Below are 229466 nucleotides of genomic sequence, written 5' to 3'. Positions count from 1 at the left end.
TGGCCGCGCGCGCCCAGGACGGTGGCGAGCTCCTCCAGGTTCTCCCGCAGCAGGTCGGGCACGACGTACTTGACGGCGGCGGCCAGGACGTGGGCGCTCGCGGGCAGCAGGCTCAGGGCGCGCAGTACCACCGTGGCCATGGCGTCGCAGGCGAGCAGGTCGGCGAAGACCCCGGCGAGCGGCTTGTGCCACCGTCTGGCGACGGGCTTGGCGCGGTTTTCGGTCGCGGCGCGCACCGCGGAGTGCAGCACGGTGTCGGCGGCCGCGGTGACGACTCCGCAGATCAGGCTCCGGTTCACCTGGAAGGCGCGCAGGGCCAGCCCGACGCCGTCGCCGGGGCTGCCGACCAGGGCGTCCGCGGGCACGGGGCAGTCGGTGAACTCCAGGCCGGAGAAGAGCGCCCCGCGCATCCCGGATGTCTCCACGCGGGGCAGGTGCCGCAGGTGCGCCGTGTCCTGCTGGGCGGGGTCCAGGAGCAGCACGGAGTGGCTGCGTGGTCCGCGGGCCGGCTCGGTGCGGGCGTAGACGACCTGGAGGCCGGCGCGGCGCGCGTTGATGATGACGTCCTTGCGGCCGCCGACCCGGTATCCGTCCGGGCCCTGGCGGGCGGTGAACTCGTGGCGCAGGATGGCGTTGGCGTGGGCGAGTTCGTGGTGCAGGATCGTGGCCCGGCCGCCGCCGAGCAGCAGGCCGGCCATCTCCTGGCGCTGACGTGTGTCGCCCTGCGCCCATACGGCGCCCGCGGCGAACAGCGAGATGATCCCGTGTCCGAAGCCGAGGGCCACGTCCCGCCGGAAGACGGGGCGCAGGGCGCGTGCGAGGAGGTCGGCGCGGGTGAGCCGGCCGCCGAGCCGGGCGGGCACGAATTCGGCGCCGAGCCCTTCATCGGTGAGCAGGGCCTCGGTCTCGGCGGGCGGGGTGCGCCGGGCGTCGGCGGCGAACAGGGCCGCGAGGCCGTGCGGGTTGGCGGGGTCATAGGGGTCGCCGAGCCGGGCCTCCAGCCGTTGCGCGCGGGACCGGGCGTCCGCCTCGGCGCGGCCGCGGGTCACGGTGGGGTGCCCGGGGGTCTCGGCGGTGGTGGTCATGACGGCGGCGTTCGCCTCCTCGTCGTACGGAGTGTCGGTGCGGGCGCGGGTGTGCGGGGGTGTGCGGGGCCTGTGCGTCGAGGCTGCGGGCTCCTGGTCGCGTCCCGGTGGAGCGATGCTCGGGAAACGGCCCAGGACCCGTGCAGGATCCTTGACGCGCCGGGTCCTGTGCGTCATAGCACCCGGATCGCCGACTCGGCGTGGGCTTTGGCCAGGCGGAGCGTGGCGGTGGAGTTGCGGCCGAGTGCCTCGCGGATGTAGCGGCGCGCCGACCCCAGGTCGGCGCCGGGGCCCAGGACCGCCTCGATGGCCTCCTCGCGCAGAACGACGCTGTGCTGCGCGAGGACCGTGACACCCGTCGCGTCGGGCACCACCGACCATTCGCCGGTGTGCGCCTCCATCAGGGCGGGTGTGGCTGTCTGCTTGTAGACGATGCGTCCCGCGTGGGGGAAGCAGACCCGGACCGACTCGGTGGTGTGCGTGCTGCCGTCGCCGGTCACGGTGTCCATGGTCATGACCTGGACGCCCGGGGTGTCCTCGGCCAGGTCGAGGCGCGAGACGTGCGGGAGGAGTTCGGGCCAGTCGCTCACGCGGTACAGGAAGTCGTAGACGAGTTCGGCCGGGCCGTTCACGCGCACCGAGTCCTCGAAGGACAGCACGAGTTCGTCCAGGCGCGTCCAGCGTTCGGCGAGACGTTTGAGGTTGTCCAGCTCGGCACGGGAGTTGGTCTCGCAGGCGCGTTCGACCCACGCCACGTCGTCAGGGCGGTCGCCGGCGACGGTGAAGGTGTGCAGCAGGGTCAGCCGGCTGGTGCCGCCGGGGCGTTCCTCGACGGTCCAGGTGCCGTCCATCGTCTCGACGGGTGCCTGTGGGCGGGTCTGGCGGAATGTGATGCGGCGCTCCTGCGGATCCTGGGTTCGCTGGGAGATCCAGGACCTCACCTCGCCGTTGGCCCTCGCCCACATCCGCAGCCGCTCGGCGCGGCCGTCGAACTCCAGGCGTTCCACGTGGACGTTCGGCGGGAAGAACAGCGGCCAGCGCACGGCGTCCGCGATCAGCCCGTAGACGACGCCCGGCCGGGCGTCGACGTCGACACAGTGCCTCGTACGGTGGATATGTTCGTCGGACACCACATTTACCTCTTTCTCGGTCGCTCGCACAGGTCGGGAAGTCAGAAGTTGCCCAGGCCGCCGCAGACGTTGAGGGCCTGCGCGGTGATGGAGGCGGCCGGTCCGGACGCCAGGTACCCGACGAGGGCGGCGACTTCCTGGGGGGTCGAGTAGCGGCCGAGCGGGATCTTCGCCTCGAACTGCGTCCGCACCGAGTCCTCGGTGGTCCCCCAGGCGGCCGCGTAGCCTTCGCGTACCCGCTGGGCCATCGGTGTCTCGACGTAGCCGGGGCAGACGGCGTTGACGGTGACACCGCTCGGCGCGAGTTCGCGGCCCAGTGCCTTGGTGAAGCCGACGACGCCGTGTTTGGAGGCGCTGTAGGGGGCTCCGAGCAGGACGCCCTGTTTGCCCGCGGTGGAGGCGATGTTGATGATCCGCCCGTGCGCGGCGCCGTCCAGGCCGCCGTTCTTGAGCGCTTCACGCGTCATGAGGAACACGCTGTTGAGGTTGGTGTCGATGACGTCGTACCAGAGCTCGTCGGTGAGGTCTGCGGTGACGCCGCCGCCGCTGCGCCCGGCGTTGTTGACCAGGACGGTGAGCGGCCCATATGTGTCGACGGCGGCGCGCACCAGGGCGGTGACGTCTGCGTGCGAGCGCACGTCGGCGGCCTGCCCCGCGGCGTCCAGGCCCTCCTGCCGCAGTACCTCGACGGTCTGCTTGACCCGCAGTTCGTGGCGGGCGCACAGGAAGACGCGGTGTCCCGCCCTGCCGAGGGTGCGGGCCACTTCCAGGCCGATGCCGCTCGTGCCTCCGGTCACCAGGGCGACGGGGTGGGTGTCGGACATGGTCAGTGCTCCTTCGTCAAGGTGCCGGCGGGGGTCGGTGGCGGGGCCGGCTCGGGGTGCGCCGCGTCGGCGAGGGGGGCGGGCGGTCCGGCCGGGGCGAGGGCACGGCGCAGGGCGTCGCGGGTGAGGAGGGGGCCGCGGGCGGCGACGTAGCCGTCGGGGCGCACGAGGAGCCAGGCGCCGGGCGGTAGTCCGAGCGCGGTGCGCAAGGTGGCGCCCGGGTCGGTGTGCGGTGCGGGCCCGTCGGTGGCGTCGGGCCGGCCTCCGAGGGTGCGGACCGACAGCCATTCGCCGTACTGGGCGGCGGCGGTGACGGCCACGTCTGCGGGTGTGCGGCCGGGGCTGCCGGGGTGCGCGCTGAGCAGCAACGTCCAGCGCACGTCGCGTAGTTCGGCGCTGAAGGCCCGGCGGGCGGCGGGGTCCGTGTTGTCCAGGGGCACGGCTCTGGCCCGTTCACCCGGTCCGGGGCCGGGGCCGGTACGGGGCGCGGGGCCGGCGGGGCCGTCGGTCGTGGTCAGCGGTGAGGTGGGGTAGCCGATGCGCAGCCCCGACATGCCGCCGAGGACCTTGCGCTGGATGGCGCGGCGCAGTGGGCCCACCCTGCGGACGACTGCGAAGACGAGGGGCAGCACGGCTCCTGCGAGCAGGTTGCGCAGCTGGACCAGGACGGTAGCGGTGCGGGTGGAGTCGAGCAGCGCGGCGCCGATCGGGACCCGTTCCTTGCTGTAGCTGTCGAGCAGCGGCGCCCCCGCATGCCCCTGTTCGACCAGGGCGAGCTTCCAGGCGAGGTTGTACGCCTCCTGGATGCCGGTGTTCATGCCCTGCCCGGAGGCGGGGCTGTGTACGTGCGCGGCGTCACCGGCGACGAAGACGCGGCCGTCGCCCATGCGTTCGACCATGCGCTGCTGGAAGGTGAACACGGAGGTCCACTCGCTCGGGCCGACGGTGACGTCGCGGCCCAGGCCCTTGGAGAGCTTCGCCGCGAGGTGCTCCTCGGCGCGGCCGGGTTGCGGGGCGTCGTCCGGTGGTGCTGTGTCGAGGAGCCGCCAGTGGCCCTCGCGGGCGTAGGGCACCATCATCAGGGCCTGCTGCCCGGTGTGAGCCCAGTAGATGGTGTCGGGCGGCAGGTCCATGGCGACGGGCACGTCGGCGAGCATCCAGGTCTCGCTGCTGGTGCCGATGAGTTCGAGTCCGAGCAGTGTGCGCACCGTGCTGTGGCCGCCGTCGCAGCCGACCAGCCATGGGATGTCGAGGCTGTGTTCGGCACCGGTGGCGTCTTCGAGGGTGGCGTGCACCCTGTCGTCATGCCGGCTGAGTGCGGTCAGGCGCACGCCCCACTCGACCCGGACGCCGAGCCTGGCCACGGCATCGCGCAGTACGGCCTCGGTCTCGGTCTGCCCGATGACGAGGGTGAACGGGTAGGCGGTGGGCATCGATGCGTAGTCGGCCTCCAGGCGCACCAGGTGGCGGCCCCGGGCGTACATGGTGAAGGCACGGTTCTCGCGGCCCCGCTCGAGCATGGCGTCGACGACGCCCATCTGGTCGTAGGTCTCCAGAGTGCGCGGGTGCGTGGCCACGGCGCGGCTGGTGCGTGCGGGCTCGGGTGCCGCGTCGACCAGGCGCACCCGCAGGCCGCGGCGGGCCAGCTCGTGGGCGGCGGTCAGGCCGACGGGCCCGGCGCCCACGATCAGCACCTGGGGCCGGGTGTCGTGCTGCTGGGCGGAGATCACCATGGTCGGTCTCCCGGGGTGGTGGGGTCGGGTCGCAGGTCGTGGGGGCCGGTGCGCCGGATCAGGGTGCGGCCCGCGTCTTCAGCCTTTGGCGCACCGCCCGTCGTTCGGTCTTGCCGGTGCGGGTGCGGGGCACCGCGTCGAGGGCCTCGGTGACGCGGATCCGCTCGAAGGGGCTGAGGCGTTCGTTGGCGCGCTCGGTGACCGCGTCGAGGACATCGAGGATGCTGACGCCGCGGGGAGCGGCGGCCGGGGTGTGCGGATCGGCCCCGGCGCCCGGGTGCAGCACGATGCCGGCCCAGACCAGGGCTCCGTGCTCCGGGTCGGGCCAGTCGGCCACGACGCAGTCGGCGACGCGCGGGTCGTCGGCGAGGATCTGCTCGACGTGGCTGGGCGAGACGATCTCGTTGTCGTACGTGAAGACGTCGGTGAGCCGGTCGATCAGGCGCAGGTTTCCCTCGTCGTCGGCGTAGCCCACATCGCCGGTGGCGAACCAGCCGTCCGCGTCGATCCGGGCGGGCTGCCCCTCGTCGAGGTAGCCGGCCATCAGCTGCGGTCCGCGTATCTGGACTTCGCCGGTGGCCCAGGGTCCGACGGGGCGCCCTGTCATCAGGTCGACGAGGCGGCACTCGGTGTCCGCGACGACGGTGCCGACGGTGCCGGGGCGGTAGCGGCCGGGCCGCTGGCAGTGTGTCAGCGGGGAGAGCTCGGCCATGCCGTAGCCCTGGATGACGGGGACGCGGAGCCTTTGTTGCAGGGTGCGGGCGGCCTGCGGCCTGAGCGCGGCTCCGCCGGACAGTACGGCGCTCAGGCGCAGCCCGCGCGGGATGCCCCGGGCCAGGCGCTCGTCCGCGGCGAGGGCGTGCAGACGCGCGGGCAGCCCGTAGTAGTGCGTGGCCCGCACATCGGCGGCGGCCGTCAGGGACGCCATCGGGTCGGGGTCCTGGCACAGCACCTGGCAGGCGCCCGCGTACAGGGCCGAGTTGAGGTGCATGACGTGGTACAGCGGCAGGTGGTTGAGGGTGATGGAGTCGGCGCTCAGGCCGTGTGCGAGGGCAGTCTGCCGGGCGTTGGCGACCAGATTGCGGTGGGTGAGCAGGACTCCTTTGGGGGCGCCGGTCGTGCCCGTGGTGAACTGCACGCACGCGACGGCGCCCGGGTCAGGTGCCGGGCCCGCCTGCCAGGGGCCTGCCTCGTCGAGTGCCGCGTGCAGCGGCACAGTGCCGTCGGGCACGACGCCGTCGGGCGTGTCGGTGACCACGACAGCGCGCAGCGAGGGCAGTGCGTGCCGGATCTCGTTGATCAGTGGGGCGGTGGCCGACGGGACGAGGGCGATCTCGACCCGGCCGGCGGCCAGCACGTGCCGAAGGCCTTCCTGGGCGGTGAGCGGGTTGATCAGGACGACGGTGGCGCCGGCCCGTATGGCCCCGTGGTACGCGGCGGCGAAGTCCGGGGCGAGGACGTGGGCGACGCCGACCCGGGTGCCGGGCCCGGCACCCGCGGTCCCGCCCAGCCACCCGGCGATCCGGTCGGTGTACGCGTCGAGTTCGGCGAACCGCAGGGTGCGGGTCGCGGTGCGTACGGCGACACCCTCGGGGTGGCGCCGTGCCGCGCGGCGCAGCAGGCCGTCCACCGGAAGGTCTCCGTGCGGGAAGTCGCGCACCGTGTCTCCTTGTCCCTGTTTCCACTCGCGGCGACGAGCGCCGCCGAACGGTTTTCAGCGTCCGGCGGGGCGCTTGAGGAATCGTCGAAGAACACTCGATCGGTGGCGCAGGCAGGGGTGTGAACCGCTTGAGGGCCGCTGCCGGGAGAGGGGCACGGGCCGGGCGGGTGAGGGCGGTGCGTGACCGGTCGGGGCCGGCGGCTGCGGGTTTCAGGCGTGGCAGGGCGGCAGGCCGCCGTGGTATTGCGCCATCTCGCGGAACAGGGCCGGGATGTCCAGGGGGACGCCGGGCGGCGCGCCTTGCTGCTCTGCGTAGGCGCGGTGCAGATTGGGCACCAGGCGTTCGGAGTCGAGGAGTTCGGTGTACGGGCCGGGGCCCGCCTCCCGGGCGAGCTGGAGGGGGGTCAGCCCGGCGGCCAGGCCTTCGCGGGCCAGTCGTTGCAGATGGCGGAAGTAGCCCTCGTCGGCGTCGAGGAGTTCGGGGCCGCCGACGGGGCCGTGGCCGGGGACGACCGTGAGCGGGTCCAGCGCGCGCAGAGTGTCGAGCGCGTGCAGCGAGCCGCTCACTGAGCCCATCGGGCAGAAGGGAGTGACGCCGGACATCACCACGTCGCCCGCGAACAGGACCCGCTGTCGGGGCAGCCACACCACGGTGTCGCCGGTGGTGTGGGCGGGCCCCACATGGAGCAGTTCGGCGCGCACCGGCCCCACGCGCAGGGTCATCCGCTCCTGGTAGGTGACCTGCGGGACGACGACTTCGAGGTCGCCCCAGCGCACATCGGGCCACAGGCCGGCCAGATGAAGCCCGGCCGCTTCGGCCTCGGTGCGGGCCCGTTCGTGGCCGACCACGACGGCCTCGGGGAAGACGAAGTTGCCGAAGGTGTGGTCGCCGTGGAAGTGGGTGTTCACGAGGAGGCGGGGCGGACGCCGCGTGACGCCCAGTACCTGGCGTCGCAGGTTCAGGGCCCGTGCCTGGGTGGCGACGGTGTCCACGAGGGCGCTCTGTCCGCCGCCGAGAAGCAGCCCGGCGTTGTTCAGGCACCAGCCGCCGTCGGGCTGTACGTAGGCCAGGACGCCGTCGCCGACCTCGGTGAGCCGGCCGTCCGGCATCTCAGGCCGTGGCCCGGGCCGCGAGGGCGGCGTTGACCAGGTCGAGGTACTGGCGCGGCGTCTGTGCCTCGTCGAGGGCCTCCTCGTCGAGTGTCACCTCCAGGTCGCGCTCGATGACCCCGGTGACCTGGAGCAGGGCCAGCGAGTCGTAGCCCAGGTTCAGGAAGAGGGTGTCCAGGGCCGCCTCGTCCAGGGGCACTGACCCGCCGTCACCGGCCGCGTCGCGGAGCAAGGTGGCCAGGTCGGTCAGTTGAAGGCGTTCCACGATGTGCCCCCTCCTCGTCCTTGGATCCGTGCTTGGATCCGTGCTGGGATTGGTTTCGGGTCGGTTCTCTGTTGGTTGTCACAAGTGGCACGGCTACCGCGGTGCCCCGCGCACGAGGGCCGCCGCGTTGAACCCTCCGCGCCCGCGGGCCAGGACCAGCGCGTGCCGCAGCCCGGCCGGGCGTGCGGCGCCCGTCACCAGGTCCACGGGGCAGTCGTCGGCGAGCGGTCCGGCCCGGGCCGTCGGCGGGATCACCTGGTCGCGCAGGGCGAGCAGCGCGGCCGCCAGATCGAGTGCCGATCCGCCCGCGCCCAGGCGCCCGGTGAGCGACTTGGGGGCGGTGACCGGCACCCCGTACGGCCCGAACAGCTCGGTGAGGGCGGCCGCCTCGGCACGGTCGGCGTCTCGTCCTCCTGCCGCGTCGGCGAACACCACGTCCACGTCGGCCGCGGCGATGTCCGCGTCGGCGAGCGCGAGCCGCGCCGCGTCCGCCAGCCGGGGTGCGCCGCGTCCCGGTGCCGGGTCGAAGGTGGCGGCGCAGCCCTCGACGGTGGCAAGCACCCGGGCGCCGCGGGCGTGCGCGACGTCGCTGTCCTCCAGGACCAGCAGGGCCCCGCCCTCCCCCACGACGTGTCCGCAGGCGTCGGCGGAGAACGGCAGGTATGCGCGTGCCGGGTCTCGGCTCGTGCTCATGCCGCCGGCCGCCAGGTGTGCGGTGAAGCCCCAGGGGCACACGGTGGCGTCGAAGCCCCCGGTGAGCACGGCGTGGCCGCCCTTGCGCAGCTGGCGTCGGGCCTGTGCCACCGCGTCGAGGCCGCCGGCCTGCTCGGAGACGACGACGCCGCTGGGTCCGCGGAGTTTGTGCCGGATGGAGATCTGGCCGGAGTTGGCGGCGTAGAACCAGGCGAACGACTGGTAGGCGCCGACGTGCCGGCTGCCCTTGCTCCACAGCGCCTGCAGTTCGCGCTGGCCGAACTCGAAGCCGCCCGCGCCGCCTGCCGTGACGACGCCCATGGCGTAGTCGGGCAGGGCCGCCGGATCGAGGTGTGCGGTGGTGAGGGCCTCCGTGGCGGCGGTGAGAGCGAGCCGGGTCACCCGGTCCGTCTGGGGCAGCAGCTTGTCCGGCACGTGGGCGGCGTCGTCGAAGCCGGTGATCTCGCCCGCGAGGCCGGCCGAGTAGCCGGTGGCGTCGAAGCGGGTGACGGGCCCGATGGCGCGCTGTCCGCGCAGCATCGCGGACCACCAGGCCTCGGTGCCGACGCCTCCTGGGGCGACGACTCCGATCCCGGTGACGGCGGCACGCATCCCCTGGGTGCCCAGCAGTCCGCTGTGCTCGGAGGCGGGCGCGGTCATGCCGCCGTCCTTGTCCGTGCGCCGGTCAGGACCATCGCGCTCTGGAAGCCGCCGAAACCGCTGCCGACGCTGAGTACCGTGTCGGTGCGCTGTTCGCGGGCGACGAGGGGGACGTAGTCGAGGTCGCAGTCCGGGTCGGGGTCGTGCAGGTTGGCGGTGGGCGGCACGACACCGTGCTCGATGGCCAGCGCACCGGCGGCGATCTCCAGGGAGCCGATCGCGCCGAGTGAGTGCCCGATCATCGACTTGATGGAGCTGACCGGCACCCGGCGGGCGTGCTCGCCCAGGCTTGTCTTGAAGGCGGCCGTCTCGTGCTTGTCGTTCTGTTTGGTGCCGGAGCCGTGGGCGTTGACGTAGTCGACGGCGGTGGCGTCGAGGCGGGCCTCGTCCAGGGCGACGCGGATGGCTTCCGCCATCTCCCGTCCGTCCAGGCGCAGTCCGGTCATGTGGTACGCGTTGGAGCGGCCGGCGAAGCCCGCGATCTCGGCGTAGATGTGGGCGCCCCTGCGGTTCGCGTGCTCGCGTTCCTCCAGGATGAGGACCGCGCTGCCCTCGCCCAGCACGAAGCCGTTGCGGGTGCGGTCGAAGGGGCGTGAGGCGCTCTCCGGTTCGTCGTTGCGGGCCGAGGTGGCACGGATCGCGTCGAAGGAGGCGAGTGTGATCGGGGTGATCGGGGCTTCCGACGCGCCGGCCACCATCACATCGGCGCTGCCCTCGCGGATGAGTTCCGCCGCGTGTCCCAGCGAGTCGAGGCCGGAGGTGCAGCCGGTGGACACGACGGTGACCGGGCCCAACGCCCCTGTTTCGCGGGCTACTTCGGCGGCTACGGAGCTCGGCACGAGATAGTCGCCGAGCCGCTTCTGGGCCCGTGCCGGGTCGAGGAGCCAGTGGCTTCCGCCCTCGCTGACATGGGCGTACACCTCGTCGAGTCCGCTGCTGCAGCCGACGGCGGTGCCCAGGGCCACCCCGGTGCGCTCGCCCCGGGCCGCGGGGTCGACACCGCTGTCGGCGACAGCCTCCCGGGTGGCGGTCAGGGCGAACTGGGCGACCCGGTCCAGGCGGTGTGCCTCGTTCGCGCCGAACCCGTGCAGTGCCGGGTCGAAGTCGGCCTCGGCGGCGACCTGTGAGCGGAACGAGCCGGCGTCGAAGCGCGTGATGCGGCGGGTCGCGGTGCGGCCCTCGGTCAGCATCGACCAGAACGCCTTGGTGCCGATCCCGCCGGGGGCGACCACCCCGATCCCGGTGATGACGACGCGTCGCATCAGCTGCTCACCCCTGCCGGCTCCGGCGTCAGCCGGCGCACGACGCGGGCCGCGCGACCCACCAGGCGCGGCAGTTCGGGGCCGCGGACGAAGAAGTGGTCGCCGGGCACGGTGCGCGCGGTGAAGCGGCCGGTGGTCCACAGCCGCCACCGCGCCATCGCCCGGGGCTGCGCCAGCGGGTCGTCGGCGCCGGCCACGGCCAGCACCGGGACGCCGAGAGGGCCGGCGGGGGACGGTTCGCGGGCGGCGGCGCGCAGTTCGTGGGCGAGGACGAGGTCGTCGCGCAGCACCGGCAGCACGGCCCGGTGCCACAGCCCGCCGGGCTGCGCGCCGCGGGGCAGCGCCCCGACCTCGTCGAGCAGGTGCAGCAGGTCCTCGTCGCCGGCCCGGCAGGAGTTGGACAGGTCGGACAGCGCGTCGGGCGGCGGGCAGGCGCCGACCACGAGCAGCGAGGGCCCCGGAAGGCCCGCCTCGTGCAGGGCGCGGGTGAGGGTGTAGGCGACCAGCGCGCCCAGGCTGTGCCCGTAGAGCACGTACGGCACGTCGCGGTCCTGGGTGGTGAAGTGGCCCAGCAGGTCGTCGATCAGGTCCGCGGGGCGTGTGAGGCGGGCCTCGCGGCGGCGCCGTTCGCGGCCGGGCAGCAGGTGCGGCACGGTCTCGACGCCGGCGCCCAGACGGGGGCCCCAGCCGTAGAAGGCGGAGACCCCCGCCCCGGCATGCGCGAAGCAGTGGAGCCGTACGGGCCGTTCGTCGGTCATGGGCCGTCCTCTCGCGCGGTTTCGTCCTGGGGCCGGGCCGGGTCTGCTGGCCTTGGCCGACCGCAGCCTGGCAGGGGCCGCTCGAACGGCGCTCGCGCTCAGGCCGCGTACAGGTCGAACGTGGACAGGCCGCGCGGCCCGCCGGCCACGTCGAGGGCGGGGTCGACGGCGAGCATCGCCTGGTGCAGGCGTCGCAACTGCGGCGACGGCTCCACGCCGAGCTCCTGCACGAGGCGCATGCGCAGCCTGCGGTAGACATCGAGCGCGGTGGCCTGCCGCCCCGAGCGGTACAGGGCCACCATCGCCTGCGAGTGCAGTCCCTCGTGCTGGGGGTGACGGGCGATCAGGTCGATGAGCTCGGCGATGACCTCGGTGTGCCGTCCGCAGCGCAGTTCGGCGTCGATGCAGCGTTCGACGGTGGCCAGGCGGCTCTCCTGAAGGCGCATCACCTCGATCTCCAGGACCGGGCCGAGGCGTACGTCGACGAGGGCGGGCCCCTGCCACAGGCCGAGCGCGTCGCGGAAATGCAGCGCGGCCCGCTCGTCCTCGCCCTCGCCGAACGCTCGGCGCCCCTGCGCCACCAGCTGCTCGTAACGGTGCACATCGACAGCGTCCGGTGCGATCTGCAGCAGATAGCCGCCGTGCCGGGTGGCCAGGACCTCCTTGGCGGCGCCGGGCGCATCGGGGCCCATCGCGGTGCCGAGACGCCGACGCAGCTGCAGGATGTATGTCTGCAGCGTGGTCATCGCGCTCTGCGGCGAGTTGCTTCCCCAAATCTCCTCCATGAGTGTGGGCACGGGCACGACACGGCCCGGGTAGAAGGCGAGCAGGGCAAGGAGCTGCCTCGGCTTGCCCGCGGTCGGCACGATCGACACTCCGTTGACCTCTGCGCTCAGCGGGCCCAGAACCTGTATCCGCACGGTGTCCTCCCCAAGGACCGATTACGTTCCCCCGACTGTGTGGTCGGCTGCGCCGGCGCTGTCCCTTCGGTCGCCTCGGTGGCCGAATGCCGTCGGTGCGAGGCACGCTAACCCCGGCCGCACCACCCGCCCCGATCTCTCGACCGGCGTTCAAGTGGCCCTCCACACAAGGCAGTCGGCCCCCGCAAGGCCGTCTCGAGAACACTCGTACGACCGCTGGAGGCCCGCTCGCGCCAGGGCGCACGACCGCCGGGTGGCCGATACCGTCCAAGTCCGAACGGACCACGACGGAGGGGTACACGATGAGCGTCGTCGCCACCTCGCACCACGAGCCGGCGCTCATCGCCGCGCCGGCCCGGACCGGCCGGGCGGCATCCGCGAGCGGATGTGTCGAGTTCCGCCTCCTGGGCCCGGTCACGGTCCACGACGGCGCCGGCGGCCGGGACATCACACCGCCCGGATCCAAACAGCGCGCCCTGCTCGCCTCGTTCGTCACGCAAGCCGGGGTGCTGCTCGACGTGGACCGGCTCGCCGCGGAGCTCTGGGACGGTGCGCCGCCCGCGAACGCGGCGAACGCGCTCCAGGCCCACGTGGCCCGGCTGCGCCGGCTGCTGCCGGCAGCGGGCGGCGGACACGAGTGGATCAGGACCCTGCCGACGGGCTACACGCTCAACCTGGGGAACGCCCGCACCGACGTCCAGCACTTCGCCCGGCGCTCGCGCGAGGGCCGGGCCGCGCTCGCGGCGAATCCGGCGAGGGCGGCGGAACTCCTGCACTCCGCACTGGAGTTGTGGCGCGGCCCCGCGCTGCAGGGCTGCCGCACCGGACCGATCTGCGAGGCCGAGGCCGAGCGGCTCGACGAGATACGGCTCACCTCACTGGAGGCCCTCCACGAGGCGAACCTGCGCTGCGAGCGGCACGGCGAGAGCATCGGCGAACTGGAACGCCTCACGGCCGACCACCCGCTGCGCGAGCGCTTCTACGACCTGTTGATGGTGGCCCTGTACCGCAGCGGCCGGCAGACGGAGGCCCTCGGGGTGTACGAGCGGGCGCGCCGCCGTCTCGTCGGCGCTCTGGGAATCGAGCCCGGCCCCGCACTGCGCGCCCGGCTCGACGCGATCCTCGCCCACTCCCCCGGCCTGTCCGCGGCGCCCGCCCCCGCGCTGCTGGAGGAACTCGGCCGGCTGCGCCACCGGGTCACCGAACTCGGCCTAGCACAGCATGAGTTGACCCATCGCGTCGACGCGGTCACGGCTCCGGAGAGCTAGGGTCTTTCGTTTGGGTCAGGCCGGTCTGGGGCGGGATACTCACGCGGCGCGCGCAGGGATGTACCGGGTGCGCGGCGGCGCCGTTCGGTAGTGGCCGGCCCGCCCGGGAGCGACCAGCACCGTCAGCAGCAGCCGCCACAACTCGGCCGTACCGCGCGGGGCTCCGGCCTGCGCGGGGCCGTCGGGTCCGGGCGCCGCTATGCCGTACAGCATCGCCACGAGCAGCGTCCGGATGCCGTCACCGCGTGCGGCCTCGCTCAGCTGACCGGCCGCCTCGGCCTCGCCGAGCAGGCGCACGGCCTCATCGAGCCAGATCCGGCGCAGGCCGGTGCTCTCGGGCCGCCCGTCGGTGCCGTCGTCGGACAGCCGGAAGGCGGCGCGCACCACGGCATCCTCCCGCCGGGCCCGGGCGAGCCAGTGCGTCAGGTCGATGAGGATCTGCACGGGCTCATCACCCGAGTCCCGCCGCTCGCCCAGGAAGTCCAGCAGCCGCACACGGCCCTGCTCGCGCACCGCGTCGGCGAGGCCCTCCTTCGACGTGAAATGGAAGTACAGCGCGCCTTTGGTCATGCCGGCGGCCGCCGCGATCTGCCCGAGCGTGGTATGCGCGTACCCGCTCCTGGTGAGCAGCTTCGCCCCCTCCTCCAGGAGCCTGCGCCGGGTGCGCTCCGATCTGTCCTGCATCCGCCCCTCCCTGGGATCCGTCGGCGCTCGCCCCGCGGGCGCTCAGCCGACCCGGGTCAGCCGCTCGCCGGAGTCGGCCGCGGTCGCCTCGCGCGGCTGCTCGGGGCCTGCCATCAGGATCGAGCGCTGCAGCCGACGCAGCCCCGCCGACGGCTCAAGTCCCAGCTCACGCACGAGAGATGCACGCAGCCGCTGGTAGACATCGAGTGCTTCGCTGCGCCGGCCGGAGCGGTGCAGTGCGAGCATGAACTGGGCGTGCAGGTTCTCGTGCGTGCGGTACCTGCGGACCAGGACGGTCAGCTCGCTGAGGAGTTCCCGGTGGCGCCCCAGACGCAGGTCGGCCTCGATGCGCTGGTCGAGCGCGCACAGCCGAGTCTCCTCCAGACGCCGGCGCTCCATGTCCAGCTGGGTGCCCGTGTGGACGTCGGCCAGCGCGGAGCCGGTCCACAACTCCAGCGCGTCGCGCAGTTCCCGTGCCGCGCGCGGGAAGTCGCCGGCGTCCATCGCGCGGTAGCCCCGCCCTGCGAGCCGCTCGAACTCACGGACGTCGATGGTGCCGCCGGAGGTCTGCAGCATGTATCCGCCGGGAGCCGTGACAAGGACGTCCTTGGCCGTGCGGGGCGGGGCTCCTCGGGAGTCGTGTTCCAGAGCCGCCGCGATCAGGTCGCGCAGCTGCAGCACGTACGTCTGCAGCGTGGTGCGGGCACTGCGCGGCGGCTCCTCCCCCCACAGTTCCTCGATCAGCGAGGCCACCGGCACGACGCGATCGGCGTGCAGGGCCAGTAGAGCCAGAACCTGTCGCGCCTTCGGCGCCGTCGGGGTGACCGATATCCCGCCCTCTGTGACGGCCAACGCGCCCAGTACTTCGATGTCCATGCCGTTTCCCCCTCGTCACGCATGAGTCATCAGCAGCCCGAGACCTCGTCAAGAGGCACTTCTCGGCCCTCATCGAAGTTAAAAACAGTCCGGACGGTTTGTCAATATCAAACCGTCCAGGCTGTTTTTTTACTGATCGTGATGCAGCCGGGCGGCCTGCAGCCGTACAGGCGGGGGCACTTGAGGGGGCGGATAGTGCTGGACCTGGGCGCGTTCTCTCTGCGCCCGCGGGCGGTGCGCCCTCGGAAAAGACACGTTTGGTCTTTTCCGGGGGCGCCGCTTCAGCAGGGTTCCGGACGCGTCGGTACGCTCACGAGCGGATCTCCGACCTCAGGTGCGGCAGCAACAGTTCCCAGATCCCGGCGATCCTGCGCCGGCTGAGCCACTCGGGGTCCTCTCCCCCGAGCACTTCGAGTCCCACCGTCGTCGCCACGACGGCGTGCGTCGCGCTGCGGCCCGAGACGCCCTCGGCCAGCCGCCCCTCCTGCTCGGCCAGACGCAGCATCTCCCCGACCCACCGCTCCCAGTCCCGGCGCGGGCCGGAACCGCCCGCGCGGGCCCGGTCGGAGCCGAGCCCGAACCCGGCCCTGACCACGATGTCGTCCGCGAGCCGGCTCATCAGCTCGTACGTCGCCTCGACCAGTGCCTGCAGCACGCAGCCACCGGCGGGGCGCGCGGCCCGGATGATCCGGGCCACCGAGGCGACGGCCTCGTCCTCGACGGCCTGGGCGAGTGACTGCTTATTGGCGAAGTGGAAGTGCAGTGCGCCGTTGCTGACGCCCGCCCGTCTGCTGATCGTGGTGAGCGAGGCAGGCGCGTACCCCTCCTGCGCGAACACTTCGGCCGCGGCGTGGATCAGCGACGTCCGCGTGCGCTGGGCACGTTCCTGCTTGACCATGGCGTCTCTCCTGGGGCTCAACACGGCGCACGCTCCCGTCGCCTGCTGTGTACGTGGGTCACTGGGGCGGGTTCCCGTGTTTGCGCGACGGCAGACCGGCGTGCTTGGTACGCAGCATGGCAAGGGCGCGGGCCAGCACCGCACGGGTGTCGGCGGGGTCGATCACGTCGTCGACCAGGCCGCGCTCGGCCGCGTAGTAGGGGTGCATCAGCTCGGCCTTGTACTCCTTGACCAGGCGGGCGCGCATGGCCTCGGGGTCGTCGGCCTCGGCGATCTGGCGGCGGAAGATGACGTTGGCCGCGCCCTCGGCCCCCATCACCGCGATCTCGTTGCCCGGCCAGGCGTACGTCAGGTCGGCGCCGATCGACTGCGACTCCATGACGATGTAGGCGCCGCCGTAGGCCTTCCTGAGGACGAGCGAGATCCGCGGCACGGTGGCGTTGCAGTACGCGTACAGCAGCTTGGCGCCGTGCCGGATGATGCCGCCGTGCTCCTGGCCGACACCCGGAAGGAAGCCCGGTACGTCGAGCAGGGTCACCAGCGGGATGTTGAAAGCGTCGCACATCTGGATGAAACGGGCCGCCTTCTCGCTCGCTCCGATGTCGAGCACGCCCGCCAGGACCTGGGGCTGGCTGGCGACGATGCCCACGACCTGCCCGTCGAGGCGGGCGAGCGCGCACACGATGTTGCGCGCCCAGCGTTCGTGGACCTCGAGGAACTCCCCGTCGTCGACGATCTCCTCGATGACCCTGGCCATGTCGTAGGGGCGGCTGCCCTCCAGGGGCACCAGGTCGAGGAGCGCCTCGGTCCGCCGCCCGGCCGGGTCGTCGGCGGCGACGGCGGGCGGCGCCTCGCGGTTGTTCTGCGGCAGCAGCGAGAGCAGGTACCGCACTTCGGCGAGGCAGGTCTCCTCGTCGTCGTACGCGAAGTGGCAGACGCCGCTGGTCTCCGCGTGGACGTCGGCGCCGCCCAGGCCGTTGTGGGTGATCTCCTCGCCCGTCACCGCCTTCACCACATCGGGACCCGTGATGAACATCTGCGACGTCTCGCGGACCATGAACACGAAGTCCGTGAGCGCCGGACTGTAGGCCGCGCCGCCCGCGCACGGGCCGAGCATCACCGAGATCTGCGGGATGACGCCGGACGCCTTGGTGTTGCGCTGGAAGATGCCGCCGTACCCGGCCAGCGCGGTGACGCCCTCCTGGATCCGGGCGCCCGCACCGTCGTTGAGCGAGACCAGCGGCGCACCCGCCGCGACGGCCATGTCCATGATCTTGTGGATCTTGGCGGCGTGCGCCTCTCCCAGGGCGCCGCCGAAGATCCGGAAGTCATGGGCGTAGACGAAGACCGTGCGGCCCTCGACCGTGCCCCACCCGGTGACGACACCGTCGGTGTAGTACCTCTTCGCCTCCAGGCCGAAGCCCTGCGCACGGTGCAGGCGCAGCTGCTCGACCTCGCTGAACGACCCCTCGTCCAGGAGCAGTCCGATGCGCTCGCGCGCCGTCAGCTTGCCCTTGGCGTGCTGGGCCTCGGTCGCCTTCCCGCCAGGTCCGCGCAGGGCCCGCTCGCGCAGCGCGAGCAGCTCTCCCACATGCGTGCGCTCCCGGGCCGGCTCCACGCCGACCGATGAGGGATACGTCGTCATGACGCCCCCTTCCTCTCGTCGCCGCGGATGCGGTGCGTGCGCCCTGACCACCCGCGCAGCCTAACAAACCGCACAAGCGGTTTGTAGATGTCAGATGCAGAAATACCTGACCGTGGTCCCCGGTTGGGGCGAACGCCCGGGGACCGGTCAGTGCCAGCTGTGCGGGGCCCGGTAGGAGCCCTCCTCCCGGGGCCGCCATCCATGCGCCGCAGGGCGCCCGGGGCGGGTCTTCGGCAACTCCTCGCCCCGCGCGAGGAAGGACAACAGCGCGACGAGCGCTGCGAGTTCCTCCTCGTCCGCCTCGCCGCGCTCCACGCGGATCACGTCCTCGGTGCGTGCCGGACTGCTCACACGGCCTCCTTTCATCGAGTCACCGGCCCACGGTCCGCCGGAGCGCTCGAACAACGGTGCAGCCGGAGTCGAGGCCCGCTCCGGGCCCCGAACGCGCGGAGCTCCGCGCCCGGGAAGGGGCACGGAGCTCCGGTGGGGCGCGAGGCCGCGCCCGGCGCCGTCAGCCGGCCGGGCCGCCGAGCAGGACGGGCAGTGCGCGGTAGCCGTTCATCAGGAACGTGGGCATGGGCTCCAGTTCATCGGGAGCGCAGGCCAGACTCACCTCGGGGAAGGACTCGAAGAGGGCACCCAGAGCGGTGGTCGCCTCAATCCCGGCCAGCGGAAGTCCCATGCAGCGGTGCGCTCCGTGCCCGTATCCGAGGGTGTCCCGGTCGGTGCGCAGCAGGTCGAACTCGGCCGCGTCCTTGCCGTACCGCTCCGGGTCGAGGCCGCCTGCGGCGAACGAGACCAGGATCGGGTCGCCCTGCTCGATCCGGACGCCGTCCAGGTCGATGTCCTCCACCGCGAAGCGCATCGGTGAGTAAGCCCCGGGCGTGTGCATGCGCATGGTCTCCGCCACCACATCGTCCCAGCCGGCCCGGCCCGCACGGACATGGGCGAGCTGGTCGGGGTGGGTGAGGAGCGCGCCCAGGGCGTTGGTGATCAGCGTGGCCGTGGTGTCCTGGCCGCCGGCGACCATCAGGTAGAGGGTGCCCAGGAGTTCGGACTCGGTGAGCCGGTCGCCCTCGTCCCGTGCCTGGATCAGTGAGGAGGTCAGGTCGTCGCCGGGCTCGGCGCGCTTGGCGGCCACGTGCGCGCTGAGCAGCCCGAAAGCCTCCATCCGCGCGGCTTCCATCTCCTGGCCCGACACTGTGGTGCTGAACACGGTGTGCAGGGCCGCGCACAGGGTTCTGGTCGCGGCGCCCTGCGGTATCCCGAACAGCTCGCAGATCACGCGCATGGGCAGCAGTTCGGCGAAGTGGGCGCGCAGGTCGACGGCGGTGCCCGACGGCAGCGCGATGAGGTCGTCGAGGAGTTCGGCCGTGATCTCCTCGACGCGGGGCCGCATGGCCTGCGAGCGCCGCACCGTGAAGGCGCCCGCCACCAGCCGCCGCAGCCGCGCATGCTCATTTCCGTAGGCGAAGAGCATGTTCTCGTTCGCCACCCACGGATACAGCGGCCACGCGTCGGTGATGCGGCCCTCCCGCAGGGCCGGCCAGTGGCTGCGCGCGTCCTTGGACACCCGTGTGTCGAGCAGCAGTTGCTCGACCTGTGGCTGGCGCACCACGGCCCAGGCGGTCACACCGCCCGGCAGCAGCACTTTGGCCGCCGGCCCCCGAGTGCGCAGCATATCGGCTTCTCCGGCGAGATCACTGCCCGTGACGTCCAGTGCGTACGGGCAAGCAGTAAGGTCCGTCATTCCCACCCCAGGGTCGAAGTCGACTTGAGTCTGTGCGTCGTACCCGTGCTGGTCGTACCCGTGCTGGTCCTGCTCCGTACCGGCGCCCGCGCCTTTGCCGCTCCCCTGTCCCGCTGCGCCGGGTCAGCCGCTCGCGTCGAGCGTGGCCGCCGGCCTGTCTCGGGCCGCGAGCGCCTCCTCGTACACGCGCTCGGCCCGGTCCGGCGAGATGTCGAGACGCATGAGCACCCCCGGCACCGCGATACCGGCCATGAGATGACGCTGCATGTTCGTCACGCCCACCACCAGATCCGCATGATTCGTCATGATCTTGGACAACATCTGCACTCCGGTGAAACAGCCCACGAACAGGCGCGCGGAGGCCTCGACGTCCACCTGCGGCAGGAGTTCACCGTTCTCCTTGGCCCTGGTGAGCACCGCGACGTTGCGCTCCCCCCAGGCCCGCATGGGCACCTGCCGGTCGAGCCCGTCCAGGCGCGAGCCCTGGTCCACCGTGAGACGCACACTGCCCCGGACGATCGCGTCGCCCGTGCTGAGCATGTGCGCGATCACCAGGGACTCGTCCAGGCCCTGCTGCAAAGCCAGTTCACGTTCCGGGACTTCGGGAACCGCCGTCACCTGGCTGGCGAGGACCGCCTGCGCGAGTTCCTTCTTGGAGGCGAAGTGGAAGTAGAGAGCCCCCTTGGTGACCCCGGCGCGGCTGAGGATCTCGGAGATCGCGGCGGACTCGTAGCCCACCTCGTCGAACACCTCACCCGCTGCGACCAGGATCGCGTCACGCGTCCTCACCGCTCGTTCCTGCCTGGCCACCGCCACCTCCGTGCCTTGCCCCGAACCCGCCTGAAACCAAAGGCCGTGCGGTACGGACCTCAGGGGCCGCCACCCTCAGCGCCCAGCGTCCGCTGAACCAGAGGCCGTCCGTGACGTCCATACGGAGCGTGATCTTCATCGTCCCTCCGAGTGATACGAGAATAAAACCAGTCAGACGGTTTTTCAATGCCTGACCCCCACACGACGACCCCGCCGCCCCTGGCACCCGTCCACGCTGAACCCTGGATTCCCCTTGCGGCGTCTGGATTCCGACAGGTTCCGCACCTTGAAAACAAAACCGGTTGGTACGTATCTTGCGTCTCGGCCCCAATCGGCCAGAGGATCCGTGACAACTCCGGGGGAGAAGCATGACCTTGGTCACTTGGCACAACGTTTCGGCCGTTTCCAGCGGCCTCCTCGAACCTCAGCCGCTCGCAACGGCACTCTCACCCGACGCGGTGGAACGCCGCACCTCCCGTGCGCTGGCCCGGATCGGAACGCCCGCGGCCGCCGCTGACGAACTGCGCCACCTGCTCTTCGACGGCTGCGACCGCGAGCGCGTCCACGCGCCCTGGCACACACTCATCTCCGCCCCCTCCTACCGCCACCGCGACGGCCTCGGACCCGCCGAGCGCGCGGCTCTTGCCTACGAGCGGCTGCGCGAGGTCAACTCCCTCCTCGCCGATCCCCAGAGCCTGGCCCGCGACCCGCGGCTGCTGGCCTCCCTGCACGAGTGGGCCGCGATCGTGGATGGTGGAGGGGGTCTGTGCACCGTGGCGAGCATCCACTACAACCTGTTCCTCGGCAGCCTGCTCGACCACGAGGACTCCGGCCGGCGCGACCTGTCGGACTTCACGTCGATGCGCCGCACAGGAACGTTTCTGTGCACCGAGCTGGAGCACGGAAACGACGCCGGCGCGCTGGAGACCATTGCCGAGTACGACCGGGAGAACGACGGTTTCATTCTGCACACGCCCACCGAGGGCGCGCGCAAATTCATGCCGAACACCAGCCCCGTCGGCGGCCCCAAGAGCGCGCTCGTAGCCGCCCGGCTCGTCGTCGACGGGCACGACGAAGGCGTCTTCCTCTTCCTGACACCGCTGAGCGACGAACACGGGACACTGCCCGGCATCGACGTCCGCCCACTGCCCCTGCGACCGGGCGCCCCCGTGGACCACTGCCTGACCGCCTTCGACCATGTCCGCCTCGGCCGGTCGGCGCTCCTGGAGGCGGAGCACGGGCGGCTCGACGCACAGGGCAGGCTCAGCAGCACCCTGGGCAACAGACGCAAGCGGTTCCTGCACTCCATCAGCCGGGTCACCGCAGGCAAGCTGTGCATGAGCGGCGCCGCGGTCGGCGCCTCCCGCGCCGCGCTCGCCATCGCCGTGCGCTACGCGCAGCACCGCCACGTCAGCGGGCCGAGACCCGGAGAGCGGGTGCCGTTGCAGGCGCACCGCAGCCACCACAGCCGGCTCCTGGACTCGCTGGCCACGGCATACGCCATGACCTTCGCGCACCGCGAGACGGTCGACCGCTGGTGCGCCCACGATCCGGCGGAGCGCGAGGACGCCGAGCGGCAGGCTGCCGTCATGAAGGGCTGGATCACCTGGCAGGCGCGCGCCATCACGACCGAGTGCCGCGAACGGTGCGGCGCACAGGGACTGTTCTCCGCCAACGGGCTCGCCGACTTCCCCCAGTACACCGAGGGGACGATCACCGCCGAGGGCGACAACCTCGTCATCTGGGTGAAGGCAGCCGGCGAGATCCTCTTCCGGTCCACCGCCGAAGCCCCCGGAGAGGGTGACGTACCGGTGGCCGAACGTACGCTGACGGATCTTCGGTTCCTGCGCGAGCTGCTGGCCGACGCCGAGCGGCTGTGGCGCACCCGCGCCGGTGCGGCGCTTCGGCGCGGACCGGCGGGCAATCCGCTGGGGCGCTGGAACACGGCGTCGGACGCCGCCCTGGAAATGGTCGGCGCACACGCCGCGGTCCGGGCGGCGGACGCCTTCCTGAACGCTGTGGAACACGCCCTCGACCCCACGGCCCGGGGTCTGCTCGAGCGGCTGTGCCGACTGTTTCTGCTGCGGCAGCTCGGTGAACACACCGGGGACCTGCTGGCCGACGGCCGGCTGACCGCCGAGCACGTGTGCGCGCTGCCGGAGGCGATCGACACGGTGACGGCCGAACTCGCACCACATCTGCAGTCCCTCGTCGACGCGTTCGACCTGCCGGCCGAGTACTTCGATGCCCTGCCGATGCTGAACGGCGCGCCACCCCTCACGCCCGCCCTCGCCTGAGAACCGGCTCCCCCCACACACTGGGCGGGGAGCCGGCCCTCAGGCGGCGGAGCCCGCGTTGTCGGCGTCCAGCGCACCCAGCAGCCAGTCGTGCGCCGCGCCCGGGGTGGGGCGGGCGGGGCCGGTCAGTTCGGCGACGAGCTGCCAGTAGTGGTCGATGCGGGGGTCCGCCGCGAGCACACCGCCCAGCCGGTGCCGGAAGGCGGGGGTGTCGCGGGCCCCGCGTGAGCGGGCGTACGCGGCGACGAAGCAGTCGAGTGCCTCGCCCGGCTGCGGCGGGCGCTCCGCTCGCAGGGCCGGGGAGGCCAGGGCGTACGCCTCCGCGAGCCCGTCGTAGAGCACCGCCGGGCGGTAGCCCTCCTGCGGCCGGTGGGCCGCGGGCTGGCCGCGTTCGTCTCCGGGGCAGGGGCGGGAGACGAACGCGTGCAGCCGGGCGAAGGCCAGTGCCTGGGCCGGGTCCGGGTCATCGGGAAGCTGCGGAACGGTCTGTTCGAGGAACGCGGTCACCAGCCGGGCCGGCAGCCGCGGCGGCAGCCAGCGCCGCCAGAACCGGGCCAGCGCTTGCGTGCTGGGCGGGGCGGTCATGGCCCCGACGAGGTGCAGCCGCTCGGCGCGTTCCTGCGCGGTGCAGTCCTGCAGCAGGCGCAGGGCCGCCTCACGCCAGCGCAGGGCGGCCAGTTGTGAACCGAGCGCCCTCAACTGCCCCGCGACGACGTCCTCCAGGGCGTCCTCCTCGTCGAGGACCCGCCCCACCTCCCGCACCGGCAGGTCCAGGGTCCGCAGCGAGCGGATCAGACGCAGCCGGTCGAGCGCCACGGGCCCGTACCTGCGGTGTCCCCCGGCGCTGCGTGCGGTCTCGGGCAGCAGACCGCGGTCCGAATAGAAGCGGACGGTCTTGACGGAGACACCGGCGTGCCCGGCGAGCTCTCCGATGGACCACATGCCGTCGGGCGACAAGGCTTGAACCTCCCTCAGGGGGAGTTCATACGGTACCGGCGAGCGCGGACGGCCGTACGGGGCCCCCGCGCACCCCACACGTGCGAGGAGAGGTTCATGACGGTATTCATCCTGGTACCGGGCACGTACACCGGCGGCTGGATCTGGGAGGAACTCGCCTGCCTGCTGCGGGAGTCGGGAGCCCAGGCCCATCCGGTGACACTCACCGGCCTCGGCGACCGGCGTCACCTGGCAGGACCGGGGACGGACCTGGAGACACACATCCAGGACCTGGTCACTCTGATCGACCAGGTGAACGCCCAAGACCAGGTGGACACGCAGGAGCTGGTGCTCGTCGGCCACGGCTACGGCATCCACCCGGTACTCGGCGCGGCCGGCCGGCGCCCGGAGCGGATCGGCCGGATCGTTCATCTGGACACCGGGATCCCCCAGGACGGCGAGCCCGCCCTGAGCCTGGTCCCCGACCAGAAGATCCGCGAACTGCTCCTCGACGCGGCAGACACAGCCGAAGCCACAGCCACAGCGGGAGCAGGGGCGGGAGCCGCATCCGGGGCCGGGGCCGGGGCCGGGGCCGGCCGGGTGGTCCCGGTGCCGGCGTGCGAGGAGTGGCAGCGCTGGGGCAGCACCGCCGGCCTCTCCGAGCAGGCGCTGGCCCGGCTGACCCGCCTGGCCGCCCCGCACCCCGCGGGCACCCTCACCCAGCCGCTCCGGCTGACCGGCGCTGCCGCCGCGCTGCCCGCGACGGGAATCCTGTGCACCCGGAACGGGTCGAGCATCGCCACCGTCGAGGCGTTCGTGGGGCTCGGCGACCCCCGCGTCCAGGAACTCGTCGAGCGCCGTGTGACCTTCTTCGAACTCCACACCGGGCACTGGCCGATGCTCTCCGCCCCCGCCGAGCTGTGCACCGTCCTGCTCGAAGCCGCCGCGGGCGGCGGACACCTGCTGGACCCGGCGGCCGGTGAACGGCCGGCGCATCTGCGGCCCTTCCTCCTCGACGTACCCGAGCAGCCGCGCGAGCGGGCACAAAACATCGATCTCCACCTGCCCCGGGCGCAGGGCCCCCGCCCCGCGGTGGTGTTCGTGCACGGCGGCCCCGTGCCCGCCGGTGTGTTGCCGACCCCGCGCGACTGGCCGGCCTTCACCGGCTACGGCCAGTACGTGGCGGGCCTGGGCGCCGTCGGTGTGACGGTCGATCACCGGCTGCACGACATCACCGGCTACGAGCAGGCCGCCGGGGACATCGCCGCGGCCGTCGAACGGGTCCGCGCCGACCCGCGCGTGGACGAGGACCGCATCGCCCTCTGGTTCTTCTCCGCCGGCGCCCTGATCGCGGCGGACTGGATCGCGGCGCCCCCGCCGTGGCTGCGCTGCGTGGCCGCCACGTACCCGGTCCTCGCCCCGCCGGCGAGCTGGGGCCTGAGCGACACCCGTTTCAGGCCCGCGGCCGCGCTGCGCACCGGCGGTGCGCTGCCGATCGTGCTGACCCGGGTGGAGCACGAACGCGTGGAGATCGCGGCGACCGTCGAGGAGTTCCTCACCGCCGCGGCCGCCTGCCGCCGGGACATCGAGGTGATCGACGTCCCCGACGGCGTGCACGGCTTCGAGACGGCGGGCCCCACCGAGGAGTCCCGGCAGGCCGTGCACGACGCGGTACGCTCCGTCCTCACCCACCTCGGGAACTGACCCCGCACCCACCGCCACCTCGGAAACTGACCCCGCACCCACCGCCACCGTCCCGTCAGGAACCGGCCCCGCACGCCGTCCCGTCAGGAACCGGCCCTGCCCGCCGTCCCGTCAGGAACCGGCCGCGCCCGCCTCAAGGCTCTCGCCCGTCCCGGGACTTGCCTCGCTCCGGCCCGAGGGGGCGGCTGCCACGGCGGGCGCCGGCTTGTGCGGGGGTGTCGCGGTGGGCGGGTTGCTCACGGGGATGCTGACACGCGCGGGGATACCGGGACCGGCCGTTCGGGTGAGGGTAGTGTGTTCATAGGTCGAACAGATCTCCTCATGCCCCGTGGTGGCGACCGCGTTGGCAAGCCGGCCGTCCGGGCTGCCCGCACGCGACTCTGAAAGTGGAGCTGATGAACGTGTCGATGGGCGGCGGACAGCTGCGAGGCCGGGCCACCGTAGCAGCCCTTGTCTGCGCGATCGCCCTGATACCCGGGCCCAGTTACGCAGCCCCCCACGATCCAGGCCCGCAGGGCGACGGGTCGATCGAGCACATCCGTACCGAGCTGGACGGCCTCTACCGCCAGGCGGAGGTGGCCACCGAGGCGTACGACGCCGCCAACGAGAAGGCCACCAAGCAGACGAAGCGGCTGGCGGCGCTGCACACGGACCTCGCCCGCGCCGAGGACCGGGTCAACACCCTGCGCGACCTCGCCGGTGAGGCGGCCCGGACGCAGTACCGCGGGGGCTATCTCGCCTCCACGGGCCTGCAGTTGCTGCTCGGCAACCACCCCGACCGGGTCCTGGACGAGGCCGCCCAGTCCCGCCAGGCCATGCTCGGCCTCGTCAACGCCGCCCAGACCCAGAAGACCGCCCGCGCGGAGCTCGACGGGCGGACCGAGGCCGCCGAGAAGGAGCTGCGGGAGCTGAAACGCACCCGTACGGACAAGGCCAGGGCGAAGGACAAGATCGAGAAGAAGATCGCCGACGCCGAGCGGATCGAGTCGGGCCTCCAGAAGGACCAGACCCGCAAGCTGGCCCAGCTGGAGAAACAGGACACCCAGAAAGCCAAGTCCAAGTGGCAGGGCGGCGGCGGCCCCTCGGACCGGGGCGGCCCGGGCGGCGGGACGAAGGTGAGCGGAGCGGCCGGGAAAGCCGTCGCGTTCGCCATGGCCCAGATCGGCAAGCCGTACGTGTGGGGGGCCGTGGGCCCCTCGTCGTACGACTGCTCGGGGCTCACCTCCGCGGCGTGGGCGGCGGCCGGACACCCCGTCCCGCGTACCTCGCAGGCGCAGTGGCAGGCACTGACCCGGGTCAGCCTGGCATCGGCGCGGCCCGGCGACCTGATCATCTACTACGACGCCACGCACGTGGGCATGTACATCGGAGGCGGGCAGATCGTCCACGCCCCGCGGCCAGGACGCACGGTCACGACCGCGCCGGCCGCCTCCATGCCCATCCTCGGCGTGGTCCGGCCCGGAGTCTGAGCGGATGTCCCATTCACTGACACCCCGTGACAAGGGGAACCTGCCCGCGCTGAGCGCACCGCCGCTGATCCGTCTCGACGCCTACGTGGCCGAGGACGGGTCGACGGTCGTCAACGGCCATCTGCTGGAGATGGGCGGCATGCGCCCGCCCAACGAGGCGATCCTCGACGCCATAGCCATGTTCGCCCGCACCCTGGGGGCCCCGGTCGCGGCGACCGTCATCGACCGCAGTGTGCGGCAGGTGGCGCGGCTGCGGGTGTATCCCGACGGCTCCAGCCGCACCATCGCCGAGGAGGAGGACCTGCCGCCCGGCCGGGAGCGGACCGCCGCGGAGGAAGAGGCGTTCCCCCCGCTCGCGCGCGTCGAGCGGATCATCCAGCATGCGCAGCGCGAGGAGCTGCACGCCGCGTACGTCCTCGCCGGTGCGCTGCGGGAGCATCTGACGCTGCGCCGGGGCGCGGAGGACGAACTGTCGCTGGAGGCGCGGGCGATCGAGGCGTACATCGCGCATCTGCGCGGCGACTACATGATCTCCACCGTGCTCGCGCTGACCGTCGCGCGGATCCGCTGCCGCACCGACCTGAACCGGGCCGCGCCCGATGTGGCCCGGGCCACCGCGGCGTGGCAGCGGCTGCAGGACGAGGAGCAGGTGGCGACCCGGGGGCAGGAACTGCTGCACATGTGGGACCGGTTGTCCGCGCAGGGCCTGCTGCAGGAAGCGTCCCACCACACCATGGCCCAGGCCGTACGCAGCCGGCTCGAACGCGGCCCCCGGCCCGTGGAGCCACCGCCCTCCTCCCCCGCGGCGGCACTGACGGCCGGTCAGGGCCCGGCCGCCCCCGAGGACAAGCCGCTCAAGCCCACCCGGCGGGGGCTGCGCCGCTTCACCCGGCTGCCGGGCCGCTCGGCCGACTGAACCCCGCAGGGCCCGCCCCCACCACCACCCGGCCCGCCACCGGGTCCACCAGGTGGGCCAGGGGGCGCGGGGGGGGCCGGTGGGGTAGGCGGGGTAGCGAAGAGTTTGTCGGTACGCCGACAATACGGTCACCCTTCGCCGTCCGGGGGCCACCGGGCCCCCGGGGCCGAACCGAGAGGACCGACCATCACCATGCGCAAGCCTCTCCTCGCCACCCTCACCGCTGTGACCCTCGGTGCCGCCGCCCTGGCGGGCACCACGGGCACCGCAGCCGCAGCGTCCGGCCATGCGGGCGGGACGACCCCCGCCGCCGCGGCGGCCGCCGCGCACCCCGAACGCACCCCCGTCCCGGTGAAAGCCGCCTCCTTCGCCGGCACCGTGGCACTCAGCAATTGCTCGGGTTCCCTGATCCGTATGCCGGACTCGCAGGCGACAGACCCCGGCCTGGTCCTGACGAACGGCCACTGTCTCGAAACCGGCTTCCCGAGCGCGGGCCAGGTCATCACCGACCAGCCCTCCACCCGCAGCTTCACACTGCTCAACGCAACGGCCGGCACCGCCGGAACACTCAAGGCGAACAAAGTCGTCTACTCGACGATGACCGACACCGACGTCACGCTCTACCAGCTGACCCAGACCTACGCCCAGATACAGCAGTCCACGGGAATCGCAGCGCTGACACTCTCCGCAGCTCACCCGGTGCAGGGGCACGCGGTCGACGTGGTCTCCGGCTACTGGAAAAAGGTCTATTCCTGCTCCGTCGACGGATTCGCCTACCGGCTGAAGGAAGACCAGTGGACATGGAAGGACGCCGTCCGCTACACCCCGCAGTGCCAGGTCATCGGGGGCACCTCGGGTTCCCCGGTCATCGACACGGCGACGGGACAGGTCACGGCGGTCAACAACACCATCAACGAGAGCGGTGAGAGCTGCACCCTCGACAACCCCTGCGAGGTGAACGAGCAGGGCACCGTCACCATCCGCAAGGGAATCGGATACGCCGAGGAGACCTACGGCATCCCCGCCTGCTTCACCACGGGCAACAAGCTCGACCTGCCGGCCGCGGGCTGCACACTCCCGAAACCGGCAGCGGTCTCAGCACACTGAGGCGTCAGCACACTGAACTGACACCGAAGGAAAAGGGAAGGGAGGGGGCGGGGGCGGGGCGGGGCGGGGCGGGGCGGGGTGGGGAACGGCCGTTGTCCACACACCGGACCGGCCGCCCCCGCCCCCGCCTCCTGTCCCCGGCCCGTCCGGCCCGGCCCAGCCCGGCCCGGCCTGGTCCGGCCCGGGCTGTTCAGCCGTCGCCGTTACCGGTGGTCCTGTTCAGGCCGCGCCGCCGGTTCGAGCGGCGTACCACCTCGCCCGCGGCGAGTGTCACGGACGCCGCCGCCCTGACCCAGCGGGGCCCGCCACGCTGGGCCCACACCACACACACGCACCCGGCGGCAGCGAGCACCACGACACCGATCAGCACCAGAACCAGCATGTTTCTCCATCTCCGCGTTCCCCGTCCACCCCTACTGACGTCACAGGAACCCAGAGGCGTTCCAACAAGCGGCGTTCCAACAAGCGGCGTTCCAACAAGTGGTGTTCCAACAAGTGGTGTTCGCACAGGCGTTGCAGGCCGGCCGGGCACGGGCGGGGTGTGGTTCTTGACCTGGAGCGCGCACCAGATCGGAGGATGGGCCGCATGCACACCAACGACCCCCAGATCGTCCTCGGGACAATGGACTTCGGCACCCGCGTTGCCCCCGGCCGGGCTTTCGCGGTCCTCGACTCGTTCGTCGCCGGCGGCGGTGTCTGGCTCGACACCGCGAACTGCTACTCCTTCTGGGCCGACCCCAGCGGTACCGGCGGCGCCAGCGAGCGCCTGATCAGCGCGTGGCTGCGGGCCCGCCCGGGCGCTCGCGACGCTGTACGGATCGCGACGAAGGTGCGGCAGAACCCGCTGGTCCCGCACTCCTGGCCGCAGAGCGCCGAGGGTCTCTCCGCCCGCGCCGTCCGCGCCGGTGTGCAGGGGAGTCTGGAGCGCCTGGGAGTCGGTCATGTCGATCTGCTCTGGGCGCACGCCGAGGACCGGACCGTGCCGCTGGAGGAGACGGTCGGCGTGTTCGGCGACCTGGTCGCGAAGGGGGTGGCTCTGCGCATCGGGGCGGCCAACCACACCGCCTGGCGTGTCGGGCAGGCCCGGTCGCTCGCGCGGGAGCGGGGCGTGGAACCGTGGACGGCCCTGCAGCTGCGCCACTCGCTCGTCGGGCCGCGCCCGCTCACCCCCGTCGCGGAGGCGGGCCACCGCATGCTCACCCCCGAAGATCTGGACCTGGCGCGGTCGGAGGGGCTCGGGGTGTGGTCGTACAGCTCATTGCTGTGGGGTTCGTACGTACGCGCGGACAGGCCGCTTCCGCCCGCCTATGATCACCCCGGGACCACCCGGGTACTCGCGGTCCTGGACGATGTCGCCGGTGAGCTCGCGGCCACGAGGAACCAGGTCGTCCTCGCGTGGCTGATGCGGCAGGGGATCGATCCCATCGTCGGCGCGAGCCGGGTGGAACAGATCGAGGAGGCACTCGCCGCACGCCGGGTGCAACTCGACGACGAGCACGTGGCGCGCTTCGCCGAGGCGCGGTAGCAGCAGTCACGGAGGAGCCCGATGACCACCCTTTCCCCGGCAGCGGCCGCCGACCGTACCGGCGTCTCCATCGACACGCTGCGGTACTACGAGCGGGAAGGGCTCATCGGCCCGATCCGGCGCTCGGGCGGCGGGCGCAGGCAGTACACCGAGAGCGACGTCTTCTGGATCGGTCTGGTCACATGCTTCCGCGAGGCCGGTCTGGGGATCGCGGACCTGCGGGGGTTCATCGCCATCCTGCGCGCCGAGCACCCGCCGCAGGACCGGGTCGTCTTCCTCCGTGAGCGCCGTGCCGCCCTGCAGGAGCGGGTGGCGGCACTGGGCCGGGCCATGGAGGTCCTCGACGAGAAGATCGCCTACTACAGCTGAGCACAGCACCGGGACACGCGTGCACCGGAAGGAACACCCGTCACAGCACCGGCGCGGTGAAGCACCGGCACCGGCACCGGCACCGGCACCGGCAGTTTCTGTCGTCCAACACCGTTCGTACGGGGGCGGGTTGGTGCCAGGGCGGGGGCCCGGTCAGCTGTCCCGCAGGCGGCCGAAGTGTCAATCGCAGGGCCCGCCCGGGGTGCCGTGGCACTGCGGGCGGGCCCTGGACGTGTGTGCAGCCTGCGCGGGGGTGCCTGCGTTCGAGCAGTACCACTGGGGAATCACCCTCGCGGAAGTGAGTAGCATCCCCAGCACACCCGTCCACCACACAGCTAAAAGATGAGGGCCTCATGTCCACAGTCAACGCCGCATCCGGTGTGCAGGCCGAGTACGCACAGAAGGTCGCCGATGACCTCGCGGCCAACCAGAGTGAGCAAGACCGGGTCCGCGCCGAACTGGTGCGCCTGCAGGAGGAGTTGGTCCAGCTCGAGGAGAGCGGACAGGTCCTCGTGAAGATGCAGGACATCCTCGGCACCTCTGCCGGGCCGGCAGCCAAGCCCGGCAGGAAGCCGGCCAAGGTGCCCGCGGCACGCAGCCCCAGGAACAAGACCGCGACCGCCAAGAACACCGGCGCGAGGAACACCGGCGCGAAGAATGCCGGTGCGAAGACCCCGAAGGCGGGGCGCTCGCCGAAGGCCGGGGCCGAGCCCGTACGCCGCGCGAAGGCTCCCGCGAAGAAGGCTGCCCCCGCACAGGGTGCGGGCGGGCCCACATGGCTCGAGCTGGTGAGTTCCTGCCTCGCCGGGCACAGTGAGCCCAAGTCGTCCACCGAAGTCGCCGCCGCGGTGGCCCAGGCACACCCCGAGCGGGGTGTGCAGGTGACCGTCGTACGCAATGCTCTGGAGCAGGGCGTTGCCCGTGGGGTCATCGAGCGTTCCAAGCAGGGCCGTTCGGTCTACTACCAGACCAAGCCGGCCGGCACGGAGACCGCGGACAGCGGCGCGGCAACCGCCGCCTGAGAACCCCTCCCCCGCCTCCCGGTGAGGGTCCGGGGCGCGGACGGCGTGACCCATGCCGTGGAAACGGCTGGTGTGGGGGGAGGCTGTTCGTGCCGCACAGCGGGATTGCCCCCGGGGTGGTCACTGCCAGCCGGCTGCCCCGATCACCGATGCGGCAATGGCGGGGACGGAGCCTGTGGTGGTGTCGGTGGTGAAGTCCTCGACCGCGGCCCTGCCGAGGATGGTGTCCAGTTCACCGGACCGCTCCAGATGCCACCGCAGTGCTCCGGGCTCCCCGTCATGGCGGCGGGTCAGACGCCGGTGGACGACGGCCGGTTCGGCCCGCAGCAGACACACCGTGAGACCGACACCCACCGCAGCGGCCAGCTGCCGCCGCTCCTCCTGCCGCTCGACCACGCCGGCGAGTACGAGACGGGTCGCTCCAGCGGCGAGGTAGTTACCGGCGACGCTCCGCAGATTCCGCAGCAGCATGGTGAAGTTGAACCGGTCACCAGCAGGAGCGGGCCACGACTGGCTCAGCCAGTCGAGGTCGAGGACCGCGTGCGGGGTCCCGGCCCCGGCGAGCAGATCACCCACCGCGCCGGCAACGGTGGTTTTACCCACCCCGACAGTGCCGTTGATCAGCAGGGCCGAAGCGCCCAGAGGGCTGTCCGTGCACATCCCGGCATCGTACGCCGAGGTGCACGGCCCCCGGACGCCCTGTCCTGCGCGGCGCGGGCTGCTCCTTGGCCGCCGCGGAACTCACATCCGGTGGTACACACTCACCGCACCGCGGGATCAGATCCGGTGGTGCACACTCACCGCACCGCGGGTCTCAGATCCGGTGGTGCACACTCACCGCACCGCGGGTCTCAGATCCGGTGGTGCACACTCACCAGCCGCAGGTCCTTGGCCGGGCCCCGTACCGTCCACACCACCCGCCAGCGGTCCGCGGTGAGCACACTGAACTCGCCGCGGTAGACGTCCTCGGCGCACGGGTGGTCGGCCAGACAGTGTCCGCCGCGCAGGTCCAGCAGGTGGAAGGGGCGGCCGTCGGCGAACCGTACGAAGGCCGCCCCGTCGCCCGCCGGCTCGAAGAGATGCTCACGGGAAGCGGGCCGGGTCACCCCGCCCCAGGTGAACTCGCCGCGCTCGGCATGGAGCAGCCCGGTGGCGGGCTGTTCCCGGCGGGTGAAGCAGGCCGTGCCGCTGAACGTGCCGTTCCGGTCCTGGGACAGGTCGTACACGGTCCGCTCGACCCGCCACCGCCCGGCGAGGTAGCCCAGAGTGTCCGCCACCGGATGCAGCCGCCCGCCGGGCGGGACAGTGCCCTCGCCGCCTGCCGTGGTGTCCTGCCGTGTCACACCCACCGCCCCGCCCTCCCCTTGTCCCACCGTCACACTGCCCTGCCGGTCCGTCCCGCGTCGTGATGCTAGGCCCCGCCACCGCCCCGCCCCGGACCGGGCCCTGGACCGGGCCCGACGAACCCGCCGGTCCCACCAGTCCCATCGGCCAGGGCGTTGCCGTGGGCGTTGCTGTGGTTGTTGGCGGGCGGCAGCCTAGGCGGGTGCGGTGCCGGGGCCCTGGGAGGGCGGGGGGCCGGGGTCGCGGCGGGCGCCGGGCTCCAGCGGCGGGAGCGCGGGTGCGCCGTGCACGGTGCATTGGGGGCGGGCGTGCGGGGTGTCCTCGTCGGGGCGCAGTACGTCGGCCGGCACCGTGAACCACGCGAGCGCGGCGCCCAGCACCATGAGCCCGGCGCAGACCAGCACCGCCTGGCCGAAGGCGCGGTCGACGGTGGAGACGGTGCGGTATCCGCTGCCGGACAGGCCGACCGCGAGCGGCAGCGCGGCCACCGCGAGCAACTGGGCGACCCGGGCGGCGGCGTTGTTGACGCCGCTGGCGATTCCGGCCCGCCGTACGTCGACGGACGCCAGGACGGTCGCGGTCAGCGGTGCGACGAACATACTCATGCCCAGCCCGAGGACCAGCACGGCGGGCAGGACGTCCGCCCCGTACGAGCTGCCGGGATGCACCCGGTGCAGCAGGGCCAGGCCCGCCCCGGCGACCAGCGGTCCCAGGGTGAGCAGCGGGCGCGGGCCGGTCCGCTGGGCCAGGGCGCCGGCCGGCCCGGACAGCAGCATCATCAGGACGGTGATGGGCAGCGAGGCCACCCCGGCGGCCAGTGCCTCGTATCCCAGACCGTTCTGCAACTGGGTGGGCAGCAGGAAGAACACCCCGCCGATCGCCGCGTAGAGGCACAGGGTGACCAGGTTGACCGAGGTGAACAGCTTCACCCGGAACATTCCCAGGGGCAGCATGGGATGCCCGGTCCTGGCCTCCCGCCGCAGGAAGAGCGCGGTGAACAGCAGCCCGGCCGGCAGTGCCACGATCACCGCCGGCCCGAAACCGCCGGTCGCGTCGATCAGCGCGTAGGTGATGCCGGCCAGGCCGAGAGCGGCCAGAGCGGCGCCCGCCGCGTCGAACCGCCCGGCCGCCAGCCAGTCGCGGCTCTCGGGCACCCAGCGCACCGCGAGGAGCAGCACGGCCAGGGCCAGCGGGGCGTTGATGTAGAAGATCCAGCGCCAGCCCGGCCCGTCCACCAGCCAGCCGCCCAGGAAAGGGCCGACGGAGGTGGCCACGCCGCCCAGCCCCGACCACAGTCCGACCGCCTTGGCACGGTCCTGCTTGCGGAAGGTGCCCTGCACCAGGGCCAGTGAGCCGGGGGTGAGCAGTGCTCCGCCGGTTCCCTGCAGGGCGCGGGCGGCGATCAGCGCGCCGTCGTTGGGTGCGAGCCCGCACAGCACGGACGCCACCGCGAACCAGGCCACCCCGGTCATGAAGATCCGGCGCCGCCCGTAGCGGTCTCCGAGGCTGCCGCCGAGCAGGATCAGCCCGGCGAGCGGGAGCATGTACGCGGTGATGGTCCACTGGAGCGCCGAGAGCGGGACGTCGAAGTCGGCTCCGATGCGTGGCAGCGCGACGTTGACCACGGTGGCGTCCAGCATGGTCATGCCCGAGCCGAGGACCGCGCAGGCCAGCACACCACGCCCGGCCGGGGAAGCCAGCCGCAGACTCCCCGCCCGCCCGGAACCAGCCCGCCCGGAACCGGCCCGGCCCGCCGCCTCGGACACGGCACCGGCGGGAAAACCCCGGCCACGAGCCGTGTCACCGCCAGCCGGGCCGTCGAAGTCCGGGCCATCGCGGTCCATGCCGTCGAAGTCCTGGCCGTCGCGGTCCGGGCCGTCGAAGTCCGGGCCGTCGTGTGCCGTACCGTCGCGGTTCGTGCCGTCGCGGTCGCGGTCGGGGCCGTCGGGGTCGGGGCCGTGGTTCGCAGGGCCCTGGTCCACCCGTCACCTCCAGTGGCGTTGGCTGTACCGCCGAAGGGGGGTGGGGCAGGCGCCGCCGGCGGAACGGTTCGGCCCCAGCCTGGCGCAAGATCGCCACGCACGCACCGCCACGGGCGGACACACTGGTGTGGCGCTCACAGCCCGAGGTACAGGCGGACGGCTCCGGCCACAGCGGCCCCGGGGGGGCGAGCCCCCGTACACGGCGCCGGCGGCCGTTCACGGTCTTCCGCTGCGGGATACGAACCGAACCCGCACCGCTGTCACTCGGGCAGGTTCAGCTGCCAGGAGACACCGAAGCGGTCGTTCACCCAGCCGAACTTGGCACTGAAGCCGTACGAGCCCAGCGGCATGAGCTCCGTGCCCTGCTCGGCGAGGGCACCGTAGAGGCGGTCGAGCTCAGCCTCTGTGCCGCACTCGACGAACAGCGACACCGCCGGGGTGAACCCGAAGCCGTGCTTGACGTAACTGTCAACGCACATGAACCGCTGTCCGGCGAGCGAGAACGTAGCGCGCTGGACCGTGCCCGCCTCGCCGGGGCCGTCGGCGCCGTAGCGGGAGATGTCGACGATCTCCGCGTCCTCGAACAGCGACATGTAGAAAGTCAGCGCTTCCTCCGCCCTGCCCTCGAACATGAGAAAAGTGGTGATCTTCTGCGGGATCGATGCCATGGCGCTGCTCTCCGGACGCTCGTACTGGCCGGCCGAATCCTTCAGCCGGGGACTGGTCAGCCGGGTGCCGGTCAGCCCGGGAACGAGGCTAGGACCGGCGACCGACACCAGCTCCCTGGACACCACCGGGCCACGGCTTCCGGATCCTGCCCGACCGGAACCGGAACCAGAGACAGAGCCGGGGAGGGCGAGGGCGAGGCGACCCGCCGGGGGCGAACAGGAGCAGGGGCAGGATGCCCAGGGCTTAGCTGTGTGAGCTCTCCCTGGCCGGCGGGAGTGTTCCTGCGGGCCGGGTCCCGTGGATGTACTGGTCGGCCCAGGCGCTGATGATGTGGGCGGCGCGCTGGGCCTGGCCCCGGGCGGTCAGGAGATGGTCCGCTCCCTCGAGCGCGACGAAACTGCGCGGGTGGCGTGCCTCGCGGAAGATCTCCCCCGCGTTGTCGATACCGACAGTGGAGTCGGTGGGCGAGTGCAGGACGAGGAGCGGCAGGTTCAACTCGCTTATCCGGTCGCGCAGATGAGCCTGATGGACGTCTTCGACGAAGGCCCGCTTGAGGACCAGGGTCCGCCCGCCGACGAACCACTCGTGCGCCCCTTCGCTCAGGACACGGTCCATGACCGCGTCGTACTGCCGCTCGACGTGACTGGGATCGATGGGCGCCCCGATCGTGGCGAGCGCCCGGACACCAGTGGCCCCGGCCGCCGCGGCCAGCACGGCGGCGCCTCCCCACGAGTGCCCCACCAGCAGATCCACCGGAGTCCCCCGCTCCGCCATCAGCGTCACCGCGCGGATCGTGTCCTGAACCTTGATGGTGAAGGAACCGTCCCCCCAGTCACCGTCGGAGTCGGCGATCCCGAGGTTGTCGTAGCGCAGCATCCCGATCCCTTCGCGTGCCAGCTGCTTGCTGACACGCGAGGCGGCCGGCGAGTCCTTGCCGAGGGTGAACCCGTGCACGAACAGTCCCCAGCCCCGCGTCTCGCCCTCGGGAAGGTCGATCACTCCGGCCAGTTCAGGGCCGACAGTGCTCCGGAATCTCACTTTTTCACTCATGCTGTGATCACCTAGGCAAGGACTGTTCGCAGGACAAAAAAAGAGGGGGGCGGGGGCGCTGCCACCGGACCCGCACCACACCCGTCCACGCAGCATAAGAACGGTGAACGCGTGAGCATGTGAGCGTGTGGGCGCGGTGCTGGCCGCTGCCGGCGGGTTCAGACGACCGGTTCCTGCCCGGAGGCCGGTTTCGTGGTGAGCAGGGCGGTGATCTCCTCGGTGAGGCGCGGGCCGAGCTCGCCCCAGCCCTTCTTGTAGCCGTAGACGCTGAGCAGCGTACGGGCGTCGTAGTCGCCGTTCATGATCTCGATGTCGGAAGCCGTGATGAGCGCCGGGTGGGCGACACCCACGGCCGCTGAGATCTTCATCAGCTCCCTGCGCAGGGTCCGCAGGTAGACAGCCGCCCGGGTGGACTTGGAGACCGGGTCGATACCCCGGGCCAGCCGCGGGTTCTGGGTGGCGATACCGGTGGGGCACTTGTCGGTGTGGCACTTCTGCGACTGGATACAGCCGATCGAGAGCATCGCCTCACGCGCCACGTTGATCATGTCGGCGCCCAGAGCGAACGCGACCGCGGCGTTCTCGGGCAGACCGAGCTTGCCGGACGCGATGAACGTCAGATCGTCGGTCAGCCCCAGCTCGGCGAACGTGCCGTACACCCGGGAGAAACCCATCCGGAACGGCAGCGACACCGAGTCGGTGAAGGTCAGCGGCGCCGCCCCGGTACCGCCCTCACCACCGTCGATGGTCACGAAGTCGACACCGCGGTCCCCCCGCGCCATCAGCGTGGCCAGCTCCTGCCAGAAACCCATCTCGCCCACCGCGCTCTTGACCCCGACCGGCAGACCGGTCTCCGCGGCGATCAGCTCGACGAAGTCGAGCATCGAGTCCACGTCACTGAACGCGGTGTGCCGCGACGGAGAAGCACAGTCCTTGCCCAGCGGGATACCACGGATCTCAGCGATCTCCGGAGTCACCTTCGCACCCGGCAGCATCCCGCCGAGCCCCGGCTTGGCACCCTGGGAAAGCTTGATCTCTATCGCCTTGACCGGAGCACCGGCAACGACATCCTTGAGCTTGTCGATACTGAAAGTGCCGTCCTCGTTACGGCAGCCGAAGTACGCCGTACCGATCTGCAGAATGAGGTCACCACCGTTGCGGTGATACGGCGAGAGCCCGCCCTCCCCCGTGTTCTGCAGCGTGCCCGCCAGCGCCGCACCCTTGTTGAGCGCGGTGACCGCCGCACCGGAGAGCGACCCGAAACTCATCGCGGAAATATTCACCACACTCGCCGGCCGGAACGCCCCGGCACGCCCCCGCGGCCCGCCCAGCACCTTCGCCGAGGGCAACGGAGCCTGCGGATCATGCACATCGGGCAGCTCACCGGCGAACGTCCGCTGCTTGAGGTAAGCGTGCCCCTGCATGTGCTCGACGTCATTATCGGTCCCGAACCCGAAGTAGTTGTTCTCCTCCTTCGCCGACGCATAGATCCAGGTCCGCTGATCCCGGCTGAACGGCCGCTCCTCATCATTGGAGGTCACGATGTACTGCCGCAGCTCCGGCCCGATCGTCTCCAGCAGGTAACGGGCATGCCCGATCACCGGAAAGTTCCGCAGCAACGCGTGCTTCTTCTGAACGAGGTCACGGGCCGCCACCACCGCTACTGCTGCTGCGGTGGCCGCTGCGATACTCCGGGCGCGCATGAACGTTCCTCTCCTCGGGTACTCGGCTCCATCCCCCGTACGGTGGACGCCGCCATGTCAGGCATGAGACGCCGAGCACGACCAAACAGGCATCAGCGCCCCGTCGAAGAACACAGAATTCAAATATTAGAAGCCCACACGAAAACCCATGTGACCAGGGTCGCCAGACAGAACAGACCACCCACAACACAACACAGAACGCAGCCCAAGCAGCAGCCCGCCCCCGCGGCGGCCAGCCCAGCAGCGACCCGCCCGGTCGAAGGCGAGCGGCCCCACAGCAAGTGACCCAGCCGCAGCACACCCGCGGCAAGCGGCCACGCGGCAAGCGGCCACGCGGCAAGCGGCCACGCGGCAAGCGGCCACGCGGCAAGCGGCCACGCGGCAAGCGGCCACGCGGCGAGGGGCCACGCAGCCGGTGGGTCCGACGGCGGGTGGCCCCGCAACGGGCGGGTTCCGACAGCGGGGGGCGGCGGCGGGGGGCCGGCGGCGGGCACCCAAACACTGCCGGAGAACTACCGGCGATAACAGAGCGTGGCAACTGCGTGACCGCCGAACACCGTTCACGTACACATACACGTACCGGCAAGACAGCCAGCCGACACCCCCCAACACCAGACACCCGAAGAAAAGCGCCCGACCCCCGGCACCAAACACAGCATCGGCCGCAGCCAGCCGAGGCGAAGCGAGGCGCGAGCATTGCTGGGGCGAGGCAAGGGGTGTTGCCAAGCGGGGCGCGGGCATTGCTGGGGCGGGGCACGGGCGTTGCTGTGCGCTTTCGCCGGTACCGGTGCATGCCGCTCCGACGGCTCCGGTGGTGGTGCTGGTGCTGGTGCTGGTGGTGGTGACCATGCAGATAAGGGCGTCGACGAGCTCGTCGGAGGCAGTGCGCAATCTGCACGTGCTGAGGTGGCCGCTGAGCGTCATGCCCGCAATGCCGTGGGCACCGCCGAGCAGCAGGACACCGCAGCGGGGGTGTGTGTTCCGCTCCCCCACGAGGCTGGCGACAACGGGCAGGCCCGGCCCGCCCTTTCCCACACGTGCTGCCCGCCCCGCAGAACGGCCGGAACCACACCAGAGCCCCGGGACAGCGAAACTAGGCTCAAGACATGATCGAGACCGACCGGCTGCTCCTGCGGCCTCTCCGGCTGTCCGACCTCGACGCTTTCACCGAACTCCACGCCGACCCACAGGTCAGCCACTTCACCGGGACCTTCTCACGCCGGCAGGCACGAGAGCGGCTCACCAAGACCGAGCAGCAGTGGAACCAGCGAGGCCACGGCCTGTGCGCCATCGAACTCAAACCCAGCCACACATTCATCGGCCGCACCGGCCTGCAGTACTGGGAACAGTTCGACGAAGTCGAACTGGGCTGGACCCTCAAAACCAGCCACTGGGGACACGGATACGCAACCGAAGCCGCCCAGGCATGCCTGGACTGGGGCTTCAGCACACTCGACAACGACTACGTCACCGCCCTCATACGACCAGGCAACAACGCATCAATATCAGTAGCCCAACGCCTCGGATTCACCCCCCGCCGAGAAGACCAACTCCAGGACAACCCCATCACGGTGTACGCCCTGAACCGCCCAACCACCCCACCCCCACACTGATCCCCCACCATCAACACAACAACAACAGCAGCACCCTCCCCGCAGAGCGGGGCAACCACCACAACACCCAGCACCCAAACACCCCGGCACCCCCACCCCCGGAAAGCTCCGGAGGAACACCCCCAGGGGTGTTCCTCCGACCCCCCGGGGGGTGTTCCTCCGACCCCCGGGGGGTGTTCCTCCGACCCCCGGGGGGTGTTCCTCCGGGGGCCGGGGGGCCGGCCGCCGGCACCTGCCGTGCCACGCCCCCTTGATCCTGCCGCGCCGTGTCGTGCCGTTGTGAAGAAGCCCAGGAATCGAGCACCGCAGCAACAGCCTCGATCTCGACCAGCTGATCCTCGTAACCCAGCACCGTCACACCCATCAGCGTGCTCGAGACATCATGATCAGCGAACGCGTCCCGGACGACCCGCCACGCGGCCACCAAATCCTCCCGGCAAACCGACGCAACAAGAACCCGCGTACTGATGACGTCCTCGAGCGATACCCCGAAGCAGCCAGAGCAGTCCGCATACCCTCAACCGCCTTCGCCGCCCGGCCCGCACAATCCCCGACCGCAGCCGTCGAGCCGCCACCATTCAACGGACACGCCCCGGCTCCCGGCACACCCCCGCCCCCACACCAACCCACCCCACCCCCACCCCATCCCCCTCCGCCGGACAGGGAACAGGACCACAGAACCGGGGCCATCGCCGTACACGGGCAGTGACACAAAGTAGGAATCAGAGGCGCTGAAACCAGCGGACTGTGAGCCCGGACATAGGACCCCCGTCACACAGGACACCCCCTAGTAGACCCACACCCCACCCCCACCCCCACCAGCACAGGCCCCACAACACCCATGTCCGTTTTGTCACTATCTGGGGTCGTAGGTCACATAATTGCCACCAGCAGGGACCCTCTCGCAAGGTGATGGACATACCGGGAAGCCACACACCGGACCGGACGGAACACCACCGCCCGCCACCCACACACCGGCCCCACGACACACACCACGGCCACCACAGCCACCCGTGTCACCCACCCCCAGCCGGCCTCCCCACCACACCCCACCCGAAAGGCACCCCCATGACTGCCACCACCCCCCGCACCCTCCGCAAGACCACCATCACCGCCCTCGCCACCACCAGCGCCGCCGCCATCACCCTCACCCTCGCCCCCCACGCCCACGCCACCACACCCACACACACCACCACCCCCGTCTCCGCCGCCGCCATCACCACCGCAGCCATCACCAAACAGGCCCACCACACCGAAAAAACCGCACACCACACCACGAAAACCACAGCCACGAAGACCACGGCGAAGAAGACCCCCAGCGCCAAGCACACCGACGCCGTCACCGCGATCGTCAAAAGCACCAAATACAGCAACAACCTCGACGGCTGGATCAAGGAATCACTCGCCATCATGAAGACCAAACACATCCCCGGCAGCTACGAAGGCCTCCACCGCAACATCATGCGCGAATCCAGCGGCAACCCCCACGCCCAGAACAACTGGGACATCAACGCCCAGAACGGCATCCCCTCCAAGGGACTCCTCCAAGTCATCCAGCCCACCTTCGACACCTACCACGTCAAGGGCACCAAAAACAGCCTCACCGACCCCGTCGCCAACATCGTCGCCGCAGCCAACTACGCCGCCGACAAATACGGCACCATGGACAACGTCAACTCCGCCTACTAACCCCCACCAACGCCACCAAGTGCCGTGCGCCCGCCACCCCATGACACACTCACCACCGACAAGCACCTGACACCAGCAACACCCGGCCACAAGCGGAGCCAACGATGAAAGCAGTGCGATTCAGCCGGTTCGGCGGACCCGAAGTCCTCGAGACAACGGAACTCCCCGACCCGCACCCGGGCCCCGGCCAGATCCGCATCGCCGTACGCGCCGCCGGCATCAACCCCAGCGACTGGAAAAAGCGCAAGGGCCTCATGGACCAAGGGCTCCCCCAGACCCTCGGCCACGAAGCAGCAGGCACCGTCGACGAACTCGGCGAAGGCGTCACCGACACCGCCATCGGCGACCCCGTATTCGGCTTCACCGCCCAAGAAGGCGCCCAGGCCGAACTCGCAGTGCTCTCCCACTACGCACCCATCCCGCCGCCCCTCGACTTCACCGCCGCCGCAGCGCTGCCCGCCGCCATCGAAACGGCCACCCGCGCACTCGACCAGCTCGGCGCCGGACCCGGCACCACACTCCTCATCAACGGCGCCTCCGGCACCGTCGGCAGCGCCGCAGTACAACTCGCCGTGGTACGCGGCGCCCGCGTGCTGGGAACAGCCAGCCCCGCCAACCACGCATACCTCCGCACCCTCGGTGCCGAACCCCTCACCTACGGCCCCGGCCTCCCGGACCGGGTCCGCACACTCGCACCCGACGGCATCGACCTCGCACTCGACATCGCAGGCAACGGAATTCTGCCCGAGCTCAGCCAACTCACCGGCAGCGCCCAGCACGTCATCACACTCGCCGACGTCCCCGGAGCCCGCAAACACGGCGTCAGGTTCAGCACCGGGGAAAGCGGCCGGGCCCTCCACGCCCTCGACACCATCGGCGAACTGATCCAGTCCGGGCGCTTCCAGCCCCCGCCCACACATACCTTCCCGCTCGCCGATGCCGCCGAGGCGCACCAGGCCGGCGAGCACGGCCACCTACGCGGAAAGCTCGTACTCCTCGTCGGCTAGGACCACACCCACCCGCAAGGCCCACACACAAACACCCCCACCGGCGCACCCACCGGCACCCCCGCACCGGTGGGGGTGAACTACAACTCAGACAACCACCACCCGACGCCCCCGCGTATGACCGGCCTGGCTGTCGGCATGTGCCGCCGCAGCCTCCGCGAGCCCGTACGACTTCTCCACGGGAATACGCAGCTCCCCCCGCGAAACCAGCAACACAGCCTCAACCAACGCCTCCACCACACTCCCCGCCACACCAGAAAACCGCACACCGACATCGACCTTGCCAGTGGTGACGACCATGGCCCCGACCTGGTCGCGCGACTCCCGTCCAAGATCGACAGAGGCATCCGCACGCCGTCCTCCCACGGAACCTCGACGGCCGTGGCATTCAGGAACGTCTCACCCGCAGGCGAATCCTCCATCTCACGCGCCCGGTCCAAGAGCGCACCCAGCAGTCGCCCGCCGAACCGACCCTCTTCGCTCTACGTCATCGATAGAGTCTATGCTGATGACATAGAGGTGGCCGGGTAGGCCGAGAGCCCTGTGACATGGAGGAGATCCAGAGCATGTCCGAAGAGCACGTGCAGGTGGCGGAGGCGGACGCGGATCGGGAGTCGCCGCGCGATGAGTCGTTGATCGACTATTCCCGTCGGCGGCAAGCTGTCGCCCTGATCGTGGCGCCGATCATCTTCGGTGTCCTCGCGGGCCTCACGCTGAAGTGGTCGGTGGTGGCCTGGGGGACGATGCAGGTCATCGGCGTACTCGGCGCAGTCGTCGCAGGGCGCGAGCACAAGTACGGATGGTCGGCGGCGGCGCGCGGATTCGTTGCCGGGCTGCTCGCCACCGGTGTCACCGTCGGCATGCAGGCCCTGCTGCCCGGAGATGACGTCAAGACGCTCGCCTTCCCGTCCTACTTGATCACGGCAGCCATCGGGTCCGCCGTGCTCCACCTGGTCGGTGCCGCGCCGCGGCGGATACGCCGCCGCATCAAGTACGTGGCCACGCTCCGTCGTACGCGGTGACATTGAGAAAAGGGAGTCCCATGAGGATGTGGAACGAATCCGTCGCCTTCATCACCGGTGGCGGTCAAGGCATCGGCCTCGGCATCGCACGCGCGCTGGCCAAGCGCGGTGTGCGGCTCGCGTTGGCCGACATCGACGAGGAGATGCTGCACAGGGCCGGTGAGGAGCTGTCGCGGGTCACCGAGGTCGAGACGGTACGGCTGGATGTCCGTGACCGTACGGCGTTCGCCGCGGCCGCGGACGCAGTCGCGGCGAAGCTGGGGCCGGTCGACCTGCTTTTCAACAACGCCGGCATCGCTCCGCACGCTCCGGTCGCGAAGTGGACGTTCGAGAAGTGGGACGTCGCCCTCGGGATCAACCTCGACGGGGTGGTCAACGGGCTGCAGACGTTCGTACCGCGCATGATCGAACGCGGCGAGGGTGGACACGTCGTGAACACCGCGTCGGGCGCGGGTCTGATCCCCAATTCGAGCGTGCTGTACACGACGGCCAAATTCGCGGTGGTGGGGCTTTCCGAGTCACTGCGACGGGAATTGTCCGCATACGATATCGATGTCAGCGTGCTCTGCCCCGGTCCTGTCAACACCGGAATTCTTCACAACACCGGTTCGGTCGACGAGGGCGTATCAGTTCTACGCCGTGGAGCGGCCCCCAGTAGTACCGAGGGCTACCTCAAGGAAGGCACGGGCATCGACGCCGTAGGCGAAATGGTGATCGCCGGCATGGAAGCCAAGGCGATGTGGATTCACACGGATGACTTCGTGCGCCCGGCCCTGAAGGCGAGGATGGAAGCCATTCTCGAATCATTCCCGACATAGATGCAGAAGTAGATGCAGAAGTAGATGCGGGCGTAGGTGTGGGCTTCGGCACAGGGGTGGGGGGAGGCGGGGACGGCGCAGAGGGTCACTGATCCGGATCGCCGGACTCCGAGCGATCCGGTACGTCCCACACGTTACGGAGGTTCTTGTCGAACTCGGCCGCGACCAGCCGCATGGCCTCGTCGAAATCCACACTGGCCCGGTCGACGAGCGCCTGCAGGTGAATTCCGAACAGTGTTCCGGTGAACGCCAAGGCGAACGTGCGCTCCCGCTTCGACGCGGTCTCGGGATCGGCGGTCTCGGGGCGGCGGGCCCGCAGCCAGAGTTCGAGTCCGTGCCGGTGTCTGGCGAAGAATTCCTGGTACTGAACCCGGACGGCGCCGGAACTGTTCATGGCCTCGTTCACTGCCATGAACACCAGCGCCGATTCACCGTTTCGTACCCAGGAGGCGAATTCCTCGGCCAGCTCGGTAAGCGTCGGAGAGGAGGTGCGCGGCTCCGGAGTCATCGCGCGCTCCATCGCACGCTCGATCACGGCAAGGAACAATCCGTGCTTGTTCTTGAAATGCCACGGAATGGAACCCCGGCTAATGCCCGAACGTTCGGCGATTTCGGCGAATGAGGTGCGGTCGAACCCGCGGTCGGTGAACAGTTTCTCCGCCGAGTCGAGAATGCGGCGGCGGCTCTCGTTGCCGATCTCGTCGATCCGGCGTTTCCCCTGGGTACTCACGAACGTCATTCTAGGTTACTGACGCTCAAAGCCAAGAGCCGTGGGGTGGGCCGAAGCCCGAAGCGGTTGAGCACGCACGTCGACGCCTCCGCGCCTCGCCGGCACGTGTGTAGGCCGTTAACTCGCAGAGCAACGTATGCCAGCGAAGAAGGACCAGGTCCCGGAGCTGGGCACTGCGACAAGGCGTGCAGCCCATGCCGTAACTGCCCTGCGTTGTGAGGGGAGTCGAGCGCAGTCGCTCATAGTGCCGCGGGGGGAGCTCCATTTCGCACACACCCCACGCGCCTGGGCAGTGTCTGATGGCTCTTTGATGAGGTCACGGAGCCAGATCCTGATGCGGTGGTGGTCGGCCGGCGGATGGACCTTGCTGGTCAGTCCGCCTCGGGAACGTCCCAGGGCCTCACGCCCCTCTTCGTTCACACGTGCCCCCCCTTTCGGGATGGTCGGTCGGAGCAGGCGTGCCGGGCTCCTGCCACGTACTGGTGGGCCCGGCAGGTCGTCGAGTCGACGTTCGCCGCCCGCCGTCCGCATCCGACGCGGTGGCGTCGGCACCAGCCTGCAAGGCACTCAGGATTCTCGGCCGGGTGCCGGATCTTGGGCGGCTCTACACTGCCGGAGCGGAGCCCAGCTACGTTTCCGCTTGTGATAGCCAGGACAGGAGCCTGCCGTGACGACTGCCGTCATCAGCTTTTCACTCTTCGCCCTGTTGGTGACGGTGACTCCGGGCCCGGACACTCTCCTTGTGCTGCGCAACTGCATGCGAGGCGGCCGTTTCTCGGGCATTGCGACCGCGCTTGGTGCGGCAGCAGGCTCGCTCGCCTGGGCGCTGGCCGCGGCCGTCGGTCTGGCTGCGGTTCTGCAGCGGTGGGACGTGGCGTTCGCTGCGATTCGTCTCGCGGGTGCCGTGTATCTGATCTTTCTCGGTGTCCAGAGTCTGTGGGCTTACCGCCGCGGTGCTGGGAGCCGACCGGGCATTCCCGGGGAACTGACCGGCCCGATCCCGACTACTGGGCGGGCCTTCCGCCAGGGGCTGCTGAGCTGCCTGCTCAACCCCAAGGTGGGCATCTTCTTCGTGGCTGTGGTCCCGCAGTTCCTGCCCGACGGCCACTCGACACTGTCCACCACCTTGGCCCTGGGCTTCATCGACGCTGCGATCGCCGCTCTCTGGCTGACGCTGGTGGCGGTGTTCGCAGCACGGATGCTGACCTGGCTGCGTCGCCCGCGAGTGAACACGGCCCTGGAGCGAACCGCCGCCGGTGTTCTGGTGGCGCTGGGCGTTGGCACGGCTGCCGAGACACTTTGAGTTTCTGCGCGGAGCCTGCCAGCTCGGGAGCCGGGGCCGGGGCCGGGGCCGGGGCCGGGGCCGGGGCCGGGGCCGGATCACCGCGACTGTGAGTTCTTGAGGGCGTTGACCGTTCGCTCGATGTCGTTACGGCGCTTGTACATCGTCTTGCCGATGCCGGTTGGCCGACCGCCCGTACGTTCCGGCCGTTCGTTCTCGTCCTGCGACGCCGGCGCGACTCATGAATGGCCCATATCATCGGCGTCACCCCGGCACAGGCGTCCAGCGGCAGCTCGGCGTTGCACATGAAGAATCCACCCGCAACGCCAGAACCAACCCTGTGAAGCTGCCCGTGTCGCGGCGGACACGCCGCCGTGTCCGCCGCGACACGGGCGTACGTGGAGTCCGGCCCGTCACAGACCCCGGACGAGGCCGCCGTCGCACCGCAGTGCCGTTCCCGTGACGTACGAGGCCGGTTCGCTGCAGAGGAAGGCCGCCGCCGCGGCGAACTCCTCCGGGGTCCCGTACCGCCCGGCGGGGATGGCGGCCCTGGAGTCGGCAGCGACATCCTCGACCTGGCGCTGCTCCCGCTCGGCCCGTGCGGCGTCGAGCTGGGCGACCCGGTCGGTGGCGATCCGGCCGGGCAGCAGCAGGTTGACGGTGACTCCGTCGCGGGCGACCTCGGCGGCCAGGGTCTTGAGGTAGGCCGCGAGGGCGGCCCGGCCCGCGTTGGACAGCACCAGGCCGGCCAGCGGCTCGGCGACACCGCTGGAGCCGACGGCGAGGATCCGCCCCCAGCCGCGCTCCCGCATGCCGGGCAGCACCTGTGCCACGAGTCGCTGTTGGGCCAGCAGCAGCGAGTCGACGGCCGAACCGAGGTCCGTGCCGGCGCCGTCGAGGTCGACGGCACGGCCGGGCTTCGGGCCCGGGCCGTTGAGCACCAGGATGTCCGGGTCGCCGTAGGCCGCACGGGCTGCCTCGATCAGTGCGCGCGGTCCGTCGGGTGTCGTGAGGTCCACCTGGGTACCCACGGCCTCGGGCAGCCCGGCGGCGATCTCCTGGGCCAGGTCCCCGCGCCGTCCGGCGACGACGACAGCGGCTCCCTCGGCCGCGAGCGCCTCGGCCACCGCGCGGCCGAGGCCGCCGGTGGAGGCGGCGACGACAGCGGTACGGCCCTTGATTCCGAGATCCATCAACCCACCTCTTTCTGCGCGGACTTCTGCACGGTTTCCTGCACGGTCTTCTGCGCTCCCTGCTGTTGCGCTGCCTTCTGCCCCTGCACCTGCACCTGCACCTGCTGCGCTGCCCGCTGCCCTGTCGGCCCCTGCACCGCCTGCCCCTGTCCCGCCGGCCGCACCGCCGCCAGGGCCGGGCCCAGATGCCGTGCCAGCTGCGGGACCAGCGACTCCGGCATGGCAGCGGCCGGCGGCCGCACGCCGGACTCCGCGATCAGCTCCCGGCGGCGGACCGCCTCCTTCCGGATGGCCAGCCCGATGCGCGCCTGGGCTTCGAAATTGACCAGCGGCAGATACGGCAGATACGCCTCGCGCGCGGCGTCGTAACCACCGTCGCGCCAGGCGTCGACGCAGGCCACCAGCCCCTCCGGGCAGGAGAATCCGGTCATCGCGCCGGCCGCCCCGGCCGCCAGTTCGTCCAGCAGGCCCAGACCGCCGAGGCCGCCGAAGACCGGCACGTCGAGCTGGGCGGTCAGGACCGCGACGGCCGCCGGTGTCGGCGGCGCCTCGGCCTTCACGCCGACCGCAGCGGGAACCGCCTGTACGGCGCGGACCAGGTCGGCCGTACCGATGGCGACTTTGCTCGCCTCCGGGTAGTCCTGGACGACGATGCCGGCGCCGGTCGCCTCGTGCACCGCGTTCAGGTGCGTGGCGACGACGCGCGGATCCGGCGAGTTCACCTGGACCATGAGCCCGGCGAGGCGGTTGCCGACCTCCTCGCGTACCAGCCGGGCCTCCTCGGTCACCGGTGCCGTGGCGAGTCCGGTGACGCCGACGACGAGCGGCAGTTGCACAGCCGCCGCCACCGTCCGCAGGACCGTACGGCGCTCACCGGCGGACAGCCGGGCGGCCTCTCCGAAGACGCCGAGCACGGTGAGGCCGGTGACGCCGATCCCCTCGTAGTGCTTCACCAGCCGGGACAGGCTGGCCTCGTCGACCTCGAGGGACGGGCCGACGAACGGTGTCGCGACCACTCCCCAGACGCCGGAGGACAAATTGCCGACCATCAGTTGCTCTCCTTAACCGGCCCGGTCAGACGGGCACGCGTTTCTCCTGGAAGACGAGTACGTCCTCCCTGCTGTACGGCCTCGTCGACCGGTCCCACTCGGTGCGGTACGGCCGCGGGCGCCATGCGGCCGGTGAGCAGCAATCCCATGCCCTGAGTGTGCTGCATACGGCGGACGATCCGGAAGACGCCACTTCGGCGTGAAGAACCTCAACCAGGCGGCGGTCGGCAGGTGTTGTGACAGCTGCCCCGGCCCTGACCGCCCCCTTGACAGAGGGTCCGCGGCCTGCGGATCATAGAACCGACGGACTGACAACGTTGTCATCGATCGGGAGCGACGTGACCCAGTTGAATCGCAGGCATTTCCTGTCCAGTGGGATCGCCGTCGCCGGAGGCGGAGTGCTCGGCGCACTCGGGCTGTCCGACGTCGCCGACGCGGCACCGGCCGGCACCGCGGGCACCCGCCCCCTTCGTATCCAGGACCGCGAGATCACCAGCGGCTGGACCTTCACGGCCGCCGACGACACGGCCGCGTCAGGCGACGGGGTGGCCAGCGCACGGCACATCGCCGGGATGAAACCGGCCGTCGTGCCGGGGACCCCGCTCACCAGCATGATCGCCAATGGCGACTACCCCGATCCGCTGTACGGCCACATCGTGACGGACACGGTCCCTGACACCCTCAAGGACACCGGCTACTGGTACCGGGTCGCGTTCCCCGTACCGCGGCTGAGCCCGGGCCAGCGGTTCTGGCTGCACTTCGACGGCGTCAACTACCTGGCCACCGTCTGGCTCAACGGCACCGAAGTGGGCACCATCGAGGGCGCGTTCAAACGCGGTGTCTTCGACGTCAGCGACATCGTCGCGAAGGCGGACGGCACGGCCCATCTCGCCGTGCTGGTCGGCAAGTTGGACCACACGGATCCCCCGTCGCCACCGAGCTACGCCAGCGGGGTGACCCGCGGCGGGCGCAACGGCGGCAAGACCGGGATCACCCTGGAGAACGGCCCGACGTTCTTCTGCACGGCGGGCTGGGACTGGCTGCCCACCATCCCCGACCGTGACCTCGGCATCTGGCAGCCGGTCACCTGGTCCACCACGGGGCCGGTCCGGCTGACCGACGTCCACGTCGACCCCACGCTCTCCGCCGATCTGCGGACGGCCGACATCACGATCGGCCTCGGCCTCGACAGCGCCTTCGACCGGTCCCGTGCCGTGGTGGTGAAGGGGACCATCGACGGCCACGGGTTCGAGCGGACCGTCACCGTGCCCGCCGGATCGTCCTCGGTCACCGTGACGTCGAAGGATATCGGGGCCCTGCGGCTGAACCGCCCGAAGCTGTGGTGGCCCAACGGCTACGGCGACTCCTACCGTTACCGGCTGACGATCGGCGTCGAATCCGGCGGCCAGGTCCACGACGAGCGGACGGTGGACTTCGGCGTCCGGCGGATCGAGTACACCAAGCAGCTCCAGTCACCGTCCGGCACCCCGGCCGACTGTCTGGCCATCACCGTCAACAACCAGCCGATCCTGGTGATGGGCGGCAACTGGGGCCTGGACGAGGCGCTCAAGCGCATTCCGCGCGAGCGGCTGCGTGAGCAGGTGCGGCTGCACCGCGACGCCAACCTCAATCTGATCCGGAACTGGAACGGCCAGAGCAGCACCGAGGACTTCTTCGACGCGTGCGACGAGTACGGCATCCTCGTCTGGCAGGACTTCTTCTGCTCGACCGAAGGCCCGCCGCCTGCCAACACCGACCGCGACCTGGACAACATCCGCGACTGCATCGTGCGGTTCCGCAACCACCCGTCGGTGCTGCTGTGGTGCGGCGGCAACGAGGGCCCGCCGCCGCAGCCGCTCATCGACGGACTGGACGCGCTGGTCGCCGAGCTCGACCCGAAAAGGGCCGCGCTGACCAGCTCGGCGGGCGACACCGGCAAGGACCCGATCGACGGGTACAGCTCGGGCGGGCCCTACCACTGGGTGACTCCGGGCACCCACTTCTCCCTCAACGACGGCACGCACTGGCCGCCGTTCCACAACGAGGTCGGCTCGTACTCGATCCCCACGCTCGAATTCATCAAGAAGATGCTCCCCGAGGCGTCGTGGGAGCACCCGGACGACTTCTGGGCCGACCGTGACGTCAACGGCAACGGGGGCAACGGCGGCGGCGCGGGCTATCTCGAGCTCACCGCCGAGCGCTACGGAGAACTGCGCAACCTCCCGGACTTCGCCCGCAAGTCGCAGCTGATGAATTACGAGTGCATCAGGGCGATCTACGAGGCGCACGCCGCGAACATGGCAAGTGCCGCGCCGGGCAAGCCGTACCCGCGCACCGGCGTCATCATGTGGATGACCAACCCCGCGCAGCCCAGTTTCGTCTGGCAGATGTACAGCCACGACCTCGAGGCGCATGCGTCGTTCTACGCGGTCCAGCACGCGTGCCGCCGGGTCAATGTGATCCTCAACAGCGAGACACTCGACGTGGTGGTGGCCAACCACACCCGAACCGCTCTGCGGGGCACCGTCGCCGTCACGCTCTACGACCTGAACGGGAAGGCGTTCGCCGGGACTTCCCTGCGCGTCGGCGGGGCGGCGGCGTCCGACCACACCGTGGTCGGCAGCATCGCCCCTCAGCTGAAGGACGCACCGTCCGACGTCGCCTTCGTCCGGCTCCTGTTCAGGGAGGCGCACGGCGCGGAGCCGGTGCGCAGCTTCTACTGGATCGAGAATCCGGCCCGGGCCGCGGGTTTCGTGAGCCTGGACGACGCGCCCGCGGCCGCCGTGTCCGTCGTGGCCCGTACGCGGCACGGTCGGGACGGCCTCGATCTGACCGTGGAGGTCGAGAACACCGGCCGGGCCATGGCGCTGATGCTGCACCTGCAGGTGTACGACACCAGGACCGGCGAACGCGTCCTGCCGGCGACCTTCAGCGACAACTATCTGAATCTGGCGGGCGGCGAGTCCAGCACCGTCCGGGTGCGGCTGGACAGCGGGCAGACCCGTCACCATCCGGGCATCGGCGTACGGATCGACGGCTGGAAGATCGACCAGCACGCTTCCCGGCTGCGCGGGCACGGAGTGGCCGTGACCTTCAACCAGGCGGCGCTGTCGACGCACCCGCCGACGAATACCTTCGGCGGGTAGCCGGATGTCGCGGGCGGGGCCCTGGGCGGCTCCGCCCGCGACAAGCTTGTATCTATGCTTGCATCCAGGTGCGCTAGGGTGGAGCCATGGCCACCCGAGACACCCCAGCGCGCCCTTCCGCGTCCCATACCGCCTACGCGCTCACGAAGGAACTCATCCTCAGCGGCCGCCTGCCCGGCGGCAGCCTGATCAGCGAGGGCGAGATCGCGGAGCGGGCGAGTCTGAGCCGTACGCCGGTACGCGAGGCGTTCCTCCGGCTGGCGGGTGAGGATCTGCTGGAGCTGCACCCCAAGCGCGGCGCGGTGGTCGTGCCGGTTTCGCCGGGTGAGGCACGGGACGTACTGGAACTGCGCCAGGCGTTGGAGCAGGCGGCGGCGGAGCGGATCGCGCAGCAGGGTCTGCCGGACGAGGACACGGCACGGCTGCGCGCCCTGATCGCTGTCCAGCACGAACGGGCGGGCGACGCGGATGTCGAGGGGTTCGCGGAGGCCGACGAGTTGTTCCACCGCGGGGTCGTGGACGCGGCGGGCAACGCGCTGTCGAGCAAGTTCTACCGGACGCTGACGGACCGGCAGCGCCGGATGAGTGTGTTCGCGCTGCGGCTACGGCCCGAGCGCCTGGCCCGGCTGGTCGATGAGCACACCGCTCTGCTGGAGCTGCTGCTGTCGGGCGACAGCGCGGGGTTCGCCACGGCGTTGAGATCGCATCTGGGTGACACCCACCGGCAGACCTGAGCCGGCCGGGCACCCCGGTAGAGCGACAGAGCGCACGCACCCATTTCCAGGAGACTCCGAGTCGTATGTCCGCCACACAACTGTCCGCCACTGAACGGACCCTCAGCACCACGGGCCCGGCGTGGCCCAGGATCGCGGCTTCGGCGATGTTCGCCTGCGGCTGGGGCGGAAACCAGTTCACACCACTTCTGATCATGTATCGCCGTGTCGGCGGCTACTCGGTACTGAGTGTCGACATGTTTCTCGGCGCCTATGTGGTCGGGCTGATCCCGGGCCTGCTGTTCGCGGGGCCGCTCTCCGACCGGCACGGGCGCCGCCGCGTCATGATCGCGGGGACAGTCCTTTCGGTGCTCGCGAGCGGGATCCTCGCCTTCGGCTCGGCGGGTCCGTGGCCGATATACGCGGGGCGGCTGCTCACCGGCATCGCGGTCGGGGTCGCCATGTCCGTCGGCAGCAGCTGGGTGAAGGAGCTGTCCACGGCGTCCGCCGACCCCACCGTCGGAGCCCGCCGGGCGTCGCTGTGGCTCACGTCCGGCTTCGGCCTCGGCGCCGGACTCGCGGGGCTGCTGGCCCAGTGGGGTCCCTGGCCGATGGCGCTGCCGTACGTGGTGCACATCGCGCTCACGCTCCCGGTGCTGGCGCTCCTGCCCCGGGTGCCGGAGACCCGCGCCGCTTCCACGGGTGCGGTACGCGGACTGCTGCGCGATCTGCGTGTTCCCGCGGACGGACGCAGGCGCTTCCGGCTGCTGGTGCTGCCGATGGCACCCTGGGTGTTCGGCGCGGCCGGGCTGGCCTACGCGGTGATGCCGCAGTTGGTGGACGGCCGTCTCGGGGACTGGGGCCTCGTCTACGCCACCGCTCTCACGGTCCTCTATCTGGGTGCCGGTGTCGCCGTCCAACCGCTGGCCAAACGGCTCGACCGGGCGCCGGGCGCAGTGAATCCCGCTGTCATGGCGATGACGGTGATGGTGGCCGGCACGGCTCTGTGCGCCGTCGACGCGGTCCTGCGCTCCCCCTGGCTGGCACTGGCCGCGGCGGTGGTGCTGGGCGCGGGGTACGGCATCGCGGTGGTGACCGGGCTCCTGGAGATCCAGCGCATCGCGGGCCCGGACGATCTCGCGGGGCTGACCGGCGTGTACTACGCACTCGCCTACGCCGGATTCCTGCTCCCCACCCTCCTCGCGCTGCTGTCCGTCCGGGTGCCGTACCCGGTGCTACTGACCGGCGTGGCCGTGCTGGCAGTCGGGTGCCTGTCCGTCGTGGTCCACGGACTGCGGCGGCCGGGAGTGAGGTAAGCGGGCGAACCGGTGCGCGGACCGGGAACGGCGTCGCGCATGGTCGCACGTGGCGGAGCGGAGAGCCGGTCCCCGGGCGCCGGAGAGCAGTAGCGCGCGGCGAATGCGTACGCCACGTGCCCCGGCCCCGGGTCCGTCCGCCCGCTGCCCTGTTTCGGCCCAGGGTCAGCGTTCGTACACCCCGGTCAGCCTGCCGCGGCCGAGAACGGGTGCGGTGATGGCGGACAGGAAGGCCCGGGGGCGCGCCCGGTCCACCGGCGTGGTGCCGGGAGCGCTGTCCACAGGGGTGGCGAGCGCGAACAGCTGGAAGGTGTAGTGGTGCGGCCCGTGGCCCTTGATGGGCCCGGGTCCGTGATAGCCGCGTCCGATGGTGGAGCGCAGCACCCGCACTCCGGTGGCCGGGTTCCGCGCGCCGAGGGCGCCGGGGTCGAGGTGCCCGATGGCCGGGTCGATCAGGGCGGCGCAGTGCACGGCCGGCTTGGTCAGGGGGACGTCGATGTCCTCGACCACCAGGAGGAGTTGGGCGGTGCCCGGTGGTGGCTGGGTCCAGGCCAGGTGGGGGGACACGTCGGCGCCGCCGATGTTCTTCGCGCACTGCTCCAGTGACATGGCCGCGCCGTCGTCGAAGTGCCGGCTTGTGAGGCTCAGCAGCTCGGGACCTTGCAGGTGGGGCAGGTTCCACGCCGTGTGGGTCTCGCCCGCTCGGCGGTTGCTCAGGAGTCGGCCGAGAAGAGTCATCGTGTTGCTCCGACCATGGTGATGACCTCTTCGGTGGTGGCGGTTTCGCCGAGCTTGGGGAAGATGCGCTCGACGCTGTGGCGGTGGGCGGCGGCGTCCGGGTCGCTCATGGCGTCGGTGGCCAGGGCCACGTGGTAGCCGTGGTCACAGGCCGAGCGTGCGGTCGACTCGACGCCTGAGCTGGTCGAGATGCCTGCCAGCACGACCTGGGTGACGCCCAGGTCCCGCAGGAGGGTGTCGAGGCCGGTGTCGTGGAACGCGCTGCGCCGACGCTTGGTGATCAGGTGGTCGGTCGGCTGGACGTCGAGTTCGTCGATGAGGTCGGCCCAGCCGGCCGGCAGTGCGGCGCCGCCGCCGGGCCGTACGGTCTCGGTGCGCCCCGGCGCACGTCCGGTGACGTTGACCAGGATCACGGGGAGGCCGTGCCGCCGGAATTCGGAGGCGAGGCGGGTCGCCTGCTCGACGGCTGCGGGGAACGGACTGTCGGTGTGGGCCGAGACGATGCCCTTCTGCAGGTCGATCACGACCAGGGCGGTGGCTGGGTCGAGCGTGGTGAGTGTCATGGTGGTGCTTCTCCTGTGAAAGACAGCTGGATGACGGCTGGTTGGAGGCTTGGGAGGCTCCGGGTCCTGCGGCGGTGAGGTGTGCTCAGCCCCTGGGGGACCTGTCCGGTCGCCCCGCGGCGGCACGGGTGACGGCCTCCTGCGGTCCCGGCGTCCTGGCCGCGGGGCCGGTGGCGGCGCCGCGCAGGAGGGAGGCGATCGCGGCGAGGAAGGCGAGAGCGGCGCCGAAGGCGAACACGATGACCAGGCCGGAGTGGAAGGGCCCGGAGATCAGGTTCGGGAAGAACTCCCGTCCGGTCAGGGCGTGTTGCTGCGCGGCGGTCAGATGGGTCAGGGTGCCGCTGGGCTGGAGCAGGTGCTGGACCGGGTTGACACCCAGTTGCGCGGCGAACAGCGACGAGACCGGGGGCAGGCCGCCGACCTGGGCCGCGACATGGGCCGGTACGCCCTGCTGCTGCAGCCCGCTGGTCAGGGTGTGCGGGAGGCTGCTCGCCAGACCGGCGATCATGAGCGAGAAGAACACACCGATGGAGATGGCGGTGCCGGAGTTCTGGAAGGTGGCGCGCATACCGGAGGCGACGCCGCGCAGCTTCGCGGGCACACTGCCCATGATCGAGGAGGAGTTGGGCGACGCGAACATGCCGCTGGCTATTCCGTTGACCGCTATCAGCACCGCGAAGATCCAGTAGCTGAAGTCGATCGGCAGGACCATCAGGCCCAGGAAGCTGGCGCCGAAGAGCAGCGCACCGCCGGTGGCCAGCCCGCGGGAGCCGAGACGGTCGGACAGATACCCGGATACGGGGCCCGCGGCGAGGAACCCGGCGGTCAGCGGCAGCATGAAGATGCCCGCCCACAGCGGAGTGTCGCCGTAGTCGTAGCCGTGCAGCGGGAGCCAGATGCCCTGCAGCCAGATGATCAGTACGAACTGCATCCCGCCGCGGCCGATCGAGATGGCCAGGCCCGCCAGGTTGCCGAAGGTGAAGGCCCGCAGGCGGAAGAGACTCAGCTGGATCATCGGCGCGACCACGCGGTTCTCGATGACGACGAACGCCGCCAGGAGGACCAGGCCGCCCGCGATCAGCACATCGACCAGTGGGTTGCTCCAGCCCATGGTGTGCCCGCCGTAGGGCTGCAGACCGAAGGTGACCGCGATCAGGACCGCGCTGAGGCCCACCGCGAAGGTGATGTTGCCCCACCAGTCGATCCGGCCGCCGCCGCGCTTCCCGGTCTCGCGCAGGGTGCGGTAGGCCCACAGCGTGAAGAACACGCCGACGGGTACGTTCACCCAGAACACCGCCCGCCAGTCCCAGGCCGAGAGCAGTCCCCCGGCGACCAGACCGATGAACATCCCTCCCAGGCCCGCCACTTGGTTGATGCCGAGGGCGAAGCCGCGCTGCTCCTCGGGAAAGGCGTCGGTGAGGATCGCGGCCGAGTTCGCGGTCAGCATCGATCCGCCGACGGCCTGCACCACCCGCCAGGCGATCAGCCACATCGCTCCGTGGCCGCCGTCGAAGGGGTCGAAGGACAGCAGGACCGAGGCGAAGGTGAAGACCGCGAACCCGGAGTTGTAGATCCGGACCCGGCCGTACATGTCGCCCAGGCGGCCCACCGTGACCACCAGAACGGCCTGGACCAGCCGGTATCCCATGATCATCCACAGCAGATAGGCGATGTTCCCCGGCGCCAGGGGGTCCAGGTGCACGCCACGGAAGATCGCGGGCAGGGCGATCAGCACGATGGAGCCGTCCAGGGCGGACATGAAGACCGCGGCGGTCGTGTTCGTCAGCGCCGTCCACTTGTACCGGTCGTCGCCGGCCGCGCGGCGCGGGCCGCGCGTCTTGAGAGGATCCGTCATCAGCTTCCTCAATGGTTTCTTCGGCGTCAGATGTTCTGAGCCAGCCGCTCCAGCAGGGGCGCGGCCGCCGCGAGCTGCGCCAGCTCTGCCGAGGTGAACGTGTCGCTGGTCAGGGCACGGGCGATGAGTTCGGTCCGCGCGTTGCGCTTGTCCTGGAGTGCCTGCAGTCCGGCGTCGGTCACCGTGAGCACCACGCGCCTGCCGTCGTCGGGGTCAGGGCGGCGTTCGACCAGGCCGCGGGCCCTCAGCGTGCTGAGCGTCTCCCCCATGGCCTGTGCGGTGATCTGCGCCTCCCTGGCCAGGGCCGAAGAGGTGGTGGGGCCCGTGCGGTTCAGCAGCGAGAGAGCCGACCGCTCGGGCATCCCGAGCCCGCCCTTGATCGGCACTTGACGTACCCGTCGCACCAGCACGCTGAGGCTCGCCAGCAGGGTGGAGGCGACCGCGTCAGGGTCGAGATCGGAGTCCAGGTCTTCGTTCATATACTAAGGCTACCTTATCAACCTGCCTTAGTGAATCCGTTGCCGGCTCGCCGCCCGCGTACCACTGGGTGACCATGGGGAAAAGACCGCTCCGGTCCTGGGTTCAGGCACTGGAGGGCATCGGAGGGCACGGGAGGCTCTCGTGGCGCACACCCGCACGACCGACGTACTGATCGCGGGCGCGGGCCCGGTCGGACTCACCGCGGCCGCCGAACTCCGCCGCCACGGTGTGCGCTGCCGCCTCGTCGACCGGCTGCAGGCCCGCCTGCCGTACGCCAAGGCGGTCGGTATCCAGCCGCGCACCCTGGAGATCTGGGACCGGATGGGCCTGGCCCGTACCGCCATGGAGAGCGCCGTTCCGCTGCGCGGCCAGCTGATCCACGTCAACGGCCGGGAACAGGCAAGGATCGACCTCAAGCTGCCGCCCGAAGTGCCGTACCGATTCGCCTCGTTGCCGCAGTACGAGACCGAACGCATCCTGGAGGAGTACGTCGCGGGGCTGGGCACCGTCATCGAACGCGGCACCGAGCTGTTGTCGTTCACCCAGGACCAGGACGGGGTCACCGCCCGATTGCGCACCGCTGCCGGCGCCGGTGAGGAGGTGCGGGCCGGGTATCTGATCGGCTGCGACGGCGCCCACAGCATCGTCCGCCGGAGTCTTGGCCTGGCCTTCGAAGGCGCGGCCTTCCCCGACGAGTACATGCTGGGCGATGTCGAGGCCGACTGGGACATGCCGCCGGGATACGGCATCCGGTCGAGCCACCTGGCCGACGACGGCTCCACCGATGACCTGCTGGTCTGCATCCCACTGCCCGGCACGGGCCGCTACCGCGTCTCGACGCTGGTCCCGCCGGAACTCTCCACGCAGCCGGACCGTCCCGGCCGGGGGCAGGACGACAGCGTCGAGCACGGGCTGGAGAGCAGCCGGGCCCCCGAGCTGTCCCACCTCCAGGCGGTCATGGACCGTCTGGCACCGCGCCCCGCCCGTCTCTCGCGGCTGCGCTGGTCCTCCGTGTTCCGGATCAGCCACCGCATCGTCGACTCCTACGGCGACGGGCGGGTCTTCGTCGCGGGCGACGCCGCCCATATCCATCCGCCCACCGGCGCCCAGGGCATGAACACCGGCATCCAGGACGCCTGCAACCTGGCCTGGAAGCTCGCCCTGGTGGTCCGGCGGCAGGCCGGGCCCGGCCTGCTCACGGGCTATGACGCCGAGCGCCGCCCGGTCGGTGAGGAGGTCGTCGGCCGGACCGTACGGCATGCCACCCACGGCATCGAGACCGACAGCGACGACCCGCAGACCGTGATGCTTCGCGAGGCCCAGCTGCTCGTCGGCTACCGGGGCGGCCCCCTGGCCGGCACGCCGTACGGGCCGTCCGACGCGCCCCAGCCCGGCGACCGCGCCCCGGACTGCACCGGGCTGACGGCATCCGTTGCCGCCTGTCCGCTGCGGCTGCTCGACATCCTGCGCGGCCGCACCGGGCATGTGGTGCTGCTGTACGCGGCCGGCATCACCGACCTGGCGGAGGCCGCCCAGGCCGTCCAGGCCGTTCAGGCCGTCGACGCTGCCCAGGACGCCGAAGCAGCCGAAGTCACCGCCGGAACATCGGACGCCGGCGGGATCGGTCTGGCGGCCATCGCCGTAGTCGCCCGCGAAGCCGCACCGGCGGCCGTCATCGACACCCTGGCCGTACCCGGATACCGCGACGCCGCAGGGGAGTTCGCCCGGCTCTACCACCCCGAAGGCCCGACCGGCTTCGTCGTCCGCCCCGACGGCCACCTCGGCGCCCGCTTCCCGCTCGCCGGCACCGCGGACGCCCTGGCCGGCTACCTCACAGCCGTCCGCGCGCGTACGGCTGCTACTCCACCGTCCAGCTGATGCCGCCGATTCCGGTGCTGTAGAAGGCGCAGTGGCCGGACGATTCACCGACCTGGCCCGGCCGCAGGGTCACGGAGTTCCCCGTCACGTCGGGGGCCACGCCGCAGATGATGTTGGCGTGGAAGGTGACGGGGCCCGCCGACCTGTTGGTGCAGTCGACGCCGCCGGCCAGCGGGTCGTTGTGGTGGACCCAGGTGTTGCATTCCAGGGTGGCTTCCGGTGCACGTGTGCTCCGCACTCCGTGTACCGCGGGCGGCTGGGCGGTGGCCGGAGCAGCCGTGGCCACCGCGAGCGGCAGTCCTGCCAGGACTGTCATGGCGGCCAGGGCGGTGCTGAGGCTGATACGCGTCATGTGCTGAGTCTCCAGACCGAGGGGTTTGACCGGGAATCGATCGCCACCTTCATACCCACACGGGCTGACACCCATGGAATAAGCACCCTTAAGAGTGACAAAACAGCCCAGGAGCACGGTGGTTCGCGTCCCGAACGGCCCGTACACGTTCTCCGGTGCCGCATTCGCCGGCGCTTCGGCCGGAACGTGGTGGTGGAGTGCGTACGGCGCCGTGAAGGATGGATTCCGATGGTCCATGCATCCTCGAACGGCCCGCACTTCCGCGAACATCTGCGAACCAGGAGCACCATGATGGATTTCGATACGGACGTCCTGATAGTCGGAGCCGGCCCGGTGGGCACGTGGCTGGCCGCGGAACTGGCCGCGGCCGGGGTCGGCGTCCGCCTGCTGGAGGCCCGTACCGGGCGCTCGGCCTGGTCCCGCGGCTTCACCGTCCAGCCGCGCACGCTCGAACTCTTCGACACCCGCGGGCTGGCAGGCCCCCTGCTCGCGGCAGGACAGAGCATCGGCTCCTGGCATTTCGCACTGGGCCATACCCGCCTCGACTTCACCGGACTGCCGACCCGCTTCCCTTCCGTACTCCTCAACCCGCAGGTGGCGACTGAGGAATTGATGGAACGCCGGCTGACCGAACTCGGCGGCGGAGTCACCCGCGACTGCCGGGTCACCGGTCTGCGGCAGCACCCGGAGGGCGTGGAGGTACGGACCGACTCCCCCGTCGGTCCCGGGCAGTTGACCGCACGCTATGTGGTCGGGTGCGACGGTGCGCACAGCACCGTACGTACCGCCGCCGGGATTCCGTTCAGCGGGACCGAGACCGTCACCACCACCCTCACCGGTGATGTCGTCCTCGATGACCCGCCGCCGAACGGGGCGCCGATCCTGTCCTGCGAAGCGGGGGTCCTGCTGACCATCCCGCTGCCGGAAGGGCGCCATCTCGTCGGTGTGATCGACCACTCGACCATGCACGAGACGCCGCCCACTCCGGTGCCCTTCGCCCATCTGCGGGCCGCCGTCGAGCGCGTGGTCGGCAGCGACCTCGGCATGCGCGATCCCCGGCGGGTCGCCACGGTGGGAGACGCGGGAAAGCTCGCGGACACCTACCGCTCCGGTCGGGTGCTGCTGGCCGGTGACGCGGCGCACATGCACTATCCGATGGGCGGCCAGGGGCTGAACCTGGGCGTCCAGGACGCCCACAACCTCGCCTGGCGGCTGACCGCCGTCCTGCGCGCGGGCGCCGACGGCCGGGTGCTCGACGACTACACGAGTGAGCGCAGGCCGGTGGCGGCGGGCGTGCTCGACGACGTACGCGCGCAGGTCGCCCTGGTCACTGCCACCGGCCTGGACGGGTTCACCCTGCGCCGGCGCTTCGACGCCCTGCTGACCGAATACCCGGCGCTCAACCAGGACCTCGCCGCCCGGCTGTCCCAACTCGACGTCCGGTACGGGTCGTTCGACGGGCCGGACGGGGACGACCCGCGTCTGGGCTCCCGCGCCCCCGACCTGACCTTCGCACCGGTGGCGGACGGCTCGGGCCCGCACCGGCTGTTCGAAACCGCACGGCCGGGGCGGTTCACTCTGCTCGACCTCACCGGGGGCAGCCTCCACGCCGACCGTGCGATCGAGGGCGCAGGTCTGGCGGAGCTGGTCGCCACGGTCGCCGTCACCCCGGCTCCTGACGCGAACCCGCCGATGGACCCGGCCCTGGCCAAGTCCTGGTCCACGGCCCCGGCCGCGCTGATCAGGCCGGACGGCCACACCGTCTGGATCGGTGACGACCTGGGCCAGGCCGTGGACACCGTGAGGTCGCAGCTGTTCTGAGCGGGGGCGGTGCCCGGCGTCCGTCACTGGTCAGTGGCCGACGTCCACGAGTGAGGCATGGAGCGTGTACCGCTTGAAGCTGTGGCCGGACGGTGCGGCCGCTTCATGGGAGGCGGCGTCCGTCCACTCCGCGACGACGATCGCACGCTCGCCGTCCGGTGTCAGATGGATGTGCGCCGCGAGCAGACCCGGCGCGGGCGCCACGGTGTCCGCCACGGCGTCCGCCGCCGTCGCGCCCACCACCAGGGCACCGGACGGCCGCCCCGCATCGTGGACGACGCTGCGGTGGAGGCGGGTCCGTTCGAGTCCGGGGCGCTCGATGCCGGGCACCAGTGCGTCGACGCGGCTGACCGTCCCGGCCCGGTGGGCACGGGCCCAGGCCAGGTGCCGCGCGTCGCTGGTCCACTGCGCGTAGAAGAGGAGGCCGGTGCCGTCCGCGGAGATGAAGACGTGCTGGGCCAGCCGGCCCGCCGGTTTGCCGGCCGCGGCCCACTCAGCGGTCACCGCGTCGGCGGCCGTCTGTGAGCGCTCGGACGTACCGGTGAGCCACCGGCTCAGCAGAGCGGTTCCGGCGGCCGGGTGCACGAGGTCCAGGAAGCGTGTCATGGGCACCGACCCTGCTTCATCAACCGCGCTTGAGGTCAAGTCGCCCGGACCGCCCGCCGGGCCCTTCCGGCCGCGGGCCGAGCCGGTGCGGGTGGGTGCCCGCTGTGCTGTACTGATCAGGTGGAGCGTAAGCACACACTGCCGTGGGACACGCACCCCGGACGGCCCGGCGAGGCAGCTCCTGGAGTACGTGCCCAACAGGCTGACCAGGTACGCAACCGGGTGCGGCTGATGATCGAGATCACCGCACGGGCGGGTGCGTACCGCAAGGGCCTGGTGGCCGCCGCCCGGCGCCTCAGCCCTGAGGAAGCGACCATCCTCTCCGATCTGGAGCGGCACGGGCTGCAGGTGCCGCAGCTGCACGACGTGCTGTGCGGCGGTCATGTGCTGGTGGACGATCCGGAGTTGTACGCGGACTGGCGGTTCGACAAGGTCAGCCACACCCGCCTCTCCAGCCACCACCGGGACATCGACAAGAGCGTCTATCCGGACATCGGGATGCGCGGTCAAGTGGTGCGCGAGAAGCTGCACGGGCGCACCGCGCACGGCACCTGGGTGCAGCTGGAGAAGACCCCCGCCGCCTTCGGCGGGCGGAAGCTGCCCAGCCCGAGTGACGTCCGGCATCTCATGGATTACGTGGTCTACCGGCTCACCCGCAGCAATGTCGGCCCCTGGGGCCTGTCCCGGATGACCGAGCGGCGCCCGATGTATCTGACGCCGGTGCTGACCGTGCCCACGTCCCTGACGGCTCCGGTCGCACGGTTGCTGACCCAGGCGTTGCGCCGGATCGAGGAGGCCGACGACACCACCGCCGTCTCCCGGGATCTCGCGGACCGGTTCCCGCCGCCCGACCGGGCGGATCCGGCAGCCGAGCTGGGCCGGTCGCTGTCCGGCAGGGCGGGGCGTGGGCTGTTCGGCAGCTCCGAGGTGTGGGTGACCGAGACGCCGTCCAGCAGCGCCGCCGCGGTTCTCCGGGCGAGCCACGAGGTGCCCGAGGTGGACTGGTGGCAGACGGAGAGGCCGGCATGAGTGACGACCGAAACGATGTTCCCGCTGCGACCCCTTCGGACCCGGGTGCGGCGTCCGTACCGTCGGGGCTGGTCACAGCCGTCGTGGATCTGGTGAACACCGGGCCGGTGCTGCTCGGTGCGTACACCGTCGCCGAGCTCACCGCCGTGGACGCGATCGTGGACTTCCTGGAGGCCCGGCCGTCGGACGAGGTGCTGGCGGAGGCCGTCCGCTCGCTCGCGGCCCGCCAACTGCTCCTGGCCGGTTCTACGGGTGAGCAGATCCGGGTGCAGGGGGACCTGGGGATCGCCGTCGCGTTCCAGCAGAGGGCCCGCAAGGTGCTCGATGCCCGCACGACCAGGTCGGAGCCGGGCGAGCCCTGGCGCATTCTGCTACTCCCCCAGCCCGAGCGGATCTGCCTGATGGTCCGCATCGACGCGCTCGGTATCCACCAGCTCGGCCTGCACAAGCTGGAAGAAGCGCTCAAGATGCTCACCGAGTGGCTGCCGGAGGGCTCACTGGCCGATCCAGGTGCGGGCTTCGACGCCGAGGACGTACTGACCGCGTCGGAGCGCTCGGCGCTGATCACCGTCACCGACTACACGGCCCAGGGTTCCGCCGAGATCGCCGGTGCCAGCAGCGACCTGATCCTCGCCCGCGCCGACGGACGGCTGCACGCCCTCACCCGGGACCCCCAGGACCGGAACAGACTGGTGCCCGACCCCGCGACGCGCAAGGACGGTGTCCGCGACCGGCTCGTCGAGCTGCTGGGGTAGCGGCTCAGGGCCGCGAACCGGCTGCCGTATGCATGCCGTTCACACCCGTGTCGTCCGACTTGTCGGGCGGAACGACGGTGTCGCAGAAGACGTTGGCGATCAGCCCGATCACCAGGAACAGCGTCACCAGCACTGTGCCCGCGGTACTCATCCGCAGTGGCCTGGTGGCCGACACCGGCGGGGCTGTGCCGGGTGTGTCCTGGGCGTCCCGGTCCCCGAACAGGCCCTTCGGGTAGGCCGACGTCAGCATGCTGACGTACGCGTAGTAGCACATCGCGACAGTGCACGGCTTTCGCATGTGGAGACATGCGGAGAGATGAAGAGAGATGGAGAGACACGCGGAGAGCCGCGTATGTCCCCGGAGCGTGCTCGCCTCACGGGCCGTCACCGTCGGGACGGCCGCGAGCGCCGGCAGGTCATCCGCCGGTCGCGCCCTCGTCGGGCAGCGGGTCCGCGCCGTCGTCGGGCCCGCGGTCAAGGCGCTCGGCGAGCGTGGCGGCGAAGTCCTCGGCGCGGGCGAGCTGGATACGCAGGTCGGCCACCCGCTCGCGGGCGGTGGCGTGGTAACCGCGGACCGTGGCCAGCAGCGCCTCGCGCTCCGGTTCCGGCAGGTCGTCCGTGGCATCGAGCCGGTCGGTGGCCTGCAGCAGGTCCCGCATCTCGTCCAGGGTGAAACCGAGCGGCTTCATCCGCCGGACGACCATCAGGCGAGCCACATCGGTCTCGGTGTAGAGGCGGAACCCGCCCTGCGAGCGGGCCGACGGCTCGACCAGGCCCGTCTCCTCGTAATGGCGGATCGTGCGCAGCGACAGCTCGGTGCGCGCGGCGACCTCGCCGATCTGCATGTGCCCCTTGTCTGCCACGGCTCTCCTCGCGGGTGTGCTGCGGGGCACTCCGGCGGGCCCCGATCCCTACTCTAACGTTAGGGTAGAGTTGCCGGTGCGGCGCCGACACGCGTACGTGCCTTCCGGCTCTGCCGCGTCGACCCCAGCGCCACGCCTTGCGGCGAGGGTGCGCCGAACCACCAGGTGGGCCCTCTTGTCCTCTCCGCTGTCACCGGCCACGCTGCTGCGCGGCCCCCGCCGCCCCTCTTGGCTGTCCCCGAAGGTGTTCCGCACCGAGGTGCTGGCCGGCCTGGTCGTGGGGCTGGCTCTGATCCCCGAGGCGATCTCGTTCTCCGTGATCGCCGGCGTCGACCCAAAGGTGGGGCTGTTCGCCGCCTGCACCATGGCGATGGTCATCGCGTTCGTCGGCGGCCGCCCGGCGATGATCTCGGCGTCCACCGGTGCGGTCGCTCTCGTCGTGGCGCCCGTCGCCCGCGAGCACGGGCTGGGCTATCTGATCGCCACCGTCATCCTGGCCGGAATCTTCCAGATCGTCCTCGGCTCTCTCGGAGTGGCCAGGCTGATGCGGTTCGTACCCCGCTCGGTGATGGTCGGATTCGTCAACGCACTGGGCATCCTGCTGTTCACGGCGCAGATCCCCAACCTCCACGACGTCCCCTGGCAGGTCTATCCGCTCGTCGCCGCCGGCCTGGCGATGATGGTGTTCTTCCCGCGCCTGACCAAGGCGGTGCCAGCTCCGCTGGTGTCCATCGTGATCCTCACCGTCATCACTGTCGCGGCAGGCATCGCGGTGCCCACGGTGGGCGACAAGGGCAGACTCCCCTCGTCCCTGCCCGTCCCGGGGCTGCCGGACGTGCCGTTCAGCGCCCACACCCTCACCGTCATCGCGCCCTATGCGCTGGCGATGGCGCTGGTCGGGCTGATGGAGACACTGATGACCGCCAAGCTGGTGGACGAGATCACCGACACCCGCTCCAACAAGACCCGTGAATCGATCGGCCAGGGCATCGCCAACATCGTCACCGGGTTCTTCGGCGGTATGGGCGGCTGCGCGATGATCGGACAGACCATGATCAACGTCAAGAACGGCGCCCGTACCCGCCTGTCGACGTTTCTGGCCGGGTTCTTCCTGCTGATCCTCTGTATCGTGCTCGGCCCTGTCGTCTCCGACATTCCCATGGCCGCGCTGGTCGCCGTCATGGTCCTGGTCTCGGTCGGCACCTTCGACTGGCACTCCGTCAAACCGGCCACCCTCAAGCGGATGCCGGCCGGCGAGACCACCGTCATGGTCATCACCGTCGCCGTCGTGGTCGCCACGGGCAATCTGTCCATCGGCGTCGTCGTCGGGACGCTCACCGCCATGGTCGTCTTCGCGCGGCGGGTCGCCCGTCTGACCCAGGTCACCGCTGTCGCCGACCCCGACGGCAACAGCGTCGTGTACGCCGTCACCGGGGAGCTCTTCTTCGCCTCGGTCAACGACCTGACCGGCCGGTTCGCCTACGCGACGGACCCCGGGTCCGTCATCATCGACCTCAGCGGCGCTCATGTCTGGGACGCCTCGTCGGTGGCCGCGCTGGACGCGGTCACCGGCAAGTACGCCGCCCATGGCAAGACCGTGACGGTGACCGGTCTCAACGAGGAGAGCGCCAGGATGCACGGCAACCTCAGCGGCGAACTCACCGGCAGCCACTGACCCCCGCCACCACGCCCGGCCGGGCCGTCTCCCGCATGCCGGGACGGGGTGTCATACGTCGCGGCGCATGCACACCCGCGGCCACCGGTCGAGACCGTGTGCCGCTTCCCGTGCCCGGATGTCCCGCAGGCCCGCGCCGAGTTCGTGGTCGCCCAGAGGCCGGAAGCCGCAGCGTGCGTAGTACGGCGCGTTCCACGGAACGCCGGTGAAGGTGGTGAGCGTCAGCGCGGGCACCCCGTCAGCCGCCGCCCGGTCCGCCAGACGGTCCAGCAGCGAGCGCCCGATGCCACGGCGCGCGCTGTCCGGGTGCACCGACACCTGCTCGATGTGCAGGTTGCCGTCGACCCGGTCCGCGATGAGGTACGCCACCGGGGAGTTCGCCCCGTCGACCGCGACCCAGGCCAGCCCGGAGCGCTGGTAGCGGGCCAGTTCGTCCAGGGGCAGCGGCTCGTCGTCGGCGATGTCCGGCATGCCGATGTCCCGGAAGCACTGTCCGGCCGCCCTCTCGGTGTCCTGGAGGGCCGGCAGGTCGTCGATGTGAGCCGCTCTGACAGACATGAGCCCATTGTCCACGGCGGCCGACCGTGACTCGCCCTGGGATCTGTCGTGCCTGCCCTAGGGTGTGTCTTCAAAGGTCAGATCCATAACAGGATTGAGGCGATGGTGACGGTGGCCTGGAACGACTCGTGGGTCTTGTCGTAGCGGGTGGCCAGGCCGCGCCATTGTTTGAGCCGGTTGAAGCAGCGCTCGACGACGTTGCGGAGTCGGTAGACCTCCCTGTTGAAACGCGGTGGTCGGCCGCCACGTGAGCCTCGGCGTAGGCGGCCGCTGGCCTGGTCGATGCGTTCGGGAATCGTGTGGCGGATGCCGCGCTTTCGCAGGTAGGCGCGGATCTTACGGGAGCTGTAGCCCTTGTCCGCGATGACGTGGTCGGGCCGGGTGCGTGGCCGGCCTGGACCGATGCGGGGAACGCAGATGGCGTCCAGGACCTCCTCGAAGCGAGTGCAGTCGTTGACGTTCCCGCCGGTCAGAACGAAGGCGAGTGGGCGGCCGTGTCCGTCGCAGACCAAGTGGAGCTTGGTGCTCAGTCCGCCTCGGGATCTACCGAGGGCGTGATCACCCGCTTCGTCCCCCTCGGTGACCCCTTTTTGCCGCCGGCGGCGTGCTGATGGGCCCGCACGATCGTGGAATCGACCGACACCAGCCAGTCGATGTCCCCGGCCGCATCTTTCTCCGCCTGCAGAGCCCGCAGCATGCGAGAGAACGTGCCATCCAGTGCCCACCTGCGGAAACGCGTGTAGAGCGTCTGCCAGGAGCCGTAGCGTTCCGGCACATCCCGCCAGGCCGACCCCGTGCGCAACTTCCACACAATCCCGTTCAGCACCACGCGGTCATCCGACCGCGGCCGCCCCGCCGTCCCCGAACTCGGCAACAACCGCGACAGGACAGCCCACTCAGCATCCGACAGCTCATGACGACGCACCACAACCGACATGATCCCTCAACACCTAAAACAGCTTTGAAGACACGGCCTAGGCTGTCGGCTGATGCCGGACATCCGCCACCAGCCCATCGCTCCGACCCGGACCCAGAGACTGGCGACCGGGGCGGAGATCGACGCGCACCGGCACGACGACCACCAGATCGTCTATGCGGGCCGGGGCGTGCTGACCGTGACCGCCAGTACCGGGACCTGGGTCGCGCCCGCCACCCGTGCCATCTGGGTTCCCGCCGGGACCGTCCACGCCCACCAGGCGCACGGGGACCTGGAGATGCACCTGGTCGGCCTGGAGAAGGGGGACGACCCGATCGGGCTGGGGGAACCGACCGTGCTCGCCGTCGGGCCTCTGCTGCGTGAGCTGATCCTCGCGTACACCGAGGCGCCCATCGACGACAGTCCCCAGCGTGCCCGGCTGCGGGCCGTGCTGCTCGACCAGCTCCGTGTGTCACCCCACCAGCCGCTCCACCTGCCCACCCCGACATCGCACCAACTCAAGGAACTGTGCGCCCTGTTGAAGGCCGACCCCGGCGACAACCGTACGCTCGCCCAGCTCGGCCGGCGCGTCGGCGCCAGCAGCCGTACGCTGTCCCGGCTGTTCCGGGCCGACCTCAACATGACGTTCCCGCAGTGGCGCACCCAACTGCGCCTCCACCACGCCCTCGTGCTCCTCGCCGAGAACACTCCGGTCACGACCACGGCCCATCAGTGCGGCTGGTCGTCCGCCAGCGCGTTCATCGATGTCTTCCACCGGACGTTCGGCCATACGCCCGGCACCCACCACGGCCCTCTCACGTAATACCCCGGCCGGCGCGGCCCGCAGCCGGGGCGTCGTAGGTGACCTCAGCCGTAGACCTGGCGGCCCAGCCACTGGCCGCCGTCGATCACCATCGTCGTACCGGTGATGTAGCGCGAGCGCTCCTCCAGCAGGAAGAGCGCGGCCTCCGCGACCTCGTCCGGGGTGGTGAGGCGCCCCGCGGGGACGCTGTCGAGTACCCGCGCCCGGGCTTCCGGCGTGGGCCACAGCGCGGCGCCCGCGCCCTCGGTCTCCGTCGGGCCGGGCGCGATGCAGTTGACCCGGACCCCGCGCGCGCCCCACTCGGCGGCGAGAGTACGGGTCATCGCCAGCACCCCGCCCTTGGCCGCAGCGCTGTGGACGGTGCCGGGGTGACCGTGCCAGGCGTAGCTGGCGATCACATTGACGATCGCCCCGTCCCCGGCGCCCAGCATGTGCTGTGCGGCGGCCCGGGTGGCGAAGAACGTGCCGTTGAGGACGATGTCGACCACGGCGCGCCAGCCGTTGGGCGACAGGTCCTCGGCAGGGACGACGAAGTTTCCCGCGGCGTTGTTGACCAGTGCGTCCAGGCGGCCGTGCCGGGCGGCGACCGCGTCGATCGCGGCGGTCAGCGCGTCGGCGTCCCGGACGTCGACCGATGCGGTCTCCACCGTGCCGCCGTACTCCCCCGCGAGGCGCGCGGTCTCCGCCAGCGCGTCGGGGCGCCGTCCGAGCACCGCCACGGTCCCGCCCGCTGCGGCGTAGCGCAGGGCGATGGCCCGGCCGATGCCGGAACCGCCGCCGGTGACGACGGCGACCCGGCCCGCGAGTTCAGCCGGGGAGTTCTTCGCGGACGGAGGGTTCACGGGGGAAGTACGCACGGGGCAGGGCTCCTTGGGTGGGGGTGTGACCATCGGGGGCGGGACGATCCGGGGCGTGACAATGACGATCAGGGGGTGTGACCCGGCGGGGGGCCGGCGGGGGTGATCAGTGCGTCGACGGCCAGCAGGCCGTCCACGGCGACACGGACGGGGTTGAGCTCGGTCTCCAGCAGGCCGGGCTGCCCGGCGGCGAGCCGGGAGAGCCGCACGACTGTGTCGGCGAGCGCCCCGGTGTCGGCCGGGGGACGTCCGCGCCAGCCGTGCAGCAGCGGTGCGCAGCGCAGTCGTTCGATCAGGCTCAGCGCGTCGGCGTGGGTGCAGGGCGCGAGGGTCAGGGCGCTGTCGCGCCAGAGTTCCGTTTCCGTACCGCCCGCGCCGACCACGACCACCGGCCCGAACGACGGGTCGCGGCGGGTGGCGACCACCATCTCGACGACGTGCGGGCGGCGGTCGAGCTGTTCGACCACGTACCGGCCGGGCCCCAGCCGCAGTGACATCTCCGCATAGGCGGCCTCCAGCGCGTCGGCGTCGGCCAGGCCGACCGCCACACCGCCGTGCTCGCTCTTGTGCTCCAGCCAGTCCGCCTTGAGGACGTACGGGGCGGTCAACCGCGCTGCGGCACGCCGGAGTCCGGCCAGATCGGTGACGGGGAGCGCGGGCGGGAACGGGATGCCGGCGCCGGTCAGCAGGGCGCGGGCGGCGAGGTAGCCGAAGCCGGTCGGCGCGGCGGCGGGAGACGCGGCCACCGGCTCGGCTGTCGCCCGGTGTCCCCACCGGTCACCCGGCTGGTTTCCCACCTGATTTCCCGCCGGGTCCGCCCCCTGAACCACCCCCGCATCCGCCCACGCCCCGTCCGCCCTCACCGACGGGCCGAGTTCGGTGAGGCGTGCCGCCGTGCCGAGTGCGCCGACGGCCGTCTCGATGTCCGCGTAGGTGGGCACACCCGCCGCGCGCAGGACGTCGGTGGTCGTGGTGGTTCTGGCCATCGAGTGCACCAGTACGGGCAGCCGGTGCCGTGCCGCCGAGCGGGACAGTTCCAGGGCCACTTCGGTCTCCCGGTCCTGCTGGGCCGGGATGTCGCGGCCGTAGCTGCCGAAGTATCCGCTCAGCAGGACGGCGTCGGCGCCACCGGACGCGGCCACCAGGTCCACGACCCTGGCGTAGGTGCCCAGGTCCTGCTCGCCGCCGCCGGCCAGATCGACCGGGTTGGCGGTCGCGGCCTGTGGTGGCAGGCCGGTCGCGATCGCGTTCCTGGCCGCCTGCGGTAGCGGCTCCACCAGCAGTCCAGCGCGGGAGGCGAGGTCGACGGCGAGTGCGCCCTGTCCGCCGCTGTCGGTCACGACCACGACGCGGCGCCCGGCGGGGCGCGGCGCCCTGACCAGGAGCTGCGCTGCGGCGATCAGCCGCGCGGGCGTCTCGGCGCGCACCGCGCCCGCTGCCTCGCAGGCGGCGTCCACGATGTCCGTCGCGGTGGTCATCGCCCCGGTGTGCGACCTGGCGGCCTGCCGGCCGGCGTCGCTGGCGCCGACGGTCAGCAGCAGTACGGGTTTCCCGGCCCGGTGCAGTGCGGTGAGAGCGGCGATCAGCGCCCGCCCGTCGCCGAAGCTCTCCAGATAGAGGGCGACCACCTTGGTGGCTTCGTGGTCGGCGAGGTCGGTGAGGACCTCATGGGCCGTGACGTCCGCCTGACTGCCCACCGAGACGAACCGGGAGATGCCCAGGCCCGCGTCGGCGGCGAGGCCCGCCAGTTCGAGGCCGAGCTGCCCGCTCTGCGAGACCACCGCGAGCGAGCCCGGCTCGAACCGGCCCCAGACCAGGTCGAGTTCGACGTCCGCGTCGTACATTCCGAGGCAGTTGGGTCCGATCAGCCGGGCGCCGGCCGCGCGGACCCTGGCACCGAGGCCACGCTCGTCGTCGACTCCGGCGGTGATGGCGAGCAGGCCGCGCACGCCCAGGGCCAGGGCCTCGTCCACGGCGGCGCCGAGTGCGCGGCCCGGCACGGCGAAGGCGACGAGTTCGGGCGCGTCGGGCAGGTCCCGCAGCGAGCGCGCCGTTTCCTGTCCGAGTACGGCGCCGCCCCTGGCGTTCACCAGATGGACGGTGCGGCGCGCGCTGCCGGTCAGGGCTCCTCTGGCCAGCCAGTAGCCCCACTTCGTCGGCGTACCGCTGGCACCGACCACGGCGATGGAGGCCGGGTCGCGGAAGGCGTCGAGGCCGGTCACCGGTCCGCCCGCCGCGCCGGTCCTTCGGCCTTCGCCAGCGAGCGGGAGATGACCAGCCGCTGGATGTCGGACGTACCCTCCTCGATCTCCTCCAGCTTGGCGTCACGCATCCACTTCTCGGCGAGGTACTCCTGCGAGTAACCCCAGCCGCCGAGCGTCTGCACCGCCGACCAGGTGTTCGCCATGGCGTTCTCCGAGCCGACCAGTTTCGCCATGGCCGCCTCGGCGGTGGTCCTCTCGCCCCGGTCGAACAGGCGGGCCGCCCTGAGCGCGAACAGATGCGCCGCGTCGGTCCGTACGGCCATGTCGGCGAGGCGGAAGGCCACCGCCTGGTGCTCGATGATCGGTACGCCGAACTGCACCCGGTCCTTCGCGTAATCGGTGGCGTAGTCCAGGGCGGCGCGGCACAGGCCCGCGCAGGAGGCGGCGATGAGGATGCGGGAGGCGTCGAAGGTCCGCATCAGGCCGAGGAAGCCCTGGCCCTCGTCGCCCAGCCGGTCCGCGACCGGGACCCGTACGTCCTCGAGGAACACCTCGGCGTTGACGATCGCCCGCTGGCCCATCTTGCGCATCGGCTTGCCGACGGTGAGGCCGGGGGTGTCCCGCTCGACCACGAACGCGGTCACGCCCTTGGCGCCGAGCGCGGGATCGACGGTGGCGAAGACGACGAAGCGCCGGGCGTACGGGGCGTTGGAGATCCACGCCTTCTGCCCGTTGAGCACATAGTGCGCGCTCTCCCCGGTGCCGGTGCGCACCGCGCGGGTCCGGATCCCTGCGGCGTCCGAGCCGTGGCCCGGTTCGGTGACCGCGAGCGCCGTCAGCGGCGGGGTGTCGCCGCAGAGGGGGCCCAGCCAGCGCTGTTTCTGCTCCTCGGTGCCCAGCTCCAGGACCGGGTCGGCGAAGAAGCCGCTGGAGGTCAGCAGGTTGCCGATGGCGATGTCGCCGTGGCACAGCTCCTCCTGGACCAGAACCTGGGTGAGCATGTCGGTGATGCCGCCACCGCCGTACTGCGCGGGGATCATGAAGGAGGCGAGGCCGATCCCGGCCGCCTTCTCCCAGAGGTCGAGCGGCGACTCGGTCTGGGCGTCGTCGACCTCACGGGCCCTGGGCCGGATCTCCTTCGCCGCGAAATCGCGGCTGAGTTGCAGGATCTGCTGCTGCTCGGAGCTGAGTTCGAGGACGTCGCGGATCTCGGAAGGCATGGGTGCTCCTTGGCGTACGGGTACGGGTACAGGCACGGATACGGGACGGGCGCGGTGGGTACGGGGTACGGGTGCACGGCGGGTCGGCAGACCACTGCCGGGCGCGGGCAGTCTGCGATGAGGGCGGCGGGGGCCGTGAGAGTGGCGGGAGGGTGAGGGTGACGCGGGGCGTGAAGGCCGGGCCGTCAGCGGGGGCCGACGGCCGGTGACGGCTCGACCGTGGCGTCCGTCAGCGTGGGAGCCGACAGCTTGGCCGCGAAGAAGGACGGCGCACGGCGCTGCTGGACGAGCATCACGACGAAGCCGGCCGCGAGCGCGCCGACGCCGATGAGGAAGACACCGCCGATGTGCCAGTGCGGTGCGAACGGAAGCGTCCAGGAGGTGCCGCCGGAGTCCGGATTCCAGTCGTTGCGCAGGCTCCAGAGCCCGGCCGCCACCAGGGTCAGTCCGCCGATGGCCGGCAGGACCACCCGCAGCCACAGGTCGGCGGCGCTGCGGCGGACCGTACGCCGGTGGGCCCAGGCGGAGGTGATCCCGGTGAGGCCGTAGTAGAGCGCGATCATCAGCCCGCAGGAGGAGACGGCGTCGCCGATCACATGCCCGTGGGCCAGGAAGTTCATCGCCAGATAGACCACCCCGCCCGCCGCACCCGTGGCGATCGTCCCGGCCTTCGGGACGGAGAAGCGGGGGTGCACGGTGCCGAGGGAGCCGGGCAGCGCCCGGTGCCTCGCCATGGCCAGCATGGTGCGCCCGAGGGTCAGTACGGTCGTCTCGGTCGACGCGGCGGCCGAGGACAGCACCATCAGGACCATGAGGTGCCACATCACCGAGCCGAAGCCACTGGTGCCGAACACGGCGCTGCCGAGGGCGGAGAAGACGTCACCGGAGTGGTCCGGGTTGGCCAGGCCGTTGCCGGTCGTGCCGATACCGGCGAAGGAGACGGTGGCGTAGGTGGCGCCGAGGTACAGCGCCAGCAGCAGCATGGTGGACAGGGTCGCCGCCCGGCCCGGTGTCCGGCGCCGGTCGGCGGTCTCCTCGTTGACCGTCAGTGCGGTCTCCCACCCCCAGTAGATGAACAGCATCAGCACCAGACCACTGGCGAAGGCGCTCGGCGAGGAGATCGCGAACGGGTTGAGCCACGACAGCTGCGGGTGCCGGGCCCCCGGGCCCGCGTGGCCGGTGTAGACGCGGACGAACGCGACGACGGAGAAGATCACCAGCATGGCGAACTCCAGGAAGAGCAGCGCGCGCTGGACGGCGGCCGCGACCTCGATGCCCCGGTAGCAGACGGCGGTCATCAGGGCGATCCAGCCCAGTCCTACGGCCAGCACCCAGGGGCTCGACGGATCCTCGCCGATACCGTGTGCGCCGAACAGCAGGAACACATACTGACCGGCGACCTGCGCGAGGCTGCCCATGACCAGGACGAACGAGGCGATGATCGCCCAGCCGCCCATGAAGCCGGTACGCGGCCCCAGCGAGCGGCTGGCCCAGGTGAAGATCGTCCCGCAGTCGGGATCGGAGCGGTTCAGCGCCGCGTAACCGAAGGACACGAACAGGATCGGAACGAAGGCCAGCACCACGACCGCCGGTGCCTGGAAGCCGACGGCCGCGACGACGAAGGCGAGTGTGGCGGCGAGGCTGTAGGCGGGGGCGGCCGACGCCGTCGCCAGGATCAGGCTGGTGACCATGGACAGCGCCCCGGGCCGCAGCCCCTTGGAGTGGGCTTCGGCCGCGCCGGTCGGCTCGGTCTGCTCGGTCATTGCCATGGATGCTCCTCTTGCTCAGGGAGTGGAGGGCCGGCCGGGACGTACAGCACGCGGGAGCACCCGGGACGGGCCTTCGCGGCAGTCATGGAGTCGCAGTGGAGCCGCAGTGCCGCGGCTCGGTCACGCAGTCGCGGCATGGACTGGATTCGCAATACTGATTGGTGCGTCACCATTGCCGATGCCGGAACCGCAGTCAAGGGGTGCGGACGAAGTTGATCGCAACAGTTGACTGGCAGTTCAGTCTTGCTCCACGCTCTCCCCCATGATGAGGTCACAGACCGAACCCGAGCAGACCGGATCCGAGCAGAACGCACCCGAGGGGCACGCACCCGGGCGGCACGGCCCCCCGACGCCCGTCGTCACGGCCGACGCCGTCGTCGTCGGGGCGGGTTACGCGGGGCTCAGCGCAGCGCTCCGGCTGCGCGAACACGGCCTCGACGTCGTCGTACTGGAAGCCGCCTCCCGCGTAGGCGGCCGGGTGCTCAGCGAGGAGCGCCCGTCAGGGCCCGTCGTCGACCACGGCGGCCAGTGGGTGGGTCCGACCCAGAAGCACCTGCTGGCGCTGGCCGCACGCTTCGGCTGCCGGACCTTCCCCACCTGGGAGACCGGACAGCACATCGAGGTCTGGCACGACGGGTCACGCGTCGGATACGCGGGCGCCGCGCCGGCCGACGGCCCCGGAATCGCCGACTACCTGCGGATCACCGCGCTCCTGGACGAGCTCGCGCTGACCGTCGACATCGAACGGCCCTGGCTGACACCGCGGTTCGCCGAGTGGGACGGCCAGAGCGCCGGGACGTTCTTCCGCGCGCAGAGCACCGATCCGGACACCCTGGTCAGGCTGGCCCTCGCCGTACAGGGCGTGTGGTGTGCCGAGCCGCGTGAGATCTCGCTCTTCCATGTGCTGTTCTACATCCGCGCCGCCGGGAGTTACGAGCAGCTGATGGAGACCAGGGACTGCGCCCAGGACCGGCGGTTCACGGAGGGCGCGGCCGCCCCGGCGCGCGCCGTCGCCGCGATGCTCGGGGACCGGATCAGGCTCGGGGAGCAGGTGTGCGCGGTGCGGTGGCACGGCTCAGGGGTCCGGGTGCGCACCACCGTCGGTACGGTCGTGGAGGCCCGCCGCGCGGTCGTGGCGCTGCCTCCGCCGGCCACGCGCTCGATCGCGTTCAGCCCGGCGCTGCCGGAACCGCGCTCGGGCTGGATCGCGCACAGCCCCATGGGCCGGGTGGCCAAGGTCCACGCCGTGTACCCCGAACCGTTCTGGCGGGCCGACGGGCTGTCCGGTATCGCGACGCTCTACGGTTCGCCGCCGGTCGGCGTCGTCTTCGACAACTCCCCCGAGGACGGTTCGGCCGGCGTCCTCGTGGCCTTCGTGTACGGCGACAGGGCCGATGCCTGGGCCGGGCTGGACCAGGAGCGGCGCCGTACGGCCGTACTGGAGAGCCTGCGCGCCGTCGTGGGCGGGCGGGCGCTGCGGCCGGCCGATTACACCGAAAAGCTGTGGGCCGGCGACGTGTTCGCCGGGGGCGGTTACGCGGCCTATGTGACCCCCGGCGGATGGGGCGGCTACGGCGAGCACGGCTGGCGTGAGCCGGCCGGTGCGGTGCACTGGGCCGGGACGGAGACCGCGACGGTCTGGAACGGCTATATCGACGGAGCCGTCTCGTCCGGCTACCGCGCCGCCGACGAGATCGCCGCCGCCCTGGCGGCTTCCGGCGCCCTGGCGGGGAAGCACGGCTGAGGTCCGGGCCGCGGCGGCCCGGCGGACCGCCGCACACGGCCGGTCGAGCATAATGGGGCCCGCCATGGCGAAGGAGAATCGGACCACCGCGGATCAGCCCCGCCCGCAGGCCACGGAACCGGACCCGCCCGCGGAGACGGTGGCCGGCCGGGCGCGCAGGGTGGTGCTCGCGGCCGATGTCAGCCAGCGCGAGTTCGCCGGGCTCATCGGGATGGATCCCACGGCTCTCTCGAAGGCCCTGCGCGGCACCCGCAGGCTCCAGGACCACGAGCTGGCCGCCATCGCCCGGGTCGGCAAGGTCCCGGTGCGATATCTGGCGACGGGCGGTGGCCGCGAGCCGGCGGCCCTGGTCCGCGCCGCGGCGGCGGGCGCCAGGCGGCGGGCCGAGTCCCTGGACGCCGATGTACGCCGTACGCAGATCCTGGAAGCCACCGCGCGGCTGATCGCGCGCCGGGGCATCCACGCCGTGCGGGTCGCCGACATCGCCCGGGAGTGCGGCACCAGCACGGGCACGGTGCACTACCACTTCCCGGCCAAGAACGGCGCCCTGCGGGCCGCGCTCAGCTACTGCGCCGACCGGCTGCACGCCCGGCTGCAGAGCGAGTTCGAGCAGGTCGGCGACCCGGTGGAGATGCTGCGCAGGCTGGTCGACGTCCAACTGCCCAGCAGCCGGGAGGACATCGACGAGTGGTCGGTGTGGATCCAGTCGTGGACGGCCGCCATGCTGGACCCCTCACTGCGCGAGGCACAGCGGGCGGCGTACTCGCGCTGGCGCGGGACGGTCCTCGGCCTCATCCAGCACTGCCGGCGCGACGGCCTGGCGCCCGAGGCCGACGCGGAGGCGCTGACCAGCCGTTTCACCAGCCTGGTCGACGGGCTGGCGATCCAGATGCTGTCCGGCAGCGCCGAGATGCCGGTGGAGCGGATGCGCGAACTGCTCCTGGACGCCTTCGAACCGCACATCACCCTGCGCCGCCCGGACTGACCGGTCGGCGCTGGGCACTGCTCCGGGGCGGCGCAACCTCGCGGCACCTCCCCGGAGCAACGGCGTTGTCGGTTACGTGGGTTCGACCCGCTGCAGCTTGGCGCGGCGTACCACCTGGGGGCCCACCTCGGCGGCCTTCGCCACCAGTGCGTGGCCGTCCCAGTCCGTCGGCCAGCCTTCCCACAGCCGCAGCCTGCCGTCCACGACGACCGCGGTGATCTGGTCCCGGTTCGAGAGACGGACCAGCTCCCAGCGCAGGTCGAAGGACGGGGTGAGCTCCGGGACGTTCACATCCACGACGAGGAAGTCGGCCGCCTTGCCGACGGCGATCTCACCGGTCACCCGGCCGAGCCCGACGGCGTCGGCGCTCAGCCTCGTGGCATGGTCGAGCCAGAGCTTCCCGGCCCCGCACGAGGAGTCCCCGGTCGCCAGGCCGGAGGTCAGCCGCTGCGCGGACTCCGCCGCGTCGACCAGCCGGAACCCGTCGCCGCGGGTGCCGTCGGTCCCCGTACCGAACCGCACGCCCATCGCGGCCATCATGGTGGCCTGCGCGACGGCGTTGCCCTTCCAGGTGCTGGCCACCGGGTTGTAGCTGACGGCCGCGCCCGATTCGGCGAGCTGACGCAGCTCGGTGGGCGTGGCCAGGGTGGCGTGCGCGCCGAGCAGGTGCGGGCCGAGCGCGCCGATGTGGTGCAGATAGTCGATGGGACGCCGGCCCACGCTCTTCAGCGAGCGTTCCACGGATGCGAGATGTTCGTTGACATGGATCTGGAGCACCGCTCCCGCCTCCGCGCACATGCCCGCGGTCTTCTTGATGACCGCGGCTGTCGCGTCCTCGGGGACCGCGATCGCCAGGGAGGGGTGGATCAGGGGGTGGCCGCCCCACCGTCCGAGGTGTGCGGGGCCGCCCTTCCCGTCGGAGACGATCTTGGAGAGCACGCAGCGGATACCGGCCTCGTCGGTGGCCTTGGCCAGCGCGGCCACGTCGACCGGGGCGCGGGTACCGGCGTCGGCGACGGTGGTGAAGCCGCCGCGCAGCGCTTCCAGCGCGGCCAGCTTCGCCGAGAGGTAGGCGGTCTCCTCGTCCAGCGCGTGCTCCAGGGGCTCCCAGATCGTCTTGAAGATCTCCGAAGGCTGTCCGAAGGACTTGGCCTTGCCGAAGCTCTGGGTCAGATGGTGGTGGGCGTCGATGAAGCCCGGCATCAGCAGATGCCCGTCCAGCCGGACCGGGTGCAGGTCGCCGTGGGCGGCGATCAGCCGCTTGGCCGGGCCGATGTCGCGGAACTTCCCGGACTCCACGAGCACGGCCTGCCCCCGTACCGGCCCGTCCGCGAGGAGCAGCAGTTCGGGTACGAGCAGCATGCGCTTGCCCGAGAGCTGCTCCGGTCGCGGCTTGCCCGGATCGCCCGCGCCGGATGCCGCCGCGGGTGTGGTGGGGGCCGTCCCCCCGGTGGGGGTGTGCCGCGGAGGTTCGGCCGCGGCGCTGGTGCCCGCGGGCACGGCCGCCCCGAGGAGCCCGCCCGCGCCGGTCAGTCCGACCCCGGCGAGGAAACCGCGCCGTCCGACACCGTCCCGGCCTCCGCCCTGCCCGGTGGCGGACCCCCGGTCCCGTCGCTGCCCGCCGGACGGTCCCTGTACTGGATTGCGCTGGTCCCCGCTGGAGGGTCCCGGCTGTCCGTCGTTCGTCAACCCGCTCGCCTGCTTTCCGTCCGTTCCCAACTGCCCGTCTGTCCAGAGGCGTCCGCGCACGGCAGCAGCGGGTGTGCCGCGTACGTGACGGAGCCGGAAAACACCGGCGTACGAGGTCGACCGCGCCGGGTGGCCCGACCCTAGAACCACGCCGAGAAGCGGAACAAGCCTTCCGACATACGGGATTTGGCCGGTCGGAGCGGGGGCGGCGGAACGGCTCGGGCCTTCCGCGCACCCCCTGGCCAGAGCGCCGGGAGGCGGCCCGGTGGTGGCGTAACCTCGCGGAAACATGCACGCGCGTGAGGTGCGACGCCCGGAGGGCGGAGAGCCGCCGTCATCCGACGGGGACGGCGGCCCGGTGGCTCACTCCCCCACGAGCCCGTCCACGGATTCCCTGATGAGGTCGGCGTGGCCGATGTGGCGGGCGTACTCCTCGATCAGGTCGAGGAGGATCCGCCGCAGGTTCGGTGACTCGCCGGCGGATGTGGTGAAGCGGCCCAGTTGTTCCGGCCCGCCGCGGGTGAGCGCGTCCGCCACGAGGGAGCGCGAGCGTGCCGTGGCGCCCTCCCAGAGCGCCATCAGCTCCTGCGGGCTGTCCTGGGCGGCCGACGTCCACTCCCAGTCGGGGTCGGCGTCCCAGTCGACCGTGTCCCACGGGGCCCCGGCAGGCCGGGCGAGGAGCAGCCGGGCGACATGGGTGTCCTCGACGTTGGCCATGTGCTTGAGGAGTCCGCCCAGCGTCACGGACGACACCCCGACCGTGGCCCGGAGGCCGGCCGCGTCCAGCCCGCCGCACTTCCACGCCAGCGTCGCGCGTTGGCGCTCCAGGGAACCCAGCAGGGCAGCGGCCTCATCGCCCGCGAGGGGCGGTTCCGGGCGGTCCTGCCCATCCGTGTCAGTAGTCATGGCCGGACCCTATTCGCGTAGGCGGGGCCGGATGAGGGCTTCCGGGACTTACGCGATCACTCGCTCGATGAAGGCCAGCACATTGGTCCGGGTCCGGGCGACCTTCTCGTCCACGGGGAGGGTTTCCTTGAACGCCCACCCGGCGCCGGTCGGTTTCTTGTCCCGGACATAGAGCGAGCAGGCCAGGTCGGCGCAGAGGTACTGCCCGATGGTGTTGCCCTGACGGCCGGCCTCACCCGGACGGCGCGCGATCATCAGCGCCACCCGACCGCTGGTATGGGTCGTGAGGCACAGCGAGCACATACTGCGGGAGGTGAAGCCCCGGCTGGCCCCGTTCGGCGCGCGCAGCACGAGGCCCCGCAGGCGGCCGTCGTCCTCGGCGACGAGATAGGCGCGGTCGGGAGCCCCTGGATCGCGCCAGCCGAAGAAGTCGAGGTCGTCCCACGGGACCTCTTCCAGGTCGTGCGGGATGTTCACACGCTTGGCCTCGCCCTTGGAACAGTTGACGAACGAATTACGGATTTCAGTCTCACTGAGGTGTCTCACATCAGTCGACGCTAGCTGGGCTAATATATTTAGGCAAACGCTTTATTCCATTAGCCTGCGGAGGGCGCATGGTACGACCGGGCATCACTCCCGAACGCCTCACCAGAACGGCGGCGGAGCTGGCGGACGAGATCGGCTTCGACAATCTGACGCTGTCCGCGGTCGCACGCAGGCTCGGTGTCAAGGATCCGAGCCTGTACGCGCACATCCGCAACGCGCGCGAGCTGAAGATGCGGGTGGCGCTGCTGGCCCTGGAGGAGCTGGCCGACTCGGCGGCCGCCGCGCTCGCCGGGCGTGCGGGCAAGGACGCCCTGGTGGCGTTCGCCAACGCCTACCGCGACTACGCCAAGGCACATCCGGGCCGCTACAGCGCGGCCCAGTTCGAACTCGACTCGGAGGCGGCCCTCAACAGCGCGGCGCCCCGGCAGTCACAGATGACCCGGGCACTCCTGCGCGACTACAACCTGCCGGAGCCCGACGAGACGGACGCGGTGCGCTTCCTGCACAGCACCTTCCACGGGTATGTGAGCCTGGAGAGGGTGGGCGGCTTCAGCCACACCCCGCGCAGCGCCGACGCCTCCTGGGCGTACGCGCTGGACAGCCTCGACTTCGCCCTGCGCAACCGGCCTCCGGCCTGACCGCCCGAGCCGCCCACGGCCGGCGGGGCGCGACCCGCGGGGCACGGCTCGCAGGGCACGGCCCGCAGGGACACGGCTCGCAGGGGCACGGCGGAACTCACGAACAGCCCCTGGCCGCAGGCCGTTCGCGAGTTCCCGAACCCCGGTCAGCCGCTGACGCTCGGTGCTCCGGTCTCGATGTGCCCGGTGTACCGGCGGGACCAGGTGCTGTCGCAGTCGGCCGTGACGGTGAAGTCGTACCAGCCCTTCGCGAGTGACACCGCGTTGAAGTAGTCATCGGCGGTGGAGCCCGCCGGGACCGTGTACGTCCACGGCCCGTCCGTACGGTAGTTGGCGGCCTTCACGGTGAAAGTGACGGACGCGGACGACGTGTTGGTGAAGGTGAACCAGATGGCCTGCTTGCCGGTGTCAGGTGCCGCGGCGTACTTGGCGGCCACTTCCACGTCCTTCCCGGCCTTCGACGCGTCGCCGGCGAAGCGGCGCTGGAACCGGTTCGGGCCCATCAGCGTGAAGTCGTACTGCCCCGATCCGTACCCCGCGCCGATGTTGAAGTAGTCGGTCGCCGTGCCGCCCGCGTCGACGGTGTACTGCCAGGGTTCCGTCGACCGGTAGGCGTTGGGGTGGATGGAGAAGTGCGCGGCGCTCTTCGCCTGGGGGCCTTCGTTGGACATGCCGAACCAGGCGAGGATCTTTCCGGCCGAGTCGAATTCCAGCCGGTCCAGATTGGCGTTCGGCTGATAGGGAATCGCGCGGGCCGGACGGGTGCCGCTCTCCTGCGCGGGCAGGGCGTTGGTCTGCGGAGCCGGGTTCGGCAGTGACGTACAGCTGTCGATCCCGATCACCTTCGCGGTGGACGGGAGACCGGCCGGCACTCCGTACACCGGCGCGGTGAAGTCGAAGACGCCCGTGAGGTCGCCGGTGACCCTGCGCCGCCAGGCGCTGATGTTCGGGCAGGTGGCCGGGGTGCCGATGGCCGTGGTCCAGGTCTCCAGGAACCGGAGCACCGAGGTGTGGTCGAAGACCTCCGACGAGACCCAGCCGCCCCGGGTCCAGGGCGACATCACGATCATCGGCACCCGGAATCCGAGCCCGAACGGGACTCCGTTCAGGAACTCGCCCGGCTCGTCGGCCGGCGGTGACGGCGGCGGTACGTGGTCGAAGAAGCCGTCGTTCTCGTCGTAGTTGAGGAAGAGGACCGTCGAGTCGAAGACGTCCTGGTCGGCGGCGAGCGCCCGGTAGACCAGGTCGACGAAGTGCGCGCCGTCGCCGGGCGGGGCGTAGGGGTGCTCGGAGAACCCCTGGTTGGGCACCACCCATGACACCTGCGGGAGCGTGCCCGCCAGGACGTCGGCCTTGATGGCCGCGGCGATGTCGTCAGGGGTGGAGCCGGTGGCGGCCGGTACGGAGGCCATGCCCCGGTCGTGGAGCGGGTCGCCGGGGGCGGCGTCGGTGAACTTCGTGAAGTAGGCGAGGCCGTTGTCGCCGAAGTTGTCGTCGGCGTTCTGGTAGAGCTTCCAGCTCACCCCGGCACGCTGCAGCGCCTCCGCGTACGTCTCCCAGCCCAGCCCGGACTCGTCGCCGCCGTCGCTGCTGGAGGAGTCGACCTTGCCGCTCCAGAGGTACGTCCGGTTGGGCCCGGTGGCACTGAGGGTGGACGAGAAGTACCCGTCGCAGACGGTGTAGTTGTCGGCCAGGGCGTAGTGGAAGGGCATGTCGTCGCGGTCGAGGTAGCCGAGCGTACGGACGTTGCCGACCCCCGTCACCCAGTTGTCGAGCCGCCCCTTGTTCCAGGCGGAGTGCTGCGAGGACCAGCTGTGCGGCAGGTCGCCGTTGCACTGCGCGAGCGTCTCGCCGTCGACTCCGCCGGCCGCGGGTGTGGAGCTGAGCTTCCACGGGTACTGGCGCCCGGCGCCGTTCGGCTGGTTGAACACGGACTGGCCGCCGGACAGCGATATGCCGCTGCGGTCGCTGAAGCCCCGGACGCCCTTGAGCCGCCCGAAGTAGTGGTCGAAGCTGCGGTTCTCCTGCATCAGGACCACGACGTGCTTGACGTCCTTGACCGTGCCGGTGCCGCCGGCCGCCCGGCTCGCGGCCACGGCGTGGCTTCCCGCGCCCATCGGAACGACCGCACCGGCAACCGCCCCCGCGCCGAGCGCCACGAAGCCTCTTCGACTGATCGGTGTCATCCGCCTGCCTTCGCCCTAGGAATCAGTTATGCGTACACGCGATTGCGCATATGTGATTGCGCGTTCGATATATCGCGCACAAGGGTGCAGGATTCACGGGCTCTTCAGCTAGACCCATGCCACCAGCACTCTGTGAAGATCCGCTGAACACCACGCTCCGGGCCGGGGCCACGAGGACGAAGCCGCGGGAGGCGGTAGCGCGGTGCCACACACTCCCCACACACCCGCACCTCTTGACCCCGGGAGCCGGCCGCTCCTACCTTCCCTGGGGGAAAGCGCTTTCTCCTTGATGGGGAGCGGCGTTCAGGTGATCCGCACCGGATCCCCGCAGCAGCGAGAGGACCTGGGATGCACCTCGGAAGTACGCACCGCTCCGCCCGACGCCTCGTCAGAAGGGCGACCGGAGGCCGGGTTTGGGCCGCCGCCGCCCTCTCCCTCGCCGTCGCCGCGCTGACGGCACTCGCCCCCACCGCTTCCGCGAGTTCCGGCTTCACCGTCTTCACCAATGAGCGGGGCGCGGACACACCGGGCCTCCAGCAGTACGGCGCCGTCAAGTCCACCGTCGTCTATGACTACTTCGCGCTGACCTGCGATGCCGCCGGGTGCCTGTCGGACGGCGGGGCGCTGCCGTCCGAGGCCACCTTCGAGAGCAAGGTCAAGGAGTACATGAGCGCGAGCCAGTTCGGCGGCGGCGCCGATGCGCCGGTCGTGCTGGACTTCGAGAACATCGTGCTCACCGCGGAGTCGGGACAGGCCGCCACCAACGCCTTCAACCTCTGGAAGCAGCTGATCACCTGGACGCACCGAGCCGCACCGTCCGCGCCGGTCGGGATGTACGGCTACGACTCGTCGACCGCCAACAACAGCCTCACCCAGCAGCTCCACCAGAACGGCCTGCTCGACTTCTTCGCGCCCCGCGCCTACCGCGGCAGCTCCCAGACGGACGCCGCATGGACCAGCACACTCGACGCGGCCGTCGCCAACGACCGCTCGCTCGCACCGGGTCAGCCCATCTACCCGTACATCTCGCCGAGTTGGGACGGCAGCCCCGGCGGCGCGTATATGTCCGGCACCACCTGGGGCTACACCATCGACCAGCTGAAGGCCAAGACCGACGGCGCGGTCGTGTGGGAGCCGTCCGCCAAGGACGCGTCGGCCTGCAACTGGGTCGAGCAGAACGCGTACGAGATGGGCACCCTCACCGGCACCCCGAGCAGCGGCCCCCTGACCGCCACCGCGACCCCGCCAAGCGGCGACTGCACCGTGCCGCGCGGGGCCACCACCACCGTCCCCGTAAAGATCACCAACACCTCGGGCTCCACCACTGCTGCGACCGAAATGCAGTCGTTCACCGGTGGATCGGGGTTCAGCGGGAGCTGGCAGTACTGGAACGTACCGTCACTCGCGCCGGGCGCGTCGTTCAGTACGTCGCTGCCGCTGGCGGTCGCCTCCTCCCAGTCCACCAGCACGGCCCTGCTGCACATCAGGACGGGGCTGAGCGACACACGCTGGACGGTCGTCGTGAAGTAGCAGCCGGGCGCCCGCTCAGAAGACGGGCGGGCCCTGTTCGATACGGCGCATGACCGGCTCGAACCTGTCGAGCCCCGCGCCGGTCTGCAGCTGCCGCTCGTCCCACCAGGTGGCGCCGGCGTCGATGAGCGGCCCGATCACGTCGTGGGCCCGGGCCGCGTCGGTGGGGCTGGCGCCGCCCAGGACGATCTCGAACGGGGCGCCGTCGGCGCCGCGCAGCTGACGGAGGCAGGCGACCAGGTCGCGTACCTCGTCGAGGGGCGGGATCAGTCCGTGCCTGGCGGAGGCGAACAGCGGAACCGCACCGTCCCAGCGGGCGGCCCGGCGCATCGGCGGACGGTTGGGCCAGAATCCGCCGATCCACACCGGCGGGTGGGGGCGCTGCACCGTGGCGGGCAGCAAGGTCACATCCCGCACCGTGTAGTGCTGCCCTTCGTGGCTGACGGGCTCGCCCGACCAGTAACGCCGCAGCAGTTCAAGCCCTTCGTCCAGGCGCCCGGCGAGCACCCGCGGGTCGGTCGGCTCGCCGAAGCTTCCGTACTCGTCCTCGATGGGACCGCCGAGCCCCGCGCCGAAGATCACCCTGCCGCCGCTGAGGGCATCGAGGGTGGCCACCTGGCGGGCGAGCTGCTCCGGGCGGCGCCGGGCGACCGGGGTGACCAGGGTGCCCAGCCTGAGTGTGGTGGTCGCCAGCGCCGCAGCGGTCAGGAGAATCCACGGGTCCCCGAAGGGCACGCCCTGCCGCTCGCGCTTGTCGTGCACCACGTGATCCCAGACGAACAGCCCGTCCCAGCCTGCCTGTTCGGCGGCTGCGGCCACTTGGGCCACGGTCCTGGGGTCTGCGAAATCACCGAAGTTCGGAATGTTGACCGAGAAGCGCATTCCCGCATCCTGCTGCATGACGACGAAGCGGGCAATCGACCAGCCGGGGGCTGCTCACCGCCCGACCGGCGGTGAGCAGCCACCGGAGTTCCCGCTACCGCCGGCCGGCCGCCGCGACGGCATTGCCCTCCACCTTGACCTGCTGGCCTTGCCCGGTGGTCTTCGATGTGGTGCTCAGGCAGCTGCCCGACGCCGGGTCACTGGCAGTGGGGAGGCTCCCCGCGTAGTCGGTCCCCGCCTCGGTGCCGACGGGCTTCCCGTAGGTCACGGTGACCTGCTGGCCGCAGCCGGCCGTGAGGTAGGGCTCGATGAAGCCCTGGTCGGCGTTCTTGAACCGGCCCGAGGACGACGGAAGGCCGAAGCTCCCGATGTGCGCCACGGAAGCACCGGTCGCGGTCCGGACGACGTCTCCCGACATCAGCTGAGTGTCCCCGGAGACACTGGCGCGCTTGAGGACGAGCGAGTACATGGTCCCCGGCGTGTAGGCGAACTGGACCGCGCAGCTCACTCCGGCGCCGCCGTCCGCACCGTAGTTGCAGTGGGTGTCTGTCGTGGTGGCGTCGGCGTTGAAGGAGCTGAAGACCGCCTGGAGCATGTGGTGCCCGTTGGCGTCCACGGGCTTCGGCTGGAATCCGGCGTACGGCCGGGTGCCGCTCTCCAGCGTCGTGTAGTAGGCGAAGTAGATACCGGACGCGTCCGGAGCGGAATCCACGGACATCGGCAGAGTCAGTGTGGTCACCGGGGTCGGCGCGTTCGTGGTCCAGCGGATGGTGGGAGTGGATGCCCAGGACTGGCCCGCCGCGCCGAGGGCCAGGAGGGCCGTGGCGCCGAGGACGATGCCCGACCTGACGAGACGGCGCCTCGGTTTTCTGCCGGCTGAAACCGTGGACGGACCTGTGCTGGACACAGCCGTACTGGATGAACTCGGGCTGGGTGCAGTCATGAATGGCGTGCGCATGTCATCTCCTGACGACCGGTGGCGGGTTGGGCGTCAGCATGTAAGCGATTGCTGTCAGACCGCAAGGGATTCGCCATGTTTCTGTCTTTTACTATGGCCAGAGCCCACGGGCGCAGTAGTAACCGGTCACCTTCCGGGGGTAATCGACCCCGACCAGCGCCCGGCGGCTACTGCCCACCGTCCGCGCGACGCCCGACCCGCCGCAGTCCGTCAGCGGATGGTGCCCGACACCGGGTCCAGGACCTTCTCGGTGAGGAGCTCAAGGAGCCTGCGGTCCTCATCGGCGGTGCCGCGCCGCGCAGGCGAGTCGGGCGCCGTGTCCAGCAGCAGATGAGTCGCGCCCAGGTCCGCCAGCGCCGTGAGGTCCTCGCGGATCTGGTCGACCGTGCCGTGGCCCACCGGGTGCTCGCCGTCGATCCTCGTCCCGGTGACCCGGATCTGGAGCCGGGGCACGAGAGCGGGGGCCGCCCGTCCCGCACGCTCCGCCTCCTCGGCGAGCACCGGCAGCGCCGCACGCATGGCGGGCAGCGTCGCCAGATAGGGGTGCCACCCCTCGCCGAGCCGGGCCGCACGCCGGAGGGCCGCAGGCGAATTGCCGCCCACCCATACCGGCAGTCCGGGCCGGCTCCGCGGGGCCGGGGCGGTGTGCACGTCCTCGTACGAGACGTATTCGCCCCGGAAGGTGGTGGGGTCCTCGGTCCAGGCGGCGCGGATCGCCGCCAGATACTCGTCCGCGATACGGCCGCGCTCGGTGAACGGCACCCCCAGCGCGGCGTATTCGGCCCGCGACCAACCGGTCCCGGCGCCGAGGATGAAGCCGTCCGGGTTCAGACAGTCGATATTGGCCGCCAGCCGCGCGGTGTGCAGCGGGTGGCGGTAGGGGATCACCGTCACGGTCGTCCCGAGCGTGAGCCCCGGCACCCGCCCCGCGAGATGCGCAGCGAGCACGAACTGGTCGTAGAACGGGGCCGGGTACGCCTCGTGCACATCAGCCGTCACCGCGACGTGATCGGAGATCATCGCGAAGGTGTAACCCAACTCCCTTGCGTCCAGGGCCTGCTGAACGAGGGTGGCAGGGGTGGTGCCGGGGCCGAAATTGAGTATGTTGACGCCGAATTTCATCAGGAGAGCGTAACAATCATCCGGAACCGGGTCACATTCCCCGGATCCGCACGGCCCCGGCAGGACCGACGGGGGTCAGAGTTCCGGCCGTACGGGGATGAAGCCGCTGTCGAGCAGCCGGGGAAGGTAGTTCTTGACCGCCGCGACGGTCTGGGACCGGTTGCCGCCGCCGTCGTGGCAGAGCACGATCGAGCCGTCCTTGACGTCGCGCAGCACCGAGTTGGTGATGTTGCGCGTCCCGGGCCGCGCCCAGTCGTTGGTGTCGACCGACCAGCCCAGCGGCTCCATGCCCAGATCGGCGCAGATCCCGAGCGTGACCGGGTTCCAGTCGCCGTACGGGGCGCGGGCCCAGTCGGGCGGGGCGCCGAGCACCTTCTCGATCAGATCGCTGGTCCTGGCGAGCTGGGACCTGGCGGCGGCCGGGGTCAGCTTGGTGAGCTGGGGGTGGTTCCAGGAGTGGTTGGCGACGGCGTGTCCGCCGTTCGCGATGTCGTGCAGCAGCTGCGGGTACTGGACGGCGTTCTCGCCGATCACGCAGAACGTCGCCTGGACGTTGTACTGGGCCAGGATGCGAAGCACTTGGGGTGTGTATTCGGGGTCGGGGCCGTCGTCGAAGGTGAGCGCGATCCTGCGGCCGCTGTCTTCGAGCGAGTACACGGCGTGGGTGCGGACCGCCGGGCTCTGGGCCGGGGCGCCCATGGATGTCTCGCCCGCGATGGGCCGCAATCGGTAGTCGGGAGGCCGGGCGGCGGCCGCCGCGGGTGGTCCGGCGGCCGGGGCGGCCTGGACGGAGTGCGGTGGCGGGACGGCGGCCGGTGACTGTGCGGGGTGCGGGGCAGGTGCGGTGTGGCCGGACGGGCCGTACGCCCTGGAGACCACGCCGCCGACAGCCAGGGCGCCCAGACCGACCGCGGCGCGTACGAATCTGCGCCGCCCATGCGTATTAGTGTGATTTTCAGACTGCATGGCTCCGTACTGCCATACACCGGCGCGCCGACACGGCAGACACCGCCGGACACGCACCTGATTCCACCCTGTCGGACCACAGCCGACGGCCCCGGACACGGCCCGCCGCCGCCCTGACGGCCCCGAGCGGAGCAAAAGGTGCCCGAGTGCGGCCGGGTGGTCCGCTGCAGTGCGGCGGTGCCGGGACGCCCCCGCACCCCGCTCGCCACCGCGCACCGCACCGCACCGCACCGCACCGCACCGGGCAGCGGTCCCCCGCGAGGAGACCGCGCCGTCAGTCCTCGCCCTCCAGGTTCCCCTCGGTCTCCAGATACACCTGTCGGAGCGCTTCGAGGGTCGCGGCGTCCGGCTCGGCCCACATGCCCCGGGACTCCGCCTCCAGCAGCCGTTCCGCGATCCCGTGCAGCGCCCAGGGGTTGGCCTGCTGGAGGAACTCGCGGTTGACCGGGTCGAGTACGTAGGTCTCGGTGAGCTTGTCGTACATCCAGTCGGCCACGACACCGGTGGTCGCGTCGTACCCGAAGAGGTAGTCGACGGTGGCGGCGAGTTCGAAGGCGCCCTTGTAGCCGTGGCGCCGCATCGCCTCGATCCAGCGGGGGTTGACCACCCGCGCCCGGAAGACCCGTGAGGTCTCCTCCACGAGAGTGCGGGTGCGGACGGTCTCGGGGCGGGTGGAGTCGCCGATGTACGCCTCCGGTGCGCTCCCCCGCAGCGCCCGGACGGTGGCGACCATGCCGCCGTGGTACTGGAAGTAGTCGTCGGAGTCGGCGATGTCGTGCTCACGGGTGTCCGTGTTCTTGGCCGCGACCGTGATGCGCTTGTACGCCGTCTCCATCTCGGCACGGGCCGGACGGCCGTCCAGTTCCCGGCCGTAGGCATAGCCGCCCCACACCGTGTACACCTCGGCGAGGTCCGCGTCGGTGCGCCAGTCGCGGCTGTCGATGAGCTGGAGGATCCCGGCGCCGTAGGTGCCCGGCCTGGAGCCGAAGATCCTGGTGGTGGCCCGGCGTTCGTCGCCGTGCTCGGCGAGGTCGGCCCGGGTGTGGGCGCGTACGAAGTTCTGCTCGTCGGACTCGTCCAGGGACGCCGCCAGCCGTACCGCGTCGTCCAGCAGGCCGATGGTGTGCGGGAAGGCGTCACGGAAGAAGCCCGAGATGCGCAGGGTGACGTCGATCCGGGGGCGGCCCAGCTCGTCCAGCGGAACGGGCTCGAGTCCGGTGACGCGGCGCGAGGCGTCGTCCCACACCGGGCGGATCCCGAGCAGCGCGAGGGCTTCGGCCACGTCGTCGCCCGATGTGCGCATCGCGCTGGTGCCCCACAGGGAGAGCCCCACGGACGTGGGCCACTCACCGTTGTCGGTGCGGTAGCGCTCCAGGAGCGAGTCGGCGAGCAACTGCCCGGTCTCCCAGGCGAGCCGGGACGGGATGGCCTTGGGGTCGACGGAGTAGAAGTTGCGGCCGGTCGGCAGGACGTTGACCAGGCCGCGCAGCGGGGACCCTGAGGGTCCGGCGGGGACGAATCCGCCGTCCAGCGCGTGCAGGGCGTGGTCGATCTCGTCCGTGGTGGCCGCGAGCCGCGGGACGACTTCGCGGGCGGCGAAGCCGAGGATGTCGGCGACCGCCTGCGGGTGGCCGTCGGCGACCTTGACGGCGGCTTCCGGGTCCCAGTCCGCCGCTTCCATCGCCTCGACGAGGACACGTGCCTGTTCCTCGGCCGTGTCGGCGGCGGTTCGGGTGGCGTTGGCCTCGTCAAGGCCGAGTGCTTCGCGCAGTCCGGGCAGTGAGGCCGTGCCGCCCCAGATCTGCCGGGCGCGCAGGATGGCGAGGACCAGGTTGACGCGGTCGGCTCCGGCGGGCGGGTTGCCCAGGACGTGCAGTCCGTCGCGGATCTGCGCGTCCTTGATCTCGCAGAGCCAGCCGTCGACGTGGAAGATGAAGTCGTCGAAGCCCTCGTCGTCGGGGCGGTTCTCCAGGCCCAGGTCGTGGTCGAGCTTGGCGGCCTGGATGAGGGTCCAGATCTGGGCCCGGATCGCGGGCAGCTTGGCCGGGTCCATGGAGGCGATCTGGGCGTACTCGTCGAGGAGTTGCTCCAGGCGCGCGATGTCGCCGTACGAGTCGGCGCGGGCCATCGGCGGCACCAGGTGGTCGACCAGCGTGGCGTGCACACGGCGCTTGGCCTGGGTCCCCTCGCCCGGGTCGTTCACCAGGAACGGGTAGATCAGCGGGAGATCGCCCAGGGCCGCGTCGGGTCCGCACGCGGCGGACAGGCCGGCGTTCTTGCCAGGCAGCCACTCCAGGTTGCCGTGCTTGCCGAGGTGGATCATGGCGTCGGCGCCGAAGCCGCCGTCGTCGGCCGAGGCCGCGATCCAGCGGTACGCGGCCAAGTAGTGGTGCGAGGGCGGCAGATCGGGGTCGTGGTAGATCGCGATCGGGTTCTCGCCGAATCCGCGCGGCGGCTGGATGAGGACGAGCAGATTGCCGTGGCGCAGGGCGGCGAGCACGATGTCGCCCTCGGGGTTGCGGCTGCGGTCCAGGAACATCTCGCCGGGCGCGGGGCCCCAGTGCTCCTCCACGTTCGCCCGCAGCTCGGCGGGGAGCGTGGCGTACCAGCGCCGGTAGTCGGCTGCGGGGATACGGACCGGGTTGCGGGCGAGCTGCTCCTCGGTGAGCCACTCCTGGTCGTGGCCGCCGGCCTCGATCAGCGCGCGGATCAGTTCGTCGCCGTCACCGGACGCGAGGCCGGGGACTTCGCCGGAGCCGAAGTCGTACCCCTGGTCGCGGAGCCTGCGCAGCAGGGCGACGGCGCTCGCGGGGGTGTCGAGGCCGACGGCGTTGCCGATCCTGGAGTGCTTGGTGGGGTACGCGGAGAGCACCAGGGCCAGCCGCTTGTCGGCGGGGGCTATGTGCCGCAGCCGGGCGTGGCGTACGGCGATCCCGGCGACGCGGGCGGCCCGTTCGGGGTCGGCGACATAGGCGGGGAGCCCGTCCTCGTCGATCTCCTTGAACGAGAAGGGCACCGTGATGAGCCGGCCGTCGAACTCGGGCACCGCGATCTGGCTCGCCGCGTCGAGCGGCGACACGCCCTCGTCGTTGGCCTCCCAGGCGGACCGTGAACCGGTGAGGCAGAGGGCCTGGAGGATCGGCACGTCCAGGGCGGTGAGGGCGCCCGCGTCCCAGGACTCGTCGTCGCCGCCCGCGGACGCCTCGGCGGGCTTGGTGCCGCCCGCGGCCAGGACGGTGGTGACGATGACGTCCGCGGCGCGCAGGGTCTCGATCAACTCCGGCTCGGGGGCGCGCAGCGAGGCGACGTAGAGCGGCAGGGCGCGGCCCCCGGCGTCCTCGACGGCGCCGCAGAGGGCGTCCACGAAGCCGGTGTTGCCGCTCATGTGGTGGGCCCGGTAGTAGAGCACCGCGACGGTCGGCCCGTCGGTGGTGCGGGGGGTGCGCTCCAGCGGGCCCCAGCTGGGTGCGGGCGCCGGGGGCTCGAAGCCGTGGCCGGTGAGGAGCACGGTGTCGGAGAGGAAGCGGGCGAGCTGGTCGAGGTTGGCGGGCCCGCCGTGTGCCAGATAGGCGTGGGCCTCGGCGGCGATGCCCACCGGGACGGTCGACGCCTCCATCAACTGGGCGTCGGGGGCCTGCTCGCCGGTGAGGACGACGACCGGGCGCCCGTCGGCCAGGAGCAGATCGAGGCCCTCCTGCCAGGCGCGGATGCCGCCCAGCAGTCGCACGACGACCAGGTCGGCGCCTTCGAGGAGGGCGGGCAGTTCGGTGAGCTGGAGCCGGGCCGGGTTGGCGAAGCGGTACGCCACAGGCCCGTCCGCGGAACGGGCGCTGAGCAGGTCGGTGTCGGACGTCGACAGGAGCAGGAGCATGCGGCGGCGGCCTTCCTCGGGGTGTCCGCGCCCCGGGCGGTTCAGGACGGCGGGAGTTCCTGGCTCACCCGGGCTCCAGGAGCCGGGCTCACAGTGGCGGGACCGCGCCGGAATCTCACCGGGCTTCCTCCCCTGTCGCCGTCGTGGCGATCGCGGGCCGAACGGCCCGTCGAGAAGCATAGTAACGACCTTGACCGGCGGCGGGCAGCGGGCGGCGGCCTTGCCCACGGCCCGCCCGGTGTGCATCGGCCGTCGCGGCGGTGCGGCACATCATCGCCCTGATCCAGCCGAAAGGCCCTGGTGGACCGGTCGGTATGCTCGCCGCCATGCCCCACTCCTCCGTACCTCCGCCCCCACGGGAGCCGGCCGCCCGGCGTGACCGCGGTGACGCGTGTCCGGGCAGTCTGCGCCTGCACACGGCGGACGACGGTGCGCTGGCGAGGATCCGGATTCCGGCGGGTGTGCTGACGGTTTCGCAGGCCAGGGCGGTGCAGGACGTGGCGCGGCGGCTCGGCGACGGGGCGCTGCATCTGACGTCGCGCGGCAATGTGCAGCTTCGCGGGCTGGGGCCGGACGACGGCCGGGAGCTCGCCGATGTGCTCGCGGGAGCCGGTCTGCTGCCTTCCGTACGCCATGAGCGGGCCCGCAATGTCGTGGCCTCCCCGCTGTGCGGGCTCGACGGGCGCGGATCGGCCGATGTGCAGGGCTGGGCGCGGGAGTTGGACGCGCTGCTCTGTGACTCTGCGGCGGCCGCCGGGCTGTCGGGCCGGTTCCTCTTCGCGTGCGACGACGGCCGCGGTGATGTGGCCGGCCTCGAAGCCGATGTGACGTTGATCGCTTCTGCGGGTGCGGGGGCGGACGCCGGCGCGCTGCTGTGCGCCGGCGGGGCGCGGGAGACGCTGATGGTGCCTGCCGAACACGCGGCCCGCTGTGCGCTGCTGGCGGCCGAGACCTTCCTGAGCGCCGCCCGTGCCGCCGGGACGGGTGCCTGGCGGGTGGCGGAACTGCCGGGTGGACCGGCCGTGTTCGTACGGGCGGTCGCGGAGCGGCTGGCTGCCGCCGGAATCCCCGCCACTGCCCGCGACCGGGCGGACCGGCTGCCGTCAGGGGCCGGTCCCGAGCCGGGCACCGTACGGCCCCCGGACGGGCGGGCGGCGCTCTGCGTCGCGGCGCCGCTGGGTCTCATCACCTCCGCGCAGTGGCGTCTGCTGACCGACACGGCGCTGCACGACGGCAGCGGCGAGCTGCGGCTGACCCCCTGGCGGGGTGTGGTGCTGCCCGGTCTCGGCCCGGACGCCGCCGCGGTCAAGGCGGCCGGGCTTGCGGCCGCCGGACTGATCACGGGGCCCGACTCCCCCTGGCACGGGGTGGGGGCGTGCATCGGGCGCCCCGGCTGTGCGAAGTCCCTTGCCGATGTACGCGCCGACGCAGCACTGGCCGTCGGCCCGGGTCGCGGGCTGCCCGTGTACTGGTCGGGGTGTGCACGGCGCTGCGGCCACCCGCAGGGCGACCGGGTGGACGTGGTCGCCACTGCCGCCGGTTACGAGGTCTCCGTACGCGGCGAACGGCTGCGCGACCCCATGAACGACCCCTCAGAGTTCGCCGCCACCGTGGCGGAAGCCCGGACCACACCCCTCACGCAGTGACGAAATGAGCGAGAAGACAGTGTTCGACTACGAGAAGGACGGTCCGGCGATCTACCGGCAGTCCTTTGCGACCATCCGCGCAGAGGCGGACCTCTCGGGACTTCCCGCCGACGTCAGCCAGGTCGCCGTCCGGATGATCCACGCCTGCGGCATGGTCGACCTGGTGCGCGATCTCGCCTTCACCCCGCAGGTCGTGGCGCGCGGCCGTGCGGCGCTGCGCGCCGGGGCCCCCGTACTGTGCGATGTGGCGATGGTCGCCAGCGGGGTGACCCGCAAGCGGCTGCCCGCGGACAACGAGGTGGTGTGCACGCTGTCCGACCCGTCGGTGCCAGGGCTCGCGGCCGAGCTCGGCACGACGCGGACCGCGGCGGCCATGGAGCTGTGGCGCGACCGGATGGAGGGCGCCGTGGTGGCCGTGGGCAACGCGCCGACCGCGCTGTTCCGGCTCCTGGAGATGGTCCGGGACGGCGCGCCGCGTCCCGCGGCCGTCATCGGGGTGCCGGTCGGTTTCGTCGGCGCGGCCGAGTCCAAGGACGCGCTGGCCGACGCCGTACACGGGCTCGACCATCTGGTGGTGCGCGGGCGGCGCGGCGGCAGTGCCATCGCGGCGGCCGCAGTCAACGCCCTTGCGAGCGAAGAGGAATGAACAGCAGCATGAGCGAGCAGAGCGCCGGACGGCTGTACGGAGTCGGGCTCGGCCCCGGTGACCCGTCGCTGATGACCGTACGGGCCGTGGAGGTCATCGCCCAGGCGGACGTCATCGCCTTCCACAGCGCCCGGCACGGCCGGTCCATAGCGCGGTCCATCGCGGCAGGGCACATCCGCGCCGACCACATCGAGGAGGCGCTGGTCTACCCGGTCACCACGGAGACCACCGACCACCCCGGCGGATACCGGGGCGCGATGGAGGAGTTCTATGCGGAGGCGGCGGCCCGGCTGGCCGCGCATCTCGACGCCGGGCGCACGGTCGCGGTGCTCGCCGAGGGCGATCCGCTCTTCTACGGCTCGTACATGCACATGCACAAGCGCCTCGCCGACCGCTACCCGACGGAGGTGATCCCGGGGGTGACCTCGGTGAGCGCGGCCGCGGCCCGGCTCGGTGTGCCGCTCGTCGAGGGCGAGGAGGTGCTGACGATCCTGCCGGGCACGCTGCCCGAGGAGGAGCTGACGGCACGTCTGGCGTCGACGGACTCGGCGGTGGTCATGAAGCTGGGCCGCACCTTCCCCGCGGTGCACCGGGCGGTCGAGCGGTCGGGGCGGATGGCCGACGCCCGCTATGTGGAGCGCGCCACGATGCCCGGGGAGCGCACCGGTGAACTGGCGGACGTGGAAGCGGGATCGGTGCCGTACTTCTCGGTGGCGGTGCTGCCGAGCCGTGTCGGTGCGCCCGAGCCGGTACGGGAACACGGTGATGTCGTCGTCGTCGGCACCGGACCCGCCGGACCGCTGTGGCTCACGCCGGAGACCCGGGGCGCGCTGGCCGCGGCGGACGACCTGGTCGGCTACACCACGTATCTGGACCGGGTTCCGGTCAGGCCGGGGCAGCGGCGGCACGGCTCCGACAACAAGGTCGAGTCGGAGCGCGCCGAGCTGGCCCTCGACCTGGCCGGGCGGGGCCGGAAGGTCGCCGTGGTGTCGGGCGGTGATCCCGGGGTGTTCGCCATGGCCACCGCCGTACTCGAGGTCGCCGCCCAGGACGCGTACCGCGATGTTCCGGTGCGGGTGCTGCCGGGGGTGACGGCCGCCAACGCGGCGGCGGCCCGTGCGGGTGCGCCGCTCGGCCACGACTACGCGACGATCTCGCTCTCGGACCGGCTCAAGCCGTGGGAGGTGATCGCGGAGCGGCTGCGGCACGCCGCGTCGGCCGACCTGGTGCTCGCGCTGTACAACCCGGGCTCGCGCAGCCGTACCTGGCAGGTCGGCAAGGCACGTGATCTGCTGCTCGAACACCGGTCGCCCGATACGCCCGTGGTGCTGGGCCGGGACGTCGGCGGGCCGGAGGAGAGCGTACGGATCGTGCGTCTCGGGGCGCTCGATCCGGCCGAAGTGGACATGCGCACGATCCTGCTCGTGGGCTCGTCCCGGACGCGGACCGTGCGCAGGGGCGACGGTGAGGAGATCGTCTGGACTCCCAGGAGCTACCCCGAGGGGTGAACCGGTGCGGGTCTCCGGGGCGGGCGGCGGACAGGGCTCGGGCCGTGTCCGCCGGGGCTCAGGCCATGCCCGCCAGGTCCCTCACCCAGCGGACGGCTTCCTCCGGGGTCCCGGCGACCCGCACGCCTTCGGGAACGGCGGGCCGCCGGACGACGACCACCGGGAGACCGGCCTCCCGGGCCGCGGTGAGTTTGGCCGCGGTGGCCGGTCCCCCGCTGTCCTTGGTGACCAGCACATCGATCCGGTGGTCACGCAGCAGCGCCCGCTCGCCTTCCAGGGCGAAGGGGCCCCGGTCGAGCAGGGTCTCCATCCGCCGCGGACACGGGGGGTGCGGAGCGTCGACCGACCGCACCAGGAACCAGAGCTGGTCGAGCGCGGCGAACGCGGCGAGGCCCATCCGCCCGGTGGTCAGGAAGATCCGTTGTCCGAGCGCGGGCAGCAGCGCGGCGGCCTCCTCCAGGGAGCCCGCCTGATGCCAGTCGTCGCCGTCCCCCGCCACCCACCCGGGCCTGCGCACGGCGAGCAGGGGAACATGGGCGGTGGCAGCGGCCGAAGCCGCGTTGAAACTGATGGTTCCGGCGAAAGGATGGGTCGCGTCGATGAGCGCGTCGACCTCGTGCTCGCGCAGCCACTGCGCCAGTCCCCCGGCTCCGCCGAATCCGCCGATCCGGATCTCTCCCGGCGGCGGCACGGGCCGTGCGACCCGGCCGGCGAGGGAGCTGGTCACCCGGGCCCCGGGGTGCAGCTCCGCCGCGATCCGCCGGGCCTCGGTCGTACCGCCGAGTATCAGTACGTGCATCGGAGCCTTTCATGGCTGAGGGGGACGGTGGCCGCAGCGCCCAACTCAAGCACACCGGGCTGCGGCCCGGCTGGACGACCGGTGCCTGTGCGACGGCCGCGGCCACGGCCGCCTACACCGCGCTCCTCAGCGGCGAGTTCCCTGACCCGGTGACGGTCACCCTGCCCAAGGGACAGACACCGTCGTTCGCGCTGGCCGTCGAGGAGCTGGGCGACGGGCGGGCGACGGCGGGTGTGGTGAAGGACGCGGGCGACGATCCGGACGTCACCCATGGCGCGCTGGTGCGGGTCACCGTACGGCGGCTGCCGCCGGGCTCGGGGGTGGTGTTCAGAGCGGGCCCGGGTGTCGGCACGGTCACCCGCCCCGGGCTGCCCCTCGATGTGGGCGAGCCGGCTGTCAATCCGGTGCCGCGCCAGATGATGCGCGAGCACATCGCACGTGTCGCGGAGCGCCACGGCGCCGGCCCGGACGCCGAGCTCACCATCGCCGTCGACCACGGTGAGGAGATCGCCCGCTCCACCTGGAACCCCCGGCTGGGCATCCTGGGCGGCCTGTCCATCCTGGGGACGACGGGCATCGTGGTGCCGTACTCGTGCTCGGCGTGGATCGACTCGATCCGGCGCGGAGTGGATGTGGCGCGGGCGGCCGGGCGTACCCATCTGGCCGGGTGCACCGGCTCCACGTCCGAGCGGACCGTCGTCGCCGAGTACGGGCTCCCCGAGGACGCCCTGTTGGACATGGGCGACTTCGCGGGCGCCGTACTCAAGTACGTGCGGCGTCATCCGGTGGACCGGCTCACCGTCTGCGGCGGCTTCGCCAAACTCTCGAAGCTGGCGGCCGGGCACCTCGATCTGCACTCCGGCCGTTCTCAGGTGGACAAGGGTTTCCTGGCCGGCCTGGCCAGGCGGGGCGGCGCGGGGGAAGCGCTCGCCGCGGAGGTGGCCGGGGCCAACACCGGACTTGCCGCGCTGCAGTTGTGCCGCGCGGCGGGAATCCCGTTGGGCGATCTGGTGGCCGTGGCCGCCCGCGACCAGGCGCTGTCCGTGCTGCGGGGCGCGCCGGTGGCGGTCGACGTCATCTGTATCGACCGCGCGGGCGCTGTGGTGGGGCGCAGCTCGCTCTAGATTTCCGGGTCAGGCCCGCACCCGCACCCGTACGCGGGCAGGGGCAGCGGGGGCGTTCACCGCGTCGTCCACCGGTGCCCGGGAAGAAATCGGACATCGTACTGGAGCGGGACGGTGGCGAATTTCTCCGGTGCGGGCACGACGGGCTCCTGCGGCAGGCCGAGCTGCTCGGTGGGTACGCCGAGGTTCTCGAAGAACCGCTCGAAGGTGCCGCCCGGTCCTGCGGCGACTCCGACGACCTGGCTGTGGTGGCGCTCGATGCGGTAGGCGTGCGGGCAGTTCTTGGGTACGAAGCCGAAGTCGCCCGGGGTGAGCAGCCTCTCCTGCTGACTGCCCCCGGTGTCCTCGACGAACACGCGGACGGCGCCGGCCGTCACATAGAAGACCTCATAGGTGTCGGGGTGCAGATGGGCCGGGATGATGTCGCCCCTGGGGCCTTCGACGGTGAAGAAGTTGAAGGTGTTCTCGCTCTGCTCACCGCCCGCGTAGACGGTGACCAGATCGCCGAAGAGGTGGGCACGGTCCCCCTCGCCCTTCTCGATGAAGTACGGCTTGCCGGGCTCGGGCGGAATGCGCGATGCCCGCCGGTAGGCGGTGGCGTACTCGATCGTCATGGGTTCCTCCCGGACTCGGACAGCGCATGTCGGGCAGAGCGAATGTCAGGTAGCCTGACATAATGGTTCGCCGCACGGCAACCCACCGGTCCCGGCCACGGACCGGCTCGACCCCGCTGTGAGGAACAGATGCCCGCCGCAGGCCGCACGCTTTCCCAACTGCTGACCGGAGCCCGGCGCTGGTTCGAGGAGGCGCTCCTCGCGACCCTCGAAGAGGCCGGCGCGGCGCCGGTGTCCCCGGCCCAGGCCCATCTCTTCGCCGTACTCGACGAGCGGGGCACCACGGTGTCCGAGCTGGCCCGGCGGATGGGGGTCGCCCGGCAGAGCGCGCACCAGGCCGTCCACGGCCTGGTGACGGCCGGGCTGCTGGAGCAGGTGCCCCACCCGTCATCGGGCCGGCAGCGGCTGATCAGGCGCACCCCGCGGGGCGAGCAGACCCATCACCAGGCAGAGCTGGTCCTCGGACGGATCGAGGTAGAGCTCGCCGGCCGGATCGGCCGCCCGGCCGTCGACGCCCTGCGCGCCGCCCTGGAGGCGCCTTGGGGGCCACCGCCCGTACTGCCCCCACCCGTACGGCCACCGCCCGTGCGGCGGCCGTGATGGCGGCAGGGGCCGGAGGGGCGGCAGGGATCAGGGCAGCCCGAGCGGTACGCGGCGGACCGCGCGGCCTTCGATGTCCAGCAGCCATCCGATGCGCTTGACCGAGCGCAGGGCGACGGTGCGGTCCCTGATCTCCAGCTCGGGGAAGCGTTCGGCCAGCGACATCTCGAAGGGGCCGACACCGCTCAGGCCGTGGAGCCAGACCGAGATGAGAAGGTTCTGCGGTCCGCTCACGGACGCGCACATCCGTACCTGCTCCATGCGGGCCACCGCGCTCCCCGTCGCTTCGAGCCGGCCGTACGGGACGGTGCAGCGGAGGATCACCATGGTGGACAGCCCCGCCAGGGGCAGGGCGAGATCGCAGCGGAACGAGATGTTGCCGGTCCTGATCATGCGCTGGAGTCTGCGGCGGGCGCTGTGTTCGCTCATCCCCGTCACCGCGCCGAGCTGGGTGTAGCCCATTCTTCCGTCCTCGCCGAGCGCGGCCTTCAGGGCCCGGTCCTCGGGCGCCTGCTCGGCGAGCGACTGAGCGCTGTGGCCTGGCCGCTGGGGTGGTCGGGAGGCCGCCAGGCCCGTCCGCAGGGCGGGCTCCAGCGCCCGCATCCGCCAGTCGGCGCCTTCCCCGAAGACGGTGACGGCCACGCGGATACGGGTGGAGCGCACCCCCGGCAGCCCGCCGATGACACGGTGCACGGCCTCCCCGAGACGCGGCAGGTCGGCCGCTGCGACGGACACGAACAAGTCGAAGTCCCCCGCCGTCACGTCGATGCCGAAGACCCACGGCAGTCCGGCCACCATCGCGCTGACGGCGTCGACGGCTCCCGGGCGGCAGCCGATCTCCACATAGGCGAGCGTCGCGGCCTCGGGTGCGTCGTACGCGGTGATCCAGGCCAGCCCTCCGGCCCTCAGGCGTTCCCACCGGCGGGCGGCGGTCGTCGCGTCCGCCCCGATGGCCTGCCCGATCCGGTTCCAGGGTGCTCGCGGGGCGGACTGCAGCGCGTCCACGAGCACCAGGTCGGTTTCGGACAGACGTCCGCGGGAATCCCGCGAATCGCCTTCGACCGAGAGGCTTTCCTGCATTTCGGGCCCTCCTCCGTGCGCAGGCCGGAGGGTGGGGGGCAGTCGCGGCCACCGTCCGGTGACGGCCACTGTAGAGAGGAACGCCGTGCCTGCTCTGTGTCCTGTCCCACGGACCGCCGGCGCCGTCCTCCCCGGCCGCGTACCCCTCTGCCGGTCCCTGGTCGAAACGGAGCTCTCATGACTGTTCCCGCCACTCCCCTGCTCACCGGTCTCGCGGACGGACTGCCCGCCCTGCGCGAGCTGTACAAGGATCTGCACGCGCACCCGGAGCTGTCCCTCCAGGAGGTGCGCACCGCGGGCATCGCCGCGGGCCTGCTGCGTGAGCAGGGCTGGGAGGTCACCGAGAAGGTGGGCGGCACCGGCGTCGTCGGGGTGCTCAGGAGCGGGGAAGGCCCGGTCGTCCTGCTGCGGGCCGACATGGACGCCCTGCCGGTGCTGGAGGAGACCGGCCTGCCCTACGCCTCCACCGTGACCGGCAAGGACCGCGCGGGCGAAGACGTACCGGTGATGCATGCCTGCGGACACGACATGCACGTCACCTGTCTGCTCGGCGCCACCGCGCTGCTCGCCGCCAACCGCGGCGCCTGGCGGGGCACGGTGGTGGCCGTGTTCCAGCCCGCCGAGGAGATCGGCGGGGCCCCGGCCATGATCGAGGACGGCTTCCTCGACCGTTTCCCCCGCGCCGAAATCTGTCTGGGCCAGCATGTGGCCCCGGCCCCGGCCGGCTTCGTCGGCACCCGGCCAGGGCCGGTGATGGCCGCGTCGGACAGCCTGCGGGTACGGCTGTTCGGGCGGGGCGGTCACGGGTCCATGCCCGAGACGACCGTCGATCCGGTGGTGCTGGCGGCGGCGGTCATCATGCGGCTGCAGACGGTGGTGTCGCGCGAGGTCGGCGCCGGCCGGACGGCTGTGGTCACCGTGGGGTCCGTGCACAGCGGCACCAAGGAGAACGTCATCCCGGACACCGCGGACCTGGGGATCAACATCCGGTCGACCACCCCGGCCGTACGGGAGCAAGTCCTGGCGGCGGTCGAACGGATCATCCGCGGTGAGGCCGCCGCATCGGGCGTGCCGCGGGAACCCGAGATCGAGCGGCTGAACAGCTTCCCGGTCACGGTCAACGACCCCGGGGCCACCGGCACGGTGCAGGCCGCACTGGCCGCGACGCTGGGCGAGGGGCACGTCTTCACCCTGTCGCAGACCGTACCCGCCAGCGAGGACTTCGGCACCTTCGGCAGCGCGCTCGAAGTGCCCTCCGTCTTCTGGTACTTCGGCGGCACGGACCTGGCCCGCTTCGAGGGCCTCGCCCCGGACGGCATCCTGGAGAACGGGGTGCCCCCGGAGATCCCCAGCAACCACTCGTCCCGGTTCGCCCCCGCGATCGACCCGACCATCGAGGTAGGCGTGACCTCACTGCTCGCCGCGGCCGCACAGTGGCTGACGCCTGCGGACGACAGCTGAGACAAGGCCGGACCGAAGGCTGCTGCCGAGAGGGGCGGGCTACCCTGCGCCCCTCTCGGGTCTCCGCCCCCAGGCGGTGAGCATGCCGGCCGACAGCGCGGCGCACTCGTCGGACCCCACATACCGAACCGCCTGGTCGATTGTCTCGTCGTCGACCAGCCCGGTGGCGAGCATCGCCGCTCTGCTGCGTTCCCAGGTGTCCGCCCAGAAGCGGCTGATGGCGCTGCCCGCCACGAGCGGCGGCACATGGATCTCAGCGGCGACGGGGCTGAGCCCCACCGCGCGCAGCCGCTGCGGGTACGACGGCACCCAGGAGACATCGGTGCCGATCGTGGTCCGCAGCCCCTGCCACATCGCCCGCATCACCGCGGTGTACGGGGTGCCGGGCGTACGGTCGCTCGTCAGGTCGACCGCGTCGCTGAGCACCAGCACCCCGCCGGGCGCGACGAGTTCGGCCAAGGCCCTGATCAGACGGTCCCGCTCGGGCAGGTGCATCAGCACGAAGCGGGCATGGACGAGCTGGAACCGTCCGGAGACGAAGCCCGGGGCGGTGATGTCGGCCTCCAGTACGTCGAGTCCGGGCAGGGACCGCTCTCCGATGAACCGGACGTCGCGGTCCACGGCGAGCACGCTCGCCACTCCGGCCTCGGTCAGCAGCCGGGCGGAGACCGTGCCCGTCCCGGCACCGATGTCGAGGCAGTGCCACCCAGGGCCGGCCCCGACAGCGCGCAGCCGCGCCATGGTGATGTCGTCATAGGCGAGGGCCCCGAAGTCGATGCGGTCCCCCTCGCCCGCCTGTTCGGGCCGGAAGAAGTCCTCGCCGTAGCGGCCGCCGCCCGGCGCTCCCCCGCCCGGAGCCGGGGTCACACCGCCGCCGGCGCGGGCGTGTCGCCCTTGGCGGGCACCCTCGACCGGGTGGTGGGTGACTGAAACGGGGGGTCGCCTGACGGTTCCATGACCGGGCCTCTCCACGGTGGGGCGGTGCCGTGCGGTCCGTACCGGAGCCGCCGCCCACCGATCGTCCACCGGCGCCCGCCACAGCCGCCGAGGCGCGCCGCACCTGGGCCGATCAGCCCTGCGTGACGAGGTGCCCGGTCACTCGGGACAGCTCTGTGCTTCCTTCTGCAGTTGCACCGCGGCCACCAGGCTCAGCTTCGGCTCGGCCTGGCGCAGCGCCTTCACCGCGGCGACCGAGCCGATGTCTCCGGTGAAGCCGACGGCGGCAAGACGGGAGCGCACCCAGCGGGCGCGCAGCCCGCCCTCGGTGGCCGCGGCGGTGGACTCCACGAGTGCGGCGGCGCGTTCCAGACCTGGCAGCTCCTCGGGCGATGCCTCGGCCAGCGCCTGGCGCAGAGCCTCAGCGACCAGGTCCGCGTCCCGGATGACCAGCAAGAAGTTGTGCTTTCGGTTCAGTCCCGCCATAGCTGCCATGTGGATCACCGTGCCGGTCGCCCTCGCCGGATGGCAAGGGACTTGAGGAATTCGAGAGGAAGCAGGCCGGGCGGGCACCCGGGGCCAGGACGGCGCGCAGACGCCGGCCAGCTAGCAGGAGTGCCGCTCCCGCTCCGGCGAGTAGAGGTGGCTGTCGCCGAACTGTTCCGCGCCGAGCGTGCGGCCGACGATGATGACCGCCGTACGCAGGATTCCCGCTTCGGCGACCTGGCCCGCGATGGTGTCGAGGGTGCCGCGCAGCACGATCTCATCCGGGCGGCTGGCCAGGGCCACGACGGCGGCCGGGCAGTCCGCGCCGTAGTGCGGCAGCAGCTCCGCCACGACCCGCTCGGCGTGCTGGGCCGCCAGGTGCAGCACCATCAGCGCGCCGCTGCGGCCGAGTGTGGCCAGGTCCTCCCCGTCCGGCATCGCGGTGGCGCGCTGGGCGACGCGGGTGAGGATCACCGTCTGGCCGACGGTGGGGACCGTCAGCTCGCGCTTCAGGGCCGCGGCCGCCGCCGCGAAGGCGGGAACGCCGGGCACCACCTCGTAGGTCACCCCTGCCGCGTCGAGCCGGCGCATCTGCTCGGCCACCGCGCTGAAGACCGAGGGGTCCCCGGAATGCAGCCGGGCGACGTCCTGGCCCGCCCGGTCGGCGCGCACCAGTTCGGCGGTGATCTCGTCCAGGTCGAGCTGCGCGGTGTCCGTCAGCCGGGCGTCAGGCGGGCATGCGGCGAGCAGCTCACGCGGCACCAGGCTGCCCGCGTAGAGGCAGACACCGCAGGACGCCAGCAGACGGGCGCCGCGCACCGTGATGAGGTCCGCGGCGCCGGGTCCCGCGCCGATGAAGTACACGGTCATCTGTCGTCTCCAGAAAGGGGGTACGGGTTCTTCTCGACGGCCCACTGGGTGACCGGCATGGCCTGCCGCCAGCCGGTGAAGCCGCCGACGGGCACGGCGTGGGCGACGGCGATGCGCACCAGGTCGCCGCCGTGGGTGCGGTAGCGCTCGGCGAGGAGCGCCTCCGACTCCAGGGTCACGGTGTTGGCGACGAGCCGCCCGCCGTCGGGCAGGGCGTCCCAGCACGCGTCGAGCAGACCGGGGGCGGTCAGTCCTCCCCCGACGAACACCGCGTCCGGCGTGGGCAGTCCGGCGAGTGCGCCGGGGGCCGCGCCGGTGACGACGCGCAGCGCGGGGACGCCGAGCCTGGCGGCGTTACGGGCGATGCGCTCGGCCCGCACCGGGTCGCGTTCGACGGTGACGGCGCGGCAGGACGGGTGGGTGCGCAGCCACTCGATGGCGATGGACCCCGAGCCGCCGCCGATGTCCCAGAGCAGTTCGCCGGGTGCGGGGGCGAGCGCGCCGAGGGTCGCGGCGCGCACATGGCGCTTGGTGAGCTGGCCGTCGTGTTCGTACGCGTCGTCGGGCAGCCCGGGGACGGCGCCGGTCCGCGGGGCGCCGGGGGTGCGGCGGCAGTCGACGGCGATCACGTTCAGCGGGTCGGCGGGCGGATGCGGCCAGTCCGCCGCTGTGCCGTCGGTGATGTTCTCGCGGTCGCCGCCGAGCTGTTCGAGTACCCGCATCCGGCTCGCCCCGAAGCCGTGACCTGTCAGATGGGCGGCCACCTCGGCGGGTGTCGCGGGGCCCGCGCTGAGCACCAGCAGCCTCCGGCGGTCGTACAGCTCCGCGGTCAGCCGGGCGATGGGCCGGCCGACGAGGGTGACGACCTCGGTGTCCTCGACCGGCCAGCCCAGGCGGGCGCAGGCGTACGAGACGGACGAAGGGGACGGCAGCACGCGGACCCCGTCGGCGCCGAGCGCCTCGGTCAGTGCCCGCCCGATGCCGTAGAACATGGGGTCGCCACTGGCCAGTACCGCGATCCGGCGCCCGGCGTGTGCCGCGAGGAGCCCCGGTACGGCGGGCCGCAGCGGTGCGGGCCAGGCCACCCGCTCTCCCGGGCAGCCCGGTGGGAGCAGGGCCAGTTGGCGGGCGCCGCCGATGAGGGTCTCGGCGTGCAGCAGAGCCTGCTGCGATGCGGCGGGCAGCCCGTCCCAGCCGTCGGCTCCGATCCCGACGACGGTGACGGCCGCCGGGGCGGGGGGCGGGGGTGGTGCGGGGGCCACAGCCGGGTTCCTCACGGTTTGATCGGGTCGGGGCGGGTTTCCGCCAAGTTCGGACCGGGTCGGTCCGGTACGGAGTCGCATTCTGGCGGCACCTCTGTGACATGCACAAATCCCCGCCACAAGGGTCTGCCCCGAGGCAGGTGCCTCGGGGCAGACGGGACAGCGGACAGGACAGGTGTCCAGGGGCGGTCGGCGCCTCAGGGTGCCGCCGTGTCGGTTCCGCCGGTGCGGTCCCGCTCCCTGCGGCCACGTTCGTACGTACGCAGCACATGGACCACACGCACCACAGCGAGCAGTCCGGCAACCACCGCCCCGGTCAGCAGCAGGGCCGCTGTGACGCGGTGCGGCAGATTCCACACGGCCGCGGGCCCGGCGATCGCACCGAACACCACCGCGCCCAGGAAGCCCGCGCTGACCAGGGCGTAGCCGATCTCGACCGTCGTGGCGTCGCGGTCGGCCCGGCTGCCGCCTGTCATCCGGTGCTCTTCCCCAGCGTGTAGTGGTCGGCCACCCTCGCGGCGCTGAGCACCCCGGGGTAGACGGCCGTCTCGTCCAGCTGCCCCTTGAAGAAGCCGCTCGTGGGACGCGAGGGCCAGCCTGCCAGTGTGTCGCCGCCCACCCGCCAGAAACCGCTCGAACTCTCGCTCTTCGTCACCGTGTTGCTCTCCAGGAGGTGGCCGTCGACGTACAGCCGCATACCGGTCGGGCCCTGCGTCGCGACGGCCTGGTGCCATTTACCGTCGTTGTACGCCTTCGGGCTCACGAGTGTCTTGAAACCGCTGCCGCTCACTCCGAAGATGAGCTTGCCGGCATTCGTCATGTACACCTGCTTGTCGTACTTCTTGCTGTCGGCCGTGGTGTTGTCGCCGAACCCGATCAGCTTGCCGCCGGATGTGCTGGTGGTCCTGAACCAGGTCTCCAGGCTGTACTTGGCGGGCGCGGCGTACCTGCGGTCGCTGTATATCCACTGGTTGGTGCCGTTGAACCCGATCGCCGTCGACGGGCCGGTGACAGCCCCGGGGGTCTGGCGCAGCGCGGGCGCGTTGACGTCGACACCTGAGCGGTTGCCGCTCGACACGTCCGCCACGAACGGCGCCGTGTGGTCGTCGTAGCGCCAGTACAGCGAGGCACCGTCGCCGAGGACCGCGGCCGGGTAGCGCTCCGCCGCGGCGGTCGCGGTGGCGGTGACGGCCGCCGACTTGGCGCTGGTGTTGCCCGCGGCGTCGGACGCGGTGATCCGGTAGCTGTAGCTCTTGCCTTTGGTGACCGAGGTGTCCTTGACGGACACCTGCGGCCGGGACCACACCAGTGAATCGGCCTGCACGGTCGCCATGGGTGTGGTGGACCCGTCGCGGTAGACCTTGTACGTCAGCTTCGAGTCGTCGTTGTCGAAGCTGGCGCGCCAGCTCACCTGCACCTGGCCCGGTGTCGTACTGACGGCGGTGCCCACCGGAACGGTCGGGGCGCCCTTGTCGCCGGTGGAGGCGAACCGGGTGAGGCTCTGTGCTGCGGCCCCGTTGACGGTGGTGAACTCGCCGCCCGACCACAGGTACTGGGTGGAGCCCGCTGTCGCGATGCTCAGCGCGCGGGGACCGATCCCCTCGCCGTTGCCGTCATTGGTGTCCGGGGTCCAGCCGAGCTTGTCGGTGCCCGTGGTGGGCTGCGCCAGGAAGTGGTGGCGCGGCCCGTTGGGGAAACCGCCGACGCTGGAGCAGTCGTGGGCGTGCGAGGCGCTGTAGAGCACGCCCTTGTACGACTTCACGGACTGGGTGGCGCCCAGGCAGGTGTCGCGCCAGCGCTGGTTCAGGCCGGCGGCGTCGAGAGCGATCCGGCCGTCGAACACACCGAAGCCGGTGCCCTCGTTGCCGGTGTAGATCCCGGTGGCGTCGGTGTCGAGGGTCTTGACCACCGAGTTGGTCTCGATGAAGCCCGGGTACGCCTTCGTCACCTTGCCCGATGCGGCGTCCACCACGGCCAGGGCGTGCGAGGTCGTTCCGTTGACCTTGAAGAAGTCCCCGCCGAGCACCGCGTTCTTGCCGTCCGGGGTCAGCGCGAGCGCGCGGCCCGGCTCGTCCGCGTCGGCGGTGAAGGGCAGCACCGCCCCGTCGGACGCCTTGACCGCGGCGAAGCGCTGGCGCTTCTGCCCGCTGACGGTCTTGAAGTCGCCGCCCGCGTACACGGTGTCCTTGGTCACCGTCAGCGCCCGGACGGTGGCGGCGAAGGCGGGCCTGAACGAGGTCTTGGGCTTGCAGGTGGCGATGTCGATGGCGGCGAGCGAGGACACCTTGGTGCCGTTGACCGCGCCGAAGTAGCCGCCCGCGTAGAGCGTCTTCTGGTCGGGCGACACGGCCAGGGCCCGCACAGTGGCGGTACCGCTGCCGACCGTGAAGGAGAGTGTGCAACTGGTCGGTGCGCCGGTGGCGGCGTTGAAAGCGGCGAAGTTCACCGCGGACCGCGCCGTGCCCGAGGCACCGGCCGGTGGCCGCAGCGCGGAGAAGGTGCCGCCCGCGAACACCACACCGTTGCTCTGGGCGAGCGCCCAGACGATGCCGTTGGTCTGCCAGGTCGGCAGCGCGTCCGCCGTGAACGCCACCGGCGGCGTGATCGCGGACGCGCCGGGCGCCGCGATCACCCCCAGACCGGCCGTGGCGAACGCCATGGCGAGAGCGGCCGACAGTGTTCTTGATCTCTGCATGAACCCCCCAGAAGAAGAACCGGGCTCCGTCCGGAGGACCGCGGAACATCCGGAATACGACAAGGCCGGGGCGAGCGGGAAAGGTCCCCTGCCCACCCCAACCGTCCCGTATCTCACCGTACTTGCCGAAAGGCCGTCGTACCCGCCACTCCTCCCGTCCGGCCGGAACCGGATGGCGCGGCCGATACCGGCAGTGAAAGCTTTCAGCCGCAGGAAGTCAGCCAGTCGGCGCGTTACGGCGAGGACAGCGGCACAGCAAGCCGCGGGTTTACCGGAGTTCGGGCGGAGCCCTTGACAGGCAACAGGGCCAACTCTAACTTCCCCCGGTGGTGAAACGATTCATTCCCGCGTCGTGAGGGAGCCGAACATGATCAGCAGAAGACGACTGCTCAGCACCACCGGAGCGGCCCTGACGGCAGCAGCGGTAGCGGGAGCGGCGCCGGCCGCCCGCGCCGCCGGAGCTTCCGGGGCCGCCGGGCGGCGGAAGGGCGCGGCAGCCGCCGTCCGCGTCACCGCGCCGACCGTGGAGTACGCAGGGCGGCCGCTCGGAATCGACGCGGCGCAGCCGCGGTTGAGCTGGCCGCTCGCGTCCGGCGGTCACGACCTGACGCAGACCGCCTACCAGATCCGGGTCGCGACCGACCCCGGCCGGCTGTCCGAGCCCGATGTGTGGGACAGCGCCAGAGTGGCATCGCCGGATTCGCTCCTGGTGCCGTACGCGGGGCCGCCGCTGCGCTCCCGTACGCGCTACCACTGGTCGGTGCGCGTCTGGGACGACCGGGGCGAGGTCTCCGGGTGGAGTGAACCCTCCTGGTGGGAGACCGGGCTGACGGAGACGTCGGACTGGTCGGCGCAATGGATCGGCGCACCGGCCGGGCTGGTGGCGTCCCCCTCGCTGGACGGCGCGTCATGGATCTGGTTCCCCGAGGGAGATCCGGCGAACAGCGCCCCGGCGGGGACCCGTTGGTTCCGCGGCGGCGTGGAGGTGGCGGCCGGTGTGACCCGGGCCCGGCTCGTCATGACCGCCGACGACGGGTTCACCGCGTATGTGAACGGCACTCAGGTCGCCCACACCACACCGTACGGACCCGCGGAGACCTGGCGCCGTCCGGTCGTCGTGGACGTCACCGGCCTGCTGCGCCCGGGCACCAATGTGGTGGCCGTCGCCGCGGTGAACGCGCTCGAAGGAGCTGCGGGCCTCATCGGCCTGCTGGAGGTGACCGGCAAGGACGGCCCCAGGACGTCCTTCGTGACCGGGGCGGACTGGCGTACCGCACTCCAGGAGCCCGCGGCCGGCTGGGAGTCCACGGGTTTCGACGACGGTTCCTGGCAGGCGGCGCGGGTGCTCGGTGCGTGGGGTACGGGGCCCTGGGGCGAGGTGGCCGCTTCGACGGCGCCGGCCGCCCAGCTCCGCCACGAGTTCCGGCTGCGGCCGGCGCCGGTCGCCCGCGCCCGGCTGTACTCCACGGCGCTGGGTGTCTACGAGGCGAGTCTCAACGGCGAGCGGGTGGGCGATGACCAGCTCGCCCCTGGCTGGACGGACTACCACCACCGCGTCCAGTACCAGACGTACGACGTGACGTCGCTGCTCGCACCGGGGGCCAACGCGCTGGGGCTCACGGTCGGATCGGGCTGGTACGCGGGCCACGTCGCCTCGTTCGGTCCGCACCAGTACGGCGACATACCGGCGGTACTGGCCCAGTTGGAGGTGGTGTACGAGGACGGTACGACCGACCGCATCGGGTCGGATGCCGGCTGGCGGGTCTCGACCGGCCCGGTGACCGACGCCGATCTGCTGATGGGTGAGCACTACGACGCCCGCCGGGAGACCCCCGGGTGGACCCGGGCCGGTTTCGACGCCTCGGGGTGGGTCCCGGCCGCCGTCGTGACCGGGGTCGCGGCCCGGCCGGTGGCCGCCGTCGACGCACCGGCGCGCGTGGAGCGTGAGATCGCGGCCCGTGAGATCACCGAGCCCCAGCCGGGCGTCTTCGTCTTCGACCTCGGCCAGAACATGGTCGGTTCGGTCCGTCTGCAGGTGCCGGGCAAGGGCAGGGCGGGGACCACGGTGCAGCTGCGCCACGGTGAGGTGCTCAACCCCGACGGCACGCTCTACACGGCCAATCTGCGCACCGCTGCGGCCACGGACACGTACACCCTGGCGGGCCGGGGCACCGAGACCTACACCCCGCGTTTCACGTTCCACGGATTCCGCTATGTCGAGGTGACGGGCTATCCGGGCCGGCCGCCGCTGAGCGCCGTGACCGGCCGGGTCATCCATACGTCGGCGCCGTTCACGATGGAGTTCAGAACGAACGTCCCGCTGCTCAACCAGCTGCACAGCAACATCACCTGGGGTCAGCGCGGCAACTTCCTGTCGGTCCCCACCGACACCCCGGCGCGTGACGAACGGCTCGGCTGGACCGGCGACATCAATGTCTTCGCGCCCACCGCGGCCTACACCATGGAGTCGGCCCGGTTCCTCACCAAGTGGCTGTCCGATCTGCGCGGCAACCAGACCGCCGAGGGCAGCTTCACCGATGTGGCTCCGGCGGTGGGGCCCATCGGCAACGGGTCGGCGGGCTGGGGCGACGCCGGGGTCACCGTGCCCTGGGCGCTCTACCAGGCGTACGGGGACACCCGGGTGCTGGAGGAGTCCTGGGACTCCATGGTCAAGTGGCTCGGCTATCTGCGACAGCACAGCGACGGGCTGCTCCGCCCGGCCGAGGGCTACGGGGACTGGCTCAACGTCGACGACGAGACACCCAAGGACGTCATCGGCACGGCCTGTTTCGCGCACAGCGCCGACCTGGTCGCCCGGACGGCCGGCGCGCTCGGCAAGGACCCGGCGCCGCACCGCACCCTCTTCGAGCAGATACGTACCGCCTTCCGTACCGCGTACGTGTCGGCGGACGGCAGGGTCGAGGGCGACACCCAGACCGGCTATGTGCTGGCACTCTCCATGGACCTGCTGGCGGACGGCGAACGCGGACCGGCCGCCGACCGGCTGGTGCAGCTGATCAAGGCCAGGGACTGGCACCTGTCGACGGGCTTCCTCGGCACACCGCGGCTGCTGCCCGTGCTCACCGCGACCGGCCACACGGATGTCGCCTACCGTCTGCTGCTGCAGCGCACTTTCCCGAGCTGGGGCTACCAGATCGACCGCGGCTCCACGACGATGTGGGAGCGCTGGGACTCGATCAGGCCCGACGGCGGTTTCCAGGACGCCTCGATGAACTCCTTCAACCACTACGCGTACGGCTCGGTCGGCGAGTGGATGTACGCGAACATCGCGGGCATCGCCCCCGGCGCACCCGGATTCCGCCGTACGGTCATCAGGCCGCGCCCCGGCGGCGGGGTGACGGAGGCCGATGGCCGTTTCGACTCGCGCTACGGCCCGGTCACCACCCACTGGACGACGTCCGGCGGGTTCCGGCTCACCGTGTCGCTGCCGCCCAACACCACGGCGGAGGTGTGGATCGCCGCCGGCCGGGCGTCCGATGTCGACCACGGAGCGGCCACTTTCCTGCGGATGGAGGACGGGTGCGCCGTCTTCCACGCCGGATCGGGGACACACCGCTTCGCCGTCCGGGCCGCCGGCTGACGTCCCTGGCCCGGGAAGAGAGCGGGGGGCGCCACCGGCCGGATCCGAGGCGTCCGGCCGGTGGCGCCGACGCGCTCCCTAGGTCAGCTCCGCACCGTGAAGCCGTCCACGATCATGTACTGACCGCTCTTCATCGTCCCCGTGAGGGTGTGCACCCCGGCCGGGAGACCGCTGACCGACCAGAGCTTCTGCTGGTACTGGCGTGAGCCGCTGGTGGCGTCGGCTGTCTCCCGGTGGACCCCGTCGACAGCGATGTCGATCAGCCCCTCGTCCGCGTTCAGCTCGGTGAGGAAGTCGGCCCCGGTGCCGTTGAAGGTGAAGGTGAAGGAGTCACCGACGGATGTGGTGGCGTCGATGTCGTTCTGGAACGAGCCCTCACCGCCGGCCTTGGCACCCCGCCAGCCCCAGCCGCTCCCGGTGTAGGTCACGCCGGCGGTGTTGTTGTACTCCTGTGGCCCGGTGGGCTTGAGCAGCGTGACGTCGGTGGCGGACTGGGCGCGCCACACGCCGAGTGTGACGGTGCTGCCGGGGGCGAGCTTGTTGTAGACCGCCCAGAAGCTGTCGCGGTCCGTCACAGCGGTGCCGTTCACCGACCGGATCACATCGAGGGGGCGCAGCCCCTGGCCGTAGGCGTAGGAGGTGGTGGGGACGCTCCGCAGGTACAGCCCGTCGAAGTCGCCGAGTCCGACGGCCGACTGGGTGGCCTTGTCGTAGATCTGCCGGGCGGTGGCGCCCATCAGCGGCTCGGGCTGGGTCTCGATCACGGTGTCGGGTTCCGGGGCGGCCGGCCATTCCACCGCGGGAGGTGTCGCCTCGCCCGGCCTTCCGGTGCCGAAGCGGTCCATCGGGAAGTCGACGAATCCCAGGGCCTTCGCGGGTGAGTCGGCGGCCGGTGTGTAGTCCGTCATGGCGGGCGAATCCCACGGCGAGCCTCCGGCGAACCGCGGATCGGCTGTGACCGAGTGGGTGTCCAGACGTCCGGTGCTCCATTCGCCCGGCAGGCCGACCGGCTGCCCGTTGTTCCAGAACAGGTTGTTGTCGGCGGTGTACTTGGCGGCGGTGGGGTCGCTGCCGGTGAGTGAGTAGGGCGAGTCGGCGAGGATGATGTTCTTGGTGATGGCGTCGCCGTTGTCGCGGTGCGAGATCTGCTCGTAGACCGATCCGCCCACGACGATGTTGTTGGTGACGGTCCGTTTGAATCCGTCGCGCAGCTTGATGCCCGCGCCGAGGAGCAGGTTGTTCTTCACGACGTAGTTGCTCGATCCGTCGTCCAGGTCGACGGCCCATTCGCTGGTGTGCCAGATCCGGTTGTCGCTGATCGTGATCGGGCGGACCACGTCGAGCAGCGAGTAGCTCTTCTGCAGGGCGTCGGACTCGGCGCTGGGGTTGATGCTGGGCCCGGCGATGGGCCAGTAGCGGTCCCGGCCCCAGGCGTTGACCGGTCCGTGGTCCGAGGTCTCCTTCACACAGTCGAAGATGTCGTTGTACTGGATCCGGTGTCCGCCCCAGGTGCCGTCGTTGACGTTGACACAGGACCGCGGGCTGCCGTGGATGGTGTTGTGGGAGACGGTGACGCGGCTGCTCATGGAGATGTTGACGCCGGCGCTCTGCTTCTCGAACCGGCCCATGTCCGCCATGCTGTTGCCGCTGACGTCGATGTCGCGCGGGTAGTCGTCCGTTCTGGGGCCGGGTGTGAGATCCGTGGGCGGGTCGACCATGTGCGCCCAGGTCGACAGGTTCCGTACGGCCTTGACCGAGCCGACCACCTGGACGTCGCTCGCGCCGGATCCCGCGAAGGTGTTCCCGGTGACGGCGTCGCCCTTGTTGTAGCCGTCGATGAAGACGCCGTTGCCGCCGACCTGGGCGAAGGAGGAGTGCGAGACGGTGATGTTCCTGGCGTTCTTGATGTGGACGGCTCCGGCCCGCGCCACCGCCCAGTCACCGAGCTGCAGTGGCTCGTACGGGGTGTCGAAGAGGGTGCGGTGCGTGGCGGTGTAGGTGAAGCCGTCGAAGGTGAGGTCGTGGACCGGGCGGGAGGAGGACGTGCCCTCGGCGCGGACGAGTTCGTCCAGTTCGGCCGTGTCCACGGTGGTCCTCGACAGGTCGGTGCCGGCCGGCGGGATCATGTACAGCTTCCCGGTGTCCCGGTCGTAGAACCACTCGCCCGGCGCGTCGAGTTCCTCCAGGACGCCCTCGGCGACGACGTGCGCGGTGTCCACGTCACCGCCCCGGTTGTTGTCCCCGACCCACTTCAGCCGGAGGCCGGAGGCGTCGCGCCCGGTGATCGTGTAGTCGTTGCCGCCCCAGTGGGAGGAGTGCAGGCCGCGGATGTCGCCGGTGGACGGGTTCTTCCACCGCGCCGAGCGGGTGTTGAGCGTGGCCATGGTGGTCGAGCCGCCCAGTACGGCGGTGTCCGGGTCGAAGTTCGGGTAGCGGGCGAGCACTTGGCGGGTGCCGCCCACGAACAGCCCGTCGATCGTGCGGTGTGCGCCGATGTCCGTCACCCGGATCGCGCTGTTGTGCCGGTCGGTCGTCCACCGGCCGGTGACTCTGCGGCCGCCGCTGAGCACGGCCCGCTCGCCCGGGTACGAGGAGTAGGTCACCGGCGCTGACGCGCTGCCCGAGTCCGCCGCGCCGAACTTCAGGGTGGCGGTGAGGTGGTAGGTGCCACCGCGTACCCAGACATGGACCGGGTGCCCCGTCCTGGACGCCTTTCGCGCGGAGACCTGCGCGGCCGCCAGGGTCAGCAGAGGTGCGCGGGTGGAGAGTCCCGAGTTCCGGTCGCTGCCGGACACCGATACGTAGATGTTCCGGTTGGCGGGCGTATGGGCCGCAGCCGCGGTGCCCGCGGTGAGCGCGGGCGCGGCGCCCACGGTCACGGCGGCGACGACCGCCGTCATCGCGAGCCGGCGCTTCGGCGCGGCTCTGCCTCCTGGTCTGTCGTCCGGGCTGCGGTGCACGTCTGACTCCCTGACACGTAAGGGGCGGGCTGTCCGGCAGAGTTGGCTGCCGCAACGAGCTTTCATCCGATGTATCGATGAATTCCCGATCGGGCGGAACTCTGCTACCCGCCTCAGCCAGGTGTCAAGAGGTCCGACACCAGATCAATATCCTTATCCCGCTGCCCAGTTGTCCGATGTATCAGGGGAAGCAGGGGAACACGGAAGGGGGCGGTCAGATCGACCGCCCCCTTCCGTCGGCGCACCCCGCCGGGGTCACTTCCCGCGTACGCCCTTGAGCTCCCGCGCGATGTCGCCCACGGCCGCCCAGCTGAACGCCATGGCGGGGCCGATGGTCGCCCCGGGCCCCGGGTAGGTCTCGCCCATCACGGCTGCGGACACATTGCCCGAGGCGTACAGCCCCTTGATGGCGGTGCCGTCCTCGCGCAGGACCCGCGCGGACCCGTCGGCGACCAGGCCGCCCTTGGTGCCGATGTCCCCCGGGTGGACGGGGATGGCGTAGTACGGGGCCTTGTCGAGCGGGGCGAGGTTGGGGTTGAGCAGCGTCGGGTCGCCGTAGTAGCGGTCGTAGACGCTCTCGCCGCGCCCGAAGTCCTCGTCACGGCCCGCCCGTGCGAAGCCGTTGAACCGCTCGACGGTGGCGCGCAGCCGCTCGGGTCCCGCGCCGATGGCGGCGGCCAGCTCGGGCAGGGATCCGGCCTTCTTCACGAAGCCGCTCGCCAGCCATTTCTTCGGGAAGGGCTGTCCCGGGAAGAGCCCCATGAAGATGTAGCGGGCCTTGGACCTGGCGTCGAGGATCAGCCAGGACGGCACGGTCGAGGCGTCCGGGCGGTGGTTGGCGTACATCTCGTCGACGAACTGGTGGTACGGGGCGGCTTCGTTGGCGTACCGCTCCCCCGCGCCGTTGACGATGACCATGGAGGGGATGCCGCGGTCGGCGACCAGGAAGAAGGGCTTCTCACCGGCGCCCGGCGGTACGACGGACGGGGCGCCCCACATCTTGTCGAGCAGGTCCGTCGCGGCCCCCGCCTCGACGCCCAGCCGCAGCGCGTCACCGGTCTGTCCGTCCGATGCCGAGGTCCAGTCCGTCGAGGTGGGCGCGGGCAGATACTTCTCGCGCAGCTGCTGGTCGTGCGAGAACCCACCGGAGGCGAGGACGACGCCGCCGTGCGCCTGGATGGTGACGGGTGAGCCGTCGCGCTCGGCGCGTACGCCGGTGATCCGGCCGTCCTCCTCCACCAGGCCGGTGAGCGGGGTGGAGAGCCACAGCTCGCCGCCGAGCGCGTCGAGCGACTGGCGCATCCGGGCGATGAGGGCCTGGCCGAGCGCGATGGGCTTCGCGCCCCTGGCGAGTGCCCCGGCCGCCTGCATCCCGACCTTGAGCGAGGTCTTCCGGCCCGCCCAGGTGCGGGCGACCATGTTGAGGAAGCGGAAGTCGTACGAGGTGATGGTGAGCCCGTACGTGGGCAGGCCGGCCTTGCGCATGGTGGCGCGGCGGTCGGCCGGGAGCTTCTTCAGGTCGAAGACCAGCGGCTCGATGGAGCGGCCCTGCGGGTAGCCGCCCATGGCCTCGGGGAAGTAGTCGGAGTAGCCGGGTGTGTAGGCGAACCTGACCGTGGTCCTGTCGTGGAACTCGCGGACCATGCGCGGCCCGTGCTCCAGATAGGCGTCCTTGCGCTCGGCGGGCACCCGGTCGCCGACGGTCGCGTCGAGGTAGGCGCGGGCCTTGGCCCGGGTGTCGCCGAGCCCCGCGTCGTCCAGGTGGAAGTTGCCCGGTACCCAGATCGCGCCGCCCGACAGGGCGGTCGACCCGCCGTACAGCTCGGTCTTCTCGATCACCAGGGCGGTCAGGCCGCGCAGCCGTGCGGTGATGGCTGCCGCGAGTCCGGCGGCGCCGGATCCGACGACGACCACGTCGTAACTGTGGTCCCAGCGGGTGTTCATGGGGCGGTCCTCTCCGGCCGGGCGCCGGTCGGCACCGGCGCCCGGTCACGTGTCACTGCTGTGGTGCGCCGCGGGCGCGGGCGGCGTTCCGGCTGCTTCGCGCCGCCGGTACGCGCGCCGTGGTTCATCAGAAGTCGCCCGCCGCGTAGGCGCTGCCGAAGTAGAGCAGCGGTGTTCCGTCGGGCCGTGCGGCGAGGTCGAGTACCTCGCCCGTGACGACGAGGTGGTCGCCCGCCTCCTGGACGCTGTGCAGCGCGCAGTCCACGGTGGCGAGGGCGCCGTCGATCCGTACGGTGCCGTGCTCCGACACCGTCCAGCCGACGCCGTCGAACTTGTCGCCCCCGCGTCCGCCGAGCGCGGCGCAGACCTCGCGCTGTTCCTCGGCGAGGACGCTGACGGCGAACCGCCCGGTGTCCGCGACACGTGGCCAGCTGGTCGATGTCTTGCCGACGCACAGCATGACGAGCGGCGGGTCGAGGGAGAGCGAGGCGAAGGACTGGCAGGCCAGGCCCACCGGCCTGCCGTCGGCGTCGACGGAGGCGACGACGGTGATGCCGCTCGCGAACCTGCCGAGCACCTCCCGGAAGGCGGCGGGGGCGACCGCTTCCGTCAGCCGTTCCACTGGTGGCCCCAGAAGCTGTCGGCCGTCATCTCCTTGGCGACCCAGGTGGTGTCGTCCACGAGGCGGCCCTCGGTGCCGTACTCGACCTGGAATCCGCCGGGCGCCTGCGCGTAGAAGGACACCATCAGGTCGTTGGTGTGGCGGCCGAGGGAGGACGCCACCGGGATACCGGCCGCGTGGAGGCGGTCGAGTCCGCGGCCGACGTCGTCGAGCGTGGCCACCTCCACCATGAAGTGCACGATGCCGGGCTCCATCAGGCCCGGGTAGAGGCCCAGGCTGTGGTGGCGGGGGTTGCACCCCATGAAGTGCATCCAGTGGACGTCACGGTCGGCGGCGGCGCCGGGCACGATCGCGGCGGGCAGCCGCATCGAGTCGCGCAGCGTGAAGCCGAGCAGCCCCTCGTAGAAGTCGTACGCCTCCTCGATGGCGGGGGCGGGCAGCACCACATGGCCGAGGCCCAGGTCGCCGGTGATGAAGCGGTTGCCGTACGGGGTGACGGCCGGGGTGTGGTCCTGGGCCTGGCCCCAGAAGATCTCCAGCTGGTTGCCCGCCGGGTCCTGGCAGTGGAACATGCCCTGCACCCGCCGGTCGGCGAGCTCGTCCGGCTTGGAGTCCTCGGTCTCGACCCCGGCCGCGGCGAGCTCCGCGCGGGCGGTGGCCAGCGCGGCGGCGTCACGCACCTCCCAGCCCGCGGCGAGCAGCCGGTCGGTGGCGCCGCGCTCGATGGTGATGCGGTGCGCGCGGTCGTCGAGGCGCAGCCGCAGGAGGTCCTCGGTCGAGCCGGGCGCCTCGATCATGCCGAGTACGTCGAGTGTGAAGGCTCGCCACTCGTCGAACGCGGCGGTTTCCAGACGCAGATAGCCCAGTGCGCGAATATCCATGAACCCGGTGCCTCTCAGTGCGTGAAGAATCAGTGCGAGAAGAAGTCGACGGCGAGCCGGTTGAACTCGTCGGCCTGTTCGGTCTGCGCCCAGTGGCCGCAGTGCGGGAAGACGTGCAGCCGGGCGTCGGGGATCGCCTTGAGCGCCACCAGTGCCCCGTCGAGCGGGTTGGCCCGGTCCTCGCGGCCCCAGGTCAGCAGCGTGGGTGCGGTGATCCGGTGGGCCTCGCGCCACAGCATGGTGTCCTGCTGCCAGGCCGGGTTGGCGAAGGAGGCGGCCATCCGTGCGTTGCCGAGCTTGGCACCGGGTCCGGTGGCCTGGGCCCAGCGCTCCTCGATCAGTTCGTCGGTGACGATCGCCGGGTCGTAGGCGAGGGTGGTGAGGAAGGTCCGCAGCTGGTCCTTGGTCGGCTCGGCGGCCGCGCTGAACTCGAAGAGCCGCTTGATGCCTTCGGTGGGGTCGGCCGCGAAGAGGTTGAGGGAGATCCCGCCGGGCCCCATCAGCAGCAGCTTGTCCACCTTGTCCGGATGGTTGAGCGCCATCCGGACCGAGGTGCCGCCGCCGAGCGAGTTGCCGATGAAGTGGGCCCGGGATATGCCCAGTTCGTCCATCAGGGCGGCCACGGCGTCCGCGCTGAAGCTGAAGAAGTCCTTGTCGAGTTCGGGCTTGTCGGACGCGCCGAAGCAGGGCTGGTCGACGAGGAGCGTACGGAAGTACTCGGCGAAGACGGGAAGGTTGCCGCCGAAGTTGGACCAGCCGGAGGCGCCGGGGCCGCCGCCGTGCAGCATGATCACGACGGGTGCGCCGGGGGCGGCCGGGCCCGCCTCGTGGTAGTGGAGGGTGAGTCCGCCGGCTTTGACAGTGCGCGAGGTGGAGGCGTGGTCGATCACAGCATCGTGTCCTGGGGGTCGAGGCCGAGGGCTCCCCGGCCGAAGAGGACGAGCGCGCGCTCGGGGTCGTTGGCGGCGTGGCCGCGGGCGTTGTGGGCGTCGCGCCAGGCGCGCTGGATCGCGTTGTCGCCGGTGCGCATGGCGCTGCCGCCCGCGTTCTCCATCAGCAGGTCGACGGCGGCGACCGCGCGCTCGGTGGCGAGCACCTGGTCGCGGCGGGTGCGGGTGCGCAGCGCGGTCGGCAGTTCCTCGCCGCGCTCGGCGCACTCGTACAGGTCGGAGATGTTCCGGACGAGCTGCAGCCAGGAGGCGTCGATCTCGCTGGCGGCGCGGGCGATGCGCACCTGCGCGAAGGGGTCCTCGGAGACCTGCTGCCCGTACGAGACGCGGATCCGCTCGCGGGTGGCGGCGACATAGCTGTCGTACGCGCCTTCGGCGATGCCGATCACCGGGGTGGAGATGGTGGTGGTGAAGACCGACGCGTACGGCAGACGGTAGAGCGGCTCGGGGTTGTGCAGCCGCCCGGGGGCCTCCAGGGCGGTGACGGGTCCGAAGCTCAGGGCTCGGTGGTCGGGGACGTAGGTGTCCTCGATGATGATGTCGTTGCTGCCGCTGCCGCGGAGTCCGACGGTGTCCCAGACGTCGTCGATGCGGTACTCGGTGCGCGGCACCAGGAAGGTGCGCATGTCGACCGGCTTGCCGTCGGCGTCGTAGATGATGCCGCCGAGCAGCGCCCACTCGGCGTGGTCGCAGCCGGAGGAGAAGCGCCAGCGCCCGGAGAGCCGGAAGCCGCCTTCGACGGGGGTGACCTTGCCGGTCGGGGCATACGAGGAGCAGATACGGACCCGGTTGTCCTCGCCCCACACCTCGTCCTGGGCACGCCGGTCGTACAGCCCGACGTGCCAGGGGTGCACACCGACGACGGAGGCGACCCAGCCGGTGGACCCGCAGGCCCTGGCGATCTCTCTGACGGCGCTGTAGAAGACGGCGGGGTGTGCGGCGAAGCCGCCGTACGCCTTGGGCTGGAGAAGCCGGAAGAAGCCGGTCTCGGCGAGTTCCTTGATGGAGGTGTCCGGCACTCGGCGCAGCGCTTCGGTCTCGGCGGCACGCTGGCGCAGGGTCGGGGCAAGGGCCCGCACCGCGGCGAGAACCTCGTCGGCACTCATGCGCATCCCCTCTCGGTCGTCCTGGATGGATGCGAGGAACCTACGCTTTTACTATTCCGAAACGAAATACCTTCTTCCCGCTGAGCGGGAACCGTGGAAGCCTCACGACATGGCAGAGCAGCCGCCCTCACTGTTGGAGAAGGCCGCGCTGGTGCTGGGTGCGTTCGAAGGCCCGGCACCCCGGCTGACACTCACCGATGTGATGCACCGTTCGGGCCTTCCGCGCTCGTCGGTGCACCGCATCCTCGATCAGCTCGTCCGGCTTCGATGGCTGGACCGGGAAGGCCGGGACTACCGGCTCGGCATGCGGATGCTGGAGCTTGGCGCCCTGGCCTCGCACCACAACCGGCTGCGCCGGGCGGCCCTGCCGCATCTGCACGCGCTGCACGAGTCCACCGGGCATGTGGCGCACCTGGCCGTGCTCGACGGGCCGGAGGTGGTGTATCTGGAACGCATCGGCGGGGCCCAGGACGGTGGGGTGCCCTCGCGGGTGGGCGGCAGGCAGCCGGCGTACTGCACGGGGACCGGCAAGGCGATCCTCGCGTTCAGTGAGGACGCGCTGGTCGCCGAGGCGGTACGGGCGGGGCTGCGGCCGCGCACGGCCCGGACGATCACCCGGCCGGTGGCGTTCCATCAGGAGCTGGCGCGGATCCGGGAGCGGGGCGTGGCGTTCGACGTCGAGGAGGCGTTCCGGGGGGTGTCGTGCGTGGCGGCGCCGCTGCGCGGTGCGGGCCGGGCGATCGCCTCGGTGTCGCTCTGCGGCAATGGCACGCACCGCGAGCTGGAGCGGCTGGCCCCGGTGGTGCTGGCCACGTCCAGGGCGGTGTGGCGCTCGCTCTTCGGACCGGGGCGCGCGGAGGCCCGTACGCGAACGGCCCCGGCACCGGCCCCGGCCCCCGCGCCGGCACCGGAGGTGGCGACGCCCATCGACGCGGCCGAGATGGACAACATGATGTCCTGGATGCGGTTCGCCGACTGGATGTGAGACGGGCCCGAGGGCACGGGGCGGGGGCGACGGGCCTGCTGCGGCGGACCGGCCGACCGCGGTAGCGGCAGCAGGCAGGGGAGCAGCGGTCAGGAGTAGGTGATGCTGATCCGCTCGGCGGCCGGCAGCGCCTGGCAGGCCAGGACGTAGCCGTCCGCGCGGTCCTCGTCGTCCAGGACGTCGTCGCGGATCACGGTGACCTCCCCTTCGACGACCCGGCAGGCGCAGGCGGCGCAGGAACCCTCCCGGCAGGAGTACGGGGCGTCGACTCCCGCGGCGAGCAGGGCGTCGAGCAGCGGGGTGGTGGCGCCCCAGGCCACCCGGTGGGTCTCGCCGTCCAGCTCGACCACCGCCTCGGCGGCCTCGCCCTCCGCCCCGGCGGGCTCCGCCTCGGGCGCGGCGAAGACGTCCCCGGTGAGCGAGAAGAACCGTTCCCGGTGGATGGCGGCGGGGGCGGCCCCCGCCGTGCGCAGGGCGGTGTCCACCGCGTCCATGAAGGGCGCCGGCCCGCACAGGTACGCGTGGTGGTCCGCGTACGGCTCCAGGAGGCCGGTGAGCCGGTCCGCGGTCGGCAGACCGTCGAGCGCCTCCAGCCAGTGCAGCACGACCAACCGCCGCGGATGGGCACCGGCCAGCTTCCTGATCTCGTCCCGGAAGATCACCGAGGTCTCGTCGCGGTTGGCGTACAGGAGCACGACGCGCCCCCTGCCCTGGTCAAGGGCGGCCTTGGCCAGCGAGATCACCGGAGTGATGCCGCTGCCCGCCGCGGCCAGCAGCAGATCGCCGTCCAGCGGGCCCGAGCCGAAGGTGCCGGCCGGGGGCAGCACCTCCAGTTCGTCGCCCTCGCCGACGTGGTCGCAGAGCCAGTTGGAGCCGTGGCCGCCCGCCACCCGCTTCACCGTGATCTTCATCGGTTCACCGGAGTGCGGGGAGCTGGCGAGGGAGTAGCACCGTGCGGCCACTCCCCCGTCGGCACCCGGCAGTTTCAGCGTCAGGAACTGGCCCGGCCGGTAGGCGAGCGCGCCGTCGGCCGGGTCGAGCACGAAGGAGCGCGCGTCCGCCGTCTCGGCCACCACCGCGGTGACCCGGAGCCGGTGCGTCCGGGCCGCCGGCGTCGGGGGCACTTCAGGCATCGGCCACCGCCAGCCGCCCGTCTCCGACGGCCCGGTCGATGCTGTCGCGCAGGGCCGCGCAGGTACGCATCGGGTCCTGGTACTCGGCGCAGACGGCCGAGGCGTCGGCCGTCCACTGCACGGAGGTGTGGGCCATGGAGAACTTCTCGCACAGGACCTGGTTGCCGCAGGCCGCGCACTCGACCGGTGTCATGTCAGCCCTCGCTCCGGTGACGCGCCACGTTCTCGTCGACCTCGCGCTGCCACGCGGCGGTGGCCCTCGATGTGTCGATCTCGAACTCGAAGCGCTGGGTCATCTCGTCCTTGACGTCGTCGGTGTCCACATAGAACTGCTCGTACCAGCGGCGCAGTTGGTAGACGGGACCGTCCTCCTCGGAGAGGAGGGGGTTGTCGATGCGGGTCTTGTTCTTCCAGATGTGCACGTCCTGCTCGAAGCCGACGGCCAGCCCGTCCGATGTGAGCCGGGCGGCTTCGGCGGCCTGCTCGTCGGTCATGCCGGGCATCTTCTTGACGATCGCCCCGTACATCAGCAGGAAGCTGTCGGAGTCGATCGGATAGTGGCAGTTGATCAGCACGCTCTCCATGTCCACGTCCGCGCCGACGTCGCTCCACATGTAGTCGATCATGTAGGAGGGACCGTGGTACGAGGCGTCGGAGCGGAGCACGCCCTCGGTGCTGAGGGTGCCGAGGTCGACGTCGCCGCGGGGCGAACTCTCCATGTACTGGGTGGCGGTGTGGCCTTCGAAGACGTTCTTGAAGTACGTCGGGAAGCAGTAGTGCACATAGAAGAAGTGCGCCATGTCGACGACGTTGTCCACGATCTCCCGGCAGTTGGAGTTCTCCACCCGCAGGACGTTCCAGCTCCAGTCGCTCCACTCGTCGCTGAAGGCCCCTTCGATGCGCGGGATGGTGACGCCGGGCGGCGGCGGGTTGCCCTCGGGGTCGTTCCAGACGAAGAGCTGTTTGTTCTCCTCCACGGTGGTCCAGGCCCGGGTGCGGGCCCGGGGCGGCACCCGGCGTGCGTAGGGGATCCCCGCGCAGCGGCCGTTGCCGGACCAGCGCCAGTCGTGGAAGGGGCAGGCGACGGCGTCGCCCTTGACCGTGCCCTGGGCGAGGTTGCCGCCCATGTGCGGGCAGTACGCGTTGAGTACGTGCAGTTCGCCGTCGTCCTGGCCCTGGAAGACCACGAGCCGGGTGCCGAACGCCTCGATCTCGTGCGGCTGCCCGTCCTTGAAGGAGTCGGCCAGGCCGAGGCAGTGCCAGCCCCGTGCGAAGCGGGTGGGCGGCGCGGCCGCCTCAATGACGCGGACTTCTTCGCTTGCTGCGGTCATCTTGTGCCTCCTTGGTGGTGGTGACGCATCGGGGCGGGCTCCACGGGGGATCCGGCTCAGTGGCCGGCCGCGAGTTCGAGCGCGATGTCGATGAGCTGGTCCTCCTGGCCGCCGACGAGCTTGCGCTCCCCCGCGCGCAGCAGGATCTCGGCGCCGGACACGCCGTACCGGTCGGCCTGGCGGTAGGCGTGCTTGAGGAAGCTGGAGTAGACCCCCGCGTGCCCCATCAGCAGGGCGAGCCGGTCGAGCCGGCACTCGTCGTCCATCACGGGGCGGACGGCGTCCTCGGCCGCGTCGATGATCTTGAGTACGTCGATGCCGGTACGGATGCCCATCTTGGCGCAGACGGCGACGAGGGCCTCCACCGCCGTGTTGCCCGCCCCGGCGCCGAGCCGCCGTGTCGACCCGTCGATCTGGAGGGCTCCGGCCCGGATCGCGGCGATCGAGTTGCCGGTGCCGAGTGCGAGGTTCTCGTGGCCGTGGAAGCCGACCTGGGCGTCGTCGCCGAGTTCGGTGACGAGGGCGGCGACCCGGTCGGTCACGTCGTCCATGACCATGGCGCCCGCCGAGTCGACCACGTACACGCACTGGCAGCCGGCGTCGGCCATGATGCGGCCCTGCCTGGCCAGCGCCTCGGGGGTGGTGGAGTGCGCCATCATCAGGAAGCCGACGGTCTCCAGGCCCATCTCGCGTGCCAGCCCGAAGTGCTGGACGGAGATGTCCGCCTCGGTGCAGTGGGTGGCGATACGGCAGATGGCGGCACCGTTGCCGTGGGCGGCGCGGATGTCGTCCTTGACGCCGAGCCCGGGAAGCATCAGGAAGGCGATCCGGGCCTGGCCGGCCGTCTCCACCGCGGTCTTGATGAGGTCCTGTTCGGGGGTGTGCGAGAAACCGTAGTTGAAGGAGGAGCCGCCGAGTCCGTCGCCGTGCGTGACCTCGATGACCGGGACCCCGGCGCCGTCGAGTGCGGAGACGATGGACCGTACGTGCTCCACCGTGAACTGGTGGCGCATGGCGTGCGATCCGTCGCGCAGCGAGGAGTCGGTGACGCGGATGTCGAGCGTGTCCGAGTAGGGCATCTGGTACTCCTGCTTCTGGTTGCTTCTCAGCGGCTCAGCGGCCGGGCGCGAGGAGCGCCTTGGCGAACTCCTCGCCGACCTTGGTGGCGGCGGCGGTCATGATGTCGAGGTTCCCGGCGTACGGCGGGAGGTAGTCGCCCGCGCCCTCCACTTCGAGGAAGACCGCGACGCGGGCCATGCCGCCGCTGTCCGGGGTGGGATCGTCGAACTGCGGCTCGGAGCGCAGCCGGTAGCCCGGCACGTACGAGGCGACGTCCTCGGCGACCTGCTTGACGGAGAGCGCGATGGCGTCGCGGTCGGCGTCCTCGGGGATGGCGCAGAAGACGGTGTCCCGCATGATCACCGGCGGGTCGGCCGGGTTCAGGATGATGATGGCCTTGCCGCGCTCGGCGCCGCCGATGTCCTCGATCCCGCGGGCGGTGGTCCGGGTGAACTCGTCGATGTTGGCGCGGGTTCCCGGTCCCGCCGACACGGAGGCGACGGACGCCACGATCTCCGCGTACCGGACGGGAACGATCCGCGAGACGGCGTACACCATCGGGATCGTGGCCTGGCCGCCGCACGTGATCATGTTGACGTTCGGCTGGTCGAGGTGGGCGCGCAGGTTCGCGGGCGGCACCACGGCCGGGCCGACCGCGGCCGGGGTGAGGTCGATGGCGCGGATGCCGAGTTCGGCGTAGCGGGGGGCGTTGGCCCGGTGCACGGCGGCGGAGGTCGCCTCGAAGACGAGGTCGGGCCGCTCGTCGCCGTCGAGGAGCGGCCCGACTCCGTCGGGGCGGGCCTCGATGCCGGCCGCGCGGGCGCGGGCGAGCCCCTCGCTGGCCGGATCGACACCGATCATCCAGCGGGGCTCGATGTACGGGGACCGCTGGAGCTTGTACAGCAGGTCGGTCCCGATGTTGCCGGAGCCGACGATGGCGGCGGTCGCCTTGGTCCTGTTGGTCATCATCACCTCAGATGAAGGAGAGCGAGACCGGGCCGAGCCCGGTGAAATCGGCGGTGTAGGTCTGGCCTGCCTCGACCTCGACGGCCCTGGTGCACGAGCCGGGCAGCACCAGGTGGCCCTTCTTCAGCGGGACGCCGAAGCGGGCCACGGTGCGGGCCAGCCAGGCGACGGACGCGGCCGGGTCGCCGAGTACGGCGTCGCTGCGGCCCGCGGCGATCCGCTGGTCACCGCGGCGCAGTACGGCGTCGATGGCCTTGAGGTCCAGTTCGCGCGGGTCGCGGCCGTCGCCGGTGACGTATCCGGCGGACGAGGCGTTGTCGGCGACGGTGTCGGCGATGGTGATGCGCCAGTCGGCGATCCGGCTGTCGATCAGCTCGATGGCGGGCACGACGCGTTCGGTGGCGGCGAGTACGTCCGCCGTGGTGCAGCCGTCGCCGGGCAGGTCGTCGCCGAGGACGAAGCCGACTTCGACCTCGATGCGCGGGGCGCAGTACCGGCCGACGGGGACCGGCCGGTCCTCGTCGAGGCGCATGTCGTCCAGGAGGTGGCCGTAGTCGGGCTCGTCGACGCCCATCATGCGCTGCATGACGGGCGAGGACAGCCCGACCTTGTGGCCGTGCACAGCGGCCCCGCCCGCGACCCTGCGGCCGATGCCGAGCAGCTGGATCTCGTAGGCGTCCTCGGTGCCGATTCCCGGGAACAGCTCGGTCAGCGGGGCGATGGGCCGCCGGTCGCGCTCGGCCGCGCCGAGCGCGTCGGCGGCGGTCTGCCGTTCACTGGCCGTCAGCATGGGCGGTCCTCCGCAAGGGTGGTGGGACTGGGGTGGTCGGACTGGGGTGGTGGGACTTCGAAGTGTTCGACGTATTCGAGGTGGTCGCGGCCGGACTGCCGGGGCCGGAAAGGCCGGCCGGACCAGGGCGTCCGAGCAGGGATGTCAGACACACGGGCGCCGGGACCACGAGTGGTTCGGCACCGGTGGTGGGACTGTCCGCCGAGGCTAGGCCGCGGTGCCCGGCGGGGCCGAGCGGCTGCTCCCGCTGAGTGGGAAACCCGCCCGGTTCTCTCGGTGGGGCCGGGCGGCGGGCGTGAGCCGGGGCAGCGGTGTTCGTGCAGGCAGGCAGGCGTATGAGCACCGCGCGGGAGGGCGGGCGGTGTACGTCGGAGCGGGGCCGGAGCCGGGCCGTGCGACAACCCGGGCGGACGCATCTCCCCCGGAGAGCTGATCCGCTGCTACCTTCCCGACCAGCATCCGTCCGCCGCACCGGCCGGAGCAGCGCTCACGCCTGTTCACCCCGTGCCGGTGGCCGCCGGCCACCGCTGCCCGAAGGGGACGTCACCGTCCTCCGGCGGGTGCGGCCCGCCGCAGGTCCCCCGGACGCCCCGCGCCACTTTGGGGCCACTGCCCACAGCCGTACGGCCCGGCCGCACCGCTGCGGCACCGGACGGATCCCCGCATGTCACCCTGCCCCCGCCCCCTGGGAGTTGTACCGATGCGCCGTACCCGAAACCCGAACCGAAGCCCGAACCCGCACCGGAACCGGGCCCTGACCCGAGCCGCCACCGCCGTACTCAGCACGGCCCTGGTGCTCACCGGGTGTTCCCGAGGCTCCAGCACCTCACACCCTCCGCACTCCTCGCACCAGGACACGACCGCACCCGCCACCACCGGCTCGGGTGCCGCGTCGCCCGCTGCCGGGCACATCGCGCTCAAGGGCGCGGTCAACGTCCGTGACCTGGGCGGATACCGGACAGCTGACGGCAAACAACTGCGCTACGGCGTCGTGTTCCGCGGTGACGCCCTCGGCAAGCTCACACCGGCGGACCTCACCACGGTGTCGAAGCTCGGGCTCAAGTCGGTGGTCGACTTCCGGCTGCCGCTCGAAGTCAGGACCGACGGCGCCGACCGGCTCCCGAAAGGCGCATCGCCCGTCCCGCTGCCGATCGACGACACCGGGCTGTACGAGCGGACGACGGCGGCCATCGGCAGCCGTGACCCCGCCAAGCAGCAGAAGGCGCTGGGCGACGGCAAGGGCGCGGAGACAATGCGGCGGATCTACCGTACGTTCGTCACCGAGGCGGGGGCCCGCCACCAGTTCGCCCGGGTGCTGGACACCATCGCCGACGGCAAGGGACTGCCGCTGCTCTTCCACTGCACATCGGGCAAGGACCGTACCGGCTGGATGAGTTACGTCCTGCTGCGCGCGGTGGGGGTGCCGGCCGGGACGGCCGAGGCGGACTATCTGCTCTCCAACGACGTCCGCAGGACCGCCGACCTGAGGACCCGCGAAGGTCTGAAGAAGTCGGGGGTGATGCGCGCCCCCCAGCTGATCGTGCCGCTCCAGGAGGTCAGCAAGGACTATCTCGGCGCCGCGCTCACCGAGGCCACCCAGCGGTACGGCAGCTTCGACGGCTATCTCTCGAAGGGGCTCGGCCTGGACGCCGGGACGCTGCACAAGCTCCGCGCGCGGCTGCTGAAGTAGCGCCCGCCCGGGCCCGCGCGCAGCCCGGCCTCCGGCGCCCCAGGCCATCAGGCCCCGACCATCAGCCCGCGACCGCCAGGCCCTGACCGTCAGGCCCTGAGCGTCAGGCCCTGGCCTCCTTCGGCAGGCCGAGTACCCGCTCCGCGATGATGTTGCGCTGGATCTCGTTCGACCCGGCGTAGATGGTGTCGGCGCGGGAGAAGAGGAACAGGCGCTGCCAGTCGCCGAGGTCGTACGGTGCGCCGTCCGCCAGCATGCCGCCGGCGCCGCAGACGTCCATCGCCAGCTCGCCGAGCTCCCGGTGCCAGGTCGCCCAGTAGATCTTGCTGATGGACGCCTCGGGCCCGGGGGCCCCGGCGGCCGCGCCGTCGAGCATCCGCAGCGCGTTGAAGCGGATGATCTCGAGACCGGTCCAGGCGCGGGCCAGCCGGTCGCGGACGAGGGGGTCGTCGGCCGCTCCGTTGCGGCGCGCCAGGGCGATCAGCGCCTCCAGCTCGCGCCGGAAGCCGACCTGCTGGCCGAGGGTGGAGACGCCCCGCTCGAAACCGAGGGTGGCCATGGCCACCTGCCAGCCTTCACCGGGTTCGCCCACGACGTTCTCCGCGCCGGTGCGGGCCCCGTCGAAGAAGACCTCGTTGAACTCACTGGTGCCGGTCAGCTGGGTGATCGGCCTGACCTCGATCCCCGGCTGGTCCATCGGCACCAGCAGATAGGACAGGCCGTCGTGGCGGCGCGTGCCCTGTCCGGAGCGGGCGACCACGAAGCACCACTGGGACTCATGGGCCAGCGAGGTCCACGTCTTCTGCCCGGTGACCGACCAGCCGTCCGCGTCCCGCTCGGCGCGGGTACGGACGTTGGCCAGGTCGGAGCCCGCTTCGGGTTCGCTGTAGCCCTGGCACCACAGCTCGTCGACGGACCTGATGCCGGGCAGGAAGCGGGCGCGCTGTCCTTCCGTGCCGAAGGCGATGAGGGTGGGGCCGAGGAGCTGTTCGCCGATGTGCCCCACCCGGGCCGGCGCGTCGGCGAGTGCGTACTCCTCGTGGAAGGCGACCTGCTCCTCCAGGGTAGCGCCGCGTCCGCCGTACTCCTGCGGCCAGCCGACGCAGGTCCAGCCCGCCGCGGCCATGTGCCGTTCCCAGGCGAGACGTTCGGCGAAAGCCTCGTGCTCCCGGCCGGGACCGCCGCGGCCTCTGAGCGCGGCGAACTCTCCGGTGAGCCCGGACCGCAGCCATGTACGGAACTCGGAGCGGAACTTCTCGGTACTGCTCATGACACCTGCACCTGCCAAACGATCGCTGGGGAGAAGGGGGCCGGACACGGCCGTTGCCCGGCCCGTCCGGTGGGCGGGCCGGGCGCCGCGCCGGTGTCAGCCAAGGCGCCCGGCACCGGTCCCGCGCGGTCCGACCACCGCGTCGGCCAGCCGGTCGCGGTGTCCGGCCGGTGAGCCGAAGAGCTGGGCCGAGCCGTGGGCCCGCTTGAAGTAGCGGTGGGCGTCGTGCTCCCAGGTGATGCCGATTCCGCCGTGGAGCTGGATCATGTCCCCGGCCACCGCCGAGAACGCCTCGGAGCAGGCCGACTTGGCGACCGCCGCGTACCTGGGCAGGTCCGGCGAGCCGTCAGCCGCCGCCCAGGAGGCGCCCAGGGCGGCGGAACGCGCGGACTCGACCCGTACGAAGGCGTCGGCGAGCCGGTGCTTCACGGCCTGGAAAGAGCCGATCGGGCGGCCGAACTGCACCCGGTCCCGTACATGGGCGACGGTGAGCTCCAGGCAGCGCTCCGCCGCGCCCACCTGCTCCGCGGCGAGAGCCGTACAGGCCAGATCCCGCACGTGCGCGATCACCCGGTCGCCGTCCGCGCCGACGGGGCGGGCCTCGGCCCCGTCGAAGGTCAGCGTCGCCTGCGGTCTGGTCAGGTCCATGGTGGTGTGCGATTCGCGGGTGACCCCGCCGGCCCCGGAGGGGACGTGGAACAGCGCGAGTCCGGCTTCGGTGCGGGCGACGACCAGCAGCACATCAGCGCTGTCGCCTGTGCCCGTGCCGTCGCCTGCGCCTTTGCCTGTGCCCGTCCCGTCACCTGCGCCGTCCAGGACATGGTCCTTGGCCCCGCTGATCCGCCAGCCGCCCGGACCGCGCACGGCATGCGCCCGTATCGCTTCGGGGTGCCAGGACCCGTTCTCCGCCCAGGCGAGCGCTCCGGTGCTGCCGCCGTCCGCCAGGGCGGGCAGCAGCTCCGTGTCTCGCGCGGCCAGCAGGGCCTGGGTGGCGAGGACCGCCGAGCCCAGATACGGCACCGGGGCCAGCACCCGGCCCAGCTCCTCCATGACCACATGGACCTCGACGGGGCCGCATCCCGCTCCGCCGTACTCCTCGGGAACGGCGAGCCCGGCCGCCCCGATCTGCTGGGTCAGCGGCCCCCAGGCGGCGGCCCCCTCGTACCGGGCCAGCAGCGACCGTACGGCCGTGCGCAGTTCCTGGTGCTCCTCGCCGAGTCTCATCGGCTCTCTCCTTCTGGTTCCGGGCGGGTCCGCTCTCCGGCGTGCCGTGCGGCGCCGGGTGCGGCCGGCCGGCCGTTCCGGCCTTCCTGGGAGTCCTCCTGTGCGGCGCGCCGCAGTTCGGCCTTGAGGATCTTTCCGCTCGCGTTGCGCGGCAGCTCGGGGATGACGTGGAAGCGGCGCGGGACCTTGAAGTTGGCGAGCCGTTCCCGGGTCCGAGCGGTGAGTTCGGCCGGGTCGGGGCGCTGGCCGTTCTCGGTGACGAGATAGGCGACGCCGACCTCGCCGAGCCGTTCGTCGGGGGCGCCGACCACTGCGGCCTCGGCGATGAGTTCATGGCCGCGCAGCACGTTCTCGACTTCGGCCGGGTAGGCGTTGAAGCCGCCGACGACGTACATGTCCTTGAGCCGGTCGGTGATCGAGAGGTAGCCGCGTTCGTCGAGCACGCCGATGTCGCCGGTGTACAGCCAGCCGTCGCCGTCCAGGACGCGGGCGGTGGCCTGCGGGTCGTCGAGGTATCCGAGCATGACCTGCGGGCCGCGTACGGCGATCTCCCCGGCGCTGCCCGGGGGCAGTGCGCCGGCGGACGGGCCGCCGGGACCGACGACGCGGATCTCGGTTCCGGGCAGCGGCAGGCCGACGGTGTGCGAGACGCTCCAGGCGTCGGCGTCGACGGGGCAGACGGCGACGACGCCCATGCACTCGGTGAGCCCGTAGGCGGTGAACACGCCCGGTATCCCGAGCCGTTCGCGGATCTCGTCGACGAGCGCGACCGGCACGACGGCGGCCCCGGTGCCCGCCAGGCGCAGCGCGCCGAGGTCGTGGCCGGCGAGACGCGGATGGCGGACGAGGCCGTGGAAGACGGTCGGCGGGGCGAGGAGCACGCTGATCCGCTCGTCCGCGATTCTGCGCAGCACCCGGTCCACGTCGTAGACCGCTTCGGGGACCATGGCGACGCCGCGCAGCAGGCAGGCGACGAAGCCTGCCTTGTAGCCGAAGGTGTGGAAAAAGGGGTTGAGCAGGAGGTAGCGGTCGCCGGGGCGCAGGGTGACGGCCCGGGACCACTCCTCGATCCCGGCGAGCACCTGCCGGTGGGTGCTCATGACACCTTTGGGGCGGCCGGTGGTGCCGGAGGTGTAGAGGATGTCGGCGAGGTCGTCGGGGCGGACGGCCGCGGCGCGGGCCGATCGCCTGGCCTCGGAGACCTCTCGGCCGCGCGCGAGACAGTCGTCCCAGCTCAGCGCGGTTCCGGTCGCACCGCCGCGGAGTACGACGACGGAGGTGAGAGCGCCGAGGTCCTCTCCCGATTCGTGCAGCATGGCCACGTAGTCGATGCCGAGGAAGCCGCGTTCGGTGAGCAGGGTGCGGGCGCCGCTGCGGCGGATGATGTCGGCGGCCTCGGCTGCTTTGTACCGGGTGTTGAGGGGGACGAGTACGGCGCCCGCGGCGAGTGCGCCGAGGGCGGCCGTGAGCCATTCGCGGCTGTTGGAGGCCCACAGCGCCACCCGGTCGCCCGGCTCCACGCCGTGGGCGATGACGGCGCGTGCCGCGGCGTGGACCGCGTCACTCAGCTGTCCGAAATTCCAGCGGACCTCACCGTCGGCGAGGGCGTCCAGGCCCTCGTACGCGTGGGCCGCGAAGTCCGTCAGCTGCGCGAGGGTGGTGGGCGGTGGCACCTGGTGTGCGCTGATGATGACCCTCCCTACTTGACGTGCGAGCGTGGCCGGTATCCAATCACACGTGTTTCGGTTAGGCATATACCTAGTAGGAACATTGGAGGCAGCATGCCGACCCTCACCCCTCGGTCCACCCCGGAATTCGACGCGTCCATGCGGGAGGCGCTCAGCAGTTTCTGTACCGGGGTCGCGGTCATCACCGCGATCCAGAATGACGGACGGCCCACCGGAATGGCGGTCCAGTCCTTCTCAGCGGTATCGCTGGATCCGCCGCTGATCTGCTTCTGCCCGGCCCTCACCTCGACGACCTGGCCGCACATCCGCGGGGCCGGCCGCTTCGCGGTGAACATCCTCGCCGCCGAACAGCAGTCGCTGTGCCGGCAGTTCGCGGTGACCGGCAAGGAGAAGTTCCAGGACGCGGGCTGGCGCCCCGGCGCCAACGGCGCGCCCCTGCTCGACGGGGCGCTGGCCACCGTCGAGTGCGATCTCGCGGGCACGTTCCCCGGCGGCGACCATCTGATCGCGCTCGGCCGGGTCACCGCGCTGGAGCGGCACGGCGACGCCGGGCCGCTGCTGTACTTCCGGCGGGGCTACGGCCGCCTGCGCTCCAGTTCCTCCAGGTCGGCGAGCATCGAGTCGGCCAGGTCGCGCTCCGACGCGTAGTACCGCTCGGCCCACTTGAGGGTGAGCGTGGGGTACGCCCACGCCTCCTCGTCCCGCGCCCCGGCGATGTCGACCTCGGCGCGCTGCCGCATCTTCTCCGCGTACTCGCGGTGGGCGCCGAGGACATCGCGCATCTGCTGGGCCTCCAGCAGATGGCCGAGCCAGATCCGCAGCATGACACCGTGCTTGAGCACCGGCGGCTCGACGGGCGCCTCGCGCGCCCAGGCGCGTACGGCTTCCATCCCGTCAGCGGTGATCGCGTAGATGCGCTTGTCCCGGTTGCCGGTCTCCTGGGCGACCATCCGGGAGGTCACATAGCCGACCTTCTCCAGCCGCTTGAGCTCACCGTAGATCTGCGAGAACGACGGGCTCCAGTAGAAGAACCTCAGCGACCAGTCCGACCACTTCTTGAGGTCGTACCCGGACAGCTCCTCACCGAAGGAGAGCAGCCCGAGCACGGCCCAGCTGGTCGCGGGAAGCACCGGCCTGCCGGACTCCGTGTCCTGCTGACCGCCCTGCCCGGCGCCCTGTTCGCTGCTCGTCCGCTTCTCCGCCACGCCCCGCAGTCTACGGTCCGGCCACGCCCGGACCGACCGCGGCGGCCCGCTCCACCCCTGCCCAGCACCCATCCCGCCACCCGCCCCTTCCGTCTGTCAGCTATGCCTGATAGAAGTATTCCTAATCGAAATACTCCGGAGGCATCCAGTGAAGTTCTCCATGATCTTCGAGGCACAGCTCTCGAACCCGACCCCAGAGCGCGAACGCCAGGTCATCAACGACTGCGTCGAACAGGCCGTGTACGCGGAGGAGATGGGCTTCGACCGGATCTGGGCCGTCGAGCACCACTCGCTCTCGCAGTACGCGCACATGAGCGCGTCCGAGATCTTCCTCACCTGGGTCGCCGCACGGACCTCACGCATCCGCATCGGCCACGGCGTCGTCACCATGCCCTTCGGCTACCAGCACCCGGTCCGGGTCGCCGAGCGCGCGGCCATGCTCGACGTGCTCTCCGGCGGGCGCGTCGACATCGGCTCAGGACGCGGCGCCACGAAGCAGGAGATGTCCATGTACGGGGTGCGCCCCGACGACACCTACCCGCAGATGGAGGAGGCGCTGCGGATCTTCTCGGCCGCCTGGCGCGAGGAGCAGTTCGAGTGGCACGGCTCCATCGACATCGGCCCCGGCGCCATCCTGCCCCGGCCCGTGCAGGACCCGCATCCGCCGCTCTTCATGGCCTGCAGCAAGCACGACACCCTCAAGCTCGCCGCCGAACTGGGCATCGGCGCCCTGGTGATGGGCTTCGCCGGGGCCGACGACGTCCGTGCGATGCGCGCGGTGTACGACGAGGCCATCGCCACCAGGAGCGGCGAGCGGTGTGTGTCGACCGAGGTCAACAACCACTTCTCGGCGCTCTGCCCGACGATCGTCCTCGACGACGCCGAGCGCGCGCTGCGCATCGGCACCCGGGGCCAGCGCTTCTTCGCCGAGTCCATCGCCCACTGGTACGGGAACTCGCCCGCCCCCACCGGGGAGGACGAGGACGAGGACCACGTGGCGGTGATGGCCCGCGACCGGGACGAACTGGTCGCCAGGCTGCACGACGCCAACATCCCGGCCCGCCCGGTCGACACCGGCACCTACAACGCGGACCACGCCTACGGCACCGCCGACACCGCCATCGCCTATGTCGAGAAGCTGCGGCAGATCGGGGTGGACGAGGTGATGTGCCTCATCCAGATGGGCACCGTGCCGCAGGAGGCGTGCATGGAGACCATCCGCCAGTGGGGCGAGACGGTCATCCCGCACTTCCGGGCGCTGGAGGGCGAGAAGTGAGCGCCCGCCCGGCCGCGGACGCGGCATCGGCGGCGGCGGACGGCGTACGGCTGGACGGCAAGGTGGCACTGATCACCGGGGCCGGCCGGGGCCAGGGGGCCGTCGAGGCACGGCTGTTCGCCGCTTCCGGCGCACGGGTCGTGATCACCGACGTACGGGAGGAGGAAGGCCGCGAGGTCGCGGCCGGCCTCGGCGACGCGGCGGTGTTCGTCCCGCACGATGTGACGGACACGGCGAGCTGGGAGACGGCGGTCGCGACCGCCGTGGCGAGCTTCGGGCGGCTCGACATCCTCGTCAACAACGCGGCCCTGTGGCGGACGGCCCCGATCGACGCCGAGACGCAGGAGAATTTCGAGCTGCTGTTCCGCGTCAATCTGCTGGGCCCCTTCCTGGGCATCAAGGCCGCGCTCCCCGCCCTGCGGGACGCGGGCGGCGGGTCGATCGTCAACATCTCGTCCACCGCCGGCCTGGTGGGGATCGCCCAGCACGCGGCCTACGGATCCAGCAAGTTCGGGCTGCGCGGACTCAGCAAGCACGTCGCGCTGGACCTCGCGGCCGACGGCATCCGGGTCAACTCGGTGCACCCGGGCATGGTCGACACCCCGATGGTCGCCGGGGCGCTGGGCGAGGACGCGGGACAGCGGGAACACCCGCGGGTGCCGCTGCGGCGCATGGGGCGGCCGGACGAGATCGCCGAGTTGGTCCGCTTCCTGGCCTCCGACGCGTCCTCCTACATCACCGGCGCGGAGTTCACCGTGGACGGGGGGCTGACCACCGGATGACTCTCACCCCGGCCGCACGCCGCTTCGCCGACGCGCTGTCCCACGGATTCCCCGACCCGGCGGACGGCCCGCTCGATGTGTCCGCCCTGCGCAGAGCCACATCGGCGGGACCGGTGCGCGGGCTCCCCGAGATCGCGCGGGTGAGCGACGCCTCCGTACCGGGGCCGCCGGGCGCCCCGCCCGTACCCGTACGGATCTATGAACCCGACCCGCACGGCACGGACGGGGACCGGCCGCTCATCGTCTTCTGCCACGGCGGCGGCTGGGTGATGTGCGGCCTGGACACCCATGACGGGCTCTGCCGCGAACTGGCCGCACGCACCGGCGCGCCGGTGGTGTCGGTCGACTACCGGCGCGCACCTGAGCACCGGTTCCCCTGCGCGCTGCTCGACGCGTACGCCGTCACTGACTGGGCGGCCGGGCGCGCCCGTGAGCTGCGCTGCGATCCGTCCCGGCTGGTCGTCGCGGGCGACTCCAGCGGCGGGAACCTGGCGGCGGCCGTCACCCTGATGGCACGGGACACCGACGGGCCGGGCATCGCCGCCCAGCTCCTGGCCTACCCGGTGCTCGACGACCGCCTGGAGACGGCTTCGGCCGCCGAGTACGCCACCGGGTTCTTCCAGGCCACCGCCCATATCCGCTGGTACTGGGAGCAGTACCTCGGGCCGGACGGCGACGGCACCGACCCGTACGCCGCTCCGGTCCGCGCGGGCGACCTGGGCGGACTGCCCCCGGCCCTGCTGATCCTCCCCGAGTGCGACCCGCTGCGCGACGAGGGGCTGGCCTACGCGGACCGGCTGCGCGAGGCGGGCGTGGCCGCCGAGGCGCGGGTGGAGCGGGGGATGTTCCACGGCTTCCTGGGCGGTGCCGGTGTGCTCCCGGAGGCGGACGCGGCGCTCGGCGCGGCGGCCCGGTGGCTGCTGGACGTGTGACGGGACAGGACCGCCGCGCCGCACCCTCGCGGACTCGGAGGTGCGGCGCGGCGGAACCAGGGGCGACAAGTGACTCAGGGGCGCGGGCCGATGGGCTTCTCCCCGTCGAGGACCGTGATGGCCATCGCCGGACAGATGTCCGCCGCGTCCAGGGCCCGTTCGTCCTCGGCGATGTCGCTGTGGAGCGCGCGGGCCCGGTCGTGGTCGAGAGCGAAGAGGTCGGGGGCGGCTCCCGCGCACATCCCCGAGGCCATGCACTGGTGGCGGTCCACCTCCACATGCCAGGTCATCGGCTCACCACCCCACCGGCATGACACGGGGGCCGCGGACCAGCATCTCGCCCTTCCAGACGATGTCGCCCGCGAGCCGGAGATCCGGGAACCGGGCGGTGAGCGCGCCGAGCGCCTCCTGGAGTTCGAGCCGGGCGAGCGGGGCGCCGAGGCAGTGGTGGACTCCATGGCCGAAACCGAGGTGCTGGTTGGAGGCCCGCGAGAGATCCAGCTTGCCCGGGGCCGAGAAACGCAGCGCGTCCCGGTTGGCCGCGCCCACCGCGACGAGGACGGGCGAGCCGGCGCGTACGAGCGTGCCGCCCACCTCGATGTCCTCCTTCGCGTACCGGGGCTGGCCGGCGCCGCTGCCCAGCGGGACGAAGCGGAGCAGCTCCTCCACCGCGCTGTCGATGAGGCCCGGCTCGGCCCCCAGCCGCTGCCACTCCCCCGGGTGGTCGAGGAGGGTGTGGACGAAGTTGGGGATCTGGCTCGCCGTGGTCTCGTGCCCGGCGACCAGGATGCCGACACAGAGGTCGACCAGTTCGAGCTCGGACAGCCGGTCGCCGCCGTCCCTGGCCTCGATCAGCGCCGTCATCAGGTCGTCACGCGGCTCGGCGCGGTGCTGGGCGATCAACCCGGCCATATAGGCGCGGAGTTCGTCACGGTTGGCCTCGAACTCCTCGGCCGTCAGCGAGCTCGTGGAGAGCGCGGCATCGCTCCAGACACGGAACTGCGGCCGGTCCTCCTCCGGTACGCCCAGCATCCGGCAGATCACGGCGACCGGGATCGGCAGCGCGTACTCCTCGACCAGGTCGACCGGCGGTCCTGCGGCCTCCATCCGGTCCAGCAGCCCAGCGGTCAGGTCCCGCACCTGGGGGCGGAGCTTCTCCACCTGGCGGACGGTGAACGCCTTGGCGACCAGCGAGCGCAGCCGGGTGTGGTCGGGCGGGTCCATGCCCAGGATGCCGCTGTCCCTGCGGCCCTCACCCTGGCGGGGTTCGTCGTGCTTGTACCCCTCGGCCCGGCTGAAGCGCAGGTCGCCGAGGACCAGGCGGGCCTCCTCGTACCGGGTGACGAGCCAGGCCGGTTCGCCGTAGGCCATCCGGACCCGCAGCAGCCCCGGGCGGTTGCGTACCTGTTCGTACTCCTCGGCCAGGGCCAGGCCCTCAGCCGTGTTGAAGGGATAGGCGAGAGGTTCCGTGCTGGCTGTGGTCACACTGCTCTCCTCTTTTGTAAGCACCTGCTTACAAACGGTAGGTGGGCGGCAGAGCACCGTCAACGGCGGTATACGGCCGTTATGCTGACGCCTCATCGAGGAGGAGCCGATCATGGAGGAACGCCCGCCCCACGGGCCTGCCGAGCGGCGCCGTGACGCGCAGGGGACCCGGCGGCTGCTCCTCGACGCGGCGGCGGAACTGTTCGCCGAGCGGGGGTACGAGGCCGCGACGGTGCGCGACATCGCCGCGCTGGCCGGGGTCAACCAGGCGCTGCTGTTCAGGTACTTCGGCTCGAAACAGGCCCTGCTGACCGAGGTGATGGCGTCCGGGGGCCAGGAGCAGGTGCGTACGACGCCGCCGGAGCGGCTGTTCGCCACGGCTCTGCGCGGGATGCTCACGGGTGGCGGGAAAGAGGCGGCGGATCTCCCGCTGGCCGTCTATCTGCGGTCGATCGGGACCGGTGGAGCGGCGAGCGACATGGTCAAGGCGCTGGGGGACGAGTACTCAGCGGCGCTGTCCACCCTGTCCGGCGAGGAGGACAGCCTGCTGCGCGCGGATCTCGCGATGGCGTGGCTGCTCGGGATCGGCCTGATGCGGGTCGTCGTGGCCAAGGAGCCCCTGGCCGGCGCGGCCCCGGAGGACATCTCCCGGCTGGTGCTCGGCGCCCTGGGGAGCCTGCTGGAGGATCTGCCGCCCGCGCAGGACTGAGAACGGCGCGCTCGCGGGGGTTCCGCCGGAGCGCGCGGCCGCTCGGGTTCGCCGGGGCGCGCGGTGGCATCTCACGGCTCGTGCCGGCCGGTGGCTTCGGGGGTGGCCGCGGCACGTCCGCCGGGCCGGGGCGCGGTCATGTCGAGCAGGAGCAGGGCGTCCTGATCGGGGGTGCCTGGATCGGCGGTGTAGACGCCGATGCGCTGGCCGGGGGTGCCTTCGACCTGCAGTGACTGCGAGGTGAGGGTAACCGTACCGACCTGGGGGTGCCGGAAGGTCTTCTGCACGGGCTTGCGTCCGTTGACTTCGTAGCGCTCCCACAGGCCGGCGAAGTCGGGGCTTTTCAGGAGCAGTTCGCCGACGAGGTTGGTGAGGTCGGGGGCGTCCGGTGCGGTGCCGGCGACGGCGCGCAGCCGGGCGACGCAGCCGGTGATCTGCCGGTCCCAGTCCGTGAACAGGTCACGCGCGGCCGGGTGGAGGAAAAGGTAGCGGGCGAGGTTGCGGTGCTTGGCCGGCCAGTCCTCCAGGCCCGCGTACAGGGCGAGGCCGCCGGGGTTCCAGGCCAGCATGTCCATGCTGCGGCTGATCACGTAAGCGGGGTTCGGGCGCAGCGACTCCAGCAGCAGCTTCAGATGGGGGCGCACGGTACGGCTGGGCGCCGGGGCCGGTTCGGGCGCGTAACGTGCCGCCCGGGCCGCGAGCTCGCGCAGATGCTGGTGCTGCTGGTCGTCCATGCGCAGGGCGCGGGCGAGCGAGTCGAGTACGGCGGGGCTGGGCCGGGTCTCCTTGCCGCGTTCCAGGCGTACGTAGTAGTCGATGCTGATCCCGGCGAGGGTGGCCAGCTCCTCGCGGCGCAGCCCTGGGGTGCGGCGGATGCCCGCGCCGATGGTGAGGCCGGCGTGTTCGGGGCTGGTCTGGGTGCGGCGGGCGCGCAGGTAGCGGCCCAGCTCCGCGCCCTCGCTGTGCGCACTCTCGGATGCCATACGTCCAGTCTCACCCGGCGGGCACCCGTCGCGCGGGCGGGAGGGGGGCCCTGTCATGACCCCCGAAGAGCCCGCCCTGCCGCACCGGAGCGATCCGGGGGAAGGTGAATGAGGAAGACGCCGACCTCCCCCGCCGCCCGCGGATCCGCCCGGCACGGCGTGCCGGGTCGGGCGAGAGGGGGAGACCGGGCAGAACACCATGGATGGGAAGAGGGCGAGATGCGGTACATCAAACTGCGTGACCTGGAGGTTTCCCGGATCGGGCTGGGCGCCATGGGCATGTCCCACGGCTACACCGGCTCGGGCACGGACGACGCGGAGTCGGTCAGGACCGTGCACCGTGCGCTGGAGCTGGGCGTCACGCTCGTCGACACCGCCGAGATCTACGGCCCCTACACCAACGAGGAACTGCTGGGCCGGGCGCTGAAGGGACACCGGGACAAGGTGGTGCTGGCCACCAAGTTCGGCCTGGTCTCCCACGGTGGCGACGGGCCGTCGCATCTGGACTCGAGCCCGGCCAACATCCGCACCGCGGTGGAGGGCTCCCTGCGGCGGCTGGGCACCGACCACATCGACCTGTACTACCAGCACCGGGTCGACCCGGGCACACCCGTCGAGGAGACGGCGGGCGCGGTCGCCGAACTGATCGCCGAGGGCAAGGTCCGCGCCTTCGGTCTCTCCGAGGCGGGCCCGGACACGATCCGCCGTGCCCACGCGGTCCAGCCGGTCACCGCGGTGCAGTCGGAGTACTCGCTGTGGACCCGCGGCATCGAGGAGCGCGTCCTGCCCGTCCTGCGGGAGCTGAACATCGGCCTCGTCCCCTTCTCCCCGCTCGGACGCGGCTTCCTGACCGGCACCGTCCGCTCCACCGACCAGTTCGACGAAGGTGACTTCCGCCGCGACAACCCGCGCTTCACGGGCGAGAACTTCCGGCGCAACCTCGCGCTCGCCGACGAGGTCAGGGCCCTGGCCGCCGAGGCCGGTGCCACACCCGCGCAGGTCGCGCTGGCCTGGCTGCTCGCCCAGGGCGACGACATCGCCCCGATCCCCGGCACCAAGCGCGTCAGCCGCGTCGAGGAGAACACCGCCGCCGACGGCGTCACCCTCACCGCCGGTCAGCTCCACCGGCTCAGCAGCCTGCCGCCCGCCGCAGGTGACACCCACTCCGAGGCCCAGGCGCGGCTGCTCGAACGCTGATCCCGCCCCGGCACGCCACGCCCGTCGTGGCGCCCACCTCTCGTTTGGAGCAACACCTTTCATGCGTGCAGCAGTGATGTACGGAGCCGGCGACGTCCGCGTCGAGGACCGGCCCGACCCGAAGATCGTCCGGCCGACCGACGCGGTGGTGCGCACGCTGGCCGCGTGCGTGTGCGGCAGCGACCTGTGGCCGTACCGGTCGATGCCCGTCACGGAGACGGGCCGTCCCATGGGGCACGAGTTCCTCGGTGTCGTCGAGGAGACCGGCACGGACGTGGCCGGCCTGAGGGCGGGGGACTTGGTCGTCGCCCCGTTCACCTACAGCGACAACACCTGCGACTACTGTGCCAAGGGCCTGCAGATCTCGTGCCGCAACGGCGGCCGGTACGGGCTGGACGGCGTCGACGGCGGACAGGGCGAAGCGGTCCGTGTCCCCTACGCGGACGGCACTCTGGTCAAGCTGCCGGTCGCCGCCGACTCCGCGCTGCTGCCGTCCCTGCTGGCGCTGTCGGACGTGATGACGACCGGCCACCACGGCGCGGTCACCGCCGGTGTCGCCCGCGGTGACACGGTGCTGGTCGTCGGGGACGGTGCGGTCGGCCTGTGCGCGGTGATCGCGGCCAGGCGGCTCGGCGCCGAGCGGATCGTCCTCGCGGGACGCCACGAGGCGCGCACCGGCCTGGGCCGCGAGTTCGGCGCCACCGACGTGGTCGCCGAGCGCGGCGAGGAGGGCATCGCCCGCATCCGCGAGCTGACCGGCGGCGCGGACAAGGTGATCGAGGCCGTCGGAACCCGCCCGGCCCTCGACACCGCGCTCGGCGCTGTCCTGGACGGCGGCACCATCAGCCGCCTGGGCGTCCCGCAGTACGAGGAGGGGCCGATCGGCCCGGCCGAGTTCATGCGCAACATCACCCTGACCGGTGGCGCCAGCCCCGCCCGCGCCTATATCGAGCAGCTCCTGCCCGACGTCCTGGACGGCACGATCACCCCCGGCCGGGTCTTCGACCAGACCTTCCCCCTCGACCGGACACCGGACGCCTACCGGGCCATGGCCGACCGCCGGGTCCTCAAGGCCCTCGTCCGCCCCTGACCCCAGCCCTGTCGTGCGTGCCCGCATGCGGACTGACATGGTGGGTGGTCATCCCGTCCATCCGGTGTGGTGCAGCCATGCCTCGAACGTCATCAAGTCGGGGTGCAGGCGGCGCAGGAGGCCGATGTCCCGGTCTCCGGCGTAGAGATCATGGTCGGCGAAGAACCGGAACATCGCCGCGTAGTCATGACCGAAGTCGGGGACGGCGGCACGCAGGTCGTCGTGCGGCATCGGGATGTAGGTGCTGGGGGTGCCCGTGACCCGAGCGAAGGCAGCGGCGATCTCTTCGCCGGTGAGGCTGTCTCCGATCACCCCGAGGTCGCGGGCGCCCCAGGACTGCCAGTGGTCGAACATGTGGCAGGCGAACCAGGCGATGTCGTCGAGAGCGACGAGCGGGTAGTGGGCGGTGCCGAGGGGGAGCCTGAAGTTCAGGCCGCCCCGGCCGTCAGGTCGAGGGGCGAGTCGGTCCCGCAGGTTCTCGAAGTACGGCGCCGTGGTCAGTACCGAGACGTGGTCCGTGTACCAGCCGTCGGTCTCCTTGCGGAGCATTTCCTCCGACCGCATCAGGCCGATGTGGGCGGTGACGGCGGCTTTGCTGTCGAAATGCGGGACGGGGTGCCCGGTCAGGGACACCGCGCTGTCCAACGAGGACCAGATGAAACGCTCCACGCCGGCCCGCTCCGCGGCGGCCAGCAGGTCCAGCCCTTGCCGATACTCGCCCACGGCGCTGCCCGTCGCGAAGAAGTCGGTGTTGGCGAACACGTGGCCGGCCTGCCCGATCAGGACCTCGAGGGCCGCCGAGCCGGAGCGGACCAGTCGCACGCGGTCGGGTGCGGTGGCGGCCAGTTCGGTGGCGTGGGCGGACTCCGGGTGGCGCGTGGGAACGGTGATGATGGCGTCGGTGGTGGCCAACAGGCGTCGGACCACGTGACTGCCCATGGCTCCGGTACCGCCGACGACGAGGACGTGGGTCATGGCGTTCCTCCCTGGTGTGTCAGGACGTGTTCAGCCACCTGGGCGTGGGTGGCAACCCAGACGTCGCCGGACTCACGGATGTGGTCGAGGATCTGGCCGACCATGCCCGCGAGGAGCGGTCGGCCTCCGACGTGGGCGTGGACGGTCAGGCGGAAGACTCCTGGGCCGGGGGCGGCGAGCAACTGGTTCAGTAGCTCACGGTGCAGGTCGCGGTAGACGTACGGGCCGGCCGCAGCGTCGCGGACGTCGGAGTGGTCACTGTGCATGAGGGAGACCAGCGGAGCGTGAGCGGTGGACAGGACCTGCGGGAGGTCGTGGTCGCCGTGGTCGCCGGTCCAGTGGTAGCCGGCCTCGGCGAGCAGGTCGTCAGTGTGCCTTGAACCGGTGGCGCGTGGGCTCATCCACCCCGTCGGGCGAACGCCGACGACCTGGCCCAGGATGTCGGTGCAGCGACGGATATTGGCCCGCTCGGCATCGACATCGAGGAGCGCGGGCACCACGTCCTGGGCCCAGGAGTGTGCGGCGATCTCGTGACCCGCCTCGTGCACGGCCATGACGGTCTCGGGGTGCCGCTCGGCCACCAGTCCATTGACGCCGACGGTGGCGGGCAGGTCACCGAGGACGTCGAGCAACCGCCAGATGCCGGTGGTGACGCCGTAGTCCGCCCAGGAGGTGCTGTGTGTGTCGTCGATGCCGGGCAGCGGCCACGCCGCGGCCATCGGCGCGTAGGCGGGCCAGTGCCCTGGTGACCACAGTTCCAACGCGACGGTGACCAGCGCGACGACCTTCCGCCCACCCGGCCAGCCGGTTACTGCTCTCATGCGGTTCCCCTGCTCGGTAGCTTCCGCCGTGGACGCTAGTGCGGCGGCAGGTACCTCCAGGTTCCTGGCAGCGGGTTATCGTCGGGGCATGCGTGAGTACTCCGGCAGCGTCTTCCTCGCCGACTGCCCGGCTCGGCTGGCGACCGAGATCATCACCGACAAGTGGGCGGTGGTCGTGCTGTTCGCGTTGAGCCGGGAACCGTGCAGGCACGGAGAGCTGGTCGACCGGATCGGCGGAATCTCGCGAAAAGTGCTGACCCAGACGCTGCGGCGGTTGCAGGGATACGGCCTGGTCGACCGCCATGTCGAGGCCGGGAAGGTCGAGTACGTGCTGACAGACTTGGGCCGGACGCTGGTGAAACCGATCGCCGTACTGACTGAGTGGGCTCACGAGCACGGCGCGGCCGTGGTGGGATTCCAAGAGTCCAGAGGCGAACAAGAGTCGTGAGAGTTCCACGCGTTACCCGTAAACCGGAGCGGACAGCCTCGCGGGGCGGTCCGCAAGGAACCGCCCCGCGAGGAGTGGACGCGACGGGTGTCAGCCGGTGAAGGCCGCGGTTCCGTTGGGGGTGCCCAGGCCGCTCGGGCCGTCGTAGCCCGCCTTGCCGGTGCACAGGTAGGACGAGCCACAGCTGCCGTTCGAGCCGCTGGTGACGTCATTGAGCGAACCGGTGTGCGCGTACGGGAACGACGCCGGGGTGGAGCCCGACGACGGGGTGCCCGCGAGTGCGTAGACCGCGGCGATCAGGGGCGACGACGCGCTGGTGCCGCCGAAGACCATCCAGCCGGTGCCGGGGCTGTACGAGTCGTACACGGCGACGCCCGTGTTGGGGTCGGCGACCGCGGACACATCGGCGACCGTGCGCTTGGCGCAGCCGGTGTCCTTCTGCCACGACGGCTTGGCGTCGTAGCCCGAGCAGCCCGAACCGGCGCCGCTCCACACGGTGTCCACCCAACCGCGGGTGGAGGAAGCGGTCTTGAGCGACGTACCGCCGACGGCGGTGACGTAGCGCGAGGCTGCCGGGTACTCGGCGCCGTAGCCGTCGTCACCGGAGCTCACGGTGATGGCCACGCCGGGGTGGTTGAAGTACTTGGTGTCGTACGAGCTGTCGGAGGAGGACTCACCGCCGCCGTAGCTGTTCGAGACGTACTTGGCGCCGAGCTTGACGGCCGAGTTGACCGCGGTGCCGAGGTTGTCCATCGTCGGCGTGGTGGCCTCCACCAGGAGGATCTTGCACTGAGGGCAGGCCGCGCTGACCATGTCGAGGTCGAGCGATATCTCCTCGGCCCAGCCACCGTCGGCCGAGGGCAGGCTGGAGGTGCCGGACTGGCCGACCTTCTTGAAGCAGCCGTTGGCCGTGGTGCACGCGGGGAGTCCGTACTGCGAACGGTAGGTCGCGAGGTCGGACTCGGCCTTCGGGTCGTCGTACGCGTCCACGATCGCCACCGTGGCACCCGAACCCGCGCTGGCGGACGGCAGGTTGTACGCCGCCTGGAGCGAGGACGGGCCGAGGCCGGAGGGCGCGGCGGCCGCGGTGAGGTTGCGCTCGGTGTTGGCCGATGCGGGGGTACCGGACGTGACATGGAGCGCGTTGCACGCCATGTAGTCCTTCTTCGTGGGCTGGGCACACGACCGGGCCACCTTGACGCCCTGGGCGGATGAGCCCGAATGGGCGGGCGCTGCCTGGCCGATGGGTGCGGCCAGTGCGAGCGCGGCGGTGGCCATTCCGGCCACCGCCGTGAGGGAAAGGGATCTGCGCAACAACGTTCTGCCTCCGTCTTGTGGGGGAACGAGGAGCTGTGTACGTGCGCTTGCAGCCCCGGCCGACGGGTCACGCGGCGGGGGCGGCCACAACCTACGTTCGCCAGGAACACGTCAACAAGACGGTCGGGGGCGTCTGTACCCGTGCTTTACCCTCGGGGGCGACCGATGGGTATCCCATGGCCAAAGGCTTGCCTGCCGGGGGAGTGATCAGGGGCGATACGGGGGTGACACCGAACAGCCTCTGAGAACCGAGGTGTTGGAGAGTCGCGGAGGCGCACCCGTATGCCGGAGCCGCATCTGCGGGCCGGGTTCTGTCCTGCTCGTCGCGGACGTAACCGAAGCCGGACGGCGGCAGCTTCGGGCTGCGGAAGGGGCGCGCTCCTCTTCGTACGGGCGCGGGGGCCGGAGCGTACGGGCGCGGGGGCCGGAGCCAGAGGCCCGAAGCACGAAGCTGCCGCCCGCCGATGACCGGACCGCCGCGGCCTTACGCGACCGCCGTGCCGGGCCGCCCGCTACTCGCCGGGCGCAGCTCGGTACCCGTACCGGTACCCGTACTCGCTTACTCGGCCGGTCCCGGCGAAAGCCGGGCGCCCACGTCGCCGGGGTGCAGCGGTGTCACGGTGAACAGACCACCGTCCGGGTCACGCAGTGTCGCCTCCGTGCCGGATGGCGTCGCCTGTCGTGCGACGACGGTGCCGCCGTTGGCGAGCGCCGCCTCGACACAGGCAGGTACGTCGGGCACCGGGAAGTGCACCTGCCAGTGCGGCCGGATCGCCGGGTCGCGTGCCGCCTCCAGCGCCCCGGAGCTGAGGCGGGCGACGACATGGCCGCCGCTGCGCAGCACGACCTCGTCCTGTTCGTACTCGACCTCGCAGCTGCCCGGGAGCCCACTGGCCCAGTCCAGCACTCCCCCGTAGAAGATCGCCGCGTCGAAAGCGTTGCGGGTGCGCAGCCGCAGCCAGGCGGGGGTGCTGTCGCGCCACGCCTCCCAGCCGGTGAGGAGCTGCCCCTCCCAGATCCCGAACACCGCGCCGTCCCGGTCGGCGGCCAGGGCGCCGCGCCCCGAGACGAGGGAGACCGGCCCGATGGCCACCGTGCCGCTGCGCTCCCTGATGCGGGCGGCTGCCACGTCCGCGTCGGAGACCGCGAAGTACGGCGTCCAGGCGACGGCGACCTGGAGGGTGGGCGCGAGGGCGCCGATCCCGGCGACCGGTGATCCGTCCAGGAGGGCGACGCTGAACTCCTCGCCGAGCTTCGCCGGGCGGAACTCCCACGACATCACGGGCCCGTAGAAGTCCTGGGCCGCCACCAGATCCCGTGCGGTCAGGTTGACCCAACAGGGGGCCCCGGACACCGCATCGCTCCACTCCACGCCTGCGGCATCCACCGGGATCTCCTCCTCGTCCGCCGGAACCGTCCTGTTTTCACCCGCCCCACGCGGGCCGCGTGTCGCAGCGGCGGCAGAGCAGGGCGTGACGCCGCGACGGCGCCTTGTCCGGTGCTTCCAGTCTGCCCACACAGGAGAGCCACCGCTCGTCGATCACCCGGCGGAGAGCGGCTACGGAGAGCGGCTCCTGAGGGTGACCGGCGGGCGGCGGCTGCCGCGGTCGGAGCGCGGACCGGGCCAGGGACAGACCGGGTCAGGCGTACGTCAGGCGTGCGTACCGCCGTCGATACGCAGCTCGGTGCCCGTGACGAACGCGCCGTCGTCGGACGCCAGCATCGCGATCACGCCCGCCACCGTCTCCGGCCCGGCGAACCCCTGGCCGATGGCCGGGGAGAGCTTCGCCAGCAGGCTGAGGTCGGCGTCCGCCGGCAGGCCGGGGTCGCTGGTCATGCCCGAGGCGATCGAGCCCGGCGCGACACACACGGCGCGCAGCCCCTGCTTGGCGTACTCGATGGCGATGGCGTGCGTGAAGGACTGTATGCCGCCCTTCGTCGCCGCATAGGCCGCCATGTACGGGTGCGCGAAGGTCGCGGACGTGGAGCTGAAGTTGACCACCACGCCCTTGCCGCCCGCCAGCAGCGCGGGCAGCGCCTCACGCGTGACCAGGAAGGTGCCGGTGAGGTTCACCGCGAGGATCTTGTTCCAGAGTTCCAGGGTGGTGTCGGCGGTGTGCGAGGACCGCAGGATGCCCGCCGCGTTCACCAGCGCGTCCAGGCCACCCAGGTCGCTGATGGCTCCCCCGATGGCGGAGCGCACCGAGGACTCGTCGGAGATGTCGGCCACGACCGTCGTGAGCCGGCTCTCCTTTCCTGCGGCGCGCGCCTGCTCACGGGTGGTGTCGAGGCCCGCCTCGACGATGTCGGCGGCGACGACGGTGCCGCCCTCCGCGAGGATGCGGGCCACGGTGGCCTGCCCGATGCCCGAGCCACCACCGGTGACCAGTACGCGGCGTCCGTCAAAGCGGTTCATTGTTCCTGTCTCCGTTCCGGGCTCACCTTCGAGCCCTTCTTTTGCACGGTACGCCTTAATGGCATGTTGTGCCACATAGGCAGATGGGGCGGACCGCGGGCTCCGGGACATACCCTTTGGACATGCCAGAGACGCCCCCTGAGACGCACCGGACGGCCACCGCCCGGCCCTCGCTGACCGAGCGCCGCAAGGCGGCGACCCAGCTGGAGATCGCCCGCACCGCCGCCGCCCTCTTCGCCGAGCGGGGCGCCGACAGCACCACGGCCGAGGACATCGCCCGCGCTTCCGGGATCGCGCTGCGGACCTTCTACCGGTACTTCCGTACGAAGGAGGACGCGGTCGCCCCGCTGCTGTCCAGCGGGGTGAAGCAGTGGATCGCCGATCTGCGCGACAGCCCGGGCGAGCTGCCTGTGCCCCGTGCGCTCGAACGGGCCGCGCTGCGGGCGCTCACCCCCACCGACGAGGCCGAGACCCAGGCGCTGCACTGGACGCGGGGGCTGATCCGGGCGATGGACGCCCATCCGGGCCTGCGCTCCGTCTGGCTCCGGGTGACCCATGACGCCGAGGAGGAACTCACCCCGGTACTGGCCGCGTTGGCGGGTGACGAGGTGGACCCGCTGGAGATCAGGCTGGCCTCCGCCGCCGCCAACACCGCGATGCGGGTCGCCGTCGAGGTCTGGGCCACCACGGACGCGCCCGACCACGGCCCCGGTGGACCCGCCGAGCTGGCGGCACGCTGTGTGCACGGGCTGACGGCGGGCCTGCGGCTGTGGGACGGCCCGGGAGCGACGCCCGCCGGCTGACCGGCAGCGGTCTCCCGCGCACCTCACCGGGTCTCCGGCCTGTCACGGTCTCCGGCGAGGCCGGTCACGCTCTGCGGTGATTCCCTCCGTGCGCACCCTCAACTCCCCCTGTGCGCATGCCTTGACCGGCTGTCATCATCTGCGTCTAGGATCCCCGTCCAGTGATCGAGTCCGCCCCACTGCCGCTAGGGAGTCGCCCCATGGACATCGGCCGACGCACGATCATCGCCGCTCTGGGCGCGGCTGCCGCGCTCGGCTCCGGGCAGGGCAGCGCCGGTGCGGCGCAGCGCCCGGCGGCCTCCCGGGCGCTGGCGCGGCTCCTCCCCCGCCACTGCGACCAGGTCACGTTCCGCACCGTGCCGGCCAGGGACGGCGCGGACGCCTTCCGGGTGTCCGGCACGACCGGCCGGATCGTGGTCGAGGGCACCACACCGGCCGTGCAGCTCACCGGACTGCACCACTATCTGCGGTCGACGGCGCACGCCCACTTCTCCTGGAACGGCGAGCAGACCGTCCTCCCCCGCCGGCTCCCCGGCCTGCGGGCACCGCTGGTCAAGTCCGCGAACGTCACACACCGTTTTGTCTTCAACGACACCAACGACGGTTACACCGGCCCGTACAGCGGCTGGGAGTACTGGGAGCACGAACTCGACGTGCTGGCCCTGCACGGCTACAACGAGGTCCTCGTCTACACCGGGGCGGACAGCGTCTACCACCGGACCTTCCAGGAGTTCGGGTACGGCGACGCCGAGCTGCGGGCCTGGATACCGGGCCCCGCCCACCAGCCGTGGTGGCTGCTGCAGAACATGTCGGGCTTCGGCGGGCCGGTGTCGCGCCAGCTCCTGGACCGGCGGCTGCGCCTCGCGCAGCGGATCGTCGGGCGGGTGCGCGAGCTGGGCATGACCCCGGTACTCCCCGGCTACTTCGGTACGGTCCCGGCCGGCTTCGCCGACCGCAACCCGGGCGCCCATGTCGTACCGCAGGGCGAGTGGACCGGCTTCACCCGCCCCGACTGGCTGGATCCGCGCACCGCTGTCTTCGGAAGGGTCGCCGAAACCTTCTACCGGATCCAGAGCGCCCTGCTCGGCGACTCCGGCATGTACAAGGTCGACCTGCTGCACGAGGGCGGTGACCCCGGGGACGTACCCGTGGGCGAGGCCGCGAAGGCCGTGGAGAAGGCGCTGCGCACCGCGCACCCCGGGGCCGTCTGGAACGTGCTCGGCTGGCAGACCAATCCACGCCGCGAGATCATCGACGCCGTCGACCGGTCGAAGATGTTCATCGTGGACGGCCTCTCGGACCGCTTCCCGACCGTCACCGACCGCGAGAAGGACTGGGCCGGGACGCCGTACGCCTTCGGGTCGATCTGGAACTTCGGCGGGCACACCACCATGGGTGCCAACACCCCCGACTGGGCGGCCCTGTACGAGCGGTGGCGCACCAAACAGGACAGCGCGCTCAGCGGCATCGCGCTGATGCCGGAGGGCTCGGACAACAATCCGGCCGCCTTCGCGCTCTTCAGCGATCTGCCCTGGACCGAGGGCCCCGTCTCCCTCGCCGCCTGGTTCGACCGGTGGTCGGCGGAGCGGTACGGGGCACCCGACCGGCACGCGGCCGCGGCCTGGGACATCCTGCGCCGCACCGCGTACGGCACGACCCGCGCGGACAGCTGGAGCGAGGCCCCGGACGGCCTCTTCGGCGCCCGCCCCTCGCTGACCGCGAAGAGCGGCGCCGCCTGGTCGCCCGACGGACTCCGTTACGACACAGCCGAGTTCGCCCGCGCCCTGCCCGAACTCCTGGCGGTCCCGGCCGCGTTGCGGCGCAGCAGTGCCTACCGTTACGACCTTCTCGATGTCACCCGCCAGACCCTCTCGCACCACAGCCGCACCCTGCTGCCACGGATCAAGTCCGCGTACGACGGGGCCGACCTGGCGGGGTTCCGGCGGCTCACCGCGGAGTGGTTCACCTGGATGGGGCTCCTGGAGGAGACCGTCGCCACCGACCGCCGCTTTCTGCTGGGGCGCTGGATCTCCGACGCCCGTTCCTGGGGCGCGGACAGCGCCGAGAAGGACCGGCTCGCCCGGGACGCGGTGTCGCTCCTCACCGTCTGGGGCGACCGTGCGGCGGCGGACGACGGCGGGCTGCGCGACTACGCGAACCGCGAGTGGGCCGGGCTGGTCGGGGGTCTCTACACGCTGCGCTGGAAGACCTACTTCGACGAGCTCGGCACCGCACTCGCCGAGAACCGCGCACCGCACGACATCGACTGGTACGCGATCGAGGACGGCTGGATCCGCGACCATCCCCCGTACCGCACGGAGCCGTCCGGCGACATCGTGCGCATCGCCCGCCGGGTCGCCGGAACCGGCCGGCGGAGCTGACGCGTCCCCGGGCCCGGCGGTGTCGCCCGAGCCGCCACGGCGGCATCGCCCGGGCCCGCCGCACGGCTCCGCCGGACCCCGGACGCGTACGATGACCTGCGGCGAGCGGCGCTCCCGCGCATCCGCAGCCGACCGGAACCGGCAGCGCAGGCCGGCCCCTCCCTGCGGGCAGGAGAAGTGAGTCGTGAGCGCAGCGCCGGGGAGCGGCCGGGACCAGGATTCCTATGTCGTCGGGGTGGACTTCGGCACCCTGTCCGGCCGTGCCGTGGTGGTCCGTGTCCGGGACGGCGCCGAGCTGGGCGCGGCCGAACACCCCTACCCGCACGGTGTGCTCGACGAGGCCCTCCCCCACGGCGGCCCCCGGCTGCCGCCCGACTGGGCCCTCCAGGTTCCCTCCGACTACCTCGGGGTGCTGCGCCACGCGGTGCCGGAGGCGCTGAGGGCGAGCGGGGTCCCGGCTGAGCGGGTGATCGGGCTGGGGACGGACTTCACGTCGTGCACCATGATCCCGGTGACGGCCGACGGCACACCGCTCTGTGAGCTGCCGCGGTACCGGGACCGGCCGCACGCGTACGTGAAGCTCTGGAAGCACCACTCGGCGCAGCCCCAGGCCGACCGGATCAGCGCCCTGGCGGCCGAGCGTGCCGAGCCGTGGCTGGACCGCTACGGGGGCCGGGTCTCGTCAGAGGGCCAGTTCGCCAAGGGGCTTCAGCTCTTCGACGAGGACCCGGAGCTGTACGCCCTGACCGCCCACTGGATCGAGGCGACGGACTGGATCGTCTGGCAGCTGTGCGGCCGCTATGTCCGCAGCGCCTGCGCCGCCGGTTACAAGGGACTGCTGCAGGGCGGCGCCCACCCGTCCGATGAGTTCCTCGCCGCGCTCGACCCCGGATTCCGGGACTTTGCGCGCACCAAGGTCGAGCACCCGACCGGCGCGCTCGGCACCCGGGCGGGCGGTCTGACCGCGCGGGCGGCCGCCTGGACCGGGCTGCCCGAGGGGATCGCGGTGTGTGTCGGGAACATCGACGCGCATGTGACCGTGCCCGCCACGGGCGCGGCCGGAGCGGGCCGGATGGTGCTGATCATGGGGACGTCCGCCTGCCACATGGTGAGCTCCCCGGATCCGCGACCGGTGGCGGGTGTGTCCGGAGTGGTCGACGGCGGCATCGTCCCCGGGCTGTGGGGGTACGAGGCAGGGCAGAGCGGCGTAGGCGACATCTTCGCCTGGTTCGTACGGACCTCGGTACCGGAGGCGTACGCCCGGGAGGCACGGCGGCTGGGCCGCACGCTCCATGAACATCTGACCCGGCTGGGCGCCGCACAGGCCGTCGGGGAGCACGGTCTGGTGGCCCTCGACTGGCACAGCGGCAACCGTTCGGTTCTCGCCGATCATGAGCTCAGCGGCACCGTGGTGGGTCTGACGCTCGCCACCAGACCCGAGGATGTCTACCGCGCCCTGCTGGAGGCGACGGCTTTCGGGACTCGCCGGATCATCGAGTCCTTCGAGGAGGCCGGGGTACCGGTCACCGGCATCACCCTCGCCGGCGGGCTGCTGGAGAACACCTTCCTGACCCAGCTGTACGCCGATGTCACCCGGCGCCCGCTGGGCGTGATCCACTCGTCCCTGGGTCCGGCGCTCGGCTCGGCGATGCATGCGGCGGTCGCCGCGGGCGCGTACGGGGACATCCACGCCGCGGCGTCGGCGATGGGCCGGATCCGCCCGGCCCTGCACGAGCCCGATCCGGTCAGGTCCGCGGCGTACGACCTTCTCTATGCGGAGTACTGCCGGCTGCACGACTATTTCGGCCGGGGCGCCAATGACGTGATGCACCGGCTCAGGCGGCTGCGCCGTACAGCCGTGGCCGCTTCGGCACAGTCCGTGACCGAAGGCGGCGCGGCACCGGTTCCGCCGCGGCCCTGATCAGCTTCGCCGCGGTCCTGATCAGCGGCGCGACCCGGACGAAGGGCCCTATATACCGGTGGCCCCGTGCAGCATGTACTGGTCGAGCAGCTTCGTACGGGCGACCTCCAGCCGGGTGGCGAGGACCTCGGCGACGGAGCGGGCGAGTGCCAGGCCCAGCTCGTGGTCGCTCTCGCACACTTCCCTGGCGGCGATCGCGTCGAACTCGTGCGCCCGGACCGGACTGAATGCCTCGGCTCCGAAATGCCACCGGTGCGGAGGGAAGAGCCAGGACCAGCCGAGCAGGTCCCCGACCTCCAGGGTGTCGACCATCACCCTGCCCCGCTGCGGTACGTGCAGATCGAGCGCCACGGTGCCGGTATGGATGATCCAGAACTTGTCCGCGGGGGAATTCTCCTCGAAGATCCTCGCGTCCTGGGGAAAGAAGACATCCCTGGCCAGGTCCATCAGGCGTTCGCGGTGGAATGCGGGAAGAACGTTCATCAGTCGTGTCGTGGAAGTCATCGTGGGGAACCTCCTCGCTGAGTGTCCCGCGCGCCACGGCCGCCGGATCGCCGGATGACGGGCGGGGATCCCCTTGATTCGAGGGTATCTCCGGTGCCGCCGTCCCTACCGGTCCACAGCCCGGCCCACCGCGCGCCGGGCGACGGTCCGGGCACACGCCCCGGCCGACGGTGGCGCTGACTCTTACCCGCCGATGCGGTCCTGAATCACTGAAAACCTCCCCAACCCCTGTGACCCACACAACTTTTTGGGGATTTTCGGGCGCTTCGCGGGGTGACACCAGCCACAGGACCTAGGTCACTTACGACCCGGGATAGTCGACCCTCACCCCCGCCCATGGCGGCAAAACAGCCATGATTTCGGGCATTTCGCCTCATCTCACGATGATGGGTAGTACAGCGGGTCATTGCCACCGCTGAAGACGGGCGCTAACCATAGATCCCGGCAAGCACCGAGAACGAGCCTGCGACCAACGCCAGTCGGCGAACGCGGCCAAGACCCTCGGTTTCACATCCACTGCGCCGCCGAAGGCCACACGTCACGTCCCCCACCTGGAAGAGGCCAGCATGCCCCGCATCTCCCTGCCCCGCACCACCCGTACGCACAAGATCGCCGCCACCGTCCTCGTGGCCGTGGGTGCCAGCACCGCGCTGGCCGCCACCACCGAGTCGAGCAGCGCCCAGATACCCGCGCACGCTGCCGCTTCGGTCAAGCCGGTCTCCGCCAACGGCCTTCCCGCGAAGGACGCGCCGAAGAAGGACACCCCCAAGAAGGCCGCGGCCAAGCCCGCGAAGAAGAGCGAGAAGGACGACAAGGCCGCCAAGGCCGCGAAGGCCAAGGCCGCCAAGACGAAGGCCGCTGCGGTCAAGAAGAGCGCGGCCAAGCACAAGGCCGCCGCGCCCGTGCACTACAAGAACAACCTGGACGGCTGGATCAAGGAGTCGCTGGCCATCATGAAGGCCAAGCACATCCCCGGCACCTACGAGGGCCTGCACCGCAACATCATGCGTGAGTCCAGCGGCAACCCGAACGCCGTGAACAACTGGGACATCAACGCCCGGAACGGCATCCCCTCGAAGGGCCTGCTCCAGGTGATCCAGCCCACCTTCGACACCTACCACGTCTCCGGAACCGCCTTCAAGCTGACGGACCCGGTCGCGAACCTGACGGCCGCCGCCAACTACGCGGCGCACCGCTACGGCTCCATCGACAACGTCAACTCGGCTTACTGAGCCGGAGAGCCACCCGGTGGACCGACCCGACGCGGGTGAGCGAAAGCCCCGGAGGAACGGCGGACACGACCCCCGGTGGGAGCGGCCCCCAGCGGACCGCAAACACCGGCGGGCTCGTGCCCGTTCCTTCCCCGCACGGTCGGGCCCACGGCCCGGCGTGAAGTCGGCCCGGACAACGGGCCGGTGAGCGACACCGGCCCCAACACGCTTTACGGCTCAGGCCCGTTCGGCAGCGCAACCGCGCCGAACGGGCCTCGCCGCGTTTCACCACCCGGCCACCGGCCGGCACCCTCCGCGCCGGCCCCGCGCGCTTCCCGCCGACTCGTCCCGGTACCGCCGATACGACCGATACAGCCGATGCCACTGCGTCGAGCTGCTCCCCGAGCCGGTCCGCACACCGAAACGCCGTCCACCGGGTTGATCGTTCTCACGGGTCGCAGGCCACACACTCAGGGAGGTAACAGCTCCATCCGTCGTGTCGAAAGGGCGCATCTCCGTGAACAGCCCCGGCGTCCACAACGTCGCTGCCGCCGCCGTACCGGTCCGGGCCGTCGTACCGGTACGGCCGCCAGTCGCCGTAACGGTCCGGCCGCTCGCCCACCGGCTCACCGGGCGGCCGCCGCGCGAGAACCTCCGCCCCGTCCGGCCGGTCCGCTCCCGGGCCGCGGGGCTGGTCGCCGTATGAGCCCGCTGTCCGGCCGCCGGCCCGGGGCGCGCCCGGTTCCCGCCGCGCTGGCCGTCGTCGCCGCCGTTCTGGCCGGGGCGGTCGCGTGCAGCGGCGGGCCCGGACACCGTACGGCCGGTTCGCCGACCTCGGCCGGGTCCGGCGGGGCGGGGCTGCGATGGGGCCCCTGCCCGGCGGCGGACGCCGTCACGGGCGGGGCCGGACCGGTCAGGCGCGACCCCCGGCAGCAGTGCACGACCGTCCACGTGCCACTCGACTACCACTCCCCCGACGGCCGACGGCTCACCGTCGAGGTGTCGCGGATCCGCTCCGGGGCGCCGCGCCCCAAGTCGCTCATGACGGGTCAGGGCGGCCCTGGCGGCAGCGGGCTCGATCTGCCGTCGCAGAACGAGTCGGCGCTGCCCGCACGGGTCACCCGGACCACCGACCTGTACGGACTCGACTACCGCGGCATCGGCCACAGCAGCCCGCTGCACTGCGGCATCGCGCCCGCCGACCGCACCGCGGCGGCCGGCCTCCCCTACCCGGCGGCCGACGGCACCATCGACGCCAATGCCGCATGGGCCAAGCGCGTCGCGGGCGCCTGCGCTCAGCACGCGGGCCAGGCGCTGCCCTTCTTCAACACGGTCAGCATCGCCCGGGACATCAACCGGATCCGGATCGCCCTGGGGCTGCGGACGCTCTCCTACACGGGCACCTCGTACGGCACGTACGTCGGGCAGGTCTACGCCACGCTGTTCCCCGCGACATCGGGCCGGGTGCTCCTGGACAGCACCGTCCCGCCGGGCGGGGTCGAGGCGGCCATCCAGAACAAGGGACGCGGTGTCGAGGACGCCTTCGGCGGCTTCGCCCGGTGGGCCGCGGGCCGGGACAGCACCTACCACCTGGGCGGTACGCCGCCGGACGTACGGCGGACGGTCCTGTCCACCGCGCGGGACCTCAACGCGACACCGCTGCCGCTGATGACCGGGAAGAGCCTCACCGGGAACCAGCTGCTGGAAGCAGAGCAGGCGCTGCTCGACCAGCGGGCCAACTTTCCCGGGCTGGCGGAGCTGCTCGGCGCGGCCCACGCAGGCTCGGTCCCGGCCGATGTCACGTCGAAGCTCCAGTTCGGCAGCGTGTTCCCGGACAACTTCTTCAGCGCGCAGGACGCCATCGTCTGCAACGACAGCAGCTGGCCGAAGGAGGTGGCGGGCTACCGGCGGGCGGTCGCCCGCAGCGCGGCCAGGTTCCCGCTGACAGCGGGGTCTCCGGCGAACATCTGGCCCTGCGCCTTCTGGCCCGTGACCGGCTCCGAGCACCCGCCGAAGCCGGTACCGCGCGGACCGCACAACATCCTCATGGCGCAGAACACCGCGGACCCCTCGACCCCGCTGAGCGAGGCCCGCCGGACACTGCGCGCCTTCGGGGACAGGGCGGCGATGGTCACCGTCGAGGCGACCGGCCACGGGGTGGCCATGTCGAAGGGGTGCGCGGCCGACGCGGTGGCGGACTTCCTGCTCGGCGAGGGCCCCGCGCGGTCACGGCACTGCCCCGCGACGCGTTGAGACACCGGACGGCGAGTGACGGTGAGTGACGGCGACCGACGCCGGCCCCGCCGCACGATCGGCCGCGATATCAGGCGGTATGCCCGGAACGGTCCTACCGTGAGCTGGTCAGCGATCCCCACCGTACGAGGAGCAGCAATGGGCGACGACAGCGCCATGGACAAGATCAAGGGCAAGGCCAAAGAGGCAGCCGGCAAGATGAGCGGCGACAAGCGCCAGGAGACCGAAGGCAAGGCCGACCAGGCGAAGGGCAAAACCAAGGACACCCTCGGTGACGCGAAGGACCGCGCCCAGGGCGCGAAGGACTCGTTCACGGACTGACGCCCTCACCCACCGCGGGCCCCTGCCGGAAGGCGGGGCCCGCGGTATGCGTCCGGCCGAGGCGAGGCCATTGAGCCGGCCCCGTCGGGACGAGCGGGCCCGACGCGCAGGGCCCTTCCGGTGCCCTGCAGCGGTCATGCGAAAGTTTTCACATGAAACCCGCGCGCCTCACCCGAAACCCTGGCGGTCGCCGCCGCACCCTCCGGTTCGGTGCGGCGGCGGCCGTCTGCGTATGCGCCCTGACGGCCTGTGACTCCGGTTCCGGCGGGGGCGGTTCGACCGACGGCGGCCAAAGCGCAGCAGGCGGCGGAATCACCACGGTGGCGAAGGCCGACCGTGTCCAGGCTCCCCAGCTGTCGGGAAAGACCCTGGACGGCGGCACACTCGATGTAGGCACGGCCTACCGGGGGAAAATCGTCGTACTGAACGTATGGAGCTCATGGTGCGGCCCGTGCCGCGGTGAGGCCGAGAACCTGGCGGAGGTCTCGCGGCAACTCCACTCCCGTGGGGTCCGGTTCGTCGGAATCAACACCGGTGATCCCACAGCGGGCCCCGCCCTGTCGTTCGAGAAGGGCCGGGGCGTGCCGTATCCGAGCCTGCACGACCCGGCGGGCAAGCTCCTGCTGCGCTTCCCCCGGGGCAGCCTCAACCCGCAAGCCATCCCCTCCACAGTGGTGGTCGACCGTGACGGCAGGATCGCCGCCCGGGCCTCCGGAGGCGTCAGTGCGGCCCAACTGCACACGATGCTGGACCCGTTGACCGTCCAGAAATAGCCGTAAACACAGCAGCAGAGAAGGGGGAAACGGGGCAGGCCGGGCCTCTGGGAGTGCGGCCCGGCCTGCCCCGGACGGGAGACGGTCCGGAGAACTACGCCTGGTGACGGGCCTCGAAGGCGGCGCGTTCGGTTTCGTAGCGCCACTGGAGTGTGGCCTTGGGGCTGGCGTTCAGCAGTTCGCGGCAGCGTGCGGTGACCCTGCCCGTACGGGGATCGCTGGTGGCGCAGGCCGCGGTGGGGCGGTGGTCGCCCACGGCGCGCCAGAGGCTGCGGCCCTGGATGAAGGCGTGCTCCAGTGAGGTACGGGCGCTGTCGCGCAGCTGACGGTACGACAGGTGGTGCTCGGTGACGGCGCGGGCGTACTCGACGGTGATGTCGGTGCCCGACACGCCCTGGTCGTCGGTGGACAGCGCCACCGGGACGCCCGCGGCCAGGTAGCGGTTGATCGGGTGGTCGTCACCGCAGACTTCGAGGATCTGGCAGTTGCTGGTCAGCGGCACCTCCACCGCGATGTGGCGGCGCGCCATGGTCCGCAGGAGCTGCTGCGGCCGGTCCTCGCCCATGATGTCGACGCCGTGGCCGATGCGCTCGGCGCCCGCGGTCTCGACGGCGTCGCGTACGTGGAACCTGAGGTCTTCGGGCGGGGCCACCTTGCTGGTCAGTTCACCGGCGTGCAGCGTGACATGGGCCGTGCGGTAGACCGAGCGCAGGTACTTGATCATGCGCATCTGCAGGTGGTAGTCGCGCAGCGCGACGGGCGCGTCCTCGGCCTGCACCAGGTTCACCCCCACGTAGCGGGGGTCCTTGTCGGCCATCTCGAAGCCCGCGAGGAGCTGGGTGAAGACGAACTGCGGGTCGGCGGCCCGGCCGACCTGGAAGTCGAAGCGCACCTGGACCTTGCAGGCGGGCTGCGGGTCGGGAGCGTCGCAGCCGAGGGTGTCGCGCTGCTCGGCCATCTCCCGGGCGGTCTCGGCCTTCGCGTCGTCGAGGACGCGGTGCAGCTTGCCGCCCGCGAGCAGCGCGTCCCGCATCCGCCCGAAGTCACCGGTCCACTCCAGGTCGGCGCCCAGCTTCTGGAGGGCGGCGCCCTGCGGGGTGAACAGCGGTTCCACATAGTCCTGGTGGTTGGCAGCGGCCACCTTCGTCACCTCGGCGACCAGCCGGCCGCGGTGCGACCCGGTGACGGCCTTGAACTTGCCGAAGGTGGCGAAGAAGTGGTCGTGCCCGCTCTCGGCGGGCGACTCCTTGAAGTCCTCCATGGACCAGGCGTGGATGACGTCCTGTCTGAAGTCGTGGTCGGACACGGCGTCCTGGGCGGGCCGGGTCCCGGGCCCGCACGGCGGTGCGGACGCCGTCAGCGTGGCCGTGTCGATACACAGCCCGTCGTCCGCCGCGAAGCCGATCAGCGCCTCGACCGGCACGGCCCCCGACAGATGGGTGTGCAGGTCCCCGCCCTTCGGCATCGGACGCAGAAAGGCACGGAGCCGGTCCGGGTTGTCCTTCACACGGTCGAGGTACCGCTGGGTCCCCGCGGTCGACCCGTCCTGCCAAGGGCGTTGCACGGCGGGCCTGTTCGGGGGCGCGGCCGCCGACGCACCGGGCACCGTGGCAGCCAGTACGGCGGTGGCCGCGGCGAGCAGGGCGGTCCCGGCGCGCAGTCCGGAGAAGGACCGGGCCCGGCGGACGCGGCCAGGGGCACGGGAGAAATCGGATCGAGAGGTTCCGTCTGTGGTCATGCGCAAAGAAATACCGGATCTTGATCCACTTTACGGTGACATTTGCCCGATCACACCGGTACGAGTGATGTCGGCGGCCCCAACCCCCCGCCGGGGACCGGGTGTCCGGCACTGGGCAGGGCCGTCCGACGAAGGGCTCAGGTCAGTCCCGGGCGGTCAGCCGCACCGGCAGCGTGGCGGTGCTGTTGGAGAACAGGGACGGCACCGGGGCCAGCCGGTCCGGGTCAGCGGCCAGGGTCAGGCCGGGATACCGGGCGAAGACGGCCGGCAGGGCGAGTGCCGCCTCCAGCCTGGCCAGTGGCGCGCCGAGGCAGAAGTGCGGTCCGTGCCCGAAGGCCAGATGCCTGCGCTGCTCACGGGTGATGTCGAAGCTCCCGGCGTCCGCTCCGTGCTGTCCCTCGTCACGGCCGACCGCGCTGTACGGCGCCATGACGGCCTCGCCCCTGGGGATCCGTACGCCGGCGATCTCGACGTCCTCCAGGGGGTAGCGGAAGGGGAAGTTCCCGATCGGGGCGTCCCAGCGCAGGGTCTCCTCCACGACATCGGCCCAGACCGACGCGTCACCGTTTTCGGCGATGGTCCGCTGGGCGGGGTGGGTCAGGAGGGCGCGTACCGCGTTGGTGATGAGGCTGAGGGTGGTCTCCTGCCCGGCGGACAGCATCACGAGGAGCGTCCCGACGAGCTCGTCCTCGCTCATGGCCCCGGGGTCGGACTCACGTGCGGCGACCAGGGCGCTCGTCAGGTCGTCGCCCGGGTGCTGCCTCCGTGTGGCGACGACCCGGGCCAGGAGCTGGTACTGCTCGGTCTGGCTCGCTCCGACCTCCTCCGGGGAGAGGTCGGAGCGGAAGACGTTGTCCATCAGCTCGCGCAGCCGCGGCCGTTCGTCCTCGGGGACGCCGAACAGCTCGCAGATGACCCGCATGGGCACGGGGTGGGCGAAGTGCAGCCGCAGATCGACCGACCCGTCGGGCCCGGCGTGCGAGGGCAGCGCGTCCAGCAGGTCCCGTACGATCCGCTCGATCCGGGGGCGCAGCGCCTGCACCCTGCGCGGAGTGAGGGTGTCGGTCACCAGCCGGCGCAGCCTGCGGTGCTCCTGGCCGTCCGCCGTGACCATGTTGGTGACCTTCACCATGCCTATGAGCGGCCAGTCGTCGGCTATCTCACCGCGCCTGACGGCGCTCCAGTTGTGCCAGTCCTTGCTGAAGCGCGGATCGGCCACCAGGTCGTTCAGCAGGGCGTGGTCGGTCACCGACCAGGCCAGGATGTCTCCGGGGAGCCGGACCCTGACCACGGGTCCGAGTGCGCGGAGGGTGGCGGCCTCGGCGTGGTGGTCGGCGCCGTACGGATCCAGGGTGAGGAGCGGGACCTCCGGGGAAGGGGGCACCGGGTGCGAAGTCATGTGCTTCTCCTAGGGTCGCTCGTCATGGCTCGATATCGCGCTCGTCTATTGCTCGTTCGGGTCGTGGCGGTCCCGCGCGGATGTGCCGTCCACGGTGTCCGCTCCGTACCGCGCGGAGAAGACCACGGGCAGCGCGACGGGCACGCGTGTCCAGGGCGAGGGGCGCCAGGTCACGTCCGACGCGGGGATGCCGAGTCTCATGTCGGGCAGCAGATGCAGGACGGTATGGACGGCGGTACGGGTGATCAGCCGGGCCGGCACCTGGGCGGGGCACACATGCGCACCGGCCGAGAAGGCGAGATGCGCACGGTTCCCCGGCTCCACCCCGCCGTCGGCGGCGCGGGCCACCGGGTCGTCGTTGGCGGCGGAGATCCCGAGGATGAGTACGTCGCCGCGCCGGATCTGCTGTCCGCCCAGCTCGGTGTCGCGCAGCGCGTAGCGGGCGGGCATGTTGTTCATCGGCGGGTCGCGCCACAGCGCCTCGTCGAGCGCGTCGTCCACTCCGAGCCGCCCGCCGTGCATCCGGGCCGCGAACCGCGGGTCGGTGAGCATCAGCCGCAGCGTGTGCGAGATCCACGCGGTGACGGTCTCGTTGCCCGCGGAGATCATCACGACCATCGACTGGAGCTGCTCCGCCTCGTCCCGCAGATCGGGGTGGCCGAGCAGCGCGGTCGTCAGGTCGTCGCCGGGCGCCGCGCGCCTGGCCCGGAGCGTGTCGGCGAGGATCTGCTCGAAGTGCCGGTTTCCGCTCTGGGAGTCGTCGGCGCTGCCGAACAGCGCGATGAGTGCGTTGAGCAGCTCCCGCCCTTCGCCGCTGTCCAGGCCGAACAGCGAGGCGATGGAGAGCATCGGGACGATCGTGGCGTACTCGTTGACCAGATCCGCGTCGCCACGTGCGGAGAACCCGGCGATCAGCCTGGCGCACACCGACTCGACCTGGCGACGGGTGCGGCGCTGGTCGATCCGGGCCACGCCGTCGTCGAGCGGCCGGCGCAGCCTGCGGTGTTCCTGGCCGTCGGCGCCGATGACGTTGGCCCGCCAGGCCATCATCGGGAGCAGGCCCGAATCCGGTGACACCACACCGGAGTTGAGGTCACGCCAGTTGCGCGCGTCCCGCGAGTACACCTGCTCCTGACGGGTGATGGTCAGCAGTTCGCGGTAGCCCATGACGAGCCAGGCGGGTACCCCCGGCTCCAGCTCCACCTTGGCGACGCTGCCCCACTGTTCGCGCAGCCCGCGGTAGGCGGCCTGCGGATCGCTGGACCCGACGGCCTCGGACAGCGGGAGCAGACCGGTGGTGTGGCCGCGGCGGGCCGGGCAGGACGGCGGCGGAAGGGAATGGCTCATGAGGCACTCTCCGGTACGCGCGCCGCTCCGGCGCTCATCACATGGTGGACGAGGCTGATCAGTGCGTCGAGTGACGAGGTGCGCTCCCGGGCGTCGCAGATGACGACGGGCGTCTGCGGCAGCAGGTCGAGCGCGACACGCAGTTCGTCGGCCGAGTAGTACTCGCTGTCCGGGAAGCGGTTGACGGCGACGGCGAACGGCAGCCCACGGATCTCCAGTTGCTCCAGTACGTCGAAACTGTCCTCGATCCGGCGGGTGTCGACCAGGACCAGGACCCCGATGGCGCCCTCGGCCAGCCCTTCCCACAGGTCCCAGAACCGGCGCTGCCCGGGAGTTCCGAAGAGGTAGAGCACCAGCCGGGAGGTGACCGTGATCCGGCCGAAGTCCATGGCGACGGTCGTGGTGGTCTTGGTGCCCATGCCCGCGAGGTCGTCCACCCCGATACTCGCCCGGGTCATCACCTCCTCGGTGCGCAGCGGTTCGATCTCGCTGACCGAGCCGACCAGTGTGGTCTTGCCGACGCCGAACGCTCCCACGACGAGGATCTTGACCGCCTGCTGGACGGTGTCGGCCAGATAGCGGTCAGCGGAGACGGCAGAGACCATCGAGTACCTCCTGAAGCAGTTGCCCGTCGGGCCGCACGGCCCGCGGTACACCGGAGCGCGCCGACAGATGACCGCTGTCGACGAGGTCGGACACCAGCACTTTGACCAGACTCACCGGCAGTTGGAGGTGGGCCGCCGCTTCCACCAGGGAGAGCAGCCGTCGGCACATCCGCAGCAGGGCGCGCTCCTCCCGGGTGGCGGAGACGGGGAGGTCGTCCGGAGCGCTGACGGTGATGAGGAGGGTCTCCACACCGATGGTGTTGCGTGTGGGGCGTGAGCGTCCCTTGCTGATCACATAGGGGCGTAACGCCCGGTCCGTGTATCCCCCCTGCGGGTCGTTCACCGAGCGGATCCCGGCCTGGGCGGGCTGCTGAGGTTGGCCGCGCCGATCCTCATGACCTGCGCCTGCATCTGGCGGGCCACCATTTTCGGGTCGACCACCGGGCCTGTCACCACGGCGAGATGGACGTTGTCGGCGCTGCGCATGAAGAGGAAGCCGCCGTTGAACTCCACCATCTGCTGGTGGACCGAGCCGCCGTCCTCGCCGAACTCCCGTCCCAGGCTGCGTCCCAGGGACTGCAGCCCCGAGCAGTTCGCCGAGAGACGGTCGGCCGCGTCCCGGTCCATCCCGTCGGAGCTGACCAGCAGGAGCCCGTCCGCGCTGAAGACGATCGCCTCACGCACTCCGGGGACGGCCGCGACCTCCGAGATCATCCAGCCACGCTGCTGGGGGTTGTCCACGTAACTCATGCTCACGCCTGTCCTTCTGCGGAATCGGGGGTGTGGGGGGACGGGCCGTCGGAGCCGTCCTGCGGGCCGGGGCCCGGTTCGGGCGCGGAGCGGCCGCCCTCGAAGAACTGCTCCATCCAGTCGCCCGCCTCCTCGGGGGTGGCCCGGGACATGGAGCCGGTCCGGTTCTCGTCCGGCGGCAGGTCGGACGGGCGGTACTCGTCGCGGCGCGAGCGCCGGCGCGGCAGCCGTCTGGTTCGCTCGCCGCCCTGCTCGTAGAGCGGAATGGCCTGTTGGGCCGGGTCGGCGGGCATCGCGGGACTCTGCGAGGTCTGCCCGGGGAGCGTGGCGGAGGGCGGATGGCCCGCCTCGGGGGCGGGAGCGGGCGGCGGCACGGAGGCCGGGCGGTCGGCGGGCGGGCCTGGCGGGTCGATGGCTTCCAGTACGTGGCTGGGGATCAGCACCACGCAACGGACACCGCCGTACGGGGAGGGCCCCAGGTCGACACGGAAGCCGTGCCGCCGGGCGAAGCGCCCCACCACCGCGAAGCCGGTCCGCGGGATCTCGCCGACGTCGCCGACGCCCAGCAGCCTGCGGCCCGAGGCGACTTCGCGTGCTTCGACGAGCCGGTACTCGTCGAGGCCGAGGCCGCCGTCGTCCACTTCGATGACCGCGCCGCGCTGCACGGTCCGTACGGTCACCGGTACCGCGGTGCTCGGCGGGGAGTACTCGGTCGCGTTGGCGAGCAGTTCGGCCAGCAGATGGATGAGCGGTTCGACGACGGGCGCGGCGATCCCCACGTCGGGGTCGCCCGAGACCTCGACACGGGTGAACGCGACGATCCGCCCCGACGCGGCCCGCACCACGTCGACCAGGGCCAGCGGCTTCTGCCACTGCTGTCCCGGCCATTCGCCGCACAGCACCTTGAGGCTCTGGGCGTGCCGGGCCTGCTGGGTCGCCGCGTGGTCGACGCGCATGGTGGATTCAAGGAGTTCGGCGTCGCCCGGGTACCGGTCGGCGAGCCCTGTCACGGCGGCCTGGATCCGGTGTGCCGAGGTCTGGACCCGGCTGGCGAGCTCGACCAGGGCAAGCCGCTGTGACTCCTCGCGGTACTCGACCGCTTCCCGTACCTCACCGAGCAGCCGGTCGAGGAGCCGGGCCACGCTCTCGTCCAGCGGCCATGTCCCGTTCGACGGGCCCGGGTCCTCCCGGCCCGCCAGGGCCGCGGGCAGCCGCTGCCCGACGGCGTGCTCGACCTCGGCCTGGACCAGATCGCTCTGCTGCTGGGCCCGGCGGCGCCACTCGGTGTCACGCAGCGCCGTACGGTCGGCCTGTTCCGCGGCTTCACGCAGATGACGGGCGGCATCTGCGTCGGCCACCCGGTGCAGCCGTCGCAGTCTCACCAGAAGCATGAGCAGGGCCAGCACCGCGACGAGGTACGCGGTGACCGGGACGGGGCCGGTGGCGCCACTGCCCGTGAGCGGCACCACGGGGGCCGCGAGCGTGATGAGCGCGAGGCCCATGACCGCCGGCCAGAGATATGGCGTCCGTCGTGGCGGGGGGACGGACGCGGGAGAACGGGCCATGGAGAACCTTTGAATCGGCTTCGATTTGGCTGGGAACCGTTGCTCGGATGGAGGAGAGCCACGGCCTCACGAGGGGGGTGTCACCACGCGACGGGCCGATGCGGCGACCACGGTCACGGGACCCGTGGCGGTGTCGTCCGTCGCCACTCTGACAGGCTGCCACCCCGCACTACACGTAACTGCACGAACACCCTCCGCCTACCGGACGGCTCAGCGAGATCGTATAGTCGCCGCGCTCATCCGCGGGGCCGTTTCCGGCCATACCGTCCGTATCGATCACACCCGGCATATTCCGGTCGACTCACGCCGGGTACGGGTCGGGCAGCGGGGCACCGGCGGCCGGGGCCGCGCCGCAGGCGGAGTCCATCAGCATCCGGTACGCGGAGACCACCGCACGGTCATGGGTCACGAGGGCGTCGCCCCCCGGGCCTCCGACGACGGCGTGGTCCGGGATCTCCTGGACGGGAAGCCGGAGCAGTTCCAGCGGCGGAGCGCCGGTCAGGGCGTGCGGCCCGGCCGTCAGCGGCATGACCTGGAGGGTGATGTTCGGGCGGGCGGTCGCGTGCCGCAGGGCGTCAAGCTGCTCACGCATCACTTCGGGGGACCCCACGCAGGTGTACAGGGCGGCCTCCGGGATCAGCCCCCACAGGACGGCCTCCCGTTCCCGGAACCGCTCCTGCCTGGCCCGCAGGAACTCCGTACGCCGTGTCCGTACGGCGGGTGACGCCTCCGGGTGCCGGACCGCCTCGACCGCGGCGGCGTAGGCGGGGGTCCGCAGCAGGTCGGGGACCAGCGCGGGATGCCAGATCCTCACCACCCCGGCCGACGACTCGATACCGATGACGTCCCGCTGCCAGGGGGGCAGGATGTCGCGCCAGCGGTGCCACCACCCGGGCTCGTTCGCCCTGACCAGGCTGGCCCTGATCCGCCGCGCGTCGTCCTCGGGGTGGTTGTAGTACTCCAGGAGGTCCCTGACCTGCCCGGCGTCCAGAGCCGTCTCCGCCCGCTCGATGCGCCGCACCGTGGCCTCGGACAGATCCAGCGCCGCCGCGACCGCGGCCAGGCCGCATCCGGCGCGCTCACGGGCCAGGCGGAGCTGTTCCGCGACCACACGGTGCTCCAGGGTCGGGCCTGAGCGGGCTCTCACGGCGTCCATCTCCTTCGCGGCGAACCGGGCAACCGTAGTGTCACATTCTGTGTGATTCACACTCTGACAGTTGCAGAGTATGCCGAACATGTTGATAGTGCATATATGTCTGAATTCGATGGTGATGCCTCTGCCGCGCACTCCGACGACTGGGGCGACTGGGACGACGACGCCAGGGAAGACTTCGCCTACCGCTGGTCGACGCCGCGCATACCCGAGGGGGTCGTGGACTCCCGGCAGCACGTCCGCGACGCCATGCTGGCCTGGGGCGAGCCGGAGGAGCGGACGGAGACCGCCGTTCTGCTGGTCTCCGAACTCGTCACCAACTCCGTGCGCTACAGCGCCCGTTCGGCGACCGTGCGGTGCTGTCTGCGGCGGTCCTGCTCCCGGATAAGGATCCAGGTGTGGGACGCGGGCGGTGACGGCATTCCGGCCCAGCGCCGGCCGTCGGCGTGCGAGACGGAGCCGGACGGCGCGGCCCGGGCCGCTCTGTCGGAACGCGGCCGCGGGCTGCTCATCGTCACCGCCCTGGCAGCCGCCTGGGGCACCCGTCAGGATGCCGGCGGCCGGCTGGTCTGGGCGGACGTCTGACCCCGCGGCTCCTCCTCGACGCCCCTTCCTTGACGCCCCTTCGTCGAAGACCCTTCCTCGAAGCCCTGACCGGCGTCCTCAGCGCACAGTGATCCGGTGAAAGCGCCGCAGAGCCAGCGCCATGAAAGCGCCGGTGATCGCGCAAGCGCACAGCAGGGCGTACGGAAGAGCGTGTACGACGGGCCACGCGCCGCCCACCGGCACCCCGCCCGGCGGCGGGTTCCCGAAGAGCGCGCGCACAGCGGTGGCGGTCGCCGACACCGGGTTCCACTCCGCGACGGCCCTGAGCGGTCCCGGCATCGTCCCCGTCGAGACGAACGCCGACGAAACGAAGGTCACCGGAAAGAGCCAGATCAGACCGGCGCTCTGCGCCACCTCCACACTGCGGGCCATCAGCCCGATGGTGGCGCCGACCCAGGACATGGCAAAGGCGAAGAGCAGCACCAGGAGATAGGCGAGGGCCGCATCGGCCACCGAGCCCGCGATCCGCCACCCGACGAGCAGTCCGCAGAGCGACGTCACGGTGAGCGTGACGACGCTCATGGTCAGATCGGACAGGGTCCGGCCCAGGATCACCGCCATTCTGGGCATCGGCAGCGACCGGAACCGGTCCACGATGCCCTTGTCCATGTCGTGGGCGAGCCCGAGTGCGGTGAAGGCCGCGTTGAAGGTGACCGCCTGCGCGAAGATCCCGCCCATCAGGAAGGTCCGGTAGTGCGCGCCGCCGAGGCTCCCGCCGAACACATAGGCGAGGAGCAGGACGAACATCACCGGCTGGACGAGTGCGGCGATCACGGATCCCGGTGTGCGGCGCAGGTTGAGCAGATTGCGCCAGGCGATGATGGTGGCGTCGCGAGCCACTCGGTTCATCCGTGCCACGGCTGTCCCTCCCCCGCTCCGGGAGCGGGAACACTCCCGGCGGATACGGCCGCTGCCACCGGCTCACCCGCGGTCCCCCGGGAGGGGCCGCCGGTCAGCGCGAGAAAGACGTCGTCGAGGGTGGGCGGCGCCAGTTCCACGTCCTGCACCGCTATGCCGGCGAGCCGCAGACACCCCAGCGCGTACTCCAGGGTGTGCGCGCCGTAGTCGGTGGTGACCGTGAACCGGCCGGTGCGCCGGTCGAGTTCGGGTTCATGGGCCCCGAGGGAGCCGAGTATCCCGGAGGTCCGCGCCCTGGCGTCGGGGTCGGGGACGGTCAGCGCGAGGCGCTCGCCGCCCACCCTGGCCTTGAGGTCGGCTGCCGGGCCGCGCGCGATGGCGGTGCCCCGGTCGATGACGAGGATGCTGTCGGCCAGCTGGTCGGCCTCTTCCAGATACTGGGTGGTGAGCAGGACGGTGGTGCCGGCGCCGACGAGTTCCCGGATGGAGTGCCAGGTGTCGGCCCGGCCGCGGGGGTCGAGGCCGGTGGTGGGCTCGTCCAGTACGACCACGGGTGGCCTGGCCACCAGGGCGCCGGCGAGGTCGAGGCGCCGGCGCATTCCGCCGGAGTACGTCCCGCTCGGCCGGTCGGCCGCCTCGTCCAGGCGGAAGTCGGCAAGCAGTTCGGCTGCCCGGCGCCGGGCGGCGGCCCGGCGCATTCCGTACAGCCTGGCCACGAGATAGAGGTTCTCGCGTCCGGTGAGCTTCTCGTCCACGGCGGCGTACTGGCCCGAGAGACCGAGTCTGCGGCGCACCCCTTCGGGGTCCGCGACCACGTCACGGCCCGCTACCCTGGCGTGCCCCGCGTCGGGTCTCAGCAGGGTCGACAGGATCCGCACCATGGTGGTCTTGCCCGCGCCGTTGGGGCCGAGGACACCGAGAACGGTCCCCTGAGGGACTTCGAGATCGACACCTCCGAGTGCCTGTTTCGCACCGAACCGTTTGGTGATCCCTTCCGCCTGGATCGCTGAGGACGTCGGCTGAGCCGTCATCACTGCCTCTCGTCGGGTGCGTTCGGCCCGCCGGGCACACACCCGGCGGGCACTCCTACGGCAGGTCAGCCGACGGCGATCCGTGCGCTGCGCGGTGTCAGGTCGGTCCAGTTCCGGTCGACGTAGGTGAGGCAGGCACCGCGGTCGGCGGGCCCGAAGACCGCGTCCCAGCCGGCGGGCACCGCGGCGAACGAGGGCCACAGGGCGTGCTGTCCCTCGTCGTTGACCACGACGCGGTGCTGGGTCTGCGGGTCGTCGAAAGGGTTGGTCATGACAGGTCTCCTTGTCCGGTGCGGTGCGTGGCGCGCAGGGCTGCGGCCACGGTGGTTCCGATCTGCTCGCGGGCCGCGGGCTGCATCATCTGCGCGTGTGCGCAGGCCACGTCGTGGTTCTCGATCGGTCCTGTGATGTACGGCGCCCACAGGCCGGTTCCGAAGGTGTCGGCGGGGCGGCCCTCGGCGGCGGTGAAGAAGAGCGCGGGGCCGTGGAAGGTGCGGGGGGTGTAGGCCCGCATCAGCCGTGCCTGTCCCGCGAAGTTGTCCACCATGTGATCGATCGTGGCCGGTTCGAGGGCGCCCAGCGGGCTGCCGGTCCGGCGGAACTCGTCGCGTACCGTCGTGGCGTCCACGGGGGCGCCCGTGTCCAGCGCGGCCCCGTCCACACCGAGGTTCCCGAGCAGCGCCCGGAAGACCGTGTCGCGGTCGGCACTGTCCAGGTCGTCGAGCGGTGCGACGGGGAACGCGTCGAGGATGGTGAGCAGGGCGACGCGCTCCCCCGCCTCCTGGAGCTGGACGGCTATTTCCTGGACCACGTTCCCGCCGAACGACCAGCCGAACAGGTGGTAGGGACCGTGCGGCTGGACCTTCCGCAGCTCCGCCACGTAGACGGCGGCCATCGCCTCGATGCTGTCGGGGAAGGGAGCCGCGCCGTCCAGGTTCGGGGTCTGGAGTCCGTACAGCGGGCGGCCCTCGTCCAGGTGCGGCAGCAGGCCGGCGTACGACCAGGCGAGACCGCCCGCGGGGTGGACACAGAACAGCGGGGGGAGGCCGCCGGCCGTGCGCAGCGGCAGCAGCGTCGTCAGTGGGCTGTCGGCCGCACCGTCGAGCCGGTCCGCGAGCCCGGCCGGGGTCGGGGCCTCGAACAGGGCGCGGATGCCGAGTTCCGCCCCGAGCGCCGTGCGGATGCGGCCGATGAGACGGGTCGCCAGCAGGGAGTGCCCGCCGAGCGCGAAGAAGTCGTCGTCGATCAGGACCTGGTCGAGTCCGAGCACTTCGGCGAAGAGCTGGCAGAGCACGTCCTCGCGCGGGGTGCGTGGGACCCTGCCGCTCTCCCCGTCCCGGGTACGCGGTGCGGGGAGCGGAAGCGCCGCGCGGTCGAGCTTGCCGCTCGGGGTCAGCGGCAGCCGCTCCAGCGTGAGCCAGCCGGACGGGACCATGTAAGCGGGCAGTTGGCGCGCCGCGTGGTCGCGGAGCCCGGCGATGTCGTCCGGTGCGGCGCTGTCGGCGGGCACGACATAGGCGGTCAGTCCGGCGCCTGCGCCGCTCCCGTGCACGGCCACCGCGGCCGCGTCGACGCGCGGGTGGGCCGCCAGTACGGCGGCGATCTCGTCCGGCTCGACGCGGAAGCCGCGGACCTTGGCCTGGTTGTCGGAGCGTCCGGCGAATTCCAGCTCGTCGTCCCGGGTACGGCGGGCCCTGTCCCCGGTGCGGTACATCCGGCTGCCGGGCGGCCCGTACGGGTCGGGCAGGAAGGTACGGGCGGTCTCCGCCGGGCGGCCCGGGTATCCCAGGGCGAGGCTGTCGCCCGCGAGGTAGAGGTCGCCCACCACACCGGCGGGTGCGGGGCGCAGCGCGTCGTCGAGTACCTGGACGCGGGTGCCGGTCACGGGGGCGCCCAGGACCGGGCGGGCCGCTGCTGTCAGCCGGGTCTCCAGGGTGTCGACGGTGGCCTCGGTGGGCCCGTAGAAGTTCCAGCCCTGCGTCCTGGGGGCGGCGCGCAGTTCGTTCCACAGCTCGGGCGGCACGGCTTCGCCGCCCAGGATCAGCACGGCGGGGTGGTGCGCGCCGTCGGCGAGCAGCCCGCTGTCCAGGAGCTGCCTGGCATGGGTCGGCGTGGTCTCCAGGACGTCGATCCTGTCCGCCCGCACGCTCGCCACCAGGGCTTCGGGGTCGCGCCTTGTGAGGTCGTCCACGAGGTGCACGCGGTGGCCGTCGAACATCCACAGCACCGGGTCCCAGGCGGCGTCGAAGGAGAGCGTCGCGGTGAGCGCGGCGGTCAGCCGGGCCCGGCCCGCGGTGCGCGCGGCCGGTGCGTAGACCTGGTCGCTGTGGTGTTCCAGGAGACGTGCGAGGGAGTGGTGTGAGACGAGTACGCCCTTGGGCCGGCCGGTCGAGCCCGAGGTGTGGATCAGATACGCGGGATCGTCCGGGCCCGGGCGGTGCGTGGGGCCCGGTGCGGGCAGGGCCGGCGCGCCCGCCGACCGGTCGCTGTCGAGGACCGTGAGGTGCCACGGCCCGGGTATCCGCCCGGCGGTGTCGGCAGCGGCGACGACGGTGCGCGGCCGGGCGTCGTCGAGTATCGCTGTGATGCGTGCCGCGGGCAGACTGTCGTCCACCGGCGCGTACACACCGCCGGCCTTGAGTACGCCGATGAGCGCGGCGACGGAGTCGGTGCAGCGGGGCAGCAGGACGACGACCGGGTCGCCGGGGCGTACCCCGGCGTCGGCGAGGAGCCCCGCGATGCGGTCGGAACGGGCGTCGAGTTCGGTGAAGGAGAGGCTGCCGTCGGGTGCGGTGACCGCGATGTCGCTGGTCCGCGCGGCGGCGACGGTCCGGGCGAAGCGGTCGAGCACGGTGCCCGGTCCGCCGTGAGCGGCCCGGCCCTGTCCGAGAGCGAGGAGACGGGTCTGTTCGGCGGCGGGGATCAGGGCGAGGTCGCGGACGGGGGTGTCCGGTGCGGCGGTCGCACCTTCGACGAGCCGGGCGAACCAGTCCGCGAGGTCGCGGGCGGTCCCGGGGTCGAAGAGGTCACGGCTGAACTCCAGCGTCCCTTCGAGCCGGTGGTCGCCTGCTTCGCCGCGCTCGGTCAGGCTCAGCGAGAGGTCGAACTTGGCTCCCCCGGTATCCACCGCGCTCATCTGCGCCTGGAGGCCGGGGAGTTCGAGCTGGGGGCGGCCGGTGTTGTTGAGGGTGAGCATGACCTGGAAGAGCGGGTGCCTGCTGAGCGAGCGGTCGGGCCTGAGCTCCTCGACCAGCCGCTCGAAGGGGACGTCCTGGTGGGCGTAGGCCGCCAGATCTGCTTCGCGCACCCGGCCCAGCAGCTCACGGAATGTGGGGGCGCCTTCGGTACGGACGCGCAGGGCGAGCGTGTTGACGAAGAAGCCGACGAGTCCGTCCAGCTCCTCGTCGGTCCGGCCGGCGACCGGTGTCCCCACCGTGATGTCGTCGCCGGCCCCGATCCGGTGCAGCAGGGCGGTCAGCGCGGCGTGCAGCACCATGAAGGTGCTGGTGGCGGTGGAGCGGGCGAGCCGGGTGACCGCCTCGGTGGTCTCCGGCGAGAACCGCAGGGCGACGGTGCCGCCCCGGCCGCTGGAGCGCGCCGGGCGGGGACGGTCGGCGGGCAGCACGGTGTCGGCCGGCGCCGATTCCAGCTGCTTGCGCCAGTGGGCGAGCTGACGCGCGGCCAGGCTGTCGGACCGGTCGGCGGCGCCGAGGACGGCGCGCTGCCACAGCGCGTAGTCGGCGTACTGGACGGGCAGCGGTGTCCAGGCCGGTGCACGGCCCGCCACCCGGGCGCTGTAGGCGCCGGCCAGGTCCTGTGCGAGCGGCCCCATCGACCAGCCGTCCGCCGCGATGTGGTGGACCGTCAGGAGCAGCACATGCTGGTCGTCGGCGAGCGCGAACAGCTCGGCCCGCAGGGGGAGTTCGCAGGCGAGGTCGAAGCTCCGGACGGCGGACGCGTGCAGGGCTTCGGCGAGCCCGGCCGGATCGGCCGCGGTCACCGGGAGTTCGGGGCGGGCGTCGCCAGGAGCGAGCACGGTCTGCCGGGGTACGTCGTCGGTCTCCTGGATGAGGGTGCGCAGGCTCTCGTGCCTGGCCACCACGTCGGCCAGCGCGCAGCGCAGCGCGTCCCGGTCCAGCGTTCCGGTCAGCCGCACGGCGACGGGGATGTGGTAGGCGGCGTCGTCGGGGTCCATCCGGTGCAGGAACCACAGACGCTGCTGAGCGGGTGAGAGCGGCAGCAGGTCGGGGCGGGCCGCCGCTCGCAGCACGGGCCGTGCCGCGCCCGCCGTACCGAGCCGTTCGGCCAGAGCGGCGGGGGTGGTCGCCTCGAAGAGCGTACGGACGGGGAGTTCGACGCCGAAGGCCGAGCGGATCCGGCCGACGAGGCGGGTGGCCAGCAGGGAGTGGCCGCCGAGGTCGAAGAAGTCGGCGGTGCGGGCGACGCGGGTGTGTCCAAGGGTCTCGGCGAACAGGGCGCACAGGATCTCCTCCTGCGCCGAGTGCGGCGGGTCCGCCTGCTCGTCGCTCCCGGGCGCTCCGTCCGGCAGGGAACCGAAGTCGACCTTGCCGTGCACGGTCAGCGGCAGCCCGGGTACGGGAACGACCGTGGAGGGCACCATGTACGCGGGCAGCCGCCCGGCCACGAAGGTGCGCAGGGCACTCGGTGAGAGGTCCTGGCCGTCGCAGGGGACGGTCCACGCCACGAGCCGGCCCGCGCCGGACGCGTCGGGGCGTACGGCCACGGCGGCCTGGGCCACTGTGGCGTGCCGCAGGAGCGCCGCCTCGACCTCTCCGGTCTCGACCCGGAAGCCGCGGACCTTGACCTGGCCGTCGGCCCGGCCGACGTACTCCAGGTGTCCCGCGCGGCGGCGTACCAGGTCGCCCGTGCGGTACATCCGGGCTCCGGGCTCGCCGAAGGGGTCGGGCAGGAAGCGGGCGGCGGTGGCCGGTGCCCGGTTCTCGTATCCGCGGGCGAGCCCGGTGCCGGACAGATAGAGCTCACCGGTCACTCCCGGGGCTGCGGGGCGCAGCCGGGCGTCGAGCACCCTGGTGCGCATCCCGTCCACCGGCCGGCCGATGTGCGGGCGGGTCCCGGCGGTGATCCGCCCCATGACGCTGTCCACGGTGGCCTCGGTGGGCCCGTACAGATTCCAGACCGCGATGTCCTCCAGCGCCGCGAGTTCGTTCCAGAGCGCCTCGTTGACCGCTTCTCCGCCGAGGGCCAGCACCCGCGGGCGGGGCCGCCCCGGTGCGAAGAGGCCGCAGGCGCGGAGCTGTTCGAGGAAGGAGGGGGTGGTCTCCAGGACATCGATCGCGTTGGTGTGCAGATAGGCGGTGAGCGCTTCGGGGTCACGCCGTGACGCGTCGTCCACGAGGTGCAGTTCATGGCCTGCGATCATCCACAGCAGCGGGTCCCAGGACGCGTCGAACGTGGTCGCAGCGGTGAGCGCGACCCGGAGCGGCAGTCCGTTGTTGGCCCGCTCCGCAGGTCCTATGAGCCGCTGCTGGTGGCCCGCGAGCAGACTGGCGAGCGAACGGTGTTCCACGACCACGCCCTTGGGGCGGCCGGTGGACCCCGAGGTGTACAGCACGTACGCCGCGTCCCGTGGCCGGGGCGGCCGCGGCGCCGGGCCCGCCGTGCGAGGCTGCGGGATCGAGTCGCCGATGAGGAGCCTGGTGTGCCCGGTCGCGGGGAGCGCGCCGGCTGTTCCCGCGGTCGTCAGGACCAGGGCGGGCGCCGCCGTGTCGAGGATGAGCCGGTTGCGGGCGTGCGGGTGCGAGGGGTCGAGCGGCACATGGACCGCGCCCGCGCGCAGCACCGCGAGCAGGGCCACGATATGGAGGGAGGTGCGTGGCAGTGCGACCGCGACCCGGTCGCCGTGCCTGATGCCCGACTCGTGCAGCAGCAGGGCGAGTTGTTCCGTACGGTCATGGAGGTCGCCGAAGCTGAGGGCGCCGCCGGCGTCCACCACCGCGGTGCGGCCGGGGGTGACGACGGCCTGTGTGGTGAGGACGTCCACGACCGTACCGAGCGTGTCCGCCGGTTCGATGGGGCGGCCGCGCGAGGGTGTCCGGTCGTTCTCCGGGTCGCCGAGCGCGGCCGTGCGTTCGGTGTCCGTCAGGAATTCGGCGTCGGCGACGGGCCTGTCCGGGTGGTGCAGCAGAGCGGTCAGGAGGCGGGTGTAGTGGTCCGCGAAGCGCTCGGCGCTCGCTCGCTCGAAGAGGTCCTCGCTGTACTCGAGTTCCCCGGTGATCCCGGCAGGCGCCCCGGCCGCGTCGTGGTGCTCGGCCAGGTCCCAGGTCAGGTCGAACTTCGCGCCGGTACGTCCGGCCGCCGGGTCGTGCTCGGCCTTGAGCCCCGGCAGCGAGACCACCGGCGCCGGAGCGTTGTTGAGGCTGATCATGACTTGGAAGAGCGGGTGCCGTGCGGGGGTACGCGGCGGGTTGAGCGCTTCGACGAGCCGCTCGAAGGGCAGTTCCTGATGGGCGTAGGCGCTCAGGTCGGCGTCTCTGGTGCGGCTCAGCAGCTCGTGGAAGTCGGGAGTGCCCGAGGTGTCCGTCCGCAGGACGAGGGTGTTGACGAAGAAGCCGACGAGTTCGGCGAGGCTCTCGTCGGTGCGCCCGGCGACCGGTGTGCCCACGGCGATGTCCTCTCCGGCGCCGAGCCGCGCCAGCAGGGCGGCGAGTGCGGTGTGCAGCACCATGAAGGTGCTCGCGCCGTCGTGCGCCGCCAGGTCCACGAGGGCCCGGTGGGTGGCCGCGTCGATCCGGAACGGGACGGTGGCGCCGCGGCCCGAAGGGCGGGCCGGGCGCGGCCGGTCGGCCGGGAAGGAGATCTCGGCGGGCAGCCCGTCCAGGGCCGCGGACCAGTGCTCCAGCTGGCTTCCCGCGAGGCTCCGCGGGTCTGCGGGGTCGCCGAGCAGAGTGCGCTGCCACAGTGCGTAGTCGGCGTACTGCACGGGCAGCGGGTCCAGGCCGGGCTCCGCGCCGGCGCGGCGTGCGGTGTAGGCGTGCGACAGGTCGTGCAGCAGCGGGCCCATCGACCAGCCGTCCGCCGCGATGTGGTGCAGCGTCAGCACCAGCAGGTGGCTGTCGGGGCCGGTTGCGGTCAGCTCAGCCCGCAGCGGGAGGTCGCGGTCCAGGGCGAAATCGGCCCCGCCGGTACGGATGTGTGCCGCGTCCTGCCCCGGGGTGAGCAGCGGTACCCGGATGTCGTCCGGCGCGAGGACCCGCTGGTGAGGGCCTTCGTCGTCCTCGGCGAAGACGGTGCGCAGGCTCTCGTGGCGCCGTACGACGTCGTCCAGCGCGGCGGCCAGCGCCGCCCGGTCGGGCGATCCGGTCAGCCGCAGGGCGACCGGCAGGTGATAGGCACGTCCGCCTTCGCCCATCCGCTCGATGAGCCACAGCCGCTGCTGGGCGAAGGACAGCGGGATCCGTGCGGGGCGCGGGAGAGCGGGCGTCACGGCGGGCCGCGCTCCGTGCGCGGTGTCCAGCAGGGCGGCCAGCCCGGCCGGGGTGGGTGCTTCGAACAGCGAGCGGATCGGGAGCTCGACGCCGAAGTGCGCACGCACCAGGCTCACCAGCCGGGTCGCCAGCAGGGAGTGGCCGCCCAGTGCGAAGAAGCTGTCGTCCCGGCCCGCCCTGGGCAGGTCGAGGCATTCGGCGAAGAGCGCGCACATGGCGGCCTCTTCGGGGGTACGCGGCTCGCCTCCCGCCCGGGCCGCCACCGGGGCGGCGTGCGGGAGCCGGGCCGGGTCCAGTTTGCCGTTCGGGGTGAGCGGGAGCCGTTCGACGGCGGCATAGGCGGTGGGCACCATGTGCTCGGGCAGTACGTCCCTGAGGGCGTCGCGGATGTCGGCGAACACCGGTGCGGGCTCCGCGCGGCTCACCAGGTAGGCGGCGAGCCGCTCCACTCCCCCGCCCGCCGGGCCGGTGAGCGTCACGGCGGCCTCGTCGACGCCGGGCAGCGAGCGCAGCGCGGACTCGATCTCACCGGTCTCGACGCGCTGTCCCCGTATCTTGATCTGCTGGTCGCTGCGGCCCGCGAACTCCAGGGTGCCGTCGTCGCTCCAGCTCGCGAGGTCTCCGGTGCGGTACATCCGGCCGCCGCGTGCGCCGAACGGGTCGGGCAGGAACCGGTCCGCCGTCAGGCCCGGCGCGCCCTCATAGCCGCGGGCGACGCCTTCGCCCGCGAGGTAGAGCTCACCGGTCGTACCGACGGGCAGCGGGTGGAGCGCCGAGTCCAGGACGTAGGCACGCGCACCGGACACCGGCCGGCCGATCGTCGGGGTCCCGCCGGAGATCCGGGTCGTGACCGCGTCGACCGTGGCTTCGGTAGGGCCGTAGAAGTTGAAGACCAACAGGTCCCGATGGTTGGCGAGTTGGGACCACAGCGCGGGGTCGACCGCTTCCCCGCCGAGCGCGATCACCTGGGGGCGGTGCACGGGAGAGCCGAGCAGTCCTGCCGTGATCATCTGACGGAGATAGCTGGGGGTGGTCTCGATGGCGTCGATACGCCGGTCCACCAGGAACGCGACCAGCGCCTCCGGGTCCCGGCGCGTCTCGTCGTCCACGATGTGCAGCTCGTGTCCGGCCAGCATCCACAGGACCGGGTCCCAGGAGGCGTCGAACGAGGTGGCGGCGGTGAGGGCGACCCGCAACCGGCGGCCGAGCGCGCGTTCCGCCAGGGCGTGGGCCTCCCTGCGGTGGTGGGCCAGCAGGTTGGTCAGGGAACGGTGCTCGACGACCACACCCTTGGGGCGCCCGGTCGAGCCCGAGGTATAGATGACGTACGCCGAGTCGCGGGGGCCGGGAGGCGCGGCATCCGTCGGCGTGGACAGGGGCACGAGGGGGTCGGCTGCCCCCGGCTCCACCAGGGGCAGCGCGCCCGCCGGGTCGGTACGGTCCGCCGACTCCCGTGTCGCGACCAGCGCGACCGGCCGGGAGTCCTCGATCATGTGGGCGAGCCGGTCGGCCGGGTAGGTGGGGTCGAGCGGCACATAGGCGGCGCCCGTCCGCATGACGGCGAGCATCGCGACCACCAGCTCGGCCGAGCGGGGCAGTCCGACCGCGACCCGGGTGCCCGGGCCCGCGCCGATGGCGGCGAGCCGCGCCGCGAGGGAGTTCACCCGCGCTTCGAGCGCTCCGAAGGTCAGCCGGACGCCGCCCGACACCACGGCGGTGTCCAGCGGGCGCTCACGGGCCTGCGCCGCGAACTGCTCGGGCAGCGTCCCGGTGGCAGGAGCGGCCTGCGGCGAGCCGGGCTCCGCGCTGTCCCCCGAGGCCAGGGCGATGAGGCGGCGCTGCTCCGGGTCGCCGACGGTACGCAGCGAACCGATCTGCCGGGTGGGGTCACCGGTGAAGGACTCGACCAGGCGCAGGAGACGGTCATGGTGGCTCTCCAGTTCCCGCTGGGTGTACAGCCGCGGGTTGCCCAGCAGGTCGATCCGGAGTCCACCGCCCCCGTACGAGGCGTGCACGGCCACCACCAGGTCGTCGACCGGGCCGACGGAGAGGTTGTGCAGGGTGGCGGTGTGCGGTCCGAAGCGGAGTGTGTCGTCGAACGCCAGCACGTTGACGGAGGGACCCACCAGCCGGCCGCCCGCGCCGGAGAGCCCGCGGTCGTGGCGGAGATCCTCCGCGGGGTACCGCTGATGCCGCAGCACCTCGCGGGCCCCGGCCGACGCACGCTTCGCCACGTCGCACACCCGGTCGGACGGAGACACCCGCAGCCGCAGGGGCAGGATGTTGGAGAGCATGCCCGGCGTCGTACGGGACACGGCGGTCCGCCGCCCGGTGACCGGCAGCCCCAGCACGACCTCGCGCACACCACGGTTCCGCTGGAGGTAGGCCGCCACGGCCGCCATGAAGAAGGTGGGCCAGGCGACACCGGAGGCTCGGGCCGCAGTGCGCAGCCGTTCGGCCCCGGCCGCGCCGATCTCACCGCTCACCGCCCGGAATCCGTGTCCGGGAGCAGCGGCCTCCTCCTCGGCGAGACCCACCGCCGGAGGGGCGCCGTCGAGGTGACCGGCCCAGAACTCCTTGTCGGCGGCGCGGAGTCCGGACGACTCGTAGGCCCGGTCCTCGTCGACCAACGGCCCCAGCGGCGCGGGAAGCGACGCGAGGGGCTCCGGGTCCGGCAGGGTCAACCGCGTGTAGGCGTCGGCGATACGGCCGAGTGCGAGCACCGCGCTGTAGCCGTCCAGGGCGAGGTGATGCACCTGCTGGTGGAAGAAGTGGCGGTCGGCGGCGAGCCGGTAGAGCGTCATCCGCACCAGTGGTCCCGCGGCCGGGTCGGCCGCGGCCGCGAGATCCGCGGCCATCAGACGCCGCGCCTCACCCGCCGGGTCCTGGTGGCCGGAGAGGTCGACCGACGGGACCTCGACGCCGCTGTGCGGGCTGACCCGCTGATGCGGGACACCGTCGCGCTCCCCGAAGGTGAGCCGCATCGCCTCCGTCTCGCGCGCGACATGGCGGACCGCTTCCCTGAGGCGTACGAGATCGACGGGGCCGGGGATGACGGCGTACTGCGCCACGTTGTACGACGGGTTGTCCGGGTCCAGTTTCTGCGCGAACCAGAGCCCTCGCTGAGCGGCGGTCAGCGGGAGAACCACTTCCCGGCTTTCGGCACGGCTGTCGTCCACCCGGCTGTCGTCCACCCGGCTGTCGCCGGTCGCGGTCCCCCCGACCGCGCCCGGGCGGGGAAGCCGCCGGGTCTTCCGTCCGACCGGTTCTCCGGCCCCTTCATGACGAACCACAGCTACTGCCTCCGATGCCGACATCGCCTCAAATGCGCTATCAACAAGCACTTCGGAGCCGAGGACGCCATGGACTGCCGCTGTGCCCCAGATCACATCCGCCGGGCACCGAAGGGGCGAAAGGGATTTCCTGGCCACCGGCCGTCGTGCGGCGTGGACACGGAGGCAGCGCAGGAGTACCCAGCGTCACAACGGGTGCTCCGACCAAGCCGGAGCCACTTCGGTGCCGAATGGCAGGGGAAACGTAAGGTCCGTCCGAGAGTTGGAGAACCCTTGAGGATTCCTTTGTCGATACCCCGCTGGGGGGCCGCCACCGCGGCCGCCGGCCTGCTGCTGCTGGCGTCCGCGGGCGGAGCCGCCGCGGCCTCCTCCCCCGCCGGCGCACAGCCGGGCGCGGTTCCCGCACACCACACGGCGCGGCCGGCACCGGCCACGCCCTCACTCGCCGACGCCTACCGCGGCGTACAGGGCGTCAACTTCTGTCTGCTGGCCCGCTGCACCGTCGGCGACCAGGGCACCGGGGCCGGGTCCACCGGGCCGAGCAACACACAGGCGGCGAACTTCTGCCTGCTGGCTGTCTGCACCGTCCGCCCCTGACAGGGCGGCAGCCCTGGCGCGGAGCAGCCCGCACGGTCTTCCTGACGGAACCGTGCGGGTGCCGCCCGGCGGCGTGCACGCCGCCGGGCGGGAAGCCTTCACCATCAGGACCGGGCGCCCCCGGAAGCCGTACGGTTCCGGCCGGCCCGGCCGAGCAGCCAGGGCACCGCCAGGTGGTGGACCGGCGCGGCCGCGGCCCACACCAGCCGGGCGAGCCGCCGGTGATAGCGCACGAAGGTGACCCAGACGACGCCGGATTCGTCCACGACCACCACGTTACGGGCGGCGATCAGGGGTGAGCGCGCGTCGAGTGTCACCGACGCGGAGCCGGATTCCGTGAGCGCCCAGCCGAGCACATACCCCGGCGACTGCCTCGGGCCCATCCGCAGCCCGAGCCCGAGGGTCCAGCCGCGCAGCAGGATCCACCGCACCGCGGGCGGAGCGTCCTCGAAGGTGGCCCGCGCCCACTGCTCAGGGGGCAGGGAACGCGCCTGCCGCGAGGGCAGTTCGAAGGCGGACGCGTAGTCGGCCGTGGCGAACTCCCCTGCGGGCCGGGCCGCTTGCGGCACTTCCACCCGGCGCACCCGAGGATGTGTCATCAGAAGGGCCCCTTCCACGGCGGTCCGAATACGGCGGTCCGAATACGGCGCCACCGATTCTGCCGCCTGGAGCCCGCCGGCGCGGCGCGAACCGCGGGAGTGGACCGGGTGTCACCGCCGGAAGGTCTCAGCCGTCGAGGGGCAGCGGCTGCCAGCTCCAGTCGGCGACCTCGGGGAGATCCGTGCCGTGTCCCCGGATCCAGGCGTGATGCCTGAGACGGGCCTCCTCCATCGTCTGGCGCGCGTGCGTGGCGCGTACCGCGAGCCCGGGGACCCGGTCGATGACGTCCAGGACCAGCCGGTAACGGTCCAGGTCGTTGCGGACCACCATGTCGAAGGGGGTCGTCGTGGTCCCGGACTCCTTGTAGCCGCGTACATGCAGATTCGCGTGACCGGTCTGGCGGTAGGCGAGGCGGTGGATCAGCCACGGATAGCCGTGGTACGCGAAGATCACCGGCTTGTCGCGGGTGAAGAGCGCGTCGTACTGCATGGCCGACAGCCCGTGCGGGTGCTCCGATTCCGGCAGCAGCCGGGCCAGATCGACCACGTTGACCACCCGCACCGCGAGCCCCGGCAGATGACGGCGGATCAGCAGGGCCGCCGCCAGCACCTCCTGGGTGGGTACGTCGCCCGCGCAGGCCAGCACCACATCGGGCTCCTCGCCCTCCCGTTCGGTGCCCGCCCATTCCCAGACCCCGGCCCCGCGTGCGCAGTGGGCCCGCGCCTCGTCGAGGGTGAGCCAGTCGAAACAGGGCTGCTTGCCCGCCACGACGACATTGACGTAGTCCCGGCTGTGCAGCACGTGTTCGGCGACGGAGAGCAGGGTGTTGGTGTCCGGCGGGAGGTAGACGCGTACGACTTCCGGGGACTTGTTGAGCACATGGTCCACGAACCCGGGGTCCTGGTGCGAGAAGCCGTTGTGGTCCTGGCGCCAGACGTGCGAGGTGAGCAGGTAGTTGAGGGAGGCGATGGGGCGGCGCCAGGGCAGGGTGCGGGACACCTTCAGCCACTTGATGTGCTGGTTGACCATCGAGTCGACGATGTGGACGAAGGCTTCGTAGCAGGAGAAGAACCCGTGCCGCCCGGTGAGGAGATAGCCCTCCAGCCAGCCCTGGCAGGTGTGTTCGGAGAGGATCTCCATCACCCGGCCGTGCCGGTCGAGGTGCTCGTCGACTCCGAGGGTCTCCGCCTGCCACGCCTTCCCGCTGGCCTCGTACAGGGCCTGGAGCCGGTTGGACGCGGTCTCGTCGGGGCCCACCACCCGGAAGTCACGGCGCTCGGCGGTGGCCGCCATGACCGACTCCAGCAGGTCGCCGAGGACCCTGGTCGGTTCGTGCAGGGTCGCGCCGGGCCGCGCGACCTCCACGGCGTACTCGTCCAGGGCCGGTACGGGCAGGTCGAGCAGGCGGAGACCGCCGTTGGTGTGCGGGTTGGCCCCGAGGCGCAGCGGCCCTTCGGGGACACAGGCCAGGACCTCGGCGCGGGGCCGTCCCGCCGGGTCGAAGAGGTCCTCGGGCCGGTAGGAACGCAGCCACATCTCCAGCTGCCTGAGGTGCTCGGGGTTCTCCCGCACCTCGGGCAGCGGCACTTGGTGGGCCCGCCAGGTGCCCTCGACCGGCAGCCCGTCGACGCTCACCGGGCCGGTCCAGCCCTTGGGCGTACGCAGCACGATCATGGGCCAGCGGGGGCGCTCGGTGCTGCCCTCGTCGCGGGCCGCCCGCTGGATGCGGGCGATACGGTCCAGCGCGGTGTCCATCGCGTCGGCCATGGCCCGGTGGACCGTCTCCGGATCGGCGCCGGTGACATGCAGGACGTCGTGCCCGTATCCGCTCAGCAGCCCGTCCAGCTCGGCCTGCGGGATGCGCGCGAGCACCGCCGGATTGGCGATCTTGTATCCGTTCAGATGCAGGATCGGCAGGACGGCGCCGTCGTGCACCGGGTCGAGGAACTTGTTGGAGTGCCAGGACCCGGCGAGCGGCCCGGTCTCCGCCTCGCCGTCACCGATGACGCAGGCGACCAGCAGGTCCGGGTTGTCGAAGGCCGCTCCGTACGCGTGGGAGAGCGAGTAGCCCAGCTCGCCGCCCTCATGGATCGAGCCCGGCGTCTCGGGTGCGACATGGCTGGGGACGCCGCCGGGGAAGGAGAACTGGCGGAAGAGCCGGGCCATGCCCGCCGCGTCCCGCCCGATGTCCGGGTACGTCTCGGAGTAGCTGCCCTCCAGCCAGGAGTTGGCCAGGACGGCCGGGCCTCCGTGACCGGGCCCCCAGACGCAGACCGTGTCCTGGGCGCGCGCCTTGACGACACGGTTCAGATGCGTGTGGACCAGGTTCAGTCCGGGCGATGTGCCCCAGTGGCCGAGCAGACGGGGTTTGATGTGCTCCGGCCGCAGCTCCTCGGTGAGCAGCGGATTGTCCATGAGATAGATCTGGCCGACCGCCAGGTAGTTGGCGGCCCGCCAGTGGGCGACCAGTGACGCGAGTTCCTCGTCGGTGACCGCGGCCGGTGCTTCCGTGCTGGTCTCGCGCATGATGCTCCTTGCCTTGGGCCTGGGGCGTGTTGTCTTCGCTCAGCCGTGCGGGACGACGGTCACCGGGCACGGCGCGTGGTGCATTGCCGAGGACAGGGCGTGGCCGACCGGCGGTGACAGCGCCGGCCGGTTCCTGCGGCGCCCGACGACCAGCAGCCCCGCGCCCGTGGCGCCCCGGACGACCGCCTGGGCCGGGCTCTCCGTCCGTACCCGCTCGGCCGTGCGTACCTGCGGGAACTTCTCCCGCCACGGCCTCAGTGCTTCGGCGAGCTCCGTCTGGGCACGCTCGGTGGCCCGCCGCGAGGCGCGCGCGTCGACTCCGCTCCGGGTGTACGCGTCATCCGGAAGGCTCCGGCCGTGCACGGCCCGCAGCAGGACACCGCGCCTGGCCGCTGTGTCGAAGGCGAACTCGCACAGCGCCTCGCACGGCCCCTCCAGCGAGAGGCCCAGCACCACGGGGCCGTCCTCGACCGACGGCCCTGTCGCCTCCCGCGCCCGGACCAGGACGACCGGGGCATCGGCGCGCGCCACCACCCGCAGACCGATGTCGCCCAGGTAGTAGCCGGCCATCGGGACCATGTCACGGGAACCGAGCACCACCGCCTGCGAATCCTCCGCCGCCGCCAGCAGGGACTCCACCGGGTCGCCCTCCGTCAGCTCCTCGGTGACGGGCAGTCCGGGGCAGCGCTCCTCCACCACGATGCGGGCCCGCTCCATGACCCACCGGGGCAGACCCCGCCGGCCGTCCCCGGCGCCGCCCTCGCCCCCGTCCGCCGTCGGCGGCGTGTCGTCCGGGCCGGCGGGCCCCGCGTGCAGGATGCGCAGCACAGCGCCGCGGGACTGCGCCTCGCGCGCCGCCCAACGGGCCGCGGAGAGCGACTCGGCCCTGCTGTCCAGGCCCACGGTGACGATCGGCTTCATGGCCGTGCTCCGTTCTCGGCGCGAATCTCCCCGCCGGTTTGCGCCGCCGGTTCTCCCCCGTGACCGCGTCACGGGGCCCGGACACGGCCGGCCGCGGTCGCACCGCCGGTGCCGGAGAGAACCGGGCCGTACCGCATCCGATTCTGTGCGGGAGAGACATACCCCCGCAAACGCAGCAACTTCTTGACATGGACCTGATATCTTGTTCGCCCGCCTGCCGCTCGCCCGCCCCGGGCGCGCTCCGACGGTCCCCATCACCGCACCGGAAGGCTCACATGTCCCCCACACCCAGACGGCTGACGCTGCTCGCCGCGCTGCCGTGCCTGCTCCTCGGCCTCCTCACGCCTGCGGCCTCCGCCGGCACCCAGGCGGCGATCTGCAACAAGTACTGCGACGCACGGGACCCCGCCGCGGCGACGAAGGACAGAACGCCGGTCACCGCCTCGATCTACTCGCGCACCATCGCGCTGCATCTCGATGACAACGATGTCATGGGCTGGGCGTCCATCGACAACGGCAGCGCGGGTGACGAGGTCTGGCTGGACCGCTCGTTCGACGGCGGCAAGACCTGGTCGTCGGGCAGCAAGCTGGGCGACACCAGCACGCCCGCGGGATCGGGCGGCTGGCGCACCCAGATGTACAACGTCGACGACTGGAACACGGCCGGTGTCGGCGCGCTCCGGGCATGCGGCAAGGCCGGCGACCGGGCCGAGATCGCCTGTACGCAGTGGGCACGCACGGACTGGAACGCGGGCAGCAGGAGCACCGCGGCCGCGACCGCGCTGATGATGTCGTTCGACCGGAACACCGGCCTGTTCGGCGGCAACGGCTGGTGGACCAGCGCCAACGCGCTGACGGCCGTCATCGACAACATCCGCACGAGCGGCATGCCCAGCTACAAGTACGCCGTCTCCAGCACCTACGACAAGAACATCGGCGCGCAGGGCGGCAACTTCACCAACGACTATCTCGACGACACCGGCTGGTGGGGGCTGGCCTGGGTCGCCGCGTACGACCTGACCGGCGACAGCCGTTACCTCAACACCGCACGCGCCGACGCCGACCACATGTTCGCCAACTGGACGGGCACCTGTGGGGGCGGTGTGCTGTGGAACGAGAACAAGACCTATAAGAACGCGATCACCAACGAGCTGTTCCTCCAGCTCAACGCCGCCCTGCACAACCGCATCCCCGGCGACTCCGCCTATCTGGACCGGGCGAAGAACGAGTGGTCGTGGTTCAGCGCCAGCGGCATGATCAACTCGGACCACATGATCAACGACGGCCTGACCGACGGCTGTTCCAACAACGGCCAGCAGACCTGGACGTACAACCAGGGCGTGATCCTCGGCGGGCTGGCCGAACTCCACCGGGCGACCGGCGACAGCACGCTCCTCGACACCGCGCGGACCCTGGCCGACGCGTCATCGACCCGGCTGGAGACCGACGGTGTGCTGCGCGAGCCCGGCGAGTCCGACGGCTGCACGGGCGACGGGCCGTCGTTCAAGGGGGCTTACGTCCGGGGGCTCGGCACGCTCAACGGAGAGCTGTCCGACCACCCGTACAGCACCCCGCTGAACCGGTGGGCCGACGCCGCCCACAGCAAGGACCGCAACGCGCTCGACATGTACGGGCCGCACTGGAACGGCCCGTGGGCCGGCACGCCCGACTACGGCTGCCAGCAGAGCACGCTCGACCTGCTCAACGCGGCTCCCGCGAGCTGACAGCGGACCTGACGCACACGGCGGCCCGTGCACGGATGGATCCGCTCCCCCGTGCACGGGCCGCTCCGCTCCCCCGCCCCCGCCCCCGCACCCGCACCCGCCCCCGATGAGCGTATTCCGGTCAGGTCATCGACGGATCGCCCTTGATCAGTGCGAACACCGCACCGTCCGGGTCCTTGAGCAGGGCCAGCCGGCCGACGCCCGGAGCGTTGCTCGGCGGCATCAGTGCCGTGGCGCCGCGCCCGGTGGCCGCGGCGAACGTCGCGTCGCAGTCATCGACGCCGAAGTACGGGTGCCACTCCGACCCGGCCCCGGCCTCCACGTTCTCCTTCGGGAGCTGCATGATGCCACCGTGGCTGGTGTCGTCGCCCTCGCCACCGCCCTGTGCGGAGACGACGGTGTAGACCATGCCGTCCCCCATGGACATGTCCTGGTAGTCCCAGGAGAAGACCGAACGGTAGAAGGACTTCGCCGCTGCCACGTCCTTGGTGTGCAGCTCCACCCAGCACATCGTGTCCGGCTCCATGACCGTCTCGAGCCCCTGCACATCGCCCGGCTGCCAGACGGCGAACTCGGCGCCCGCCGAGTCGGTGAAGCCCGCCATACGGCCTGCGGTGAAGACGTCCATCGCGGGGAAGCGGACCGTTCCGCCGGCCTGCTCGACGGCGCGGCCGGTGGCGTCGGCGTCGGACGTGTGGAAGTAGACCGTCCACGCCGGGTTCGCGCCCTCGGCCGTCAGCGGGCCGACGGCCGCGACGGTCTTGCCGCCCTTCTGGAAGAAGCCGTAGCCGCCGCTGTCGGGGCCCGCCGACTGGAAGGTCCAGCCGAACACGCCGGTGTAGAAGGCGACGGCCGCGTCGATGTCGGGGGCGCCGAGGTCGAGCCAGTTCGGCGCGCCAGGGACGTAGTGGGTCGTCAGCACGGGAGATCCTCCGGGGTACGTGGGGTGATGGGGCCGGCCGTCCACGGCCCGGGAATCCCTCCCGCCCCCGATGGGCAGGGCAGCCGCTGACTGTCCCCCATGCGTACCGGGGCCGCCGGGCCGCCGAAACAGGAACCGGCGCCACGCCCTGCGGACGGCTCCCGGCACCCACCCGTACGGCCCAGCGGACCGCCCCTACCCGGCTTCCCGCGCCGGGCTCAGCCGGTACGCATAGGTGTAGGTGCGCCCGGCGTGCAGCAGATACGCGTCGAGCGGCGGCGCGCCCCACGAGTCGTTACCGCCGACGCCCGTCTGCCGGTGATTGACCCCGAGCAGGGTCTCATCGCGCCGCTTCAGCTCGTACGGATGCCTCGGGCCCTCCAGATCGAACGGCGAACAGTGCAGCGCGCTGGTCTCCAGCATCGGTTCGCCTTCGGCCGGGTCGGCCCGCACGGTCAGCCCCGCGCCGGAGCGCTCCGTGAGCGACAGGGTGCGCACATCGGTCATGTTCCCGGTCTGCTCGGGACGGACGTAGGGCGCCACCTGTGCGTCGACGGTGGAACGATAACGGCCCACGAAGGCACCGGAGTTGCGGTCCCAGTAGTTCTCCTGCGGGCCGCGGCCGTACCAGTCGACCCGCTCGAATCCCTGAGGCACCGTCAGCAGGGCGCCGACCAGCGGCAGATCGGGCAGCCCGTCGGCGGCCTTCAGGGTGTGCCTGATACGCACTTCCCCGTCGCCGCGTACGGTGAACTCGGTGGCCCAGCTGGACGTGTGCGGCGCCGTGGGCAGGGTGCACTCCACCGCGATGGTGACCGCGCCCCGCGACGGCTGTGCGGCCTTCACCGATGTCACCGTGCGCCTGGTCCCGGCGTCCCGCCAGGTCCGCAGGGTGTTCTGGGCGCCCCGCCCGATGTCGTTGTCGGTCGGGCCCCGCCAGAAGTTCGGCACCGGGCCGCCCGACAGCAGGAGCCGGCCCTTCCAGCGGTAGGAGCTGAGCGTCCCGGTCGCCCGGTCGAGCACCACTTCCACCTGGCGACCGGTGACCGTGACGCTGCTGTCGCTCTCCTCCAGGGTGAGGGCGGGCAGCCCGTCGGGGTCCGGGTCGGCCGCCGCCGGAGTGTGCCAGTCCAGCGCGAACTGCTCTCCGGCCACGGTGTGTCCGGCCTCCGCCCAGCTGGTGTCCGATGCCAGCACGAAGGAGAGGTTCAGCCAGTACTCGGCGCCGGGCTCCGGGGTGCGCGGCTTGTTCCAGGGGATACGGACGGTCGCGTCGCCGCCGGGCGCCGCCTTCGGCGGGGGCAGCGTGCCGTGCTGCGCGGTCCGTCCGTCGCAGGTCACCGTCCACCGCAGCTCGTATGCGTCCAGGCCGCTGAACAGGTGCTTGTTCCGTACCGTCACCGTGCCCGCGCCGAGGTCGACGGCGCTGATCCCCACCGGCTGGTAGACCTTCTTGAGCTCCAGGAGCCCGGGGTGCGGGGTGCGGTCCGCCGCCATCAGGCCGTTGCAGCAGAAGTTGGCGTCGGTGGGGTATCCGGGGTGCCAGTCGCCGCCGTACGAGAGGTAGTTGTGGCGTGGGTCGCCCGGTACGGGCAGCCGGATCGCCTGGTCGACCCAGTCCCACACGAAGGCGCCGTGCAGATTCGGGTAGCGCTCGAAGACCTCCCAGTACTCCTTGAGGTTGCCGCTGCTGTTGCCCATCGCGTGGGCGTACTCGCAGAGGATGAAGGGCGTCTCACTGCCCGACTTTCCGTACGCCTCCACGTCGGCCGGCACGGTGTACATCTGGCTGTGCAGGTCAGCGACCGCGTTCATGCCTTCGTAGTGGACCGGGCGGGAGCTGTCCCGTGCGTGGACCCAGTCGGCCATGGCCTGGAAGTTGGACCCCTGTCCTGCCTCGTTGCCCAGCGACCAGACAATCACGCTGGGGTGGTTCTTGTCCCGCTCGACCAGGGAGCGGAGCCGGTCCACACAGGCGCCGGTCCACTCGGGCAGTGAGGCGGGCACGGTGTCGCGCACCCCGTGCGACTCCAGGTTCGTCTCACCGATGACGTACAGGCCGTACTCGTCGCACAGTTCGAGCCAGCGGGGGTGGTTCGGGTAGTGCGAGGTGCGGACGGCGTTGATGTTGTACTGCTTCATCAGCCGGATGTCCTGGATCATCCGGTCCTCGCGGATGGCCTGGCCGTGGTCGGGGTCGGTCTCGTGGCGGTTGGTGCCGCGGAACATGACCGGCTTGCCGTTGACGGTGAACTTGCCCGGCCCGTGGGAGACTTCGCGGAATCCGAGGGTGGTGCGCTGGATGTCGGCCACTCTGCCCCGGCCGTCGGTGAGGGTGACGACGAGGGTGTAGAGGTTCGGCTGCTCGGCCGACCAGAGTGCCGGGGCGCGGACGTCGGCGGTGAGCTGCACCTCGGCGTCCCCCTTGCCGGGTGTGGCCCGGCCGCGCAGCGGGCTGCCGACGCGCCGCCCCCGGGCGTCGTGGAGGACGGCCTCGACGTGGTGTGCGCCGGCGGTGGCTCCGCCCCGGTTGCGTACGGTCGTGGTGACGGTCAGGGTCGCGTCGCGGTAGGCGTCGTCCAGTGCGGTCCTTACGAACAGGTCCTGCACATGGACCGGTGCGATCGCGTAGACATAGACGTCCCGGAAGATGCCGGACAGGTCGATCATGTCCTGGTCCTCCAGCCAGCTGCCGTCGGACCAGCGGTAGACCTCCACGGCGAGGCTGTTGTCACCGGCGTGCACATGGTCGGTGATGTCGAACTCGGCCGGGGTGTAGCTGTCCTCGCTGTAGCCGACGCGCTTGCCGTTGACCCAGACGAAGAACGCGGACTTGACGCCCTGGAAGGAGATCAGGGTGCGGCGGCCCGACCAGCCGCTGGGCACGGTGAAGGTGCGCCGGTAGGAGCCGACCGGGTTGAACTCGTGCGGGACATTCGGCGGTTCGGGCTTCTCGTAACCGGTCCACGGGTACTGGATGTTGAGGTAGATGGGCTCCTGGTAGCCCTCGATCTCCCAGTTCGACGGGACGGCGATGCGGTCCCAGCCGTGGTCGTCGTAGCCGGGGGCCTCGAACCCGGCCGGCCGTGCGTCGGGGTTCTTGGACCAGTGGAACCGCCAGGTCCCGTTCAGGGACCGGAAGTAGGGGGACTTCGCGAAGTCCCCGCGCAGCGCGTCGGACTCGCTCGCGTACGGCACGAGCCTGGCGCGGGCCTCTTCTCTGCCGATCTGGAAGACCTTCGGTTGCGCGTCCCACTCCGCGCCCGTCGCGCTCCCGGTCTCCGCGGCGTCCGCCGCGAAGGCGATTTTCTGTGCGGAGAAGGCGGCCCAGCCCGCGAGGGCGGCCCCGGTGACCAGGACGGAACGTCGGCTTACTCGGCGTGCGCTCATACGGCAGCTCCGAACGTAAGAGAACAAGAACCGCCAGCATCAGACAGAAAAACTCAACACACAAGACGGCGAACCCACTTGGGCGGCGGTCGTGCGGGCAAAGGACGCGGAACGCGTCATGCCGCCGGTCCGCGTGGACCGGCGGCATGACGTGCTGTCATTTCTTGCCTATTTCTTGTCCGGCAGCCACTTCTTCCAGACGTCCGGGTTCTGGTCCACCCAGCGCTTGGCCGCTTCGTCGGCCGACAGTCCCTGCGAGGCGATCATCGCGGAGACCTTGTTCTGGTCGTCCTTCGTCCACTTGAAGTTCTTCAGGAACGTCGCGGCGTCGCCACCGGTCCTGGTGAACTCGGTGTTGAAGTACTTCTGCAGGGGCGTCGACGGATAGGCGCAGTCGATGGACTTCGGGTCCTTGACCCCCTTGTCCGCGCACTTCGCGGTGTACGGAGGGAGCTTGACCTCGGTCATCGGCACCTGGTTGAAGAGCCACTGCGGCTCGTACCAGTAGCTGAGGAAGGGCTTCTTCTCCTTGGCGAACTGCTGGATCTGGGTGATCTGTGCGGCCTCGGACCCCGCGAAGACCACGTCGTAGTCCAGCTTGAGGTTCTTCACCAGGGCCTTGTCGTTGGTGACGTAGGACGGCGAGCCATCCATGAGCTGGCCCTTGCTGCCGCTCTCCGCCGTACGCAGCCGACTCGCGTACTTGTTGAGGTTCTTCCAGTTGGTGACGTCCGGGTGTTTGTCCGCCCAGTACTTCGGTACGAACCAGCCGATGTGTCCGGTGACCCCCAGGTCGCCGCCCGCGGTGATCGTCTTCTTGTCCTTGACGTACCGCTTCTCCTGGTCGGGGTGGCCCCAGTCCTCCAGGATCGCGTCGACGCGGCCCTGGCTGAGCGCGTCCCAGGCGGGGATCTCGTCCACCTGGACGGTGTCGACGCGGTAGCCGAGGCGGTGTTCCAGCAGATACTTGGCGACGGCCACGTTCGCCTGCGCGCCGACCCAGCTCTGCACGGAGAGCGTGACGGACTTGGCTCCCTTGGCCGCTGCGAAGGGCGACGACTGCTTGGTCATGTCGGCGGCTCCGCAGCCGCTGAGCGAGACCAGCAGGGCGCCGGACGCCAGGGCGGCGAGTGCGGTGGTGGCGCGGCGTGCGCCACGGGTGCGGGTACGGGTCACGGCTCAGGCCCCCTTCCGGATGCGGCGTTCGGTGGGCTGGGTGACACGGTCGAGCATCAGGCCCAGGCAGACGATGGCCACGCCCGCGACGAGACCGATGGCGAGGTCGCCGGTGGCCAGTCCGGTGACGACGTCGTAGCCGAGAGCGCCGCCGCCCACCAGTCCGCCGATGATGACGACGGCGAGCACCAGTACCACGCCCTGGTTGACGGCGAGGAGCAGCGCCGGGCGGGCCAGCGGCAGCTGGACCTGGCGCAGGGTCTGCAGCCGGGTGGCGCCGAGCGACCTGGCGGCCTCCACCGCGGCCGGGTCGACCTGGCGCAGCCCCTGCGTGGTGATGCGGATGACGGCGGGCAGCGCGTAGACGACCGCGGCTGCGGCGGCCGGGGCGCGGCCCACGGCGAAGAGCGCGACCACCGGGATGAGGTACACGAACTGCGGCATGGTCTGCATGACGTCGAGTACCGGACGCAGTACGGCTTCGGCGCGGCGGCTGCTTGCCGCGAGGATCCCGACGGCGAAGCCGACGACCAGGGTGACGACGAGGGCGGCCAGGACCTGGGACAGCGTGTCCATGGACGGCTTCCACATGCCGAGTACGCCGATGGCGCAGAGCGCCAGTACCGCCGTCAGCGCGGTCTGCCAGGTACCGATGAGCCAGGCCAGGGCGGCGACGATGAGCAGCGCGCCCCACCAGGGCAGGCCGGTCAGCCCGTCCCTGAGCGGGTCCAGGATCCAGGACGTGAAGTGCGCGGCCCAGTCGGCGGTGCCGCCGACGACGGGGACCCCGGAGTAGAGGTGGTCGACCATCCACTCCTTGAAGTCGTTGACGGGCCGTGCGATGGCCACGGTGGTTCCGGACGGCCAGAGCGTGGAGCCCGCCAGCCGGCCGGCCACCGCGACGACGGCGGTGCCGGCGGCCGCGAGGGCCCAGCCGCGCCGGCCGCGCAGGGCCACGGGTCCGGACGGGTCACTGCCGAGCCTGGCTCCGGCGGCCGCGGTGGTGCGGTCCATGACGATGGCGAGCAGCACGATCGGGATGGCGGCGGCCAGCGCCCCGCCGACGTCCACGGACGCCAGCGCCTGGTAGACGCGGTCGCCGAGGCCCGCGGCGCCGATGAGTGAGGCGATGACGACCATCGAGAGCGCCATCATGATGGTCTGGTTGAGACCGAGGAGCAGTTCCTTGCGGGCGAGCGGCAGCCGGGCGGTGAGCAGCCGCTGGCGTGCGGTGGAGCCGAGCGAGGAGACGGCTTCGAGGACCCCGGCGTCGGCGCCGCGCAGCCCGAGCGCCGTGAGCCGGGCCATCGGCGGCGCCGCGTAGACGACGGTGGCGAGCAGGGCGGCCGGCACTCCGATGCCGAACACCAGGACCACCGGCAGCAGATACGCGAAGGCCGGCAGCACCTGCATGGTGTCGAGCACCGGGCGCAGGATGCGGAACAGCCGGTCGGAGAGACCGCCTGCCAGCCCGAGTACCGCTCCGACGACGGCGGACGCGATGACCGCGACGACCATCAGCGCGAGCGTCTGCATCGTCGGCACCCACATGTCCAGCACTCCGCTGACCAGGAAGGAGACGAGTGCGGTGACGGCGATGCGCCATCCGGCCACCCGCCAGGCCACCAGGGTGACCGCGGCGGTGACCCCGGTCCAGCCGAGGGCGAGCAGCACGAGGTAGACGGCCCGTACGGCGATGACCACGGCGTTGCTCAGATAGCCGAGGAAGTACAGGAACAGCGGGTGGGTGTCGCGGTTGTCGATGATCCAGTCGCTGACGTGTCCCAGCGGCGCCGAGACGTCCACGGTGAGGGCACCGGGCCACAGTCCGCTGTCCCAGACCGCGTTCGCGATCGGGACCAGGACGGCGGCGGCGACGGCGAGCACCAGGAGTTTGCCCGCGCCCCGGTGGAGCAGTGCGGCACGGAGCCCGGCGGCCCTGCCGGGCGCGGCCTGGTTCTCGGTGCGGGCGGGGGTGGAGGTGGCGGCCGTCATGCGCGCCTCCGGGTGGCTGTGCCGGGCGGCCCGACGGGCGCGGGGTGTGGTGGCGTACGCATCAGGCGGCCACTCCGCTCTCGGCAGGGCTCTCGTCGATGCGGGCGACGACGGCGAGCAGACAGGCGTGGTCCACGACGCCCAGGCACCGCTCTCCCTCGACGACGCGCACCGCGCCGCCGGAGCGGACGACGGTGTCGATGGCGTCGGATATGAGTGTGCCGGGCGGCACCGACTCGCCCTCGTCGGCCTCGCCGCCCTGCGCGGGGCGCATGGCACGGCGGACCGTGAGGACCTGTTCGCGGGGCACGTCGCGGACGAAGTCGCGGACGTAGTCGTCGGCGGGCGAGCCGACGATCTCCTCGGGCGTGCCGAGCTGCACGATCCGGCCGTCGCGCATCAGGGCGATGCGGTCGCCCAGGGTCAGTGCCTCGGACAGGTCGTGGGTGATGAAGACCATGGTGCGGCCCTCGTCCTTGTGCAGCCGGACGACTTCCTGCTGCATATCGCGCCTGATGAGCGGGTCGAGTGCGCTGAACGGCTCGTCGAAGAGCAGGACTTCGGGGTCAACGGCGAGTGCGCGGGCCAGCCCGACCCGCTGCTGCTGCCCGCCGGAGAGCTGGTTCGGACGCCGGTTCTCCAGGCCGGTCAGGCCGACCTTCTCGATGAACTCGGCTGCCTTGGAACGGCGTTCGGCCCGGCCCACGCCCTGGATCTCCAGCCCGTAGGCGACGTTGTCCAGAACGGTCCGGTGCGGCAGCAGGCCGAAGTGCTGGAAGACCATGGCCGCGCGGTGGCGACGCAGTTCGCGCAGCTTGGTGCGGTCCATGGCGCGGACGTCCTCGCCGTCCATGGTGAGATCGCCGCTGGTGGGCTCGATGAGCCGGGTCAGACAGCGCACCAGTGTCGACTTGCCGGAGCCGGACAGGCCCATGACCACGAAGACCTCGCCCTCGTGGACGTCGAAGGAGACGTCGCGCACGGCGGCGGTGCAGCCGGTGCGCAGGCGCAGTTCCTCGCCGGTCAGCCCGGTCAGCGCGCTGTCGCCGGGGATCCGGTCGGCGCGGGGGCCGAAGACCTTCCAGAGGTTGCGTACGGAGAAGACGGTGCCGCGCTTCTCGTCCGCCGGGGCAGGTGTCGGCGGGGTGGCCGGTTCGCCGGCGGCGGGCGTGGTGGCTGTCATGCGGTCTCTCCCTGGGCGGGGGTGGCGGCGAGCAGTTCGGCGCATTTCTCGCCGACCATCAGGACTCCGATCATGGGGTTGACCGAGGGCATCGTCGGGAAGACGGACGCGTCGGCGATACGGATGCCGGAGAGCCCGCGGATCCGCAGCTCGGGGTCGACCACGGCCAGCGCGTCGTCGGGGGCGCCCATCCTGCAGGTGCCCGCCGGGTGGTAGACGGTGTGCGCCACCTTGCGGGCGTACTCGCTGATGTCCTCGTCGGACGTGACGTCGGGGCCGGGGCAGACCTCGCGCTTGAGCCAGTGGGCGAGCGGTTCGGTCTTGGCGATCTCACGGGCGAGGCGGATGCCGTCGACCAGTGTCCGGCCGTCGTAGTCGTCCTCGTCGGTGAAGTACCGGAAGTCCAGGGCCGGTTTGACCTCGGGGTCGGCGCTGGTGAGGTAGAGACGGCCGCGGCTGCGCGGCTTGGGGATGTTGGGTGTCATCGACACACCGTGCTCGGGCTTCTCGTAGCCCAGCCGCTCCGGGTTGTCGGTGAAGGGGATCTGGTAGAAGTGGAACATCAGGTCCGGGCCGCGCGATCCGGGGTCGCGGCGGACGAAGAGGCCGGCGTCGGAGTCCATCGCCGAGTTCTCCGGGATGGGGCCGTCGGTCTCCCACACGATGACGGACTCGGGGTGGTCGAGGAGGTTCTCGCCGACGCCCGGCAGGTCGTGCACGACGGGGATACCGAGTGCTTCCAGGTCCTGCTTCGGGCCGATGCCCGACAGCATCAGCAGCCGCGGGGTGTCCACCGCGCCCGCGCAGACCAGCACTTCGCGCCCGGCCCGCAGGAGGACCTCTTCGCCTTCCTTGGTGCGGACGTGCACGCCGGTGGCGCGGCTGCCGTCCAGTTCGAGGCGGTGCGCCCAGGTCTCCAGCATGATCGTGAGGTTGGGCCGGTCGCCCGCCTCGATGTGCGGGTGGAGGTAGGCCACCGACGCCGATGAGCGCTTGTTGTTCTCCGGGTGGTAGGCGAGGTCGAAGAAGCCGACCCCCTCGTGGAAGGGCTTCTTGTTGAAGCCCTCCACGCGCGGGACGCCCGCTGCCTGCTGGGCCGCTGCCACGAAGTCACTGGCGATGGCGTTGCGGTCCTTCTCGTCCACCGCGACGATGTTGTTGCGGAGCTTGGAGAAGTACGGGTCCATGGACTTCGCGTCCCAGCCGGCCGCGCCGTGCTCGGACCACTCGTCCCAGTCGCCGGGCAGCGGCTTGAACGAGATCAGGGTGTTGTGCGAGGAACAGCCGCCGAGCACCTTGGCGCGGCTGTGCAGGATGTGCGAATTGCCGCGCGGCTGCTCGGTGGTGGGGTACGCGTAGTCCAGGTCGCCGCCGAGCAGGCCGAGCCAGCGGCGAAGGGTGAGGACGTCGTCGCGGTCGATGTCGGTCGGGCCGCCCTCGACGACGACGACGCTGACGGCGGGGTCCTCGGTGAGCCGGGAGGCGATCACCGAACCCGCGGTGCCACCGCCGACGATGACGTAGTCGGCGGTGACCGTGGAGATTTCCGGAGGCATGGGCCATTGCTCCTTCTGCAAAGTGCTGACGCTCTTGCGTGTTGCGGCGAACAGACGGGCGGTCAGCCCGTGAACCAGCGGACCGGGGCGGGCCGGAGGTTCTCGTAGATGTGCTTGGACTCGCGGTACTCGTCCAGGCCGGCGGGGCCCAGCTCGCGGCCGATGCCGGACTTGCCGAAGCCGCCCCACTCCGCCTGCGGCAGATAGGGGTGGTAGTCGTTGATCCAGACGGTGCCGTGCCGCAGCCGGGCGGCGACCCGGCGGGCGCGGGCGGTGTCGGCCGACCAGACGGCGCCGGCCAGCCCGTACTCGGTGTCATTGGCCAGTGTCACCGCCTCCTCCTCGTCACGGAAGGTCTCGACGGTCAGGATCGGGCCGAAGGTCTCCTCGCGTACGACCTTCATGGTGCGGTCGCAGCCGTCCAGGACGGTGGGCGCGTAGAAGTATCCGGTGGCGGGCCGGTCGTCGGACGGCTCGGGCCGCTTTCCGCCGCAGCGCAGCTGTGCCCCTTCGGCCAGTGCGGACGCCACGTACGCCTCGACCTTGTCCAGCTGCTGCTGGGAGACCAGCGGCCCGCACTCGACACCGTCGGCGGTGCCGCGGCCCAGCCTGATCCGCTCGGCGCGGCGGGCCAGTTCGGCGACGAAGCGGTCCCGGACGGACTCCTCGATGATGAGCCTGGCGCCGGCCGAGCAGACCTGGCCGCTGTGGATGAAGGCGGCGTTCAGCGCCTGGTCGACGGCGGTGTCGAAGCCCTCCTCGGTGGCGCAGGCGTCGGCGAAGACCACGTTGGGGTTCTTGCCGCCCAGTTCCAGGGCGACCTTCTTCGCTCCGGCGACGGCCGCGCTCGCGGCCTTGGTGCCGCTGGCGAGGCCGCCGGTGAAGGAGAACAGGTCGACCTGCGGGTGTTCGGCCAGCCGTGCCCCCACGGGCACACCGGGGCCGGTGACGATATTGGCCACTCCGGCGGGCAGACCGGCCTCCACCAGGAGCTTCACCAGGTGGACGGTGGAGAGCGGGGTGACCTCGCTGGGCTTGACGACGAAGGTGTTGCCTGCGGCGAGCGCCGGTGCGATCTTCCAGCTGGCCTGCAGCAGCGGGTAGTTCCAGGGGGTGATCAGCGCGCAGACGCCGACCGGCTCGTGCACGACGACGCTGTGCACGTCGGGCGAACCGGCGTCCACGACGCGGCCGCCGCTCTCGTTCATCACCAGATCGGCGAAGTACCGGAAGGCGTTGGTCACATCGTCGACGTCGACCCGGCCCTCCTCCAGGGTCTTGCCGGTGTCGCGGCTCTCGATGAGCGCGATCTCCTCGCGGTCGCGCTGGAGCAGCTCGGCGACCCGGCGCAGCAGGGCGGCGCGTTCGGCCACCGGTGTGCGTGGCCAGTCGCCGCGGCCGCCCGCGAAAGCGGTGTGCGCGGCCAGTACGGCGGCGTCCGCGTCCTGCGCGCCGCCTTCGGCCACGCTCTGCAGGGGCTTCGCGTCGGCGGGGTCGAGGACCTCCCGTGTGGCGCCGGATGCGGCGCCCCGCCACATCCCGTCTACATGAATGGTCTCGCTTGCCGACACGTGTGTTCTGCCTTTCCTCACTGAACTGATTCCACTGGTTCACACCAGCGGTCTGGTCACCTCCCCGATTGGCCTTTACCTATGCCTGAACATCAACAGAAAGTGATCCGCTTCACTCACCGTGCCTGAATATCCGCGTCCGGTGCGGTCAGGAGCTGAACCCGGCCCGCCCGCCGGAGACCACGGGGCGGCCGCCGCCGACGAGTTCGAAGCGCAGTTCAGCGCCGGATGACGCGGGCTCGGTACCGGGCCCGGAGAGTCGCGGTCCCTCGGAGTTCCAGGCACGCGCCGTGAGACGGTCCCCGGGAAACACCGGGGCGGCGAACCGGCCCTCCAGCCGGACCAGATCGGCCGGATGGGCGCCCACGGCCCGCGCCAGGGGCAGCGTCGCCGCCGCCATCGAACACAGGCCGTGCAGGAACGGCCTCGGCTGTCCGGCCGCCCGTGCGGCCTCCGGGTCGATGTGCATGGCGTGGCGGTCACCGAGCAGCCGGTACAGCGCCGCCTGGTTGGGGGCGGTCGCCACCTCGGCCTCGTGGTACGGCGGTTCGGCCGGGGTGGCCGGTGCGGACGGGCCGCGTTCACCGCCGAAACCACCACAACCCGGGGCGAAGAGCGACCAGGTGGCGACCGCGCAGTCGCTGACCACCACGACCTCGAAGACCGCGGCCGATCCCTTGTCCCACACCTCGCCGACGTACGCCCGCATGGACAGCTTTCCCGAGCGCGGCAGCGGGGACCTCGCCTGGAGCCGCTGGGCGCCGTGGACCGCGGTACGGATGTCGAACGCGCCCAGCGAGCCGAGCGCGTCGGGCGCCCACTGGGCGAGGGTGAGCGCGAACGTCGGCAGGACCCGCAGGCGTTCCTCGAAGACCAGGTCCAGATCGGTGGCGTCGGCGCCGACCGCGAGGGCGTAGAGGATCGCGTCGCGCTCGTCGTAGCTGACGGTGCGCTCCCCCAGCTCACGGCCGCGCCAGGCACCCGCCGGGGTGCGCGGAGGCGCGCTCACGATGCGGCTCCGGGTACGGCTGCGCCCTGCCGGGACGGGGCCGCGGGCGGGGTCTGGTCAGGAGTCCGGCCAGGGGCCGGGGCCAGGACACGGGCTGGGGCCGCCGCCCGCTCGATGTCGTACGTCTGCTTCTGGTCGTACACGGCGGTCAGCTCCTGTCCAGGGCCGTCTTCAGCACTTTGCCCACGGCGTTGCGCGGGAACCGGTCGAGCACCACGACCTCGCGCGGCACCTTGAAGTTCGCCAGCCGCTCCCGGCAGAAGGCGATCACCTCCGCGGGATCGGGGTGCTCGCCCGGCCGGGCGGTGACGTAGGCGCGGCCCACCTCGCCCAGCCTCGGGTCCGGTATCCCGACGACCGCCGCCTCGGAGATCTGCCCGTGCCGCGCGAGCAGTTGCTCGATCTCGGCCGGATAGACGTTGAAGCCGCCGACCAGGAACATGTCCTTCAGCCGGCCGGTGACGGTGAGGTTGCCGTGCTCGTCGAGGCGTCCGACGTCACCGGTGTGGAGGCGGCCCTGGGCGTCGATCGCCTCGGCGGTCGCGGCGGGGTCTTCGAAGTACCCGCGCATCACGTTGTAACCGCCGAGTACGATCTCGCCGTTCTCGCCCGGCCCGAGCCGGTTGCCCGCCGCGTCGAGAACACAGAGGTCCACGCCGTCGACGGCCCGGCCCGCGGTCTCGGCGACGGTCCGCGCGTCGTCGTCGGCGGTGCACATGGAGACCATGCCGCAGGACTCGGTGAGTCCGTACGCGGTGAGCACGGTCAGCCGCAGCTCCTCCCGCATCCGCTCGACCAGCGCGACGGGCACGACGGATGCGCCGGTGACGGCGAGCCGCAGGGACGAGGTGTCGTAGTCGTGGCGGTCCGGGTGGTCGAGGATCGAGGTGTAGATGGCGGGCGGACCGGGCAGCACGGTCACCTTTTCCTCGGTCACCAGCCGCAGTGTCTCCCGTACGTCGAAGACCGGCTGGAGGACCATCGTCGCGGCCCGGCGCAGACAGGCGATGACCCCGGCCTTGTACCCGAAGGTGTGGAAGAGGGGGTTGACGATGAGATAGCGGTCGCCGTGGCGCAGCCCGGCCCGCCGGCACCATGCCTCGTACGCGCGGATGTTCTGGCCGTGCATGGTCAGCGCGCCCTTGGGCCTGCCGGTGGTGCCCGAGGTGAAGAACATGTCGCAGTCGTCCTCTTCGCCGACCTCGGCTGCCCGTGCGTCCGCCGCCTCGTCGGACACCGGCCCGCCCGCGGCCAGGAACTCCTGCCAGCTGCGCGTCCCTTCGGCCGCGTCGCCCCCGAGCAGCACCACGTCGAGCAGAGCGGGCAGCGCGGGGACCGGGCCCGTGCCTGAGTCCGCGTCGGCGGGCAGGTCGCGGAGGTAGCCGAGGTAGTCGTGGCCCAGGAAACCGTTGTCCACGAAGAGGGTCCTGGCCCCGCTCCTGGCCAGCAGCCAGCCGGCCTCCTCGCCCTTGTAGCGGGTGTTGACCGGTACCAGCACGGCTCCCGCGCCGAGCGCGCCCAGCGCGGCGACCACCCAGCGGTGCCCGTTGGGCGCCCAGACCGCCACCCGGTCGCCCGGGACGACACCGGACGCCATCGCGGCGGCGGTGGCGCGCCGGACCCGCAGGGCCAGCTCGCCGTAGGTGAGACGTGTCGCACCGTCGACGAGCGCCTCGGTGTCCGGGTGGCGCCGCGCGGTGTGCGCCAGCACGCCGGGAACGGTGCGGACCGGTTGGTCCTGCGTCATGGAGACCCCTCGTCCGTCGGAATTCTCTTGGATCCAGTGCACTCTAGTTCACCTACCTAACGCTTGGTAGGTTGATCTCGCACCAGCTCCCGGCCGCCTCTGGCGCGGCCGGACCCGGACGGCACGGAGGCGGCTCATGACCATCAGCAACCCGGCGGACTTCACTGGACGGGCAGTCGTCGTCACGGGCGGCACCAAGGGCATCGGATTCGCGATCGCCGAGGCGTTCCTCGGCGCGGGCGCCGATGTCCTCGTGTGCGGCCGCGGTGAACCGGATTCCCTGCCCGCCGCGGGCGGACGCACCGCGGCCTTCCTCGCGGCGGACGTACGCGACCCCGCCGCGGCGGCCGGCCTCATCGAGCACGCGGTGGCCCGGTTCGGCCGTCTGGACACGCTCGTCAACAACGCGGGCGGCTCGCCCGACTCGGACGCCGCGACGGTCTCACCGCGGTTCGTCGAGCGGATCGTCGCGCTCAATCTGCTGGCCCCCTTCTACACGGCCCAGGCCGCCAACCGTGTCATGCGGACGCAGGATGAGGGCGGCTCCGTCGTGAACATCGGCAGCGTCTCCGGGCACGACCCGCAGCCCGGCACGGCCGCCTACTCGGCCGCGAAGGCCGGACTGCTCGGCCTGACCCGCGCCCTGGCGCTGGAGTGGGCGCCGCTGGTCCGCGTCAACCACATCACGACCGGTCTGATCCGCACCGCGAACGCCGCGGCCGTGTACGGCAACGACGGCGGGGCGGCGGTGGCGCGGACCATCCCGATGGGCCGGATGGCCGTGCCGTCCGACGTGGCCCACGCCTGTCTGTATCTGGCGGGCCCGCAGGCGTCGTACGTGAACGGCGCCGACCTCGCGGTACACGGCGGCGGCGACGTCCCGGGCCGCTACCTGGCAGCACGCTCCGGCGAGGCGACAGCCGGGCAGGCGGACTGACGTAGCGCCGGGCGGCCGGGCGGATACCAGGCAGCCGGGCGGATGCCGGGCCGCCGCCCCGCACGTGACCACCCGCGGTCCACCCGCTCGGCTGCCCACTCCAGTGCGACCTTCCGCGGCCCGCGCCGCCCCGGCCCCGGCGCACGACCACCAGCGGCCCCGGGCCGGGCGCCCGCCCCGTGCGGGTACCCCGGTGCACCCACCCCATGCGGGCACCCCGTATGGGCACCCCGTACGGGCACCCGTTCACGGCGCCCGCACGGGGCAGCGTTTCACTGCGCGCCGTACACCGGCTGCGGCGGCTCGGCGGCGGCGAGCAGGCGCCGTGCCGTCTCGCCCGCCTCGGCCGGCGTCCAGCGCGCCCCCTTGTCGGCGCCGGGGCCCGGCCGCCAGCCCTCCATGACCGTGATCCGGCCCGCCTCCGCCTCGAAGACCCGCCCGGTGACTCCGCCGGACGCCCCGGACGCGAGCCAGACCACGAGCGGCGAGACGTTCTCCGGGGCCATCGCGTCGAAGCCGCCGTCCTCGGTCGCGGCCATGGTGTCGGCGAAGACCGTCTCGGTCATCCGGGTACGGGCGGCCGGCGCGATGGCGTTGACCTGGACTCCGTAGCGGCCCAGCTCGGCGGCGGCGACCAGGGTCAGCCCGAGGATCCCGGCCTTGGCCGCCGCGTAGTTGCCCTGTCCCACACTGCCGAGCAGCCCCGCGCCCGAACTGGTGTTGATGACGCGTGCCTCCGGCGTACGGCCCGCCTTGGCCTCCGCACGCCAGTGCGCCCCGGCGTGCTTGAGCGCCAGGAAGTGGCCCTTGAGGTGGACCCGCATGACCGCGTCCCAGCTCTCCTCGTCGATGTTGACGAGCATCCTGTCCCGCAGGAACCCGGCGTTGTTGACCAGGATGTCCAGCCGGCCGAACGCGTCCAGGGCGGCGTCGACCAGCGAGGCGGCGCCCTCCGTCGTGGCGATGTCCCCGGCGTGGGCGACCGCCTGTCCGCCCGCCGCGACGATCTCGTCCACGACATCCTGCGCGGGCCCCGCCGAGCCGCCCGCGCCGTCGAGCCCGACCCCGAGGTCGTTGACGACGACCCGCGCGCCCTCGGCCGCCAGGGCGCAGGCATGGGCGCGGCCCAGGCCCCGGCCCGCGCCCGTGACCACGGCGACCCGCCCCGCGCAGATCCCCCCGCTGTTTCCGGCGCCGCCGTCCGTCGTGCTCCCCGGGCGGGCGCCGGTGCCATCCGCGTGCTGTGACGTCATCTCACTTCTCCTCTTCGGCTGTCGAACGGGCCGGGACGCCGGGCGCCCCCTCCCGCGGTACGCGAACCACTGCTACCTTCTCACCTAACAAATGTTTGGTGGAAAGGTAGCTGATCTGCTCATGGGTGTCTCCACCTCAAGCCCGCTCAATGGCGTCACCGTGGTCACCGTCGACTTCCCCCCGGTCAATGCCCTGCCCGTACAGGGCTGGTACGACCTGGCGGCGGCGGTGCGTGCCGCGGGCGCCGATCCGGACGTGCGCTGTGTGGTCCTCGCCGCCGCCGGGCGCGGTTTCAACGCCGGAGTCGACATCAAGGAAATGCAGCGCACCGACGGCCACGCGGCCCTGGTAGGTGCCAACGGTGGCTGCGCCGAGGCGTTCGCCGCGGTGTACGAGTGCGAGGTCCCGGTGGTCGCGGCCGTGGCGGGCTTCTGCCTGGGCGGCGGGATCGGCCTGGTGGGCAACGCGGACGCCATCGTGGCGAGCGACGACGCGACCTTCGGCCTCCCCGAGCTGGACCGGGGCGCCCTCGGCGCCGCGACCCACCTCGCCCGGCTGGTCCCCCAGCATCTGATGCGCACCCTGTACTACACCTCGCGCACCGCCACCGCTCAGGAACTGCACCACCACGGCTCGGTGTGGGAGATCGTCCCGCGCGCGGAACTGCTGGAGGCCGCCGTGCGGCTGGCGGGCGAGATCGCGGCCAAGGACGGCACTCTGATCCGCCTCGCGAAGGCGGCCATCAACGGGATCGACCCGGTCGACGTCCGTCGCAGCTACCGCTTCGAGCAGGGCTTCACCTTCGAGGCCAACCTGCTGGGCGTGGCCGACCGGGTCCGTAACACCTTCGGAAGCAAGGAGAAGTCGTGAGCACCGACACCCCCGGCGAGACCGGGCAGACAAGGGCCGGGCAGACCGGGCAGACCGCAAGGACGGAACGGTCCGGAAAGATCATGTCGCCGGACGAGATCGCGGGCCGGCTGCGCAGCGGCATGACCATCGGGATCGGCGGCTGGGGCTCCCGGCGCAAGCCCATGGCGCTGGTCCGGGCCCTGCTGCGGACGGACGTCACCGACCTGACCGTCATCTCGTACGGCGGCCCCGATGTGGGTCTGCTGGCCGCGGCCGGGAAGATCCGCAAGCTGGTGGCCGCCTTCGCCACACTCGACTCCATCCCGCTGGAACCGCACTTCAGGGCGGCGCGCCAGCGCGGTGACTTCGAGCTGACCGAGCTGGACGAGTCGATGTTCATGTGGGGGCTGACCGCCGCCGCCCACCGGCTGCCCTTCATGCCGATACGGGCCGGTCTCGGCTCGGACGTGATGCGGGTCAACCCGGAGCTGCGGACGGTCACTTCGCCGTATCCGGACGGCGAGGAGCTGGTGGCCGTACCGGCGCTGCGGATGGACGCCGCGCTCGTCCACCTCAACCGGGCCGACGCCCGGGGCAACGGCCAGTACCTGGGCCCCGACCCGTACTTCGACGACCTCTTCTGCGACGCCGCCGACGAGGCGTACGTCTCCTGCGAACGCCTCGTGGAGAGTACGGAGTTCGCCGATGCGGGCACGCCCCAGACCATGCTGGTCGGGCGGCATTCGGTGACCGGGGTCGCCGAGACCCCGAACGGAGCGCACTTCACCTCCTGCGCGCCCGACTACGGGCGGGACGAGCCGTTCCAGGCGGCGTACGCGAAGGCCGCCGCCGACCCGGACGCCTGGCGGGAGTTCACCGCACGCTTCCTGTCCGGTGACGAGGACACCTATCAGGCCGCGGTCGCGGCGTTCGCCGAGGAGGGCGCATGAGCACACAGGACGCCACCACCGAGGGGCGGAGCGATGTCACCCGCGCCGAGTACTGCGTCGTCGCCTGCGCGGAGGCGTGGCGGGGGGACGGGGAGATCCTGGCCAGCCCGATGGGTACCGTCCCGTCGGTCGGTGCCCGGCTCGCCCGGCTGACCTTCTCGCCCGATCTGCTGCTCACCGACGGCGAGGCGCTGGTGATCGGCGACGTCCCCGCCATCGGCGCCGCGCCCGAGGTCGTCGAGGGCTGGCTGCCCTACCGGCGGCACCTGGCCATGGTGACCGGCGGCAAGCGGCACGTGATGATGGGCGCCAGCCAGCTCGACCGGCACGGCAACCAGAACATCAGCTGCATCGGCGACTGGAAGCAGCCCGCCAGGCAGCTCCTCGGGGTGCGCGGCGCCCCGGTCAACAGCATCAACAACCCGACGAGTTACTGGGTGCCGCGGCACTCCACCCGGGTGTTCGTCGACAAGGTCGACATGGTGTGCGGTGTCGGCCACGACCGTGCGGCGGCGGCCGGACCGTCCGCCACGCGCTTCCACCAGCTCCGCCGGGTCGTCACGGATCTGGCCGTGCTGGACTTCGAGACGCGGGACCGGACGCTGCGTGTGCGGTCGCTGCACCCGGGGGTGAGTGTGGAGCAGGTGCGCGAGGCGACCGGGTTCCCGCTCGCGGTGGCCGATGACGTACCCCGTACCCGCGAGCCGAGCGCGGAGGAGCTGCGGCTGATCCGTACGGTGATCGACCCCGCGGGGCTGCGCGACCGCGAGGTGCGGACGTGACCGGCGACAGCGGCGGGGCGGGCCCGGCCGCCACGCTGTCCACCCCGCTCACCGAACTGGTCGGGGTACGCCATCCGATCGTGCAGACCGGCATGGGGTGGGTGGCGGGCCCCCGCCTGGTGTCGGCGTCGGCCAACGCCGGGGCCCTGGGCATCCTGGCCTCGGCGACCATGACGCTGGAGCAGCTCCGCTCGGCGGTGCATGAGGTCAAGTCCCGTACGGAGCAGCCCTTCGGCGTCAATCTGCGGGCCGACGCGGGCGACGCCACCGACCGGGTGGACCTCATCATCGAGGAGGGCGTACGGGTGGCGTCCTTCGCGCTCGCACCCTCCGAGGCCCTGATCGGCCGGCTGAAGGACGCGGGCGTGGTGGTGATCCCGTCCATCGGCGCGCGCCGGCACGCCGAGAAGGTGGCGGCGTGGGGCGCCGACGCGGTCATCGTGCAGGGCGGTGAGGGCGGCGGGCACACCGGTGAGGTCGCCACCACCGTGCTGCTTCCGCAGGTGGTCGACGCGGTGGACATCCCCGTCGTCGCGGCGGGCGGCTTCCGTGACGGCCGCGGTCTGGTGGCCGCGCTCGCCCAGGGCGCGGCGGGCGTCGCGATGGGCACCCGCTTCCTGCTCACGTCGGACAGTACGGTCCCGGACGCGGTGAAGGCCGAGTATCTCGCGGCGGGGGTCAAGGACATCACCGTCACCACGAAGGTCGACGGGCTGCCGCACCGGATGCTCCGTACCCCCCTGGTCGCCTCGCTGGAACGCTCGGGACGGCCCGCGGCGTTGCTGCGGGCGCTGCGGCATGCCGCCGGTTTCAAGGCGCACTCCGGCCTCGGCTGGGCGGAGATGGTCCGCGACGGCCTGGCCATGAAGCACGGCAAGGACCTGACGTGGAGTCAGGTGCTGCTGGCGGCCAATACGCCGATGATGCTCAAGGCGTCCATGGTGGACGGCCGCCCCGATCTGGGGGTGATGGCGTCGGGCCAGGTCGCGGGGCTGATCGACGATCTGCCTTCCTGCGCCGAGCTGGTCGGCCGGATCATGTCCGAGGCGCACGGGACCCTGCGGTCCCTGGCCGCGCTGGAAGCCACGTCCGCCGTCCCCGAGGCGCCCGCCGGGGCCGGCTGAGACCGCTGGAGCACGGGGCCCGCACGAAGGCGGCCGTGCCGTTCCCGACACTCCCAGGTGTCGGGAACGGCACGGCCGCCGGCATGCGGGACGAAGGGTGTGTCAGAGGCGCTCGATGATGGTGACGTTGGCCTGGCCGCCGCCCTCGCACATCGTCTGCAGCCCGTAGCGCCCACCGGTGCGCTCCAGTTCGTGCAGGAGCGTCGTCATCAGCTTGGTGCCGGTCGCCCCGAGCGGGTGGCCCAGCGCGATGGCGCCGCCGTTGACGTTGACCTTCTCCGGATCGGCGCCGGTCTCCTTCAGCCAGGCGAGCACCACCGGAGCGAACGCCTCGTTGATCTCGACCAGGTCCATGTCGTCGATGGACATGCCGGCCTTCTTCAGCGCGTACGCCGTCGCCGGGATCGGCGCGGACAGCATCCGGATGGGGTCCTCACCGCGCACCGAGAGGTGGTGGATACGGGCCCGGGGCGTCAGCCCGTGCTCGCGTACGGCCCGTTCGGATGCGAGCAGCATGGCCGACGCGCCGTCGGAGACCTGGGACGAGACGCCCGCGGTGAGCCGGCCGCCCTCCACGACGGGCTTCAGTCCGGCCATCTTCTCCAGGGAGGTGTCCCGGCGCGGCCCCTCGTCGGTGGTGACATCCCCGTAGGCGACGGTCTCGCGGGCGAAGCGCCCCTCGTCGATGGCCCGGAGCGCGCGCTGGTGCGAGCGGAGCGCGAACTCCTCCATGTCGGTGCGGGAGATGCCCCACTTCTCGGCGATCAGCTCGGCGCCGTGGAACTGGTTGACCGGCCGGTCGCCGTAGCGCGCCCGCCAGCCCTCCGACCCGGCGTACGGCCCTTCGGTCAGCCCCAGCGGCTCGGCCGCCTGCCGGCTCGCGAAGGCGATGGGGATCATCGACATGTTCTGGGTGCCGCCCGCGACGACGAGGTCCTGGGTGCCGGAGAGCACGCCCTGCGCCGCGAAGTGCACGGCCTGCTGGGAGGATCCGCACTGCCGGTCGACGGTCACACCGGGCACCTCCTCGGGCAGCCCGGCCGCCAGCCAGCTCGTCCGGGCGATGTCCCCGGCCTGCGGGCCGACGGTGTCCAGGCAGCCGAGGACGACGTCCTCGACGGCGGACGGGTCGATGCCCGAACGCTCCACGAGCGCCCGGAGCACGTGCGCACCGAGGTCGGCGGGGTGGACGGCGCTGAGCCCGCCCTTGCGCCGCCCGACCGGGGTGCGTACCGCTTCGACGATGTATGCCTCGGCCATGACTGCTCCTCCATGGGGAACCTGGTGATGCCGGCCGTCCGGCGAACGGCGGCCGGTCTATGGGTGCTGGTGGGGCCCGGACGCGATGCCTTCGAGGACCATCGCGAGGTACTGGCGGGCGATCTCCTCCGGGCTGTGCTGTCCGCCTGGCCGGTACCAGCTCGCGGCGACCCAGACGGTGTCGCGCACGAAGCGGTAGGTGAGGCGGACGTCGAGATCGCCGCGGAACACTCCTTCGGAGACGCCGCGTTCGAGCGTGCCGAGCCAGGCTTTCTCGTACTTCTCCTGCGAGTCGGCGAGATAGCCGAAGCGCGGCTGCACGGAGAGGTACTTGGACTCCTTCTGGTAGATGGCGACCGCGGCGCGGTGCCGGTCGATCTCCCGGAAGGACTCGGTGACAAGGGCTTCGATGGTCTCCCTGGGGCCGAGACCCGATGCGAGTACGGAGTCGTAGCGGGCCCACAGCTCGTCCAGGAAGGTGCTCAGGATTTCGTCGAGCATCGACTCCTTGGAGTCGAAGTGGTAGTAGAGGCTGCCGGCCAGGATGCCGGCCTCGTCCGCGATCTTGCGCACCGTGGTGGCGTTGTAGCCCTGGGCCGCGAACACCTCGGCGGCGGTGGCGAGCAGCTCCCTGCGCCGCGCGGGCGAGGGACTCACGTCAGTCTTTTTCTTGGCGGCAGCCACATTTTTGTCGGCGGGCGCATTCTTGGGAGTAGGCACAGACCCATTGTCGTTCCCCGCTCACGCGTGCTGACTGCTGACCGACACGGTCTCGCCCGTCATGTACGAGGAGTAGCCGCTGGCCAGGAAGACGATGACGTTGGCGATCTCCCACGGCTCCGCGTACCGGCCGAACGCCTCGGCCTCGGTGAGCTGTTCGAGCAGCTCGGGCGTGGTGACCTTCACCAGGTGCGGGTGCATGGCCAGGCTGGGCGAGACCGCGTTGACCCGTACGCCGTACTCGGCGGCCTCCACCGCGGCACAGCGGGTGAGCGCCATCACGCCGGCCTTCGCCGCGGCGTAGTGGGCCTGTCCTCGCTGGGCGCGCCAGCCGACGACGGAGGCGTTGTTGACGACGACTCCCCCGCCGCCGGAGGCCCTCATCCGGCGCAGCGCGGCGCGGGTGCACCGGAAGGTCCCGTTGAGGGTGACGTCGATGACCTTGTCCCACTGGGCGTCGGTCATCTCAGTCAGCTCGGCCGTGCCGCCGAGCCCCGCGTTGTTGACGACGAGGTCGAGCCGGCCGTGCCGTTCCTCCGCGAGGTCGAAGAGGGCGCCGACCTGCTCCTCGTCGGTGACGTCGCAGGCGGCGCCGGCGACCCGGTCGGCGCCGAACTCGTCCGCCAGCGCCTGCACGGTCTCGTCGAGACGGCGGGCGTGGCTGTCACCGAGGACGACGCGGGCGTCCTCCTCAAGGAACCGGCGTGCGGTGGCGCCGCCGATCCCCGCGCCCGCGGCCGCGGTGATCACCGCGGTCCGGCCGGCGAGCAGCTGGTGCCCGGGGAGGTACTGCGGGGGCTTGTTCACGGATGTCCACCTCGCGATGCGGTCCGCTGCCGGGCGGTCCCGCTGCCGGATTCCTCGACGCTGCTCATGACCGTAGGCTAACCTACCAAACACTTGTTAGGGAAGAATACCTGCCAGAGAATGCCTGCCAGAGAAGGAGGCGCCGATGACCGCCGACCATGAAGAGCCCGTGGTGCGTTACGAGCGGCAGGGCCCCGTCGCCCTCGTCACCATGAACCGCCCGGACTACCGCAACGCGCAGAACTCCGCGATGACCTACGCCCTCGACCGCGCCTTCTACCGCGCGGCCGACGACAGTGAGGTGAAGGCCGTCGTACTGGCGGGCGCGGGCCGGCACTTCTCCGCGGGGCACGACATCGGAACCCCGGAGCGCGACGCGCATCTCCCCTTCGACCGCAAGGCCGGGCTGTGGTGGGACCACTCGGACAAGACCGGCGCCGAGAGCCGTTTCGCCCGGGAGTCCGAGGTCTATCTGGGGATGTGCCGGCGCTGGCGCGAGCTGCCGAAGCCGCTCATCGCCTCCGTGCAGGGTGCCTGTGTGGCGGGCGGACTGATGCTCGCCTGGGTGTGCGACCTGATCGTCGCCGCCGACGACGCCTTCTTCGCCGACCCGGTCGTACGGATGGGGATCCCCGGTGTCGAGTACTTCGCCCACCCGTGGGTGATGCCCCCGCGGATCGCCAAGGAGTTCCTCTTCACCGGTGACCGGATGAGCGCACGGCGCGCCTACGAGGTCGGCATGGTCAACCGGGTGGTGCCGGCGGCCGAGCTCACCGACCGCACCTTCGAACTCGCCTCCCGTATCTCCGAGATGCCCAGGATGGGGCTGGCCCTGACCAAGCGCGCGGTCAACCAGGCCGAGGATCTGCAGGGCCTGCACACCGGTCTCGACTCGGTGTTCGGCCTCCACCACCTCGCCCACGCGCACAACGCCGAGACCGCGGCCGACTCGCTCGGCGGGATGGACATCGGCGCGATGAAGAAGGCAGGACGCTGATGGATCTCGACTTCACCGCAGCCGATGACGCCTTCCGCGCCGAGGCCCGCGAGTGGCTCGCCGCCCATGTGCCCGCGGACCCGCTGCCCTCCCTGGAGACCGCGGAGGGCTTCGCCGCGCACCGCGCCTGGGAGCACATCCTGTCGCAGGACCGCTGGTCGGTGGTCTCCTGGCCCGCGGAACACGGCGGCAGGGACGCCTCGATCCTGCGGTGGCTGATCTTCGAGGAGGAGTACTTCGCCGCGGGCGCGCCCGGCCGGGTCAGCCAGAACGGCATCAACCTCCTCGCCCCCACGCTCTTCGAGCACGGCAGCGCAGAGCAGTGCGCGCGGATCCTGCCCGCCATGGCGAGCGGCGAGGTGATCTGGGCGCAGGCGTGGTCCGAGCCGGAGTCCGGCTCCGACCTGGCCTCGCTGCGCTCCACCGCGACCCGGACGGCGGGCGGCTGGCTGCTCAACGGCCAGAAGGCGTGGTCGTCGCGGGCCGCCTTCGCGGACCGCGCCTTCGGCCTCTTCCGCAGCCACCCGGACGCGGACCGGCCGCACCGGGGGCTGACCTATCTGATGTTCCCGCTCGACGCCGACGGTGTGACCGTACGGCCCGTCGGGCGGCTGGACGGCAAGCCGGCCTTCGCCGAGCTCTTCCTCGACGACGTGTTCGTCCCCGACGCCGACGTCATCGGCGAGCCGGGCCGCGGCTGGCAGGTCGCGATGAGCACCGCGGGCAACGAGCGCGGTCTGACGCTGCGCAGCCCGGGCCGCTTCACCGCGGCGGCCGAGCGGCTGGCCGCGCTGTGGCGCGCCGAGGCCGACCCGGCCGACACCGCGCTGCGCGACCGGGTCGCCGACGCGGTGATCCGCTCCCGCGCCTATCAGCTGTTCACCTACGCCAACGCCTCCCGGATCGCGACCGGCGGCTCCATCGGGGCCGAGTCGAGTCTCAACAAGGTGTTCTGGTCGGAGCTGGACATCAGCCTGCACGAGACGGCGCTCGACCTGCTCGGCCCGCACGGCGAGCTGTCCGACGAGGCGCCGGACGCACCCGCCGGCGGCAGCTGGGCCGACGGCTACACCTTCTCGCTGGCGGGCCCCATCTACGCGGGGACCAACGAGATCCAGCGCGACATCATCGCCGAACGGCTGCTGGGCCTGCCGAAGGGACGCCGGTCATGAAATTCCTGCTGGACGACGAACAGACCGCATTCGGCCGCACCCTGGACCGGATGCTCGCGGCGGCCGACACACCGGCGGCGGTACGGGCCTGGGGCGCGGGCGACACCGGACCGGGCAAGGCGCTGTGGAAGCGGATCGCGGACGCGGGGGTGTTCGCCCTCGCCGTACCCGAGAAGTACGAGGGCATGGGCCCGCTCCCCGTCGAACTGGCCGTCGCCTTCGTCGAGCTGGGGCGGCACGCCGTGCCTGGGCCCCTGGTGGAGACGGTGGCGGCGAGCGTTCTTCTCGGCGGCCCCGCGGGGTGCGCGGACAGCGCCGCCGCCGACCGGTGGCTGCCGCGGCTGGCCTCGGGCGGGGCCATGGCCTCGCTGGCGATGCCGGCCGGCGGGCCGTACGCCCTGGACATGGACACCGCCGACGTCACTTTCGTGGTGACGGACGCCGGGGCGGCGGCCGGGTCCTTCGGTGGGCAGGAACAGGGCAGGGGCGGGGCGGAACTGCACGCCGCGTCGGGGCACGGCGCCGTTCAGCCCTCGGTCGATCCCGCCCGACGGCTCGCGGTCCCGCACATCGCGGGCGGTGTTCCGCTCGTGTCGGGCGCGGACGTCGGCGCCGCGGCCCGCACGGCCGCCGACTGGGCGGCGTTCGCAACTGCGGCCCAGGCGCTGGGAGTCGGGCTGGCACTGGTCGAGCAGACGGTCGCCTACGCGAAGCAGCGCACCCAGTTCTCCACCACCATCGGGGCCTTTCAGGCGGTGAAGCACCGGCTGGCGGACGCGCTGACCGGGCTGGAGTTCGCCCGCCCGCTGGTGCACGGTGCGGCGGTGGCCCTGGCCGGCAAGTCACCGGACACGGGGGCCGATGTCGCGGCCGCGAAGGTGGCGGCGGGCGAGGCGGCGTACGCGGCGGCCAGGACCGCGCTGCAACTGCACGGCGCCATCGGCTACACCGCCGAGTACGACCTGTCGCTGTGGATCCGCAAGGCCCGCGCCCTGCGCTCGGCCTGGGGTTCCCCGTCAGCCTGCCGGGCCCGGGTCCTGGCCCGGCCGGGCGCGCAACCAGGTGTGTGACCGCGGGGCGCGCGTTTCCCACCCGCCCTCCGTGATCCGCAATCCGTACCCGGCGGAACCACTGCTCGTATAGAGTAACTCTCCTTCTGTGCAGCGGACTTGTCATGATTCTCCTGCTGATCCGTTGACGGGCCGGGCTGCCGCGGGGGGCATGCCACCCGGGCACGGTGGCCACGGCAACGAGTGACGGGGGCGGGATGGGCACGCTGTACAACCTCGGCCCGGTCGTCGACAGGCTGGCCCCGGCACTGCTCGGCATGCCGCCGGGCGGTGGCCGCTGGGTGGACCGCGTGTACCCGGAGGGCGACCCCGTCGTGGAAGTCGTCGGCGGGCGCTCCTCCGGGAAGACGACGCTGCTCGACGCCCTGAACGACGGATACCACAGCCATCTGCCGACGGCCCGGGTGGACCTCGGCGCCGCGCCGTACTCCGCCACCGACCGGGGCGACCTCGCACGGCTGGACACCGTGAACGCGTCGCCCGTGACCAACCTCCTGTTCACGCTCTCGCACCAGCTGGGCAGGGAGCGGGACCGGACCAGCCACACCCTGACGTTCCCCCGGCTCTCCGCCGCGCTCCTCGTACTGACCGTGTGGCGCCCCGACGCACAGCAGGACGAGGAGGTGCGGCCGGCCGACCTTGTAGCGGCGGAGCAGGAGCTGCGCACCGTACTCGCCCAGCGCAACCCGGACCCGCAGATACGCAGAGCGGGTATCCAGCGGTGGCTGGACGCGGTGAACGGAGTCGTGGCCGGGCTGCTGCCCGGGGTGCCCGGGCTCCAGGGAGTACTGGACGCCGCGACCCGGAGCCTGCTGGAACGAGAGAGCGAGGACTCCGGCTGGGCCTGGTGGCGCTCCCGGCTGGACCGGCTGGACGGCGACGCGGCGCAACGGCTCTTCGCGCTGGTACGGAAGTTCCGCTCGCGGGGCGCCGACCGCCAGGACGTGGAGGCACATCTGATCGACGCGCTGCTCGCCGACATCAACGGCGGGTACGGGTACTGGACCCGCCGCACCCAGCATCCGCCACTCATCCTCCTGGACAATCTGGACGAGGCGCTGCGCACCCGCTTCCTCACCCCGTTCACCGACCGATACGCGGCTGCCACAGGGCAGTGGACCGGACGCGGCCGCGTCATGCTGCCCATTGTCTTCGCCACCTCACTCGGTGACGGCTCCGACCCCGCTCTCGTCCCCACCACCCACGAGTCACCCTGGACCGCTCCCGAACGGCGCCCGCCGCTGTCGTGGCTGCTGCGGCTGGGCATTCCTCCGGTCACTGAAGCGGATGTCCGCGCCATGCTCGGCGACGTCGTACGCCCGCCCTCGCTGCCCAGCGTCATCGCCCGTATCGGCGGTGGGCGCGCCGGCAACGCGATGCTGCTCGCCGACGCCGCCGTGGCGCGGCTGCGGGACGGGGCTCCGTTCCCGATGGATCTGCTGCTCTCCCTGCGGCTGCCGGACTCGCCCGTCCCGCTCGGCACCCGGCTGCTCGGTCAGTTACTGCCGGACGCCGCCGCCCGTGCCCGGGCGACCGCTCTGGCGCCGGCGATGGACGGCGAGGCCGCCGTGCGACTGCTGCGCACCGCGCACTCCGTACAGCGTGAACTGCCCGGCGTCGGTCTGGAGTTGTCGGTCAGGCAGCTGCGCGACTCCGTCCTTGATCTGCCGCACTGGAACCACCGGCCCTGGCCCGGCGGGCCGCACCCGGGCTTCCCCCTCGTCACCGACCGGGCACTGCGGGCCCTGCTCCTGGGCGAACTGCGTGAGCAGAGCGGCGAGGAGCAATGGGGCCGGCTGCATGCCGCGTTGGCCGCCCAGTACAACCGCGGCGATGTGCGCTCCGACGACTCGGACCGGCACGAGCCGCGGTATCTGCACCACGCGCTCGCCCAGGGCCGCCTCGACACCGTGGTCGTACGAGCGCTGCACCACCAGTACACGGAGCGGACACCGGCGGACTGGCTGCGCGCCGTCAACCTGGTGGCGGCCGCTCCCCCGGCATGGTCGGGGTATGCGTCCGGCGACACACCCGAGAGGACGGACGCCCCCCTGTGCCACTCCTGCACCACCGACGCGGACCGCCGGGTGCATGGGGCGATCCGACGGCTGGTCACCACCGTATGGCAGCTCTCCGCACCGCTGGCGGCAGTGCCGACCGGGCACGCCGACCCGGTGACCGTGCAGGTCAGGACGGCGCTGGAAGCACTCTGCGACGACTACAGCAACCGTCCCCGGCGGGACCGGGCCTACAACGCCTACGTCGACGCCGTCGCCGACGACGGCTGGATCGATGCGCTGGTGAGCGGCGTGCAGGCGCCGGATCTACCGGTCGACGGAAGGTAGCAGCCCATGCGTAACCCCTTCACCGCGCTCCGGCACTGGCACCTCGCGCGGCCGCCCATTGTCCGGCGGCTGAACTGGACTGCCGCGGTGGTGGTCGTCCTCGCCCTGGTGGCCGTGGGCGTCGTCACGCTGCGGCCCGACCACTCCTGCGGAACCGGGGTCGAGAAGCGCGGCGGTGACACTGATTGCACCGGTGTCACCGACGGCAGCTACCACTTCACCGCCGAGCTGGGGCCGGTCTCCGACCGCATCGCCGAGGCCAACTCCCGAATCGTCAGGAGCGGCAAGCCGTACGCCACGATCGCGCTGATGATCCCGATGACCCCCGCCCCGGAGGACCGGGCCGGGCGCGTCCAGGTGGTCCGCGAAGTGCAGGGTGCCTATCTGGCCCAGTACCGGGCCAACCGAAAGGGCTCCGAGGAACCGCCGGTGCGCCTGGTGCTCGCCAGCCCCGGCCGTGACATGGCCCGCTGGAAGGAGGTCTCCGACCAGTTGGCGGGGATGGCCAGGTCCGGACGGGACAAGCTGCGTGCGGTCTTCGGCTTCAATCTGAGCGTCGAGCGGACCAAGCAGACCATCGACTACCTGACGAACCGGAAGGGCATCGCGGTGGTGGGCGGGCCGATCACCGCGGACGACCTCGCCAACGACAAGGAGCACCCCAGGAGGTATCCGGGGCTGGCGAAGATCGTCCCGTCGAACAGTGATCAGGCACGTGCGCTGACCCACCATCTCAAGGTCGGCCCGCAGCAGACCTTCCTGGTGGAGGACACGCACGCGGACGACCTCTACTCCCGGTCGCTGCGTGCGGCGTTCCGCTCGGAGACGAAGGGAACGCCATTCGCTCCTGAGCAGTACGACTCGTCGGAGGTGACGCCCAACGACTTCGCGCAGATGGTGAACAACTTGTGCGACTCGAAGGCCACGACGGTGTATTTCTCCGGACGCCCTCCGGAACTGGCCCAGTTGGTCCGGGCGCTCGGCAGCCGGGGGTGCGCGGACCGGCACTACCGGGTGGTCACCGTCTCGGGCGCGTCGACGCTCGCGCTGGATCCTTCGATGGACTGGGACGCCTTCAGCTTCGGCGCCGGGCTCACCGTCGAGTACGCGACCGTGACCCACGAGGGAGCCTGGACCAGCGGGAACCCGCCCGCGACCGGGGGCTCGAAGGCCGACTTCACCGCGCTGAGCAGCCTTGTCCAGGGCAGTGGCAAGTCCGACGGCGTGGGCGACATCGGCCCCACCGATCTCGCCGACGGCCGGACCATCACCACACACGACTCGGCCATGACGGCCATCGCGGGTATCAGGAACCGGGCGACGGCCAAGGACAAGGTCCCGGACCTCGCCTCCATCGCGGCGGCCTGGCCGCGGCTGCACGGCAACGCCATGGTGAAGGGCGCCGGCGGCTGGATCTGCCTCAACAGCTACGGGACGCCGTACGACAAGGCGGTGGCCATCGTGAAGCTGTCGCCCGACCCGGCGCGGCATATCCAGTTCGAGACGCTGGCCTGGCCGGACGGGGCTCCTCCGGCCGCTCAGTGCACGGCCACCCCGGACTGACGCATGAGTCCGGGCCGCTGCCCGCCGGGGTCCGGGGCTCCGCGGCCGCTCACCGTGGTGGCGGCCGCGGAGGCACCCGGACGGGTCCGGCCGGTGGCCGGGAGAATCCGGGGACCTGGGGTCCGGGGGGTTACTTCTCGACGACGCCGGAAGCCGCGATGACGATCTTCGCGCTGGTGCTGCCGGAGCGGGACCCGAGGGACTCGATCTTCTTGACGAGCTCCTGGCCCTCGACGACCTCGCCGAAGACGACGTGCTTGCCGTCGAGCCACGGGGTCTTCACCGTGGTGACGAAGAACTGCGAGCCGTTGGTGTTCGCGCCGGCGTTGGCCATCGACAGCAGGTAGGGCCGCTCGTGCTTCAGCGTGAAGTTCTCGTCGGCGAACTTCTCGCCGTAGATGCTCTTGCCGCCGGTGCCGTCACCCCTGGTGAAGTCACCGCCCTGGAGCATGAAGTCCGGGATGACGCGGTGGAACGCCGAGCCCTCGTAGCCGAAGCCGTGCTCGCCGGTGGCGAGCTCACGGAAGTTCTGCGCGGTCTTGGGAACGACGTCATCGAAGAGCTCGAAGACGATCCTTCCCGCGGCCTCGCCCTGAATGGTGATGTCGAAGAAAACGTTGGTAGACATGGAGACATCCTGTCACGTCCGTCCCGCAGACCCCCGCCGCAGGTCCGGCGGCCCGCCGGACACGCCTCGTACGCGTCCGGCGGGCCGGGTCGGCCGGGGGTGGACGGGGCCCGTCAGACGGCCTCGGGCTGCTCCTGCTGCGCCGCGCCCTCCGCCGCGGCGGTCGGCGGAGCGGAGCGCAGGGTGAGGAGCGAGGCGGCCCCGCCGGCCGCGGCGAGGGCCGCGGCACCGATGAAGGCGGCGGAGAAGCCGTTGGTGAGGGCGCCGGTGTCGCCCAGCTCGTTCGAGCCGTGCGCGGCGGCGACCGCCGTCATGGCGGCCAGTCCCAGCGCCGAGCCGACCTGGTAACTGGTGTTGACGATGCCGGACGCCAGTCCGCCTTCCTCGGGGCGTGCGCTGGAGAGCGCCGTACCGAGCGAGGGGATGAAGGCCAGCGACATGCCCACCGCCGCCAGCAGCGAAGCGGGCAGGACATCGACCAGGAACGTGCCGTCGGCTCGGACGAACGACAGCCAGACCATGCCCGCTGCCAGCGCGAACAGGCCGGTGACGATCATCGGCTTGGGGCCGAACCTGGCGATCAGCCGGGGCGCGAGGACAATCATCATGATCATGATCGCGACCGTCATGGGCAGCAGCGCGGATCCGGAGGCGAACGCGCCGAGGCCCAGCACCTGCTGCAGGTAGAGGTTGAGGAAGAACCACATCGGGATCCAGGCGGCGGCCATCAGCAGCTGGGCGACGTTGGCGCCCGCCAGATTGGGTGACCGCAGGATGGCGAGCCGCATCAGCGGCTCGCTCCGCCGGGACTGAATGACGACGAACGCGCCGATCAGGGCGATCCCGGCCAGCAGCACGAGCCAGGTCTTGGGCGAGCCCCAGCCCGTCCCGGGGGCGCGCACCACCGCGAAGACGGCGATGGCCAGTCCCGCCGTGACCGTGACGGCACCGGCGAGGTCGATGGAGCCGCGGCGCGCCGGGGCCGACGGCATGACGCCCGGCGTCATCGCCAGGACGACGATCGCGATGGGGATGTTGATGTAGAAGACCCAGGGCCAGCTGGCGTACTGGGTGATGAGGCCGCCGAGGAAGACACCGGCGGTACCACCCGCAGGGGCAGCCGCGCCGTACAGCGCGAACGCCTTGGTGAGCTCGGCGGGGCGGGATCCGAAGAGCATCATCAGCAGCGTCAGGGCCGAGGGCGCGATCAGTGCGGCGCCGATGCCCTGCAGGGCGCGGCCGGTCAGCTCGACCCAGACCTCACCGGCCAGCCCCGCGGTGAGGGAACCGGCGGCGAGGACCGTCCAGCCGACGACGAAGAGCCGTTTGGCCCCGAACAGGTCCGACAGACGGCCGCCGAGGAGCAGGAGCCCGCCGAACGCGACGACGTAGGCGTTGAAGACCCAGGACAGGGTCTCCTGCGAGAAGCCCAGGTCGTGCTGCATATCGGGCAGGGCCACGCCAATGATCGACGTGTCCATGATCACCATGAACTGCGCCAGGGCGATCAGCGCGAGCGCGGTCCAGCGCCGCGGATGCGGAGGTGCGGCTGAGTCCGACATCAGAAGGCTCCCATACCGGAGGGGGGTATCATTGGAAGAGCAACATACCCCCAGGGGGTACACAGCGCCACCCCCGGACGCCACATCGGTTCCGACTTGACGAGATACCCCCAAGGGGTATGTAGTCGGATGAGTGACCGGCGGAGAGGCCGTCGGCGCGACCGAGAAGCAGGAGGCTTCGCCATGACCACCACCGCGTCCGAATCCCCGGCCGTCTACACCGTCAGCGGCATGACCTGCGCCCACTGCGTCACGTCCGTCACCGAGGAGGTCTCCAAGATCGACGGGGTGACCGGGGTCGATGTCGATCTCTCCACCGGCAAGGTGACGGTGACGTCCACCGGCGCCGTCGACGACGCGGCGGTCACCGCCGCGGTCGACGAGGCCGGGTACGAGGTCACCGCCGCCCCCGAGCAGGCGTCGGGCAGCTGCTGCGGAACCTGCCACTGACGCAGCGCGCCACCGGGCCCGGCCGCCCGCGCACAGCGGGCGCCGGCCTCCGCCGGCCATACCCCACCCCCGTACGCTCGGCACGGAGCCGCGGCTCCCCGGAAGGACAAGCGATGAACACCATCGGCAAGACAGCAACGTTCGCGGTAGGTCTCGCCCTGGTCTTCGGGGCCTCTCTCGGTATCGGCCACGCGGTGGGGCCGGTGGGCGGCGAGTCCGCCGACGCCCACGCGGGCCACGGCATGGAAAGCTCCGCCGACCCGATGGGCTCCGGCGACACCGTCCCCGGCGGTCTGCAGATCTCCGAGCACGGCTACACCCTCGTACCGCCGTCGGAGCCGCTGCCGGCCGGCAAGAAGACCGACTTCCGCTTCCGGATCACCGGCCCCGACGGAAAGCCGGTCACCCGCTACACGCAGTCGCACGGCAAGGACCTGCACTTCATCGTCGCCCGCAGCGACCTCTCCGGCTTCCAGCACGTCCATCCCGAACTGGCCGCCGACGGCACCTGGTCGGTGCCGCTCACCTTCCGCTCGGCCGGGAGCTACCGCGTCTTCACCGACTTCGTGCCCGCGGGCGGCAGCGGCCTCACCCTGGGCGCCGACGTCTCCGTCGCAGGCGACTACCGCCCCACCCCGCTGCCCGCGCCCTCCCGCACGGCGCACGTCGACGGATACACCGTCACGCTGTCCGGAGACGCCACGGCCGGCGCGGCGAGCATGCTCACCCTGTCGGTCGCGAAGGACGGCCGGCCGGTCACCGATCTCCAGCCCTACCTGGGCGCGTACGGACATCTCGTCGCCCTGCGCCAGGGCGACCTCGCCTACCTCCACGTACATCCGCAGGGAGCACCCGGCGACGGGACCACGCGTCCCGGGCCCGGGATCACCTTCCACGCGGAGTTCCCCAGCGCCACGGCCTACCGGCTGTATCTCGACTTCCAGCACCAGGGGAAGGTCCACACAGCGGAGTTCACCGTCAGGGCCGCGGCCTCGCACGGCGGCTCCGGCACCGACACCGGTTCCGGTTCCGGTTCCGGTTCCGGTGCGGACATGCCGGAGCACGGTGGGCACGACCACTGAACAGCGGCGCACGAACGGGGCGGACGGGCCGTACCGGCCGGGTCCGCCCCGTTCCGCCTGTTCAACGGCATGTGCTGCACGGCGAGTTGCTGTGGCAGACTTCGCCGACAAGGCGCTGGTCGGCCGGGGTGCCGGGTGACCGCGGACAGCGCGGGCAGTCACCCGGCACCCCGGCCTCACCGGAACCTGCCCCGTCCACTCCTCGCGCAACGGAGCCCGCCATGACGGCAGCCGCACCCGCCCCCCGGATCGACACGAGCAAGCCGCACCCCGCCCGGGTATACGACTGGCTGCTGGGCGGCAAGGACAACTACCCCGTCGACCAGGAGGTCGGCGAGAGCCTGCCGGCCGAGGCGAAGGACGCGGCCCGGCAGAACCGGGCGTTCATGAACCGCGCCGCCGCCTGGCTCGCGGACAGCGGCATCGACCAGTTCCTCGACATAGGCACCGGCATCCCCACCCGCCCGAATCTGCACCAGATCGTCCAGCAGACCGTGCCGTCGGCCCGGGTCGTCTACACGGACAACGACCCCATCGTCCTGCGGCACGCGGAGGCCCTGCTGGTCAGCAGCGCGGAGGGCGCGACCGACTACATCCAGGCGGATGTCCGCGAGCCGCTGACGATCATCGACCACGCCCGGAAGTTCCTGGACTTCGACCGGCCGATAGCGCTCTCGCTGATCGCGCTGATGCACTTCGTGCCCGACGACCAGGACCCGTACGGCATCGTCGGCGCCCTGGTGGACACCCTGCCGCCGGGCAGCTGCCTGGTGCTGTCCCATGCCGCGTCGGACCGGTACGAGGAGCTGGCTGCCATGGTCACGGCGCAGTACGCGAAGGGCGGCATCCGGCTCGGCTTCCGCACCCGTACCGAGGTCGCCCGCTTCTTCGACGGGCTCGATCTGGTCGAGCCCGGCCTGGTGACCGCGCCCGAGTGGTTCAAGGACACGGGCGCGCCGGAAGCCGAGGACAGCGGGATCTACGCCGCGGTGGGACGCGTCCGCCCGGTCCGCTGACCCGGGAGGGCCGGGGCCAGGACCAGAACGGCGGGGAGCGGACGGAAACGGCGGGGACCGGCCGGGAACGGCCCGGGCGGAGCACACTGGGTGGTACAGGATCCACGCGATTCAGGCGCGCGGCCGCCCGCACTCCCGGTGACCGCGGCCGGGAAGGGGTTCCTCATGTCCCACCGTGCGGTGCTGAGCGGGGGCCACGGCGGACCCGCCCCGCACGCCCGTTCACACTTCCCCGGCCTCGGGCGGCCCAGGACCGGGACCGAACCGCTGACCGCCTACAGCGCGCTGGGCGCCCGGCTGGTGCTCTCCTCGATCGCCCTGCCGCTCTTCGCGGCGGGGGCCGCGCTCCTCGCGCTGTGGGCGGCTTCCGCCCGGTCGTCGGGATCCCCGAGTACAGCCGTCCTGGTGGTTCTCGCCGCCGTATGCGCCGTCTTCACCGCCGTAGCGGCCATCGACATCGCCGTCATCCGGCGCCGCCGCGCCGAGCGGCGGTGAGAAGCGGCACGTACCGCTCCGGCCCCTTGATGTCCCGCCGCCGGAGTGGCCCGGCCCCTGAGCGGGCACACCACACCAAGGACAGACACGGACAGCTCATACATCGCACGCGCTCCCGAGGGCATGCACCTCATGTCCCGCGTGAGGGCGCAAGGTGTCATTAGAGTCGCACCGCGGAGCATTCCGCAGACACTGGAGGCGGAGAGACTTGAACCGTGACGTCATGCTGGCCCTGGTCCCCGACGAGCAGGGCGTCCTGCATGTGGCAGCCGCCGATGTGAGCCACATGCTGCGGACGCTCGGCGCGGGCTGGCTGCAGGCGGTACGCGACGACGCGTCGAACGCCGACGAGGACACCGTGGCCGCCCTCACCATCGAACTGGCGAAACTCGCCGACCAGATCGACGTCGAGTGCATCGCCCACACCTCCAAGGGGAGCGGGGACGGGGAACTCGCCTGAGCGTCCGCCCGCCGCCGACAGCACGGCGGGGGCGGGCCGGCCCGCCCCCGCACGGCCCGCGTCTACCAGATCGAGTCGACCCACTCCGGGTGGTCGATGAACGGGTTCCGGTTGTGCTGGTAGTCGCTGTAGATCACGTCGTTGCGGTGTTCCTCGAAGGCGTCGGGCGGGTCCTCGTCGCTCCACTGCTTGAGCACACTGATCCGGCCGATCGCCGGCGCCGAGCCGTTGTCGACCTTGTCGTCCGGCTCCAGGTCGGGGAATCCGTCTCCGCCGTCGTACCGCACGGCCATGTAGAGGATCATTCGCGCGACATCGCCCTTGACCGCGTCGCGCGGCTCGAAGGAGTCCGAGTCCGTGAAGTTGCCGGGGGCTCCGGCGACCGCCGTGCCGCCGTTGTCGAAGTCCTTGTTGCCCCGGACGCCGTTCACGGCCACGTCCGACGGCCGCAGATGGTGGAGATCGGTCCCCGGACCGGTGGCCGTACCGAAGTCGCCGTGCGACTTGGCCCAGACATGTTCGCGGTTCCAGTCACCCGTACTGCCGCCGCTGCTCGACTTGGGGACGGAGTTCCCGGTGTACAGCTCGATCACGTCGGAGGAGTTCGCCGGGTCCTGGTCGGTGACCTTCAGCGCGTCCCAGACCTGGGCGTAGCTGACCGTCGACTGCTTGCTGATGATCGTGTGGAGCGCGCTCTTGAGCGCCGCGCCCGACTTGCCTTCGGCGTCCGCGTAGTACGAGTCGTCCAGCACCCCGGGGGCGGTGGCCGCCGGGACGGCGGTCGCACGGGTGGCCGGGCGCGCGGCCGCGGGCGCGGGAGGCGCCGCGCCGAGTCCGGCGGCGGCCGCGAGGGCAAGGGCGGTTATCCATCTCGTCGCTGTAAGACGGGACATGTGGGGGGTGTCCTCTCCAACTGCCGCGCGGTGGCACGTGGTTGATGTCATGTACGGTTCACAGGACATTGCCACGGACCCCGGTCACACAGGTGAAGAACAGGGAACGAGCGTGTGCCGATCCGTCGTACGCTCCGGCCCTGGACAATGGCCGGATGCAGATCCGTATCGAAGCCTCCCACCTCCCCGGCCGCAGCAGCTCAGCCTTCGCCGACGCCGTCGACATCCACGTCGGGGTCCAGGCCAAGGACCGGCCTCAGGAGGTGACCGCCCCGCACGCCGGTGATCTGCCGTCGGCCCGCTGGACGCTGGAGTGCGCGACGGCGCCGGGGCCGGACGGGACCGTCGTCTCGGGGCCCTGCATCCAGCACCGCTTCGGCGGCCGTTTCATCTATCTGTCCTGGACCACGGCGGACGAGGGCGGCGCCGCCACCATGTTCCGCCGCGCCAAACTGATGCTGGACGCGGTCAGTCCCGAAGTCCTCGACGCGGCGGTGCGCTCCGGCCGTCTCACCGCGCGGCTACGGCTCACGGACGGTCAGGGACAGCCCCTCTGCGGCGCGGTGCGGCCCCCGCTGGTCACCTGGACCGCCGAGCCGGCCGACTAACGGAGGCCGGTACCCGCAGGACAGGGGCGCGGGGCCGGCAGCGCCGTTCGGCTCAGGCGTCCGCCGTACGGCAGTCGGGGTGGCCCCAGCCGTCCGCGTTCTTGGCGATGGGCTCACCGGTCGCGTAGGAGCGGCCACAGCGGCAGCGGCCGGGGAACTTCGCGTTCAGGGTCCGTGACGAAGTGCGCTTCGCCGACGGTCCGGCCTTCGTGGCGCCCCCGCCCCCGGAGGGACGACGGGACGCCCCGCCGGTGCGTACGGTGTCGGGCGCGGCCGGCGGCTGCGGGGAGCCGAGGTGGCTGCCCGCAGCCTGCTGCACGATCGCGGCCTGACTGGCGGCCCGGTCGGCGAAGTCGTTGAGAGGGTCGCCGTTGACCTGGTGCGCGGGGACATAGCGGAATTCGACGGCGCGGCCGGTGAGCAGCTCGTCGATCCGCATCACGAGTTCCTGGTTCGCCACCGGCTTGCCCGACGACGTCTTCCAGCCCTTGCGCTTCCATCCCGGCAGCCAGGTGGTGACCGCCTTCATCGCGTACTGGGAGTCCATCCGGATCTCCATCTCGACGCCGGGGTCCACGGCGGCCAGCAGGCTCTCCAGCGCGGTCAGTTCGGCCACGTTGTTCGTCGCCGTGCCCAGCGGGCCCGCCTCCCAGCGGACAGGCGCCATCGCACCGTCGGCGATGACCCAGGCCCATGCCGCAGGTCCCGGATTTCCTTTGGACGCCCCGTCACACGCGGCGATAACGCGTTCAGCCATGCCCCCGATCATGCCAGCAACACCGGCGGGCCCGGCACCACACCCTCACCGGCAGGCAGCACCATCGCCGGCCCCTCACCCTCACCACCTGGGGGACAAAAGGCACTAATCACACGATAAAATCCGCACTATTTACCATTACTTGACCTGCGTTAGAGTATGGACAGAGCTATCGGCTGCCTCACCGGACCGGATCCGCGGAGACCGACCGCGTCACACCGCGCCTGCGGCAACCACGCCCGTACACCGCCCCTGAATGCCCGTATGGAGCCTTCTATGGAACCCGCCGCCCGCATCCGGAAGACCGGCCTGCCCGGAGTCGGAACCAGGTACGACCTCAACACCGATGCCGGACAGCACATTTCGGTCGTGGCACATCAGGACGGCCGCCGCATCCTCGCCTTCCACGACCCCGATGACGACGACAGCTGTCGCAACTCGACACCGCTGGCCTCGCACGAAGCGGCCGCGCTGTCCCGGCTCCTCACCCCGGCCCCGGTGGCCCAGCTGTACGAGCACCTGGAGATCGACCTGGTGAGCGAACGCATCGCGATCACCAAGAGGTCCCCGTACGCGGGGCGCGTCCTCGGCGACACCCAGGCGCGCACCAGGACCGGCGCCTCCATCGTCGCCGTGCTGCGGCGGACCAACGCATTCCCGTCTCCCACCCCGGACTTCCGCTTCGCCAGTGGCGACATCCTCGTTGTCGTCGGCACCCGCGAAGGCGTGGACGCCGTCGCGGAACTGATCACCGGAGGATAAACGCCTGTGCACAACATGTCCGCGCTGCTCATCGAACTCGGGGCGGTCATCCTCGCCCTGGGCCTCCTAGGCCGTTTCGCCGGCCGCATCGGCTTCTCCCCCATTCCGCTGTATCTGCTGGCCGGACTCGCCTTCGGCCACGGCGGGCTCGTACCGCTGGACGCCAGCGAGGAGTTCACCGCCACCGGCGCCGAGATCGGCGTCATCCTGCTGCTGCTCCTGCTGGGACTCGAGTACAGCGCGTCCGAACTCGTCACGAACCTCAAGACGCAGTACCCATCGGGCATCGTCGACTTCGTACTGAACGCGACTCCGGGGGCCGCCGCCGCGCTCATCCTGGGCTGGGGCCCGGTCGCCGCCGTCGCGCTGGCGGGTGTCACCTGGATCTCCTCGTCGGGGGTGATCGCCAAGGTCATGGGGGATCTCGGCCGCCTCGGCAACCGGGAGACACCGGTGATCCTCGGTGTGCTGGTCATCGAGGACCTGGCGATGGCCGTCTACCTCCCGCTGCTCACCGCGCTGCTCGCCGGACTGAGCCTGGCCGGAGGCAGCCTCACCCTGCTGATCTCTCTCGGCACGGTCGGCGCGGTCCTCTATGTGGCGCTGCGCCACGGCCGGTTCATCAGCCGGGCGGTCTCGTCGGACAACCCCGAGATGCTGCTCCTCGTGGTGCTCGGGCTGACCCTCTTCGTCGCGGGGATCGCCCAGCAGCTCCAGGTGTCCGCCGCGGTCGGCGCGTTCCTGGTGGGGATCGCGCTCTCCGGTGAGGTCGCCGAGGGCGCGCACAATCTGCTGACTCCGCTGCGGGACCTCTTCGCCGCCGTCTTCTTCGTCTTCTTCGGGCTGAGTACCAACCCCGCCGACATTCCGCCCGTCATCTTCCCCGCGCTGCTGCTCGCGATCGTGACGGTGCTGACGAAGGTCGCCACCGGCTGGTACGCGGCCCGGCGGGCCGGGATCAGGTCCGCCGGGCGCTGGCGGGCCGGGGGCACGCTGGTGGCGCGCGGCGAGTTCTCCATCGTGATCGCGGGTCTCGCCGTCGGCGTCGAGCCGCGCATCGGCCCGCTGGCCACGGCGTACGTCCTGATCCTGGTCATCGTGGGCCCGCTGACGGCCCGCTGGACCGAGCCGCTGGCACGCCGGCTGCGCCGCGGTACGCCGGCCACGGCAGCGGCCGCCGCCCCGCAGCCCGGCGCCACGGCGACTCTCGTGGACACGGTGAACGCGGTGGACGCCACGGACGCCACCGGCACCGCGGACGCGGCGGACGCAGCCGGGGCCGCGGGCTCGCGCGGCTGACAGCGCCGGTCAGTGCCCGGCCGCGTCCGGCGACAGGCAGGCGAGCAGGGTCGCGCGGTGCACGGCGCGGGCGATCCGGGCGCCCCAGAGCGAGCGCGGGCCCGCGAAGGGTTCCACGTCGCGGTGCGGGCCGGACGACGGATCGGGTACGCAGACGCACACGGCGTCGGTGGGTGTGCCGGACGCGTCGAGACCGGCGTCCCGCAGGGCCTGGACCTTGGCCTCCGTGGCGGTGGCCACCGCGTTCACCAGGGCCGCGTCGGAGAGTGACACCGGCACATCCACGATGATGTTGATCGTCCCGGCGGGCAGCGGCTCCTCGCTGCCCGCGCCGGGGGCGGCGGCCCAGCCGCGCACCCCCGTGCCCGCGGTGACCAGGGCCCGCGCCCCGCCGTCGTCGGCAGAGCGGGCGTCGCGTACGGAGGCCGCGGTCATCAGACCGACGCCGGGGCCCGTCGCGCCGAGCTGTCCGGCGATCTCGGCGAGATGGTGTTCCGTGTCCGTCCGCGCGTATCCGGGGCGCACCTGGGCGTTGAGCACCCAGTGCCGCTCGCCGATGCCGCCGCCCAGGGCCGCGCTGGAGATCATGCGCCGGCCGGGGCCCGGTACCCAGAGCAGCAGGGGCCAGCTCCCGCCCTCTTCCTCGCGGACCAGCAGCCGTACGTCGTCCAGGACGCCGGGACCGGCGGTTCTCAACAGCACCCCGCACCCTAACGCGGCGGCCCCGATGCGGAGCCGGCCACCCCGCCCTGACCCAGCCGGACGGGACCTAGGCCCAGGGCCCCGCCTCGTACTCCACGGTCTGTGCCGTGACTCCCCCGCCGGCGCGGACGGCCTCGACGACGATCTGGTGGAGTTCGCGGCTGGCCCGCTCGGAACCGCAGGGCACCGGGCTGCCGACCAGCGTGAACCAGTCCGACGACCCGCTGTACTGCACGGCGAAGGACGCCTGGTCCTCCCACCACGTGGTGTGTACGGTCAGATCGCCGGTCAGCACACCGACCTCTTCCGTGCGGACTCCGCCCGGTCCCGCGAAGATTCCGCTGGTGGTCCACGAAGCCCAGGTCATGGCGCGTCGTCCTTTCGGACAGAGACAGCCGTTCGAGTGAACATGTCCGAGTATGGCACCGCCGTCCGGGGTGTGCACAACAGGTGCCGCACAGACTCGGGGCGGGTGGCCGCGCACCCATGACGAAGGGAAACGGGAATGGACCGTACAGCGCTCGACGTACTCAGGAGCACCACGGCCGAGCTCGCACCGGGCGCCGCGGACAACCGCCTCGTCCCGCTGATCGCCGCCGGCACCGCGGACCGCCGCGCGCTGTCGGCGCTCGCCCTGGAGCAGCGGTACATCATCGAGAGCGACCGGAGCGCCTTCACGCATCTGGCCGAGCGGTCGGCCGCTCGCCGCGACGACGCGTCTGCCGTATTCTTCGCCGGCCTCGCGGGTGGCGAGAACACCGCGGCCGAGCGGCTCGAAACGCTGATCGCCGCGTGCGGATGCGACGCCGCCGACGTCACGGCGTACGAGCCGATGGCCGGCTGCCAGGCGTATCCCTCGTATGTGGCCAGGCTGGCCCTGACCGCCGCGCCCGCTGAGGCGGCCCTCGCACTCACCGCGAACTTCGCGGCCTGGGGCGGCTACTGCGCCACGATCGCCGAGGGGCTGCGCACCCACTACGGCTTCGACGACGCGGCGTGCGGGTTCTTCGACTTCTTCGCCGAGCCCGCGCCCGATGTCGAAGCCCAGGCGGCGGCCGCCGTCCAGGCCGGGCTCGACAGCGGGCTCGACGGCGGGCTCGACACAGCGGCCGCCCGCCGTCATGGGCGGCTGCTGCGCAGCTACGAGCTGATGTTCTGGAACACCCTCGCCGAACTGGCCTGACGGCCGCCCGGTTCAGTGTCCGGACTCCCGGCGGTCTTCAGTGTTCGGACTCCCGGTCGTCGAACTCCTCCGGGAAGGGGCAGTCCGTCCCCTGCGGCGGCTCGGGTCCGTACTCGGTCATGACGACGGTCTGCTCGACGCGCACGACGCGGTAGACCCTCTCACCGAGGATGACCTGGTCCGCCCCGTTCTCGACGGCGTCGGCGGCCTGCGCGTAGCGGACCGCCGCCACCTGGGGGTGCTCGGTGGTGCCGCGCAGGACCGCCGCCAGATCGAGCCGTGCCTCGTCCTCGCTCGGCTGGGCGGGAAACATCTGCCGCCAGCCGGCGCCTTCGAGGACCATCGCCGCGTACGCGGTGTACGGCGCCATCCGGGTCCGTTCGAAGGACGCCGACTCGACCGGGTATCGGCGGCGCAGCCTCTCCTCGCGTGCACCCGTCGCGAGGACCTGTCGTGCCTCCTCGTCGAAAGCGCTCCGGCTGCCCGCGGTCTCGTCGTGATCGCTCATGGAGCCATCATCCTGCCCGGGTCCCCGTCGCCGTAAGACGTCAGCGTGGTGTCCGGGCCGGTCCCGCACCGGTGCGGTCCGCT

At 71.6% G+C, this 229466-nt stretch carries 197 protein-coding genes, 2 pseudogenes and 1 riboswitch (1 of these 200 running past the window's edge); of the genes and pseudogenes, 75 read left to right on the top strand and 124 right to left on the bottom strand.

What is annotated here, in order from left to right; translation table 11 throughout:
* The 11 genes from OG510_RS36475 to OG510_RS36425 all read right to left on the bottom strand — a co-directional run.
* Positions 1-1262: the 5' portion of an acyl-CoA dehydrogenase gene (locus OG510_RS36475; RefSeq protein ID WP_406134653.1), read on the bottom strand. The gene continues 661 nt to the left of window position 1, outside the view; only the first 1262 of its 1923 coding nucleotides appear in the window; the start codon lies at positions 1260-1262; its stop codon lies beyond the left edge, outside the window.
* The gene (locus tag OG510_RS36470; protein ID WP_406134654.1) at positions 1259-2215 is read right to left on the bottom strand and encodes an aromatase/cyclase; all 957 of its coding nucleotides are present in this window, start codon (positions 2213-2215) and stop codon (positions 1259-1261) included. The genes OG510_RS36475 and OG510_RS36470 overlap by 4 nt, the downstream gene beginning before the upstream one ends.
* Before the next feature lie 41 nt (positions 2216-2256).
* Positions 2257-3039 (bottom strand): SDR family NAD(P)-dependent oxidoreductase, encoded by a 783-nt coding sequence (locus OG510_RS36465; RefSeq protein ID WP_406134655.1) that lies wholly within the window; start codon positions 3037-3039, stop codon positions 2257-2259.
* A gap of 2 nt (positions 3040-3041) precedes the next feature.
* Complete coding sequence (locus OG510_RS36460) at positions 3042-4772, bottom strand: FAD-dependent oxidoreductase (RefSeq protein ID WP_406134656.1); 1731 nt, start codon at positions 4770-4772, stop codon at positions 3042-3044.
* A gap of 58 nt (positions 4773-4830) precedes the next feature.
* Positions 4831-6432 carry a class I adenylate-forming enzyme family protein gene (locus OG510_RS36455; protein WP_406134657.1) on the bottom strand — a complete coding sequence of 534 codons (1602 nt, stop codon included), beginning with the start codon at positions 6430-6432 and terminating at the stop codon, positions 4831-4833.
* A gap of 210 nt (positions 6433-6642) precedes the next feature.
* The gene (locus OG510_RS36450) at positions 6643-7542 is read right to left on the bottom strand and encodes an MBL fold metallo-hydrolase (RefSeq protein ID WP_406134658.1); all 900 of its coding nucleotides are present in this window, start codon (positions 7540-7542) and stop codon (positions 6643-6645) included.
* 1 nt (position 7543) lies between these two features.
* Positions 7544-7807 (bottom strand): acyl carrier protein, encoded by a 264-nt coding sequence (locus OG510_RS36445; protein WP_164267342.1) that lies wholly within the window; start codon positions 7805-7807, stop codon positions 7544-7546.
* Positions 7808-7900: 93 nt separating this feature from the next.
* On the bottom strand, positions 7901-9160 hold the full coding sequence (locus tag OG510_RS36440) for a beta-ketoacyl synthase N-terminal-like domain-containing protein (protein ID WP_406134660.1): 1260 nt from the start codon (positions 9158-9160) through the stop codon (positions 7901-7903).
* Positions 9157-10422, bottom strand: coding sequence for a beta-ketoacyl-[acyl-carrier-protein] synthase family protein (locus tag OG510_RS36435; protein ID WP_406134661.1), 1266 nt, complete (start codon positions 10420-10422; stop codon positions 9157-9159). Before OG510_RS36435 ends, OG510_RS36440 begins: the two co-directional genes overlap by 4 nt.
* Positions 10422-11180: a thioesterase II family protein gene (locus OG510_RS36430; RefSeq protein ID WP_406134662.1), complete on the bottom strand. Its 759-nt coding sequence runs from the start codon at positions 11178-11180 to the stop codon at positions 10422-10424. Before OG510_RS36430 ends, OG510_RS36435 begins: the two co-directional genes overlap by 1 nt.
* Before the next feature lie 98 nt (positions 11181-11278).
* Positions 11279-12100: a BTAD domain-containing putative transcriptional regulator gene (locus OG510_RS36425; RefSeq protein WP_406134663.1), complete on the bottom strand. Its 822-nt coding sequence runs from the start codon at positions 12098-12100 to the stop codon at positions 11279-11281.
* A gap of 302 nt (positions 12101-12402) precedes the next feature.
* Here OG510_RS36425 and OG510_RS36420 point away from each other — a divergent pair, with 302 nt between their 5' ends.
* Complete coding sequence (locus tag OG510_RS36420; protein ID WP_406134664.1) at positions 12403-13368, top strand: BTAD domain-containing putative transcriptional regulator; 966 nt, start codon at positions 12403-12405, stop codon at positions 13366-13368.
* Positions 13369-13407: 39 nt separating this feature from the next.
* On the opposite strand, the gene OG510_RS36415 is transcribed toward OG510_RS36420, so the two are convergent.
* The 7 genes from OG510_RS36415 to OG510_RS36385 form a co-directional block, all read right to left on the bottom strand.
* Positions 13408-14052, bottom strand: a complete 645-nt coding sequence (locus OG510_RS36415) for a ScbR family autoregulator-binding transcription factor (protein ID WP_406134665.1) — start codon at positions 14050-14052, stop codon at positions 13408-13410.
* Positions 14053-14094: 42 nt separating this feature from the next.
* Positions 14095-14928, bottom strand: coding sequence for a BTAD domain-containing putative transcriptional regulator (locus tag OG510_RS36410; protein ID WP_406134667.1), 834 nt, complete (start codon positions 14926-14928; stop codon positions 14095-14097).
* A gap of 310 nt (positions 14929-15238) precedes the next feature.
* Positions 15239-15826, bottom strand: coding sequence for a ScbR family autoregulator-binding transcription factor (locus OG510_RS36405; RefSeq protein WP_406134668.1), 588 nt, complete (start codon positions 15824-15826; stop codon positions 15239-15241).
* Positions 15827-15884: 58 nt separating this feature from the next.
* Positions 15885-17471 carry an acyl-CoA carboxylase subunit beta gene (locus OG510_RS36400; protein ID WP_406134669.1) on the bottom strand — a complete coding sequence of 529 codons (1587 nt, stop codon included), beginning with the start codon at positions 17469-17471 and terminating at the stop codon, positions 15885-15887.
* Between the two features lie 147 nt (positions 17472-17618).
* Positions 17619-17822 (bottom strand): acyl-CoA carboxylase subunit epsilon, encoded by a 204-nt coding sequence (locus OG510_RS36395; RefSeq protein WP_406134670.1) that lies wholly within the window; start codon positions 17820-17822, stop codon positions 17619-17621.
* A gap of 160 nt (positions 17823-17982) precedes the next feature.
* Positions 17983-19152, bottom strand: coding sequence for a cytochrome P450 (locus tag OG510_RS36390; protein WP_406134671.1), 1170 nt, complete (start codon positions 19150-19152; stop codon positions 17983-17985).
* Between the two features lie 192 nt (positions 19153-19344).
* The gene (locus OG510_RS36385) at positions 19345-20031 is read right to left on the bottom strand and encodes a ScbR family autoregulator-binding transcription factor (RefSeq protein WP_406134672.1); all 687 of its coding nucleotides are present in this window, start codon (positions 20029-20031) and stop codon (positions 19345-19347) included.
* A gap of 368 nt (positions 20032-20399) precedes the next feature.
* On the opposite strand from OG510_RS36385, the gene OG510_RS36380 reads away from it, so the two are divergent.
* Positions 20400-22328, top strand: a complete 1929-nt coding sequence (locus OG510_RS36380; RefSeq protein WP_406134673.1) for an acyl-CoA dehydrogenase — start codon at positions 20400-20402, stop codon at positions 22326-22328.
* Positions 22329-22367: 39 nt separating this feature from the next.
* On the opposite strand, the gene OG510_RS36375 is transcribed toward OG510_RS36380, so the two are convergent.
* On the bottom strand, positions 22368-23270 hold the full coding sequence (locus OG510_RS36375) for a MerR family transcriptional regulator (protein ID WP_406142266.1): 903 nt from the start codon (positions 23268-23270) through the stop codon (positions 22368-22370).
* Positions 23271-23381: 111 nt separating this feature from the next.
* Between OG510_RS36375 and OG510_RS36370 the strand changes: the two genes are divergently transcribed.
* The 4 genes from OG510_RS36370 (at position 23382) to OG510_RS36355 (ending at position 28460) form a co-directional block, all read left to right on the top strand.
* Positions 23382-24968, top strand: a complete 1587-nt coding sequence (locus OG510_RS36370; RefSeq protein WP_406134674.1) for a dienelactone hydrolase family protein — start codon at positions 23382-23384, stop codon at positions 24966-24968.
* Between the two features lie 395 nt (positions 24969-25363).
* Entirely contained in the window at positions 25364-26437 is a 1074-nt protein-coding gene (locus tag OG510_RS36365) for an NlpC/P60 family protein (protein WP_406134675.1), read from the top strand.
* Positions 26438-26441: 4 nt separating this feature from the next.
* On the top strand, positions 26442-27353 hold the full coding sequence (locus OG510_RS36360; RefSeq protein WP_406134676.1) for a hypothetical protein: 912 nt from the start codon (positions 26442-26444) through the stop codon (positions 27351-27353).
* A gap of 192 nt (positions 27354-27545) precedes the next feature.
* Complete coding sequence (locus OG510_RS36355; RefSeq protein WP_406134677.1) at positions 27546-28460, top strand: trypsin-like peptidase domain-containing protein; 915 nt, start codon at positions 27546-27548, stop codon at positions 28458-28460.
* 190 nt (positions 28461-28650) lie between these two features.
* Here OG510_RS36355 and OG510_RS36350 read toward each other — a convergent pair whose 3' ends face one another.
* On the bottom strand, positions 28651-28842 hold the full coding sequence (locus OG510_RS36350; RefSeq protein ID WP_406134678.1) for a hypothetical protein: 192 nt from the start codon (positions 28840-28842) through the stop codon (positions 28651-28653).
* Between the two features lie 204 nt (positions 28843-29046).
* Between OG510_RS36350 and OG510_RS36345 the strand changes: the two genes are divergently transcribed.
* The 3 genes from OG510_RS36345 to OG510_RS36335 all read left to right on the top strand — a co-directional run bounded on the left by OG510_RS36345 (position 29047) and on the right by OG510_RS36335 (position 31376).
* Positions 29047-29985, top strand: coding sequence for an aldo/keto reductase (locus tag OG510_RS36345; protein WP_406134679.1), 939 nt, complete (start codon positions 29047-29049; stop codon positions 29983-29985).
* A 21-nt stretch (positions 29986-30006) separates the two neighbouring features.
* Positions 30007-30354, top strand: coding sequence for a MerR family transcriptional regulator (locus OG510_RS36340; protein WP_406134680.1), 348 nt, complete (start codon positions 30007-30009; stop codon positions 30352-30354).
* A gap of 353 nt (positions 30355-30707) precedes the next feature.
* Positions 30708-31376 carry a hypothetical protein gene (locus tag OG510_RS36335; protein WP_406134681.1) on the top strand — a complete coding sequence of 223 codons (669 nt, stop codon included), beginning with the start codon at positions 30708-30710 and terminating at the stop codon, positions 31374-31376.
* A gap of 120 nt (positions 31377-31496) precedes the next feature.
* Here the strand turns inward: OG510_RS36335 and OG510_RS36330 are convergent, their stop codons facing one another.
* The 6 genes from OG510_RS36330 to OG510_RS36305 form a co-directional block, all read right to left on the bottom strand.
* On the bottom strand, positions 31497-32036 hold the full coding sequence (locus OG510_RS36330; RefSeq protein ID WP_406134682.1) for an AAA family ATPase: 540 nt from the start codon (positions 32034-32036) through the stop codon (positions 31497-31499).
* A 191-nt stretch (positions 32037-32227) separates the two neighbouring features.
* The gene (locus OG510_RS36325; RefSeq protein WP_406134683.1) at positions 32228-32725 is read right to left on the bottom strand and encodes a DUF6314 family protein; all 498 of its coding nucleotides are present in this window, start codon (positions 32723-32725) and stop codon (positions 32228-32230) included.
* 189 nt (positions 32726-32914) lie between these two features.
* On the bottom strand, positions 32915-34564 hold the full coding sequence (locus OG510_RS36320; protein ID WP_406142267.1) for an MFS transporter: 1650 nt from the start codon (positions 34562-34564) through the stop codon (positions 32915-32917).
* A 398-nt stretch (positions 34565-34962) separates the two neighbouring features.
* Entirely contained in the window at positions 34963-35496 is a 534-nt protein-coding gene (locus tag OG510_RS36315) for a VOC family protein (RefSeq protein ID WP_406134684.1), read from the bottom strand.
* 118 nt (positions 35497-35614) lie between these two features.
* The gene (locus tag OG510_RS36310) at positions 35615-36421 is read right to left on the bottom strand and encodes an alpha/beta hydrolase family protein (RefSeq protein WP_406134685.1); all 807 of its coding nucleotides are present in this window, start codon (positions 36419-36421) and stop codon (positions 35615-35617) included.
* A 158-nt stretch (positions 36422-36579) separates the two neighbouring features.
* On the bottom strand, positions 36580-38124 hold the full coding sequence (locus OG510_RS36305; RefSeq protein ID WP_406134686.1) for an FMN-binding glutamate synthase family protein: 1545 nt from the start codon (positions 38122-38124) through the stop codon (positions 36580-36582).
* Positions 38125-39230: 1106 nt separating this feature from the next.
* On the opposite strand from OG510_RS36305, the gene OG510_RS36300 reads away from it, so the two are divergent.
* A complete protein-coding gene (locus OG510_RS36300) occupies positions 39231-39737 on the top strand; it encodes a GNAT family N-acetyltransferase (protein ID WP_406134687.1) in 507 nt (168 codons plus the stop codon).
* 292 nt (positions 39738-40029) lie between these two features.
* On the opposite strand, the pseudogene OG510_RS36295 reads toward OG510_RS36300, so the two are convergent.
* Positions 40030-40334, bottom strand: a pseudogene (locus OG510_RS36295) (Rid family hydrolase); the annotation flags it as partial.
* Between the two features lie 471 nt (positions 40335-40805).
* Between OG510_RS36295 and OG510_RS36290 the strand changes: the two are divergent.
* Positions 40806-41426 carry a transglycosylase SLT domain-containing protein gene (locus OG510_RS36290; RefSeq protein WP_406134688.1) on the top strand — a complete coding sequence of 207 codons (621 nt, stop codon included), beginning with the start codon at positions 40806-40808 and terminating at the stop codon, positions 41424-41426.
* 104 nt (positions 41427-41530) lie between these two features.
* The gene (locus OG510_RS36285) at positions 41531-42433 is read left to right on the top strand and encodes an NADP-dependent oxidoreductase (protein WP_406134689.1); all 903 of its coding nucleotides are present in this window, start codon (positions 41531-41533) and stop codon (positions 42431-42433) included.
* Between the two features lie 87 nt (positions 42434-42520).
* Here the strand turns inward: OG510_RS36285 and OG510_RS36280 are convergent.
* Positions 42521-42709, bottom strand: a pseudogene (locus OG510_RS36280) (zinc-binding dehydrogenase); the annotation flags it as partial.
* A gap of 290 nt (positions 42710-42999) precedes the next feature.
* Between OG510_RS36280 and OG510_RS36275 the strand changes: the two are divergent.
* Both OG510_RS36275 and OG510_RS36270 read left to right on the top strand, forming a co-directional pair.
* Positions 43000-43455: a hypothetical protein gene (locus OG510_RS36275; protein ID WP_164263745.1), complete on the top strand. Its 456-nt coding sequence runs from the start codon at positions 43000-43002 to the stop codon at positions 43453-43455.
* 26 nt (positions 43456-43481) lie between these two features.
* Positions 43482-44273: an SDR family oxidoreductase gene (locus OG510_RS36270; protein WP_203599544.1), complete on the top strand. Its 792-nt coding sequence runs from the start codon at positions 43482-43484 to the stop codon at positions 44271-44273.
* An 85-nt stretch (positions 44274-44358) separates the two neighbouring features.
* Here OG510_RS36270 and OG510_RS36265 read toward each other — a convergent pair whose 3' ends face one another.
* Positions 44359-45003: a TetR/AcrR family transcriptional regulator gene (locus OG510_RS36265; protein WP_203599545.1), complete on the bottom strand. Its 645-nt coding sequence runs from the start codon at positions 45001-45003 to the stop codon at positions 44359-44361.
* Between the two features lie 667 nt (positions 45004-45670).
* On the opposite strand from OG510_RS36265, the gene OG510_RS36260 reads away from it, so the two are divergent.
* A complete protein-coding gene (locus tag OG510_RS36260; protein ID WP_406142264.1) occupies positions 45671-46306 on the top strand; it encodes a LysE family translocator in 636 nt (211 codons plus the stop codon).
* Positions 46307-46698: 392 nt separating this feature from the next.
* Here the strand turns inward: OG510_RS36260 and OG510_RS36255 are convergent, their stop codons facing one another.
* Positions 46699-47478, bottom strand: coding sequence for an SDR family oxidoreductase (locus tag OG510_RS36255; RefSeq protein ID WP_406142263.1), 780 nt, complete (start codon positions 47476-47478; stop codon positions 46699-46701).
* Positions 47478-48527, bottom strand: coding sequence for a dihydrodipicolinate synthase family protein (locus OG510_RS36250; protein ID WP_406142262.1), 1050 nt, complete (start codon positions 48525-48527; stop codon positions 47478-47480). Before OG510_RS36250 ends, OG510_RS36255 begins: the two co-directional genes overlap by 1 nt.
* 338 nt (positions 48528-48865) lie before the next feature.
* Between OG510_RS36250 and OG510_RS36245 the strand changes: the two genes are divergently transcribed.
* The 3 genes from OG510_RS36245 (at position 48866) to OG510_RS36235 (ending at position 53702) form a co-directional block, all read left to right on the top strand.
* Positions 48866-51673, top strand: coding sequence for a glycosyl hydrolase 2 galactose-binding domain-containing protein (locus OG510_RS36245; RefSeq protein ID WP_406142261.1), 2808 nt, complete (start codon positions 48866-48868; stop codon positions 51671-51673).
* An 86-nt stretch (positions 51674-51759) separates the two neighbouring features.
* Entirely contained in the window at positions 51760-52407 is a 648-nt protein-coding gene (locus OG510_RS36240; protein ID WP_406142260.1) for a GntR family transcriptional regulator, read from the top strand.
* 65 nt (positions 52408-52472) lie between these two features.
* Positions 52473-53702, top strand: a complete 1230-nt coding sequence (locus tag OG510_RS36235) for an MFS transporter (protein WP_406142259.1) — start codon at positions 52473-52475, stop codon at positions 53700-53702.
* A 165-nt stretch (positions 53703-53867) separates the two neighbouring features.
* Here the strand turns inward: OG510_RS36235 and OG510_RS36230 are convergent, their stop codons facing one another.
* The 4 genes from OG510_RS36230 to OG510_RS36215 form a co-directional block, all read right to left on the bottom strand.
* On the bottom strand, positions 53868-54440 hold the full coding sequence (locus OG510_RS36230) for a YbhB/YbcL family Raf kinase inhibitor-like protein (protein ID WP_406142258.1): 573 nt from the start codon (positions 54438-54440) through the stop codon (positions 53868-53870).
* Positions 54437-55003 (bottom strand): isochorismatase family protein, encoded by a 567-nt coding sequence (locus OG510_RS36225; RefSeq protein ID WP_406142257.1) that lies wholly within the window; start codon positions 55001-55003, stop codon positions 54437-54439. Before OG510_RS36225 ends, OG510_RS36230 begins: the two co-directional genes overlap by 4 nt.
* Positions 55004-55088: 85 nt before the next feature.
* On the bottom strand, positions 55089-56858 hold the full coding sequence (locus OG510_RS36220) for an MFS transporter (protein WP_406142256.1): 1770 nt from the start codon (positions 56856-56858) through the stop codon (positions 55089-55091).
* 26 nt (positions 56859-56884) lie between these two features.
* Positions 56885-57337, bottom strand: a complete 453-nt coding sequence (locus tag OG510_RS36215) for a MarR family winged helix-turn-helix transcriptional regulator (RefSeq protein ID WP_406142255.1) — start codon at positions 57335-57337, stop codon at positions 56885-56887.
* Between the two features lie 142 nt (positions 57338-57479).
* Between OG510_RS36215 and OG510_RS36210 the strand changes: the two genes are divergently transcribed.
* Entirely contained in the window at positions 57480-59216 is a 1737-nt protein-coding gene (locus tag OG510_RS36210; RefSeq protein WP_406142254.1) for an FAD-dependent monooxygenase, read from the top strand.
* Here the strand turns inward: OG510_RS36210 and OG510_RS36205 are convergent.
* A complete protein-coding gene (locus tag OG510_RS36205) occupies positions 59197-59568 on the bottom strand; it encodes a hypothetical protein (protein ID WP_406142253.1) in 372 nt (123 codons plus the stop codon). The two genes, OG510_RS36210 and OG510_RS36205, sit on opposite strands and share 20 nt — an antisense overlap.
* Positions 59569-59856: 288 nt before the next feature.
* On the opposite strand from OG510_RS36205, the gene OG510_RS36200 reads away from it, so the two are divergent.
* Positions 59857-61389, top strand: coding sequence for an FAD-dependent monooxygenase (locus OG510_RS36200; RefSeq protein ID WP_406142252.1), 1533 nt, complete (start codon positions 59857-59859; stop codon positions 61387-61389).
* Positions 61390-61419: 30 nt separating this feature from the next.
* On the opposite strand, the gene OG510_RS36195 is transcribed toward OG510_RS36200, so the two are convergent.
* Positions 61420-61995 carry an antibiotic biosynthesis monooxygenase gene (locus OG510_RS36195; protein WP_406142251.1) on the bottom strand — a complete coding sequence of 192 codons (576 nt, stop codon included), beginning with the start codon at positions 61993-61995 and terminating at the stop codon, positions 61420-61422.
* Between the two features lie 120 nt (positions 61996-62115).
* On the opposite strand from OG510_RS36195, the gene OG510_RS36190 reads away from it, so the two are divergent.
* Positions 62116-63024 carry a hypothetical protein gene (locus OG510_RS36190; protein WP_406142250.1) on the top strand — a complete coding sequence of 303 codons (909 nt, stop codon included), beginning with the start codon at positions 62116-62118 and terminating at the stop codon, positions 63022-63024.
* Positions 63021-63779 carry a hypothetical protein gene (locus tag OG510_RS36185; protein ID WP_406142249.1) on the top strand — a complete coding sequence of 253 codons (759 nt, stop codon included), beginning with the start codon at positions 63021-63023 and terminating at the stop codon, positions 63777-63779. Before OG510_RS36190 ends, OG510_RS36185 begins: the two co-directional genes overlap by 4 nt.
* Positions 63780-63783: 4 nt before the next feature.
* Here OG510_RS36185 and OG510_RS36180 read toward each other — a convergent pair whose 3' ends face one another.
* Both OG510_RS36180 and OG510_RS36175 read right to left on the bottom strand, forming a co-directional pair.
* Positions 63784-64053, bottom strand: coding sequence for a hypothetical protein (locus OG510_RS36180; RefSeq protein ID WP_406142248.1), 270 nt, complete (start codon positions 64051-64053; stop codon positions 63784-63786).
* 142 nt (positions 64054-64195) lie between these two features.
* A complete protein-coding gene (locus tag OG510_RS36175) occupies positions 64196-64624 on the bottom strand; it encodes a MerR family transcriptional regulator (RefSeq protein ID WP_406142727.1) in 429 nt (142 codons plus the stop codon).
* Positions 64625-64817: 193 nt separating this feature from the next.
* Here OG510_RS36175 and OG510_RS36170 point away from each other — a divergent pair, with 193 nt between their 5' ends.
* Positions 64818-66317, top strand: coding sequence for a SulP family inorganic anion transporter (locus tag OG510_RS36170; protein ID WP_406142247.1), 1500 nt, complete (start codon positions 64818-64820; stop codon positions 66315-66317).
* A 51-nt stretch (positions 66318-66368) separates the two neighbouring features.
* Here the strand turns inward: OG510_RS36170 and OG510_RS36165 are convergent, their stop codons facing one another.
* A complete protein-coding gene (locus tag OG510_RS36165; RefSeq protein WP_406142246.1) occupies positions 66369-66875 on the bottom strand; it encodes a GNAT family N-acetyltransferase in 507 nt (168 codons plus the stop codon).
* A 77-nt stretch (positions 66876-66952) separates the two neighbouring features.
* A protein-coding gene (locus OG510_RS36160) for an IS5 family transposase (RefSeq protein WP_371628189.1) occupies positions 66953-67812 on the bottom strand; the annotation gives its coding sequence in 2 pieces (ribosomal slippage) (positions 66953-67452 and positions 67452-67812; 861 coding nt in all).
* A gap of 52 nt (positions 67813-67864) precedes the next feature.
* On the opposite strand from OG510_RS36160, the gene OG510_RS36155 reads away from it, so the two are divergent.
* Positions 67865-68614, top strand: coding sequence for an AraC family transcriptional regulator (locus tag OG510_RS36155; protein ID WP_406142245.1), 750 nt, complete (start codon positions 67865-67867; stop codon positions 68612-68614).
* A 44-nt stretch (positions 68615-68658) separates the two neighbouring features.
* Here the strand turns inward: OG510_RS36155 and OG510_RS36150 are convergent, their stop codons facing one another.
* The 4 genes from OG510_RS36150 to OG510_RS36135 all read right to left on the bottom strand — a co-directional run bounded on the left by OG510_RS36150 (position 68659) and on the right by OG510_RS36135 (position 74664).
* Positions 68659-69471 carry an SDR family oxidoreductase gene (locus OG510_RS36150; protein ID WP_406142244.1) on the bottom strand — a complete coding sequence of 271 codons (813 nt, stop codon included), beginning with the start codon at positions 69469-69471 and terminating at the stop codon, positions 68659-68661.
* Between the two features lie 68 nt (positions 69472-69539).
* On the bottom strand, positions 69540-71693 hold the full coding sequence (locus OG510_RS36145; protein WP_406142243.1) for an acetate--CoA ligase family protein: 2154 nt from the start codon (positions 71691-71693) through the stop codon (positions 69540-69542).
* Positions 71690-72895, bottom strand: a complete 1206-nt coding sequence (locus OG510_RS36140) for an acyl-CoA dehydrogenase family protein (RefSeq protein ID WP_406142242.1) — start codon at positions 72893-72895, stop codon at positions 71690-71692. Before OG510_RS36140 ends, OG510_RS36145 begins: the two co-directional genes overlap by 4 nt.
* A 185-nt stretch (positions 72896-73080) precedes the next feature.
* Complete coding sequence (locus OG510_RS36135; RefSeq protein WP_406142241.1) at positions 73081-74664, bottom strand: APC family permease; 1584 nt, start codon at positions 74662-74664, stop codon at positions 73081-73083.
* Positions 74665-74926: 262 nt separating this feature from the next.
* Here OG510_RS36135 and OG510_RS36130 point away from each other — a divergent pair, with 262 nt between their 5' ends.
* On the top strand, positions 74927-76408 hold the full coding sequence (locus OG510_RS36130; protein WP_406142240.1) for a flavin monoamine oxidase family protein: 1482 nt from the start codon (positions 74927-74929) through the stop codon (positions 76406-76408).
* A gap of 64 nt (positions 76409-76472) precedes the next feature.
* Positions 76473-77393, top strand: a complete 921-nt coding sequence (locus OG510_RS36125) for a TetR family transcriptional regulator C-terminal domain-containing protein (RefSeq protein ID WP_406142239.1) — start codon at positions 76473-76475, stop codon at positions 77391-77393.
* 72 nt (positions 77394-77465) lie between these two features.
* On the opposite strand, the gene OG510_RS36120 is transcribed toward OG510_RS36125, so the two are convergent.
* The 3 genes from OG510_RS36120 to OG510_RS36110 form a co-directional block, all read right to left on the bottom strand.
* Positions 77466-78755, bottom strand: a complete 1290-nt coding sequence (locus OG510_RS36120; RefSeq protein ID WP_406142725.1) for an amidohydrolase family protein — start codon at positions 78753-78755, stop codon at positions 77466-77468.
* Between the two features lie 690 nt (positions 78756-79445).
* Positions 79446-79988 carry a DUF664 domain-containing protein gene (locus OG510_RS36115; protein WP_406142238.1) on the bottom strand — a complete coding sequence of 181 codons (543 nt, stop codon included), beginning with the start codon at positions 79986-79988 and terminating at the stop codon, positions 79446-79448.
* Between the two features lie 48 nt (positions 79989-80036).
* A complete protein-coding gene (locus OG510_RS36110; protein WP_406142237.1) occupies positions 80037-80534 on the bottom strand; it encodes an FBP domain-containing protein in 498 nt (165 codons plus the stop codon).
* Positions 80535-80602: 68 nt separating this feature from the next.
* On the opposite strand from OG510_RS36110, the gene OG510_RS36105 reads away from it, so the two are divergent.
* Complete coding sequence (locus OG510_RS36105; protein ID WP_406142236.1) at positions 80603-81172, top strand: TetR/AcrR family transcriptional regulator; 570 nt, start codon at positions 80603-80605, stop codon at positions 81170-81172.
* A gap of 146 nt (positions 81173-81318) precedes the next feature.
* Here the strand turns inward: OG510_RS36105 and OG510_RS36100 are convergent, their stop codons facing one another.
* On the bottom strand, positions 81319-83358 hold the full coding sequence (locus tag OG510_RS36100) for a phosphocholine-specific phospholipase C (protein ID WP_406142235.1): 2040 nt from the start codon (positions 83356-83358) through the stop codon (positions 81319-81321).
* A gap of 348 nt (positions 83359-83706) precedes the next feature.
* On the opposite strand from OG510_RS36100, the gene OG510_RS36095 reads away from it, so the two are divergent.
* Positions 83707-84888: a hypothetical protein gene (locus tag OG510_RS36095; RefSeq protein WP_406142234.1), complete on the top strand. Its 1182-nt coding sequence runs from the start codon at positions 83707-83709 to the stop codon at positions 84886-84888.
* 15 nt (positions 84889-84903) lie between these two features.
* On the opposite strand, the gene OG510_RS36090 is transcribed toward OG510_RS36095, so the two are convergent.
* The 5 genes from OG510_RS36090 to cobN form a co-directional block, all read right to left on the bottom strand.
* On the bottom strand, positions 84904-85770 hold the full coding sequence (locus OG510_RS36090; RefSeq protein WP_406142233.1) for an LLM class flavin-dependent oxidoreductase: 867 nt from the start codon (positions 85768-85770) through the stop codon (positions 84904-84906).
* A 94-nt stretch (positions 85771-85864) separates the two neighbouring features.
* Positions 85865-86677: a hypothetical protein gene (locus tag OG510_RS36085; protein ID WP_406142232.1), complete on the bottom strand. Its 813-nt coding sequence runs from the start codon at positions 86675-86677 to the stop codon at positions 85865-85867.
* Between the two features lie 261 nt (positions 86678-86938).
* Positions 86939-87850 (bottom strand): TIGR03619 family F420-dependent LLM class oxidoreductase, encoded by a 912-nt coding sequence (locus OG510_RS36080; RefSeq protein ID WP_406142231.1) that lies wholly within the window; start codon positions 87848-87850, stop codon positions 86939-86941.
* Positions 87851-87925: 75 nt separating this feature from the next.
* Positions 87926-88729 (bottom strand): polysaccharide deacetylase family protein, encoded by an 804-nt coding sequence (locus tag OG510_RS36075; protein WP_406142230.1) that lies wholly within the window; start codon positions 88727-88729, stop codon positions 87926-87928.
* A gap of 361 nt (positions 88730-89090) precedes the next feature.
* On the bottom strand, positions 89091-92687 hold the full coding sequence (cobN, locus tag OG510_RS36070) for a cobaltochelatase subunit CobN (protein ID WP_406142229.1): 3597 nt from the start codon (positions 92685-92687) through the stop codon (positions 89091-89093).
* Positions 92688-92740: 53 nt separating this feature from the next.
* Positions 92741-92817: riboswitch (cobalamin riboswitch) on the bottom strand.
* Between the two features lie 184 nt (positions 92818-93001).
* On the opposite strand from cobN, the gene cobG reads away from it, so the two are divergent.
* From cobG to OG510_RS36055, 3 genes are read left to right on the top strand one after another with little or no spacing between them, the layout of a single operon-like run.
* On the top strand, positions 93002-94333 hold the full coding sequence (gene cobG, locus OG510_RS36065; RefSeq protein WP_406142228.1) for a precorrin-3B synthase: 1332 nt from the start codon (positions 93002-93004) through the stop codon (positions 94331-94333).
* Between the two features lie 19 nt (positions 94334-94352).
* Positions 94353-94979 carry a precorrin-8X methylmutase gene (locus tag OG510_RS36060; protein ID WP_406142723.1) on the top strand — a complete coding sequence of 209 codons (627 nt, stop codon included), beginning with the start codon at positions 94353-94355 and terminating at the stop codon, positions 94977-94979.
* Between the two features lie 8 nt (positions 94980-94987).
* Positions 94988-96487, top strand: coding sequence for a precorrin-2 C(20)-methyltransferase (locus tag OG510_RS36055; protein ID WP_406142227.1), 1500 nt, complete (start codon positions 94988-94990; stop codon positions 96485-96487).
* A 58-nt stretch (positions 96488-96545) separates the two neighbouring features.
* Here the strand turns inward: OG510_RS36055 and OG510_RS36050 are convergent, their stop codons facing one another.
* A complete protein-coding gene (locus tag OG510_RS36050) occupies positions 96546-97286 on the bottom strand; it encodes a cobalt-precorrin-6A reductase (protein ID WP_406142226.1) in 741 nt (246 codons plus the stop codon).
* Between the two features lie 11 nt (positions 97287-97297).
* Between OG510_RS36050 and OG510_RS36045 the strand changes: the two genes are divergently transcribed.
* Complete coding sequence (locus OG510_RS36045; RefSeq protein WP_406142225.1) at positions 97298-98410, top strand: cobalt-precorrin-5B (C(1))-methyltransferase; 1113 nt, start codon at positions 97298-97300, stop codon at positions 98408-98410.
* Between the two features lie 56 nt (positions 98411-98466).
* On the opposite strand, the gene OG510_RS36040 is transcribed toward OG510_RS36045, so the two are convergent.
* Positions 98467-99024, bottom strand: a complete 558-nt coding sequence (locus OG510_RS36040; protein WP_406142224.1) for a quercetin 2,3-dioxygenase — start codon at positions 99022-99024, stop codon at positions 98467-98469.
* 129 nt (positions 99025-99153) lie between these two features.
* Between OG510_RS36040 and OG510_RS36035 the strand changes: the two genes are divergently transcribed.
* Positions 99154-99624, top strand: a complete 471-nt coding sequence (locus OG510_RS36035; RefSeq protein WP_406142223.1) for a MarR family winged helix-turn-helix transcriptional regulator — start codon at positions 99154-99156, stop codon at positions 99622-99624.
* 30 nt (positions 99625-99654) lie between these two features.
* Here the strand turns inward: OG510_RS36035 and OG510_RS36030 are convergent, their stop codons facing one another.
* Positions 99655-100704: an Lrp/AsnC family transcriptional regulator gene (locus OG510_RS36030; RefSeq protein WP_406142222.1), complete on the bottom strand. Its 1050-nt coding sequence runs from the start codon at positions 100702-100704 to the stop codon at positions 99655-99657.
* A gap of 177 nt (positions 100705-100881) precedes the next feature.
* On the opposite strand from OG510_RS36030, the gene OG510_RS36025 reads away from it, so the two are divergent.
* Entirely contained in the window at positions 100882-102165 is a 1284-nt protein-coding gene (locus tag OG510_RS36025; RefSeq protein ID WP_406142221.1) for an amidohydrolase, read from the top strand.
* Between the two features lie 39 nt (positions 102166-102204).
* Here the strand turns inward: OG510_RS36025 and OG510_RS36020 are convergent, their stop codons facing one another.
* The 6 genes from OG510_RS36020 to OG510_RS35995 form a co-directional block, all read right to left on the bottom strand.
* On the bottom strand, positions 102205-103032 hold the full coding sequence (locus tag OG510_RS36020; protein WP_406142220.1) for a class I SAM-dependent methyltransferase: 828 nt from the start codon (positions 103030-103032) through the stop codon (positions 102205-102207).
* Between the two features lie 228 nt (positions 103033-103260).
* Positions 103261-103596 (bottom strand): hypothetical protein, encoded by a 336-nt coding sequence (locus tag OG510_RS36015; protein WP_406142219.1) that lies wholly within the window; start codon positions 103594-103596, stop codon positions 103261-103263.
* A gap of 111 nt (positions 103597-103707) precedes the next feature.
* Positions 103708-104457: a precorrin-4 C(11)-methyltransferase gene (gene cobM / locus OG510_RS36010; protein ID WP_406142218.1), complete on the bottom strand. Its 750-nt coding sequence runs from the start codon at positions 104455-104457 to the stop codon at positions 103708-103710.
* A complete protein-coding gene (gene cbiE, locus OG510_RS36005) occupies positions 104454-105719 on the bottom strand; it encodes a precorrin-6y C5,15-methyltransferase (decarboxylating) subunit CbiE (protein WP_406142217.1) in 1266 nt (421 codons plus the stop codon). The genes cobM and cbiE overlap by 4 nt, the downstream gene beginning before the upstream one ends.
* A 197-nt stretch (positions 105720-105916) precedes the next feature.
* Complete coding sequence (locus OG510_RS36000) at positions 105917-106195, bottom strand: DUF6332 family protein (protein WP_406142216.1); 279 nt, start codon at positions 106193-106195, stop codon at positions 105917-105919.
* Entirely contained in the window at positions 106192-108414 is a 2223-nt protein-coding gene (locus OG510_RS35995; protein ID WP_406142215.1) for a LamG-like jellyroll fold domain-containing protein, read from the bottom strand. Before OG510_RS35995 ends, OG510_RS36000 begins: the two co-directional genes overlap by 4 nt.
* A gap of 367 nt (positions 108415-108781) precedes the next feature.
* On the opposite strand from OG510_RS35995, the gene OG510_RS35990 reads away from it, so the two are divergent.
* Positions 108782-112015 carry an alpha-L-rhamnosidase gene (locus tag OG510_RS35990; RefSeq protein ID WP_406142214.1) on the top strand — a complete coding sequence of 1078 codons (3234 nt, stop codon included), beginning with the start codon at positions 108782-108784 and terminating at the stop codon, positions 112013-112015.
* Between the two features lie 83 nt (positions 112016-112098).
* Here OG510_RS35990 and OG510_RS35985 read toward each other — a convergent pair whose 3' ends face one another.
* The 6 genes from OG510_RS35985 to hsaA all read right to left on the bottom strand — a co-directional run bounded on the left by OG510_RS35985 (position 112099) and on the right by hsaA (position 120478).
* On the bottom strand, positions 112099-114975 hold the full coding sequence (locus OG510_RS35985; protein ID WP_406142213.1) for a PDZ domain-containing protein: 2877 nt from the start codon (positions 114973-114975) through the stop codon (positions 112099-112101).
* A gap of 255 nt (positions 114976-115230) precedes the next feature.
* A complete protein-coding gene (locus OG510_RS35980; protein WP_406142212.1) occupies positions 115231-116919 on the bottom strand; it encodes an FAD-dependent oxidoreductase in 1689 nt (562 codons plus the stop codon).
* Positions 116920-117046: 127 nt separating this feature from the next.
* Entirely contained in the window at positions 117047-117541 is a 495-nt protein-coding gene (locus OG510_RS35975) for a flavin reductase family protein (RefSeq protein WP_406142211.1), read from the bottom strand.
* The gene (locus OG510_RS35970) at positions 117529-118422 is read right to left on the bottom strand and encodes a VOC family protein (protein WP_406142210.1); all 894 of its coding nucleotides are present in this window, start codon (positions 118420-118422) and stop codon (positions 117529-117531) included. The genes OG510_RS35975 and OG510_RS35970 overlap by 13 nt, the downstream gene beginning before the upstream one ends.
* Positions 118423-118451: 29 nt before the next feature.
* A complete protein-coding gene (hsaD, locus tag OG510_RS35965) occupies positions 118452-119312 on the bottom strand; it encodes a 4,5:9,10-diseco-3-hydroxy-5,9,17-trioxoandrosta-1(10),2-diene-4-oate hydrolase (RefSeq protein ID WP_406142209.1) in 861 nt (286 codons plus the stop codon).
* Positions 119309-120478: a 3-hydroxy-9,10-secoandrosta-1,3,5(10)-triene-9,17-dione monooxygenase oxygenase subunit gene (gene hsaA / locus OG510_RS35960; RefSeq protein WP_406142208.1), complete on the bottom strand. Its 1170-nt coding sequence runs from the start codon at positions 120476-120478 to the stop codon at positions 119309-119311. The genes hsaD and hsaA overlap by 4 nt, the downstream gene beginning before the upstream one ends.
* 109 nt (positions 120479-120587) lie before the next feature.
* On the opposite strand from hsaA, the gene OG510_RS35955 reads away from it, so the two are divergent.
* Positions 120588-121463, top strand: coding sequence for an IclR family transcriptional regulator (locus OG510_RS35955; protein ID WP_406142207.1), 876 nt, complete (start codon positions 120588-120590; stop codon positions 121461-121463).
* An 89-nt stretch (positions 121464-121552) separates the two neighbouring features.
* Here OG510_RS35955 and OG510_RS35950 read toward each other — a convergent pair whose 3' ends face one another.
* From OG510_RS35950 to OG510_RS35925, 6 genes are read right to left on the bottom strand one after another with little or no spacing between them, the layout of a single operon-like run.
* Positions 121553-122596 carry a 2Fe-2S iron-sulfur cluster-binding protein gene (locus OG510_RS35950; protein WP_406142206.1) on the bottom strand — a complete coding sequence of 348 codons (1044 nt, stop codon included), beginning with the start codon at positions 122594-122596 and terminating at the stop codon, positions 121553-121555.
* Positions 122589-122789, bottom strand: a complete 201-nt coding sequence (locus OG510_RS35945) for a hypothetical protein (protein ID WP_164260274.1) — start codon at positions 122787-122789, stop codon at positions 122589-122591. The genes OG510_RS35950 and OG510_RS35945 overlap by 8 nt, the downstream gene beginning before the upstream one ends.
* Before the next feature lies 1 nt (position 122790).
* Complete coding sequence (locus tag OG510_RS35940; protein ID WP_406142205.1) at positions 122791-123927, bottom strand: Rieske 2Fe-2S domain-containing protein; 1137 nt, start codon at positions 123925-123927, stop codon at positions 122791-122793.
* Positions 123928-123983: 56 nt separating this feature from the next.
* A complete protein-coding gene (dmpG, locus tag OG510_RS35935) occupies positions 123984-125006 on the bottom strand; it encodes a 4-hydroxy-2-oxovalerate aldolase (RefSeq protein ID WP_406142204.1) in 1023 nt (340 codons plus the stop codon).
* A 34-nt stretch (positions 125007-125040) separates the two neighbouring features.
* A complete protein-coding gene (locus OG510_RS35930; protein WP_164260281.1) occupies positions 125041-125952 on the bottom strand; it encodes an acetaldehyde dehydrogenase (acetylating) in 912 nt (303 codons plus the stop codon).
* Positions 125953-125959: 7 nt separating this feature from the next.
* Positions 125960-126742 carry a 2-keto-4-pentenoate hydratase gene (locus tag OG510_RS35925; protein WP_406142203.1) on the bottom strand — a complete coding sequence of 261 codons (783 nt, stop codon included), beginning with the start codon at positions 126740-126742 and terminating at the stop codon, positions 125960-125962.
* A 700-nt stretch (positions 126743-127442) separates the two neighbouring features.
* On the opposite strand from OG510_RS35925, the gene OG510_RS35920 reads away from it, so the two are divergent.
* A complete protein-coding gene (locus tag OG510_RS35920; protein ID WP_406142202.1) occupies positions 127443-128432 on the top strand; it encodes a tyrosine-protein phosphatase in 990 nt (329 codons plus the stop codon).
* Positions 128433-128535: 103 nt separating this feature from the next.
* On the opposite strand, the gene OG510_RS35915 is transcribed toward OG510_RS35920, so the two are convergent.
* From OG510_RS35915 to OG510_RS35905, 3 genes are all read right to left on the bottom strand, one after another.
* A complete protein-coding gene (locus tag OG510_RS35915) occupies positions 128536-129702 on the bottom strand; it encodes an acyl-CoA dehydrogenase family protein (protein WP_406142201.1) in 1167 nt (388 codons plus the stop codon).
* A gap of 96 nt (positions 129703-129798) precedes the next feature.
* Entirely contained in the window at positions 129799-130926 is a 1128-nt protein-coding gene (locus tag OG510_RS35910; protein WP_406142200.1) for an acyl-CoA dehydrogenase family protein, read from the bottom strand.
* A complete protein-coding gene (locus OG510_RS35905; protein ID WP_406142199.1) occupies positions 130923-132599 on the bottom strand; it encodes a FadD3 family acyl-CoA ligase in 1677 nt (558 codons plus the stop codon). The genes OG510_RS35910 and OG510_RS35905 overlap by 4 nt, the downstream gene beginning before the upstream one ends.
* Before the next feature lie 108 nt (positions 132600-132707).
* Here OG510_RS35905 and OG510_RS35900 point away from each other — a divergent pair, with 108 nt between their 5' ends.
* Positions 132708-133262 (top strand): flavin reductase family protein, encoded by a 555-nt coding sequence (locus tag OG510_RS35900; RefSeq protein ID WP_406142198.1) that lies wholly within the window; start codon positions 132708-132710, stop codon positions 133260-133262.
* Here the strand turns inward: OG510_RS35900 and OG510_RS35895 are convergent.
* Positions 133190-133819, bottom strand: coding sequence for a PadR family transcriptional regulator (locus OG510_RS35895; RefSeq protein ID WP_406142197.1), 630 nt, complete (start codon positions 133817-133819; stop codon positions 133190-133192). The two genes, OG510_RS35900 and OG510_RS35895, sit on opposite strands and share 73 nt — an antisense overlap.
* A 148-nt stretch (positions 133820-133967) precedes the next feature.
* Between OG510_RS35895 and OG510_RS35890 the strand changes: the two genes are divergently transcribed.
* The 3 genes from OG510_RS35890 to OG510_RS35880 are packed head-to-tail and all read left to right on the top strand — an operon-like array spanning position 133968 to position 136809.
* Entirely contained in the window at positions 133968-135095 is a 1128-nt protein-coding gene (locus OG510_RS35890) for an LLM class flavin-dependent oxidoreductase (RefSeq protein WP_406142196.1), read from the top strand.
* The gene (locus OG510_RS35885) at positions 135092-135877 is read left to right on the top strand and encodes an SDR family NAD(P)-dependent oxidoreductase (RefSeq protein WP_406142195.1); all 786 of its coding nucleotides are present in this window, start codon (positions 135092-135094) and stop codon (positions 135875-135877) included. Before OG510_RS35890 ends, OG510_RS35885 begins: the two co-directional genes overlap by 4 nt.
* On the top strand, positions 135874-136809 hold the full coding sequence (locus tag OG510_RS35880; RefSeq protein ID WP_406142194.1) for an alpha/beta hydrolase: 936 nt from the start codon (positions 135874-135876) through the stop codon (positions 136807-136809). Before OG510_RS35885 ends, OG510_RS35880 begins: the two co-directional genes overlap by 4 nt.
* A gap of 74 nt (positions 136810-136883) precedes the next feature.
* On the opposite strand, the gene OG510_RS35875 is transcribed toward OG510_RS35880, so the two are convergent.
* Positions 136884-137099, bottom strand: a complete 216-nt coding sequence (locus OG510_RS35875) for a ferredoxin (protein ID WP_406142193.1) — start codon at positions 137097-137099, stop codon at positions 136884-136886.
* 4 nt (positions 137100-137103) lie between these two features.
* On the bottom strand, positions 137104-138294 hold the full coding sequence (locus OG510_RS35870) for a cytochrome P450 (RefSeq protein WP_406142192.1): 1191 nt from the start codon (positions 138292-138294) through the stop codon (positions 137104-137106).
* Between the two features lie 112 nt (positions 138295-138406).
* Between OG510_RS35870 and OG510_RS35865 the strand changes: the two genes are divergently transcribed.
* Positions 138407-139003: a TetR family transcriptional regulator gene (locus OG510_RS35865; protein ID WP_406142191.1), complete on the top strand. Its 597-nt coding sequence runs from the start codon at positions 138407-138409 to the stop codon at positions 139001-139003.
* 71 nt (positions 139004-139074) lie between these two features.
* Here the strand turns inward: OG510_RS35865 and OG510_RS35860 are convergent, their stop codons facing one another.
* Positions 139075-139986, bottom strand: a complete 912-nt coding sequence (locus OG510_RS35860; protein ID WP_406142190.1) for a helix-turn-helix transcriptional regulator — start codon at positions 139984-139986, stop codon at positions 139075-139077.
* Between the two features lie 219 nt (positions 139987-140205).
* Here OG510_RS35860 and OG510_RS35855 point away from each other — a divergent pair, with 219 nt between their 5' ends.
* Positions 140206-141183, top strand: a complete 978-nt coding sequence (locus OG510_RS35855) for an aldo/keto reductase (RefSeq protein WP_406142189.1) — start codon at positions 140206-140208, stop codon at positions 141181-141183.
* A 61-nt stretch (positions 141184-141244) separates the two neighbouring features.
* Positions 141245-142273 (top strand): zinc-binding dehydrogenase, encoded by a 1029-nt coding sequence (locus tag OG510_RS35850; protein WP_406142188.1) that lies wholly within the window; start codon positions 141245-141247, stop codon positions 142271-142273.
* 48 nt (positions 142274-142321) lie between these two features.
* Here OG510_RS35850 and OG510_RS35845 read toward each other — a convergent pair whose 3' ends face one another.
* Both OG510_RS35845 and OG510_RS35840 read right to left on the bottom strand, forming a co-directional pair.
* A complete protein-coding gene (locus OG510_RS35845) occupies positions 142322-143248 on the bottom strand; it encodes an NmrA family NAD(P)-binding protein (RefSeq protein WP_406142187.1) in 927 nt (308 codons plus the stop codon).
* Entirely contained in the window at positions 143245-144069 is an 825-nt protein-coding gene (locus tag OG510_RS35840; RefSeq protein ID WP_406142186.1) for a polysaccharide deacetylase family protein, read from the bottom strand. Before OG510_RS35840 ends, OG510_RS35845 begins: the two co-directional genes overlap by 4 nt.
* An 88-nt stretch (positions 144070-144157) precedes the next feature.
* Between OG510_RS35840 and OG510_RS35835 the strand changes: the two genes are divergently transcribed.
* On the top strand, positions 144158-144517 hold the full coding sequence (locus tag OG510_RS35835; RefSeq protein WP_406142185.1) for a winged helix-turn-helix transcriptional regulator: 360 nt from the start codon (positions 144158-144160) through the stop codon (positions 144515-144517).
* Positions 144518-144607: 90 nt separating this feature from the next.
* Here the strand turns inward: OG510_RS35835 and OG510_RS35830 are convergent, their stop codons facing one another.
* From OG510_RS35830 to OG510_RS35820, 3 genes are all read right to left on the bottom strand, one after another.
* Positions 144608-145795 carry a peptidase S8 gene (locus OG510_RS35830; protein ID WP_406142721.1) on the bottom strand — a complete coding sequence of 396 codons (1188 nt, stop codon included), beginning with the start codon at positions 145793-145795 and terminating at the stop codon, positions 144608-144610.
* A 598-nt stretch (positions 145796-146393) separates the two neighbouring features.
* Positions 146394-147227 (bottom strand): VOC family protein, encoded by an 834-nt coding sequence (locus OG510_RS35825; RefSeq protein WP_406142719.1) that lies wholly within the window; start codon positions 147225-147227, stop codon positions 146394-146396.
* Between the two features lie 258 nt (positions 147228-147485).
* Positions 147486-148250 (bottom strand): SDR family NAD(P)-dependent oxidoreductase, encoded by a 765-nt coding sequence (locus OG510_RS35820; RefSeq protein ID WP_406142184.1) that lies wholly within the window; start codon positions 148248-148250, stop codon positions 147486-147488.
* Between the two features lie 122 nt (positions 148251-148372).
* Here OG510_RS35820 and OG510_RS35815 point away from each other — a divergent pair, with 122 nt between their 5' ends.
* The 3 genes from OG510_RS35815 to araB all read left to right on the top strand — a co-directional run bounded on the left by OG510_RS35815 (position 148373) and on the right by araB (position 153355).
* A complete protein-coding gene (locus OG510_RS35815) occupies positions 148373-149053 on the top strand; it encodes a TetR family transcriptional regulator (protein ID WP_406142183.1) in 681 nt (226 codons plus the stop codon).
* 200 nt (positions 149054-149253) lie between these two features.
* Positions 149254-151434 (top strand): alpha-N-acetylglucosaminidase, encoded by a 2181-nt coding sequence (locus OG510_RS35810; protein ID WP_406142182.1) that lies wholly within the window; start codon positions 149254-149256, stop codon positions 151432-151434.
* A gap of 184 nt (positions 151435-151618) precedes the next feature.
* Entirely contained in the window at positions 151619-153355 is a 1737-nt protein-coding gene (araB, locus tag OG510_RS35805; protein ID WP_406142181.1) for a ribulokinase, read from the top strand.
* A 48-nt stretch (positions 153356-153403) separates the two neighbouring features.
* On the opposite strand, the gene OG510_RS35800 is transcribed toward araB, so the two are convergent.
* A complete protein-coding gene (locus OG510_RS35800) occupies positions 153404-153859 on the bottom strand; it encodes a cyclic nucleotide-binding domain-containing protein (RefSeq protein ID WP_164260319.1) in 456 nt (151 codons plus the stop codon).
* A gap of 566 nt (positions 153860-154425) precedes the next feature.
* Between OG510_RS35800 and OG510_RS35795 the strand changes: the two genes are divergently transcribed.
* From OG510_RS35795 to OG510_RS35775, 5 genes are all read left to right on the top strand, one after another.
* Positions 154426-155091 (top strand): transglycosylase SLT domain-containing protein, encoded by a 666-nt coding sequence (locus OG510_RS35795; protein WP_406142180.1) that lies wholly within the window; start codon positions 154426-154428, stop codon positions 155089-155091.
* 496 nt (positions 155092-155587) lie between these two features.
* Positions 155588-155776 (top strand): hypothetical protein, encoded by a 189-nt coding sequence (locus OG510_RS35790; protein WP_406142179.1) that lies wholly within the window; start codon positions 155588-155590, stop codon positions 155774-155776.
* Positions 155773-157323 (top strand): alpha/beta hydrolase, encoded by a 1551-nt coding sequence (locus OG510_RS35785; protein ID WP_406142178.1) that lies wholly within the window; start codon positions 155773-155775, stop codon positions 157321-157323. The genes OG510_RS35790 and OG510_RS35785 overlap by 4 nt, the downstream gene beginning before the upstream one ends.
* Positions 157324-157461: 138 nt before the next feature.
* Positions 157462-157644, top strand: a complete 183-nt coding sequence (locus OG510_RS35780) for a CsbD family protein (RefSeq protein ID WP_406142177.1) — start codon at positions 157462-157464, stop codon at positions 157642-157644.
* Between the two features lie 152 nt (positions 157645-157796).
* Positions 157797-158417, top strand: coding sequence for a TlpA family protein disulfide reductase (locus tag OG510_RS35775; RefSeq protein WP_406142176.1), 621 nt, complete (start codon positions 157797-157799; stop codon positions 158415-158417).
* Positions 158418-158511: 94 nt separating this feature from the next.
* On the opposite strand, the gene OG510_RS35770 is transcribed toward OG510_RS35775, so the two are convergent.
* From OG510_RS35770 to OG510_RS35735, 8 genes are all read right to left on the bottom strand, one after another.
* Positions 158512-160155 carry an adenosine deaminase gene (locus OG510_RS35770; protein ID WP_406142175.1) on the bottom strand — a complete coding sequence of 548 codons (1644 nt, stop codon included), beginning with the start codon at positions 160153-160155 and terminating at the stop codon, positions 158512-158514.
* 142 nt (positions 160156-160297) lie between these two features.
* A complete protein-coding gene (locus OG510_RS35765; RefSeq protein WP_406142174.1) occupies positions 160298-161554 on the bottom strand; it encodes a cytochrome P450 in 1257 nt (418 codons plus the stop codon).
* 45 nt (positions 161555-161599) lie between these two features.
* Positions 161600-162901, bottom strand: a complete 1302-nt coding sequence (locus tag OG510_RS35760; protein WP_406142173.1) for a cytochrome P450 — start codon at positions 162899-162901, stop codon at positions 161600-161602.
* Positions 162898-163506 carry a GTP-binding protein gene (locus OG510_RS35755; RefSeq protein WP_406142172.1) on the bottom strand — a complete coding sequence of 203 codons (609 nt, stop codon included), beginning with the start codon at positions 163504-163506 and terminating at the stop codon, positions 162898-162900. Before OG510_RS35755 ends, OG510_RS35760 begins: the two co-directional genes overlap by 4 nt.
* Positions 163484-163849 (bottom strand): DUF742 domain-containing protein, encoded by a 366-nt coding sequence (locus OG510_RS35750; RefSeq protein ID WP_406142171.1) that lies wholly within the window; start codon positions 163847-163849, stop codon positions 163484-163486. Before OG510_RS35750 ends, OG510_RS35755 begins: the two co-directional genes overlap by 23 nt.
* Positions 163846-164256 (bottom strand): roadblock/LC7 domain-containing protein, encoded by a 411-nt coding sequence (locus OG510_RS35745; RefSeq protein WP_164261071.1) that lies wholly within the window; start codon positions 164254-164256, stop codon positions 163846-163848. The genes OG510_RS35750 and OG510_RS35745 overlap by 4 nt, the downstream gene beginning before the upstream one ends.
* Positions 164257-164258: 2 nt before the next feature.
* The gene (locus tag OG510_RS35740) at positions 164259-165758 is read right to left on the bottom strand and encodes an ATP-binding protein (protein ID WP_406142170.1); all 1500 of its coding nucleotides are present in this window, start codon (positions 165756-165758) and stop codon (positions 164259-164261) included.
* Between the two features lie 364 nt (positions 165759-166122).
* A complete protein-coding gene (locus OG510_RS35735; RefSeq protein ID WP_406142169.1) occupies positions 166123-166968 on the bottom strand; it encodes a DUF5753 domain-containing protein in 846 nt (281 codons plus the stop codon).
* A gap of 105 nt (positions 166969-167073) precedes the next feature.
* Here OG510_RS35735 and OG510_RS35730 point away from each other — a divergent pair, with 105 nt between their 5' ends.
* On the top strand, positions 167074-167559 hold the full coding sequence (locus OG510_RS35730; RefSeq protein ID WP_406142168.1) for an ATP-binding protein: 486 nt from the start codon (positions 167074-167076) through the stop codon (positions 167557-167559).
* A 78-nt stretch (positions 167560-167637) separates the two neighbouring features.
* On the opposite strand, the gene OG510_RS35725 is transcribed toward OG510_RS35730, so the two are convergent.
* From OG510_RS35725 to OG510_RS35710, 4 genes are all read right to left on the bottom strand, one after another.
* Entirely contained in the window at positions 167638-168429 is a 792-nt protein-coding gene (locus tag OG510_RS35725) for an ABC transporter permease (protein WP_406142167.1), read from the bottom strand.
* Positions 168426-169469, bottom strand: coding sequence for an ATP-binding cassette domain-containing protein (locus tag OG510_RS35720; RefSeq protein ID WP_406142166.1), 1044 nt, complete (start codon positions 169467-169469; stop codon positions 168426-168428). Before OG510_RS35720 ends, OG510_RS35725 begins: the two co-directional genes overlap by 4 nt.
* Before the next feature lie 65 nt (positions 169470-169534).
* A complete protein-coding gene (locus OG510_RS35715; RefSeq protein ID WP_164261059.1) occupies positions 169535-169741 on the bottom strand; it encodes an MbtH family protein in 207 nt (68 codons plus the stop codon).
* Positions 169738-180114 carry an amino acid adenylation domain-containing protein gene (locus OG510_RS35710; RefSeq protein WP_406142165.1) on the bottom strand — a complete coding sequence of 3459 codons (10377 nt, stop codon included), beginning with the start codon at positions 180112-180114 and terminating at the stop codon, positions 169738-169740. The genes OG510_RS35715 and OG510_RS35710 overlap by 4 nt, the downstream gene beginning before the upstream one ends.
* 387 nt (positions 180115-180501) lie before the next feature.
* Between OG510_RS35710 and OG510_RS35705 the strand changes: the two genes are divergently transcribed.
* Positions 180502-180825, top strand: coding sequence for a hypothetical protein (locus OG510_RS35705; protein WP_406142164.1), 324 nt, complete (start codon positions 180502-180504; stop codon positions 180823-180825).
* 104 nt (positions 180826-180929) lie between these two features.
* On the opposite strand, the gene OG510_RS35700 is transcribed toward OG510_RS35705, so the two are convergent.
* The 3 genes from OG510_RS35700 to OG510_RS35690 form a co-directional block, all read right to left on the bottom strand.
* Positions 180930-181424 (bottom strand): DUF2867 domain-containing protein, encoded by a 495-nt coding sequence (locus tag OG510_RS35700; RefSeq protein WP_406142163.1) that lies wholly within the window; start codon positions 181422-181424, stop codon positions 180930-180932.
* Between the two features lie 127 nt (positions 181425-181551).
* The gene (locus tag OG510_RS35695; RefSeq protein ID WP_406142162.1) at positions 181552-183951 is read right to left on the bottom strand and encodes a phosphoketolase; all 2400 of its coding nucleotides are present in this window, start codon (positions 183949-183951) and stop codon (positions 181552-181554) included.
* 39 nt (positions 183952-183990) lie between these two features.
* A complete protein-coding gene (locus OG510_RS35690) occupies positions 183991-184872 on the bottom strand; it encodes a universal stress protein (RefSeq protein ID WP_406142161.1) in 882 nt (293 codons plus the stop codon).
* 275 nt (positions 184873-185147) lie between these two features.
* Between OG510_RS35690 and OG510_RS35685 the strand changes: the two genes are divergently transcribed.
* Entirely contained in the window at positions 185148-186596 is a 1449-nt protein-coding gene (locus OG510_RS35685; RefSeq protein WP_406142160.1) for a glycoside hydrolase family 76 protein, read from the top strand.
* 121 nt (positions 186597-186717) lie between these two features.
* Here OG510_RS35685 and OG510_RS35680 read toward each other — a convergent pair whose 3' ends face one another.
* The 10 genes from OG510_RS35680 to OG510_RS35635 form a co-directional block, all read right to left on the bottom strand.
* Entirely contained in the window at positions 186718-187518 is an 801-nt protein-coding gene (locus OG510_RS35680) for a VOC family protein (protein WP_406142159.1), read from the bottom strand.
* 195 nt (positions 187519-187713) lie between these two features.
* Positions 187714-190908, bottom strand: a complete 3195-nt coding sequence (locus tag OG510_RS35675; protein WP_406142158.1) for a glycoside hydrolase family 2 TIM barrel-domain containing protein — start codon at positions 190906-190908, stop codon at positions 187714-187716.
* A gap of 168 nt (positions 190909-191076) precedes the next feature.
* Positions 191077-192084, bottom strand: a complete 1008-nt coding sequence (locus OG510_RS35670) for an ABC transporter substrate-binding protein (RefSeq protein WP_406142157.1) — start codon at positions 192082-192084, stop codon at positions 191077-191079.
* Positions 192085-192087: 3 nt separating this feature from the next.
* Positions 192088-194079, bottom strand: a complete 1992-nt coding sequence (locus OG510_RS35665; RefSeq protein ID WP_406142156.1) for an ABC transporter permease — start codon at positions 194077-194079, stop codon at positions 192088-192090.
* A gap of 61 nt (positions 194080-194140) precedes the next feature.
* On the bottom strand, positions 194141-195262 hold the full coding sequence (locus OG510_RS35660; RefSeq protein ID WP_406142155.1) for a glycine betaine/L-proline ABC transporter ATP-binding protein: 1122 nt from the start codon (positions 195260-195262) through the stop codon (positions 194141-194143).
* On the bottom strand, positions 195259-196818 hold the full coding sequence (locus tag OG510_RS35655) for a GMC family oxidoreductase (protein ID WP_406142154.1): 1560 nt from the start codon (positions 196816-196818) through the stop codon (positions 195259-195261). The genes OG510_RS35660 and OG510_RS35655 overlap by 4 nt, the downstream gene beginning before the upstream one ends.
* Before the next feature lie 62 nt (positions 196819-196880).
* Positions 196881-198356 carry an aldehyde dehydrogenase family protein gene (locus OG510_RS35650; RefSeq protein WP_406142717.1) on the bottom strand — a complete coding sequence of 492 codons (1476 nt, stop codon included), beginning with the start codon at positions 198354-198356 and terminating at the stop codon, positions 196881-196883.
* A 181-nt stretch (positions 198357-198537) separates the two neighbouring features.
* Positions 198538-199398 (bottom strand): MaoC/PaaZ C-terminal domain-containing protein, encoded by an 861-nt coding sequence (locus tag OG510_RS35645; protein ID WP_406142153.1) that lies wholly within the window; start codon positions 199396-199398, stop codon positions 198538-198540.
* Positions 199395-199541 (bottom strand): hypothetical protein, encoded by a 147-nt coding sequence (locus OG510_RS35640; RefSeq protein WP_406142152.1) that lies wholly within the window; start codon positions 199539-199541, stop codon positions 199395-199397. The genes OG510_RS35645 and OG510_RS35640 overlap by 4 nt, the downstream gene beginning before the upstream one ends.
* Before the next feature lie 5 nt (positions 199542-199546).
* Positions 199547-201145 (bottom strand): FadD3 family acyl-CoA ligase, encoded by a 1599-nt coding sequence (locus OG510_RS35635; protein ID WP_406142151.1) that lies wholly within the window; start codon positions 201143-201145, stop codon positions 199547-199549.
* Between the two features lie 136 nt (positions 201146-201281).
* On the opposite strand from OG510_RS35635, the gene OG510_RS35630 reads away from it, so the two are divergent.
* Positions 201282-202082 (top strand): SDR family oxidoreductase, encoded by an 801-nt coding sequence (locus tag OG510_RS35630; RefSeq protein WP_406142150.1) that lies wholly within the window; start codon positions 201282-201284, stop codon positions 202080-202082.
* Positions 202083-202354: 272 nt separating this feature from the next.
* Here OG510_RS35630 and OG510_RS35625 read toward each other — a convergent pair whose 3' ends face one another.
* On the bottom strand, positions 202355-203335 hold the full coding sequence (locus OG510_RS35625; RefSeq protein WP_406142149.1) for an SDR family oxidoreductase: 981 nt from the start codon (positions 203333-203335) through the stop codon (positions 202355-202357).
* 121 nt (positions 203336-203456) lie between these two features.
* Between OG510_RS35625 and OG510_RS35620 the strand changes: the two genes are divergently transcribed.
* The 4 genes from OG510_RS35620 to OG510_RS35605 all read left to right on the top strand — a co-directional run bounded on the left by OG510_RS35620 (position 203457) and on the right by OG510_RS35605 (position 207044).
* On the top strand, positions 203457-204206 hold the full coding sequence (locus tag OG510_RS35620; protein WP_406142148.1) for an enoyl-CoA hydratase family protein: 750 nt from the start codon (positions 203457-203459) through the stop codon (positions 204204-204206).
* Positions 204207-204289: 83 nt separating this feature from the next.
* The gene (locus tag OG510_RS35615; RefSeq protein ID WP_406142715.1) at positions 204290-205138 is read left to right on the top strand and encodes a CoA transferase subunit A; all 849 of its coding nucleotides are present in this window, start codon (positions 204290-204292) and stop codon (positions 205136-205138) included.
* Positions 205135-205920, top strand: coding sequence for a CoA-transferase subunit beta (locus OG510_RS35610; protein WP_406142147.1), 786 nt, complete (start codon positions 205135-205137; stop codon positions 205918-205920). The genes OG510_RS35615 and OG510_RS35610 overlap by 4 nt, the downstream gene beginning before the upstream one ends.
* 35 nt (positions 205921-205955) lie before the next feature.
* On the top strand, positions 205956-207044 hold the full coding sequence (locus tag OG510_RS35605; protein WP_406142713.1) for an NAD(P)H-dependent flavin oxidoreductase: 1089 nt from the start codon (positions 205956-205958) through the stop codon (positions 207042-207044).
* A gap of 102 nt (positions 207045-207146) precedes the next feature.
* Here the strand turns inward: OG510_RS35605 and OG510_RS35600 are convergent, their stop codons facing one another.
* Genes OG510_RS35600 through OG510_RS35590 form a run of 3 tightly spaced genes read right to left on the bottom strand, consistent with a single transcriptional unit; the run spans position 207147 to position 209831 of the window.
* Positions 207147-208304: an acetyl-CoA C-acetyltransferase gene (locus OG510_RS35600; protein WP_406142146.1), complete on the bottom strand. Its 1158-nt coding sequence runs from the start codon at positions 208302-208304 to the stop codon at positions 207147-207149.
* Between the two features lie 57 nt (positions 208305-208361).
* The gene (locus tag OG510_RS35595) at positions 208362-208988 is read right to left on the bottom strand and encodes a TetR/AcrR family transcriptional regulator (RefSeq protein WP_164266992.1); all 627 of its coding nucleotides are present in this window, start codon (positions 208986-208988) and stop codon (positions 208362-208364) included.
* 57 nt (positions 208989-209045) lie between these two features.
* Entirely contained in the window at positions 209046-209831 is a 786-nt protein-coding gene (locus OG510_RS35590; RefSeq protein ID WP_406142145.1) for an SDR family oxidoreductase, read from the bottom strand.
* A gap of 145 nt (positions 209832-209976) precedes the next feature.
* On the opposite strand from OG510_RS35590, the gene OG510_RS35585 reads away from it, so the two are divergent.
* The 5 genes from OG510_RS35585 to OG510_RS35565 all read left to right on the top strand — a co-directional run bounded on the left by OG510_RS35585 (position 209977) and on the right by OG510_RS35565 (position 216978).
* Positions 209977-210828 (top strand): enoyl-CoA hydratase, encoded by an 852-nt coding sequence (locus OG510_RS35585; RefSeq protein WP_406142144.1) that lies wholly within the window; start codon positions 209977-209979, stop codon positions 210826-210828.
* On the top strand, positions 210828-212000 hold the full coding sequence (locus OG510_RS35580) for an acyl-CoA dehydrogenase family protein (RefSeq protein ID WP_406142143.1): 1173 nt from the start codon (positions 210828-210830) through the stop codon (positions 211998-212000). Before OG510_RS35585 ends, OG510_RS35580 begins: the two co-directional genes overlap by 1 nt.
* Positions 211997-213070 carry an acyl-CoA dehydrogenase family protein gene (locus OG510_RS35575; RefSeq protein ID WP_406142142.1) on the top strand — a complete coding sequence of 358 codons (1074 nt, stop codon included), beginning with the start codon at positions 211997-211999 and terminating at the stop codon, positions 213068-213070. The genes OG510_RS35580 and OG510_RS35575 overlap by 4 nt, the downstream gene beginning before the upstream one ends.
* A 197-nt stretch (positions 213071-213267) precedes the next feature.
* Complete coding sequence (locus OG510_RS35570; RefSeq protein ID WP_406142141.1) at positions 213268-215415, top strand: hypothetical protein; 2148 nt, start codon at positions 213268-213270, stop codon at positions 215413-215415.
* 6 nt (positions 215416-215421) lie between these two features.
* On the top strand, positions 215422-216978 hold the full coding sequence (locus tag OG510_RS35565) for an ABC transporter substrate-binding protein (RefSeq protein ID WP_406142140.1): 1557 nt from the start codon (positions 215422-215424) through the stop codon (positions 216976-216978).
* A 130-nt stretch (positions 216979-217108) separates the two neighbouring features.
* Here the strand turns inward: OG510_RS35565 and OG510_RS35560 are convergent, their stop codons facing one another.
* Positions 217109-217606, bottom strand: coding sequence for a peptidylprolyl isomerase (locus OG510_RS35560; RefSeq protein ID WP_406142139.1), 498 nt, complete (start codon positions 217604-217606; stop codon positions 217109-217111).
* Positions 217607-217719: 113 nt separating this feature from the next.
* Positions 217720-219168: an MFS transporter gene (locus tag OG510_RS35555; RefSeq protein WP_406142138.1), complete on the bottom strand. Its 1449-nt coding sequence runs from the start codon at positions 219166-219168 to the stop codon at positions 217720-217722.
* Positions 219169-219351: 183 nt separating this feature from the next.
* Between OG510_RS35555 and OG510_RS35550 the strand changes: the two genes are divergently transcribed.
* The 5 genes from OG510_RS35550 to OG510_RS35530 all read left to right on the top strand — a co-directional run bounded on the left by OG510_RS35550 (position 219352) and on the right by OG510_RS35530 (position 222671).
* Positions 219352-219618: a heavy-metal-associated domain-containing protein gene (locus OG510_RS35550; protein ID WP_406142137.1), complete on the top strand. Its 267-nt coding sequence runs from the start codon at positions 219352-219354 to the stop codon at positions 219616-219618.
* A 113-nt stretch (positions 219619-219731) separates the two neighbouring features.
* Positions 219732-220700 (top strand): hypothetical protein, encoded by a 969-nt coding sequence (locus OG510_RS35545; protein ID WP_406142136.1) that lies wholly within the window; start codon positions 219732-219734, stop codon positions 220698-220700.
* Positions 220701-220921: 221 nt separating this feature from the next.
* Positions 220922-221716: an SAM-dependent methyltransferase gene (locus OG510_RS35540; RefSeq protein ID WP_406142135.1), complete on the top strand. Its 795-nt coding sequence runs from the start codon at positions 220922-220924 to the stop codon at positions 221714-221716.
* Between the two features lie 165 nt (positions 221717-221881).
* Positions 221882-222211 carry a hypothetical protein gene (locus tag OG510_RS35535; RefSeq protein ID WP_406142134.1) on the top strand — a complete coding sequence of 110 codons (330 nt, stop codon included), beginning with the start codon at positions 221882-221884 and terminating at the stop codon, positions 222209-222211.
* 208 nt (positions 222212-222419) lie between these two features.
* A complete protein-coding gene (locus OG510_RS35530) occupies positions 222420-222671 on the top strand; it encodes a DUF6213 family protein (RefSeq protein ID WP_164267397.1) in 252 nt (83 codons plus the stop codon).
* A gap of 62 nt (positions 222672-222733) precedes the next feature.
* Here OG510_RS35530 and OG510_RS35525 read toward each other — a convergent pair whose 3' ends face one another.
* Positions 222734-223564 (bottom strand): endonuclease I family protein, encoded by an 831-nt coding sequence (locus tag OG510_RS35525; protein WP_406142133.1) that lies wholly within the window; start codon positions 223562-223564, stop codon positions 222734-222736.
* 155 nt (positions 223565-223719) lie between these two features.
* On the opposite strand from OG510_RS35525, the gene OG510_RS35520 reads away from it, so the two are divergent.
* Entirely contained in the window at positions 223720-224172 is a 453-nt protein-coding gene (locus OG510_RS35520) for a DUF5990 family protein (protein ID WP_406142132.1), read from the top strand.
* Positions 224173-224224: 52 nt separating this feature from the next.
* Here the strand turns inward: OG510_RS35520 and OG510_RS35515 are convergent, their stop codons facing one another.
* On the bottom strand, positions 224225-224941 hold the full coding sequence (locus OG510_RS35515; protein WP_406142131.1) for a ribonuclease H: 717 nt from the start codon (positions 224939-224941) through the stop codon (positions 224225-224227).
* Between the two features lie 264 nt (positions 224942-225205).
* Between OG510_RS35515 and OG510_RS35510 the strand changes: the two genes are divergently transcribed.
* Positions 225206-225691, top strand: coding sequence for a cation:proton antiporter regulatory subunit (locus OG510_RS35510; protein WP_406142130.1), 486 nt, complete (start codon positions 225206-225208; stop codon positions 225689-225691).
* Positions 225692-225697: 6 nt separating this feature from the next.
* A complete protein-coding gene (locus OG510_RS35505) occupies positions 225698-226990 on the top strand; it encodes a cation:proton antiporter (RefSeq protein WP_406142129.1) in 1293 nt (430 codons plus the stop codon).
* A gap of 9 nt (positions 226991-226999) precedes the next feature.
* On the opposite strand, the gene OG510_RS35500 is transcribed toward OG510_RS35505, so the two are convergent.
* Entirely contained in the window at positions 227000-227692 is a 693-nt protein-coding gene (locus OG510_RS35500) for an adenosylcobinamide amidohydrolase (RefSeq protein ID WP_406142128.1), read from the bottom strand.
* A gap of 67 nt (positions 227693-227759) precedes the next feature.
* Positions 227760-228059: a hypothetical protein gene (locus OG510_RS35495; protein ID WP_406142127.1), complete on the bottom strand. Its 300-nt coding sequence runs from the start codon at positions 228057-228059 to the stop codon at positions 227760-227762.
* A 138-nt stretch (positions 228060-228197) separates the two neighbouring features.
* On the opposite strand from OG510_RS35495, the gene OG510_RS35490 reads away from it, so the two are divergent.
* Complete coding sequence (locus tag OG510_RS35490; RefSeq protein ID WP_406142126.1) at positions 228198-228875, top strand: transcriptional regulator; 678 nt, start codon at positions 228198-228200, stop codon at positions 228873-228875.
* Positions 228876-228912: 37 nt separating this feature from the next.
* Here the strand turns inward: OG510_RS35490 and OG510_RS35485 are convergent, their stop codons facing one another.
* Complete coding sequence (locus OG510_RS35485; protein WP_406142125.1) at positions 228913-229383, bottom strand: DUF5954 family protein; 471 nt, start codon at positions 229381-229383, stop codon at positions 228913-228915.
* Positions 229384-229466: the final 83 nt, after the last annotated feature.

This window comes from Streptomyces sp. NBC_01089, from assembly GCF_045162975.1.
Taxonomy (GTDB): Bacteria; Actinomycetota; Actinomycetes; order Streptomycetales; family Streptomycetaceae; genus Streptomyces.
Note: the sequence above shows the minus strand (reverse complement) of the source record. Positions and strands in the feature narration are given on the sequence as shown.

Excerpts from the sequence above, each read along its gene's own strand:
- OG510_RS36095 (WP_406142234.1), top strand. The coding sequence starts at position 83,707 with ATGCACCTCGGAAGTACGCACCGCTCCGCCCGACGCCTCGTCAGAAGG.
- OG510_RS35695 (WP_406142162.1), bottom strand. The coding sequence starts at position 183,951 with ATGCGCGAGACCAGCACGGAAGCACCGGCCGCGGTCACCGACGAGGAA.
- OG510_RS35740 (WP_406142170.1), bottom strand. The coding sequence starts at position 165,758 with ATGGGCCTCGCGCTCATCACGCTCGCGGCCCCCGTGGTGCCGCTCACG.
- OG510_RS36310 (WP_406134685.1), bottom strand. The coding sequence starts at position 36,421 with ATGAGTGAAAAAGTGAGATTCCGGAGCACTGTCGGCCCTGAACTGGCC.
- OG510_RS35520 (WP_406142132.1), top strand. The coding sequence starts at position 223,720 with ATGCAGATCCGTATCGAAGCCTCCCACCTCCCCGGCCGCAGCAGCTCA.
- OG510_RS35875 (WP_406142193.1), bottom strand. The coding sequence starts at position 137,099 with ATGACCTGGCATGTGGAGGTGGACCGCCACCAGTGCATGGCCTCGGGG.
- OG510_RS36400 (WP_406134669.1), bottom strand. The coding sequence starts at position 17,471 with ATGACGACGTATCCCTCATCGGTCGGCGTGGAGCCGGCCCGGGAGCGC.
- OG510_RS36365 (WP_406134675.1), top strand. The coding sequence starts at position 25,364 with ATGAACGTGTCGATGGGCGGCGGACAGCTGCGAGGCCGGGCCACCGTA.
- OG510_RS36100 (WP_406142235.1), bottom strand. The coding sequence starts at position 83,358 with ATGACACCGATCAGTCGAAGAGGCTTCGTGGCGCTCGGCGCGGGGGCG.
- OG510_RS35770 (WP_406142175.1), bottom strand. The coding sequence starts at position 160,155 with ATGACCACAGACGGAACCTCTCGATCCGATTTCTCCCGTGCCCCTGGC.
- OG510_RS36165 (WP_406142246.1), bottom strand. The coding sequence starts at position 66,875 with ATGTCTGTCAGAGCGGCTCACATCGACGACCTGCCGGCCCTCCAGGAC.
- OG510_RS36390 (WP_406134671.1), bottom strand. The coding sequence starts at position 19,152 with ATGCTGCGCACTCGGGGGCCGGCGGCCAAAGTGCTGCTGCCGGGCGGT.
- OG510_RS36125 (WP_406142239.1), top strand. The coding sequence starts at position 76,473 with ATGGCGAAGGAGAATCGGACCACCGCGGATCAGCCCCGCCCGCAGGCC.
- hsaA (WP_406142208.1), bottom strand. The coding sequence starts at position 120,478 with ATGAGTGCCGACGAGGTTCTCGCCGCGGTGCGGGCCCTTGCCCCGACC.
- OG510_RS36230 (WP_406142258.1), bottom strand. The coding sequence starts at position 54,440 with ATGACTCTTCTCGGCCGACTCCTGAGCAACCGCCGAGCGGGCGAGACC.
- OG510_RS36430 (WP_406134662.1), bottom strand. The coding sequence starts at position 11,180 with ATGACCGACGAACGGCCCGTACGGCTCCACTGCTTCGCGCATGCCGGG.
- OG510_RS36460 (WP_406134656.1), bottom strand. The coding sequence starts at position 4,772 with ATGGTGATCTCCGCCCAGCAGCACGACACCCGGCCCCAGGTGCTGATC.
- OG510_RS36055 (WP_406142227.1), top strand. The coding sequence starts at position 94,988 with ATGAGCGAGCAGAGCGCCGGACGGCTGTACGGAGTCGGGCTCGGCCCC.
- OG510_RS35725 (WP_406142167.1), bottom strand. The coding sequence starts at position 168,429 with ATGAACCGAGTGGCTCGCGACGCCACCATCATCGCCTGGCGCAATCTG.
- OG510_RS36415 (WP_406134665.1), bottom strand. The coding sequence starts at position 14,052 with ATGCAGGACAGATCGGAGCGCACCCGGCGCAGGCTCCTGGAGGAGGGG.
- OG510_RS35845 (WP_406142187.1), bottom strand. The coding sequence starts at position 143,248 with ATGACCCACGTCCTCGTCGTCGGCGGTACCGGAGCCATGGGCAGTCAC.
- OG510_RS36300 (WP_406134687.1), top strand. The coding sequence starts at position 39,231 with ATGATCGAGACCGACCGGCTGCTCCTGCGGCCTCTCCGGCTGTCCGAC.
- OG510_RS35560 (WP_406142139.1), bottom strand. The coding sequence starts at position 217,606 with ATGTCTACCAACGTTTTCTTCGACATCACCATTCAGGGCGAGGCCGCG.
- OG510_RS35815 (WP_406142183.1), top strand. The coding sequence starts at position 148,373 with ATGCCAGAGACGCCCCCTGAGACGCACCGGACGGCCACCGCCCGGCCC.
- OG510_RS35550 (WP_406142137.1), top strand. The coding sequence starts at position 219,352 with ATGACCACCACCGCGTCCGAATCCCCGGCCGTCTACACCGTCAGCGGC.
- OG510_RS36175 (WP_406142727.1), bottom strand. The coding sequence starts at position 64,624 with ATGCAGATCGGCGAGGTCGCCGCGCGCACCGAGCTGTCGCTGCGCACG.
- OG510_RS36270 (WP_203599544.1), top strand. The coding sequence starts at position 43,482 with ATGTGGAACGAATCCGTCGCCTTCATCACCGGTGGCGGTCAAGGCATC.
- OG510_RS35665 (WP_406142156.1), bottom strand. The coding sequence starts at position 194,079 with ATGACGGCCGCCACCTCCACCCCCGCCCGCACCGAGAACCAGGCCGCG.
- OG510_RS36440 (WP_406134660.1), bottom strand. The coding sequence starts at position 9,160 with ATGACCGCGCCCGCCTCCGAGCACAGCGGACTGCTGGGCACCCAGGGG.
- OG510_RS35730 (WP_406142168.1), top strand. The coding sequence starts at position 167,074 with ATGTCTGAATTCGATGGTGATGCCTCTGCCGCGCACTCCGACGACTGG.
- OG510_RS35515 (WP_406142131.1), bottom strand. The coding sequence starts at position 224,941 with ATGATCGGGGGCATGGCTGAACGCGTTATCGCCGCGTGTGACGGGGCG.
- OG510_RS36090 (WP_406142233.1), bottom strand. The coding sequence starts at position 85,770 with ATGCGCTTCTCGGTCAACATTCCGAACTTCGGTGATTTCGCAGACCCC.
- OG510_RS36180 (WP_406142248.1), bottom strand. The coding sequence starts at position 64,053 with ATGTGCTACTACGCGTACGTCAGCATGCTGACGTCGGCCTACCCGAAG.
- OG510_RS36015 (WP_406142219.1), bottom strand. The coding sequence starts at position 103,596 with ATGGCAGCTATGGCGGGACTGAACCGAAAGCACAACTTCTTGCTGGTC.
- OG510_RS35995 (WP_406142215.1), bottom strand. The coding sequence starts at position 108,414 with ATGCAGAGATCAAGAACACTGTCGGCCGCTCTCGCCATGGCGTTCGCC.
- OG510_RS36120 (WP_406142725.1), bottom strand. The coding sequence starts at position 78,755 with ATGCTGCTCGTACCCGAACTGCTGCTCCTCGCGGACGGGCCGGTACGG.
- OG510_RS35775 (WP_406142176.1), top strand. The coding sequence starts at position 157,797 with ATGAAACCCGCGCGCCTCACCCGAAACCCTGGCGGTCGCCGCCGCACC.
- dmpG (WP_406142204.1), bottom strand. The coding sequence starts at position 125,006 with ATGCCCTACTCGGACACGCTCGACATCCGCGTCACCGACTCCTCGCTG.
- OG510_RS36255 (WP_406142263.1), bottom strand. The coding sequence starts at position 47,478 with ATGGATCTCGGAATCAAGGGCCGTACCGCTGTCGTCGCCGCCTCCACC.
- OG510_RS35955 (WP_406142207.1), top strand. The coding sequence starts at position 120,588 with ATGGCAGAGCAGCCGCCCTCACTGTTGGAGAAGGCCGCGCTGGTGCTG.
- OG510_RS35800 (WP_164260319.1), bottom strand. The coding sequence starts at position 153,859 with ATGACTTCCACGACACGACTGATGAACGTTCTTCCCGCATTCCACCGC.
- OG510_RS35660 (WP_406142155.1), bottom strand. The coding sequence starts at position 195,262 with ATGACAGCCACCACGCCCGCCGCCGGCGAACCGGCCACCCCGCCGACA.
- OG510_RS35855 (WP_406142189.1), top strand. The coding sequence starts at position 140,206 with ATGCGGTACATCAAACTGCGTGACCTGGAGGTTTCCCGGATCGGGCTG.
- OG510_RS35570 (WP_406142141.1), top strand. The coding sequence starts at position 213,268 with ATGGGCACGCTGTACAACCTCGGCCCGGTCGTCGACAGGCTGGCCCCG.
- OG510_RS35540 (WP_406142135.1), top strand. The coding sequence starts at position 220,922 with ATGACGGCAGCCGCACCCGCCCCCCGGATCGACACGAGCAAGCCGCAC.
- OG510_RS36225 (WP_406142257.1), bottom strand. The coding sequence starts at position 55,003 with ATGACACTCACCACGCTCGACCCAGCCACCGCCCTGGTCGTGATCGAC.
- OG510_RS36025 (WP_406142221.1), top strand. The coding sequence starts at position 100,882 with ATGACTGTTCCCGCCACTCCCCTGCTCACCGGTCTCGCGGACGGACTG.
- OG510_RS35700 (WP_406142163.1), bottom strand. The coding sequence starts at position 181,424 with ATGACACATCCTCGGGTGCGCCGGGTGGAAGTGCCGCAAGCGGCCCGG.
- OG510_RS35850 (WP_406142188.1), top strand. The coding sequence starts at position 141,245 with ATGCGTGCAGCAGTGATGTACGGAGCCGGCGACGTCCGCGTCGAGGAC.
- OG510_RS36305 (WP_406134686.1), bottom strand. The coding sequence starts at position 38,124 with ATGCGCGCCCGGAGTATCGCAGCGGCCACCGCAGCAGCAGTAGCGGTG.
- OG510_RS35820 (WP_406142184.1), bottom strand. The coding sequence starts at position 148,250 with ATGAACCGCTTTGACGGACGCCGCGTACTGGTCACCGGTGGTGGCTCG.
- OG510_RS36250 (WP_406142262.1), bottom strand. The coding sequence starts at position 48,527 with ATGGTCGGCAATTTGTCCTCCGGCGTCTGGGGAGTGGTCGCGACACCG.
- cobN (WP_406142229.1), bottom strand. The coding sequence starts at position 92,687 with ATGCTCCTGCTCCTGTCGACGTCCGACACCGACCTGCTCAGCGCCCGT.
- OG510_RS36350 (WP_406134678.1), bottom strand. The coding sequence starts at position 28,842 with ATGCTGGTTCTGGTGCTGATCGGTGTCGTGGTGCTCGCTGCCGCCGGG.
- OG510_RS35765 (WP_406142174.1), bottom strand. The coding sequence starts at position 161,554 with ATGACTTCGCACCCGGTGCCCCCTTCCCCGGAGGTCCCGCTCCTCACC.
- OG510_RS35635 (WP_406142151.1), bottom strand. The coding sequence starts at position 201,145 with ATGACGCAGGACCAACCGGTCCGCACCGTTCCCGGCGTGCTGGCGCAC.
- OG510_RS35620 (WP_406142148.1), top strand. The coding sequence starts at position 203,457 with ATGGGTGTCTCCACCTCAAGCCCGCTCAATGGCGTCACCGTGGTCACC.
- OG510_RS35545 (WP_406142136.1), top strand. The coding sequence starts at position 219,732 with ATGAACACCATCGGCAAGACAGCAACGTTCGCGGTAGGTCTCGCCCTG.
- OG510_RS35780 (WP_406142177.1), top strand. The coding sequence starts at position 157,462 with ATGGGCGACGACAGCGCCATGGACAAGATCAAGGGCAAGGCCAAAGAG.
- OG510_RS36420 (WP_406134664.1), top strand. The coding sequence starts at position 12,403 with ATGAGCGTCGTCGCCACCTCGCACCACGAGCCGGCGCTCATCGCCGCG.
- OG510_RS35525 (WP_406142133.1), bottom strand. The coding sequence starts at position 223,564 with ATGTCCCGTCTTACAGCGACGAGATGGATAACCGCCCTTGCCCTCGCG.
- OG510_RS35920 (WP_406142202.1), top strand. The coding sequence starts at position 127,443 with ATGCGCCGTACCCGAAACCCGAACCGAAGCCCGAACCCGCACCGGAAC.
- OG510_RS36045 (WP_406142225.1), top strand. The coding sequence starts at position 97,298 with ATGGCTGAGGGGGACGGTGGCCGCAGCGCCCAACTCAAGCACACCGGG.
- OG510_RS35655 (WP_406142154.1), bottom strand. The coding sequence starts at position 196,818 with ATGCCTCCGGAAATCTCCACGGTCACCGCCGACTACGTCATCGTCGGC.
- OG510_RS35860 (WP_406142190.1), bottom strand. The coding sequence starts at position 139,986 with ATGGCATCCGAGAGTGCGCACAGCGAGGGCGCGGAGCTGGGCCGCTAC.
- OG510_RS35490 (WP_406142126.1), top strand. The coding sequence starts at position 228,198 with ATGGACCGTACAGCGCTCGACGTACTCAGGAGCACCACGGCCGAGCTC.
- OG510_RS35685 (WP_406142160.1), top strand. The coding sequence starts at position 185,148 with ATGTCCCCCACACCCAGACGGCTGACGCTGCTCGCCGCGCTGCCGTGC.
- OG510_RS35930 (WP_164260281.1), bottom strand. The coding sequence starts at position 125,952 with ATGACCAACAGGACCAAGGCGACCGCCGCCATCGTCGGCTCCGGCAAC.
- OG510_RS35575 (WP_406142142.1), top strand. The coding sequence starts at position 211,997 with ATGAAATTCCTGCTGGACGACGAACAGACCGCATTCGGCCGCACCCTG.
- OG510_RS36335 (WP_406134681.1), top strand. The coding sequence starts at position 30,708 with ATGTCCACAGTCAACGCCGCATCCGGTGTGCAGGCCGAGTACGCACAG.
- OG510_RS36215 (WP_406142255.1), bottom strand. The coding sequence starts at position 57,337 with ATGAACGAAGACCTGGACTCCGATCTCGACCCTGACGCGGTCGCCTCC.
- OG510_RS36355 (WP_406134677.1), top strand. The coding sequence starts at position 27,546 with ATGCGCAAGCCTCTCCTCGCCACCCTCACCGCTGTGACCCTCGGTGCC.
- OG510_RS36345 (WP_406134679.1), top strand. The coding sequence starts at position 29,047 with ATGCACACCAACGACCCCCAGATCGTCCTCGGGACAATGGACTTCGGC.
- cobG (WP_406142228.1), top strand. The coding sequence starts at position 93,002 with ATGCTCGCCGCCATGCCCCACTCCTCCGTACCTCCGCCCCCACGGGAG.
- OG510_RS35835 (WP_406142185.1), top strand. The coding sequence starts at position 144,158 with ATGCGTGAGTACTCCGGCAGCGTCTTCCTCGCCGACTGCCCGGCTCGG.
- OG510_RS35950 (WP_406142206.1), bottom strand. The coding sequence starts at position 122,596 with ATGCCTGAAGTGCCCCCGACGCCGGCGGCCCGGACGCACCGGCTCCGG.
- OG510_RS35580 (WP_406142143.1), top strand. The coding sequence starts at position 210,828 with ATGGATCTCGACTTCACCGCAGCCGATGACGCCTTCCGCGCCGAGGCC.
- OG510_RS35675 (WP_406142158.1), bottom strand. The coding sequence starts at position 190,908 with ATGAGCGCACGCCGAGTAAGCCGACGTTCCGTCCTGGTCACCGGGGCC.
- OG510_RS35970 (WP_406142210.1), bottom strand. The coding sequence starts at position 118,422 with ATGGATATTCGCGCACTGGGCTATCTGCGTCTGGAAACCGCCGCGTTC.
- OG510_RS36320 (WP_406142267.1), bottom strand. The coding sequence starts at position 34,564 with ATGGACCGCGATGGCCCGGACTTCGACGGCCCGGCTGGCGGTGACACG.
- OG510_RS36130 (WP_406142240.1), top strand. The coding sequence starts at position 74,927 with ATGATGAGGTCACAGACCGAACCCGAGCAGACCGGATCCGAGCAGAAC.
- OG510_RS35945 (WP_164260274.1), bottom strand. The coding sequence starts at position 122,789 with ATGACACCGGTCGAGTGCGCGGCCTGCGGCAACCAGGTCCTGTGCGAG.
- OG510_RS36115 (WP_406142238.1), bottom strand. The coding sequence starts at position 79,988 with ATGACTACTGACACGGATGGGCAGGACCGCCCGGAACCGCCCCTCGCG.
- OG510_RS35910 (WP_406142200.1), bottom strand. The coding sequence starts at position 130,926 with ATGAGACTCGGCGAGGAGCACCAGGAACTGCGCACGGCCGTACGGTCG.
- OG510_RS35880 (WP_406142194.1), top strand. The coding sequence starts at position 135,874 with ATGACTCTCACCCCGGCCGCACGCCGCTTCGCCGACGCGCTGTCCCAC.
- OG510_RS36465 (WP_406134655.1), bottom strand. The coding sequence starts at position 3,039 with ATGTCCGACACCCACCCCGTCGCCCTGGTGACCGGAGGCACGAGCGGC.
- OG510_RS36080 (WP_406142231.1), bottom strand. The coding sequence starts at position 87,850 with ATGAAATTCGGCGTCAACATACTCAATTTCGGCCCCGGCACCACCCCT.
- OG510_RS35795 (WP_406142180.1), top strand. The coding sequence starts at position 154,426 with ATGCCCCGCATCTCCCTGCCCCGCACCACCCGTACGCACAAGATCGCC.
- OG510_RS36370 (WP_406134674.1), top strand. The coding sequence starts at position 23,382 with ATGACGGTATTCATCCTGGTACCGGGCACGTACACCGGCGGCTGGATC.
- OG510_RS36105 (WP_406142236.1), top strand. The coding sequence starts at position 80,603 with ATGGTACGACCGGGCATCACTCCCGAACGCCTCACCAGAACGGCGGCG.
- OG510_RS35510 (WP_406142130.1), top strand. The coding sequence starts at position 225,206 with ATGGAACCCGCCGCCCGCATCCGGAAGACCGGCCTGCCCGGAGTCGGA.
- OG510_RS35980 (WP_406142212.1), bottom strand. The coding sequence starts at position 116,919 with ATGAACACCCGCTGGGACCACAGTTACGACGTGGTCGTCGTCGGATCC.
- OG510_RS36240 (WP_406142260.1), top strand. The coding sequence starts at position 51,760 with ATGGCCACCCGAGACACCCCAGCGCGCCCTTCCGCGTCCCATACCGCC.
- OG510_RS35755 (WP_406142172.1), bottom strand. The coding sequence starts at position 163,506 with ATGGTCTCTGCCGTCTCCGCTGACCGCTATCTGGCCGACACCGTCCAG.
- OG510_RS35720 (WP_406142166.1), bottom strand. The coding sequence starts at position 169,469 with ATGACGGCTCAGCCGACGTCCTCAGCGATCCAGGCGGAAGGGATCACC.
- OG510_RS36340 (WP_406134680.1), top strand. The coding sequence starts at position 30,007 with ATGACCACCCTTTCCCCGGCAGCGGCCGCCGACCGTACCGGCGTCTCC.
- OG510_RS35785 (WP_406142178.1), top strand. The coding sequence starts at position 155,773 with ATGAGCCCGCTGTCCGGCCGCCGGCCCGGGGCGCGCCCGGTTCCCGCC.
- OG510_RS36405 (WP_406134668.1), bottom strand. The coding sequence starts at position 15,826 with ATGGTCAAGCAGGAACGTGCCCAGCGCACGCGGACGTCGCTGATCCAC.
- OG510_RS36135 (WP_406142241.1), bottom strand. The coding sequence starts at position 74,664 with ATGGCAATGACCGAGCAGACCGAGCCGACCGGCGCGGCCGAAGCCCAC.
- OG510_RS35625 (WP_406142149.1), bottom strand. The coding sequence starts at position 203,335 with ATGACGTCACAGCACGCGGATGGCACCGGCGCCCGCCCGGGGAGCACG.
- OG510_RS36290 (WP_406134688.1), top strand. The coding sequence starts at position 40,806 with ATGACTGCCACCACCCCCCGCACCCTCCGCAAGACCACCATCACCGCC.
- OG510_RS36220 (WP_406142256.1), bottom strand. The coding sequence starts at position 56,858 with ATGACGGATCCTCTCAAGACGCGCGGCCCGCGCCGCGCGGCCGGCGAC.
- OG510_RS36140 (WP_406142242.1), bottom strand. The coding sequence starts at position 72,895 with ATGCCTTCCGAGATCCGCGACGTCCTCGAACTCAGCTCCGAGCAGCAG.
- OG510_RS36000 (WP_406142216.1), bottom strand. The coding sequence starts at position 106,195 with ATGACAGGCGGCAGCCGGGCCGACCGCGACGCCACGACGGTCGAGATC.
- OG510_RS36375 (WP_406142266.1), bottom strand. The coding sequence starts at position 23,270 with ATGTGGTCCATCGGAGAGCTCGCCGGGCACGCCGGTGTCTCCGTCAAG.
- OG510_RS35840 (WP_406142186.1), bottom strand. The coding sequence starts at position 144,069 with ATGAGAGCAGTAACCGGCTGGCCGGGTGGGCGGAAGGTCGTCGCGCTG.
- OG510_RS35865 (WP_406142191.1), top strand. The coding sequence starts at position 138,407 with ATGGAGGAACGCCCGCCCCACGGGCCTGCCGAGCGGCGCCGTGACGCG.
- OG510_RS36380 (WP_406134673.1), top strand. The coding sequence starts at position 20,400 with ATGACCTTGGTCACTTGGCACAACGTTTCGGCCGTTTCCAGCGGCCTC.
- OG510_RS35715 (WP_164261059.1), bottom strand. The coding sequence starts at position 169,741 with ATGACCAACCCTTTCGACGACCCGCAGACCCAGCACCGCGTCGTGGTC.
- OG510_RS35810 (WP_406142182.1), top strand. The coding sequence starts at position 149,254 with ATGGACATCGGCCGACGCACGATCATCGCCGCTCTGGGCGCGGCTGCC.
- OG510_RS35615 (WP_406142715.1), top strand. The coding sequence starts at position 204,290 with ATGTCGCCGGACGAGATCGCGGGCCGGCTGCGCAGCGGCATGACCATC.
- OG510_RS35690 (WP_406142161.1), bottom strand. The coding sequence starts at position 184,872 with ATGAAGCCGATCGTCACCGTGGGCCTGGACAGCAGGGCCGAGTCGCTC.
- OG510_RS35940 (WP_406142205.1), bottom strand. The coding sequence starts at position 123,927 with ATGACCGCAGCAAGCGAAGAAGTCCGCGTCATTGAGGCGGCCGCGCCG.
- OG510_RS36360 (WP_406134676.1), top strand. The coding sequence starts at position 26,442 with ATGTCCCATTCACTGACACCCCGTGACAAGGGGAACCTGCCCGCGCTG.
- OG510_RS35650 (WP_406142717.1), bottom strand. The coding sequence starts at position 198,356 with ATGTGGCGGGGCGCCGCATCCGGCGCCACACGGGAGGTCCTCGACCCC.
- OG510_RS36050 (WP_406142226.1), bottom strand. The coding sequence starts at position 97,286 with ATGCACGTACTGATACTCGGCGGTACGACCGAGGCCCGGCGGATCGCG.
- OG510_RS35495 (WP_406142127.1), bottom strand. The coding sequence starts at position 228,059 with ATGACCTGGGCTTCGTGGACCACCAGCGGAATCTTCGCGGGACCGGGC.
- OG510_RS35990 (WP_406142214.1), top strand. The coding sequence starts at position 108,782 with ATGATCAGCAGAAGACGACTGCTCAGCACCACCGGAGCGGCCCTGACG.
- cobM (WP_406142218.1), bottom strand. The coding sequence starts at position 104,457 with ATGACCGTGTACTTCATCGGCGCGGGACCCGGCGCCGCGGACCTCATC.
- OG510_RS35760 (WP_406142173.1), bottom strand. The coding sequence starts at position 162,901 with ATGAGCCATTCCCTTCCGCCGCCGTCCTGCCCGGCCCGCCGCGGCCAC.
- OG510_RS35830 (WP_406142721.1), bottom strand. The coding sequence starts at position 145,795 with ATGGCCACCGCCGCGCTCGCACTGGCCGCACCCATCGGCCAGGCAGCG.
- OG510_RS35600 (WP_406142146.1), bottom strand. The coding sequence starts at position 208,304 with ATGGCCGAGGCATACATCGTCGAAGCGGTACGCACCCCGGTCGGGCGG.
- OG510_RS35485 (WP_406142125.1), bottom strand. The coding sequence starts at position 229,383 with ATGAGCGATCACGACGAGACCGCGGGCAGCCGGAGCGCTTTCGACGAG.
- OG510_RS36235 (WP_406142259.1), top strand. The coding sequence starts at position 52,473 with ATGTCCGCCACACAACTGTCCGCCACTGAACGGACCCTCAGCACCACG.
- OG510_RS36155 (WP_406142245.1), top strand. The coding sequence starts at position 67,865 with ATGCCGGACATCCGCCACCAGCCCATCGCTCCGACCCGGACCCAGAGA.
- OG510_RS36200 (WP_406142252.1), top strand. The coding sequence starts at position 59,857 with ATGATGGATTTCGATACGGACGTCCTGATAGTCGGAGCCGGCCCGGTG.
- OG510_RS35610 (WP_406142147.1), top strand. The coding sequence starts at position 205,135 with ATGAGCACACAGGACGCCACCACCGAGGGGCGGAGCGATGTCACCCGC.
- OG510_RS36330 (WP_406134682.1), bottom strand. The coding sequence starts at position 32,036 with ATGTGCACGGACAGCCCTCTGGGCGCTTCGGCCCTGCTGATCAACGGC.
- OG510_RS36035 (WP_406142223.1), top strand. The coding sequence starts at position 99,154 with ATGCCCGCCGCAGGCCGCACGCTTTCCCAACTGCTGACCGGAGCCCGG.
- OG510_RS36185 (WP_406142249.1), top strand. The coding sequence starts at position 63,021 with ATGAGTGACGACCGAAACGATGTTCCCGCTGCGACCCCTTCGGACCCG.
- OG510_RS36205 (WP_406142253.1), bottom strand. The coding sequence starts at position 59,568 with ATGACGCGTATCAGCCTCAGCACCGCCCTGGCCGCCATGACAGTCCTG.
- OG510_RS36450 (WP_406134658.1), bottom strand. The coding sequence starts at position 7,542 with ATGCCGGACGGCCGGCTCACCGAGGTCGGCGACGGCGTCCTGGCCTAC.
- OG510_RS35925 (WP_406142203.1), bottom strand. The coding sequence starts at position 126,742 with ATGCTGACGGCCAGTGAACGGCAGACCGCCGCCGACGCGCTCGGCGCG.
- OG510_RS36275 (WP_164263745.1), top strand. The coding sequence starts at position 43,000 with ATGTCCGAAGAGCACGTGCAGGTGGCGGAGGCGGACGCGGATCGGGAG.
- OG510_RS36195 (WP_406142251.1), bottom strand. The coding sequence starts at position 61,995 with ATGACACGCTTCCTGGACCTCGTGCACCCGGCCGCCGGAACCGCTCTG.
- OG510_RS35630 (WP_406142150.1), top strand. The coding sequence starts at position 201,282 with ATGACCATCAGCAACCCGGCGGACTTCACTGGACGGGCAGTCGTCGTC.
- OG510_RS35745 (WP_164261071.1), bottom strand. The coding sequence starts at position 164,256 with ATGAGTTACGTGGACAACCCCCAGCAGCGTGGCTGGATGATCTCGGAG.
- OG510_RS35555 (WP_406142138.1), bottom strand. The coding sequence starts at position 219,168 with ATGTCGGACTCAGCCGCACCTCCGCATCCGCGGCGCTGGACCGCGCTC.
- OG510_RS35565 (WP_406142140.1), top strand. The coding sequence starts at position 215,422 with ATGCGTAACCCCTTCACCGCGCTCCGGCACTGGCACCTCGCGCGGCCG.
- OG510_RS35915 (WP_406142201.1), bottom strand. The coding sequence starts at position 129,702 with ATGAGCAGTACCGAGAAGTTCCGCTCCGAGTTCCGTACATGGCTGCGG.
- OG510_RS36030 (WP_406142222.1), bottom strand. The coding sequence starts at position 100,704 with ATGCAGGAAAGCCTCTCGGTCGAAGGCGATTCGCGGGATTCCCGCGGA.
- OG510_RS35900 (WP_406142198.1), top strand. The coding sequence starts at position 132,708 with ATGCCGACCCTCACCCCTCGGTCCACCCCGGAATTCGACGCGTCCATG.
- OG510_RS35535 (WP_406142134.1), top strand. The coding sequence starts at position 221,882 with ATGTCCCACCGTGCGGTGCTGAGCGGGGGCCACGGCGGACCCGCCCCG.
- OG510_RS36410 (WP_406134667.1), bottom strand. The coding sequence starts at position 14,928 with ATGGACATCGAAGTACTGGGCGCGTTGGCCGTCACAGAGGGCGGGATA.
- OG510_RS36040 (WP_406142224.1), bottom strand. The coding sequence starts at position 99,024 with ATGACGATCGAGTACGCCACCGCCTACCGGCGGGCATCGCGCATTCCG.
- OG510_RS35585 (WP_406142144.1), top strand. The coding sequence starts at position 209,977 with ATGACCGCCGACCATGAAGAGCCCGTGGTGCGTTACGAGCGGCAGGGC.
- OG510_RS36285 (WP_406134689.1), top strand. The coding sequence starts at position 41,531 with ATGAAAGCAGTGCGATTCAGCCGGTTCGGCGGACCCGAAGTCCTCGAG.
- OG510_RS36435 (WP_406134661.1), bottom strand. The coding sequence starts at position 10,422 with ATGCGACGCGTCGTCATCACCGGGATCGGGGTGGTCGCCCCCGGCGGG.